Source organism: Roseomonas aeriglobus (assembly GCA_016937575.1).
Taxonomy (GTDB): domain Bacteria; phylum Pseudomonadota; class Alphaproteobacteria; order Sphingomonadales; family Sphingomonadaceae; genus Sphingomonas; species Sphingomonas aerigloba.
Map to the genome: position 1 here is coordinate 1 of JAFHKN010000005.1, position 227078 is coordinate 227078.

General features: G+C 64.3%; 222 protein-coding genes, 9 pseudogenes and 2 riboswitches (1 of these 233 running past the window's edge). Of the genes and pseudogenes, 138 read left to right on the forward strand and 93 right to left on the reverse strand.

What is annotated here, in order from left to right; translation table 11 throughout:
• The first annotated feature begins 170 nt into the window (after positions 1-170).
• The 9 genes from JW805_19185 to JW805_19225 all read left to right on the forward strand — a co-directional run bounded on the left by JW805_19185 (position 171) and on the right by JW805_19225 (position 7444).
• Positions 171-713 carry a type IV secretion system DNA-binding domain-containing protein gene (locus JW805_19185; protein MBN2974126.1) on the forward strand — a complete coding sequence of 181 codons (543 nt, stop codon included), beginning with the start codon at positions 171-173 and terminating at the stop codon, positions 711-713.
• Positions 659-1657, forward strand: a complete 999-nt coding sequence (locus tag JW805_19190) for a type IV secretion system DNA-binding domain-containing protein (GenBank protein ID MBN2974127.1) — start codon at positions 659-661, stop codon at positions 1655-1657. The genes JW805_19185 and JW805_19190 overlap by 55 nt, the downstream gene beginning before the upstream one ends.
• 423 nt (positions 1658-2080) lie before the next feature.
• A complete protein-coding gene (locus JW805_19195; protein ID MBN2974128.1) occupies positions 2081-5131 on the forward strand; it encodes a conjugative relaxase in 3051 nt (1016 codons plus the stop codon).
• Positions 5132-5170: 39 nt separating this feature from the next.
• On the forward strand, positions 5171-5371 hold the full coding sequence (locus JW805_19200) for a hypothetical protein (GenBank protein ID MBN2974129.1): 201 nt from the start codon (positions 5171-5173) through the stop codon (positions 5369-5371).
• A 59-nt stretch (positions 5372-5430) separates the two neighbouring features.
• A complete protein-coding gene (locus tag JW805_19205; GenBank protein MBN2974130.1) occupies positions 5431-5964 on the forward strand; it encodes a DUF2726 domain-containing protein in 534 nt (177 codons plus the stop codon).
• Positions 5957-6277, forward strand: a complete 321-nt coding sequence (locus JW805_19210; GenBank protein MBN2974131.1) for a hypothetical protein — start codon at positions 5957-5959, stop codon at positions 6275-6277. Before JW805_19205 ends, JW805_19210 begins: the two co-directional genes overlap by 8 nt.
• Entirely contained in the window at positions 6277-6780 is a 504-nt protein-coding gene (locus JW805_19215) for a hypothetical protein (protein MBN2974132.1), read from the forward strand. Before JW805_19210 ends, JW805_19215 begins: the two co-directional genes overlap by 1 nt.
• On the forward strand, positions 6777-6992 hold the full coding sequence (locus tag JW805_19220; GenBank protein ID MBN2974133.1) for a hypothetical protein: 216 nt from the start codon (positions 6777-6779) through the stop codon (positions 6990-6992). The genes JW805_19215 and JW805_19220 overlap by 4 nt, the downstream gene beginning before the upstream one ends.
• On the forward strand, positions 6986-7444 hold the full coding sequence (locus JW805_19225) for a hypothetical protein (GenBank protein ID MBN2974134.1): 459 nt from the start codon (positions 6986-6988) through the stop codon (positions 7442-7444). The genes JW805_19220 and JW805_19225 overlap by 7 nt, the downstream gene beginning before the upstream one ends.
• A gap of 47 nt (positions 7445-7491) precedes the next feature.
• On the opposite strand, the gene JW805_19230 is transcribed toward JW805_19225, so the two are convergent.
• Positions 7492-7914, reverse strand: a complete 423-nt coding sequence (locus JW805_19230) for a hypothetical protein (protein ID MBN2974135.1) — start codon at positions 7912-7914, stop codon at positions 7492-7494.
• 168 nt (positions 7915-8082) lie between these two features.
• Here JW805_19230 and JW805_19235 point away from each other — a divergent pair, with 168 nt between their 5' ends.
• Positions 8083-9693, forward strand: coding sequence for a hypothetical protein (locus JW805_19235; protein MBN2974136.1), 1611 nt, complete (start codon positions 8083-8085; stop codon positions 9691-9693).
• 133 nt (positions 9694-9826) lie between these two features.
• Positions 9827-10288, forward strand: coding sequence for a hypothetical protein (locus tag JW805_19240; protein MBN2974137.1), 462 nt, complete (start codon positions 9827-9829; stop codon positions 10286-10288).
• Between the two features lie 435 nt (positions 10289-10723).
• Here JW805_19240 and JW805_19245 read toward each other — a convergent pair whose 3' ends face one another.
• Entirely contained in the window at positions 10724-11161 is a 438-nt protein-coding gene (locus JW805_19245) for a hypothetical protein (GenBank protein MBN2974138.1), read from the reverse strand.
• A gap of 112 nt (positions 11162-11273) precedes the next feature.
• Between JW805_19245 and JW805_19250 the strand changes: the two genes are divergently transcribed.
• The 3 genes from JW805_19250 to JW805_19260 are packed head-to-tail and all read left to right on the forward strand — an operon-like array spanning position 11274 to position 16423.
• Positions 11274-12872: a DNA polymerase Y family protein gene (locus JW805_19250; protein MBN2974139.1), complete on the forward strand. Its 1599-nt coding sequence runs from the start codon at positions 11274-11276 to the stop codon at positions 12870-12872.
• The gene (locus JW805_19255; GenBank protein ID MBN2974140.1) at positions 12869-16132 is read left to right on the forward strand and encodes an error-prone DNA polymerase; all 3264 of its coding nucleotides are present in this window, start codon (positions 12869-12871) and stop codon (positions 16130-16132) included. Before JW805_19250 ends, JW805_19255 begins: the two co-directional genes overlap by 4 nt.
• 3 nt (positions 16133-16135) lie before the next feature.
• Positions 16136-16423 carry a hypothetical protein gene (locus JW805_19260; protein MBN2974141.1) on the forward strand — a complete coding sequence of 96 codons (288 nt, stop codon included), beginning with the start codon at positions 16136-16138 and terminating at the stop codon, positions 16421-16423.
• A 131-nt stretch (positions 16424-16554) separates the two neighbouring features.
• Here the strand turns inward: JW805_19260 and JW805_19265 are convergent, their stop codons facing one another.
• Positions 16555-17961 (reverse strand): hypothetical protein, encoded by a 1407-nt coding sequence (locus tag JW805_19265; GenBank protein MBN2974142.1) that lies wholly within the window; start codon positions 17959-17961, stop codon positions 16555-16557.
• Between the two features lie 151 nt (positions 17962-18112).
• Between JW805_19265 and JW805_19270 the strand changes: the two genes are divergently transcribed.
• Positions 18113-18670: a hypothetical protein gene (locus tag JW805_19270; protein ID MBN2974143.1), complete on the forward strand. Its 558-nt coding sequence runs from the start codon at positions 18113-18115 to the stop codon at positions 18668-18670.
• Between the two features lie 7 nt (positions 18671-18677).
• Here JW805_19270 and JW805_19275 read toward each other — a convergent pair whose 3' ends face one another.
• On the reverse strand, positions 18678-19514 hold the full coding sequence (locus tag JW805_19275) for a GIY-YIG nuclease family protein (GenBank protein MBN2974144.1): 837 nt from the start codon (positions 19512-19514) through the stop codon (positions 18678-18680).
• 104 nt (positions 19515-19618) lie between these two features.
• On the opposite strand from JW805_19275, the gene JW805_19280 reads away from it, so the two are divergent.
• The gene (locus tag JW805_19280) at positions 19619-20149 is read left to right on the forward strand and encodes a hypothetical protein (protein ID MBN2974145.1); all 531 of its coding nucleotides are present in this window, start codon (positions 19619-19621) and stop codon (positions 20147-20149) included.
• A 32-nt stretch (positions 20150-20181) separates the two neighbouring features.
• Here the strand turns inward: JW805_19280 and JW805_19285 are convergent, their stop codons facing one another.
• On the reverse strand, positions 20182-21042 hold the full coding sequence (locus JW805_19285; GenBank protein ID MBN2974146.1) for a hypothetical protein: 861 nt from the start codon (positions 21040-21042) through the stop codon (positions 20182-20184).
• Positions 21043-21161: 119 nt separating this feature from the next.
• Between JW805_19285 and JW805_19290 the strand changes: the two genes are divergently transcribed.
• Together JW805_19290 and JW805_19295 are read left to right on the forward strand one after the other, a co-directional pair.
• A complete protein-coding gene (locus JW805_19290; GenBank protein ID MBN2974147.1) occupies positions 21162-22313 on the forward strand; it encodes an ImmA/IrrE family metallo-endopeptidase in 1152 nt (383 codons plus the stop codon).
• A gap of 10 nt (positions 22314-22323) precedes the next feature.
• Complete coding sequence (locus JW805_19295) at positions 22324-22821, forward strand: DUF4411 family protein (GenBank protein ID MBN2974148.1); 498 nt, start codon at positions 22324-22326, stop codon at positions 22819-22821.
• On the opposite strand, the gene JW805_19300 is transcribed toward JW805_19295, so the two are convergent.
• From JW805_19300 to JW805_19330, 7 genes are all read right to left on the reverse strand, one after another.
• Positions 22796-23251 (reverse strand): hypothetical protein, encoded by a 456-nt coding sequence (locus JW805_19300; GenBank protein MBN2974149.1) that lies wholly within the window; start codon positions 23249-23251, stop codon positions 22796-22798. The genes JW805_19295 and JW805_19300 overlap by 26 nt on opposite strands.
• Positions 23252-23469: 218 nt before the next feature.
• The gene (locus tag JW805_19305) at positions 23470-24564 is read right to left on the reverse strand and encodes a tyrosine-type recombinase/integrase (GenBank protein ID MBN2974150.1); all 1095 of its coding nucleotides are present in this window, start codon (positions 24562-24564) and stop codon (positions 23470-23472) included.
• The gene (locus tag JW805_19310) at positions 24561-25826 is read right to left on the reverse strand and encodes a hypothetical protein (GenBank protein MBN2974151.1); all 1266 of its coding nucleotides are present in this window, start codon (positions 25824-25826) and stop codon (positions 24561-24563) included. Before JW805_19310 ends, JW805_19305 begins: the two co-directional genes overlap by 4 nt.
• Before the next feature lie 158 nt (positions 25827-25984).
• Complete coding sequence (locus JW805_19315; GenBank protein MBN2974152.1) at positions 25985-27520, reverse strand: hypothetical protein; 1536 nt, start codon at positions 27518-27520, stop codon at positions 25985-25987.
• Positions 27517-28911: a toll/interleukin-1 receptor domain-containing protein gene (locus JW805_19320; protein ID MBN2974153.1), complete on the reverse strand. Its 1395-nt coding sequence runs from the start codon at positions 28909-28911 to the stop codon at positions 27517-27519. The genes JW805_19315 and JW805_19320 overlap by 4 nt, the downstream gene beginning before the upstream one ends.
• A gap of 51 nt (positions 28912-28962) precedes the next feature.
• A complete protein-coding gene (locus JW805_19325) occupies positions 28963-29358 on the reverse strand; it encodes a type II toxin-antitoxin system VapC family toxin (protein MBN2974154.1) in 396 nt (131 codons plus the stop codon).
• Entirely contained in the window at positions 29351-29605 is a 255-nt protein-coding gene (locus JW805_19330; GenBank protein MBN2974155.1) for an AbrB/MazE/SpoVT family DNA-binding domain-containing protein, read from the reverse strand. Before JW805_19330 ends, JW805_19325 begins: the two co-directional genes overlap by 8 nt.
• Before the next feature lie 243 nt (positions 29606-29848).
• Between JW805_19330 and JW805_19335 the strand changes: the two genes are divergently transcribed.
• Together JW805_19335 and JW805_19340 are read left to right on the forward strand one after the other, a co-directional pair.
• Positions 29849-30502 carry a recombinase family protein gene (locus JW805_19335; protein MBN2974156.1) on the forward strand — a complete coding sequence of 218 codons (654 nt, stop codon included), beginning with the start codon at positions 29849-29851 and terminating at the stop codon, positions 30500-30502.
• Between the two features lie 140 nt (positions 30503-30642).
• Positions 30643-31451, forward strand: a pseudogene (locus JW805_19340) (transposase).
• Positions 31452-31690: 239 nt separating this feature from the next.
• On the opposite strand, the gene JW805_19345 reads toward JW805_19340, so the two are convergent.
• A complete protein-coding gene (locus JW805_19345) occupies positions 31691-32962 on the reverse strand; it encodes an IS110 family transposase (GenBank protein MBN2974157.1) in 1272 nt (423 codons plus the stop codon).
• Positions 32963-33116: 154 nt separating this feature from the next.
• Between JW805_19345 and JW805_19350 the strand changes: the two are divergent.
• The 3 genes and pseudogenes from JW805_19350 to JW805_19360 all read left to right on the forward strand — a co-directional run bounded on the left by JW805_19350 (position 33117) and on the right by JW805_19360 (position 35501).
• Positions 33117-33455 (forward strand): annotated as a pseudogene (locus JW805_19350) (transposase).
• Between the two features lie 31 nt (positions 33456-33486).
• Positions 33487-35076 (forward strand): annotated as a pseudogene (locus JW805_19355) (Tn3 family transposase).
• Positions 35077-35282: 206 nt separating this feature from the next.
• Positions 35283-35501: a copper-binding protein gene (locus tag JW805_19360; protein ID MBN2974158.1), complete on the forward strand. Its 219-nt coding sequence runs from the start codon at positions 35283-35285 to the stop codon at positions 35499-35501.
• 53 nt (positions 35502-35554) lie between these two features.
• Here JW805_19360 and JW805_19365 read toward each other — a convergent pair whose 3' ends face one another.
• From JW805_19365 to JW805_19390, 6 genes are all read right to left on the reverse strand, one after another.
• Entirely contained in the window at positions 35555-36478 is a 924-nt protein-coding gene (locus tag JW805_19365; protein ID MBN2974159.1) for a hypothetical protein, read from the reverse strand.
• 124 nt (positions 36479-36602) lie between these two features.
• Positions 36603-37055 carry a DUF411 domain-containing protein gene (locus tag JW805_19370; protein MBN2974160.1) on the reverse strand — a complete coding sequence of 151 codons (453 nt, stop codon included), beginning with the start codon at positions 37053-37055 and terminating at the stop codon, positions 36603-36605.
• Positions 37056-37078: 23 nt separating this feature from the next.
• Positions 37079-37753: a copper resistance protein B gene (locus JW805_19375; protein MBN2974161.1), complete on the reverse strand. Its 675-nt coding sequence runs from the start codon at positions 37751-37753 to the stop codon at positions 37079-37081.
• Between the two features lie 335 nt (positions 37754-38088).
• The gene (locus JW805_19380; GenBank protein MBN2974162.1) at positions 38089-39837 is read right to left on the reverse strand and encodes a copper resistance system multicopper oxidase; all 1749 of its coding nucleotides are present in this window, start codon (positions 39835-39837) and stop codon (positions 38089-38091) included.
• Between the two features lie 114 nt (positions 39838-39951).
• On the reverse strand, positions 39952-40191 hold the full coding sequence (locus tag JW805_19385; GenBank protein ID MBN2974163.1) for a hypothetical protein: 240 nt from the start codon (positions 40189-40191) through the stop codon (positions 39952-39954).
• A 371-nt stretch (positions 40192-40562) separates the two neighbouring features.
• Positions 40563-41480 carry a transposase gene (locus JW805_19390; GenBank protein MBN2974164.1) on the reverse strand — a complete coding sequence of 306 codons (918 nt, stop codon included), beginning with the start codon at positions 41478-41480 and terminating at the stop codon, positions 40563-40565.
• 87 nt (positions 41481-41567) lie between these two features.
• On the opposite strand from JW805_19390, the gene JW805_19395 reads away from it, so the two are divergent.
• Together JW805_19395 and JW805_19400 are read left to right on the forward strand one after the other, a co-directional pair.
• A complete protein-coding gene (locus JW805_19395) occupies positions 41568-41702 on the forward strand; it encodes a hypothetical protein (GenBank protein MBN2974165.1) in 135 nt (44 codons plus the stop codon).
• A 235-nt stretch (positions 41703-41937) separates the two neighbouring features.
• Complete coding sequence (locus tag JW805_19400; GenBank protein ID MBN2974166.1) at positions 41938-43308, forward strand: transposase; 1371 nt, start codon at positions 41938-41940, stop codon at positions 43306-43308.
• 23 nt (positions 43309-43331) lie between these two features.
• Here the strand turns inward: JW805_19400 and JW805_19405 are convergent, their stop codons facing one another.
• From JW805_19405 to JW805_19420, 4 genes are all read right to left on the reverse strand, one after another.
• On the reverse strand, positions 43332-43976 hold the full coding sequence (locus JW805_19405; protein ID MBN2974167.1) for a recombinase family protein: 645 nt from the start codon (positions 43974-43976) through the stop codon (positions 43332-43334).
• Between the two features lie 261 nt (positions 43977-44237).
• Entirely contained in the window at positions 44238-45029 is a 792-nt protein-coding gene (locus tag JW805_19410) for an SDR family oxidoreductase (protein ID MBN2974168.1), read from the reverse strand.
• A 47-nt stretch (positions 45030-45076) separates the two neighbouring features.
• A complete protein-coding gene (locus JW805_19415) occupies positions 45077-45931 on the reverse strand; it encodes an SDR family oxidoreductase (protein MBN2974169.1) in 855 nt (284 codons plus the stop codon).
• Between the two features lie 29 nt (positions 45932-45960).
• A complete protein-coding gene (locus tag JW805_19420; GenBank protein ID MBN2974170.1) occupies positions 45961-46761 on the reverse strand; it encodes a dioxygenase in 801 nt (266 codons plus the stop codon).
• 130 nt (positions 46762-46891) lie between these two features.
• Between JW805_19420 and JW805_19425 the strand changes: the two genes are divergently transcribed.
• Complete coding sequence (locus JW805_19425) at positions 46892-47800, forward strand: LysR family transcriptional regulator (GenBank protein ID MBN2974171.1); 909 nt, start codon at positions 46892-46894, stop codon at positions 47798-47800.
• A 218-nt stretch (positions 47801-48018) separates the two neighbouring features.
• Here JW805_19425 and JW805_19430 read toward each other — a convergent pair whose 3' ends face one another.
• A complete protein-coding gene (locus tag JW805_19430; GenBank protein MBN2974172.1) occupies positions 48019-49035 on the reverse strand; it encodes a zinc-binding alcohol dehydrogenase family protein in 1017 nt (338 codons plus the stop codon).
• Between the two features lie 89 nt (positions 49036-49124).
• Positions 49125-50060 (reverse strand): LysR family transcriptional regulator, encoded by a 936-nt coding sequence (locus JW805_19435; GenBank protein ID MBN2974173.1) that lies wholly within the window; start codon positions 50058-50060, stop codon positions 49125-49127.
• 113 nt (positions 50061-50173) lie between these two features.
• Here JW805_19435 and JW805_19440 point away from each other — a divergent pair, with 113 nt between their 5' ends.
• The 5 genes from JW805_19440 to JW805_19460 all read left to right on the forward strand — a co-directional run bounded on the left by JW805_19440 (position 50174) and on the right by JW805_19460 (position 52883).
• Positions 50174-50968, forward strand: coding sequence for a type 1 glutamine amidotransferase domain-containing protein (locus JW805_19440; protein MBN2974174.1), 795 nt, complete (start codon positions 50174-50176; stop codon positions 50966-50968).
• A gap of 71 nt (positions 50969-51039) precedes the next feature.
• Positions 51040-51336, forward strand: a complete 297-nt coding sequence (locus tag JW805_19445; protein MBN2974175.1) for an antibiotic biosynthesis monooxygenase — start codon at positions 51040-51042, stop codon at positions 51334-51336.
• Positions 51337-51346: 10 nt separating this feature from the next.
• A complete protein-coding gene (locus JW805_19450; protein ID MBN2974176.1) occupies positions 51347-51526 on the forward strand; it encodes a hypothetical protein in 180 nt (59 codons plus the stop codon).
• Between the two features lie 18 nt (positions 51527-51544).
• Entirely contained in the window at positions 51545-52285 is a 741-nt protein-coding gene (locus JW805_19455) for an SDR family oxidoreductase (protein MBN2974177.1), read from the forward strand.
• Positions 52286-52589: 304 nt separating this feature from the next.
• The gene (locus JW805_19460) at positions 52590-52883 is read left to right on the forward strand and encodes an antibiotic biosynthesis monooxygenase (GenBank protein ID MBN2974178.1); all 294 of its coding nucleotides are present in this window, start codon (positions 52590-52592) and stop codon (positions 52881-52883) included.
• Positions 52884-53257: 374 nt separating this feature from the next.
• Here the strand turns inward: JW805_19460 and JW805_19465 are convergent.
• From JW805_19465 to JW805_19475, 3 genes and pseudogenes are all read right to left on the reverse strand, one after another.
• A pseudogene (locus JW805_19465) lies at positions 53258-53407 on the reverse strand (transposase).
• Positions 53408-53421: 14 nt separating this feature from the next.
• Complete coding sequence (locus tag JW805_19470; GenBank protein ID MBN2974179.1) at positions 53422-54531, reverse strand: S-(hydroxymethyl)glutathione dehydrogenase/class III alcohol dehydrogenase; 1110 nt, start codon at positions 54529-54531, stop codon at positions 53422-53424.
• 99 nt (positions 54532-54630) lie between these two features.
• A complete protein-coding gene (locus JW805_19475) occupies positions 54631-55620 on the reverse strand; it encodes a zinc-dependent alcohol dehydrogenase family protein (GenBank protein ID MBN2974180.1) in 990 nt (329 codons plus the stop codon).
• 96 nt (positions 55621-55716) lie between these two features.
• Here JW805_19475 and JW805_19480 point away from each other — a divergent pair, with 96 nt between their 5' ends.
• The 3 genes from JW805_19480 to JW805_19490 all read left to right on the forward strand — a co-directional run bounded on the left by JW805_19480 (position 55717) and on the right by JW805_19490 (position 60198).
• The gene (locus tag JW805_19480; protein ID MBN2974181.1) at positions 55717-56337 is read left to right on the forward strand and encodes a TetR/AcrR family transcriptional regulator; all 621 of its coding nucleotides are present in this window, start codon (positions 55717-55719) and stop codon (positions 56335-56337) included.
• A 156-nt stretch (positions 56338-56493) separates the two neighbouring features.
• A complete protein-coding gene (locus JW805_19485; protein ID MBN2974182.1) occupies positions 56494-59415 on the forward strand; it encodes a Tn3 family transposase in 2922 nt (973 codons plus the stop codon).
• Positions 59416-59440: 25 nt separating this feature from the next.
• A protein-coding gene (locus tag JW805_19490; GenBank protein MBN2974183.1) for an IS5 family transposase occupies positions 59441-60198 on the forward strand; the annotation gives its coding sequence in 2 pieces (ribosomal slippage) (positions 59441-59762 and positions 59762-60198; 759 coding nt in all).
• A 262-nt stretch (positions 60199-60460) separates the two neighbouring features.
• Here the strand turns inward: JW805_19490 and JW805_19495 are convergent.
• From JW805_19495 to JW805_19510, 4 genes are all read right to left on the reverse strand, one after another.
• Positions 60461-61666, reverse strand: a complete 1206-nt coding sequence (locus JW805_19495) for an acyltransferase (protein ID MBN2974184.1) — start codon at positions 61664-61666, stop codon at positions 60461-60463.
• A gap of 77 nt (positions 61667-61743) precedes the next feature.
• Positions 61744-62061, reverse strand: a complete 318-nt coding sequence (locus tag JW805_19500; GenBank protein MBN2974185.1) for a hypothetical protein — start codon at positions 62059-62061, stop codon at positions 61744-61746.
• 162 nt (positions 62062-62223) lie between these two features.
• Positions 62224-63108, reverse strand: coding sequence for a DUF4396 domain-containing protein (locus JW805_19505; protein ID MBN2974186.1), 885 nt, complete (start codon positions 63106-63108; stop codon positions 62224-62226).
• A 64-nt stretch (positions 63109-63172) separates the two neighbouring features.
• The gene (locus JW805_19510) at positions 63173-64486 is read right to left on the reverse strand and encodes a type II restriction endonuclease (protein ID MBN2974187.1); all 1314 of its coding nucleotides are present in this window, start codon (positions 64484-64486) and stop codon (positions 63173-63175) included.
• A 629-nt stretch (positions 64487-65115) separates the two neighbouring features.
• Between JW805_19510 and JW805_19515 the strand changes: the two genes are divergently transcribed.
• Positions 65116-65586: a nuclear transport factor 2 family protein gene (locus JW805_19515; protein MBN2974188.1), complete on the forward strand. Its 471-nt coding sequence runs from the start codon at positions 65116-65118 to the stop codon at positions 65584-65586.
• On the opposite strand, the gene JW805_19520 is transcribed toward JW805_19515, so the two are convergent.
• From JW805_19520 to JW805_19545, 6 genes are all read right to left on the reverse strand, one after another.
• The gene (locus JW805_19520) at positions 65583-65909 is read right to left on the reverse strand and encodes a 50S ribosome-binding GTPase (protein ID MBN2974189.1); all 327 of its coding nucleotides are present in this window, start codon (positions 65907-65909) and stop codon (positions 65583-65585) included. The genes JW805_19515 and JW805_19520 overlap by 4 nt on opposite strands.
• Positions 65910-65915: 6 nt before the next feature.
• Complete coding sequence (locus tag JW805_19525; protein ID MBN2974190.1) at positions 65916-66227, reverse strand: flagellar hook-basal body complex protein FliE; 312 nt, start codon at positions 66225-66227, stop codon at positions 65916-65918.
• A gap of 338 nt (positions 66228-66565) precedes the next feature.
• The gene (locus JW805_19530) at positions 66566-67216 is read right to left on the reverse strand and encodes a hypothetical protein (GenBank protein ID MBN2974191.1); all 651 of its coding nucleotides are present in this window, start codon (positions 67214-67216) and stop codon (positions 66566-66568) included.
• A 63-nt stretch (positions 67217-67279) separates the two neighbouring features.
• A complete protein-coding gene (locus JW805_19535) occupies positions 67280-69325 on the reverse strand; it encodes an AAA family ATPase (protein MBN2974192.1) in 2046 nt (681 codons plus the stop codon).
• A complete protein-coding gene (locus JW805_19540; protein ID MBN2974193.1) occupies positions 69277-69774 on the reverse strand; it encodes a MobA/MobL family protein in 498 nt (165 codons plus the stop codon). Before JW805_19540 ends, JW805_19535 begins: the two co-directional genes overlap by 49 nt.
• Positions 69775-69831: 57 nt before the next feature.
• Positions 69832-70589 (reverse strand): IS5 family transposase gene (locus JW805_19545; protein MBN2974194.1). Its coding sequence is split into 2 segments (ribosomal slippage): positions 69832-70268 and positions 70268-70589, totalling 759 coding nucleotides; the frame shifts between segments, so codons are not numbered across the junction.
• 87 nt (positions 70590-70676) lie between these two features.
• Here JW805_19545 and JW805_19550 point away from each other — a divergent pair.
• The 4 genes from JW805_19550 (at position 70677) to JW805_19565 (ending at position 72304) form a co-directional block, all read left to right on the forward strand.
• Positions 70677-71006 carry a DUF305 domain-containing protein gene (locus JW805_19550; protein MBN2974195.1) on the forward strand — a complete coding sequence of 110 codons (330 nt, stop codon included), beginning with the start codon at positions 70677-70679 and terminating at the stop codon, positions 71004-71006.
• A gap of 83 nt (positions 71007-71089) precedes the next feature.
• Positions 71090-71494, forward strand: coding sequence for a DUF305 domain-containing protein (locus tag JW805_19555; protein ID MBN2974196.1), 405 nt, complete (start codon positions 71090-71092; stop codon positions 71492-71494).
• A 254-nt stretch (positions 71495-71748) separates the two neighbouring features.
• Positions 71749-72081, forward strand: a complete 333-nt coding sequence (locus JW805_19560) for a hypothetical protein (protein MBN2974197.1) — start codon at positions 71749-71751, stop codon at positions 72079-72081.
• Positions 72082-72157: 76 nt separating this feature from the next.
• A complete protein-coding gene (locus JW805_19565) occupies positions 72158-72304 on the forward strand; it encodes a hypothetical protein (protein MBN2974198.1) in 147 nt (48 codons plus the stop codon).
• Positions 72305-72642: 338 nt separating this feature from the next.
• On the opposite strand, the gene JW805_19570 is transcribed toward JW805_19565, so the two are convergent.
• Complete coding sequence (locus JW805_19570) at positions 72643-72837, reverse strand: heavy-metal-associated domain-containing protein (GenBank protein MBN2974199.1); 195 nt, start codon at positions 72835-72837, stop codon at positions 72643-72645.
• 158 nt (positions 72838-72995) lie between these two features.
• On the opposite strand from JW805_19570, the gene JW805_19575 reads away from it, so the two are divergent.
• The 3 genes from JW805_19575 to JW805_19585 all read left to right on the forward strand — a co-directional run bounded on the left by JW805_19575 (position 72996) and on the right by JW805_19585 (position 76310).
• Positions 72996-75425, forward strand: coding sequence for a copper-translocating P-type ATPase (locus JW805_19575; GenBank protein MBN2974200.1), 2430 nt, complete (start codon positions 72996-72998; stop codon positions 75423-75425).
• Positions 75426-75436: 11 nt separating this feature from the next.
• Positions 75437-75865 carry a Cu(I)-responsive transcriptional regulator gene (gene cueR / locus JW805_19580; protein ID MBN2974201.1) on the forward strand — a complete coding sequence of 143 codons (429 nt, stop codon included), beginning with the start codon at positions 75437-75439 and terminating at the stop codon, positions 75863-75865.
• Between the two features lie 112 nt (positions 75866-75977).
• Positions 75978-76310: a four-helix bundle copper-binding protein gene (locus tag JW805_19585; GenBank protein ID MBN2974202.1), complete on the forward strand. Its 333-nt coding sequence runs from the start codon at positions 75978-75980 to the stop codon at positions 76308-76310.
• A gap of 127 nt (positions 76311-76437) precedes the next feature.
• Here JW805_19585 and JW805_19590 read toward each other — a convergent pair whose 3' ends face one another.
• The 4 genes from JW805_19590 to copC all read right to left on the reverse strand — a co-directional run bounded on the left by JW805_19590 (position 76438) and on the right by copC (position 82881).
• Positions 76438-78408: a cytochrome c/FTR1 family iron permease gene (locus tag JW805_19590; protein MBN2974203.1), complete on the reverse strand. Its 1971-nt coding sequence runs from the start codon at positions 78406-78408 to the stop codon at positions 76438-76440.
• A gap of 239 nt (positions 78409-78647) precedes the next feature.
• Complete coding sequence (locus JW805_19595; GenBank protein ID MBN2974204.1) at positions 78648-81332, reverse strand: NAD-dependent epimerase/dehydratase family protein; 2685 nt, start codon at positions 81330-81332, stop codon at positions 78648-78650.
• A gap of 249 nt (positions 81333-81581) precedes the next feature.
• Positions 81582-82508 carry a copper homeostasis membrane protein CopD gene (gene copD, locus JW805_19600; protein MBN2974205.1) on the reverse strand — a complete coding sequence of 309 codons (927 nt, stop codon included), beginning with the start codon at positions 82506-82508 and terminating at the stop codon, positions 81582-81584.
• Between the two features lie 4 nt (positions 82509-82512).
• Positions 82513-82881 (reverse strand): copper homeostasis periplasmic binding protein CopC, encoded by a 369-nt coding sequence (copC, locus tag JW805_19605; protein MBN2974206.1) that lies wholly within the window; start codon positions 82879-82881, stop codon positions 82513-82515.
• A 211-nt stretch (positions 82882-83092) separates the two neighbouring features.
• On the opposite strand from copC, the gene JW805_19610 reads away from it, so the two are divergent.
• On the forward strand, positions 83093-84088 hold the full coding sequence (locus JW805_19610) for an NAD(P)/FAD-dependent oxidoreductase (GenBank protein ID MBN2974207.1): 996 nt from the start codon (positions 83093-83095) through the stop codon (positions 84086-84088).
• Positions 84089-84417: 329 nt separating this feature from the next.
• Here JW805_19610 and JW805_19615 read toward each other — a convergent pair whose 3' ends face one another.
• The 9 genes from JW805_19615 to JW805_19655 all read right to left on the reverse strand — a co-directional run bounded on the left by JW805_19615 (position 84418) and on the right by JW805_19655 (position 91714).
• Positions 84418-85143 (reverse strand): hypothetical protein, encoded by a 726-nt coding sequence (locus JW805_19615; protein ID MBN2974208.1) that lies wholly within the window; start codon positions 85141-85143, stop codon positions 84418-84420.
• Positions 85144-85322: 179 nt separating this feature from the next.
• A complete protein-coding gene (locus tag JW805_19620; protein ID MBN2974209.1) occupies positions 85323-85772 on the reverse strand; it encodes a DUF411 domain-containing protein in 450 nt (149 codons plus the stop codon).
• A 60-nt stretch (positions 85773-85832) separates the two neighbouring features.
• On the reverse strand, positions 85833-86207 hold the full coding sequence (locus JW805_19625; protein MBN2974210.1) for a DUF305 domain-containing protein: 375 nt from the start codon (positions 86205-86207) through the stop codon (positions 85833-85835).
• 47 nt (positions 86208-86254) lie between these two features.
• Entirely contained in the window at positions 86255-86926 is a 672-nt protein-coding gene (locus JW805_19630) for a copper resistance protein B (protein MBN2974211.1), read from the reverse strand.
• A gap of 616 nt (positions 86927-87542) precedes the next feature.
• Positions 87543-89549: a copper resistance system multicopper oxidase gene (locus JW805_19635; protein MBN2974212.1), complete on the reverse strand. Its 2007-nt coding sequence runs from the start codon at positions 89547-89549 to the stop codon at positions 87543-87545.
• A 94-nt stretch (positions 89550-89643) separates the two neighbouring features.
• Entirely contained in the window at positions 89644-90216 is a 573-nt protein-coding gene (locus tag JW805_19640; protein MBN2974213.1) for an RNA polymerase sigma factor, read from the reverse strand.
• Entirely contained in the window at positions 90213-90632 is a 420-nt protein-coding gene (locus tag JW805_19645) for a periplasmic heavy metal sensor (GenBank protein MBN2974214.1), read from the reverse strand. Before JW805_19645 ends, JW805_19640 begins: the two co-directional genes overlap by 4 nt.
• A 20-nt stretch (positions 90633-90652) precedes the next feature.
• Complete coding sequence (locus tag JW805_19650) at positions 90653-90937, reverse strand: hypothetical protein (GenBank protein ID MBN2974215.1); 285 nt, start codon at positions 90935-90937, stop codon at positions 90653-90655.
• 459 nt (positions 90938-91396) lie between these two features.
• Entirely contained in the window at positions 91397-91714 is a 318-nt protein-coding gene (locus JW805_19655) for a hypothetical protein (protein ID MBN2974216.1), read from the reverse strand.
• A 726-nt stretch (positions 91715-92440) separates the two neighbouring features.
• Between JW805_19655 and JW805_19660 the strand changes: the two genes are divergently transcribed.
• The 5 genes from JW805_19660 to JW805_19680 all read left to right on the forward strand — a co-directional run bounded on the left by JW805_19660 (position 92441) and on the right by JW805_19680 (position 95817).
• Positions 92441-92974, forward strand: coding sequence for a MobA/MobL family protein (locus tag JW805_19660; GenBank protein MBN2974217.1), 534 nt, complete (start codon positions 92441-92443; stop codon positions 92972-92974).
• 79 nt (positions 92975-93053) lie between these two features.
• Entirely contained in the window at positions 93054-93329 is a 276-nt protein-coding gene (locus tag JW805_19665) for a type II toxin-antitoxin system RelE/ParE family toxin (protein ID MBN2974218.1), read from the forward strand.
• A 122-nt stretch (positions 93330-93451) separates the two neighbouring features.
• Positions 93452-93757: a HigA family addiction module antidote protein gene (locus tag JW805_19670; protein MBN2974219.1), complete on the forward strand. Its 306-nt coding sequence runs from the start codon at positions 93452-93454 to the stop codon at positions 93755-93757.
• 294 nt (positions 93758-94051) lie between these two features.
• Entirely contained in the window at positions 94052-95392 is a 1341-nt protein-coding gene (locus JW805_19675; protein ID MBN2974220.1) for a hypothetical protein, read from the forward strand.
• A 17-nt stretch (positions 95393-95409) separates the two neighbouring features.
• Positions 95410-95817, forward strand: a complete 408-nt coding sequence (locus JW805_19680; GenBank protein MBN2974221.1) for a hypothetical protein — start codon at positions 95410-95412, stop codon at positions 95815-95817.
• Positions 95818-96285: 468 nt separating this feature from the next.
• Here the strand turns inward: JW805_19680 and JW805_19685 are convergent, their stop codons facing one another.
• From JW805_19685 to JW805_19700, 4 genes are all read right to left on the reverse strand, one after another.
• Complete coding sequence (locus tag JW805_19685) at positions 96286-96666, reverse strand: response regulator (GenBank protein ID MBN2974222.1); 381 nt, start codon at positions 96664-96666, stop codon at positions 96286-96288.
• A 665-nt stretch (positions 96667-97331) separates the two neighbouring features.
• Positions 97332-98450 (reverse strand): glycerophosphodiester phosphodiesterase, encoded by a 1119-nt coding sequence (locus tag JW805_19690; protein MBN2974223.1) that lies wholly within the window; start codon positions 98448-98450, stop codon positions 97332-97334.
• Positions 98450-100906: a TonB-dependent receptor gene (locus JW805_19695; protein MBN2974224.1), complete on the reverse strand. Its 2457-nt coding sequence runs from the start codon at positions 100904-100906 to the stop codon at positions 98450-98452. The genes JW805_19690 and JW805_19695 overlap by 1 nt, the downstream gene beginning before the upstream one ends.
• Positions 100907-101325: 419 nt before the next feature.
• Complete coding sequence (locus JW805_19700; GenBank protein ID MBN2974225.1) at positions 101326-101508, reverse strand: hypothetical protein; 183 nt, start codon at positions 101506-101508, stop codon at positions 101326-101328.
• 171 nt (positions 101509-101679) lie between these two features.
• Here JW805_19700 and JW805_19705 point away from each other — a divergent pair, with 171 nt between their 5' ends.
• Entirely contained in the window at positions 101680-101949 is a 270-nt protein-coding gene (locus JW805_19705; GenBank protein MBN2974226.1) for a hypothetical protein, read from the forward strand.
• On the opposite strand, the gene JW805_19710 is transcribed toward JW805_19705, so the two are convergent.
• Entirely contained in the window at positions 101942-103642 is a 1701-nt protein-coding gene (locus tag JW805_19710) for an alkaline phosphatase D family protein (protein ID MBN2974227.1), read from the reverse strand. The two genes, JW805_19705 and JW805_19710, sit on opposite strands and share 8 nt — an antisense overlap.
• Entirely contained in the window at positions 103642-104163 is a 522-nt protein-coding gene (locus tag JW805_19715; GenBank protein MBN2974228.1) for a TonB-dependent receptor, read from the reverse strand. The genes JW805_19710 and JW805_19715 overlap by 1 nt, the downstream gene beginning before the upstream one ends.
• Positions 104164-104515: 352 nt before the next feature.
• Between JW805_19715 and JW805_19720 the strand changes: the two genes are divergently transcribed.
• Positions 104516-104761 carry an arylsulfatase regulator gene (locus JW805_19720; GenBank protein ID MBN2974229.1) on the forward strand — a complete coding sequence of 82 codons (246 nt, stop codon included), beginning with the start codon at positions 104516-104518 and terminating at the stop codon, positions 104759-104761.
• 61 nt (positions 104762-104822) lie between these two features.
• A complete protein-coding gene (locus JW805_19725; GenBank protein MBN2974230.1) occupies positions 104823-105572 on the forward strand; it encodes an IS66 family transposase in 750 nt (249 codons plus the stop codon).
• A gap of 366 nt (positions 105573-105938) precedes the next feature.
• Here JW805_19725 and JW805_19730 read toward each other — a convergent pair whose 3' ends face one another.
• From JW805_19730 to JW805_19760, 7 genes are all read right to left on the reverse strand, one after another.
• Positions 105939-106187 (reverse strand): hypothetical protein, encoded by a 249-nt coding sequence (locus JW805_19730; GenBank protein ID MBN2974231.1) that lies wholly within the window; start codon positions 106185-106187, stop codon positions 105939-105941.
• A 181-nt stretch (positions 106188-106368) separates the two neighbouring features.
• A riboswitch (cobalamin riboswitch) is annotated at positions 106369-106580 on the reverse strand.
• 93 nt (positions 106581-106673) lie between these two features.
• On the reverse strand, positions 106674-107603 hold the full coding sequence (locus JW805_19735) for a cobalamin-binding protein (protein ID MBN2974232.1): 930 nt from the start codon (positions 107601-107603) through the stop codon (positions 106674-106676).
• A gap of 1 nt (position 107604) precedes the next feature.
• On the reverse strand, positions 107605-108159 hold the full coding sequence (locus JW805_19740) for a hypothetical protein (protein ID MBN2974233.1): 555 nt from the start codon (positions 108157-108159) through the stop codon (positions 107605-107607).
• A gap of 11 nt (positions 108160-108170) precedes the next feature.
• Positions 108171-110102 carry a TonB-dependent receptor gene (locus JW805_19745; protein MBN2974234.1) on the reverse strand — a complete coding sequence of 644 codons (1932 nt, stop codon included), beginning with the start codon at positions 110100-110102 and terminating at the stop codon, positions 108171-108173.
• Between the two features lie 175 nt (positions 110103-110277).
• Positions 110278-110481, reverse strand: a riboswitch (cobalamin riboswitch).
• A gap of 856 nt (positions 110482-111337) precedes the next feature.
• Positions 111338-111643 carry a hypothetical protein gene (locus JW805_19750; GenBank protein ID MBN2974235.1) on the reverse strand — a complete coding sequence of 102 codons (306 nt, stop codon included), beginning with the start codon at positions 111641-111643 and terminating at the stop codon, positions 111338-111340.
• A gap of 175 nt (positions 111644-111818) precedes the next feature.
• Positions 111819-112427 carry a hypothetical protein gene (locus JW805_19755; protein MBN2974236.1) on the reverse strand — a complete coding sequence of 203 codons (609 nt, stop codon included), beginning with the start codon at positions 112425-112427 and terminating at the stop codon, positions 111819-111821.
• Positions 112424-113404 carry a hypothetical protein gene (locus JW805_19760; protein MBN2974237.1) on the reverse strand — a complete coding sequence of 327 codons (981 nt, stop codon included), beginning with the start codon at positions 113402-113404 and terminating at the stop codon, positions 112424-112426. Before JW805_19760 ends, JW805_19755 begins: the two co-directional genes overlap by 4 nt.
• 492 nt (positions 113405-113896) lie before the next feature.
• Here JW805_19760 and JW805_19765 point away from each other — a divergent pair, with 492 nt between their 5' ends.
• A complete protein-coding gene (locus JW805_19765; GenBank protein MBN2974238.1) occupies positions 113897-114469 on the forward strand; it encodes a recombinase family protein in 573 nt (190 codons plus the stop codon).
• A gap of 478 nt (positions 114470-114947) precedes the next feature.
• Positions 114948-115961, forward strand: a complete 1014-nt coding sequence (locus JW805_19770) for an aspartyl protease family protein (GenBank protein MBN2974239.1) — start codon at positions 114948-114950, stop codon at positions 115959-115961.
• On the opposite strand, the gene JW805_19775 is transcribed toward JW805_19770, so the two are convergent.
• A complete protein-coding gene (locus JW805_19775) occupies positions 115955-116371 on the reverse strand; it encodes a helix-turn-helix domain-containing protein (protein ID MBN2974240.1) in 417 nt (138 codons plus the stop codon). The two genes, JW805_19770 and JW805_19775, sit on opposite strands and share 7 nt — an antisense overlap.
• A 78-nt stretch (positions 116372-116449) precedes the next feature.
• On the opposite strand from JW805_19775, the gene JW805_19780 reads away from it, so the two are divergent.
• From JW805_19780 to JW805_19840, 13 genes are all read left to right on the forward strand, one after another.
• Complete coding sequence (locus JW805_19780; protein ID MBN2974241.1) at positions 116450-117076, forward strand: cation transporter; 627 nt, start codon at positions 116450-116452, stop codon at positions 117074-117076.
• Entirely contained in the window at positions 117076-119043 is a 1968-nt protein-coding gene (locus tag JW805_19785) for a cytochrome c/FTR1 family iron permease (GenBank protein ID MBN2974242.1), read from the forward strand. The genes JW805_19780 and JW805_19785 overlap by 1 nt, the downstream gene beginning before the upstream one ends.
• Before the next feature lie 73 nt (positions 119044-119116).
• Complete coding sequence (locus JW805_19790; GenBank protein ID MBN2974243.1) at positions 119117-119413, forward strand: hypothetical protein; 297 nt, start codon at positions 119117-119119, stop codon at positions 119411-119413.
• A gap of 60 nt (positions 119414-119473) precedes the next feature.
• Positions 119474-120751: a TolC family protein gene (locus JW805_19795; protein MBN2974244.1), complete on the forward strand. Its 1278-nt coding sequence runs from the start codon at positions 119474-119476 to the stop codon at positions 120749-120751.
• Entirely contained in the window at positions 120751-121929 is a 1179-nt protein-coding gene (locus JW805_19800; protein ID MBN2974245.1) for an efflux RND transporter periplasmic adaptor subunit, read from the forward strand. The genes JW805_19795 and JW805_19800 overlap by 1 nt, the downstream gene beginning before the upstream one ends.
• Positions 121930-121932: 3 nt before the next feature.
• Entirely contained in the window at positions 121933-125178 is a 3246-nt protein-coding gene (locus tag JW805_19805) for a CusA/CzcA family heavy metal efflux RND transporter (GenBank protein MBN2974246.1), read from the forward strand.
• 53 nt (positions 125179-125231) lie between these two features.
• Positions 125232-125720 carry an SRPBCC domain-containing protein gene (locus JW805_19810; GenBank protein ID MBN2974247.1) on the forward strand — a complete coding sequence of 163 codons (489 nt, stop codon included), beginning with the start codon at positions 125232-125234 and terminating at the stop codon, positions 125718-125720.
• Between the two features lie 17 nt (positions 125721-125737).
• Positions 125738-126094, forward strand: coding sequence for a hypothetical protein (locus JW805_19815; protein ID MBN2974248.1), 357 nt, complete (start codon positions 125738-125740; stop codon positions 126092-126094).
• A gap of 71 nt (positions 126095-126165) precedes the next feature.
• On the forward strand, positions 126166-126555 hold the full coding sequence (locus JW805_19820; protein MBN2974249.1) for a hypothetical protein: 390 nt from the start codon (positions 126166-126168) through the stop codon (positions 126553-126555).
• Positions 126556-126558: 3 nt separating this feature from the next.
• Complete coding sequence (locus JW805_19825) at positions 126559-127245, forward strand: transporter (GenBank protein MBN2974250.1); 687 nt, start codon at positions 126559-126561, stop codon at positions 127243-127245.
• The gene (locus JW805_19830) at positions 127242-127850 is read left to right on the forward strand and encodes a cation transporter (GenBank protein MBN2974251.1); all 609 of its coding nucleotides are present in this window, start codon (positions 127242-127244) and stop codon (positions 127848-127850) included. Before JW805_19825 ends, JW805_19830 begins: the two co-directional genes overlap by 4 nt.
• The gene (locus JW805_19835) at positions 127847-130348 is read left to right on the forward strand and encodes a heavy metal translocating P-type ATPase (GenBank protein MBN2974252.1); all 2502 of its coding nucleotides are present in this window, start codon (positions 127847-127849) and stop codon (positions 130346-130348) included. The genes JW805_19830 and JW805_19835 overlap by 4 nt, the downstream gene beginning before the upstream one ends.
• Complete coding sequence (locus JW805_19840) at positions 130345-131094, forward strand: HAD-IIB family hydrolase (protein ID MBN2974253.1); 750 nt, start codon at positions 130345-130347, stop codon at positions 131092-131094. Before JW805_19835 ends, JW805_19840 begins: the two co-directional genes overlap by 4 nt.
• A gap of 137 nt (positions 131095-131231) precedes the next feature.
• Here the strand turns inward: JW805_19840 and JW805_19845 are convergent.
• A pseudogene (locus JW805_19845) lies at positions 131232-131516 on the reverse strand (transposase).
• 238 nt (positions 131517-131754) lie between these two features.
• Between JW805_19845 and JW805_19850 the strand changes: the two are divergent.
• Positions 131755-133026: an IS110 family transposase gene (locus JW805_19850; GenBank protein MBN2974254.1), complete on the forward strand. Its 1272-nt coding sequence runs from the start codon at positions 131755-131757 to the stop codon at positions 133024-133026.
• Between the two features lie 239 nt (positions 133027-133265).
• Here the strand turns inward: JW805_19850 and JW805_19855 are convergent.
• Positions 133266-133856 (reverse strand): annotated as a pseudogene (locus tag JW805_19855) (IS481 family transposase).
• A complete protein-coding gene (locus tag JW805_19860) occupies positions 133769-134671 on the reverse strand; it encodes a cytochrome c (protein MBN2974255.1) in 903 nt (300 codons plus the stop codon). The pseudogene JW805_19855 and the gene JW805_19860 overlap by 88 nt, the downstream one beginning before the upstream one ends.
• 67 nt (positions 134672-134738) lie before the next feature.
• Between JW805_19860 and JW805_19865 the strand changes: the two genes are divergently transcribed.
• Positions 134739-135113 (forward strand): helix-turn-helix transcriptional regulator, encoded by a 375-nt coding sequence (locus JW805_19865; protein ID MBN2974256.1) that lies wholly within the window; start codon positions 134739-134741, stop codon positions 135111-135113.
• 6 nt (positions 135114-135119) lie between these two features.
• Here JW805_19865 and JW805_19870 read toward each other — a convergent pair whose 3' ends face one another.
• A complete protein-coding gene (locus tag JW805_19870) occupies positions 135120-136577 on the reverse strand; it encodes an alkaline phosphatase D family protein (GenBank protein ID MBN2974257.1) in 1458 nt (485 codons plus the stop codon).
• A gap of 224 nt (positions 136578-136801) precedes the next feature.
• Between JW805_19870 and JW805_19875 the strand changes: the two genes are divergently transcribed.
• On the forward strand, positions 136802-139120 hold the full coding sequence (locus JW805_19875; protein MBN2974258.1) for a TonB-dependent receptor: 2319 nt from the start codon (positions 136802-136804) through the stop codon (positions 139118-139120).
• Positions 139121-139337: 217 nt separating this feature from the next.
• Here the strand turns inward: JW805_19875 and JW805_19880 are convergent.
• A pseudogene (locus JW805_19880) lies at positions 139338-139496 on the reverse strand (transposase).
• On the opposite strand from JW805_19880, the pseudogene JW805_19885 reads away from it, so the two are divergent.
• Positions 139480-139617: pseudogene (locus tag JW805_19885) on the forward strand (IS110 family transposase). The pseudogenes JW805_19880 and JW805_19885 overlap by 17 nt on opposite strands.
• 239 nt (positions 139618-139856) lie before the next feature.
• On the opposite strand, the pseudogene JW805_19890 reads toward JW805_19885, so the two are convergent.
• A pseudogene (locus JW805_19890) lies at positions 139857-140689 on the reverse strand (IS3 family transposase).
• A gap of 244 nt (positions 140690-140933) precedes the next feature.
• Here JW805_19890 and JW805_19895 point away from each other — a divergent pair.
• Entirely contained in the window at positions 140934-141230 is a 297-nt protein-coding gene (locus JW805_19895) for a hypothetical protein (protein ID MBN2974259.1), read from the forward strand.
• Between the two features lie 7 nt (positions 141231-141237).
• On the opposite strand, the gene JW805_19900 is transcribed toward JW805_19895, so the two are convergent.
• Entirely contained in the window at positions 141238-141378 is a 141-nt protein-coding gene (locus JW805_19900; GenBank protein MBN2974260.1) for a hydroxyisourate hydrolase, read from the reverse strand.
• Between the two features lie 194 nt (positions 141379-141572).
• Here JW805_19900 and JW805_19905 point away from each other — a divergent pair, with 194 nt between their 5' ends.
• From JW805_19905 to JW805_19920, 4 genes are read left to right on the forward strand one after another with little or no spacing between them, the layout of a single operon-like run.
• Positions 141573-142613, forward strand: a complete 1041-nt coding sequence (locus JW805_19905) for a glycosyltransferase (GenBank protein ID MBN2974261.1) — start codon at positions 141573-141575, stop codon at positions 142611-142613.
• Positions 142610-143596, forward strand: a complete 987-nt coding sequence (locus JW805_19910; GenBank protein MBN2974262.1) for a hypothetical protein — start codon at positions 142610-142612, stop codon at positions 143594-143596. The genes JW805_19905 and JW805_19910 overlap by 4 nt, the downstream gene beginning before the upstream one ends.
• A 32-nt stretch (positions 143597-143628) precedes the next feature.
• Positions 143629-144246: a PIG-L family deacetylase gene (locus tag JW805_19915; protein MBN2974263.1), complete on the forward strand. Its 618-nt coding sequence runs from the start codon at positions 143629-143631 to the stop codon at positions 144244-144246.
• A complete protein-coding gene (locus tag JW805_19920; GenBank protein ID MBN2974264.1) occupies positions 144243-144839 on the forward strand; it encodes a hypothetical protein in 597 nt (198 codons plus the stop codon). The genes JW805_19915 and JW805_19920 overlap by 4 nt, the downstream gene beginning before the upstream one ends.
• 95 nt (positions 144840-144934) lie before the next feature.
• On the opposite strand, the gene JW805_19925 is transcribed toward JW805_19920, so the two are convergent.
• The gene (locus tag JW805_19925; GenBank protein MBN2974265.1) at positions 144935-147103 is read right to left on the reverse strand and encodes a catalase; all 2169 of its coding nucleotides are present in this window, start codon (positions 147101-147103) and stop codon (positions 144935-144937) included.
• A 673-nt stretch (positions 147104-147776) separates the two neighbouring features.
• Here JW805_19925 and JW805_19930 point away from each other — a divergent pair.
• The 3 genes from JW805_19930 (at position 147777) to JW805_19940 (ending at position 151101) form a co-directional block, all read left to right on the forward strand.
• The gene (locus JW805_19930; protein MBN2974266.1) at positions 147777-148952 is read left to right on the forward strand and encodes a glutathione-dependent formaldehyde dehydrogenase; all 1176 of its coding nucleotides are present in this window, start codon (positions 147777-147779) and stop codon (positions 148950-148952) included.
• Positions 148953-149317: 365 nt separating this feature from the next.
• On the forward strand, positions 149318-149992 hold the full coding sequence (locus JW805_19935) for a hypothetical protein (protein MBN2974267.1): 675 nt from the start codon (positions 149318-149320) through the stop codon (positions 149990-149992).
• Complete coding sequence (locus JW805_19940) at positions 149992-151101, forward strand: hypothetical protein (GenBank protein ID MBN2974268.1); 1110 nt, start codon at positions 149992-149994, stop codon at positions 151099-151101. The genes JW805_19935 and JW805_19940 overlap by 1 nt, the downstream gene beginning before the upstream one ends.
• 140 nt (positions 151102-151241) lie before the next feature.
• Here JW805_19940 and JW805_19945 read toward each other — a convergent pair whose 3' ends face one another.
• Positions 151242-151409 (reverse strand): hypothetical protein, encoded by a 168-nt coding sequence (locus JW805_19945; GenBank protein MBN2974269.1) that lies wholly within the window; start codon positions 151407-151409, stop codon positions 151242-151244.
• Entirely contained in the window at positions 151406-151666 is a 261-nt protein-coding gene (locus JW805_19950; protein MBN2974270.1) for a DksA/TraR family C4-type zinc finger protein, read from the reverse strand. The genes JW805_19945 and JW805_19950 overlap by 4 nt, the downstream gene beginning before the upstream one ends.
• Before the next feature lie 274 nt (positions 151667-151940).
• Here JW805_19950 and JW805_19955 point away from each other — a divergent pair, with 274 nt between their 5' ends.
• The 3 genes from JW805_19955 to JW805_19965 all read left to right on the forward strand — a co-directional run bounded on the left by JW805_19955 (position 151941) and on the right by JW805_19965 (position 155608).
• Positions 151941-153350, forward strand: a complete 1410-nt coding sequence (locus JW805_19955) for an ISNCY family transposase (GenBank protein ID MBN2974271.1) — start codon at positions 151941-151943, stop codon at positions 153348-153350.
• 107 nt (positions 153351-153457) lie between these two features.
• The gene (locus JW805_19960; GenBank protein ID MBN2974272.1) at positions 153458-155224 is read left to right on the forward strand and encodes a PAS domain-containing protein; all 1767 of its coding nucleotides are present in this window, start codon (positions 153458-153460) and stop codon (positions 155222-155224) included.
• A 3-nt stretch (positions 155225-155227) separates the two neighbouring features.
• Positions 155228-155608: a response regulator gene (locus tag JW805_19965; protein MBN2974273.1), complete on the forward strand. Its 381-nt coding sequence runs from the start codon at positions 155228-155230 to the stop codon at positions 155606-155608.
• Positions 155609-155855: 247 nt separating this feature from the next.
• Here the strand turns inward: JW805_19965 and JW805_19970 are convergent, their stop codons facing one another.
• The 3 genes from JW805_19970 to JW805_19980 are packed head-to-tail and all read right to left on the reverse strand — an operon-like array spanning position 155856 to position 159520.
• Positions 155856-157001 carry a TniQ family protein gene (locus JW805_19970; GenBank protein ID MBN2974274.1) on the reverse strand — a complete coding sequence of 382 codons (1146 nt, stop codon included), beginning with the start codon at positions 156999-157001 and terminating at the stop codon, positions 155856-155858.
• A gap of 3 nt (positions 157002-157004) precedes the next feature.
• Positions 157005-157928 carry a TniB family NTP-binding protein gene (locus tag JW805_19975; GenBank protein MBN2974275.1) on the reverse strand — a complete coding sequence of 308 codons (924 nt, stop codon included), beginning with the start codon at positions 157926-157928 and terminating at the stop codon, positions 157005-157007.
• Positions 157925-159520, reverse strand: coding sequence for a DDE-type integrase/transposase/recombinase (locus tag JW805_19980; protein MBN2974276.1), 1596 nt, complete (start codon positions 159518-159520; stop codon positions 157925-157927). The genes JW805_19975 and JW805_19980 overlap by 4 nt, the downstream gene beginning before the upstream one ends.
• Before the next feature lie 393 nt (positions 159521-159913).
• Here JW805_19980 and JW805_19985 point away from each other — a divergent pair, with 393 nt between their 5' ends.
• From JW805_19985 to JW805_20000, 4 genes are read left to right on the forward strand one after another with little or no spacing between them, the layout of a single operon-like run.
• The gene (locus tag JW805_19985) at positions 159914-160144 is read left to right on the forward strand and encodes an AbrB/MazE/SpoVT family DNA-binding domain-containing protein (protein ID MBN2974277.1); all 231 of its coding nucleotides are present in this window, start codon (positions 159914-159916) and stop codon (positions 160142-160144) included.
• Positions 160141-160530 (forward strand): type II toxin-antitoxin system VapC family toxin, encoded by a 390-nt coding sequence (locus JW805_19990; protein MBN2974278.1) that lies wholly within the window; start codon positions 160141-160143, stop codon positions 160528-160530. The genes JW805_19985 and JW805_19990 overlap by 4 nt, the downstream gene beginning before the upstream one ends.
• Positions 160531-160562: 32 nt before the next feature.
• Positions 160563-161837, forward strand: coding sequence for an abortive infection family protein (locus JW805_19995; protein ID MBN2974279.1), 1275 nt, complete (start codon positions 160563-160565; stop codon positions 161835-161837).
• Between the two features lie 58 nt (positions 161838-161895).
• A complete protein-coding gene (locus JW805_20000; protein MBN2974280.1) occupies positions 161896-162507 on the forward strand; it encodes a hypothetical protein in 612 nt (203 codons plus the stop codon).
• On the opposite strand, the gene JW805_20005 is transcribed toward JW805_20000, so the two are convergent.
• Positions 162502-163259 (reverse strand): IS5 family transposase gene (locus JW805_20005; GenBank protein MBN2974281.1). Its coding sequence is split into 2 segments (ribosomal slippage): positions 162502-162938 and positions 162938-163259, totalling 759 coding nucleotides; the frame shifts between segments, so codons are not numbered across the junction. The genes JW805_20000 and JW805_20005 overlap by 6 nt on opposite strands.
• Positions 163260-163358: 99 nt before the next feature.
• On the opposite strand from JW805_20005, the gene JW805_20010 reads away from it, so the two are divergent.
• From JW805_20010 to JW805_20020, 3 genes are read left to right on the forward strand one after another with little or no spacing between them, the layout of a single operon-like run.
• A complete protein-coding gene (locus tag JW805_20010; protein MBN2974282.1) occupies positions 163359-164417 on the forward strand; it encodes a cytochrome ubiquinol oxidase subunit I in 1059 nt (352 codons plus the stop codon).
• Positions 164414-165412, forward strand: a complete 999-nt coding sequence (cydB, locus tag JW805_20015) for a cytochrome d ubiquinol oxidase subunit II (protein ID MBN2974283.1) — start codon at positions 164414-164416, stop codon at positions 165410-165412. Before JW805_20010 ends, cydB begins: the two co-directional genes overlap by 4 nt.
• Entirely contained in the window at positions 165412-165516 is a 105-nt protein-coding gene (locus tag JW805_20020; GenBank protein ID MBN2974284.1) for a DUF2474 family protein, read from the forward strand. The genes cydB and JW805_20020 overlap by 1 nt, the downstream gene beginning before the upstream one ends.
• A gap of 346 nt (positions 165517-165862) precedes the next feature.
• Here the strand turns inward: JW805_20020 and JW805_20025 are convergent, their stop codons facing one another.
• Positions 165863-166831, reverse strand: coding sequence for a tyrosine-type recombinase/integrase (locus JW805_20025; GenBank protein MBN2974285.1), 969 nt, complete (start codon positions 166829-166831; stop codon positions 165863-165865).
• A gap of 452 nt (positions 166832-167283) precedes the next feature.
• Here JW805_20025 and JW805_20030 point away from each other — a divergent pair, with 452 nt between their 5' ends.
• From JW805_20030 to JW805_20065, 8 genes are all read left to right on the forward strand, one after another.
• The gene (locus tag JW805_20030; protein MBN2974286.1) at positions 167284-168939 is read left to right on the forward strand and encodes a DDE-type integrase/transposase/recombinase; all 1656 of its coding nucleotides are present in this window, start codon (positions 167284-167286) and stop codon (positions 168937-168939) included.
• Entirely contained in the window at positions 168936-169859 is a 924-nt protein-coding gene (locus JW805_20035; GenBank protein MBN2974287.1) for a TniB family NTP-binding protein, read from the forward strand. Before JW805_20030 ends, JW805_20035 begins: the two co-directional genes overlap by 4 nt.
• Entirely contained in the window at positions 169849-171039 is a 1191-nt protein-coding gene (locus tag JW805_20040; protein MBN2974288.1) for a TniQ family protein, read from the forward strand. The genes JW805_20035 and JW805_20040 overlap by 11 nt, the downstream gene beginning before the upstream one ends.
• A 63-nt stretch (positions 171040-171102) precedes the next feature.
• The gene (locus JW805_20045) at positions 171103-171516 is read left to right on the forward strand and encodes a hypothetical protein (protein ID MBN2974289.1); all 414 of its coding nucleotides are present in this window, start codon (positions 171103-171105) and stop codon (positions 171514-171516) included.
• Between the two features lie 59 nt (positions 171517-171575).
• A complete protein-coding gene (locus tag JW805_20050) occupies positions 171576-172856 on the forward strand; it encodes a TolC family protein (GenBank protein MBN2974290.1) in 1281 nt (426 codons plus the stop codon).
• Complete coding sequence (locus JW805_20055) at positions 172856-174106, forward strand: efflux RND transporter periplasmic adaptor subunit (GenBank protein ID MBN2974291.1); 1251 nt, start codon at positions 172856-172858, stop codon at positions 174104-174106. Before JW805_20050 ends, JW805_20055 begins: the two co-directional genes overlap by 1 nt.
• Entirely contained in the window at positions 174096-177317 is a 3222-nt protein-coding gene (locus tag JW805_20060; protein MBN2974292.1) for a CusA/CzcA family heavy metal efflux RND transporter, read from the forward strand. Before JW805_20055 ends, JW805_20060 begins: the two co-directional genes overlap by 11 nt.
• 58 nt (positions 177318-177375) lie before the next feature.
• A complete protein-coding gene (locus JW805_20065; GenBank protein MBN2974293.1) occupies positions 177376-178710 on the forward strand; it encodes an MFS transporter in 1335 nt (444 codons plus the stop codon).
• 55 nt (positions 178711-178765) lie between these two features.
• On the opposite strand, the gene JW805_20070 is transcribed toward JW805_20065, so the two are convergent.
• The 5 genes from JW805_20070 to JW805_20090 all read right to left on the reverse strand — a co-directional run bounded on the left by JW805_20070 (position 178766) and on the right by JW805_20090 (position 181877).
• A complete protein-coding gene (locus JW805_20070) occupies positions 178766-179095 on the reverse strand; it encodes a hypothetical protein (protein ID MBN2974294.1) in 330 nt (109 codons plus the stop codon).
• Between the two features lie 31 nt (positions 179096-179126).
• Entirely contained in the window at positions 179127-179720 is a 594-nt protein-coding gene (locus JW805_20075) for a transmembrane anchor protein (GenBank protein MBN2974295.1), read from the reverse strand.
• Positions 179717-180436 carry a HupE/UreJ family protein gene (locus JW805_20080; GenBank protein ID MBN2974296.1) on the reverse strand — a complete coding sequence of 240 codons (720 nt, stop codon included), beginning with the start codon at positions 180434-180436 and terminating at the stop codon, positions 179717-179719. Before JW805_20080 ends, JW805_20075 begins: the two co-directional genes overlap by 4 nt.
• A gap of 111 nt (positions 180437-180547) precedes the next feature.
• Positions 180548-180850, reverse strand: coding sequence for a hypothetical protein (locus tag JW805_20085; protein ID MBN2974297.1), 303 nt, complete (start codon positions 180848-180850; stop codon positions 180548-180550).
• A 136-nt stretch (positions 180851-180986) separates the two neighbouring features.
• Positions 180987-181877: a recombinase family protein gene (locus tag JW805_20090; protein ID MBN2974298.1), complete on the reverse strand. Its 891-nt coding sequence runs from the start codon at positions 181875-181877 to the stop codon at positions 180987-180989.
• 607 nt (positions 181878-182484) lie between these two features.
• Here JW805_20090 and JW805_20095 point away from each other — a divergent pair.
• On the forward strand, positions 182485-183279 hold the full coding sequence (locus JW805_20095; GenBank protein MBN2974299.1) for a hypothetical protein: 795 nt from the start codon (positions 182485-182487) through the stop codon (positions 183277-183279).
• Here JW805_20095 and JW805_20100 read toward each other — a convergent pair.
• The 3 genes from JW805_20100 to JW805_20110 form a co-directional block, all read right to left on the reverse strand.
• Positions 183259-184272: a ParB/RepB/Spo0J family partition protein gene (locus tag JW805_20100; protein ID MBN2974300.1), complete on the reverse strand. Its 1014-nt coding sequence runs from the start codon at positions 184270-184272 to the stop codon at positions 183259-183261. The genes JW805_20095 and JW805_20100 overlap by 21 nt on opposite strands.
• A 79-nt stretch (positions 184273-184351) precedes the next feature.
• A complete protein-coding gene (locus JW805_20105; GenBank protein ID MBN2974301.1) occupies positions 184352-185554 on the reverse strand; it encodes an AAA family ATPase in 1203 nt (400 codons plus the stop codon).
• A gap of 168 nt (positions 185555-185722) precedes the next feature.
• Positions 185723-186883, reverse strand: coding sequence for a replication initiation protein (locus JW805_20110; protein ID MBN2974302.1), 1161 nt, complete (start codon positions 186881-186883; stop codon positions 185723-185725).
• Between the two features lie 564 nt (positions 186884-187447).
• On the opposite strand from JW805_20110, the gene JW805_20115 reads away from it, so the two are divergent.
• The 8 genes from JW805_20115 to JW805_20150 all read left to right on the forward strand — a co-directional run bounded on the left by JW805_20115 (position 187448) and on the right by JW805_20150 (position 202445).
• A complete protein-coding gene (locus tag JW805_20115; GenBank protein ID MBN2974303.1) occupies positions 187448-188302 on the forward strand; it encodes a toprim domain-containing protein in 855 nt (284 codons plus the stop codon).
• A gap of 77 nt (positions 188303-188379) precedes the next feature.
• Positions 188380-192603, forward strand: a complete 4224-nt coding sequence (locus tag JW805_20120) for a strawberry notch family protein (protein ID MBN2974304.1) — start codon at positions 188380-188382, stop codon at positions 192601-192603.
• 391 nt (positions 192604-192994) lie between these two features.
• Entirely contained in the window at positions 192995-195109 is a 2115-nt protein-coding gene (locus JW805_20125; protein MBN2974305.1) for a ParB/RepB/Spo0J family partition protein, read from the forward strand.
• Positions 195110-195204: 95 nt separating this feature from the next.
• Entirely contained in the window at positions 195205-195954 is a 750-nt protein-coding gene (locus JW805_20130) for a DUF1738 domain-containing protein (protein ID MBN2974306.1), read from the forward strand.
• A gap of 212 nt (positions 195955-196166) precedes the next feature.
• Positions 196167-197462 carry a tyrosine-type recombinase/integrase gene (locus JW805_20135; GenBank protein ID MBN2974307.1) on the forward strand — a complete coding sequence of 432 codons (1296 nt, stop codon included), beginning with the start codon at positions 196167-196169 and terminating at the stop codon, positions 197460-197462.
• Positions 197459-199246 (forward strand): hypothetical protein, encoded by a 1788-nt coding sequence (locus JW805_20140; GenBank protein MBN2974308.1) that lies wholly within the window; start codon positions 197459-197461, stop codon positions 199244-199246. The genes JW805_20135 and JW805_20140 overlap by 4 nt, the downstream gene beginning before the upstream one ends.
• Positions 199243-201420 (forward strand): integrase, encoded by a 2178-nt coding sequence (locus JW805_20145; GenBank protein ID MBN2974309.1) that lies wholly within the window; start codon positions 199243-199245, stop codon positions 201418-201420. The genes JW805_20140 and JW805_20145 overlap by 4 nt, the downstream gene beginning before the upstream one ends.
• 155 nt (positions 201421-201575) lie before the next feature.
• Positions 201576-202445 carry a DUF1738 domain-containing protein gene (locus tag JW805_20150; protein MBN2974310.1) on the forward strand — a complete coding sequence of 290 codons (870 nt, stop codon included), beginning with the start codon at positions 201576-201578 and terminating at the stop codon, positions 202443-202445.
• Between the two features lie 3 nt (positions 202446-202448).
• Here the strand turns inward: JW805_20150 and JW805_20155 are convergent, their stop codons facing one another.
• Positions 202449-202865, reverse strand: coding sequence for a helix-turn-helix domain-containing protein (locus JW805_20155; GenBank protein ID MBN2974311.1), 417 nt, complete (start codon positions 202863-202865; stop codon positions 202449-202451).
• 104 nt (positions 202866-202969) lie between these two features.
• On the opposite strand from JW805_20155, the gene JW805_20160 reads away from it, so the two are divergent.
• From JW805_20160 to JW805_20185, 6 genes are all read left to right on the forward strand, one after another.
• On the forward strand, positions 202970-203299 hold the full coding sequence (locus tag JW805_20160; protein ID MBN2974312.1) for a mercuric reductase: 330 nt from the start codon (positions 202970-202972) through the stop codon (positions 203297-203299).
• Between the two features lie 385 nt (positions 203300-203684).
• Entirely contained in the window at positions 203685-204308 is a 624-nt protein-coding gene (locus JW805_20165; GenBank protein ID MBN2974313.1) for a mercuric reductase, read from the forward strand.
• Entirely contained in the window at positions 204290-205636 is a 1347-nt protein-coding gene (locus tag JW805_20170) for an NAD(P)/FAD-dependent oxidoreductase (GenBank protein MBN2974314.1), read from the forward strand. Before JW805_20165 ends, JW805_20170 begins: the two co-directional genes overlap by 19 nt.
• 335 nt (positions 205637-205971) lie before the next feature.
• The gene (locus tag JW805_20175) at positions 205972-206262 is read left to right on the forward strand and encodes a hypothetical protein (protein MBN2974315.1); all 291 of its coding nucleotides are present in this window, start codon (positions 205972-205974) and stop codon (positions 206260-206262) included.
• Between the two features lie 27 nt (positions 206263-206289).
• Entirely contained in the window at positions 206290-206898 is a 609-nt protein-coding gene (locus tag JW805_20180; protein MBN2974316.1) for a hypothetical protein, read from the forward strand.
• A 37-nt stretch (positions 206899-206935) separates the two neighbouring features.
• Positions 206936-207136, forward strand: a complete 201-nt coding sequence (locus JW805_20185; GenBank protein MBN2974317.1) for a hypothetical protein — start codon at positions 206936-206938, stop codon at positions 207134-207136.
• A 101-nt stretch (positions 207137-207237) separates the two neighbouring features.
• Here JW805_20185 and JW805_20190 read toward each other — a convergent pair whose 3' ends face one another.
• A complete protein-coding gene (locus tag JW805_20190) occupies positions 207238-207726 on the reverse strand; it encodes a hypothetical protein (protein ID MBN2974318.1) in 489 nt (162 codons plus the stop codon).
• 75 nt (positions 207727-207801) lie between these two features.
• Here JW805_20190 and JW805_20195 point away from each other — a divergent pair, with 75 nt between their 5' ends.
• The 25 genes from JW805_20195 (at position 207802) to JW805_20315 (ending at position 224003) form a co-directional block, all read left to right on the forward strand.
• Entirely contained in the window at positions 207802-208812 is a 1011-nt protein-coding gene (locus JW805_20195; protein MBN2974319.1) for a hypothetical protein, read from the forward strand.
• Between the two features lie 71 nt (positions 208813-208883).
• Positions 208884-210521 carry a PRTRC system ParB family protein gene (locus JW805_20200; GenBank protein MBN2974320.1) on the forward strand — a complete coding sequence of 546 codons (1638 nt, stop codon included), beginning with the start codon at positions 208884-208886 and terminating at the stop codon, positions 210519-210521.
• Between the two features lie 36 nt (positions 210522-210557).
• Positions 210558-210986, forward strand: coding sequence for a PRTRC system protein E (locus JW805_20205; GenBank protein MBN2974321.1), 429 nt, complete (start codon positions 210558-210560; stop codon positions 210984-210986).
• 43 nt (positions 210987-211029) lie between these two features.
• On the forward strand, positions 211030-211236 hold the full coding sequence (locus tag JW805_20210) for a hypothetical protein (protein ID MBN2974322.1): 207 nt from the start codon (positions 211030-211032) through the stop codon (positions 211234-211236).
• A 2-nt stretch (positions 211237-211238) separates the two neighbouring features.
• Complete coding sequence (locus JW805_20215; GenBank protein ID MBN2974323.1) at positions 211239-211463, forward strand: hypothetical protein; 225 nt, start codon at positions 211239-211241, stop codon at positions 211461-211463.
• A gap of 22 nt (positions 211464-211485) precedes the next feature.
• Complete coding sequence (locus tag JW805_20220) at positions 211486-212403, forward strand: hypothetical protein (GenBank protein ID MBN2974324.1); 918 nt, start codon at positions 211486-211488, stop codon at positions 212401-212403.
• 7 nt (positions 212404-212410) lie between these two features.
• The gene (locus tag JW805_20225; GenBank protein MBN2974325.1) at positions 212411-213238 is read left to right on the forward strand and encodes a PRTRC system protein B; all 828 of its coding nucleotides are present in this window, start codon (positions 212411-212413) and stop codon (positions 213236-213238) included.
• On the forward strand, positions 213235-213894 hold the full coding sequence (locus JW805_20230) for a PRTRC system protein A (GenBank protein MBN2974326.1): 660 nt from the start codon (positions 213235-213237) through the stop codon (positions 213892-213894). The genes JW805_20225 and JW805_20230 overlap by 4 nt, the downstream gene beginning before the upstream one ends.
• Positions 213884-214642, forward strand: coding sequence for a PRTRC system ThiF family protein (locus JW805_20235; GenBank protein MBN2974327.1), 759 nt, complete (start codon positions 213884-213886; stop codon positions 214640-214642). The genes JW805_20230 and JW805_20235 overlap by 11 nt, the downstream gene beginning before the upstream one ends.
• A gap of 84 nt (positions 214643-214726) precedes the next feature.
• On the forward strand, positions 214727-215371 hold the full coding sequence (locus JW805_20240) for a hypothetical protein (protein ID MBN2974328.1): 645 nt from the start codon (positions 214727-214729) through the stop codon (positions 215369-215371).
• Between the two features lie 80 nt (positions 215372-215451).
• Positions 215452-216441 carry a phosphoadenosine phosphosulfate reductase family protein gene (locus JW805_20245; protein MBN2974329.1) on the forward strand — a complete coding sequence of 330 codons (990 nt, stop codon included), beginning with the start codon at positions 215452-215454 and terminating at the stop codon, positions 216439-216441.
• Complete coding sequence (locus tag JW805_20250; protein MBN2974330.1) at positions 216438-216761, forward strand: hypothetical protein; 324 nt, start codon at positions 216438-216440, stop codon at positions 216759-216761. The genes JW805_20245 and JW805_20250 overlap by 4 nt, the downstream gene beginning before the upstream one ends.
• An 18-nt stretch (positions 216762-216779) precedes the next feature.
• Positions 216780-217604, forward strand: a complete 825-nt coding sequence (locus JW805_20255; GenBank protein MBN2974331.1) for a hypothetical protein — start codon at positions 216780-216782, stop codon at positions 217602-217604.
• Positions 217597-217977 carry a hypothetical protein gene (locus JW805_20260; GenBank protein ID MBN2974332.1) on the forward strand — a complete coding sequence of 127 codons (381 nt, stop codon included), beginning with the start codon at positions 217597-217599 and terminating at the stop codon, positions 217975-217977. Before JW805_20255 ends, JW805_20260 begins: the two co-directional genes overlap by 8 nt.
• A gap of 285 nt (positions 217978-218262) precedes the next feature.
• Positions 218263-219003 carry a phosphoadenosine phosphosulfate reductase gene (locus tag JW805_20265; GenBank protein MBN2974333.1) on the forward strand — a complete coding sequence of 247 codons (741 nt, stop codon included), beginning with the start codon at positions 218263-218265 and terminating at the stop codon, positions 219001-219003.
• A complete protein-coding gene (locus JW805_20270; protein ID MBN2974334.1) occupies positions 219000-219350 on the forward strand; it encodes a DUF3768 domain-containing protein in 351 nt (116 codons plus the stop codon). Before JW805_20265 ends, JW805_20270 begins: the two co-directional genes overlap by 4 nt.
• Positions 219351-219389: 39 nt before the next feature.
• The gene (locus JW805_20275) at positions 219390-219584 is read left to right on the forward strand and encodes a hypothetical protein (protein ID MBN2974335.1); all 195 of its coding nucleotides are present in this window, start codon (positions 219390-219392) and stop codon (positions 219582-219584) included.
• A 115-nt stretch (positions 219585-219699) separates the two neighbouring features.
• Positions 219700-220188 carry a hypothetical protein gene (locus JW805_20280; protein MBN2974336.1) on the forward strand — a complete coding sequence of 163 codons (489 nt, stop codon included), beginning with the start codon at positions 219700-219702 and terminating at the stop codon, positions 220186-220188.
• Positions 220178-220876 carry a hypothetical protein gene (locus tag JW805_20285; GenBank protein ID MBN2974337.1) on the forward strand — a complete coding sequence of 233 codons (699 nt, stop codon included), beginning with the start codon at positions 220178-220180 and terminating at the stop codon, positions 220874-220876. The genes JW805_20280 and JW805_20285 overlap by 11 nt, the downstream gene beginning before the upstream one ends.
• Complete coding sequence (locus JW805_20290; GenBank protein ID MBN2974338.1) at positions 220843-221259, forward strand: hypothetical protein; 417 nt, start codon at positions 220843-220845, stop codon at positions 221257-221259. The genes JW805_20285 and JW805_20290 overlap by 34 nt, the downstream gene beginning before the upstream one ends.
• Before the next feature lie 162 nt (positions 221260-221421).
• Positions 221422-221940, forward strand: a complete 519-nt coding sequence (locus JW805_20295) for a DUF736 domain-containing protein (protein MBN2974339.1) — start codon at positions 221422-221424, stop codon at positions 221938-221940.
• 157 nt (positions 221941-222097) lie between these two features.
• The gene (locus JW805_20300; protein MBN2974340.1) at positions 222098-222601 is read left to right on the forward strand and encodes an N-acetyltransferase; all 504 of its coding nucleotides are present in this window, start codon (positions 222098-222100) and stop codon (positions 222599-222601) included.
• A gap of 59 nt (positions 222602-222660) precedes the next feature.
• Positions 222661-222921: a type II toxin-antitoxin system Phd/YefM family antitoxin gene (locus tag JW805_20305; GenBank protein MBN2974341.1), complete on the forward strand. Its 261-nt coding sequence runs from the start codon at positions 222661-222663 to the stop codon at positions 222919-222921.
• 36 nt (positions 222922-222957) lie between these two features.
• Positions 222958-223362 (forward strand): hypothetical protein, encoded by a 405-nt coding sequence (locus JW805_20310; GenBank protein ID MBN2974342.1) that lies wholly within the window; start codon positions 222958-222960, stop codon positions 223360-223362.
• Between the two features lie 320 nt (positions 223363-223682).
• On the forward strand, positions 223683-224003 hold the full coding sequence (locus JW805_20315; GenBank protein MBN2974343.1) for a single-stranded DNA-binding protein: 321 nt from the start codon (positions 223683-223685) through the stop codon (positions 224001-224003).
• A gap of 44 nt (positions 224004-224047) precedes the next feature.
• Here JW805_20315 and JW805_20320 read toward each other — a convergent pair whose 3' ends face one another.
• Both JW805_20320 and JW805_20325 read right to left on the reverse strand, forming a co-directional pair.
• Positions 224048-224239: a hypothetical protein gene (locus JW805_20320; GenBank protein ID MBN2974344.1), complete on the reverse strand. Its 192-nt coding sequence runs from the start codon at positions 224237-224239 to the stop codon at positions 224048-224050.
• Positions 224240-224338: 99 nt separating this feature from the next.
• Complete coding sequence (locus tag JW805_20325; GenBank protein ID MBN2974345.1) at positions 224339-224950, reverse strand: hypothetical protein; 612 nt, start codon at positions 224948-224950, stop codon at positions 224339-224341.
• 514 nt (positions 224951-225464) lie between these two features.
• Here JW805_20325 and JW805_20330 point away from each other — a divergent pair.
• A complete protein-coding gene (locus tag JW805_20330; protein ID MBN2974346.1) occupies positions 225465-226442 on the forward strand; it encodes a DUF2493 domain-containing protein in 978 nt (325 codons plus the stop codon).
• A 189-nt stretch (positions 226443-226631) separates the two neighbouring features.
• A protein-coding gene (locus JW805_20335) for a hypothetical protein (protein ID MBN2974347.1) crosses the window boundary here: on the forward strand, positions 226632-227078 show its 5' portion. The gene runs 132 nt beyond the window's last position; only the first 447 of its 579 coding nucleotides appear in the window; its start codon is at positions 226632-226634; the stop codon falls past the right edge of the window.

Here is a 227078-nt window from a genome sequence, read left to right on the forward strand (position 1 = left end):
GCACGGCTTCCAGCTCGTCTGCATGAAGCTCTACGCGATGCTTTGGGGACTGGGTCGGACTGGACCCTGCCAAGCGGGTCAACGTCACCCTCCCCAACGGCGAAATCCACCGCACGATCATGGCGGTCGTGCAGTATATGCCCGAGGTCCAGAGGGCCTGGAGTGTGGCCGTGCGGGGCCTGCTCGGCGCCATCCTCGTCTCCGTCTTTCTCACGATCCCGCTGACCATCTGGTTCGTCGATATTTCGCGGCGTCGGGGCCGGTCGATCCTGCAGGAGCGACACGAGCGGGGCGCCATGCTAGTCGAGCGCGAACTGCTTCTCGCGGAGGTGTCCCAACACAACCAGGCGGCGTTTCGAAAAGGAAGCCCGGGAGTGCCTGCCCGACCTCTCGCCGCGGCAGGTGCTGCAACTGCCCTTTGCGGCGCGCAAGGCCGCCGGGATCCACCATCCCTACATACTCGCCGGCATCCCGTTCCCGCACCGGATGGAACAGTCGCACACGATGCTGGTCGGCACCACCGGTCGGGCAAGACGACCGAGCTGCGCAGCCTCGTCAAGCAGATGCGCGAGCGTCAGGACAGCGCCGTCATCTTTGATCTCACCGGTGCCTATGTCGAGGCATTCTATGACCCCGAGCCGATACGATCCTCAATCCGATGGACCGGCGCTGCCCGCATGGTCGATCTTTTCGGACTGCTGCACCCACAGTGAGTTTACCGCCGCCGCTGCGCCCTGATCCCGTGGACGGCGGCTCCTCAGAACCGTTCTGGGCGCTCGCGGCGCGAACTCTCTTCATCGAAATGTGCGTCCGCCTGCAGGAGCGTGGTGAGACCACCAATCTCGCGCTGTCGGAACATCTGATGACGGCCGATCTAAAGCGCGTTCACCGCTACCTTCAGAACACCATCGCCGACCCTCTGACGGCCCCGGAAGCCGCCCGCATGGCGGAGTCGATCCGCGCCGTCTTCAACACGAACGCGCAGGTCCTCCGCTTCCTGCCAGACGAGGGTCCGCGCTTCTCGATCCGCGAATGGATCACGGGTGAGAAGAAGCCAGGCTCCATCCTTTTCATCACCTCAAATTACGTCGACATGCCGATGAACCGGGCGCTGCTGACGCTCTGGATGGACCTCGCCATCAACCGGCTCATGACCATGCCGCGCACGCGGTCGCTGCGCACCTGGTTCATGTTCGACGAGCTCGGCGCACTTCACCGGCTGCCAGCCATCGAGAATGGCCTTCAGACGGCCCGCGCCTTCGGCGGCGCAATGATCCTCGGCATCCACAGCTTCGAAAAGCTGGTCGAGGTCTATGGCGAGCAGGGCGCCCGCAATCTCGCCTCGCTTGCCCGCTCCAAGCTCATCCTCGCGACCGCCGATCTCGACACCGCCGAGCAGTGCGCCCGCTATATCGGCAACCGCGAAGTCCGCCAGATGGATGAGGCCTACAGCTACGGCTACAACAACACGCGCGACGCCTCGACGCTGACTCCGCGCAAGCAGGTCGAACCGCTCGTGATCGCCGACGACATCACGAACCTGCCCTCGATGCATGGCTTCGTGAAGTTCCCCGACGGCTTCCCGGCCGCTCGGATCAAGCTCGTCTGGAAGGACTATCCCCAGGTCGCGGACGGCTTCCTGCCCCGCCCGACATGAAGCCGGTGCGATCGAAGCGCGGAGAGGAAGTGTTCGACGGAGAAGGGGGTGGTGAAGCCGGTGGGCGTGATGGTGCCGGCCAGGTGATCCAGGAGGTGGTAGAGCCGGTCAACGTGGCGAAGGAAATGGCCGCGCATCCTGTCTGCCGAGGTCGATGCGGAGAAGGAATCGACCAGCAAGGGGGTTCACGAAAACAACGCCGACCGCGACGGACAGGCACCCCGTCAACATGCGGCCGACATCGCACAGACTGCGCGCGCGGCAGCAGAGCAGGAGGCAGCGCAGGCCCGAGAACGTGATGATCGAAAGGACGGTCGCAGCCATCACAGCGCGCCGCGGGTCGAGGATCAGACGATCGTCGAGCTACGCCAGGATTTCTCCGCCGGCCGCGAGCCTGACGGCATGGACATGGGGATCTAGCCAGTGCTCTCGGTCGCCTCCGTCCGTTCCGCCTCCGGCGCCGCCGGCTACTTCGCCAAGGACGACTATTACACCGTCGACGACAGCTCGGAGGTCAGTGCCTGGGGCGGCGAGGGCGCCTCCGACCTGGGCTTGTCCGGCGAGGTGGCGAAGGATGCCTTCGAAGGCATCCTGAACGGTATTCTGCCGAGCGGGGAGGGCGTGGCACAGGTCGAGAACCGGCGATCGGGCGTCGACCTCACCTTCTCGGCTCCGAAGTCGGTGTCGCTGCTCGCCTATGTCACCGGCGACAAGCGGATCCTCGGCGAGAACGGCGCCAACATGAAGGCGGTCGCGCGGGCGATGGCCTGGGTCGAGAAGAACCTCGCCGAAGGGCGCAAGGACGTGGAAGGGCGCAAGGTTCCGGTGCAGACCGGCAACCTCGTCTTCGCCTTGTTCCAGCATGACACGAGCCGCGCCCTCGATCCTCAGGCGCACGTCCACGCAGTAATCGCCAACCTGACCAAGATGCCCGACGGCAAATGGCAGGCGCTCCATGCCGACAAGATCTGGAGCAACAACACGGTGATCGGCTCGATCTACCACGCCTTCCTGCGCGAGGAGATGGAGAAGCTGGGCTACAGGCTAGAGCTCAAGGGCAAGCACGGGACGTTCGAGGTAGCCGGTGTCCCCAAGGCGGTGCTGGAGGCGTTCAGCCAGCGCCGCGAAGCCATTCTCGAGAAGGCGGCCGAGCTCGGCATTACCTCTCCCAAAGGGCGCGACAGCGTCACCACCAATACGCGCGATCCCAAGCTGAATGTTGAGGACCGCGACGGCCTCCGACGCGAGTGGATCGAGAAGGCGGCGGCCCTCGGCTTCGATGGCAAGGCCCTGCTCGAGGCGGCGCTTGCAAGATCCGAACAGCGCGAGCCGGGAAGCGCTCTCGAGCGCGGCTATCGCGCCGTCTCCGAGGCGCTTACGAACGCCTGGGAAAAGCTTGGCGACGTCCTCAAGCCGCACGATCCTCTCGTCGATCGGGGCCTGGCTCGGGTGACCCACTCGCCGGCAGAAGCTCGTGCGCAGCTGGCTGTTGCGTCCGCCGTGCGCATGCTTTCCGAGCGTGAAGCCGCCTTCAACGTCAACCAGCTCGGCAAGACCGCTCTGGATCTCGGTCTGAAGGGCGTCACGGTCGACCATGTCGAGCGGCGGATCGCTCAGCTTGTGGAACGCGGCCAGCTGATCGCGGGCGAGGCGCGCGTGGGCGACACCCGGCCCCGCATGGTGACCACGCAGGAGGCCCTCAGGACCGAGGAGCGCATTCTCAAGGCGGTGGAGCAGGGGAAGGGCGCTTCCACTCCGATGATTGCGGCCAGCGAGGCTCCCGAGCGCTTGCAGGCACATGCGGATCGCGAGCTCAACGCCGGGCAGCTCGCCGCCGCCACACTGATTGTCTCTTCGGAGGACCGGACGGTGGTGGTGCAGGGCATAGCCGGCGCCGGCAAGTCGACCATGCTGCAGTCCGTCGCGCGGGTCGCCGAGGCGGAGGGGCGGGCCGTCACGGGCCTCGCCTTCCAGAACAAGATGGTGGCGGACCTCGCAGAGGGCGCCGGAATCAAGTCCCAGACCATCGCCTCCTTCATTCTTGCCAACGAGCGGCACGTCACGAACCGGCAGGGCGACGCCTATGAGCAGGCGCGGGCCGTGTTCGGCGGCCAGATGCTCGTCGTCGACGAGACCTCGATGGTGTCGAGCGACGACATGCTGAAGCTCCATCAAATCTCGGCCGCGCTGGGCGTCGACAAACTCGTTCTCGTTGGCGACCGGCAGCAGCTCTCCTCGATCGATGCCGGAAAGTCGTTCGCGCTCATCCAGGCCGGCGGGGGAACCATGGCGCGCATGGACGAGAACATCCGCCAGCGCACCGATCAGCTGCGCACCGTCGCGGCCCTGGCCAATGTCGGCGAAGCGGGCAAGGCCATGAAGGTGCTTGGCGACAGCGTCATCGAGCACAATAGCCCGGCCTTGCACGCAGCCGAAATGTGGCTCGGACTCTCGAGCGCCGATCGGGAGTCGACGGCGGTGTTCGCGTCGGGCCGCGCCTCGCGCGCGATCATCAATCAACGCATTCAGGACGGGCTTGCGGCCGAGAAGACCGTGCGCGGCGAGGGGATTCACCTCACCGTCTACGAGCGGGTGAATACCACGCGCGAGGAGTTGCGGTACGCATCCACCTACCGGCCCGGACAAACCCTCGAGGTAGGCAGGGGAGGCGGTCAGGACGTCGGCCTCGCCGCCGGCCGCTACGACGTCGACAAGGTCCACCCCAACGGCAAGGTCGATCTTCTCGACGGTCGCCGGCGCATCCGGTTCGACCCACAGAAACTCTCGCCAACCGAGAAGCGCGACCGCCTTCAGCTCAGCGAGAAGAAAGATCTTCATCTGCGCGAAGGCGATCGCATTCGCTGGACCGCCAACGACAAGGGGAGGGGGCTCCACAACGCCGCCCTCGCACGCGTCCTCACCATCGATGCGAGCGGCGTCACCGTCGAAACCGCGAGCAAGGAGCGGCTGACGCTCGACCTGGGCGATCCGATGCTGTCGCGGCTCGACCTCGCTTACTCGCTGAACATGCACATGGCGCAGGGCATCACCACCGACAAGGCGATCACCGTCATGTCGAGCCAGGAGCGCAACCTGTCCAACCAGCGCCTGTTCAACGTCGGCGTCACCCGCGTTCGCGACGAAATGACGATGGTGGTGGACGATAAAGCGAAGCTCGAGCGCCAGCTCGACAACAACCCCGGAAACAAGACCTCGGCGCTCGAAACGGTGGGTCGGCTCGACGTCGACCGGGAACGCGGCACGGGCACCAGCCCGCGCGAAAAATTCGATCCCGGCCCTGTCGATCTGTCGGACTTGCCGCCTTTGCCAGGCGACCCGCCGCTTCCGACTGCCGGGAAGGGCCAGGCTGCGTCTGCACCGGGCGATCCCCTCAAATCACCGCCCGAGCTCAAGCCCGACCGCAGCGACGTGCTGCCGCCGCTGCCGGAACGCAGCCTGGGGCTCGATCTGTGACGACCGACCGGCCGGACCGCCGGATTGAAGGAGACGACGATGAGTGGATGGGATTTCGACGACGTCGGCAAGTTCGGCAGCGACAAGGCAGCCGAGGACTTCGCCAAGCGCAACAATGTGGATCCCCGCGACATCCGAACCCGCGACAAGGGCGATGGCGTTGAACTGGAGATCCGGCGCTCCAGTCTGGACCGGCGTGGGCTCAAGGACAGCGGCGAGGGGCGCCGCGACGGCTGGTAACCGGCAGACCGGCGCGGCCCCGGTTGTTGGCCGCGCCTTCCATTCCGAGGGGTGACGCAATGACACAACTGTTCGGATCGCCAATCGCGACCGTATTTCTTATCGTCTGCGCGGTCATTATACTTGCGCTGGTGAAAAGCGCGGCGGCACCGAGTGGACCGCCCGCGCCGGTGGCCAAGCGCTTTCTTACCGACCGCGAGCTGGCCATGCTCGCGGCGATCGAGCGCGCCCTGCCCGCACACCGCATCCACGCGCAGGTGGCAATGGGGGCTCTCCTGCAGGTTCCACGTCGGCTCGGGCGCAAGGTGTCCCCCGCTGATCGAAACAGCTTCTCGCAGAAGATCATCGACTTCGTAGTGCAGGACCGGGAGACTGGAACGATCGTCGCCTTGATCGAGGTCGACGACTATACCCATAACGCCGCGACCGACGCAAAGCGTGATGCGATGACATCGGGCGCTGGCTACACGACGATCCGCATCGCGGCAAAGACCAAGCCGACGCTGGCGAATGTCCGTGAGGCGCTCGCACCGTTGCTTCATTCGGATCGATCTGCGGGCGCGATCGCGGATCGGGGGGCGAACCATGCTTGAGACCCAGATCATACTGGCGATCTACGCCGCATCGCCGCTGTACCTCAGGGGTGATCTCGCCAGCCCGGCATGGGTGCGCCTACCGAGCATTCTAAAGCTTCCTGCCGGCCTTCGGCGGGACGTCCGCATCGGGACTATCGCCGGCCTCGCCCTCCTCGTCTGGGTGGAACTGGCCAGTCACTCGTCGGCGCTCGGAAGGGCCGAGTGCGCGGCGTGGTTGGCGGTGCTTGTCGAGTGCCCCGCCTTTCTGAAGATCGCGATGCACCGCGACCAAGGCGTCTACTATCAATCCAGCGTCGAAGGGGCTGCGTAGTGGCGATCGACGACCGCGACTATACGCGCGAGCGGTATCGCCAGCGGCAGAAGGTTGATCCCGGCAAGCTCCGCTGGGGCTTCGGCAAGGCAGCGAGGGACGCAAACGCGCCGAAGACGAAGTCAACGCCGCTTGGCAGCGCTTCGTTGAATCGACGGAAAATCTCGCGACGACTTCACGCCGCCATGGTCCAGCGCTGGCAACCGCGGCCACCACTCGGGGGGAGAACGGAACCCGTAATGGAACAGTGCGACCTCTTCGGCGAACCGCCGCCTCAATCCCAAGCGGAAGAAGTGACCAAGGTGCCCCTCTCCCCGCTCGCCGCGCCCTGCGCTTTCAGGAACCGATCGAACAAATCCTGCCAACGCCTCGCTCGCGATCCGATCAGGCTGGACGGGCGCACGCTGCACTATCACGGCCGGCTTCTCCTCCACTGTCCCTTGGTATGCTTCAATGGCGCCTCGGCCGAGGAAACCCGGGTCTATGCCGAGGCAGCAGAATGACGGCCAGCAGCCCTGTCCGGTTAACCGGCGTGGTGGACATGACGCCACGTGGGCTGATGCTGATCGAGGGAGACGGGATGCGCTGGCGGCTCGTTGGGGACGTGATCGCCGGACACCTGATCGGTAAGTCGGTCACCGTCGAGGGAATGATCATCGGGGCGGCCATCACGGCCTATTATCTGGCACCGGCGCCGGAGACTTCGCCATGCTGATCCGGGCGACCGCATTCCCATACCGTCGACCGGGGTGCCCGCATTGCGGCCATCTGATCAATCACTGGCCGCGCGACAGCAATCTCGAGAGCTGCCAGCTCTGCCTGCGCCCGATGATCCTCCTTCGACGGCCTACGGACTGGAACGGGCCGAAGCGGCTGCGCGGGCTGCTCGACATCGGATTTGCACTGTACGGCCTGCTCACGATCGGGCTCGTTGCGGTCTTCATCGTCACCGGGCTGTCACCTCACGGCTTTGCCAAGGCAATCTCGGTTCTGCTCTTCATCATCGGCACCGTATTGGCGACCGACGGCGTGCTCGGGCTCCGCTCCGGAATGGACAGGACGGGCAAGCGGCTTCGCGTGGGGCGATCGGCACGCGTCGTTGCCGGCGGGAAGCTCGCTGCGGGCGCGGCGGCGATCCTGCTTTTGTGCATCGGTCTCACCCTCTGAGTAAGGTGGTGCACGAGAGCTTGCGGCGCTTTGCACCAAAGTGGATGTTATCCGCCCGCGCTCAAAGCGGCGGCATCATCCATGACCGTGTCCGGATCGCCGAAGCGATAGGACGCCAATTCTTCGCAATCGCTCCTGCTGAGAGGACTCTTGCTGTAGGTGCCTCGAGCCCAGCTGCTTGTTGTGGTGTGCCTTTCCCCTAACCGCAGCATCTCGTCGTGCGGTGCGACGTACCAGACACCGCGGTCGGGGAACGCGATCCAGATGTCTCGGCCGATATATTTCTTATCGATGGTCCACCGGCCTTTGAGCTGCACCAGCTTGGTATCGCCAGTCGCCTCGTTCAACAGGATCAGGTCGATGCCATTGTCATAGACCGGCAGATAGGCGTTGTAGCCTTGATTGAGTGCGACGGTGACGAGCGCATTGCGGTTCACCACTTCGACAGCATCGCTGGTTAGCTTCATCATCCCTCCTGATACCGTTCGCCCACATGGTCCCGTGCTTTGTGGCAGCTATAACCAAGCCGATACCGGCGACTTCTGCGACGGCGCCTGCTGCACGGTAGAATATCGCAAAAAGCTGATTCAAGGTCTCTGCAATCAGGGGTAGTCATGCTCCGCTACCCGGGGGTGCCTATGCCGATCGTACAGAGATATTTTGAGTTGCGTGATGTGCTGCCGCTGCAAGGGCGGCCATGGATACCGCTCCGCCACGATGCCGATGTCGTGATCGACCCACCTGAGGCCGGTATCGTCGAGCTGCGGGAATATACGGGCATCGCCACTGCCGCGATCTTCGACACCCATCGATCAGAGGGCGACAAGGTCGTCTGGAGCGACTTGGGGGTCGGCGCACACCGGGGCGGCATGGAACCGTGGGGCTATCGCGCTTCCGACCTGTTCTATGGCAGGTCCACTCAGCCGATCGGTTCCAATCTCGTGATCGACCAGTATCTCGAGGACGAACACCTTCACATCTGGCACCTGCATCCCGACCTGGTCGTGGCCCTCCGCCTTCTACGTGAAGGTGATTGCTGGTTTCGACCGGAGGAGGGCTGGGCCGAGGTCGCGCGATTGAAACGAGATGCTGAGGACCGCCCGATCCTGCTTGAGATTAGGCCGGAGTTCCTTGGTGACTACCTCAGCGCCCGCGGCATGGCCCTGTATTGTTCGAGCTATCACCAGCGGACCGCCACCACCATCGACAAGCCTGTCTACAGCTGGCCAGGCGACGCTTTCGCCGAAGTCAGGGGCAGGGACGAGCGGGAGGGTCGAACCGGACCGGGGCGCTGGCCGACCCCCAGTGATCAGTACCGCACGATGGGCGCCATGTGGCGAACGGAATGGGTCCAGCCAAGCGGGCTGAGTACACGCATCCGGGGCGACAAGGATCCCCATACCACGAGCTTCATACTGGAGAGTGACGGCACCCGCAGGTCGGGCGATGGTCTGGCTGGGGTGTCGACATGGTTATATTTCGATCCCACCGTCGTCTCCACCTTGATGCGCCATCGCGGCGCGAGCCTGCATTGGTACAGCGCGGAAACCGGAGGCCTGGGCGCCAGCACCGGTGTCCACTTCGGGGTCAACCGGCTCGGCCTGATCACGGTCTTCGCAAAAGACATCGGAGCACTCGATCCTTGGGAGCAGCGGCTGTGGAGCGCTCATAACGTAACGCCCGACGGCGGCGTGGCAGAGGAGTTGTTCGCCGCTCAGATGGATGTGACACCGGCCAGTACGATCGCACCAGAATCGCAGCTGGCCGCGGCGCTTGCGGAGATCGACGCGGCTTTCAGCGGCAAATATGGCGTCCCGCTCCTCCGCGACGACCAGGCCGTGCCTCGGCTGTTGCGCCGCGCGCACCGCTTCCAGGCGGCTGAAGCAGACGGTTTGCTGGAGCTAGCCAAGGAGGTCACTCGCCTTTTCATGGAGCGGGTCGACGTCGATGCCGTCCTTGCGCCTCTCAACCTGCCCAAACCCAAGGATGGTCGGAAGCCGGGTTCGAATAAGGCGCTGGAGAAACTCCTCGGCAGTCTAATCCCTGGGAACGACGCGAGCACGATGATGGCGCCGCTCTTCGGGATCTACGATCTTCGGCTCGCCGACGCACATCTTGGTTCGAGCAACATCGCCAGCGGCAAGGAGCGGGCAGGGGTCGATGATACCGCGCCAGCAGCGATGCAAGGCCGTCAGCTGCTGGATACCTTCGTGGCTACGCTTCGCCAGATATCGGCGGCGATCGCCTAATCGGGAAGCATATCGACGATGGTCACTTCAGCAATTTTCGATCGCTCGACCCGGAAACGGCCGATCTTGCCACGAGCTGATCGATAACGCTGACCGGCAACGCTCAGCCTTCATGTCATTTATGAGCCTTTGGATGGGCTTCAACGGCTGGATGGAATCGGTGACCGGCGCGGACCATGACGCGGCCATGATCACCGCGATTGCCGAAAACCGGCGAGCTACCGATGCCTATGAAGAGCTGATGCAGGATGACGATTTTCAACGACGCGTGATGGCCTTCTCGCAATTATGGCCGGTGCTCAACGTCCGGGACGTGCGGCAGAAGCTCGGTCGTGATGCCTTCTGGGCGCAGGACCGCGACGAGCTTTTCGACCGCCGTCGACGCGTGGGCGTCCGGATGCAACCAGTGGGCTGGACAGACGGAGATGTCCCAACCTGGCCGCAGCTCTTACGGACCATATATTGCGTTCGCTGCAACCTGTTTCACGGTGCGAAATCGCCCCAGCACGGTCGCGATCGTGACTTGGTGCGGCGATCCGGTCGTATCCTGCGGATGTTCATCGAGCGTGGTCGCTGTTTCGAGTGGACGGACTAGGGCTGCCGCCGAGCCGATGCGCGGTCTGAAAAGGTCGTCCTCGGACGGGAGCTCGACACGATCGAACTCTTGACCCAAAGACAAGGATGGCAGAACATAAGGGGAACGCTCCGAGTCTTTGTTTTTATGCCTGCCGTCGATTCCCGCCTTGCGAACATAGCCCAGCTTCGCTCCATCGCGACACCCATCGCCGAGTACCGGACGATGCCCTTCGGGGTGCCCGAGCTTGACCAGCGGCTTGCCAGCGGGGGCTTGAGAGCGGGAGCGCTCCATGAGGCGACCGCGCATTCATGCTCGCTCGTTGACGATGCGGCGGTGACCCTGTTTTTGTGCGGTATAGCCGCTCGGGAAGCTGCAATCAGCGCAGGACCGGTCCTTTGGGCAAGCTGTCGCAGCGATCTGTACGCCCCGGCGTTGTCTCAGGCGGGGTTGTCCTCAGCTGCCGTCATTCACGCCCAGCCGCGCGATGATGCTGAGTTGCTCGCGGTGGTCGAAGATGCGATCCGAGACGGTACGCCTGCTGCCATCGTTGCCGAGGCTGAGAAGGTCTCGATGGTCGCCTCCCGCCGCCTTCAGCTTGCTGCAGCTGATGCCGACCTCCCGGTCCTGCTCCTGCGACGGCGGCGGCGCCGTGATCACGATCCGTTTGGCGAGCCATCGGCTGCCTGGACTCGCTGGCGGATCGCGAGCGCCCCTTCGGAGAGGCTCGGCGTCGCCGGTGTAGGACGGCCACGCTGGACGGTCGAACTCGCGCGCCAACGAGGTGGCGAGGCTTTTTCCCTGATCGTGGAGGGCAGCGATGAGACGGGTCGTCTCCGCGTTCCTGCCGCACTTGGCCATCGAACGGCTGAGACGGCAGGAACGGTCCGCCACGCGGCCGCCTAGTCGGCCGAGCCTCCAGCCACCCGTCGACGACGATCCCGGCGCTTGCTCCGTCCCGCGCGGGGGCGGCTGGCGGCCGGGTGCCCGGTGGGCCCGCAGCGGAATGCTCACGCGCGCGGACGTTGAGGCACAGATCGCGACCTTGCCACGGCATGCGCAGCCGCCTGCCCGCGAGCTGGGCCGTCGTTCGGAGGCCGCTCAGCATCCATTCAAAGCGCCGCCAGCGGCGAAACCGCAACAGACCGCACCTGTCGCGGAGGCGGTCGCTACCCCGCTGGCTCTCTTCGGGAAGGTTGGGCGACGAGAAGAGATCGTCGCGGCGTGCGCTGGCGCGCAAGCGCTCGGAATCCATGTCGGCATGGCCGCCACGCACGCGCGTGCGCTTGTGTCGGACCTGGACCTTCGTCCTGCCGAGCCGGAGGCCGATGCGGCGCTGCTCGATCGGCTCGCGCTTTTTGCAATTAGGCGATGGTCGCCGATCGCAGCGGTGTCGCCCCCCGATGGCCTGTGGATCGACCTCACCGGGTGCGAGCATCTCCATGGCGGCGAGTACCAGTTCTGTCAGAGACTGCTCGTCTTTTGCCGACGGGCGGGATTTACCGCTCGCGTGGCCGTCGCCGATACCCCCGGTGCGGCTCACGCAATCGCCCGGTTTGGCGCCGACGATCTCGCCTGCGTGACGCCGGGTACCACCACGGTCGCGCTCTCCTCGCTGCCGATCGCAGCACTCAGGCTCGACCCAACGGCGCTCAGTGCAGCGCGGCGCTTCGGCTTCGAGAGAGTAGCTGATCTCCTGCCGGTGGCGCGCGGTCCCCTGGCGCGGCGACTAGGCTTGCCGGCCATCACCCGGCTCGATCAGGCGCTTGGCTCGACTGCGGAGCCGATCACTCCGCGCGACGATCCATCCATCCCTGTGGTGGAGCGCCGCCTTCTGGAGCCGATCGGCACCGCCGAAGCGATCGAGCAGGTCATGGGCGATCTCCTGCGGGATCTCGGGGAGCTGCTGCAGGGGCGGGGGCTTGGCGTCCGCTCGCTCCGCCTTGCCGGCCTGCGGGTCGATGGCAGCGAACAGATCGTGGGCATCGGCACTTCGCGGCCGACACGCGAGGTGCCGCATCTTCTTCGACTGCTGAAGCTGCGCATCGAGCGCATCGACCCAGGCCTGGGTATCGAGCAGTTCTGGCTGGCAGCGCCCCACACGGAGCCTCTCGACGCGATTGATCTAGGGGCGGTGCTCGCAGGAGACACGCTCGTCCGCGACCCAGCTCGCTTGGTGGATGTGGTCGCTGGCCGTATCGGCAGCGGCTCGGTTTTTCGGATCGCTCCCGTTGAAAGTCATGTTCCGGAACGCGCGGTAGCACGCACGAACCCTGTCCATATTCCAGGCGACTGGCCCAAATGGCAGCGTCCGGTTCGACTGTTCGCTCGACCAGAGCCGCTATGGGGCGTCGTAGCACTCCTCCCCGATCAGCCGCCCCGCCGCTTCGAATGGCGCGGCACAGCTCACCGGGTCGTCGCCGGCGACGGACCCGAACGTGTCCATGGCGAATGGTGGCGGCGCGATGCGGAGGTCTGGGCCGTCAGGGACTATTATCGGGTCGAGGACGAAGATGGCGGCCGGTACTGGCTGTTCCGGCGCGGCGATGGGATGGACGACAACACTGGCGACCTTAGCTGGTGGATCCACGGCGTTTTCGCATGAGCGCCTATGTCGAGCTTCAGGTGCTGACGCACTTTTCCTTGCTGCGCGGCGCATCGAGCCCGGAGGAGCTATTTTCAGCCGCAGCCCTGCTCGGCTACCCCGCCCTCGGGATAGGTGACATCGGCACCGTAGGAGGCGTCGTGCGCGCCTGGGAGGCGCAGAAAGCGACCGGGGTGCGATCGATAGCGGGCACACGCGTCGATCTCTCCTGCGGTCGTCGCCTCATCCTCTATCCGACCGATAGACCAGCGTGGTCGCGCGTCACCAGGCTTTTGACCGTCGGGAAGAAGCGAGCGGGAAAGGGCGGGTGCCTCCTTCATTGGCATGACCTGCAGCCGTGGTCAGAGGGCGTCATCGCGATCCTCTTGCCGCACGAGGCTGACACAGAAAATCTGAGCAGCCTTGCCGACCTGAAGGCCATTTATGGTCGCAGGGCCTACATGGCGCTGTTTCAGCGTCGCCGTCCCGACGACGCGGTGCGGATTGACGCGCTTGCCCGTCAGGCGGGCGGTGCCGGCGTCCGTGCCGTCGTGACCGGCGACGTCCTCTATCACGCGCCTGAGGCTCGCCTCCTGCAGGATGTCGTGACTGCGGTTCGCGAGAAGTGCACCGTCGACGAGCTCGGCTACCGGCGGGAGGTGAATGCCGACCGAGCGCTCAAATCACCCGACGAAATGGCCCGGCGCTTTCGCGCCTACCCCGATGCGCTGCAGGCCAGCGTCGACATCGCGCGCGCTTGCACCTTCAGTCTGGACGAACTCGCTTATCAATACCCGCACGAGCGGGTGGTCGAGGGTCTCACGGCGCAAGAAGCCCTTGAGCAGATGGCGAACGATGCGGTCGACCGGCTGTTCGATGGTGATGTGCCGCAACCTTACCGCAGCCAGATCGACCACGAACTGCGGCTGATCCGTGAACTAGGTTACGCCCCCTACTTCCTGACCGTCCATGCGATCGTGCGTGAAGCGCGACGTCGCGGCATCCTCTGCCAGGGACGCGGGTCTGCGGCGAACAGCTGCGTGTGCTTCGTGCTGGGCATCACGTCGATCGACCCGATTAAGCACGAGTTACTCTTCGAGCGCTTCGTATCGGGCGAGCGCCGCGAACCGCCGGACATTGACGTCGATTTCGAACATGAGCGCCGTGAAGAAATTATTCAGTGGATCTACGAGACCTACGGCCGTGACCGCTCCGCTCTGACAGCCGTCGTTACCCGCTATCGCGCGCGCGGCGCGGTGCGCGATGTCGGCAAGGCGATGGGCCTGCCCGAAGATCTGACCGCCTCGCTTGCAGGCTTGGTCTGGGGTTGGTCGGCCGAAGGCGTGGGCGAGAAGCAGGTCGAAGAACTCAATTTGGATCTCGGAGATCGCCGGCTGCGCCTGACGCTCGATCTCGCGCGCAAGCTGATTGGTACGCCGCGCCATATGTCCCAGCATCCCGGCGGCTTCGTCCTCACGCATGACCGTCTCGACGACCTGGTACCTATCGAACCGGCCGCGATGGACGACCGGCAGATTATTGAATGGGACAAGGATGACATCGACGCCCTGAAATTCATGAAGGTCGACGTCCTCGGCTTGGGGATGCTTGGCTGCATGAACCGCGCCTTCAACCTTCTCGAGGAAGCGAAAGGTTGCCAGATCGGCCTTGCGGACCTGCAGGATGATGACCCTGCGGTGTTCGCTATGATCCAGAAGGCCGATACGCTTGGGACCTTTCAGATCGAAAGCCGCGCGCAGATGTCAATGCTGCCGCGGATGAAGCCGCAGCGCTTCTACGATCTCGTCATACAGGTCGCGATCGTCCGGCCAGGGCCGATTCAGGGGGACATGGTGCATCCCTACCTTCGGCGGCGCGAGGGTGCGGAGAAGCCGGAATATCCCCGGCCCGAGCTGCGTGCGGTGCTGGAAAAAACGCTGGGGGTTCCGCTCTTTCAGGAACAGGCGATGAAGGTCGCTATCGTCGGCGCAGGCTTCACGGCCGCCGAGGCGGACGCTTTGCGGCGGGCTATGGCGACCTTCAAATTTACCGGCGGGGTCTCGCATTTCTCGGAGAAGCTGATCGAGGGGATGGTGGCGCGCGATTATCCGCGCGAATTTGCCGAGCGCACCTTCCGCCAGCTCGAAGGCTTCGGCTCCTACGGCTTTCCGGAGAGCCACGCCGCCTCCTTCGCGAAGATCGCCTATGCCTCGGCCTGGATGAAGCATCATCACCCTGACGTCTTTTGCGCCAGCCTGATGAACGCCCAGCCGATGGGCTTCTATGCGCCCGCGCAGATCGTTCGCGACGCACGCGATCACGGTGTGGAGGTCCGTCCGCCCTGCATCAACGCGAGCCGGTGGGACTGTACGCTGGAGCCCACGAACGGCCGCTATCTCGCGGTGCGGCTTGGACTGCGCCAGGTCCGCGGTCTTTCGAACGCAGACGGTGCGGCAATAGTCGGCGCGCGCTCGACCGCTCTGTTCGATTCTGTCGAGGACGTGTGGCGCCGATCACGGGTCCAGCGGGCGGCTATCGAGAAGCTGGCAGACGCCGACGCCTACCACGCGTTCGGCGCCGATCGTCGCCAAGGGCTCTGGAAGGTGAAGGGCCTCGGCGAGGCACCTTTGCCGCTATTTGCGGCCGCTGACCGCGAAGCGCAGACCGTGAGCGCCGAGGGCCTCGAGCCGGCCGTCACCCTGCGGCCGCTAACGGATGGTCGCGAGGTGATCGAAGATTACCGCTCGCTCCAATTGTCACTGCGCGCCCATCCTCTCACATTCGTCCGCGACGAACTGGCGCGGCGAGGCGTGACCCGTTGCGCGGATCTCGCGAGCATCCGAGACGGTCGCCATGTCGAGGTCGCCGGCATCATCCTTGTTCGACAAAAACCTGGTTCGGCAAAGGGCGTCCTCTTCATCACGATTGAAGATGAGACAGGCATCGCGAATGGCATACTCTGGCCGGACCGGTTCGAGGCGCAGCGCCGAACCGTCATGTCGGCATCGATGATCGGCATGAAGGGCAGGGTCCAGAAAGAAGGCGAGGTAATCCACGTCATCTGCGATCGGATCATCGATCACGGGGATCTGCTTCACCGAGTGGGCGAGCTGTCATTCCCGCACCGGACCGGTCGAGGCGATGGAGCTCGCCATGCCGGCGCCCCCGACCGCGGAGACAAGGGTTGGAAGCCCGAGCCACGCAACTGCTATTGGCCGCCTCACGCTGACGGCATGGATCCAAAGGAGGTCGTGCGGTTCAAGTCACACGATTTCCGCTGAGCTATGAGTGCCCTTCCGCGCCACCAGCGCGTCGTCATCGCCCTTTCCGTCCATATCCTTCGCTCCGCGACCGCACGATCCTCCGACACTCGCGTCGACGTCGTCGAGGTACGTTTGGCCTTGCGCTGCCTGCTTCAACACTGCCCGGAGCGCTGGCCTCTGGAGAATTTCTGGGACGCGGCAGCCCAGGCCAATGACATCGGTCGCTCGCAGGGTGTGACCGCTGCCTTCGATGGAATCGTCCGCCAATTGCGCCAAGCGGGACGCTACGATGAGGTGTCACCGCTCTGAAATAGTGGCCCCAAGTCGTTCCAGCCGGAAACACTTTGCCGGTTCCCGGAAAAGTCTTTCCAACCACGTGGGGGGCGCTCCCCACCACGCATGCGGTGCACGCATGCGCTCAGAATAAGCCACGGGATGCATCACCGGCCAGCGGCGATCCGGGCGCGGGTTAGAGCGTGGAGGAGATCGAGCATCTGGTGCAGCCGGGCGTCGCCTTCCTCGCTGGACCATGGCTCGACGAGATTGCCATGCATCACCGAGTTGCGAATCTCGTACCAAGTCTGCACGTGCGCCGCCTCCAGCGTGCCCGCCTTGCCGAGTTGGCGCATGAAGGCGACGACGCTGCGCTTGCTCACCATCCCAAGGTTGGAGAGCATTCGGCCGCGCAAGGCGGGGTCGTCCTTCCACGCCTCGATCTGCTTTTTCATTGACGCAAGAAGTTCATCGGAGAATTCTGGCCGTCTGTCGTCCTCGGTCATCAACTCGTTCGCCAGTGCCTCAGCCGCGCCGGCGAGCGTCAGCGTGAGCACCCAGCGCGAACCGAGCTGGGCTTCGGCGAGCTCATCGTAATAACGTGTCAGCGGATTCGCTTCGAAAGATCCGACCTTGACGATGAACGTAAGAATGTCGGCGTAGAGCTTCCAAAAGGCTTCCGCCCGTCCGTGTTCGATCGCGAAGGGCTGCAGCAAGCCGATCGCAGACGGCTCCCGATGGCGCGGCGATGGCCGCAGCCACACATGCGCAGTGCCGTCACCGAGGTTGCGCGCGACCATGCGCGGATAGACCGGCACGCCGAGCAGGATACGCAGCGGCTCTGTCAGCCAATTCTCCAAGAACGGATGAGAGAGAACCCCGCCCGCGTCGGCAGTGATCCACAACGCCTGGCCTGACGGCTCATACGAAAAGGTGATGCTAGTCCCGAGGACCTCAATCACGTGTTGGCCGGGCCCGCGGCTCGCCAAGATACGGCGCTCGCCGATGAATGCCGTGGTTGTCAGCGGCTCGCTCATCGGCAGGTCGATTGGCGGCACGAGCAACAGCTCGACATTGCTCCGCTTCGATACCCAGTAGCCTTTAGCCAGCGCGTGCAGTGCGTCGATTTCGCCGCTCAGCGGCCACCCGTTATTGTGGTCGGCGAAGAAGTCCACCTGGGTATAGCCGCCCACCCATTCGACCCCGCGATAGTCCGTCGCAAACAAGCGGAGGAGGTCACGGGCGTCATACGGCTGCGACTTCTGCCGGTTGAACACCTCCAGTGCCTGCCGCAAATCTACCGAAGGCGCCGCATGCATATAGAACCGCATCTTGGTCGTGCTGACGATTTCGATGCGACCCGAACCCTTGAAGATCGCGCCTTCCTCGTCGCGCCCGAACAACGTCATTTGCGGGCACTCGATCGTTCGCGGCAGACCCGACAACATCTGTCGCCAGCTGTCGAGTGTATGGAGATCACGCTCGCTGGTTTCTTGGAGCGCGGCGGTCTCGGCCGGCTCCTCAACACGTAGCGCGTTGGCTATCCAATTGCGTAAGTTGTTTAAGAGCCGCATCCTCATCACCCTCTAGCCGCGCCCCGCCGTCAAAAATCCGTACCGCTCGCGGCACTTTACCTCGCTCGGTGAAGTGCCACGAGCGGTTAAAGTCTTTGTGGCCCTCCTGTGCGGGATTCACTTTGCCGGCACTCTGTGCTTGTAATGTTCCATGTTTCAGCCCGATCTCTTTTCCCTTGAGGACTGTGCTCGGCCGGTGAAAGCCGGAGAGCCTACGCGCCCGCTTGACCTACCGGCCATTCTGGAGCGGCTGACGATCGTATGCGAGCGACCGCGTTACAGCTTCATGGTGCTCAACTTGATCGCCCAGGCGAGTGCTCAGACGGGATCGGCGGGACCGTACATCCGCGAGGGTGACCGCCGGATTCCCGTCCGGGATTGGCTATGCGACGCACTGGTTCCCGTCGCTCAGCGCGACCCCCGTCGTCTCGCGATCGCAGACAAGGTGCGACAAGACCTTGAGGCTAAGTGTGCCCTTCCGGTCGATCCGGTGGCGGCAAACAGGATCGTCGACGCTCAGGTTCGCAAGCGGGTTCGTCAGTCCGGCCGCACAAATGTCAGCCGCGCCGTTTCCGAGTTGGTTCGCGCCGGCTTCGTCAGGCGGCATTATCAGGGCTACCGGGTGGATCACCAAAATCGGGGCGCCCAGCGGCAAGCGGTTTACACGATCACCGAGGAAGCACGTCGGGCACTTCACGCCGGTCGGTGAAACACCCTCAATTACGGTTAAGGCCCAGCTCCCGGCTTTGTAGCTTCGCTTTCCAAAGCTGCTCTGCAGCGATGATCTCCTCGACGGTGGCGCTTGATCCGCTCACTTCGAGAATGCTGGCCTGATAGTCGCTCGGGTCGCGACTTTTCAGACCCAGATTGCCGCCATGGCCATCTCGGATGTAGGTGAGCCAGCGGCCGAAGAAACCGCTCTCGCCTGTGGCCGAACCAACATATTGCTCGCGCGTGCGCGGGCAGGTCAGAAGGTAAACGCCCCGCGCCGCGGTAAGCGCGGCGATCCAGCCCTTTGGCAGTGCTTCCAGCGACGAGAGGTTGCCGATGAACCGCACATAACCTGGGAACGCTTCCTCCTGAAACGTGCGGCTCAATTCGAGTATAGCCTTCGCCTGGCTACCGGCACGCTGGATCCAACTCCGGGTTCCTGCGCCCCAGTCGATGGTCAAACGGCCGCTCATGTCCTCCAACGCGAATACGGAGGTTTGCGCATAGAGATCGAGCGGCCGGGTGCCGCCTTCGGTTGCGAGCTTGTGACGCAGCGGGTCGACAATGTCGTCGGGCGCACTCCCGATGAGCGAGATTTCGTAAAGTCCCACGAACAGGGTGGCTGCCGCGGGCGTCACGACGAAGCTCGCCCAATATCTTGCGGAAAGACGAGCGCGGTTCTGGCTCGTCTGAAGGCTTTGATACACGAGGAAGCCCGCCCGATCGTCGCGCCAGAGCGAATAAGGCGTCCGGCCCGCAGAATGCGTTTGATGCCGCAGGAGACGAACGGAATCAGGGCTTATGCCCGCTTCGTCGAGGACCGCGTTGAAAGTCAGCGCCATATGTTCATAGTCTGCTTCTTGCCGGAATCTGCGGATGCTTGTGGAGCAGGGTGGTGGCGGCTTCAATGAGCCGATGCCGACGGCTCCGACCGACGGACAAAAAGATGAGCCTTGCGACCTACCGCCTGTCCGATGACCTCGCGCGACGACGAATGCTCTATCCCTCGACGATCATCTCAGCGCCAAGCGTTCTCTTGGTCGATGTGCCCGTACCGCTGCGCGGCGACGGTCTCGGGCTCGGACGCTATTACGCGATGATTTTGGAGACCAGCCACGAACAAGCGGAAGCGGAACGCCTTCTGAACCTTCCCCGTCCGGGGCCCGTGGCTCCAGACTTTTTCGATCACCGTCCATCGGCCCTGGTCTCGGACAATGTGCTGATTTCTCGCTATGAGCCACCCACCACCGGCTGGCCCTGGCTCATCGTCTGTCGCTGGCCGGACAGCTACGTCTCGCTAGTTCAGGATATACCAGGCTGCAGCATGGCGCGTGGGCGTTACACGACGGAGATGTTCACCACCGCAGACGACGCCGAGGCTCACAGCGTTTTGCTGCTCGAGCAGCTTGCTGGACATGGCGAGCTTGCGGTCCGGATGATCAGCGCCGAGACGCTCGCTCCCGCCGGCACCGCCTAAAAAGCTAGCGCGACCCGTGCGAGCCAACCGGATCAAACGATGAAGTCGGCGAAGGCGGGTGCGACATGGTCGTTCCAAACCTCATCACCCCGAAGTTTCTCGCCCGCGCCGTTTATCTGCTCCAGCCCGACATCGCTGATCCGCACGCCAGCGGGGACGTAGCGGAGTACCAGTTCGCCATAGCGGATCTCACTGCTTGGGAAATTGCGACTGAAATCCTTCAGGTTTGGGACCAGGCGGTGATGGAGTTGGCTGTCTTCTCGTCCTTCATCACGAGCGATCCGGGCGCGAAGCTGAGCGGAAACGACGTCGTCGACGGTCGGCTTCACCATCGTCGTATGCTCTACCGCAACAATGGCTGGGGTGTAGCTGTTCATTGGGTCGCCGACAGGATTTTGCAGCCGGATCGTTCCGTCGACGATCACGAAAGGCGGCGCAACGACCCATGCGTGGCCCAGTTCGGCACCAGGGAAATCGGAGAGGTCACACATCGACTGTCCGCGCCAAAGATCTTCGCTGGCTACTTCGGCAATCATCGAGCCTTTCAGCCCGAAACTCCAGACACCGAGCCGATCGAGGATACGCTGCATCATCGACGAGACATGAACACAGCTACGCTGCATATCCTCACGTTCGAACAGATCCGCCAGGAATTCGGCGAGCCGGGGGACGATCGCACGGACGCGCTCATCATATTCGGCGGTGCGCGGGCGGGATTGCACCCACAAGGCGTATTGATCGAGGAAGGTGCCGTCGCGACCTTCCTCCGCCGCAAAGGCCGGCTGATCGAAAAAGCCAAACTGGGTGGTGTCGATGCCGAGCCCCCGCAGCCGAGCATCAATTTCCGCGTGAACTCCTGCACGCGCGGCTGCTCGCTGCTTCGCCTGCCCCATTCGACATCACTCCCTATGTTTCAACGGTTTAGCTTCCGCGCCGCGCTTCGGCGATGACAGAGGCCTGCACCATAGGCATATAGCAAGGGAACATCATCAGCGGAGTAGCCCCACCAAGCATGCCGAAGGTCAATCCTCAGATCCTGTCATGGGCGCGCGAGAGCGCGGGCCTGACGCTTGAGGATGCCGCCAAAGGGATCGGTCTTGGCGGTGAAAGCGCCGCTGCACGCCTGGCGGAGATGGAGGCGGGCGATCGCGAGCCCAGCCGCCCCCAATTGCTCAAAATGGCGGATCGCTATCGTCGTCCATTGCTCACGTTCTACCTACCCGAACCACCGGCAGCGCCCCCCCGAACCCATGACTTTCGGACGCTTCCGGATCGGGAGGCCGGAGCGGAGGCGACCGTCGGTGCGCTGGTCCGTGACGTTCGCACCCGCCAGTCCCTTGTTCGTGGTGCATTAGAAGACGCCGAAGAGGCTGAAATCCGGACGTTCGTCGGGTCCATTGACCCACGGGCGGGTGCGGATGCTCTTGCTCAGGCGATGGGTGAACTGCTGAACCTTGATCGAGAGGGTTACCGCCAGGCCCGGACGATCGAGCAAGCCTTCCGGATCTTGCGCGATGCGGTTGAGGCTGCGGGCGTCTATGTGCTGCTCATCGGCAATCTCGGCCACTGGACGAGCAATCTCAGCCCAGGTGTTTTCCGGGGAATGGCTCTCGCGGACGAGGTCGCGCCGTTCATCGTCGTCAATGAAACGGACTCCAAGGCAGCTTGGCCGTTCACGCTTCTTCATGAGCTCGGCCACATCCTTTTGGGGCAGAGCGGTATCAGCGGATATGACAGCGAACAGGTGATCGAGCGGCTGTGCGATGACGCGGCGGCGAAATTCCTTCTTGGCCGCGAGGAGCTGCAGGAGCTCGCCGGTGTCGCCGACCTAGACGGATTGATCGACCAAATCGGCGTCTTTGCAAACGCTCGCAAAGTCAGCCGCAAGATGGTCGCCTACAACCTCTTACGGGAGCGCCTCATCGATGCGGCCATGTACCGGCAGCTCGCCGCCCGGTTCGATGAGGACCGTCTCGAGTTTCCGCGAAAGCCAGCGAAAGGCGCGCCTGACTATTATGTCGTAAGGCGCCACCGGGTTGGACAGGGTCTCCTCGCGCTTGTCGATCGGATGGTCGCGGGTGGCGCCTTGACGACGACCAAGGCGGGCAAGGTGCTCGGCGTAAAACCCACGGCGATCGGTCGCATGACCGAACAGATGGCATAGCGGGGGTCGCTTGCTCTACCTGCTCGATGCCGACACGCTCATAACAGGAGATCGCAGAGCCTATCCGCTCCGGCGTTTTCCCGTGTTTTGGGAGTGGTTGCGACACCAAGGCACCCTCGGCAACGTCAAAATTCCATTGGAGCAATTCGAGGAGGTCACCTCCGGTCGGGGCGACATCGTGGACTGGCTCTGCACCGAAGAATGCCGCGCGGCGCTGATCCTGGCCGAGGATCTCGACCCCGCGCTGGTCGCCGATACAACCCTGCAAGGCTATGGTCCCCTCGACGAGAACGGCGTCGAGCTAGTCGGGCGCGATCCCTTTCTGGTGGCCTACGGACGCGTCGAGCCGGGCGAACGCACGGTCGTAAGCTTCGAGGTATCGAAACCCGGCAAGCAGGGTGCCAACCGGAAGGTGCCTGATGTCTGTCGTGACTTCGGGGTCCCGTGCTGCTCTCTTTTCGACATGATCGAGGCTCTCGACTTCACGACCGCCTGGCAACAGCCGTAAGGCGCGATTGCGCTCGGCGTCGCATCGCGCGACCAGCCAAGAAGAGGTGCAGCCTGTCCCGGCCGTCGTCGGTAATCCGGTCCCAGATGTGCTTGGTGGTCCAACCTGAAAACATCACGTAGAGCGCAATGTAGAACGTCAGCAGCACAGGGACCTGCCCCGGAAGTTTCGGCGCCTCACGCCCCACCACGGCACCCATGAATGCGACGAAGAGATAAAGTCCGATACTCATCAGGAAGATAACGAGGCTGCGTGTGCCGGAGCTGTAGCCCTTGATCGCGGCCTTCAGGATAATGCTTGCCGCGGTCCCCAGCACCATGATGCACACATATCCGGCCATAAATACCAGGACGGTCGCATATGGCAGGACGGCACTTGGTAGATGGCTCGATGCCGTCGGCGAGCGCAACCACAGATACAGCAGAGCCATGGGCGTCAGGAGCTGAACGATAATGGCCGATCCGGCTGCGCCCCACCCAAGCAGGAAGGTGCGGCGCGCGTATCGCCTGGCTCGCGCGATGCGCCGGCGGACTGGCCGACGCACCAGGACCATTTTTTCGCTACCCCAACCGCGCACAGCTACACCTGCAGCCCGCGCCCGGAAGCTAATCGCACGCGCGGCAGCGGAGATTGCGGCTCCGCGTGACTTCAAAGGAAGCCCTCACCTGCATGCTCTCGGAACCGCTCATGATCGCGGACATACTCCGCGACCATCTCGAGCGAAGCGTGCCGGCTATGCTCTTTCATCTTGAAGAGGTTTGCGTTCTGGCGTCCTGCTTCGGTCAGGAACCCGGCTCGGAGGCTATGACCTGAGAAGAGCTCCGGCGGATAGCCGGCAGCCACAGCCGCCGCCTTGACGACCAGTGCTACGCCCTGCGCGCTCATTGCCTTCCCGGTCAGTCGACCCTGCGGTGTCAGCTTGCGAAAGATTGGCCCGCTATCGATTCCAGCTTTAGCGAGCCATGCCCGATAATGCTGCACCGGCTCGAGACGCTGGCCGTCTGGGATCGCGACCGTGTGCCCTTGACCTTCCTGATCGGTTTTCGAGGAGGGAATGCGGATCAGCAGGCCTCGACCATCTTCGGATACCCGCCCGACCGTCACCGCGACCAATTCGGAGCGACGCATTGCACCGGCCATTCCGATGGCGAGCAGCGCCCTGTCACGATAGGCGCGGAGATCCTCGCCTGTGATACTGCGGAGCATGTCACGAAGGACGTCCCCATCAGCCGCGCGCTTCTTTCCGGGGAGCTCTCCCTTTTTGTCTTTACGAATGCCGCGCACGGCTTTCTCGAGACGGGCGGCGTCAGGCTGAGTAGTGGGGGGCTCCATGTCCGCTGCGCGATGGGCGAAGACGATTGCGGCCAAGCGACGGCCGACAGTGGCACGGCCCAACGGCACGGGATCTCTGCGCTCGAGGACAGTGCCGCGCTTCGTTCGCCGCGGCTCGGCCGGCACGAACCCGCGTTCGGCAAGCAGGGTCAAAAAGGCTGCAACGGTTGCGGGTGCCGCCGGAAGCGGCCGATATCCATTCTCCCCGCACCAGGCACAGAAAAGCCGCCAGTCGGATTTGTATGCGCGCAACGTCGCCTCGGCCGAGGCCCGCGCGACATAAGCGTCAACCCGCTCGCGATCGTCAGGCGAAAGGTCAGGAAGAAACGGCTCCAGGGAAGTTACCTGATTGAGCACCGCGACGGTGCCCGCCATGATCGCTTTGAGGCTTTCGCCGTCGTTTTGGCTCATTCCGATAGGCCTCCCATATCTGGGCGATCGGCACGGACACCGTCGATCCAATCGAGATTGTCGCCATTTCGGCTCCAATGACCTAGCACCCGATCTGCATCGGTGAGATCGGGGAAGTTACGCCGCTGCACATGCATGATCGAGACCGTGTTCCACCGCTGAAGATGCTTCTCGCGCATGGCAAATCTGCCATGCTCTTTAGCGTCTGCGTCATTGGCAAGGGTCTGCTGGTCGCCTGCGAAGTAGCCCCCAGCGCCAGCGGTGCCGTAGCCAAACACGAAGTCGTAGCAGTGATCGGCCTTGGAGAGCGTCGAATCCACCAAGCCGGATGCGACGTCGAAACACTCGTCCTGGCTATGTGTGCACGTCAGGCAGATCCCTTCGGCGATGACATCGCCCTTGCATTCGGTCTGACCGCACGGCGCGCGCTCGGTAACAGTCGTCTCTTCGCACACTAGGCAGTAGAGCTCGGTCGCCCCAGGCGATTTGGTCGTCAACTGAGCAAGGCGGGGCCAGTCGTCCTGCCAATCGCGGTTCGACGCGAAATAGCAGTGCGGGCACACATAGCCCCGCCGATCGTCATCATAGCCGAAGAAGCGCTTGGCCTCAGCGGGCTTCAGATGACGGATGGCGGTGGCGATCTGTCGCAGGACGTGGTTTCGGGCATTGTCGACGAAGCCGAGCGAGGCGAATTTGCTCTCGTCCTCCAATTCGATCAACCGTTGCGCCCACGGGACCTCCGAAAAGAGCGCTTCGATCGCTGTCAGCAGCGTCTTTACCACCTGCTCGGGCGTGAACGTGCCCGGCGCCGATGAATGCATGATCTTGTTGCGATCGCGCCTGACTTGTTCCCAGAACGTCTTGAACGGCTCGTCCAAGGGAGAGGCAACCACACTGTTATGGACGGGTATGAGGTCCGTGGCGTCGAGCGTGCGAAATTCACCGAACGAGACCGGCCCAGTGGCGGTGCCCTTCGGCCAATCCTTCGGCCCACCAATCAGGAGATAGGGCGATACCGCCGCGATCCGACCCTTGAGCGCCAGCTCCATGCCTTGCTGGATGAGGCTGTACGCGTTGGCGAGCGCGGGCTGCGAGCGCTGCCAAAATTCCTCAACCGCTTCCTCGGGCGTTTCGTCGGCCAGCTTGTAGTACGTTGCACCATCGTAATCATGCACCGAGTCCATCGCGATCTGCCACGCCAGGTGAACCTGCTTGAGGCCGGCGGCATGAAATTCGCCGGCGGTTGGGATGTCGATGATCATGGTCAGGATCGTATCGAAGCTGTAGGTTTTCCTGAAATGGTGGACGGCATCTGCCCGGCGGCACGCTTCCGAAATAGCGGATTGCACCTAAATTGGTGGACGTCAGAGTCTTCGCCTTACGCTCGACCTGCCATCGGCATCAGTCGGCGCTCATGGGATCAGATGTAGTGCCGGAACGGCAGCGGCGGTGCGGTAACGGTATGAGGCGACGCCATCAGGATCTCACCCACCCGGTCGGCGAACTTGAGCGTCACGGGCAGGGCGCTCGCAAAATCGCAGGCGTTATAGTTTACCTTGGTGAGCGCAAGGATGTCGCCGAGCACCTCTACAATGTCCCCTTCGCCATGCGTCACGTCGACGGTGAGCGGCTTGGGTGTCTCGAACCCTTGATACCCTGCCAGCCGCGGCACGAACCCCCGCGCCCAAAGGTAACCTGACCAGTCACCCACGGTAAGGGCTGTGCCGCGCAGGACCGGTGTCGACGCAGAGGGGCGGAACAGCCGAACATCATCGAGCTGCTTGATCCTGACTCCTACCAGCTGTGTTTCAGTGGGCACTGCGCTGCAAAAGCCGTCCCACTCATCGTGGGAAAAGCGGTGACGGCCATGGATGAACAGCTGGTTCGGTGGCTTGCCGTGCTTGAGCTTATAGCCCTCGACCACCGAGGTCATCAAATTCGCCGCCGCGCTCCTCGACAGGTGATATTCCTTGCGCTCGTCGGAGTACCAGGGCCCAAGGGCGCCGCGAAATACGAGACCGTCGCCTGAGTTGAGGAACATCTGCGCGGCGCAACAGGCTTCGCCCGTTGCCGCAGGCGTGTCGTCGTTCTTAAACACCAGTCCGACGTAGCAAAGGCCAGGGCGGACATGGGTCAGCGCCCACGGCTTGGCGTCCATCTTGAAGTAGAGCGTGGTGCAGAAGTTCCAGGCAACCGTGGCCTCGTCCTGGAGGCCGCGCCGGCGGTCGTTGGTGATGTTGAGGTTGCGGTCGACCAGCGTGCTTTCGAGGATCAGCTGGAGGACGACGCCGTCCTGCAGCAACTCGGCTTTCAACTGGTGGTGGAAATTGCTCGAGAACAGGTAGGTTTCGGCATCCCGCACCGTGTCTGGGAACAGGTCGCCGCCCATCTGGAAGAAGCGTTTGGCGTCCTTGAAGCTCGTGATGTCAGAGGGAGTGCGCTCGTCTCTGGGCGGTGGTGCTACCTGGGGACGTCCGTAGCGATAGACGACGTCCGGAACGACAACGAGCCAGACGTCGGGACGGCGCTCCTCGGCGCGGATGTGCGCGCGGATCGCGTCGGCGAACAGCAGCACCGTGGATCGGACCGCGTCGGCGCGATTGTTCTTCTTGATGCAATGATCGATGTCGCCGCTCTTGAGCGCTAGCTCGACCATGCCGCGGGTTGGCAGCGCGATGCCGAAGCAGGCCTCGAAGCCTGGCCATGCGGGTGCCCATAGAACGGGCTTGCCCTTCGCATCGACCTTGCCGGGGATATGTAGGCTGATCCGCTCTAACCAGCGGCGGGATAGGCCGACGCCGCTCTCCGTCCCGATGACGCCCAAGCGCACCTGGGAGCGGCCATCGGGGCCTTCGAGCGGCCCGAAGAGGAAGAGCCCATCTTTTGGCGCTTCCATCTGCTGCCCGTGACCGAACTCAAGCAAAGGTTCGGCGATGCGATGCGTGAGAATGCTCATGCGTCGGCCTCCTCCGGCATCTCATCCCGGTCGAAAGCCGTTTCGAAGTCCTCTGACAGGGTTATCTGGCCGGATTCGTCCTCCTCGACTCGGCGGTCCTCTTCCGCGGCGAAGCTGACTGGGAAGTCGAAGCTCATCGGTAGGCTGGCAACCGCAAGGCGCTCACCGGACGCGGCAATGTCTAGGGTCGGATCACCTTCGGCAAGCCACCCCATCGCGGCGAGCAGCATGTCGCGCCATTTGTCGTTGAACCAAGACCGCGTGAGGCGCAACCGGATACGCTGCAGCTGTTCACCCGGGAGCGGGGTTCGGCCATCGGTCGTCACCGCGACATTGGCATGGACCCGGAAGAGAGCATCCGGCCAGAGCTTGGGTTGAGCGACAAGGCACAGATGCCAGCGCCGATCCTTGAACTTGCCGCTCAGGACCCGGTCGACCCGATGTCCATCGCTCAGCGTCAGCTTCACTCTTCCGTCGATGAGTCCGTCGGGGAAGAAGCGGCCGCGGGCGCCCGAGGCGAAATCGACAGGAAGTAGCCCGAGACGATGCATGGCCAAGTCCCAGTGCTGACGCATCAAATTGACGGCGATCCGCCGTGCATTGGAACGCTCAACGAAGTGGCGGCTATAGGTACCGTCGATCACGCCGTTGAATGGCAAGCTGGCGCGCGCCTTCAAAGGCGGAGCGCCGTTGTCGAGACGCTCGATAGCATCGGGTCCGCAGAAGGCGATCACCCCTCCATCGTGTAGTACATGGGGAACACGTGTGAACTGGCTCCAGGCTTCCAGCTGCGCAGTCGTTCCCTTCGCCTCCAGGATCCAGACGTCAGGCCTCGCCCGGAGTTCGAACCAGTTGCTGTAGAGCGTCTCGGGACTTGAAGTGACCAGCTTTCGACCGTCCTCTTGGGCAGCGACGATCATCGCAAGCTGCTCGGCGTCCGGATGCTCGACCTTTGGCACACGTGAGGAGTCGAGCGTCTCGAACAGGGGCTGAAGGCAGGCAGCCCAGTTAGGGAACGCATTGTGTGCGTTCTGGCGGAGGATCTCCGTCGGGAAATCGCCGAAATCCACGTCGGCGATTCGGATCGGAATCATAAACTCCGCATCGCCGAGCTTGCGACGCATGACGTCGCCGAGGGCGAGTTCCTTCTTTACGCCTTGCTTGCCGATGTGCTCGGACACGACGACGATCTGCTTGATCGCCTCGTGCCGCAGCACGTGCTCGATCTTGTCCCAGAAATCGTCGCCACCCCGAAGCGCGCCAACGTCGACCCAGACCTTGTACCCGGCAGTGGTCAAGCGACCTGCGAGCCACCGCGCGAACCGGTTATCCTCGGGGTTGGCGTGCGTGATCAGAATGGTGTCGCGCACCAGTGTCGGAACGGTTGTCATGCGTGTCCCCGCCTGCAGCGTACCGTACCCAAAAGCACGAATATGGGCCTACTACGCCAGAGGGCGCACGTTGGTGATGGTAATGCCGACATCCGCGCTCGCCAGCGGGCCGTCCGTCGTGAACATCTGCGCTTGCAGATCGATCGCCAAAGCAAGGCATGCCCGGTCGCCAAGCGAAAGACCAAGTGCCTTCGTCGACGGCCGGAGGTCGCCTATGATGAGCGCCTGGGCAGGGGAGAGCGGCCGAACATCGAGGTGCAACCCGCCGAGCGCCTCACGCACCTCGTCCAGCGACAGGCCACGCTCCCGCAGCTTGGACACGACCTCGGCCAGGTTTGCCGTTCCGATGACACTGCGGGTCAGCACGTCGACTACCCGATCAGCCCCGGGCTCGTCGTTCAGAAGGCAGAGCAGGGCGGAGGCGTCGAGTACGACCTTGCTACTCACGCTCCGCCTCACGCCGGCGTTCGGCAATCAGCTCGTCAGCCAGGCCGACGCCTTCGGGCACATACTTGCGAAGGATCGCGCGAGCCCGCTCTAACGCTCTCGGTACGGACCGTACCCGCAACTCGCCATCGTCCACATCGACGAGAACGGTGTCACCTGTGGTGATCCCGAGCTCACGGCGCATTGCCGCCGGGATCACGAGCTTGCCACCATCCACGATCTTGACCCTCTGTGCTTCCATCTGCACTGACCTCGCTTGGCTGACCCAATCACCAGACCTTACCGGATGTCGGCGCTGACGGATAGCGCAAAGCAGGACCCTTCAACGGGTTTAGTGATTGGTGGCCGTTCATATCTGCGCGCGGTAGCTACTTAGGCCTGACTAGCTGAGCTAGGCTCGACAGGATCGGCGCTTGCTATTCCGAGCCGGATGCCGCAGCGGTGGCTCACAAGGGTATACCCAAGAACGCCGGGCAGGAGTGACGAGCAGATGGGAGGCAACGAGGTCAGGGCGGCGCGGGTGTACCTGCGTGTGAGCACGGACGAGCAGGACCTGACGCGGCAGGAGAGCATCGTGGCCGGCGCGCGGGCGGCCGGCCTCTACGTCGCGGCGGTGTACCGGGAGAAGGCGTCGGGCGCACGGCCAGACCGACCCGAGCTGTTGCGCATGGTCGCGGACCTCCAGCCGGGCGAGGTGGTGGTGGCCGAGAAGATCGACCGGATCAGCCGCCTGCCGCTGCCGGAGGCGGAGCTGCTGGTGGAGACGATCCGGGGCAGGGGGGCGCGCCTCGCAGTGCCGGGGATCGTGGACCTGTCCGACTTGTTGGCCGACAGCGCGGGCGTAGCGCGCATCGTGCTGGAGGCGGTGCAGGACATGCTGCTGCGGGTGGCGCTGCAAACGGCGCGCGACGACTACGAGACGCGCCGTGAGCGGCAACGCGAGGGCATTGAGGTCGCGAAGAGGGCGGGGCGTTACACCGGCCGCAAGCCGGATCTCGCCCACCACCGGCGCATCGTAGGTCTGAGGGAGGCGGGCATGAGTATCGCGAAAACTGCGGAGCTCGCCGGATGCAGCATCGCTCACGTCAAGCGCGTGACAGCACTTCATCGCTCGAAGCCGACTCCGCCTCAGCAGGGCGACTGAGTTTCATGCATGTCTCACCGCCGATCGTAATGTTCTAAACAGCATCGCGGATCGGGCATGGTGACGTCCTCCCTGTTTTTTCATCCATGTTGAGTGAGAGTTTTCCGGCTCTTTGAAGCCTACGGGCAAGGAGCTGGGACATGAAGAAGTCGAGGTACACGGAATAGCAGATCGCGTTTGCGCTGAAGCAGGCGGAGACGGGCACGCCTGTGGCAGAGGTCATCCGCGGATGGGCTTGTCGGAGCAGACGTTCTATTGCTGGAAGAAGGTGTATGGTGGGCTGGGCGTCGGCGAGCTGCGGCGGGTGAAACAGCTCGAGGACGAGAATCGCAAGCGCAAGCAGCTCGTCGCGGACCTGAGCCTGGACAAGCATATCCTGCAGGATGTCCTGGCAAAAAAGCGCTGACGCCTGGGCGGCGGCGCGAGATCGTCGCGCACGTCCAGGCATCCCACGGCGTCAGCGAGCGGCGCAGCTGCCTCGCGCTCGGCGTCGACCGCTCGTCGGTGCGATACGTGTCACAAGCCGGACGAGGCGCCGCTGCGGCTGCGCATCCATGATCTGGCGGCAGCACGGGTGCGCTCTGGCTATTTCCGGATCTACATCCTGTTGCGCCGGGAGGGCTGGCTGGTGAACCACAAGCGGGTCTACCGGCTGTATCGGGAGGATGGATTGAGCCTTCGGCTCAAGCGCCCTTGGCGCAACGTCAGCGCGGCGAACCGCGAACGCCTGCCTACGGCCTCGGCGCCCAACGAGATGTGGTCGATGAACTTTGTCTCGGATGTGCGGTTCGACGGGCGGCGCTTGCGGGCGCTGACGGTGGTCGACGCGTTCACCCGCGAGGCGCTGGCGATCGACGTCGATCAGGGCATCACGGGCGAGCAGGTGGTCGCGGCGGTGACGCGCATCGCGTCCGTGCGTGGTACGCCGAAGACCATTCGGGTCGACAACGTCCTATGTCGGGAAGCAGCGGCGGGTTTTGGCCAGCAGATATCCATGCGCCGACAACCGTCGGCGCGGCATGCAATCTGAGCCAGATGGCTCCCACCGTCAACGGGATCGCTCCCTGCCATAGCAAACACAGGATCCAGCAGCGCCGAGGCGGCCGTGGTCCTCACCATCCTTAAAACGAGATACGCACCCAGGTGGAAGGCCCGAACATTATCTACAGGGTCGCTCGACGAGCGCCCTCACGGCACTTGCAGAGAGGGGTCCTTCCACCTGGCATCCGACCGTTCGAGGAACGGCCGGTACTCTGTCCCCGTCTTGATGACGGCGTGAGCCACGCGCGCCATCTTGGCGGTGAGCGCCGTCATCGCCTTGCGGCGACGGTCGGCATCGTCCGCGTGCCCGGCGACATATCGTCCGAGCTTGTCGCGGAAGCTGTTGTCGCGCTGACGCGCGGCGACCTGGGCAGCCATCCAGAAGGTCCGGCGCAGGCGCGCATTGCCGTACTTGGACAGCTTCGTGCGGCCACGGAACGTGCCTGACTGACACGTTGCGAGATCGAGACCGCAGAACTTCAGGAACTGACGATGATGGTTGAAGCGCCGCAGATCACCGGCCTCGGCCAGGATGGTCAGCGCGTTGATCGGACCGATGCCCGGAATGTTGCGCAGCAGCTGGTAGTCGACGTCATCGGCGAGCCGCGCATGGGCCAGCCGCTCGATCTCGTCTCGCTGGTGGATGAGGCTGCGGCCCTGCGCGATGACCATGCGGAACATGGTGATGGCGGCTGAGTTCTCCGGCACCGGCAGTGCCGTCGAGGCGGACGCCGTCTCGTAGATGTCGTTGATGAGGCGTGCCTTGGAGACCTTGCGGCCGATGAGCGGCCATGCCGCGGCCGAGAACGCCTCGCGGTCCAGCGCCGTGATGGTGGCCGGCGTCGGAAACCGCTCGATGAGCGCCAGGAACCAGTCGGACCGGCTGTTGCCTGCGAAGCGGGCGATCTCGGGGAAGTACAGCGGCAGGTAGTGGGTCAGGATCCGATGCCAGGTCTGCGTCTTCATCCTTGAGATCGTCTCGTGAGTCTTCGAGAGCTCCTGCAGGTCGTTGATTCCGGCCACCAGCGGGTCGACGTAGCGCTGCGTCGCACCGATCCGCAGCATGTGCAGGATGACCTGCGCGTCCTTGGAGTCGTTCTTGTCCCAGCCGTTGTGCAGCGCCTCGCGCGTTCTGGCGAGCGCGACCGACGAGATGAGGCGCAGCTCGAACCCTGCCGTCAGCAGCCGGTGCGCCAGCGTACGATGGTAATTACCCGTCGCCTCGAACCCGACGATGATAGGGCGCCCGATAGCAGCGAGTTGCTCGGCAAAGCCGTCATAGTCCTGCCTGGTCGCCATGACGGTCATCCGCCGGCGCCGGCCGCCTTCCGGTCGCTCGATGAGAACCTCCTGTCGGCTCTTGGACATGTCGATGGCTACCAGCACGGCGCCGGCAGGCGTAGAGGTGAGCTTGGTCATGGTCGGTCGGCCTCCAAAGTGTTGTCTCGACAACCTCACTTTAGATACCTGCTGACCGGCCATGGCTTGCCCTGATGAAGTCTGCGGCCGCTACGCGGCCTTGTCTTCATCAGGGCCATAGCGGCTCCCGAACCAGCGCTTCCCAATGTGCTATGGCAGCGAGTTCATCGCTACCGCCGTCCAGGCCTGGCTCGGGCAGATCGGCGTGAAGACGCTCTACATCGCACCGGGCTCACCATGGGAGAACGGCTACAACGAAAGCTTCAACGGCTCCCTGCGAGACGAGCTCCTAAATGGCGAAATCTTCTACAGCCTCGCCGAGGCCAAGGTCCTGATCGAGGCTTGGCGGCGCCACTACAACACCGTCCGGCCGCACAGCAGCCTCGGCTACCGACCACCGGCTCCGGAAGCGGCGACACCGCCATTGCCGGTCTCCGGCTCCGCTTCGCTCCACCTCCGACCGGCAATGGCGGCGGAGACGACAATGCACTAACTAACAATCCGGACCACCCGATGGGGGCTGCTCAAAATGGCGGAGACAGTTGCGAGCGAAGGGCGACGATGATGCCCGTCTCCGAGAGGTCGCGGTCATGTTCCACCTGCGTGACGCGCTACGCTCGGGCGACATCTGGCTCGACCGCTCGCATCGGTATGGTGACCTGCGCAACGTCCTGGTGTCGATGGAAGTCGCGCATGCTGCGAAGCTGGCCGTACCGTCTGATCCGCATGTCTGGCTCGCCGATCGCAAAGCCCGTCTTGCCGATGGCCTTGCCCGGCTCGGTCGCGCCGCGCGTAACGGCACGATCCCGAAAGGCAGTATCGAGGACGGCACACTGCGCATCGATCGCCTCACCGCTGACGCGCCGGATGGGATCGATGACTTGGTGCTCGATCTCTACCGCCGTCTGCCGTCCGTCCGTATTACCGACCTGCTGCTCGAAGTAGATGCCGCGCTCGGCTTCACCGAGGCCTTCACGCACCTGCGCACCGGCGTTCCGTGCGACGACCGGACCGGCCTGCTCAATGTCCTGCTCGCAGAGGGTTTGAACCTGGGCCTGCGCAAGATGGCCGAGGCTTCCAACACCCATGATTACTGGCAACTCTCTCGGCTCGCGCGCTGGCACGTCGAACGCGAGGCGATCGATCAGGCGCTGACCCATGTGGTCGCCGCACAAGGCGATCTGCCGATGGCGCAGGTCTGGGGTATGGGCACTACCGCATCCGCCGATGGTCAATTCTACCCCGCCGCGCGACAGGGCGAGGCGATGAACACGGTCAACGCTCGCTATGGCAACGATCCCGGCATCAAGGCCTATACCCACGTCAACGACCGCTTCGCGCCGTTTGCATCGCGGACCATCCCTGCGACCGTCAGCGAAGCCCCATACTTGCTCGACGGGCTGACGATGAATGAGGCCGGGCGACGGATCGAGGAGCAATACGCCGACACTGGCGGGTTCACCGACCATCTGTTCGGGATCAGCGCCACGCTCGGCTACCGCCTGGTGCTGCGCATCCGCGACCTTCCGTCCAAACGGCTCTACGTGTTCGATCCCGCCGCTACGCCGAGCGAGTTACGTCCGCTGGTGGGCGGGAAGGCGCGCGAAGCGCTGATCGTCTCCAATTGGCCCGATCTATTTCGCTGCGCAGCCACCATGAGCGCAGGGCAGGTCCCGTCAAGCCGCATCCTGCGCAAGCTCGCCGCCTATCCGCGCCAGAACGATCTGGCGGCCGCACTGCGCGAGGTCGGCCGGATCGAACGGACGCTATTCATCATCGAATGGATCCTTGATGCCGGCATGCAACGCCGCGCGCAGGTCGGCCTCAACAAGGGCGAAGCGCACCACGCGCTGAAGAACGCCTTACGGATCGGTCGCCAGGGCGAGATCCGCGACCGTACGACAGAGGGGCAGCATTACCGCATCGCCGGCCTCAACCTGCTCACCGCCGTCATCGTCTACTGGAACACCCTGCATCTCGGCCATGCCGTCGAAGCCCGGCGACGCGAAGGGCTCGATACGCCCGACCACCTGCTGGCCCATATCTCACCGCTCGGGTGGGCGCACATCCTCCTCACCGGCGAATACCTCTGGCCGAAGGGTGCCGAGGCTTAGGGTGTCATTTCGCCCTCAGCCGGATTCGACCCCTAGGAGTGCGAGCGCCTACAGCTAGCGGCAGCACCGACCAGCGATGCGCAATGCCGGAGCGCGCCGACATGCGATCGAACAGTCGCGCCTCCCGCTCAGGCAGTCGCTGGCGCGCCCAGTCGACAAAGGCGGCGTGAATATCCTGATCGGGCACGGCGGTCCCGATCGCCTGGATGGTCGCATGCACGAAAACCGGGTCCTCTTCGCGCCCTCAAGCGGGTTCCGTCACGCTGGATCATGGCCCCATTCCCGAGGTCAATTGGCCGGCAATGACGATGGCCTTCACGGCCGATCCCGGACTGCTGGCGGGCCTGAAGCCGGGAGATAAGGTCAGCTTCGAGCTCGCGGTTGGCGATGGCGGCGCCACCGTGACCGCGATCCGGAAACAATGACCCCTGATGGGCCGGCATTCGCGCCGGCCCATACGACCAGCGTCGATCGACGATCAGGCGACCGCGACCGCTGACGCTCGTTCCGTCAGCCAGCGGCGACAGGCGAGCACGAGCCCCAGCGAGAAGGCGGACACCATCGCTGTCGCCAGCGGCAACAGTCGCAAGGCCTCGGTCGGGAAGACAAAGGGCAGGAACGGAAAGGCATAGACCGCCGGCACGCGCATGCCGAACAGGCGCAGGAGCGCGGTCATCAGTAGAAGGTCGAGCAGCGCGATCACCAGCCAGGACTCGAACAGGGCGATGAGCGCGATGCCGATGGATGCGGCCAGTGTCAGCACCGCGATCTGCCTGAGCGCCATCCGGGGCGCGTACATCTTCATATGAAGCGACTCGTAGACGACCACCGCAACCGGAGGAATCACCCCGAGATGCGGATATCCGGCAGCGGCGGCGAGCCCGATCGATGCGAGCGTGGTCACCAGATAGGCAAGCATTGCCCGATACGCGAGGGGCGCGCGGCGATCGGCGGGGGAGCGCACCCTGAACAGGAATATGCCCGCCATCAGGATAAATGTGGTGACACCGATCGAGACCAGAAAGGACGGATGGGTGGCATTCGTGACGATCGGCAGAAAGCCCGTGGCGAGCGCGGGCGCCAGACTGTAGCGCAGGAACGCGAAGAAGCCGAGCATGGCAACAAGGACGAGGACGAGCTTGGCCGCGAAGGGCAGCGCGAGAAGGTTGATGCCGAACCCCATAACTGCCGTGAGCGATGGCCAGATGAAGATCTTTTCGGGCTGCCGCATCCATGATTGCTCGCGCCAGGCCCACAACGCCACCGCCATCGCGGCGATCTCGGGCAATATGATCTCGCGATCGCCAAGTGCCGCCGCTGCGCCAACCATGGCCATGATCAAGGCAAAGGCAGCGCCATAGGGCAAGAGCTCTTCAACTCGATTCCGTATTTCGCTGCGCATATTGGCTCTCGTCAGGCGGCATTGCCCGGATTTTCAGTCTGTCGTCTGGGTCGTGATAGAGCGAGATAGGATGGAAAGGGCAAAGGAACCGGGATGGCGCAGCGGCCATCCCGGTTCCCGCGCGTCAATGCCTGCCGAAGAGCTTCTGTCCCGACGACCCGAAGGCCATCACGTCGAAGCGCTGGGGCTTGCGTCCTGGAACTTCCATGCCTGGCGAGCCGAGCGGCATGCCACCGACCGCGATCCCGCTCATGCCCTTGGGGCGCTGGGCAAGGAAGCGCTTGATGTCGCTAGCCGGGACATGCCCCTCGACCACGACGCCATCAATGACCGCAGTGTGGCACGACCCAAGCGCATCGGGAACGCCGAGCCGCTTGACGAGCGCGGCGCGCGTTGGATTGTCGATGATAATGTGCTTGCGCCCGAGCTGTTGCGCCACCTGTTTTGCCCAGATCCCGCAACAGCCGCAGCCCGGATCGCGATACACGGTCATCTGGCTCGCGGCGTACGCAGCGGACGGCGTCATGATCGTGGCAGTCAGTGCTGCCAGGGCAAGACGGAATATAGTCGATCTCATATAAGGAGTCCTTTTGCGTTGAATCAGAACCAGCTTCTGAGGCCGACGAGAAAGCTCCAGCCTCCCGCCTTCTCGCCTGCGGCGCGCGCGAAATCGGCGGTGGTGCCGAAGCGCCGTTCATATTGAACGCCCGCATAGGGCGCGAATTCGGGGATGAACTGGTAACGCAGCCTGAGCCCCGCTTCGGCCGAGCTCAGCCCCGAACCGATACCGAGCTCGGGAATGTCCTGCGCGGACAGCTCGAACTCGATCGCCGGTTGCAGGATCAGTTTCTGCGTGATCCGCTGATCATATTCGGCCTCGAAGCGCGCGGTGACCTCGCCCTTGTCCGAAAGGAAGAGCGACCCGTCGACCTCGAACCAATAGGGTGCCAGGCCCTGGATGCCGAGCACCAGGTTCGTCCGTTCGGGGCCTGCGCGGAAATCATGCCGGATACCCGCTTGCAGATTGAACCAGGGATCGAGCGCGTGGCTATAGAGCGCCTGGACCTCGACGTCTTCCGGACCACCTTCGCCCAGAGTGCCTTCGCCTTCGGACTTGAGCCAGATCCGGTTGATGTCGCCGCCAGACCAGAATTGCGCATCCCAGCCATAGCCGTTGGCCCCGTTGCGCATCGATGTCTCGAGCCGGTCGAGCAGGAATTGCGCGCTGGTCAGCCCGCCATTTTCCTTGAGAAGCATCTGTCGCGACCGGGCCATTTCCTCCGCGCCGAAATAGGCGTCGGCGGCATGCGCCGGGCCGCTGCGTGCGGCATCGGAAGGACCCGTGACCGGTGGGTCGGAACCCTCGTTCATGACATGGCCGGCATGGAGGGCCGTAGCTTGCTGATCGGCCGGCGCGCGATGCGCCGCATGCGGGTCTGCGGGCTTTGCTGCATCGAGCCGGGCAGGCGGGGCATGCCCCGCATGCGGGTCGGCCGCGTCGGCCTGTACCGGCATTGCGTGTCCCGCATGAGGATCCTGCTGCTGCTGCTGCTGCGCGTAGAGCGCCGGAGCCGGGAGCGTCGTCAGGATGATGGCTGCAAGATAGGTCTTCATGCAGCCTCTCCCTCGTGCGGACGAACGGTGACGACGCGGAACATCCCGGCATGCATGTGGAGCAGCAGATGGCAGTGGAACGCCCAGTCGCCGGGGGCGTCGGCGGTCAGGTCGAAGCTCGCCTTGCCGCCGGGGAGCACGTTGATCGTGTGTTTGAGGGGCTGACGCCCCTTCTGGCCGTTCACGACTTCGAAGAAGTGACCGTGCAGATGGATTGGGTGCGTCATCATCGTATGATTGACGAGGACGACACGCGCGCGCTCGTTGCGTTCGAAGCGGATCGGCTCGACGCCATCGCTGAATTTCTTGCCGTCGAACGACCACATGAAGCGTTCCATATTGCCCGTCAGATGCACCTCGATGGTGCGCGCGGGCGGACGCGGATCGGGATTGGGTTCGAGCGCGACGAGATCGCGATAGGTGAGAACCTTATGGCCGACATTGTCGAGCCCGACCCCGGGGTCCCCGGTCCGGTCGACAGGCGAGAACGCGATCGCATCCATGCCGACGCCGACCGATACGCTTTCAGGAACCTTCGATTTGTCGCGCATGCTCATCGCGCCATGGTCCATCGCGCCCGCGGCGGCGCCCGCCACGCTACCGTGCGCGCCATGATCCATGCCGCCCATGCCCATATCCTTCATCGTGAGCGTCGGCCGTTCGCGTAAGGGCGGGACCATAGCCGCCATGCCCGGACGCGGCGCCAGCGTCGCGCGGCCCATGCCCGAGCGGTCGAGGGATTCAGCGACGATCGTGTAAGCGCGATCGTCATTGGGCTGCACGACCACGTCATAGGTCTCGGCGGTACCGATCTGGAACTCGTCGACGGTCACCGGCCGCACATTCTGTCCGTCGGACTGGACGACCGACAGACTCAGGCCCGGGATGCGGACATTGAAGATCGACATGGATGAGGCGTTGATGACGCGCAGCCGGACGCGCTCGCCGGGACGGAACAGGCCGGTCCAGTTCTCCTGCGGCCCATGGCCATTGATCAGATAGGTGTAAGTCGTGGCTGACACGTCGGCGATATCTGCGGGGTCCATCCGCATCTTGCCCCATTTAGCCCGTTCGGACGGGCTGAGCTTTTCCTCGGGACCGCCCGCGATCATGCCCGCGAGCGTCTGCTTCTGGCGGTTGAAATAGCCGCCTTCCTGCTTCAGCCGTGTAAAGAGCCGGTGCGGATCGAGAAAACTCCAGTCGGAGAGCACGATGACATGCTCGCGGTCGTAACCGACAGGATCGGCGCCCGCGGGATCGATGACAATCGGCCCGTAATGGCCGAGCTGCTCCTGGAGCCCGGAATGGCTATGGTACCAATAGGTGCCATTCTGCTTGACCGGGAACTGATAGGTGAAGAGCGAATGCGGCTTGATACCGGGAAAGCTGACCCCGGGCACGCCGTCCATCTGGAAGGGCAGGATCAGCCCGTGCCAATGGATCGAACTGTCCTCGTCGAGGCTATTCTCGACATGAAGGCGGACATTCTGCCCCTCCTTCAGGCGAATGAGCGGCGCGGGTAGCACGCCGTTCAGCGTGATCGCATTGCCCGCGCGGCCGCCGACCATATAGCGGCTCCGCGCAATCTTGAGGTGAATGTCCTCGCCCGCCAGCGTCGGCAAGGTGGCGCGGATTCCGGGCGTGTTGCTCTGCGCCCAGGCGGGGAGAAGGCCGGCAAGCGAGAAACCCGCGGCGCCGAGGGCGCCGGCGCGCAACAGCGCCCGCCGCTCGATAGGGTGGTTCATGTCGTGTCTGTCCTTTGCGCACCAGCACGCTCCACCCGCTGTCGGGCGGTGAGACTGGCGCTCGATGATCAGGAAAGGCCGGGAGCGGTGTCGGTACCGCTCCCGGCGCAACGATTACTTGCCGGCGGGGGCGGCCGGTGCCTTGGCCTCGCCGGACATTTTCTTGTCGCAGCAGTCCATCTCGCCGCGAGGCTTCGTCTTGCCGTTGCCCATCATCCGGGCATGGCAGGGCATGGCGCCCTTCATGTCGGCCATGCCGGCATGCATCTGATGCGCGGGGCTGGCGGATTGTGCCGATGCCACGGCTGCGGGGTTGGCGGCCGCCATTGCGGCTGCTGTCAGAATCATCAACATCGTATTTCTCCGGGAAAATTGTGGGGTTCACATTTCCGGAGCTGGGCGGGGCGGGGGCGCGCGCGCCTCGGGATGGATGCCTGCAAGCGGGCGGGGTTCCCGCGATTCAGGGGCGTTTTTCGCGGCCACACGCGGAGGGCCGGGCTCGGCGGGGATTGCCTGGAGCGGTGCGCAGGCGCTGACGCATGTCATTGCGGTCATCGGCCGGTGCGTGTCGGGCGCGCTCGTGGCGTTCAGGCAATGGCCTTGTTCGATGCTTCCGAAAGTCAGGTGCGGCGTCGCCGCATTCGCGCCGCCTGTCCCCGCAAGCGGTGACAGGAACAGCGCGAACGCGGCAAGCAGCGACAAGAGCAGTCGGAGCGCCATGATCGTCAGGGGGCGACCCGCTTCGCGACATAGCCGGCAAGCGCGATGGCGCGGACAAATATATCGGCTTGGCCGGTGTCGGAGCTCGTCTTGATGCGGACCTGGTTCGTCGGGCGGTCGACACTCACATCCACCACTCCCGGGACTTCACGGACAGCGCGTTCGATATGCGCCGCGCAGGACCCGCACGTCATGCCCTTGACCGAGAACAGCAGCATATTGGCATCCAGGGTTTCCATGCCATTCTCCATGGTCGAGAGCGTCTCCTCGCTTTGAGTCGACCCTTCTATCGACCTTGACATCATGTTAAGGTCAAGCCCGGCTTTTCCAGTTCGCCCGCAGTCGCAGGGCACCAAGAATTCGTTCGGGTGATAGCAGGTGCAGTCGAAATGCCCGTTCCAGGCCGCGCCCTCCTGATCGCCATGGGTGGGGCTGACCGAACTGTCCATGTCCAGAACGATGTACTTCAGCCCGTTACGGTCATGGAACCGGTCGATCCATTGGCCATTCAGGTCGGCCAGCGCGGCACGGTTCTCGGGCTGTGCCAGTGTCTCGGTCTCGAACCGTCCCATCTGCGAGGCCGAGGCCGCTTGCGCATCGACAGCCCTTCCACCCACGACCTGGCGCATCACCGGATCGAGGGCCAGGCGGTCGGCGTCGTTCACATCCTCGTATCCGGCCAGTCGCCCGAACACCGATTGCCGGAACAACCCGTCAAGCCGGTGGACCGTGTTCTTGCCGCGCCGGGTGTCGCGCAATGCTTTTGCCGCCAGATCGGACAGCCCGAGCGCGTCATCCAGCTCGCGCATCACCAGCAGGCCGCCGTCGGAACTGAGCTGCGCACCTCGGAACTCCACATGCACCCGGCGGTCGAACTCGACCCGATCTGCCCGCTTCGAACCCGCACCCTCTGGGTGACCCATCAAACGCGCCCCTCACGGCCATCAACACCATGATTTATATCGGAAATATTGAGATCCTGACAGCAAAATCAGCGATTTACTTGGGGAATGTGGGTCGAGGCCGGCGTGCGTCCGGCGCAGGCGGCGAAGCAGCTTGGGCTTGGCCGATCCACTCTCTACCGCGAACTCGCTGCACTCAAAACCGAGGCACCCACCACGCCCGCACTCAACGCCGCAGAATGAGCCGTAACGTCGTGGCTGTCATCGTCTCTGACATATAGCTGACATCGATTTTGAAAACCGACACACGCGGGCGTAGCCGATCAGCATGGATCACAAACGAAGGGGCCTGTTGAAAAATACCGGACATGCCGGGGTGCTCCTTCGTTTCACTCCTACCGTGAGAAGCGCCGCTATGATGGGACCAGCCTGTCGCGGTGGGCGGGAAGGGGCGTCCCGTCGCACCATAGAAGCCTTGTTGCCCGCAAACCACCTGTTGCGTCGTATCGATCAATGTCTCGATACGGGCGAGCTGAGAGAAGCGCTGGCTGATCATTACAGCGCGCGAGGTCGGCCGTCGATCGACCCCGAACTCCTCATCCGCATGACCCTGATCGGCCGCATCTACGCGATCACGTCCGAGCGGCGTCTGTGCGAGGAGCTGCGCTACAATCTCGCCTATCGCTGGTTCTGCCGTCTCACGCCGGGGGACAAGGTTCCGCACCACTCGACCTTCAGCAAAAACCGGCACGGACGCTTTCGCGATGCCGGCGTCTTCCGGCAGCTGTTCGAGGCCACGGTTCGCCGCTGCATCGGGAAGGGCTTGGTCGGAGGCAAGGACGCCGCGATTGATGCCTCGTTCATCGAGGCTGATGCGTGCTGGCAGCGCAAGACCGTACCTGGCTATTTGCCCTACGTAGCGAACGCCGGTCGTCCTGTCCGGGAGTGGCTGGCCGATCAGGGTAGTATCAGCACAAAACCTGGCGGCTCGAAGGATTTCGAGGGTGTATCGCGAACCGATCCCGCCGCAGCCTGGTCGGCACGCCCGGGGCGCGCGCGGTTCGGCTATGCACTGAATGCGCTGGTCGACACGCCGAGCGGCGTCGCGCTCGACGTCGAAGCGACGCCGGCGCGCTTTGCCGAGGAGGTCGATGCCGGCCGTGTCATGCTCGGACGAGCCGCCGATCGCTTTGACTATCACCCCAAGCGGATTGCTGCAGACAAGGCCTATGGCAGCGCCGGCTTCCTCGGTTTCGTACGCGACCAAGGCGCGATCCCGCACATCCCGGTGATCGACCGCACGCAGCAGACGAAGGGCAAGCTGCCGCGAACGGCATTCAGCTATGATCGCGACACCGACAGCTTCACCTGTCCGATCGGCAAGACGCTCCGGCACTACACCTTCCACCTGCGCACTGGCGTACACCGCTATGCTGCCGATGCACGGGACTGCGAAGGCTGCGTGCTTCGGAAGACATGCACGAAGGCCCGTCGTCGCACACTGGTTCGTCTCGACAATGAGGACGCCCGGGATCTCGCTAGGGCCGAACTGGAAACCGGGCTCTTCAAGCGATCCATGCGATTGCGGCGCGGGGTCGAGCGGTTCTTCGCCGACGCCAAAGGCAAGCATGGCATGCGGCGACTTCACCTGCGTGGCATCCGCGGAGCGGAGGAGGAATTCCTGATTGGCGCGGCCGTGATGAACCTGATGATCCTGGCGCGACCACAGCGTCTGACCGACAAGCCCAGACGAGGCAGGTGCATTCCAGCAGCGTTGACCCCGGCGGCCATATCGGCCCGGTCGATCGAGCATGATGTGATCGTCTCGCCACCGCGACGATATGCCTGATCGCTGATGGGCTTTGCGCACGGTCACGCGGCGCGCAGTCGTTCTTTGCGGTACGGCACGCCATCGAGCAGCGCCTGGCCGGGCGCCTTGGGCGTGCCGTCACCATTCACGTACATATAGAGTGTCGTGGTCGTCATGCCGAGGCGGCGCGCGACATCGGCCGCGACTGCGTTGCGATCGGACATTGCAGCCATCGCCATCGCGAGGGTGGCCTTGTCCATCTTGCGAGGCCGACCGCCCATCCGTCCCCGTGCCCGTGCCGCGGCAAGTCCCGCCTGTGTCCGCTCGGCGATGAGCTCGCGCTCGAACTCGGCGAACGCTGCGAAGATGCCGAAGGCGAGGCGACCGTTGGCGGTCGTGGTGTCGATCTGCGCGCCGGCACCCGCCAGCACCTTCAGGCCGATGCCGCGTTCGCGCAGCGCCTCGGCCGTGACGACCAGATGGCGAAGATCGCGCCCAAGGCGATCGAGCTTCCAGAGGACCAGTGTGTTGCCGGGTTGCAGTGCCTTCAGGCACGCGGTTAGACCGGGGCGGGCGTCGTGCCGCCCCGACGCAAGGTCTTCGTAAATCCGCGAGGGATCGACGCCGGCAGAGAGCAACGCATCGCGCTGGGGTGCCAGCGTCTGTGACCCGTCAGCTTTGGACACCCTCATATATCCAATGAGCATTGTTACCCCGCCAGAAAAGACATCCGACAGCCTGCAATATGCCAGTGGTTTCCGCAACGGGTTTTCCGATTGGTGGAATGCGTTGACGAGGCAAAATCAGCAACCGCCAGAAAACCGGTCGTTTTTCTGGCGGTCTGGCTTTCCGTTTTGCCACGCTCGACAAGCAGTTCGGGAAACGGCACCCGCCTTGCCGTCTGTCGTGCAACTCGCGCATTGGTCGTGTTGGCCGCCCTTTCCAATCGGGATGGGACAAACTGAAAGTCAGGCGATCGTATCCACCACACCGCCGTCAACGCGTAGCGCCGCACCGGTGGTCGCGGACGCCTGCGGAGAGGCGATATAGACGCACAGGTTGGCGACTTCCCCGACCGTGGCAGCACGCCGAATAATGGAGGACGGTCGGTGCGCCCTGACGAAATCGGCGCCGGCCTCTTCCAACGATTTGCCCGATGCGACCGCGTCCGCCAGCATCTCGGTCACGCCCTCCGACAACGTTGGACCGGGAAGAATGGCGTTCACCGTCACGCCCGTGCCCGCCATGCGCTTGGCCAGCCCACGCGACAAGGCAAGGTCGGCCGTTTTGGTCACGCCGTAGTGGATCATGTCCGCCGGGATGTTTAGGCCGGATTCCGAGGACAGGAACAGCACCCGACCCCAGCCTTTGTCCCGCATCCCCGGGAGATAGGCCCGGGACAGGCGTACGCCCGACAACACGTTGACCCGGAAGAAGCGCTCCCATTCCTCATCGAGTGTCTCGAAAAAGTCCTGCGGGCCGAAGATGCCGGCATTGTTCACCAGGATGTCGACCGCTGGAAGCGCGGATACGATGGCATCGCATCCGGCTTCCGTTCCGACGTTTCCGGCCACACCGCGCACATCGGCATCCCCGAACTCACGCTTCAGCTTGGCAACAGCCTCCTGGGTCCGGCTCTCGTCGCGCCCGTTCAGGACGACGATCGCCCCGGCCGCCGTCAACCCCTTCGCAATCGCAAAGCCAATGCCGGCCGTCGAACCTGTCACGAGCGCCGTCTTGCCGGAAAGGTCGATGTTCATGCGTTATCTCCAGGGATGATCTTTATCGGTCGGGGTTGTCCGTAACGTCAGCCCTGCGCGGCGAGTTGCGCCCGCACGGCGTCGGCCAGCGGTGTCGTCGAACGCCCGATCAGCTTCGAGAGTTGGTGGCCGTCATCAAACAGCGCACCGTTCGAGGCATCGACGTCCCATGCGGCAAGCCCTTCGGCGAAGCCCTCGGGCAGGCCCACCTGCTTCAGGATCGCAGCGTAATCGGCCTGCGGCAGGTCGCGGTACGGGATGTCGCGACCCGTCTGGCGCGAGATCTCGGCGGCAAGGTCGGCGAGCGTCACCGCGTCGTCACCGGCCAGCTCATAGGTCTTGCCCTCATGGCCGTCGCTGGTCAGCACGATGGCTGCGGCTTGGGCATAATCGGCGCGGGTCGCGAGCGACAGGCGTCCCTCGCCAGCGCTGCCGACGAGCGCGCCATTCTCCAGGGCTGCGGGAATCGAGCCGGTGTAGTTCTCGGTGTACCAGCCATTGCGCAGGAGAGTCGTTGGGATACCGGAGGACGCCAGCAGCGCTTCGGTCGCGCGGTGTTCCTCACCCAGGCTGATCGGCGATCGGTCGGCGTGCAGCAGGCTGGTGTAGACGATACGCTTGATGCCCGCCGTCTTGGCGGCCTCGATGACGTTGCGGTGCTGTGCCTCGCGCTGCCCGACCTCGCTCGACGAGATCAAAAGCAACGTGTCGATCCCGGCCAGTGCCGGAGTGAGTGTCTCAGGCTGCGCGTAATCGAACGCGCGTGCCTCGACACCCAGGTCGCTGGCCTTTTCGGGCGAGCGCACCAGCGCCACGATCGGCTCGCCGGTCGACTTGCGCTTCAAGCTTTCGATGACGAGGCGGCCAAGCTGGCCAGTCGCGCCGGTGACGCCGATGGTCATGACAATTCTCCTTCAGTGACGCGGTGAGATCAGTTGAAACGGAAACCCGAGATGGCGGTCGACAGCACTTCCTCGGCATAGACCCGGGCGCCTTCGCCTTCGGCCGCGCCGGCCGCGACCATCAGGGGCAGCAGATGCTCCTCCTTGGCGGGCGGATGGGCGAACCGCGCCGATGGCGCATCGGCCCAATGCGCCAGACGCTCGGCTCGCTGCGCACCATCCAGTTCCATGCTCTCGGCCAGCCACTGGTCGAACGCCTGCGAGCCGGGCGTCGAGCGCGGGTCGCCATAGGCGCGCATGTTGTGGAAGCTCATGCCCGAACCCAGGATCAGCACACCTTCCTCACGCAGCGGCGCGAGGGCGCGGCCCGCAGCGACATGGAGGGCCGGGTCCAGCCCGCGCTCGACGGACATCTCGATCAGCGGAATGTCCGCATTCGGAAAGGCGACCTTGAGGGGCACGAACACGCCGTGATCCAGGCCCCGCTCCGGGTCGACAGAGGAAGGGATCCCCGCATCCTTGAGCAGGGCCGCGCCACGGGCGGCGAGCGCGGGCGAGCCTGGTACGTCGTAGCGCAGCTGATAGGTATGGGGCGGGAAGTTGTAATAGTCGTAGATCAGCTCGGGCCGTTCGGCGCCGGTCAAGGCAAAGCCGTCCGTCTCCCAATGTCCCGAGACGACGAGGATAGCCTTGGGCTTCTCGGCAAGCGAGTTCGGCAGGCTGCGCAGGAACGCTTCCATACCGCTCCACACGCCGCGCGGATCGTCCATGAAGAAGCAGGGGCCGCCGCCATGCGGGATGAAGTAGGTAGGCTGGACGCTCATGGTCATACACTCCGGTGCAGGCGCCACGGAAGCCGCCTGGATCATTGTTCGATCTGTTGACCGGGATATGTGCCCACTATCGCGCAATGATAATCTGCCACATAGAAGAGTCAGCTTCAACCACGGGTAGGAAATCATGGCGGATCGGTTGACGGGTATGGACGTGTTCGTGCGGGCGATCAGGCTCGGTGGCATCTCTGCTGCCGCACGCGATCTGCACATGTCGCCTGCGATGGCGGCCAAGCACCTGGATGCTCTTGAAGCGCGGCTTGGCACAACGCTGGTCCAGCGCTCGACGCGTCGGCTGTCGCTGACCGAGGCAGGGACCGACTATTTCGAAAAAGCCGAACGCATCCTGATGGAGATCGGTGAAGCCGAGGCGGAGGCATCGTCGCGGTCGATCACCGCGCAGGGGCTGCTGCGCGTCAGTGCGCCCGCCACCTTCGGCGTTCTGCACCTTGCCTCACTCATCCCTGCTTTCTCCGCACGTCATCCCGAGGTGACGATCGAACTGAGCTTCAACGATCGTTACGTCGACCTGCTGGAAGAACGTTGGGATGTCGCCGTACGGATCGGGCGCCTCGCCAACAGTGCGCTTGTTGCCCGCAAGCTCGTGGCGATGCGCGTCGTGTTGTGTGCCGCCCCCTCTTATTTGGCGAGGCGGGGAACGCCAACCCGCCTGGCCGATCTCGGCGATCACGATTGTCTGGGCCACACCAACGCGTCGCTTGCAGGAACGACATCGTGGGCGTTCGGCAAAGACGGGACGATCAAGGTGCCGATCTCAGGATCGATGTGTTCCGACAATGGCGAGGCCTTGGTTCGCGCTGCCATCGCGGGCCAAGGGCTGGTCTATGGGCCACGCTTTATTGCGGCAGAGGCGCTTCGCGCCGGCCAATTGAGCGAGCTTGAGCTGGACGAGCCGCCTATGATGCTGGGAGCGGCATATGCCATCACACACCCGACGCGGCGCCCCGCCGCCAAGACGCGGGCGTGGATTGACTTCTTAGCCGAAGCACTCCCCGCTCTTGGCACCGATTGGTGAGAGGCCGAGCTAGCAGACGTCCCGAGTTTTCACCCGAGCACCGCGTCTGCTATCTCAAAACATCACGGTCTTTTATGATTGTAGATATCAGTGACCCAGCGAAAGCGACGCCCACAACCGCACATGGCTGGCATCGATAACGCCGAGGCTTGGTCCCTTTCAGTTGGTGCAGCGGGGGCTGCGGGCACGGCGGACGTTGCGGGTGAGCGTGAACCGCATCACTGCCAACCCTCGATGACGATCTTGCCGCGTGCGGAAGTGCTCTCAAGCGCCTGGTGCGCACGCTTGAGGTTCGCGGCGTTGATGGGGGAGAACCGTTCGGTGAGGGTGGTGCGCACCTCGCCGGCGTCCACGAGGCTGGCGATGGCCGACAGGATCTGACCCTGCGTTTCCATATCAGCGGTCTCGAACATGGACCGGGTGAACATAAACTCCCAGTGGGTCGACACCGACTTGCGTTTGAACGGTACGACATCGAGCGTCTTGGGGTCGTCGATGAGCGCAAAACGTCCCTGCGGGGCGATCAGCTCGGCGATCTGCTCGATATGCTCGTCGGTGTGCGTGGTCGAGAAGACGAAAGCCGGCGCGCCGATGCCCAAATTCGCCACTTGCCGAGCCAGCGGCTGGCGATGATCGATGACATGGTGCGCACCGAGCTCACCCACCCAGGCCTGCGTTTCAGGGCGCGAGGCCGTCGCAATGACGATCAGCTCGGGTACTTGGCGAGCAAGCTGAATTGCCATCGAGCCTACCCCGCCAGCACCCCCGACAATCAACAGCGCATGTGCTGCACCGGCTACAGGAGTACGCACGGACAATCGCTCGAAGAGGGCCTCCCACGCGGTGATCGCCGTCAGCGGCAACGCCGCTGCCTCTGCCCAATCGAGGCTGGCCGGCTTCTTCCCGACAATGCGCTCATCGACCAGGTGCAACTCGGCGTTAGTCCCATCGCGGCCGATGCTGCCCGCGTAGAACACCTCGTCCCCGGCTTTGAAGTCGTTCACGTCCGGGCCGACGGAACGAACGACACCAGCGGCATCCCAACCCAGCACACGCCAGTCGCCGCGGATCGGACCCGAGCCGCTGCGGACCTTCGTATCAACCGGGTTTACCGAGACGGCCTTCACCTCGACGAGGAGATCGCGCCCAGTGACTACGGGATCGGGAAGCTCGATGTCGACGAGCGATTCCGCACGATCGATCGTGCCGTGCTGCTGATAAGCTACTGCGCGCATGATAAGTCCTGTCGTTTCAGAGGCTATATAGCGATACTTGGTGAGTCGGGGGATATGCACAACCGCCGTTGCCGGTCCGACAGCGTCCCTCAGGCTGGCGACGGCGTGGCTGCCGCTGCCGTCTTTCCCTTGAGATCGGTGATGACCTCGCCGATCAGCGTCCGCAGCCAGCGGTGTGCGGGATCGTGCCGGTAGCGGACGTGCCAGGCCATCTCGACGGGGAAGCTGCCGAGGTCGACCGGGGCCGGCAGGATCTTCAGCCGGGGGTCGTGCATCAGCCGCCTGCAGATGAGCGAGGGCAAGGTGGCGCAATAGTCGGTCACCGCCACCATCTCCGCGACCGCGAAGAAGTTGGTCACGGAGATCGCGACGTCGCGCTTTAGCTGCTGCTGCGCCAGCGCCTGGAAGAGCCCGGCGCGCATCCGTCCGGGCGGCACGATGTTGACGTGCTTCATCGTCTCGAACTGCTCGCGGGTCATGGCATCGCCGACGTCCGGATGGTCGGCGCGGACGGCGCAGGCGAGCCCCTCGTCCATCAGGTGCTGGACGACGAGGTTGTCGGGCGGGTCAACGATGCGGCCCAGCACGAGCGCCGTCGTGCCCGACACGACGCCCGTCTCAACGAGATCGTTGCCGTAGGGGGTCAGGCGGAGCTTAATGCCGGGTGCGACTTTCTGCAGTCGCGCCACGACCGCGGGGACGAGGACGAATTCGACATAGCCGTTCGGCGCGATGGTGAAGAGGCGTTCGGCCTGTGCGGGGTCGAAGGCCTGCTGACCGAGGACCGCGTCGTCGAGCTGTGCGAGCGCTTCGGCGATCAGCGGCGCGAGTTCTAGCGCGATTGGGGTCGGCTGGATGCCGTAGCGCTCGCGGACGAACAGCTGGTCCTGAAGCATTAGTCGTAGACGCGATAGGGCGTTAGACAGGGCGGGCTGTGTCATGCCCATGCGCTCGGCGGCCCGCGTGACGCTGCGCTCCTCCATCAACGCGACAAAGATCGGCAGCAGGTTCAGATCATAGCGCACGCAGTTATACTGTCATACTTATATCTGAAATCAAGAAGATAAACTTCTAGAATATGTCAACAAGGCCCATTTCTCATCCATCGGCGACGGACGCCGCGAACATGGAGGTTCAGATGAGCAAGGGACAGGTTCTCGTTCTTGGATCGAACGCGACGCAGATCGGTCTGCGTGGCGGTGGTACCGCGACGATCGGTCAGTATCTCAACGAGACGGCGGTCCCCGCGCTGGCTCTGCTCGACGCCGGCTATGATATTGTTCTCGCCACGCCCAATGGGGCCAAGCCACACATCGACGCCGTCTCCGTTTCGGTTGATCATTTTGGCGGCGATGAGACGGCATTCCAGCGCGCCAAGGACTTTTTTGCCAGCCACCCGGCGATGAACGACGTCCGCAGCTTGCGCTCTGTCGTCGAGGGCGGCCTGGACGGCTTCGTCGGAGTGTTCGTGCCGGGCGGCCACGCTCCCGTCGTCGACCTGATGCAGGACCACGACGCGGGCACGATCCTCCGTCACTTCCACACGGCGGCCAAGCCGACCGCGCTCCTCTGCCACGGACCGGTAGCCGTTGTCGCTACGCTCGACGATGCTCCGGCCTTCCGCAAGGCGCTGGAGGAAGGCGATGACGCCGGGGCGGCCGACCTGGCGCGAGACTGGATCTACTCGGGCTACCGCATGACCGTCTTCTCGGCGAGCGAGGAGAAGATCGCCGAGGAGCAAGTGCTGAAGGGCGAGCTCTTCTTCGACATGGAAAAGGCGCTGCTCTCGGCCGGTGGCGACGTCTCGGTCACTGACAAGAACTTCGCTTCGAATGTCGTCGTGGACCGGGAGCTGATCACGGGTCAGAATCCGGCGTCGGACCAGGCCATGGCCGACGCTTTGATCGAAGCCCTCGATCGCGCCGCGGCGTGAGTACCAGGATGACGGGCGGGGCGCTCAGGATGCGCCCCGCTTCGCATATAACCATGACGAGGAACGGTGCCATGACAGCCAACGTGAAGATCGTCGCCGTGCTCACCGCCCGTGCGGATACCGTCGACCGCCTGCACGCTCTGCTCGACGCCATGTTAAAGCCGAGCCGTGCGGAGCCGGGCAATTTGCGCTACGATCTCTGGCAGGACCAGAGCGATCCGAACCGCTTCGTCCTCGACGAGCTGTACGCGGACGCGGATGCAGTTGCCGCCCACCGCGCGACGCCCCACTTCCAGAACTACCTCTCTGAGATCGGCGATCTGGCCGAGCGCGGCGCGTTCGTCCTCAACCCCGTCTCCGCGACCTGAGGGTGCTGCCATGGGCAAGCTTAAAGAATGGGTGGGGTCGGCGCTGCTGGCACAACCGTTCTACGTAGAGGAGCTGCGGATGATCGGCCTGTTGGCACCTGCGCTTCGCCTGGGCCTTATTGGCCTCGTTTATCCACGCGGCGGCTACCGCTGGCGCGGGGCCGCGATCCAGCGGAAAATCAACATCTGAAATCAAGGACACACAGTCATGACCAAAGGCATCGAAGGCAAGGTTGTTCTCATCACCGGCGGCAGCACCGGTATCGGCGCGGAAACCGCGCGGCTTCTCGCTGAACGCGGCGCCAAGGTGGCCATCGCCGCACGGCGCAAGGACAAGCTCGACGAGGTCGTCGCGCAGATCGCCGAGAACGGCGGAACGGCACGCGCCTATGCGCTTGACGTCACTGACAAGTCGGCGGTCCAGTCCGTCGTCGCCGCGATCGTCGCCGACTTCGGCCGTCTCGACGTACTGATCAACAACGCCGGTCTGATGCCGATCCGTCCGATGGCCGAGGTCAACACCGACGAGTGGGACCAGATGATCGACGTCAATTTGAAGGGCACGCTCTACGGCATCGCCGCGGCTCTTCCCGGCTTCCTGGAGCAGGGCAGCGGCCACATCATCAACCTGAGTTCGGTCGCCGGCATCAAGGTCTTCGCCCCGGGCGGCACGGTCTATTCCGGCACCAAGTTCGCCGTCAGCGCGATCAGCGAAGGTCTTCGCCAAGAGGTGGGCGAGAAGGTCCGCGTCACGTCGATCGAGCCCGGAGCCGTCGAGAGCGACCTGAAGTTCACGACGTCGGGTACGGCTGCTGAGACGGTGCTGGACTTCTACAAGCAGGCCATCCCGGCGGCATCGGTGGCGCGTGCTATCGCGTTCGCTGTCGAACAACCTGATGACGTCGACATCAACGCGATCGTCATCCGGCCGACCGCACAGCAGTTCTGACGATGGAGAGGAGGCGGAGCGGAGTGTGCTCCGCCTTCGTTACGTCAGTCAATCGCACCGCCGTTCAGCTAAAATTGCGGCGTAGCGACAAACGTGCTGACGATGTTGTATCTCACACTTCAAATTAGTCCTTGGTCGGCGCAGCGAGCCTTCCGGAAAGGAGCCCATTCCATGCCGAACGCGAACCCTATCGATGGGGCCACGCAACCCGATACCGAAGCGCGTGACCGCTGGGCAACGTTTCCACCCTCTCGTTCGTTATTTAGACAACTAATACCTAGTCATTTATCTTGAGGAGTTGGTCATGCCCAAACTTGCGCTGTACGTGCCACTGAAGGCCAAGCCCGGAAAGGAGAGCGAAGTCGCGGATTTCTTGACCTCGGCGCTACCGCTCGTTCAAGCCGAACCCGGTACCCTGACCTGGTATGCGATCCAGGAAGGCCCCGGTGCGTACGCGATCTTCGATACGTTCGACACAGAGGAAGATCGGCAGGCGCATCTTGACGGCAAGGTTGCCGCCGCACTTATGGACAAGGCCGATGAGCTGTTCTCCGAACCGCCGCAGATCCATAAGTTCACCCTACTGGCAGCTAAATAGCAGAGTGCTCGACACCGTTCCGTCGGGCTTGGCTGAACGGCATACCGGGACTTCATACACCCGCGTTCTCGAGGTACGATGTTGGAGTCCTGAACTGCCGTTCGACTGAACGGTGAGATACGTCTGCCATTCGGAATGAACGGGCCGGCTTTGGACTTCAATCAGAAGAACACGACAGGCCATCCGCCATAATGGATGGCCTGTCTTTTGCGTTTTATCCCGCTTTTGATGCTGCTGCTGATGACGTGCTCCCCGTTGTTACCGCTCAGACGTAGAGTCCACATGGTTCACGGCCGGTGGTTGAGGACATGCCAACTTGGTCCGGGGCATGCCGGACCAGTTTGGCCGGCGATCTGGGTGTGGGTACACCCGCCGAGTTGTGAGGCCGGCCTGACGGTGTTGTAGTCCTGCCGCCAGGCAGCCAGCACGGCCTCGGCGTAAGCCAGCGAGGTGAACAGCGTATCGTTGAGGCATTCGTCGCGCAGTTGGCCGTTGAAGCTCTCGACGAAGGCGTTCTGGGTCGGATTGGATCGGCGGGTCAGTAGTGGATAACCGTGCGGATCGACTTGCCTTCGTGCATCAGTTCGAACGCCTCGTTGATCTCCTCCAAACCCATGGTGTGGGTAACGAACGGGGCCAGATCGATATCGCCTCTCATGGCGTCCTCGACCATGCCGGGGAGCTGTGTACGTCCCTTGACGCCGCCGAAAGCGGACCCCTTCCAGACTCGGCCCGTAACGAGCTGGAATGGACGGGTGGAGATTTCTTCGCCCGCGCCAGCAACGCCAATCACGATCGACTGACCCCAGCCACGGTGCGCTGATTCAAGCGCGGCGCGCATGACGTGGACGTTGCCGATGCACTCGAAGGTATGATCGATGCCCCAGCCCGTCATCTCGATCAGCACTTGCTGGATGGGCTTGTCATGGTCCTTGGGGTTGATGCACTCGGTCGCACCGAACTGGCGTGCCACCTCGAACTTGGACGGATTGGTGTCGATGGCGATGATGCGACCCGCCTTCGCCTGGCGCGCACCCTGAATCGCCGCGAGGCCGATGCCGCCCAGGCCGAACACGGCGACCGAGTCTCCGGGCTGGACCTTGGCGGTATTGTGGACTGCGCCGATGCCGGTCGTGACGCCGCAGCCGAGCAGGCAGACATGTTCGGGGTTTGCCTCGGGATTGATCTTGGCGAGCGAGACTTCGGCGACGACAGTATATTCACTGAAGGTTGAACAGCCCATGTAATGATAGAGGGGCTGACCATTGTACGAAAAGCGGGTGGTCCCATCGGGCATCAAGCCCTTGCCCTGCGTTTCGCGGACAGCGACGCACAGGTTGGTCTTGCCCGACAGGCAGAAGTCGCACTTGCCGCATTCGGCGGTGTAGAGCGGAATCACGTGATCGCCCGGTCCGACGCTGGTGACGCCCTCACCGACCTCGACAACGATACCCGCGCCCTCGTGGCCCAGAACCACCGGGAAAACACCCTCCGGATCACTCCCCGCCAGCGTGTACGCGTCGGTGTGGCACACACCGGTGTGCGTCACCCGTATGAGGACTTCGCCTTTCCGGGGTGGGGCGACATCGATCTCGACGATTTCGAGTGGCTTGCCCGCCTCGAAGGCTACAGCGGCGCGAGATTTCATGTTGGGATACCCTCGTTGAGTTAACCGATTGCTGGTGCGAGGCCGTTGCGTCAGCGCAAATTCGTGGGGGAGCGATCGCTCACTCCCCCGGTATGCCGGTCAGACCGTAACGACGACCTTGCCGATCTGGTCGTTCGATTCGAGGAAGCGGTGAGCGTCCTGGATGGCGTCGAGCGGGAAAGTGCGCGCGATCCGCGGCTTGAGCGCGCCCGATTCCAGACCCGCCACGATGAACGCCTTAGCGCGATCGAGGGCGGCATCGTCCGAGACGATCTCGCTGTAGAGATACCCCTTGAGCGTGAGGCTCTTGCCCAGCACGGAGAACAACGGGAACGGCGTCGGTTCGCCGCTGAGCGCGCCATATTCGAGCAGGATGCCTCCGCGTGCCATGCTCTCGGTCAGCGACTCGAACGACGGGCCTCCGACCGGATCTAGCACCACGCGCGCACCCTGACCATCGGTTATCTCCATCACCTTCGCTACCAGATCCTCTTCCCCGGTCGCGACGACATGATGTGCACCGGCATCAAGCAGGGCCTGGCGCTTGGCGCCGGTACGCGTCGTCGCGATCACCGTAGCGCCGACCATCCGCGCAATCTGGAAGGCAGCAAGACCGACGCTGCTGGAAGCAGCGGTGACGATGACGAAATCGCCCTCGCCGAGCTTCGCCTGCTCCACCAGCGCACCCCAAGCGGTGACATACTGCATCCACACGGCCGCCGCTTCCTCGAACGAAAGCGCCGCCGGATGCTTGACGACGAGGCGGGCGGGCACGTTGGCGACCTCGCCATAGGTGCCCCAGCGCGCGATATCGAGCGGGGGGATGAGGCTGACGGCTTCGCCTTCCGCAAACCCGGTCACGTCCGCGCCGACCGTGCCGACAATACCGGCAGCCTCGTAGCCGAGGCGGCTCGGGAACTCGGCTTCCTGAAGGTAGGCATGGTTGCGGAACATCACTTCGGCGCGGTTTATGCCTATCGCCTTGACAGCGATCTGCACCTCGTCGGCCGCGGGCGCGGGCACTGCCACATCTTCAATCTTGAGGACGCTGGCGTCGCCATATTCGTGGATCCGAACGATGCGGCTCATGGACCATTCCTTGATTATTGAACGATCGTTCTGTATCGATGTCAGCGACGAGGTTCAAGCCATTATTTATCGATCATTCCATATCGGGCACCAGACATGACAGACACGAAAGCTCGTCGTGGCGCAGGCCGCCCTCGAGAGTTCAACACTGACGCTGCGCTCGACAAGGCGGTACGGCTGTTCTGGCAGCGCGGCTACGAGGCGACATCGATGGCCGATCTGGTGGCAGAGACTGGCGTCGCCGCCGCCAGTCTCTATGCGGCGTTTGACAACAAGGCGGGGCTGTTCGCGGCGGTGATCGAGCGCTACGCTGCGACGTTCAGCGTCCACCTCTATGAACCCATCAACGATCCGGCGTTGTCCACCTTCGAGGCCGTCAAAGGCCTGCTGGAACGAGCGGCGTCATCGTTCTCGGAACCTGGAACGCCGGCCGGCTGCTTCATGTATTCGGCAGCGGCAGCCGTGTCGCCGGCGTCCGCCGCCATCGAATGCCTGCTGCGCGACAAGCGTATCGCGGCGGAGGCCCTCCTGATCGAGCGTTTACATCGGGGCGCCGCGCAGGGCGAGCTTGCGGCCGATACTGATCCGGCCGTCCTAGGCAAATTCATCAATACGGTCATGGAAGGCATGTCCGTTCAAGCGCGCGACGGCGCTACGATCAACGAACTTCTCTCCATCGCCGAAATGGCACTCGATCGATGGCCGGCTGCGGTTTGATCGTCCAAACGAGATCCCAGCAGCCTGTTTTTCAACAGCCACGAAGGTTTGAGGCGGTGACGAACATGAGCACATAAGATTGGGCTATTGTGTATCTTAACCAGCATCTCAATCAAGCTATCTCAAACCGTAGCTCGGAAAGAATAAGGAGCATGTATGCCGCGTCGCGTGACCCTGACCGATCGACAGCGCGAGGCGCTGCTTCACTTGCCGGTCGATCAAGGTGAGCTGCTGCGGCACTATACCCTCAGCGATGAGGATCTCGGGCATATCCGCCAGCGCCGGCGCGCCCACAATCGTTTTGGCTTCGCGCTGCAACTGTGCGTCCTGCGCTACCCGGGCCGGGTGCTCGCTCCTGGCGAGTTGATCCCGGCGCAGGTATCGGATTTCATCGCGGCCCAGCTCGGCCTGACCAGCGACGATCTACTCCTCTATGCCGCGCGCGAGGAGACCCGGCACGAGCATCTGGCGGACCTTCGCCGAATCTACGGCTATCGCTCCTTTTCGGGGCGGGGCGCACGGGATTTGCGCGAATGGATCGCTCGGGAAGCCGAGGCGGCGACATCGAATGAGGATCTTGCCCGTCGCTTCGTTGCGGAGTGTCGCCGCACCCGCACGATCCTTCCCGGCTCCTCGACGATCGAGCGCCTTTGCGCCGATGCGCTGGTTGAGGCCGAGCGCCGGATCGAGGATCTTATCGCCCATCGCATCACGCCAACCCTGAGCGAGAATTTGGCTCACCTGTTGGAGGATACGGTGGATGGTCGCGTCACGCGCTTCGTATGGCTGCGACAGTTCGAGGTTGGCGCAAATTCAGCAGCCGCTAACCGGCTGATGGATCGACTGGAATATCTTCAAAGGTTCGATCTTCCGGCGGATTTGCTGGACGGCGTGCCGGCGCATCGTGTGACCCGGCTTCGCCGGCAGGGCGAGCGCTATTACGCCGACGGCATGCGTGATCTGCCCGAAGACAGGCGGCTTGCGATCCTCGCTGTCTGCACCCTGGAATGGCGGTCATCGCTGGCCGATGTCATCGTGGAGACCCACGATCGCATCGTAGGCCGTCTCTATCGGGCCTCCGAACGCCTTTGCAACACCAGGATCGCCGACGCAAAGGCGGCCGTTCGGGACACGCTGAAGTCCTTTGCCGAAATCGGTGGTGCTTTGCTTGGAGCGCAGGACGATGGCACGGCCCTGGACGGGATAATCGCCACCGGGCCTGGCTGGGAACGGTTCAGAACCCTTGTCGCCACGGCCTCCGCGCTGACCAACGTGCTCGCGGCCGACCCGCTCAGCCGTGTGCTGGACGGCTATCACCGTTTCCGCCTCTACGCGCCCAGGATGCTGCGCCTGCTCGACATGCAGGCGGCGCCGATCGCCACGCCTCTTCTGGCGGCCGTTGCGATGCTGCGTAACGGGATCAAGGTCGATCCGCCGGTGGATTTTCTACGTCCCAACTTGAAATGGCATCGTCATCTTCGCGCTGAGCCCAGCGGCGACCACCGGCTTTGGGAAATCGCGGTGCTGTTCCACATCCGCGACGCCTTCCGGTCCGGTGACATATGGTTGGCGGGATCGCGCCGCTATGGCGACCTCAAGCAGCTTCTGGTCCCGCCACAGGCGATAGAGCAGACCGCGCGGCTCGCCGTGCCGCTGCGACCCGGCGAATGGCTGGCCGAGCGCAGGGCTCGACTGGATACACGGCTGAAGGAGTTTGGCCGCGCGGCGCGAACCGGCACGATCCCAGGCGGCATCATCGAGAACGGCAAGCTGCACATCGACAAGCTGAGGGCCGACACGCCCGAAGGGGCCGAGGATCTCGTGCTCGATCTCTATCAACAGCTCCCGCCCGCGAGGATCACCGATCTGTTGCTGGAAGTCGATGAGCGAACCGGATTTTCCGAGGCGTTCACGCATCTGCGCACCGGCGCGCCCTGCAGCGACCGGATCGGCCTGATGAACGTGTTGCTGGCGGAAGGCGTCAATCTCGGTTTGCGCAAGATGGCGGCGGCGACCAACACGCACAGCTTCTGGGAATTGCTGCGGATCGCGCGCTGGCATGTCGAAGGCAGCGCCTATGATCGGGCGCTCGCCATGATCGTGGAGGCCCACGCCGCCCTGCCCATGGCCGCCTTCTGGGGACAAGGGCAATCGGCATCCAGCGACGGGCAGTTCTTCCTTGCTACCGAGCAGGGCGAGGCGATGAATCTGATCAACGCGAAATATGGCAACGTCCCGGGCCTCAAGGGATACAGCCATGTGTCCGATCAATATGCGCCGTTCGCAACCCAGGTGATCCCGGCAACGGTCAGCGAGGCTCCCTATATCCTGGACGGGCTGCTCATGAATGACGCGGGCCGCCGCGTTCGCCAGCATTTTGCCGACACGGGCGGCTTCACCGATCATGTGTTCGCCGCCTGCGCCTTGCTCGGCTACAGGTTCGCCCCCCGTATCCGCGATCTCCCTCAGAAAAGACTCTATGCCTTCACGCCCAACGCGACGCCGGCCAATGTGCGAGCGCTGGTCGGAGGTAAGATCAATGAACCGCTCATCGAGCGCAACTGGCCCGACATCCTGCGCATCATGGCGACGATCGCAGCGGGGATCGTCGCCCCCAGCCAGATTCTTCGCAAGCTCGCCTCTTACCCGCGCCAGAATGAGCTGGCCCTCGCATTGCGAGAGGTGGGCCGCATCGAGCGAACCCTGTTCATGATCGACTGGATTCTTGATGCCGGCCTCCAGCGCCAGGCTCAGATCGGCCTCAACAAGGGTGAGGCCCACCACGCCCTAAAGCGCGCCATCAGCTTCCACCGCCGAGGTGAAATCCGGGATCGATCCGGCGAAGGCCAGCACTATCGCATCGCCGGAATGAACCTGCTCGCCGCCATCATCATATTCTGGAACACCATGAAGCTCGGCGAGGTCGTCAATACCCGGGCCGCCAGCGGTACCCATATCGCGCCTGATCTACTCGCCCACGTCTCGCCGTTGGGATGGGAACACATCAATCTAACCGGGGAATATCGCTGGCCCAAATCCCTAGGGTCAGGACCCATTGATGTGGGAGGCGCGATCTGATTCAGGCTCCGTGAGGAGAGAGTGGATGAGCGACCTGTACTGGCTGACGGATGAGCAGATGGCGCGTCTGCAACCGTTCTTTCCCAAGAGCCATGGCAAGCCTCGGGTCGATGATCGGCGGGTGCTCAGCGGCATCATTTTCGTCAATCGCAACGGGCTACGCTGGTGTGATGCACCGAAGGACTATGGGCCGCACAAGACGCTCTACAATCGCTGGAAGCGGTGGAGCGAGAGGGGTATTTTCCTGCGAATGATGGAAGGTCTCGCGGCAGCGGAGGCCGTGCCGAAGACCGTCATGATCGACGCGACCTACCTGAAGGCACACCGCACGGCATCGAGTCTGCGGGTAAAAAAGGGGATCTCGGCCGTCTGATCGGCCGCACGAAAGGCGGCATGAACACCAAACTGCACGCCGTCAGCGATGCGGACGGGCGGCCCTTGAGCTTCTTCATGACCGCCGGGCAGGTCAGCGACTACACCGGCGCGGCAGCCTTGCTCGACGATCTGCCGAAAGCACAGTGGCTGCTTGGCGACCGTGGTTATGATGCCGATTGGTTCAGAGACGCCCTGGAAGCCAAAGGCATCCAGCCCTGCATCCCGGGCCGCAGATCGCGCAACGAGCCGGTCAGATACGACAAGCGCCGCTACCGGCGCCGCAGCCGCATCGAGATCATGTTCGGCCGTCTGAAGGATTGGCGCCGCGTCGCAACTCGCTACGACCGCTGCCCAACCGTCTTCTTCTCTGCCGTCGCCCTCGCGGCCACCGTCATCTTCTGGCTATGACCAATGAGTCCTGACCCTAAACTGTCGATCATCACGAACATAACGAAATACATGATGATGCCGCTGACGACGGTCTGCACCGCCAAGCTCACATATGCGTTCTTCATCATCGCTACTCTCCCGTGTTGATGCCGCCCGCCCGCATAAGTGCGCCGCGCCGTGTCGCGCGTCGCCGGACAGGCTAGCGCATCCATAACAGTCAGTGGATGATACGTGCGTAATCCATCCACCCCTCACCGATTCGACAAGCCTTGCTGCAGTTCTAGGATACCAAACGGCCCGCGCACGCTTTCTGGACGGTCAACAGCTTGGCGTAGAAGAAGGTGCGTACCCGCGCGGTGTGCCGTTCGGTGAGAGTCGCAAACAGACCACAGGCAAAAACTGCAAGTGCGAGCGTAGCGCCAACAAGTGCGATGTTGCCCGCCGTTGGTGGTAAGCGCTCAGAGCCCACTAACAACGCTGCGGCGAATGCCATGATTGGAAAGTGCATGGCATAGAGTGAAAAGCTGGCTTTTGCTCCATAACCGGCGAACGGTCGCAACCAGCGCGGCGTTGGCGGATTCGCTCGTAGCAATATATATAGAAAAAGTGCGAATGCGCCCGCCAGTGCCAGTTCAAGGCCCTCCAGTCCGACAACCCGCACAACGATAAGTATTGCCGGTAATATGCTGCTCGCAATGATCAGCCAGGTGCGGCCAATCGGTGATCGGGGAAAATTCGTCAGATGCGTTTTGGTCATACCATGAAGCGCAGCACCACAAAGCCAACAAGCAAAGCCGATCAGCATGAATGGCGTAATCCAGGCCAGACCGATAAAAATTAAGAAGATTGACGGGCGACGTTGCCTCCAACTGACGACAATGGCCGGAAACCAGATGTAAAACCAGAATTCATAAGCGAGGCTCCAAAGTGGTCCGTTAGTGCCGAACGGCGCAACCACGATGCCCTGCAAGAAGAGAATGTTGCCTAGCAGCACATGCCACTCGAGCGCGCCGACGACATCCTTGCGCAGCACGTAAGTCTCGGTCGTGCCGAGATGGGTCGATGACTCGAGGGCGTAGAGGCCCACCGCGTCGAGCGCTCCACCGATCACCAATGCCGGCACTAGCACGACCAGCAATCGCGCAAGGCGGTCGATCAGGTAGCTTGACCAATGCCAATCCCCGATCCGTCTGTCGATACTGCGCGCGATCCAGAAGCCGCTGAGCACGAAGAAAAGAATGACGCTTGCATGCGCATAACCAGCCAAAAAATAGCCGGCCGAAGCCGCGACCGAGGCTTGCCCGCAATAATCTTCGATGAGGAGATACCAAGCATGTGCGAACGCGACTACGACTGCCAGGACACAGCGCATGGCATCCATAACCGCAAAAGCGCCCTGACCCGACTTCTGGTCGCCGCGCTCCATGTCTTGCCCAGATTTGGTCGAAAAGCCGTCTCCGCGGCGCGCATCCGTTGTATCCCCCATGCATACGATACGACGGCAGATCGCTTACCCCTCAAACTCGTGCCTTCTTTTTTGCCGAACAGGGTGGGGCCAAGCTGTTACGACAGCGATGCTGCCCGTTGGCGGGCGCGATAGAGACGCGTTTCGGCCGCCTTCTCGCTTATGTCGAGTATCAGTGCGGTTTCGACTTGGCTGATGCCCTCGATAGTCCGGAGGACCAGCGATTCCTTCAAGGTCGTTGGCAACACGGCGATGGCACGTGTCGCCCGGTCCAGTTCCTGTCGATTGGCTACGGCGTCTTCAATCGCGTTTCGGTCTCCCGGGACAGCCTCGGCCTCCCTGCCAATTGGCACCGCCAATGACAAATTGCCGCACGGCGTGCTGGCCACCCATTTAAGGCAATGGTTCATCGCCATGTGAAGGCAGGGCACATGGCATTCGTGGCAGGGCGTCCATGCACGCCTTCATGTCGGGGTTGATCTGGTGCATCTCTCTACCTCCGTGTGAGTCCCCGCCTGCCCCTGATACGCGCGCCGCGGAATCACCCCTTGTCGCGATCTCCGTCGATCGAGGCGATGCTACATCGCCCATCGGCCGAACAGCGTTGCAACTATGATGCCCGCGCCAAGCATTAGGAGCGTCAGCGCCGTCATCGCGACGATCTGCGGTCCGGTCACGCGCGGGCCCGTCCCCATGCCGCTCATCCCTGCCATCGCATCGTGCTTCATGTCCGGCATCGGCGTAGCCGATTGCCGGTCCGCGGCGACCTCGTGCCCGCCATGCCCGAGTACGCGCACCGTGCCCATGCCGTGCTTCAACCGGACGCCGACAAGCCAAAGGTTGATAGGGTAGGCAACGGCGAAGCCGACAAGCGTCGCAAGCGACATGACGCCCCAAAAGCGAAGCGAGTTGGCGTGCATCGCAGCCATGTCCCGGCTCATCAACACCACCATCGTCGGGATCATGCCGGCCATAACGGCATTCATCGAAAGCCATTCGGGGATGAACGACATGCGAAGCGCCCCCCAATAGGAACCGCCCGCCATGTCGCGCATGAACAGCGCCTGGAAAATCAGCAGCCCGAACGCGAAGCCGAACACATATTCCGCAATCACGTCCTGCCACATCGGCAGGCCGAGTGCCGTGGTGATCGCGGCCGCGGCGATGACGCCGGTCGCGTCACCCGCCATGCAATGAATGGCCGACCCGAACGCCTGCTTCCAGAGCGGCCGAACGAAGTCCTCGTGCCGCTCGTTCGCCGGTTCCTGGCAGGACAGGACATAGGCCGCGGCCATGATCGGGCCGCCGTAGAGCGTGACCAGCAGCCACCCCCATTTCATCACCCGCAACTCGGGGTTGCGGGTGAAGGCATCCCACGCGACGTAAGCGACCGATATCGCGGTCAGCACGAACCATCCGATCAACACGGCGTCGAGCCAGGGGGCCGGGGAAGGCATCGTCATGGCAGCTCTCCTCTACATGCTAGAGGATACGTGGCTCCCCGCGCCAGCCCTCGCGCGGGGCGTGTCAGGCGAGCTTGCTGGATACGGCCTTGATCGCCTTCAGCCCCGATCCGAACCGCGCGATGGCCTCGCGGTTCCTCTCCAGCTCGCCGTAAGGGAGGTAGGATATGTCGAGGTCGGCGACGCGGCTGAACGCGGGCCGCTGCAATTGCGCACGAACGTCCGCCTCGCGCGCGTCGGGCGCGACGAGGAACAGTCCCGCGGTCGCGTGAAGGTCGCTACCGCTCAAGGCCAGGTCGAGCATCCTGACGATGCCCGAATAGATCGACGTCGAATGCTCCACCTCGAACGCTGCGGCGACGTGATCGCCGGCCTTTTCAAGCCACAGCACGTCGATCAGCCGGATGGAATCAGCGCCCTTCGACCTCGCGATCGTCTCGGGCAAGCGCTCAAGGCACCCTGCGCCCAAGGGCGATCCGTTGAAGGCTCGGCTGCGATCGTTTGCGGCGATCCATACGTCATAGCCGAGTGCCAAGCCTAGATCGCGAAGCCATGCCTGAATTTCGGTATGGGTGCGCTCGTTCTCGCCTTCACGCTGCGCGGCCTTGCTAAGCGTGCGCGCCTCTTCGCGCGCCGCCTCGAGCCGCTGCCCCCAGCTCGCCAGAGCCGCGCCGCTCACGTCGAGCGGCGGGGCCGGGTAGCGATCGGAGCCGATGTCGAACAGCAAGCCGCCGATCGCGCCCAAGTCGTTCGATAAAAGGTCGCGGAAGCGGTCGTTGAGGTCGAGGATGCCGGTTCGCATCGCTAGGAAATGCTCCCAGCTCCCAAGCTTCACGTTCGCCCCCGTCAGCGCGTTGTAACCCTTGACGATCGCGGTGTTGAAGGGCGGCACCAGCGTCGGGTGAAGGAAGTAGAGGAGGTTGGCGACAGCAGGCCCAAGCCCCTTGATCTTCAGGCGGTCGATCGCGTGGATATGGCCGATGATCTCCTCGGCCGTGTCGCAACACGAACAGGCGTCTAGCAGGCGGCCGAACGCGCGCTGGTTCTCGGGGCTCTCGTATATGTCGGGGATGCGCAGCTTCGGTTTCCAGAGGAACGCATGGTCCGCACCTTTGAAGATTTGGCGCTGTTCGGCAACGGAATGGACGACGGTTTCGAGCGACGATCCGCGATAGGCGACGCCAAACGAACCGCGCTCGATCTCGCCGACGACCTGGGTGATACCGCGCCGGATCGAACGAAAATTCTTCAGCCGCTCGTCCCACAGGAACCAGCTTCGATAGGTCGCGCCCGGATCGTCACGCCAACGGGTAATGAGCCGACGCACAAGGCCGTCGTGATCCTCTTTGGTAGTTATTTGATCAAGTTGCGCGGCCATGTTGTCGTTGCGATGCCCCCTTCGTTAAAGCGAGACCTAAGCCGCCGGTCGGCCAGCGTCGAGCCGTTCCGTTAAGTGGACCGTTACTTCGCTCGGGCTGAACGTACCGATTTTGCAACGGTGCAGACGCTTGGTGGCACGATGAGCCGTGAGGGGAACGTCCGCCGCTACGTATTGACCAAAGTAAGCAAATTTGCGGGAAGCGCTGAATCATGCGGACTTCGAAGCTGACTTTGCTGGCGGCGGCACTGGCGCTCGGCATGGCGATGGGTCGTGGGCACGATGAGGCCGCAACCAAAAACAAGACCTTCGGACAGCGCTTAGCAAGCTGGCTCGGTTGCCTGCACACGGTGGTGATTCACTTTCCGATCGCCTTGATCATCGGTGCGTTCGCAGTGGAGCTACTCGGGCTTTGGCGGCGCAAGCCTTTACCGAGATACGGCACGCGTCATGCTGGTCGTCGGCTCGGTAGGCGCGATCATCGCCATCGCCGTCCAGGGTTGGCTAGGGGGTTCTTTCATGCATGGCGGCCTCGACCATCTCGCGTTCTGACGTCAGCCGCTGCTCCATATTGATGCGTCAAATGGAGATATCCTAAGGTCGGCTAATTTTGTTTTGGGAGATGATAAATGAGCACCTGCGTGAAGATGATTATAGCGGTGTCGATCGCTCTTCCTGCCGCAGCGTGGGCGCAGTCAGACGCCCGCACCACTGACACACGTGCCGTGGCGGCGGCGCTGTCACAGTATAAGGACGCGATCGAAAAGCTTGACGCTGCTGGAACCGAGCAACTGTTCACGACCGACGCGCGGGTTTTCGAGACAGGAGCATCTGAGGGCAGCTACGCCACCTACCTGGCTCATCATCTCGGTCCCGAGCTGAAGCAGTTCAAATCGTTCCGCTTCTCCGACTACAAGGTTGACGTCCGCTTCGAAGGGTCGGTTGCCCTTGCGACCGAGACCTACCGTTACCGGATCGAGCCAAAAACCGGTGAGGCCGTCGAACGACTCGGCGTCGCCACAAGCGTGCTTAAGAAGATGAACGGACGATGGAAGATCGTGTCCATGCACAACAGCGCTCGGAAACTGAAGGGCACCTAACGGATTGCCGGCAGAGACTGTCGCGTGAACGTTTTTGGCACGTGCGTGCGGTCCGGGTCGTCCGCCCGTGCATGGACGGCGATCATGCCGGAAGCTGGGGGCGGATCATCCCCCAGCCATAGCACCAGGTCGGCGGCTGCCATGCTCTCGCGCGCACGCTCCACCCCGATGGCTTCAATCGGATCGCTCGTGTCGGTGCGCCCCGCGGTGTCTGTGAAGACCCATGCCAGCCCGCCCCGCTCGACCGGCGCCTCGATCCGATCGCGCGTCGTGCCGGCAATTCGCAGCACCGGATTACCGATCCAGGGATGTGCTTTCGGCAGATTGCGCTAGACCGGCATACTCATGATGTCCTTGTAGGCCGAAAGCACTTTATTGCGAACTTGTAACGTCGCCTCGAAGGCGATTGAGGACTCCTGCCGCGCTAGCATGACCTTCGCAATGTCGGTTTCCTCTCCTCGTTCGTAGGCGACCGTCAAAGCACCAGCGCGCGCATTGATCGCGTTAATTTTTTGAAGCTGCGTCTGAAAAGTAGAGGCGAAGCCGCCTGGCTCCGCGTGTCCTGGCTGCGACACGCCCGCCGCTCCGCTCACCCCTGAGACGGAATTTGGGCTATCCACCGTTCCCAGCGCGGTGTTCATCGCTGCGTCAAAAGCCGCTCCTCTCGCAGCCGCGGAAACGGCGACAGAATTCGGGTTGCTCGCTATATTCCGAAGCGCCGCGTTCTTGTCGAGGACGGCGTTCCGCAGGGCCATAACGTCGTTGATGGAGATGCTGCTCATATTCACCCCGGTGCGACTTCTATCGCATCTGTATGATCGCACTGTAAGCATTAGAAGATGGTTAACGACGCTTAGTATTGATTGCCTGATCGTGAAGCCATGCGCCGACCTCTAATTGGACCCGCCCAAGCGTGCCACGGTGAGGACCGGGCCGGATTGTCTATTGTCAATTGCTTGGCGGAATAGATACGCGGCCACTACGGGGCGACCTTAATTGTGCATCGCACTGTGGCACGCGCCCGATTCGCCGCTTTGCTGCAACCCTCGATCGTTTCACGATTGGCCGTCACGATCTTGTCGGCCGCGACGATCGCGCGGAACTGTGCGGCGTCGGCGCTCTGCATCATCCGCTGACCTGCCTCCCAACGGGGCATGTCAAGCGTCCGCGCCGCCATGCGCTCGGGCCATCGCCAGCTCGCCGGCGCGAGCTCGCGCGCGACGAGGCCCGGCACGATCGCCCATGCGAGGATGCCGGCCGCTACCCCGCCCAAGGCGAACCATAGCTGCCGGTTTCTCTGGTCGGCGCGTGTCCATGCGGACCCGGCGATGGCGCGAAGCTCGGCCATGACGCGGGCCTTGTCCTCGCCCGCCTTGGCGAGCGCCGCCTGATCCTCGCGCCGGGCGGCGTTGCCCACCGCGGCGATCCGTTGCGCCATCTGCTCCGGCGTCATCGCCAGCGCCGGACTCCGCACGATCACGTCGTTGATGAGCGCGACGCGGGCGGCCGTGGCGTCCACGCCCTGCTGCATCCGCCCTAACGTCTCGGTGTAGTCGGGAACGTCGATCGCGCCGCGCTCGGCCGCCAGACCCTCCACGGCGCGGCGCAACAGCGCCAGCTCGCCACGCATGGCCTCGAACGCCTCGGCCGCGTCGGTTCCGCCCTGATCGTCCTCGTCCGTCACCCGTCCCCCTTACCGGCTCATGCCACGATCGCGGTCGCGGCCTTGTCCGACCGACTGCGCCAGCTCCTGCCCGATCGACCGGCCCCGCTCCATGTTCAACGCCAGCTCGGGCGCGTGCCGCTTCAAGGCGGATTCGAGCTGCGGGTCGCGATGCAACCCGCCCGCGATGCTCTCCATGCGCTTGCCGAGCTTCTCCGCGCCCGCGCGGTCGCCGGCGCGCTCCATACTGGCCCGCGCCGCCTTCATGTCCTGCCACTGCTCCACGAAGCGCCCCGCACGCTTCTCCGGGTCGATACGGACCTGGCGCTCTACCTCCATCGCCTTCGCCGCGCCGCCCGTGTTCCCTTCGGCCGCGGCGCGTGCGAGCTGGGGGTCGCGCTCGATCGCGCTGGCGAGGTCGCGCGCGCCATTCGGTCGCACCTGGTCGAGCGCGTCGCCCGCCTTCGCCAGCGCCTGTTCCTGGTGCGCCAGCACCGGCAACCCCTTCTCCCGCATCCGGCCTATATCGGCCGCGGCGCGCCCATAGCGTTCGATCGCACGGGCCTGCGAGGGCGCCAGCGGCCGATCGGCCGCGATGCGCTCCGGCGACGTCGTTTTTTCCGACGTCGGTTTCGGCCGGAACCCGGCGAACATGCCCCTGGCCTTGTCGCGCACCTTCTCCGCCACCTGACGCGCGAGTTCCGGGAACCGGATCTCGCGCCGATCGGCGAACGCACGGGCCTGGTCCTGCTCGGGCCGCGCATAGTCGCCGGCCATGTCCTTGCCCCGGTCGCGCGACATGGCGCGGACGAGCTGGCGCTGGTCGGCGAAGTCGTCGCGCCCGTAATGGAGCTGCACGTCATCACGATGCCGCGACATGCCGACATAGGCGCTGTGGCGGTCCATGCCGGGGGTGGCGAGGACGTGGGCGTGATCGACGGTCACGCCCTGCGCCTTATGGAAAGTGGCGGCGTAGCCGTGATCGACCGCGGCATAGTCCTTTGCGTCGAACGCGACCCGCGCGCCGCTGTCGAGCCGAACCTTCATCCCCTCGGCCGATACCTGCTCGATCGTGCCAAGCGTGCCGTTCTTCACCCCTAGCGACCGCTCGTTCCGCAGGAACATCAGGCGGTCGCCGCGCGCGAACGCGCGCGTCCCCCGGTCGGCGCTGAACGTCACGTCGTCGCCAAGGTCGCCGGTCGCGCGAAGTCGGCCGCGCGCTTCCTCGTTCAGCTCGCGGACCTCGGCGTTGGTGTGGGTGAGGATGATGCGGGATTTGCCCGGTTCGGCCTGGCGCTGCCGATCCCAGCCATCGACCAGCTCGCCCCGCGCCTGCTCGCGCGTGTCGGCCGCGTGGACCATGCCCTTGCCGTCATAGGCGTGGATCGCCTCGCCGGTGCGCCCGGTCGCCAGCGCGCGGGTGGCGTCGCGCTGCCAATCCTCGCGCTGCCGGCGAATCTCGGTGATCTCGGCCGCGCCGTGCCGCTCGGTGACGCTGCGGAACGCCGCGCCCGCCTCGATCGCCTGTAACTGCTCGGGGTCGCCGATCATCACGACCTTGGCCCCGGCGTCACGCGCCTGGCTCAACACCCGCTCCATCTGGCGCGAGCCGATCATGCCCGCCTCGTCCACCACCAGCACGTCACGCGGGCCTAGCTGCTCGCGCCCCTGCCCCCATGCGTGCTCAAGGCTGGCGAGGGTGCGGGACTGGATGCCGGACCCGCCCTCAAGGTTCTCGGCCGCGATCCCCGACAAGGCCGCACCGCGCACCTGGTAGCCCTGCCGCTCCCAAGCCTCGCGCGCGACGCCCAACATCGCGGATTTGCCGCTGCCGGCGTAGCCGACGACCGACGCCAGCCCCTTGCGGCCGGTGATATGGTCGAGGGCGTCGCGCTGCTCGGCCGACAAGACGAGCCCCCTGCCCTGGGCCGCGCCGATCGCGGCGTCACGCTGGCGATCGGCGATGCCGTGACCGTCGCGCGCCGCCAGCGCGCCGGCGCTGCGCTCGAGCCGGGCCTCCACCGCGATCATGTCGCGCGACGTGAACCGCTCCTGGTCGCGTCCGTCCTTCCCCAACGCGACCAGCTCGGGGTTGCGCGCACCGCGGTCATCACCTGGTCGAACTGCTCCTTGCCGTCGCTGTGCCGGAACGCGAACACGGCCAGGTCGCGGGTGGTGAACGTCGCCTGCTGCCGGGTGATCGCGTCCAGCGCGATCGACGGGTTGGCGATGATCTTCTCGCCATTGTCGCGGGCGATGCGCGCGTGATCCTCGATCCGCTCGGCCTCAAGCCCCTGCTCCGGTCTGCGCGATGCTGCCGGGCCGATCTTGTGCTGCGGCTCCAGCGCGATCCCCTGCGCCTCATAGGAGCGATGGTCGATCCGCCCTTCAAGCCCCAGCTCGGCCATGCGCTCGTTGACGTGCGCGCTCCACGCCTCGCGCCAGTCCTTCAACAGCTCGGTGCTGTTCCAGCCCCGGTTTTTCTTCCCGAACCCCTCCGGCCCCACATCGCGCATCGCCAGCATCACAGGGGGCGTTTGCGGGAGGGGGCGGAATCCTACGCTAGGGTCAGGACTCATTGGTCATAGCCAGAAGATGACGGTGGCCGCGAGGGCGACGGCAGAGAAGAAGACGGTTGGGCAGCGGTCGTAGCGAGTTGCGACGCGGCGCCAATCCTTCAGACGGCCGAACATGATCTCGATGCGGCTGCGGCGCCGGTAGCGGCGCTTGTCGTATCTGACCGGCTCGTTGCGCGATCTGCGGCCCGGGATGCAGGGCTGGATGCCTTTGGCTTCCAGGGCGTCTCTGAACCAATCGGCATCATAACCACGGTCGCCAAGCAGCCACTGTGCTTTCGGCAGATCGTCGAGCAAGGCTGCCGCGCCGGTGTAGTCGCTGACCTGCCCGGCGGTCATGAAGAAGCTCAAGGGCCGCCCGTCCGCATCGCTGACGGCGTGCAGTTTGGTGTTCATGCCGCCTTTCGTGCGGCCGATCAGACGGCCGAGATCCCCTTTTTTACCCGCAGACTCGATGCCGTGCGGTGTGCCTTCAGGTAGGTCGCGTCGATCATGACGGTCTTCGGCACGGCCTCCGCTGCCGCGAGACCTTCCATCATTCGCAGGAAAATACCCCTCTCGCTCCACCGCTTCCAGCGATTGTAGAGCGTCTTGTGCGGCCCATAGTCCTTCGGTGCATCACACCAGCGTAGCCCGTTGCGATTGACGAAAATGATGCCGCTGAGCACCCGCCGATCATCGACCCGAGGCTTGCCATGGCTCTTGGGAAAGAACGGTTGCAGACGCGCCATCTGCTCATCCGTCAGCCAGTACAGGTCGCTCATCCACTCTCTCCTCACGGAGCCTGAATCAGATCGCGCCTCCCACATCAATGGGTCCTGACCCTAGGCAGCTTCTACAACAACCTGAATATGTTCTATATGACGCTGATGATGGTCGCGCCGATGGTAGTCGCGATGATCCTCGCCATGCGCCATATGTTTCCTTCCAGGGCGGCGAACAGCGCACTAATTATCGGCTCGATCGCGGTCTTCCTCGGCAGCTACGCGCTGATCCGGACGCAGACGACGATCGGAGACCGGGCGTTCACGCGGTCGATGATTCCGCATCACTCGGGCGCGATCCTGATGTGCCAAGAGGCGTCGCTCCGTGATCCCGAGTTGAAAGCGCTATGCGGCGAAATCATCAAGGGGCAGCGCCGCGAGATCGATCAGATGAAGGCCATTCTTCCCCGGCTTTGAACCGAAGCGCGACTGATAGGACAAGCCACCCAACGATTATCGCTTCGGCGGATGAGGGGGGCGCGCTTCCGGCGCGTAGAAAATTGACACGACCCGAGGAGATCGAGCTGCGTATTGTACCCGTGCTGGCGACCCTTGCCTTGCTCGCTACCCCGGCCCTAGCCCAGCAGGCGGGGCATCAGGGCATGAACCATCAAGGCATGGATCATTCCAAGATGATGCAGCCAACCGCGGCCAACCCCTACGGCCCGGCCGAGATGGACATGCACCAGAAGATGATGGCGGCGAAGGGAGCCGATGCCGGCGAGACGTGGATTCGCAAGATGATCGAGCATCACCGCGGTGCGGTCGCGATGTCGCAGATCGCGCTTCGCAGTTCCCAGAATGCAGAGGTCCGGGGCGAGGCGCAGAAAGCCATCACAAGCCAGAACCGCGAAATCGCGACCCTGAATGCGATGCTCCGCAAAATGGGCAAGCCTGCTCAATAACCGCATGGTCCCGCTCCAATCGGACGGGACCGCCAACGATGCTTCGACCAAGATCTGTATGCGCTACCTGATCGCCGCGCTGGCGCTGGGCGTTCGTCGGACGACCTTGGCGGCGACGTGACGGTGAAGGCCGAGCGGGGGACACGCCAGTTCGCGACCGGCGACCGCATCATGTTCCTTCGCAACGAACGGGGCATGGGGGTCAAGAACGGCACGCTCGCCCGATCGAGCGGGTATCGCCCGAGGGCATGGCGGTGCGCCTCGATGACGGGCGCGGTGTCGCGTTCGACACCAAGGATTATGCCCATGTCGATCATGGCTATGCCGCCACCATCCATAAATCGCAGGGGGTGACGGTCGATCGCGCCCCTGTCCTCGCCACCCCCGGCATGGACCGGCACAGCGCCTATGTCGGCATGTCGCGGCATCGCGACGACGTGCATCTCCATTACGGCCGCGCGACTTCGCCGACCAGCGCCAGCTCGTCCGCGCCCTGTCGCGCGACCGGGCAAGGGACATGGCGGGCGACCATGCCCGGCCCGAGCAGGACCAGGCCCGCGCGTTCGACCGGTTGCGTGCCGCGATAGAAGGTCAGGACCGTGAGCTGGCATTGCTACGCCGTGCCGTGGAGGGCTTGGCGGCCGAGCGCGCCGCGCGATCAACGTGCCCGACTACAGCAAGGCGCTTGGCGTGCTTCAGCAGGGCGTGGACACGGCGACCGGCCGCATCGACCATGTTGTCCATATTCTTTCCAAAGCCCCGGTCATGGCGATGACGCCCAAGCAGATGGCGCAGCGCATCGCGGCGTGAACGCTCGGCCTACCACGTTAGGAAGCAGGGCAGCGCCTAATGCAGAGCGCCAGCCCGACCGCGTTCCGTGGGATCGTCGCGGCCGACAGAATCGTGACGGTTAATCGCGAAGCGATTGAAAGGTGCGTAGAAGCTGCTGCGAAAGCCCGTGAGACGGTGCGATGCACCGTCAAGGTCGCGCCCGCCCCATAAAGTAACAACGCGGACTTTTGAGGCTTCAGCCGGTGTCATGACCGTTTCAGGCCGGTGCACTTATGATCGCGAGGCGGGCGCGTGCGGATCAACGCACAATCCTTTTACGCGCCCGCCCCGAAAGCCCTCAGGCAAAATAGGGCTCTCTATTGCGTCACCGCGAAGCCGGCCTTCTCTATGGCCCGCTTGAGTTGCTGTACATCGGCCGTCGAGCTTACCGAAACGGTCTTGCTCGCCAAGTCGACGTTGACGACGGCCTTGGCATCGACGCGCTGAAGCGCGCTGGTCACACCGCGCGCACAGCCTCCGCAGGTCATTCCCTGAACTTTGAAATCGATCATCTTCGTTCTTCCATGAGGTGGATGAAGCAGATGTGGGGTTTGACACTGTGTCAGGGTCAAGGGGTGTATTTAGCTGTTGACCTTGACACGATGTGAGGGACGATAAGGCCATCGACTCAGTAGTGGAGACGACCATGAGCGCCCCGGCGCAGCTGCCAATGCAGACACAGGCGAGAAGCGAAGACAGGCTGTCGCTGGCCATCGATGGCATGACCTGCGCGACGTGTGTCGGGCGGGTGGAGCGCGCCATCGCCGGGGTGCCGGGCGTCGCCGGCGTCTCGGTCAATCTCGCGACGGAGCGCGCGAACGTCGAGTTCGTCGATGGACGATCCGATGTCGCTGCCGTAGCCGATGCGGTTCTTGCGGCGGGCTACACCCCGTTGACGCAAACGACCGAGTTGACGATCACGGGCATGACCTGCGCCTCATGTGTCGGCCGGGTCGAGAAGGCGCTGCTGAAAGTGCCCGGCGTCCGCTCCGCGAGTGTCAACCTGGCAGCCGAGACGGCGCGGATCGAAACGGTGGGTGGCGTCCCCACTTATGTCTTGGTCGAGGCCGTCGAAAGCGCTGGTTACACCGCATTCGCGCGCACCGGATCGGCGGAGGCGGAACGAAGCGCCGAGGACGCCCGCCGCGACGCAGCCGCAACAAGAGAGCTCCGCCACGTGCTGATCGCCGCGGCGCTGTCGCTGCCGCTGGTCGTTCCGATGCTGCTGGCCCCGTTCGGTATCGAGGTGGCGGTGCCGGGCTGGATCCAGCTGCTGCTCGCGACGCCCGTGCAGTTCTGGCTGGGCGCGCGCTTCTATCGCGCGGGTTGGAAGGCCGCGCGCGCCCGAACCGGCAACATGGACCTGTTGGTCGCGATCGGCACATCGGCCGCCTACGGGCTCAGCCTCTACCAGCTGCTGTTCGCGCCGATGCACGGCATGGATGCGCATTATTACTTCGAGGCTTCGGCCGTCGTCATCACCCTTATCCTGCTCGGCAAATGGCTCGAAGGCCGCGCCAAGCGTCAGACCGGAGAGGCGATCCGCGCGCTGATGGCGCTGCGGCCCGACCAGGCTCGCGTTGTCGGCACCGACGGCAGCGAACGAGAGATTGCCCTGGCGGAGGTGCGCTCGGGTGACCGCGTCCGCGTCCGGCCCGGCGAGCGCATCCCCGTCGATGGACGACTGATCGAGGGAGCAACCCATGTCGATGAATCCATGCTCACCGGAGAGAGCCTTCCGGTCGCCAAGGCCGCTGGAGACCCAGTGACCGGCGGATCGATCAACGCGGACGGCCTCATCCTGGTCGAGACGACGGCGGTGGGGGCTGAGACCACCCTCGCTCGCATCGTGCGCCTTGTCGAAAGCGCGCAGGGCGCCAAGGCTCCGATCCAGCGGCTCGTCGACAAGGTCAGCGCCGTGTTCGTGCCAATCGTCCTCGTCATAGCCGCGCTGACCCTCGCCGGCTGGCTGATCGCCGGCGCCGGAGCGGAAGTCGCGATCCTGAACGCGGTCGCGGTGCTCGTCATCGCCTGTCCGTGCGCGCTCGGCCTGGCCACGCCGACCGCGATCATGGCCGGCACGGGCGTTGCCGCGCGGGCCGGTGTCCTCATCAAGGACGCGGAGGCGCTGGAGACCGCGCACCGCATCAACATCGTCGCGTTCGACAAGACCGGCACGCTGACCGAGGGCAAGCCCTCGCTGCTGGCCGCACTGCCGGCCGAGGGGGCCGAACGCGCCGAGCTGATCGCGCTCGCCGCGGCGCTTCAGGCTGGAAGCGAGCATCCGCTCGCCCGGGCCGTCTTGGCGTGGGCCAGCTCGGAAGGCGTCGAACCCGCCCGCGCCAACGGGATGCGCGGCCTGCCCGGCCGCGGGGTTGCTGCAGACGTCAACGGCCGCAACCTGATCCTCGGCAGCACGCGCTTGATGGACGACGAAGCTATCGTGATGACACCGCTGGCGAGTGAGGCGGCCAGGCTGGAAGCCGAGGGACGGACGGTCTCCTGGGTCGCGGAACGCGCGCCCGAACGCCGCCTTCTCGGCCTTCTGGCGTTCGGCGACGAGGTCAAGGCTTCCGCCGCTGCTGCCGTGGCGGCGCTGCATGGCCGTGGCATACGCAGCGTGATGCTGACCGGAGACAATGCGGGAAGCGCCCGCGCAGCGGCGGCCAAGCTCGGCATCGACGATTTCGTTGCCAATGTCCTGCCGGAAGGAAAGTCGGATGCGGTGGCAGCATTGCGGGGCGGGGACCGCACGGTCGCGATGGTCGGGGACGGCGTCAACGACGCCCCTGCCCTCGCTGCAGCAGATGTCGGCATCGCCATGTCAACCGGAACAGACGTTGCGATGCACGCAGCGGGCATCACGCTGATGCGGGGCGATCCGCGCCTGGTCGCGGACGCGATCGACATCTCCAAACGGACATATTCCAAGATCCGCCAGGGGCTGTTCTGGGCGTTCATCTACAACCTGGTCGGCATCCCGCTGGCAGCGTTCGGGTATCTAAGCCCGGTGATCGCCGGCGCGGCGATGGCGCTGTCGAGTGTCAGCGTCGTCGCCAATGCTCTGACGCTTCGCCGTTGGCGTCCGACAGCGGCTTGAGGAGGCGATACGTGAATATAGGACAGGCGGCCAAAGCTTCGGGCGTCAGCCAGCGGATGATCCGCCATTATGAGGCGATCGGCCTCATTCCGAAGGCCACGCGGCGTGATTCCGGCTACCGCGACTATGACGAACGCGAAGTCCACATGTTGCGCTTCATCGGCCGCGCACGCGATCTGGGCTTTCCAATTTCGGAGATCGGCCAGCTCGTCGCGCTGTGGCAGGACGGCGATCGGGCGAGTGGTGAGGTCAAGGCCCTCGCGCTTGCACGAGCCGCGGAGATGGAGCGCAAGGAGCACGAGCTCCGAGCGATGCGCAAGTCGCTCGAAGATCTGGCGCGTCGCTGCGCGGGCGGAGATCGACCGGATTGCCCGATCCTGGACGATCTTGCGATCGGAGTGGAACATGTGAGTCTGCGTTGCGCTAAAGAAAAGGGTTGACCTTGGACCATGGTCCGAGCCGCAAGGACGGTGAAGTCCCGACCCCGGCGAGGGAAAGCGCCAAGAACCGCGTATATACAAGGGGAGGGGGGCGCATATGGAAGGAAAGACAATGCATCAGATCGATCCCGAGATGAAGGCGTGCATGGACGCCTGCCATGAATGCCACATCACCTGCCTTCACATGGCGATGAATCACTGCCTGGAGGCGGGCGGGCGACACGCCGAGCCTCAGCACATGAAGCTGATGCTGGACTGTGCTCAGATTTGCAGTGTCGCGATCGACTTCATGGCGCGCAAGTCCGAGCACCACCGGCATATCTGCCGCGAGTGCGCCGAGATTTGCCGGGCGTGCGCGTCGAGCTGCGAAGGGCTGGACGGCATGGAGGATTGCGTCGCCGCGTGTCGCAAGTGCGCCGACGCTTGCGACAAGATGGCCGCGTAAATGGCCCGAGGGCGGCGCTTTCCCCGCCGCCCTCCCGTTACATTGCGAGCCAAGGCGCGTGAGACGGTGCGATGCACGGTCAGGGTTGGCAGCAACGCTTTAGAGAGGGGCGTCACCTGCCCTGCCGCTAGGCTAGCGGCCCGCCCGTCCGCGGCTTGGCGCGGCGGTTCCAGGCGAACCCGATCATGATCGCGGCAAGCATCAGGAGTTGTGCCAGCACCGACTGAAATGTCGGGAACAGGCCCAACATCGAGATACGTGGCACGCTGGCGAGCGGCGCTATGTCGATGATCCCCGCCTCTTGGAGAGCAGCGACTCCCTTACCGGCCAGCACGACCGTCAGAGCGGCCATCAGCCATGAGCTGTAGCGGAAGAACTGCGTAATCGGCAGCGTCCGGCTGTAGCGGAGCATGGCCCAGGCGATGACGGCGAGAAGGCTGATCGCTGCGCCGGCCCCGGCCAGCAGCATCGCGGTGTTCCCCTGTGTCGAGAGCGCGGCGTAGAAAAGGATCGTCTCGAATACCTCCCGATAGACAACCAGGAATGCGAGCCCGAACAGGAACCATCCCGACCCGCCCGATAGCGCCCGTGACATTTTCTCGCGGATATAGCGTTGCCATTGATCAGCTTGTGCCTTGCCGTGCATCCAGATTCCGACCGAGAGCAGGACCACGGCCGCGAACAGCGAGCCGAACCCTTCCGTCAGTTCCCGGCTCGCGCCGCTTATACCGATCGCATAGGTGGCAACCGCCCAGGTAATCCCGCCGGCGACGAGCGCGCCGACCCAGCCACCATGCACATAGCGCATGGCTTCCGGCCGCTCCGCTTTGCGGAGGAACGCAATCATGGCCACCACGATCAAGAGAGCTTCCAGCCCTTCGCGCAGCAGGATCGTGAAGGCTCCCAAGAAGGTGGACGCCTGCGTCGCGGCGTCGGGCGCGAGCGCGGCCTCGGCATCATCGAACAGGCCGCCCAGCACTGCCACTCGTTCGGTCACGTCATCGGCTGACGTGCTGCTCTCCACAGCGGCGCGATATTCTCCCATCGCGCCTTCGATCCGGGACATGAGGTTCGGGTCGCGCGCCGAGAGCGTCGGTTCGATCGGCTCGAACCCGTCGAGGTAGGCGGACAGCGCCAGTTCCTTTGCAGCGCGCCGGTCGCCGCGCTGGAACGCGGCGAGGCTTTGCGCAAGCTTGGCGCGCGCCACGGCGAGCGGGCTTGGGGCTTGTTGCATCACCTGATCGGGGTGGCGACGCAGATAGGCGAGCACCGCGTCGGCTTTCACCTGCCCGATGCTGCCCGCAAGCGCGGCGGGGGTGAGCGCGACCAGGGTTTTCAGGTCGGGAATTCGTGCCCGCAAGCTCGCGTCCGACTTCCACAGCCGCTCACCCTCGACCGCTTGTGCGTCGGTGGAGGCGAAGCTGCCGGAGCGGAACGCGAGCGCCCAGCGCTGATCGCTAGACAGATCGACGAAGCTCTGCATCGCGGTTCCGTCGATGCCTTGGCTTATCACCTGATAGAGCGCGAACACGCTGCGCTGGCGCGCTCGCTCGGCATCAGTAAAGGCGATCGGTGGCGGGTCGAGCTTGGCGGCGTCGGGACCGTGCCCGTTGCCTGTCATGCCGTGGCAGGACGCGCAGGATTGTCGAAAAACCGCTCCTGCTGTGGAGATGTCCGGTGTCTTGTCCGGGGCGAGCGGAACCGGATAGGCCTTGAGCAGATCGGCGGCGAGCCCGTAGGCGAGCGCCGCGACCTGTTGGGCCGAGCCCTTGCGGGCAATCACGCCTTGGAGCTGCGAAGCCCGTTGGATCAGGGATTGCCGCTCAGGTGTCGCAGGGAGCGCGCGCAGGCGGGTGGACACGCCTGCGGCGAACTCCGTCATCTCCGCGTATTCGGACGCACTTGTGACCGCGCCGTTGGCGACCGCACCGCCATAATCGACCGCCATATAATCGAGCAGACGCCAAGCGGTTTGCACGTCGCCGGGATCGGCCGTCGCCGCAGCGGGAATCAACAGCAGCATAAGCGACGCGACCAGCGCGAGTGCAGGCTTAATCAGCGCGACCCGAAGTGACGGCATATGGGTGATCGTCTCCAAGCTTTACTCGTCGCGCACTATGCGAACAGCTCTCATTAGCAGTATTGGGCGGAGGGCGCGATCACCAAGGCAGCCGATGATGAACATCGCCGCGTCAACGGGCGATCGTCGCCGGCGACAGATCGTGACCGTGAACCGGTCCCGATTGAACGACGCAAGAAAGCGGCGACGAAGGCACGCGAGACGGTGCGATGCGCGATCAAGGTCCGCAATGGAGCCAGCAGTGATCGAGGATACTTTCAGATCACGTACTTGTCCCAGCCTGCATAATGCTCGGCGCTGCGCTTCCCCCTTGGAAAGCTGAGGCCGACGAGCGCAATGCCCGCTACGACCGAGGCCACGGCACCAAGGTGACCAACGCCGTCCAGGAGGAAAGGCGCGGCCACGAGCCAGGCTCCGAACGCGACATTGATCAGCCGCAGCACGCGGGCAACCTCCGCTGTGGCGATGATCGCGACCGTGATGACCAGCGCACCCACAACGTGATCGCTGTTCGCCATCCCGCCTTCCGTGCCGAACAATACCCGGGTGAGCATCAGCAGGACGCCGATGACGATGCTCGCAGTCAGCGTCCATGGCAGGGTCAGACCCTTCTTCGCGTCCGCCCAGAAGGTGCTTGGCGAGGCCATCGCGTCCGAGGTGTCCTCTCCGCCGGCCGCGATCGCGTCGCCTTGGAAGAAGGTGCGGATCAGCGGTTTGCCTTGCCGGCGCGCCCAGAGAAGGAACTGACCCATCGCAATCACCTCGTCGAGCGCGAACGGGATCATGATCAGCATGGCGAGCGCGGCGATCAGCGCCAGCGTGCTCCACGTGCCGATGACGATCGGCTGGCTGATGATGAAGTAGATGCTGACGACGCCGAGCGGGATGACCAGAATGCCGAAGAAGGTCACCATCCACGGCATGGTCCGCCAGCGGTCGCGGGTGCCCATTACCGCCATCAGGATCTCGAGGACATAGCTGACCGTGCCGAGCCCACCATCGGGAATCGGCCAGGCCTTGGACATGTCCGAGGTGATGATCTCCTCGGTGCCGTTGCGTGGATCGCTCAGGGAGCCGGCGAAAAACGGCTCCCAAACGCCGTCAATATGCCCCAGTTGGTAGGCGGTGAGGATGCGCGAGGTGAGAAGGCCGATCAGACCCATGGCGACGATCGGCAGCCGCTGTGCGTCGGTGGATGGCGAATAGGTCCAGCCGGGCGGGATGTTCTTGGGGTCCATCATGCCCGCCATGCTCATGCCCGGCATCATCGGCACGAGCACCGACAGGGCGATCACGGCCGAGCCGATGAGCAGGTTGTTGTTGTACTGAGCGGCGCTCGGGCTCCAGAAGATCAGCGGGGCGAAGAACAGCCAGATGCCGACGAACGCCACCGCCCACTGCGCCCATGTCTTGGTGCGCGGAACGAGCGACAGCGCGCCGAACAGCACGATGGCGAGGCCGCTGACGACATCGCTGATGGCCAGCGCGTTCGCCCGCCACTCAATCGACGGCAACCCGCGATCAATCGTTACGAAGCGCGCGGCCTCGCCGACGCTCTGCGTGGTCACGGAGTCGTATATGAGCGGGCTGGAGGCGAGCCACAGCCCAAGACCGATGTTCGCGTAAAGAGCCCAGCGCGCACGGCGCTCGTCCCGGTCCATTATGGCCATGTGATCGCCGTGTGCACCGTGACCGGTCATCGCCATGTCCGCCGCGCCAGGTCGGTGCCCCATGGCAGCATGGTCCATGCTGCTATGGTCCGCAGCCCCGTGATCCATGTCGGCCATTCCACCGCCTGCCGCTGCGGGTTGTTGGCCCGGCGCTACAGGTTCGGCCTCTGGCTTATCGTGCCAGGCAACCAGATTCTCGTTAAGCTTGTTGTTCCGATACCAGGCCCGCGGGTGGCGCTTCAGCGCGGCGACGATCGTCGGCAGCGTGTCCCGGAGGCGATGCTTCGGTTCCCAACCGAGCAGCAAGCGGGCGCGTGAAATATCGAGGATATAGTGGTCGTTGCTGCTGTCGATCATCCAGGGCTGGATGAAGTCGTCGCTGCCGAGCGCTTCGTTCTGCAGGATGATCCCGGCTTTCGCGAGCGGCTGCGGAATCCGGATCGTCTTCCAGCCCTCGCCGTGGAGCGCCTCGCCGACGATGTCCTGGATCTCGGCATAGCCGGGTGCGTCGGGCTCGCCGATGAGCAGCGGCAGTTCTGACGGCAGTTCGTGCCGCCGATCGACCAGACGCAGCACGGCGTCAGCCAAGTCGTCGCGGTGCACCGATGACTGCGCCGCACACAGCATGCCGGGATAAAAATGCGAAATCAGGCGGTGCTCGTAAATCTGCGATATCTGCTGCGCGAGAAAAGCCGAGCGTCCGTCGTCGTCGTAAACTCCGGCGGCGCGCATATAAACGACGGGGATGTTTCCGTGGCGCTCATGCAGCAATGTCTCGGCGTCGACCTTGGACTGCGGATAGGCCCAGGACGCGCCGATCGGCGAGTCCTCGTTGATGCGCTCGTCGGGTGTGGGGGTCGGCTTATGAACGAGCATCGTGCTGGCGAAGACGAATTGTCCGACTTCGAACGATTGCAGCCCGTCAATCAGCCGGCGGGTGCCCTGCACGGTGACCTTGTCGTAGAGCGGATTGGGGTCACCCGTGATATCATAATAGGCGGCGAGGTGGATCACCGAGGCGATGCGGTTGCCGTACCGTGCGCGCACCTCGTCAAGCGCAACTCGGACCGCTTCGTCTGACCCGAGGTCTATGTCGATCGCCGCCGCGGGCGGCGGTGGGTCGGGAGGGCCGGCGCGATCAAGGCCGACGACCGTGTAGCGCTCGCCGAGCTGGGCAATCAGCGCTGCGGCGATAAAACCGCTCGCACCCGTGATGAGGACGACTTCGCCACCCTGGCCGCTGCCGGCTTCACTGCGTTTGCCATCGGTCATGACTTTGCCACCCTTGTTCATTCATCTCTGAAAACACTGACAGGCCCACCCGGACCAACCCTCTCGCACGCCCAGCTTTGCAGCGCGACGCGGCCTTCCCGCAAGCGCCTGTGGGCGACTTAGGGCGTCGGACACGTAAGCTCAGTCCAAGCGGGGGGTGTCTTGGGAGGCGAGGGTTAAGCCGCGTAAGTGGGTAAAAGAAGGTGGAAGGCCTGAGCGGCGCTTGCGTGGACGGTTGGTCCATAGCGCTTACATGCCCGACGCGGGTGGCGCGAGGGTGCCTAGCCATGCCACGAGCGCCAGGATGCCGATCACGCAGGCTGTCTCGACCGCAAGGCTGGCCCGCAGCGCCGTAAGCGCCCCGCCATGGTCGTTCATGGCAATCGAGCGCTCGAAGGCCGGCGTGAGGCGGAAACGATTGAGTGAAGCGAGCCCCAGCATCGCTGCGAACAAGACCAGTTTGGCGAGCAGCAGCAGGCCGTAGAGTGTCGTCCCCAAGGCCGTGAAATTGGTCGGCCCGACGAGCAGCCAACTATTGATCAAACCAGTTACCACCAGGGTAACAACAACGAGCGTACCAACGGAGCCAAACCCGTGCAGGGCGCGATGGGTCAGCCGAAGGTGCGCAGCATCGATCTCCTCGGCGCGCCGCGCCATCAGGAGAAGCAATCCGAACAGCGCCCCGACCCACAGACCGGCAGCAAGGAGATGGAGGATGTCCGCAGTGAGGTGAAGCCATCCCGTGCTTCCCTCGCTCGCGGCACCATGCCCGTTCCACGCGAGTGTCGCCAATGCCGCGGCTGCCGCAATCATGGCCATAGCCAGCCATGATGCTCTGCCTCGCGCCAGCAGGGCTGCACCGCCGGCGATGACGAGCGCCACCATACGCACCTTCCAGGCGGTGCCAACCGCCGACCCTCCGAGCAGCGCGGCCGCAGCAGCCTGATCGATCGGCCAGAACGGAGATCCGGCCATCGCCGAGGCCATGAGGATCAGGCCAGCGGCCGAGAGAAGCAACCCGAGCGCCGCGCTTGCCGTGAGCCAAGGCCGCAGCGCGATTGCATCATCGCGCTCGCCAAGGCGAAGGCCGTAGAGGCTGAAGGCCGACAGGCCGAACAGCGCCGCCAGGACCAGGTACAACGCCAAGCGGATGGCGACGGTCGGCCAGTCGAGCATTCGCTCACTTCACCGTGAAATTGTAGCTGCCGGTGATTTTATGTGTGTCGCCAGAGACGACCTGCCAGTCGACGCTGTAGCGTCCACGCGGGAGACGCTGCTTCGGGGTGATGGTGAGCGTCCGGCCATCGGCGCCGACTGCGGCGCTGCTGGGCATTTTCATGGCCGCCATGCCCGGCATCGCTGCCATGGTAAGGTCGGCCTTGGAGAAAGCCGGCACGAGTTTCTCGCTGAACTGAAGGCTGATCTTCTCGGGGGTCGCGACGGCCGCGTTGGCGGCGGGGCTGGAGGACACCAGCTTCGGGTGCGCGTTCGCCACGCCGCCTGCGAAGAATAAGGCCGCGGCGGCAGTCGTGATGAACAAGCGACGCATCAGGGTAATCTCCATTTCGATTGGGTTCACCTGTATTACGCAGCCGGGCGGGTCACCCCTCACGATCTTTTTCGTGCCGACGCACCGCTCTCGATGAGGGGCCGGCGGTGGCGGCGCGTATTCAGAAGGGAGCATGGGGCGCTTTTCACCGCGTCTCCTCTCGAGACGAACTGTGGCCGCGGGCCTGGACGGGCGCATGCGCGGGGTAATGATGAGGTTGCGATTGACCGATCAAGGCTGGACGGGCGACCCCGAGGAGGTCATCGACTGTCTGATTGTGGGCGGCGGTCCAGCGGGCCTCATGACCGCGATCTATCTGTCGCGGTTTCTCAGGAGCTGCGTCGTCTATGACGCGGCGGCAGGGCGCGTCGCCTCCATCCCGCACTCGCGCAACCTGCCAGGATTTCCCGGAGGCATTTCCGGCGTCGCGTTTCTTGCGCGATTGCAGGCTCAGCTGCGCGAATATGGCGGTACGGTCCAGAGAGGTGAGATTGACGCAATCGTCGCGTCAGGCGACCACTTCTCGGCAAGCTGCGAACTGAACGTCCTGTATGCGCGGACCGTTGTCCTTGCGACGGGCGTCGTCAACCGGCGTCCCGAGATGCCTGATGCGATGCATGACATCGGCGTGGCGCGTGGGCTTCTCCGCTATTGCCCGATCTGCGATGGTTATGAGGCCCGGCGCATGAACGTGGCGGTGCTCGGCGGCGATGGTCATGGTGCTGAAGAAGCCGAATTCCTGAGGGCTTATGGGGCCAAGGTCACGCTTCTGGCCGAACGCTCGCTCGATCTTGGGCCGACCGAACTTGCCAAGCTGGACCAGCAGGGCATTGATGTCGCCCCCTCGCCTGTCGGGCAGTTGCGTCTTGGCGAGTGTGTCGAGGTGAGGCTGGCCAATGGCTTGGAGCTACAATTCGACACGCTTTACCCCGCACTCGGCTCATCACCTCGGACGCGGCTTGCCTCTTTGCTCGGAGCACAGCTCAGCGAATCCGGGTGCGTGCTAACCAATGCCCACCAACAAACCTCGGTTAAGGGTCTCTACGCAGTCGGCGACGTCGTGGAAGGGCTCGATCAGATCAGCGTCGCAGCCGGACAAGCGGCGATCGCTGCGACCGCAATTCATAACCTGTTGCGCGACCGCGACAGTGGATTGTCATCCGCCCTCGCCGGGCTGTATTCCGCTCGGAGCGTACCGCCGACGTAGCGGGAGCCATTGGCGGTGCGACGAGCGAACACCGCCAACAAAGCGCTGATCGCCGGCTCGCTTGTCATCTTCTTCGGCTGCTTCGCGCTTATTCGTATCCACACGACGATCGGCGACACGGCCTTTCTCCGTTCGATGATCCCGTACCACGATCCCGTGGCTCGCGCGCGAGTGCATCGAGACAGTGTGCTATTATCAGGGTCGGGGTTCCTCGACACGCCCGAGCGGAGCCGGGATCGCTGGCGGCATCCTACGGCACGAAGGTCGGCGCTGCCGCATTCTCCTTCGAACCGCGCCAACACGCGAGCGGCTACTAAGCGTCGGGCCCCTCAGAACGCCAAGTGGTTTATTCCGCCATGCATGAAGGTTCCGCCGAGGAACCCCTGAATTGAGATCGCGAGCGTCATCAGGCCAAGCACCACCCAATACAACGACCGCGACCGCTCGGGACCCTTGCGGTGGCGGGCTGCCATCCAAGCCAGCACGACGCCGAAGACCGCGATCGATGTTCCGAGCCAGCGATGCGTCATCAGGATAGGGTTGCGGTCGGTCAGGTAGAACCCGCCTGCGAACCAGCCCAGGAACGCCGCTGCGATCGCTCCCAGCGCGCCGACCACCAGCATTATGTGTGCGACATGCTGATAGTCCCGGTTGCGGCGCCATAACCCGAACAGCTCTAACCCGAACGCGCCGATGAACATGGCGATGGGAAAATGAATGACCATGGTGTGCAGCCGGCCCAGCCAGCTCACAAGCCGTTCGCCGAAACTCTTGTTCTTGTTGGCGGTCTCCTCGTGCATGCCGCCCATGTCCATGTCGTCGCCGGCGATGTCGCGGCCACCCATGTTCATGTCCACAGTCGACATAGAGCCCATGCCCATGTGGCCGTCGCCAGCGTCCGCCCCATCTGCTTTCTGCGTCTCGGCTGCGCTGTTAGCGACCGGCCCGGGACCCGCCCCGAGCGCATTGTGATCTTCGTGCGCCGATGCCGACGTGCTGACTGATATTGCAACCGCAAGAAGTATAGCGAAGGTCCCGCCTCGTTTGCCGCCCATCACCTGACCCCTTGATCCGTGTTCATCCATTCCCGTTTACGCACGCCCGGCCTTCTCCCCTCACCCGCCCATTAGCTCTTTCCGTGAGACTTTTCGTCTGCTTCGACGCGAACTGGATGGAGGAGTCACGCTGGCAGCGGCAGGCGCGTCCTGCCGGCCCTAACCAGAAAAATCGCCGATCAGCTGCCGTGGCGGGCGAACAAGCGGCGTCCGCCGGTGCCGAAGGCGACCACGTCATAGGCCTGCGCCTTGACGCCCGGCACTTCCATTCCCGGCGAGCCGAGCGGCATACCGCCGACCGCCAGGCCCCGCACGCCCTTGGGCCGGGTCGCAAGAGCCCGCTTCATGTCGGCGATCGGCACGTGGCCCTCGAAAGCCATGCCATCGGCGATCGCGGTGTGGCAGGACGAGAGGTCCGCGGGAACGCCCGCGCGCTTCTGCAGCGCCGGGCGGTTAGAATCATCGACGACGCGCACCTGCCGGCCGAGCTGCTGCTGCACCTGCGCCGCCCACTTGGCGCAACAGCCGCAGCCGGGGTCGCGGTGCATAACGATCGGGGTAGCCGCGCTGGCGGCAACCGGAACCAACAAGGCTGCGGCAGTAAGCGCAAATCGCAACGCTGACTTCATGGAAAAATCTCCTTGGTCATTCCTCCCGTTGCTCGCTGGGGGCGGGAGGAATGAGGCTTATTACTGAGGACGCTTGCCCATCGACCGGAGCATCGCCTGGAGTTCACCGATGCTCTTGTTCTGCTCGGCAATCGATTTCTGAGCCATTTGCCGGGTCTTCGCATCGGGCGACTCCCGGAGAACGATCTGCGACATGGCGATCGCACCGCGGTGATGCTCGATCATCTTGCGGACCCACGTCTCGCTCGCATTAGCGCCCTTGGCCTTCATCATCTTTTCATGCATCGCCATTTCGGCGGGCATGAAGGGCGTGTTCATGCCAGGCATGTTGTCGTGGTTCATGCCTTGCATTTTCGAGTGGTCCATGCCCTGCTGAGCCAAAGCGGGGCTCGCCGACATCGCGGCCAGAGCCAGAAGCGTTACTGCCTTGAACATCGATTTCTCCTTCTTGGCCTTGGCCAACGCAACAAGACTAGTTGGCCTTAGAACCATGTGCGAATGCCCAGAACGAGGCTGGTCGACGCCGCGCCCTGGCCTTCGGCGCGCGCGAAGCGGGCTGTGTCCCCGAAGCTGCGGTCGTACGATATGCCCACATAGGGCGCGAACTCGCGCCTGATCTCGTAGCGGAGACGCAGACCGAGTTCGGCCGTGGAAAGGCCTGAGCCGATGCCGATTTCCGGCACGTCCTGCGCGGCGAAGTTGAGTTCGGCGCGTGGCTGAAGAACCAGCCGCTGCGTGATCCGCTGATCGTAATAACCTTCCAGGCGCCCCAGCAGGTCGCCCTTGTTGGACAGGAACAGTGCGCCCTCGACATCGAAGAAGCCGGGTGCCAGCGTTTCGAAGCCGACCGACGCATAGACGCGCGAGGGGTTGGGCTTGAAATCGTAGCGGACGCCAAGCTGTATATCGGTGTATGGGCCAATGGCGCGCGAATAAAGCGCCTGTACCTCCGCCGCTTCCAGACTTCCCCCGATATTCCCTTCGCCCTCGGTCTTGAGCACCAGCCGGTTGATATCACCCCCATACCAGGCACTGCCGTCCCACCGGTAACCATCGCGACCGTCCCGGATCTGGACTTCAGCCAGATTGAATATGACCTGGGAGAAATTCTGCCCGCCGTGCATCGACCGCAGATGCTGCTGCGAATGCGCCATAGCAGCGGCAGAGTAGACCTGGTCCGCGGCCCGATCGGTCGGGATGGGCGGCGGCGGAGCGGTGCCGGCCTGAAGGTTGGTGCCGATCATCGCCGCGCCCGTGGCTGAGGGCATGCTTCCCATGCCGTGTCCCGGCATGCCTTGCATCGCGCCCGAACTTTGGCCCATTCCCGGCATCGATCCATGGTCCATGCCTTGCATAGCACCTGGCTCAGCGGGGTTGGCGCCGCCGGACGCACCTGGCATCGCGGACATGTCGTGCCCCGAACTGGCATCAGGTTTGGCTTCAGGCATATTCATACCGGGCATGGCGGACATGTCATGACCGGCGTGAGGATCAGCAACAGCCGGTCCACCGACCGGAGGCTTGGCGGACCGACTTGCGGCAGGCTTGGCCCCCGATCCCGCCTTCGCGCGCGGTGTCGACCTGGCGGCAGGCTTCGCGGACTCCTTGTGCACGGCGGGCTTGGTCGCTGAGGGCTTCTTGGCGGCAGGCTTTTTTACCGCTGGCGCCTTTGGCGGCGGCATCTTCATGCCGGGCATGTTGGAATGGTCCATCTGCGCGGCCGCCGGCGTTGCGAGGCCAAGCGCCGCGCCGCCGGCGATCAGGAGGAACTTAGGCTGCATCGCGATTCTCCTCGCCCATCGGGCGAACCGTCACGACACGCATCATCCCCGCGGTCATGTGATAGAGATTGTGGCAGTGGAACGCCCAGTCGCCGGGCGCATCGGCCGTTACGTCGAATGTCATCTTACCGCCGGGCGCCACATTCACCGTGTGCTTGCGAGGCGCGAAGTCGCCATGTCCGGTCACCAGCTCGAAGAAGTGGCCGTGCAAATGAATTGGGTGCGGCATCATCGTGTCATTGACCAGGGTGACGCGCGCGCGCTCGTCCTTGCGGAACGGGATGGGGTCGGCAGGGTCGCTCATCTTCTGGCCGTCAAAGCCCCACATGTAGCGCTCCATATTGCCCGTCAGGTGGATCTCCAACTGACGCGACGGGGCGCGAACGTCCGGGTTGCGGTCGAGCGCGACAAGATCGCGATAAGTGAGCACGCGATGATCCGCGTCCTCCAGCCCCTGCGGCGGCTCGCCCGTGCGGTCCTTCGGCATCGGCGAGATGGTCTGCACTCCCGGTCCCATCTTGACGCCGGGCGCGTTCTTGGGGTTGCGCATGTTCATGTCCATGCTGCCGCCTGACCCATGATCCATCCCGGCCATGCCGCCGCTGCTCATCTGACCATGGTCCATGCCCGCCATCCCGGCAGCGCCCGCCGCCATTTGGCTATGGTCCATCCCTGGCATAGCGCCGCTCATCTGGTCGCCCCCCATCCCAGCCATGCCGGCCATCGCAGCGCCTACCGCCTTCGTTCCGTGATCGGTGGGCTCTTTCCACCCGGTGAGCTTCCACAGGTTGCGCGAGGCATTCTGCATCAACGTGGGATCCGGCCCGCGCTTTGCGACCGGGTTCTCGTCCGCCATACCGGACATCCCCTCCATCCCGCTCATGTCCATGCCCATGTCGGTCATGGTCAGCAACGTGCGCGGGCGGAGCGGCGGGACCGGGGCGATCATGCCCTCGCGCGGGGCCAGTGTCGCGCGCCCCATGCCGGATCGGTCGATCGCCTCGGAAACGAAGCTGTAGGCGCGGTCCTCGGGCGTCACGATCACGTCGAAGGTTTCCGCGACGCCGATCTGGAATTCGTCCACGGTTACCGGCCGGACGTTCTGGCCGTCGGCCTGCACCACCGTCATCGGCAAGTCAGGGATGCGCACGTTGAAGTTGGTTTGCGCCGCAGCATTGACGATGCGCAGCCGAACCCGCTCGCCCGGTCGGAAGAGGCCCGTCCAGTTGTCGTAAGGGCCAAAGCCATTGACGAGGAAGGTGTAGGTCGACCCCGTAACATCCGCAATATCGGCCGGGTCCATGCGCATCTTGCCCCATTCCATCCGATCCTTGAGGCGCATCTCGCGGCCGGCGAGCAGCCCGCTCAGCGTCGGGCGCTGATAGTTGAAATAGGCGCCGCCCATCTGCTTGAGCTTGCGGAAAATTTCCTCGCCCGTCATTTCGCTATGGTCGGAGAGGACGATCACATGCTCGCGGTCGAACGCGATCGGGTCGGCACCGGCCGGATCAATCACGATGGGTCCGTAGAGCCCTGCCTGCTCCTGTTCGCCCGAATGGCTGTGATACCAGTAGGTGCCCGACTGCAAGATCGGGAATTCGTATACGAAGGTCGAACGCGCCTTGATGCCAGGGAAGCTGATGCCGGGCACGCCGTCCATTTGGAACGGCAGAATGAGCCCGTGCCAGTGAATCGAGCTATCCTCGTCGAGATTGTTGGTCACTGCGAGACGGACGTTCTGGCCCTCCTGGAGGCGGACGAGCGGTGCGGGCACGGTGCCGTTGACGCCGATTGCCGGCGTGGTGATCCCGTCCATGACGAGCTTCATCCTGTCGATCGTCAGCGCGATGTTTGTGCCCGACACGGTCGGCAGGGGCCTGGCGATGCCGCGCGACACAGGTTGCGCCCAAGCCGGCAGGTAGGCCGACATGGCCAGCGTGCCGCCAAGCATGGCGGTTCCGCGCATTACGTCGCGCCGGTTTAGATTGCGGCTCATGCCTTTCCTTCGCTCCAGTTCAATGCTTGCGGCCGGCGGCGGGGGGGGGGGGCGCCGACCTTATCTTTCATTACGCGCAAATAGGCTCATCCCCTCACGCGAAGTCGAGAATTTTCGATAATCTTTCACGCGCACGCCGGAGCCGCGTCTCCACGGCCTTTCCGCTGATCCCCAGCGCGGCGGCGGTTTCCGCCTGGGACAAGCCCTCCACGGTCCGCAGCAAAAGCGTCTCCTTGAGCGTGGCCGGCAGCTCGGACACCGCGCGCGAAAGCCGCGCAAGCTCTGCGCGATCGAAGGTGATGGCGTCGGCACCCGGCGCCTCGTCCCGCTCACTCTCCATGGTGTCGGGCGGCAGCGAAGAGGCGAACGATAGTATCTGGCGTATGCGCCGCCGCCTGTGCCAGTCGCGGCTCTTGTTGATCGCCACGCGGGTCAGCCACGCAGCGAGCGGCCGATCTCCGTCATACTTTCGCAAGTTCTGAAAGGCGGCCACGAAGCATTCCTGAGTGAGGTCAAGCGCCTCTTCGGCGTCGCCGATATGCGAGCGGATCAGGCGGTAGACCGGTCTTTGGTGCCGCCGCATGATCTCAGCGAACGCAGCCTGACGTCCGGCGAGCGTCAAGGCGGCGAGTTCGCCGTCCGTGCAGGCCGCGAGATCAAGGCTCACCGCGCGTCTGCGGTCAGCGCCTTCACCACCGCGCGGTCAAACGTCCTCGCCTGGTCGGGCCGCAGGATCTGCCGCATCGCGAACATATGGTTCAACGTCTCCTTCTGGAGCTCACCCATCGCGCCGTGCGAACGATCGACGGCGGCCGCGACCTGCGGCCCGTTACCATGTTCGGCCTCGATGGCGGCGGCGAGCCGGGCGTTGTCGGCTCTGAGTTCCAGCTCCAAGGCACGCCTTCGAACGGTGAAGTGAGACTCCAGCATCTGGAGCTTGGTCTGTTGAGCTTCGTCCAGCTCGAGCCCGTCGTGGAGCAAGCTGTGAAGCTCAACGCCCGGGCTTGGCGGGGAGGGGAATAACTCACGTCCAGCCCACACGCCTGCGACCGCCGCCACGAACGCGACGATGGCGATCAGCATCGCCCTCCGGGCGCCGCTCGTCACTGGAACGCGAGCAAGGTCGAAGGCGCTAGCGGCATGGCAGGCCCGAAGGGTGTTAGCGTCGGCACCTGCGCAGTCGCCGCTGTGGACGACAATCCGCCGCCCACCACTCCCAAGGCGACTGCGCCTAGCGCTGCCAGCATGCCGGATCGCAGCGTAACTCCGCCGCCCGCGCGCCGCTCCGCCGCGATCAACCGCATGACATCGCCTTCCAGTTCAGCAAGCCGTGGATGAAGCGGTTGCTCGGCAAGGCGGCGCAACGCGCTGTCTAAATTCATGTCCATGTTCATTCCTCCGCCGTCCTCACATCCATTACGCACGGCCGGTGAACACCCCTCGAGTCCGAAGCGAGCGAATGTCACACACCCCCCGGACGCGGCTGCGCACTCTTCCATTGCGTCCAATCGCTCGCAGCTGGCTACGCAGCCGACAATCCACGCGTCCCGCTGTTCAAATTCCTTGGCAACTCTGTTTGCAGGCCGAGCGCGCCACTGAGCGGACGCCGCGGCGTTAGAAATAGAGGAGCCGGGCGACACCGGTCGGCACGGCTCTTCCGCTGTTTACAAATGAATGTGCTATCTCTTGGAAACCCTAGGGGCTGTTGAAAAACGTGCCGCTGGTAGCCGGGTCCGGTTGGGGGCGGAATGACACCCCAAAGCATAGCGATCCCGTCTCGCATGGGATCGAGAAATGGGAAAGTGACTATCCCTCCCGTTGCGGCGGCAGCCTTCGATATGTCGCTTTTACTTTCCCGGCCGCAAGCCATCTGGGTAGTCGTTCATTGTACCTCGGCGCACAGCGATATGGAAGAACCCAGATCGCCGCACGATCGCTTCAGCCTTACGAACGCAACTAGCTGCCCGCTTGTCGTCTGAAACCAAATCGATTTTCCGTTGCTTATCTGGCAATTCTCTTAACCAATCGCGAACTTCTCGCTCTTTCGACATGACCATATCTTGGATTTGAAAATGGCATACCCCCTCTTCGACATGAACATAAACGGGATAGCCAAGAGACTGTCCTGCTAACGATAGCGCCAGTGCCATGTATGTATTGGTCATGCGTACACGCCTAACACGTATGATCGGCTCCGCAATAATGCTGTCTGCTCGCCGCCTATTCCCGATTGGGAAGGCGCAGCGAGAAAGCTGGGCAGGATCGTTCTCTTGATGCGCCTAGGGGAGCTACTTTCTCGAAATCTGTTCCCGATTGAGTTTTCTCAAAACAGCCCGTCGTACATGGGAAAGCGGGAATATTTCTGCACGGCAAATGGCCGGTTTCGAAACGCCGAGACGATTTACTGAACGGCAGGATTTGGGCGGTTCCTGCCGTCGCCGTCAAACGCTGGTATGCCAGTCAGCGTCAGAGTGTCCGGCAGCGCACGGTTTTGACGGCTTGCCGGACAAGATCGGCGCGCAACGGGTTTACGGACACGTTCTGTTCGCTCCTAGCGTACGCAAAACTCACTTTCGTGTCGTGACCCCAATGTGAGCATGAGGGCACCGATATCGAGCAAGCTACGCTGAATGCGAGCACAGCGTCGTTGAGCGCGAGCACGCGCGGTCGCCCGTTCTCACCAAGCGTGAGCAGGAATCTACGCTGATTGCGAGCAAGACAAGCTGTAAGCGTGGCCTGAGGGCCGCCTTGCCCGTTTGGCCGTAGCCGGGATGCTTATCGTCTTTGACGAGGGCGCGGGCGGTGCGGGAAGTTTTCGGTTCTGAGACTGGTCGTACGAGCGCTCGACGGCCTCGGTGGAGGTGGAGGCGATCCGCGAGCGGTGGGCCGGGATGGTCAACAGCGCGCTGGAACACGCCCAGGTAGCCGAGCGGGTCGATCACCGCAGTTACGAGCGTCAGGGGCTGGATATCGAACCGACCGTGAAGATGGGCCATGCGTCGGCCGCGATCGAGCGGCGCGCGTCGGCCGAGCAGATCGCGGCCGGCAAGGAGCCGCACGCCGTTACCCCGCGCGGGCAGATGAACGAGGCGATCATGGAGAAGCGGGGGCTGGGCTTCTACATCGAGCGTGGTCAGGAGCGGATACGGGAGTGGTCCCACCAACTCCGCGAGCGTGCCGATCTAGCGATGCAGGGCATGTCCAGCTTGGTCCAGGGCGCAGCGCGGGCGATGCGATCGGGGCTACAGACCAGCAGCGAGGGCGGGTTCGGGGCGGTGCCGGCGCTCGACCAGTCACCCCAGCGCGACCAGGTGCCGGCGATTGAGCTGGACCAATCGGGGCAGCGTGGGCGCGATCGGCAGCGAGAGCAGGAGCTAGACCGTCAGCGTGGACGTGACGGGCCGGATATCGGGTTCGGGCGGTAGGGTCGCTGTCGAAGAATCGTTTTCGGCAGAGTGTAAGGTAATGCTTGACAAATGTCAGGAAATGCCTTACAATGTGTCTATGATTAAAACATACACCAGCAAGGCGCTCGAAGCCTTCGCCACCAAGGGAGATGGCTCAAAACTTCCCGTCCAGAACCACAACCGCGTTCGCCGCATCCTGCTCACGCTGGATGCTGCCACGAAGCCCGAGGACATGAATGTTCCGGGCTTTCGCTTTCATGGGTTGAGCACCAAGCCCAAACGATATGCGGTCGATGCCAGCGGCAATTACCGGGTCACATGGGCTTGGGATGACGGCGATGCGATCGACGTGAACATCGAGGACTATCACTAGGAGGGTGTCCCCCCTCCTAAAAATCTGTCAGTCATTGCTTGACATGTAAGGCTTTAGTTTACACATAGGACTTACACAGAGACGCATGATGATCCGGGATCGGCCCGGACAGGAGACAGATGATGAACCAGCTCGTATCCGGCCTTGCCCCGATGCACCCCGGTGAGCTGCTGCGGGAGGACATTCTGCCCGCGCTCAACAAGCCCAAGGCGGAGATCGCCAGGCTGATCGAGGTGTCGCGGCAGACCCTCTACGATATCCTCGCTGAAAAGCAGGATGTCACCCCGACTATGGCGCTTCGGATCGGCAAGCTCACCGGCACCACGCCCGAAATGTGGGTGAACATGCAGCGCAATTACGACCTGCGCGTGCAGGCCGTGAAGGATGCCGATATCATCGCGCGTATCCCGACCTTGGAAGCCGCCTGATCCTTTCTCGATTTCCCGTCGAGGTCGAGCCATTTCGGGAAAAGTGAATTGGGAACAAATTCTGGGAAAAGCCCGCCTCGCCGCCCGCTTTACGCCGACAGCGAGGCGGGCTTTCTCATACGCCCTCGTTTCAGAGAAGCGCAGGTCGGACCTGCAAAAAGGGCTTGCAATGTAGGATTCTAAATCGTTCACCCTTTGTTCCGCACTCATGGTGAGTCGGGCTTGGGTGGTCCGCCGCAACGGTCGGGCCGTCCATGCTGTAGATGATCGTCATCAGGAGAATGCATGCGTACGTTGCTTACCGTCATTTCGGCCCTTCTCTGCACCACGCCGCTCGCGGCGCAGGAGATGAAGGCTCCCCCACTCCCGACACCGCAAAACTCCAAGGGGTCGGGCAAGGACCTCCAGGTCGAGTACCTAGCCCAGCAATACGGTATCTCGGCCGCGGAGGCGGCAGAGCGTGTCGACGTCCTCCGCGATGTCCAGCAAATCGTGGACGTCGCGGTCGCCAGCGATCCGGACGGCTTCGCGGGCCTGTGGGTGGAGCACACGCCGACGTTCAAGATCATCGTCGCATTCACCGGCCAGGACGAGCGCAAGGCGTTCCTGGATCAGATTCCGGCGAAGCTGCGGCGCTATGTGCAGCTGCGCAACGCGACCAAATCGCTCGCGGCGGCGCAGCAGGACCTGGATGCGATCTTGAAGGCCATCACCGCCGCCAAGCTTCCCTTCGAGACGTATTTCGAGCCGAGAAGCCAGAATTATGTCGTCACGGTGAAAGACCAAGCGGCTGCTCAGACGGCCCGGGGCTTGATCCCCCCGACGTTGCGCTCGGCCGTGAAGGTCGAGGTGGGGCCGATTCTACAAACCTTCCAGACCAACGTGCGGCCAGGCGATGCGGTCTATGGCGGATGGGAGCTGGTCGACTCGACCGGGCGCGCGACCTGTAGTTACGGTTTCGCCGGAAGGGACAGCAACGGCCGGGACTCGATCCTGACCGCCGCCCACTGCCGGACGAACCCGCCCTACGTGGTCGGGTCCGATGGTAGCCACCTGGTGCAACTGCCGGCCGCAACGGAGACGCGTTATGGCGACCTCTATGATTTCCGTTATCATCCGGTGGTCGGCCTTAGCACCGGGTACTGGGTCTATTTCCAGAACTCCAAGGCGGTGACCGATTACCCGTCCTACGTGAACACGGTTCCGGGCTTCTATGGAGATGGCTATTTCACCACCCGGGGTACGCTCAAGCAGTCGTCCTACAACTCGAACCACTATATCGGAATGCCCGTGTGCAAGAGCGGCATGACGACCGGCTTCACCTGCGGCACCGTCCAGTCAAGCTCGGTGTCGGGCACCGATGATCGAGGCGTGAGTTATTCGAGCTTCGTGAAGGTCAGCGGATCGAGCCAGCAGGTGATCGCCTTCGGCGGCGACAGCGGGGCGCCTGTATTCTCATACCCGAACGGCTCGTACGAGATCGTCGCCTATGGCATTCTCAAGGGAGGCAGCACCGACGCTTATGGGCGTCCCTGCACCGGGAGCGCTTGTTCGTTCTCATATATGCCGATCGATCGGGTGAACGACAGGGTTCCCTTCCTGATCCACACCACCCAAGGGCTATTGGTGCCTTGAGCGCCCGAGCGGTCCCGATGATGTTGGCGTTAGGGGCGCTCGCCGCCTGTAACGCTGACCGGGAGAAGAAGGTATGGCCGTTCGCGGTTGGCCAAAGCTCGGGCGTGACGGTCGTGACCGAGCTGCCGGAGGCCGCGAACCGGTTGCGGAACGCCACACGGGATTATGGCACCTTCTTCGTGAAGGATGGCTGCCTTCAGGTCCGCGTCGGCTCCACCGTCCTGACGCCGGTCCTGCCGCTAGGATCGACCCTCGACGCTCGCGGCGACGCGATCGTCGTGGGAGGTAGGCGGTTTCCGATCGGGCGGGAGTACAGCCTGCCCTTTGCTTCGGAGGTCGGCGCCGAAGCCGGCGAGGCGGCCGCCTCGATCGGCTTGCCCGATAGATGCTCTCAACGGCTCCTTAGCATGGGCTCGCCCGGGTAGGTGTAGGGGCTTGCAATCGTAGCGGTGTCTGCTCGCCAACAGCGCTATTTCCTGCTCACGCTATCTGCCACTGGCGCGTGGCACCGTGCTCGAATTAGCTGCCAATGTGCTCGCCATCATCCGGCGCTGCTCGCAAACGAGGCGTCGCACTCACGTTATCTGCCAACAGCTTCGACCGCCAAGGGGAGGTCGATCAGACGGCCATAGGTTGTCCCGTTTCTCCATCTGCACCGGGCAGTTTCGGGAAAAGCCAATCGGGAACACATTTCGGGAAAATGGCGCCCTCGTTGCCATCGAGCGCGCCTTCCCGCCGTCAGCCGTCCCACGCGACCTTCGTTTGAGGGAAAGGAGATGACCACCAAGCGGGGGCGTGGTAGCCCTCAGCTATGCCAGCACCGAAGCGCGACGCGCTTCGCACTCTATGCGTGGGAACCGCTGAGCCTCCGCCAAAGCAGGCGCGGGACCGGCCTATCTTGGTTGAGCGGCTTCCAACTGGCGCAGCAGCCGGTGAGCATCGAACGGCTTGGGGAGGAAGGTGGTCTGAGGCGGTAGCTCGCTGTCCGGGATATGGAGATTGCCCGACACCACGAACAACACCGTCGGCGGAAACCGCTCGCGGACGTAGTGGGCGAGCTTCACGCCATCCATCGAGCCCGGCATCTGCACGTCGGTCAGGACGGCGCGGACCTCCTTGTGGTGGTCGAGGATGCGGATCGCGTCGTCGGCGTTCTCGGCCTCGAACACCCGCCACCCGGCGGCCTCGAAGAAGTCCACCAGATCGAAGCGGATCAGGGCTTCGTCCTCCACGATCAGGATCGTCTTGGTGCCGATCGGCGTACTCTGGCCCACGCTTACTTCCCGGTCACGATTGCGGCGTCTCCGAGCCGCGCTTCCAACTGAAAAACCAAACCTTCCGGCCGGTAGTCGGTTGCGGCCTGCCCCCGGAAATATGATCGAAGCGACCGCTCGATGAGGGTGGACCCGAAACCCTTCCTTTCTGACGACCTCGCGGGCGGGCCATGACAACAACGCATTTCTGCGGCCCGCCGCTTGTCAGAACTGTTCTGGAAACCTGCTTCGCAAAAGCGCTTGCCGGCTACGGGTTTGGAGAGCCCATTGGCACGGAGCGTGAGCACAACGCCCCGTTTGCAAGCAGCGCCGGATGATGGCGAGCACACTGGCAGATAATTCGAGCAGGACGCTCCCCGCCAGTGGCAGAAAGCGTGAGCAGGAAATCAGGCTGTTTGCGAGCACACGCCGCTACGATTGCAAGCGCCTACAAGTAAGATCTCGCGCCGGCTATCTGGGCGAGCTTGGCGTAGGATTCCGCCCCCTCCCGCAAACGCCCCCAACCAACGGCTGCAATTCGACCACAAGCGGCGCGAAGATCCGAAACTGCGATCGGGCTTGCAGATGGTCAAGAGAAGTGGACTTGCTGTGGCTGGCCAGTCCAGATGGCGATCAAATGACCGGTAGAGGTGAATTTGGAATAGGCAGTTTTTATTCTCTCTATCCTAGGAAATCGCACGCCGTCCCAAAGCCGGATCGTCTGTGAAGATCGCATCGACACCCGTTGCAAGATAGCGCTGCATCTCTGCAATGCTGCCTTCTTCGTTGCGCGCGGAAACGCCTTTGTCGCTGCGAAAATCGGCGGCCAGGAACTGATTTTCCGGGCGGAAGGTCCAGATGCTGACGAGAAGGCCCGCCGCATGTGCGGCATCGACGAGCCCCGTGGGTTTTGTCAGGCGCTGATCCTCGTCCACAGGAATGATCATCCGGACATGGGGCGCAAGATAATCTGCATAGCTGGCGATTTCGGAAAGACCTGCGGGCGTCAGCATATCGCGATAGAAGCGCTTGTTGCCCGCCGCCTGCACATCGGCCGGCATCTGGGCCGGGTCGCCGATCAACTGGGCCAGCTGGATGTTGGGATAGGCGCCGATCCTGCCGCGCAACGCGCGTAGATTAGCGACCTCGAACGACTGGATGGCGAACGGCGCGCGTTGCAGATAGGCGCTCTTGCCGATGATATCGATCAGCCGCTGCTCCTGTTGCAGGCCGATGCCTGCGAAATAGGTGGAATGCTTGATCTCCGGGATCAGGCCGATGGTCCGGCCGCGCGCGGCGGATTCGGCCGCCACGAAATCGGCGATTTCCTCCATCGACACGATCTGGAATGCGCCGTCATAGGATTGGCTTTCGGGCCGTATGGCGCCCAGCCGCTCTTTCGCGCGTAACGTCTTGAGTTCCGCGAAGGTGAAATCCTCCGTGAACCAACCTTCCTGTCGCTCGCCGTCGATCGTTTTGACCGTCTTGCGCGCGGCAAAATCGGCCCGGGCGGCAACGTCGCTGGTTTCCGCGATATTATTCTCGTGCCGCGCGACCAGCACGCCGTCCTTCGTAGCGACCAGGTCAGGCTCGACATAGTCGGCCCCGTCTTGGATCGCCTTGGCATAGGCGGCAAGCGTATGTTCTGGGCGCAGCGCCGACGCGCCGCGATGGGCGATGAGCAGCGGCGGACCCTTGCGACGGGCAGGGGCGGCGATCGCTGCCCCCACATCCGTCGCAAATGCGGCGGTCAGGCCGGCACCCGCCTGAAGCAGCGAACGGCGGGATACCGACCTGTCCTGCATCAGTAGTTCACCGACAATGTGGCGAACCACTGGCGCGGCGGGATTGGGTAGACATTGTAATTGTTGGTGTTCGCACTCGCCTGCACCGTCGATGCACCCGTCGTGTCGAACAGGTTGGTGACGTTCAGGCTGATCTCTGCCTTTTGCAGGCCGACCATGCTGGCGGGCAGGCGATAAGCGATCCGGGCGCTGGCCTGGAACACCGACTTGACCGATGCATCGTTGGTAAAGGTGGTGAAACGGCGGCCGACATAGTCGCCGATCATCTGGGCATCGAAATCGCCGAGCGTCAGCGTCGCGACCGTCTTGTTCATCCACTTCGGGCTGACCGGGATCAGCTTGCCGCCGGTGGGCACGACGCCGCCCACGGTCGCGATGCCGCCGATCCGCGTGCCGGTCGCGGCGCCAGTGATAGTGCTATAGTCGCTGTCGTAGATGGAGCGGTTGTAGGACACGGCGTTGTAGAGCGAGAAGACCTGCCCGAAGCGCAGCGTCAGCGCCGCGTCGATACCGTCCGTCTTCACGCCGCCGACGTTGAACACGGCGGGTGTGCCGCCGCTGATGCCACTGCCGCCGATGCCGCCGATCGCGCCGGGAGGCGTGATGCCAAGCAGGCGATCGCTGAAATCGACATGATAATAGTTCACCTGCGCTTCGATCCCGGTCAGGAACGAACTGTCGATGGTCCGGCGGCTGCGTAGGCCGATTTCATAGACCCAGGAGGTTTCGGGGCGGCCATTGAACTTCAGATTGTCGAATGCCGCCTGGCTGCCGCTGCTCCACGGCGTGACGCCGCCGCCGCCATAAGGCTGGAAGTGGCGCAGGTTCTTCTGCACGTTGACATAGACCTGCTCGCTGTCGGTGAAGTCCCACTTCGCGCCGATCGCGGGCAGGAACCAGCGCTTGGTGTTGATCTCGCCTTCGGGCAGGGCGCTTGCCGAACCAGGCAGCGATCCGATGATCGGCTGGACCGGGAAGGTGCCGCTGGCAAATTGCAGGCTGGACTTGAAACCGCCCTGGACCAGCAGGCTGGGCGTGACCTGCCAGCTGTCCTGCACATGAAGTTGCAGAACATTGGTGCGCATCTCGCTGGCATATTGGGTGAACAGCGGATCATGCGGCGGCAGCGAATAGGGGTTGTAGTCCTGCGGCCGGGTCACATTGAGCGCATACCAGTTCCGATAGGCGGCCGAGCTGTTATATTCGTACCACGCACCAAGCTGAATCTGATGGTTGCCCAACGTCGCGTCGATCGAGGACAGGATGCCGCCGCGATCGATGCGATATTCGGTGGTACGGATCGCATAGCCCGAATTGCCGGTGGCCGTCTTCAGATTCTGGCCGGGGAAATAGAGCGAGAACAGGTTGGGCAGGCCCGCGACCGTGATCGGTCCGGCGACGATGCCCGCGCCGTCATTATTATGATAATATACCTGGTTCGACCAGTCGACTTGGTCGGACAGATGGGCCTGATATTTGATGTAGCCCAGATAATCGGTCCGGATCGCGGCGCTGTAATAGTTGCGATAATTCTGCGCCTCGGCGGCCGGCACATTGCCGCTGGCGTTCAGATAAGCGACCGCGCCGGCGAAATCGGGGTAGAAGAAGGGGCGGGTATAGGGCTGATAGGCCTGCGCCGCATTGGTAGGGTTCTTGAAGACGGTGGTCGCGTCCTCATTGGGTTCCTGCTTGTCGGAATAGCTGAAATAGGCGGTCAGCTTGCCATTGCTGTCGTCATGGACGAATTTGGCGTTGGCGGCCCAGCCCTTCTGCTTGCCGCGGAAATCCCAGGCGCGCGCACGCTGGCGCAGGACCGAGACATAGCCGCTATTGCCGTCGCCAAACTCGCCGCTGTCGAGGCGAACGAATGTGCGGGCCGTCCCGTAGCTGCCGAAAGTGTGGTTCAACTGTGCGCCCATCTGCTGGCGCGGATCGCTGGAGAAATTCTCGATCCCGCCGCCCAGGTTGCTGGTCGACGCGATGCCCAGTTCCGCGGTGCCGGTGGCGACAACGACGCTGCCGACATTTTCGGAGATGATAGCGCGCTGCGGAGAGAGGCCGTTGAAATTGCCGTAGCTCTGATCGCCCAGCGGCACGCCGTCCAGGGTATGGCCCAACTGCTGAGCGCTGAAGCCATGGATGAAGAGCGAGGCGTTCTGCTCGTTGTTGCCCCACGGATCGGCAGTCACATACATGACACCCGGCAGGGTCTGGATCGCCTTGAACGGCGCAACGCCCGGCAGGATCTTCTGGATTTCGGTTGTGGTAATGGCGGTCGCAGAGCGTGTAGCCTTAACACCGGTCACGACGATGGACGTTGCCTCGCCATCGACCTGCGCCGCTTGGTCTGCTGCGGGCGTGGGCGTCTGCGAAAAAGCGGGCGCGCTTACTACCAGAGCGAGCAGGCCGGCACTGCCTAGCAGGCAGGCGCGCGAACGCGTGTGCAAAATATTCATGACCCAATATCCCCCAAGCAGCGCGCAATTTCGCACTTGCAGCATCGCGTTAAATGGAGCGAGTTGCGATTTCCGGTCCGTTTCGGGTCGATTTGATGACATTTGGGCGGCGGACATGTTGCATTGCGTCCTGACGCTTATGATGGCGGTCAAGGTGCGGTGTAGGTCCGAATTTCGGCGAGAGATATCAGGCGTGGCTGTGTATTGGTCCGTCTGCGCTCAGTAAGTAGCCCAAGCTTTTCGGTAAGGGGAAAGTTCGCAGGCGAGCATCGGGCATTGTGCAGCAAATGACGATAGTGGGTTGGGCTCAGAGACTATTTTCTCCCGAGCCGATAGTTGTTGTGCCCGGTTGCTATGCCGTGAGTCAGTTTTACGGATAGAATCTCTCGTACAAAAAAGTCCGCGTCGTAATTTGTAACTCAATCATCATCAGATCCTGCAAGGCGGTCGTTCCATGTCAGCGACAAGCCGTTCATGAAAGGAGCAAGAAAAGCGCCTTTGAGCGCCAGCGACCTCGCGGTCTTTTCCTCGTCGATGTGGATGTACCAAGGCAATCGAGACTCCTTGGTCCCGATACTGCTGCGCCGGGAACTGGTGCTCATCCTGTTGCTCTATGCGGGCGCTCGGCGCCGCCGACGCGGCAGAAGGGGCGGTGACGCTCTTCTTCATAGAGGAGGCACTGGGGATTCACGGGTGGACCGGGGCGCTGCTGCTGGCCCATCTGCTCATCCGCAGTTTCGCATGGGGTGCGGACTATATAGCTGCTGCGGGCGATGGTGTCGGATCTGGTGCGATCGGGCGGCAATGGCTTTGCTGCCACGCACTATGCGCCGTTCAATGTCGCGAACAAGCTCGCCGCCGCGCTGGGCGTTTTCGGGGCGCTCACGGCGCTCGCCTTTATCGGCTTCCTGCCGGGTGCCGCGCATGGGCTAGGCGAAACCACCTTGCGGGCGATCTACGCGCTGCCCTCATGCCTGGCTGGCCTCATCGGCCTGCTGGCACTGCGCCGGATCGCTCCGACGCAGTGCCGTTCGGTCAGCTGATCTCCCAGCCGCTCAACCCATCTTCGGCGATCCGTGCGCTGGCATGGCGCGCGATGTCGAGCTTTCCGATCGCCTGGCGCGGCGTTAGGACGCGGACGAAGTCGGCCTCCACCCGGTCGCGTGTCAGCGATACCGTTACGAAACCAACGGCATTGGTGTCGCACCAGCGTATATCGCGATTGTCGTGGACAAAGGCGTCGCCGACCGGCCCCGACGGCAGGAGCAGTTCCCCGATCGAAGGACCGGTCAGCGTGGAGGCGGAAAGCTCGAGACCAATCCGGCGGTCCCCGCGATGGGGTTCGTTGATCCAGGCCATGTGACTGTCGCCCGACAGCACGAGCAGGTTCGCGCCGCTTTTCTCGAACTGGTCGTACAGCTTGTCCCGCTCGCCGGCATAGCCGTCCCAGGAATCGACATTGAGAAGCGGCAGGCCATAGCGCGTCAGGGCGTACATCGGCGCCAGCGCTACCTTGCCATCGGGAAACTTCGTCAGATCGGGATAGACGTAGCTGGACAGGATGGTCGCGCTGCCGAACAGGAACCACGGGCGGCGAGCATCCTTATGGGCCTTCAGTTCGTCCGCCAGCCATGCGCATTGTTCCGCGCCGATCATTTCGCGCGCGGGATCGGCAAGTTTCTCGCGGAAGGCTGCGACATCGGGTTCGCGCGTGACGCCTTGCGGCAGGGCCTTGAGGTCGAGTGTCTTGAGTTCCGCCGGGTCGGATATCACCCGCTCCCCACTGCCGCGCCGGTCGACAACATGCCAGTCGAGATCCTTGGCCAGCGACAATTGCTGCTGGCGGGCCTTGAGCCGGGTTTCGGGCAGGGCCAGCGTCGCGAGATCGCCGAACGCGAAGCTGCGGGTGATGCCATAGGGATCGGAAGTGACAGGATCGCGGATCGGCATCCATTCCAGGTAGGCCTGAACCGCCGCAGCCTTGCGCTCCTCCCAGTCGCCGTTGGCCGCCGGATCGTGATGCTGGGCACCATGCATCCAGTCGTCGTTCGCGATTTCATGGTCGTCCCACATGCAAATCCACGACGCGCGGGCATGGGCGTCGCGCAGGGCCGGATCACGACGCCACTGTGCATAGCGTGCGCGATAGTCGGCGAGCGTGACCGTGTCGTGCGTTGGCTCGATCGCCCGAACATCCATGAGTGCGGGCATCGAGTTGGCGCCATATTCGTAAATATAGTCGCCCACGAAGAGGATGAGGTCCACCGCTTCCCGATCGGCAATGGCCCGGTAGGCGTGAAATTCGCCGAACATATACATGGCGCAGCAGGCGAGCACGATATCGAGACGATCGATGCGTCCCGTTGGCAGGGTTTTTGCCCGCCCGATCGCCGATACCGTGTCCATGGCACGGAAGCGGTAGAAATATTCGCGGCCCGCCTTCAGGCCGGAGGCGATCACCTTGACCGTATGGTCCCGCGCCGCCGATGTGCTGAACGATCCGCGCGCAGCGATGCGCGTGAACAGTTCATCCTCGGCCATTTCCCATGTGCCGCTGACCGGCCCATGGGCAGGATCGGTCACGCGGGTCCACAGCAGGACGCTGTCGGCATGCGGATCGCCGCTCGCCACGCCATGCGCGAAGACCATGTTCGTTTTTGCCCCGGCGGGACCGGCGGCGAGCAAAAGCCCGCCCGCCGCCGATCCCGCAAGAACGCCGCGCCGCGTCAGCGCCATCAGAAACGCGCCCCGAGCGAAACGCCCCAGGTGCGCGGCGTGCCGCTGAATGCCTGCGTCGCCGATCCGCCGGTCGTGTAATCGACATCGGCGATGTTGCGCACGAAGCCGGCCACGGTCCAGCGCTGGTCGATCTTGAGATCGATGCGCGCATTGACGAGCGCGAAGTCCCCGACCGGCGCCGTATTGTCGAGATCGCCATAATAGGCATCGACGTAGCGGGCATCGACCTGAGGCGTCAGCGTCATGCGATCGTTCAGCGCGAACTCGTAGCGGATCGAGCCGTTCAGCGTCATGTTCGGCGCGAACGGCAAGTCGTTGCCCAGGCGCGCCTTTTCGGCAGCGGTGATCGCCTCGATCGCGGTGACCTTCGTGTCGAGCAGCGCGACGCCGAAATTGATGGTCATCGGGCGCACCGGGCGGATCGTGAAGCTGGCCTCGCCGCCATAGCTGCGCGCCTTGCCCACATTGGTGCGTACGCTGGTGGTGGCGCCATCATAGGTGTAGGCGCTTGCAATCATAGCGGCGTGTGCTCGCAAACAGCCTGATTTCCTGCTCACGCTTTCTGCCACTGGCGGGGAGCGTCCTGCTCGAATTATCTGCCAGTGTGCTCGCCATCATCCGGCGCTGCTTGCAAACGGGGCGTTGTGCTCACGCTCCGTGCCAATGGGCTCTCCAAACCCGTAGCCGGCAAGCGCTTTTGCGAAGCAGGTTTCCAGAACAGTTCTGACAAGCGGCGGGCCGCAGAAATGCGTTGTCGTCATGGCCCGCCCGCGAGGTCGTCAGAAAGGAAGGTTTTCGCGAACAGGGCCGGCGCGTCGTGCTAGGCGATGGAACCCCGCAAGCGGACAGGATGCGATGACCAGGACCGAAATGCTGGAAACGATGAAGCGTCTCGACGCCCATGCGAACGCCCTGTTGCTTACCGGGGCCTCCGATATCGATCTGCTCGGCGGCATGTTCGACGTGATGCCCGACTTCAAGGCGTTGCTCGACGCCGGATACGGCGGTGAAATCGACAAGAACGCTGGTCGCTTCCCCGGTTTGCATCGCTACGCCGTCATGCTCTCCAATGTCGCCGAGGGGATCGCGGAAGGTTCCATCCGGGTGCCGCGCTGACGCCCTGTTTCGCTGGCAGGGGATGTGAGCAGACCTTTATGATTGCGAGCAGCGCAGGATGATGGCGAGCACACTGGCAGATAGCGCGAGCAGATCGCCGAGCCGGTTGTCAGATAATCCGAGCAAAAAAAGGCTCTGTTTGCAAGCAAACGCCGCTACGATTGCAAGCACCTACACCTATGCCGGGTTCAACGCGCTCTACGACCCAGGCCGGGAGCCGGGTCCCATCACCCCCGTCGCTTGCTGGGCGCATGCGAGGCGCAAGCTGCACGATGTGCTTGTTGCCGATCATCGATCCGCTGCGCGCAAGGGACTCGGCCTGATCGCGCAGCTCTACGAGGTCGAACGGTTGATCGAGGGTGAACCTCCCCAGGAGCGTCTGCGCCAGCGCTCAGCATCAAAGCTCATTGCCCTCGACTTCTTTGCGTGGGCGGACAGCGCTCTCGACCAGGCATCGGCGCGCTCACCGCTTGCCGAGGCGCTGCGCTATGCCCTCAAGCTGAAGCCAGCGCTGCTCGCCTACACCCAGGACGGAAGGCTCGAGATCGACAACAACCTTGCCGAGAACGCGCTGCGCGGCATCGCGGTCGGGCGCAAGAACTGGCTGTTCGCCGGCGCGGATTGCGGCGGCGAGCGGGCGGCCGCGACGTATTCGCTGCTCGAGACCGCCAAGCTCAACGGCGTGAACCCGCAGGTCTGGCTGACCGACGTCCTCGACCGCATCGGCAAAGGCCATCCCATCAACCGCCTCGACGAGCTCCTGCCATGGGCGTGGAAGGCGGCTCGTTCCAGTGACCCCGACGCTGCGTGAGGACCCATTGCGCCGATGGCAGCTATCTGCGATTTTCCGCCAGAAGCCGACATTCAGCAAGCGACCCCATTTCGGTGGTAGCAGCGCATTCGACCTATCGCCAAAAGCGGTCGTTCATGAAGAACCGGTTGTCGTTGGTAACGCGCCTCAATCCCAGCCATTCTGGTACGAGATCTGAACGCCCAAAAACAGTTGATCGTATAGCGGCAGCTACGCGCTACACTCTCCGAGACACAACAAATCGTCGCGAAAAATTCAGAATGTCAGCGGTCGACAAAAGGGCGGTCGCGAACCGCAGTCGAAAACGGCGCCGGGTTTAAGCCAGCGCCGTTCATCGTTCTCATTCAATGCGAAGTGGCCTGAGAATCAACCGTTGCATGAATACTCAAATTGCGCCGCGAAATAACCGGCGTTCTGGATTATGCGAATGACGTTGAAAGATGCCAGACCGCCATTCGAAGCACAGATGTTTTGCGCACCTTGCTCGGCCGCAGCTATGGCCTGTCCCACTTCGGGTAGAAATGGCCCGATATCCGTTTGCTGAGCAACCGAGGCAGAAGAGCCAAATGCGATTGCAGCCGAGAGTGCCAGAACCTTCGTTTTAGTTTTGAACATGGTATTTTCTCCGTGGGCTCTGAGCCCTTCACGCCGATATAGTGGCTTGGATCTCCGGACCTCGGCCGAGCAGCCTGGTCAACGGACGCGATACGCCGACCGGGCGTGCTCGGAGCAATCCAAGCCGCTTATCGTCGCTCCGACGAAAATGATTCCGCGCCCGACCAATCCCATGAATCAGGCAAGAGCGACTCGCTCCGGTCGGTCTCCTGGCTCGCGGGTCATCACTTGAAATACACCTTCCCGAACCAAACAATCAGTCCAGTGGTTGCGGAGTGACCCGCCAGTATTTCTCGCTCGCCGCTTACAGTTGCAGGGACAGCCGCAGATTTGACCTTGGAGGGCCTCACTGTGTTCCCGTTACCGGTGCGAACTTGAAGCTGAATGCGCGCAACTTTGCATGCAGCTGATTTTGAGTATCGGTACGCAGCTTTGAAAACAAGGGCTGATGCGCTCGTTTCGCGTCGAATAGCGCGAAAAACATCGTCAAACCCCATCGATGGAGATCCAATCCCGTCCCATCTCCAATGCCTGTGTTGGCGTCGCCCCAACCAACTGCGCGATCAGTTCAGCCGATTCGACGAGTCGTGGGCCAGGACGATTGAAAAGATGGTGGCCATCAACGGCAAAGACCTTCCCTTTGCGAACCGCGGTAAGGTCTTTCCAACCGAAGTGGTCGACGAGCGACCCCAGATCGGCGAGCGTTTGTGGCAACAGATATCCGCAGGGCATCGCAACGATCAGATCGGGATCGGCGGCAATCAAGTCGTCCCAATTCAGCCACGAGGAATGTTCTCCGGCTCGCGCGAACAATGGGTGACCGCCGGCCGCCTCGATTAGTTCGGGTACCCAGTTTCCTGCAGCCATCAGCGGATCGATCCATTCGATCGCGGCGACACGCGGGCGATCCATCCTCTCCGCGCTACTTCGGGATAGCCCTGACATCCGCTCCTTCAAGTCACCGACGACCGATGATGCACGCTCGGGAATTCCCGCCGCTTCGGCGACCTTAGCGAAATCGCTCCATACATCTTCCAATGTATCGGGTGCCAGCGACAGCAGCGTCGGGGCGGTTCCGATCCAGTCGCCGAGTGCTTCTTCCAGATCGGCAGGGGTGACCGCGCAGACCGCGCATTGCGATTGGGTCAAGATGAGGTCGGGCCGCAAGTCCCGCAGAAGCGCGGTATCGACTTCGTATACCGACAGTCCTTGCCTCACGATTTCCTGGATCCGGTCGTCGATCTGCCGCGACGTCAGTCCTTTCTCGAGTCTGGTCGACGTGACGACCGGCAATGCCTTTACGAAAAGCGGATAATCGCATTCGTGCGAGCGACCGACGAGGCTCTCTCCCAATCCGAGTGCGACGGCGATTTCGGTCGCGCTCGGCAGGAGGGACACGATGCGCGGCTGCGCCATGTCAGGCGAACCGTATTCGCGGAGAAGGTCCGAATAGCGTGGGAGCGGCTCTGGCGAGGAGCCAGGACGCCAACAACAGTCCTGCGAACCATAATGCATCGTTCGCGAAGATCTGTCCCACGATCGCCATCGTGAAAGTCTCTGTCCCGCCTACCACCAAAGCAAACCCGAATAGCGCAGCCTCGTAAACAGCGAAGCCGATCAGAAAGGCGCCAAATGTCCGGAGGGTGCTCAGCTCGTTTTGTTCTCCCATGATGATGGCACCGGCGAGCATGGCGAGAATAGATGCGATGCCCAGCGCACCGCCCCAGGCGAACGCATATCCCGTGTGCGGGTAGCCGAGGACGGTGAACCCCAGCAACTGGTTGGTCGCCCAGATCGCGAGGATCGTCGTTAACGCGAGCGAGCGGCGCATGGTCGCGGCGGTCACGATCGTAACAGCCACGAACGGCATCATGCAGGCGGCAACCAGCGATCCGCCCACCGTCGCCAAGGCAAGTGTGACAGGCCATGCGAACCTCGCAATGTCGGACTTTGCTATCATTTCATCCGTCATCGAAATTCTCCTTAGAAACGCGCGCGCGCGCCAATGGCGAACGAGCGTCCGGGCGTCGCGAAACTGAAGACATCCTCGTAATCGGCGGCCGTCAAATTCTCGACTCGGCCGAACAGCTCGACATTATCCATCACCCTCACGTCGGCGTTGACGTTCAGCAGAAAGTAGTCGTCCAGTTGCACGCGAACCGGCACGAACGAGGGATCGATGAAAGCGCTGTCGATCGTCTCTCCATTGTAGCGCGCAACGAGCGTGACCCCTCCGGCATCCTTGGGAGCGCGCCAGTCGACAGCCAGGCTGGCGGTATGGGAGGGCCGCCGCACTTCGCGCGCGCCATCCTCGTGGGAACGCAGATAGGTGTAGGCTCCATTGACGCGCCAAGCTTCCGCGAAGCGCGCCTCGCCGAACACTTCGACGCCGTTTCTCTTGGATACGGTATCGCGATTGCCAGGGCTGGCGACGAAGTTCGGGGGCGGAAAAGAAGTGAAGATCTCTTCGTCCAGTTCGCTCTCGAAATAGGTGACCCCGATTGAAGCGCGCTCACCGAACAGCGACTGGTCGATCCCGATCTCCCATCCGCTCGACTTCTCGGGCCTGAGGTCGGGATTGCCGATGAAACGGCCGTCCACGAACCCATATAGTTCGTAGAACGAGGGGTTCTTCACCCCCGATCCGACGGCCCCGCGCACTCGCGTAGCCGCAGCGATCCGATAGCTCGCCTGAAGCCTGTACGTGGTTGTATCGGCGAACTGGTCGTTCCAGTCCCTGCGGATGGATGCGGACGCGCTCGCTCGGTCTCCGAGATCGATCGCATACTGGCCGACGAGACCGACATTGTCGATCTGTCGGCGACCGGTGAATGCGAAGCCGGTCGGATCGGTGTTACGGAAGCGTTCGCGTTCGACATCGAGAGCCGCCGTGACCCGGTGGGTCAGACCGCCAGCCTCGATACGCAACGTCGTATCGTAGGACCCTTTCAACCTCTGGCCCTCGCTGCCATAGCTGCGTCCAGTCGAAGCGAAACCGTCGCGCCGGGTATCCGCGATCTGGGCCGAAAACGCTTGGGTCCAGCGATCGTCGAGCAAGTCTAGCTCGCCCCTGATGAGCACATAGATAGCCTCGTTCTCGAAGCGGTTGCCGGGGCTATCGACCTGGAATCCGAAGGTCGGACTTCCCGGATCGGAATCGCTGTCGTTGAATTCGGCATTGGTGCGCGCGTAGCGTAATACACCAGTGAGGCGTGCATTGGTTGATGGCGCGAACGTCGTCTTCAGCGAGACCGCACCACTGTCGTTCGCAAGATCGCGCGTGCCGTTCCGGGCGCCTGGCGTGCCATCGGTGGTATTGAGTGTGGCGGACAGCGCGTAGTCGAGATCGCCACTATATCCAGCGATCCGGGCAGCACCGTTCACCATGCCGAACGAACCGGCTTCGATCCGCGCGACCGCCCCGGGCGCATCGCGGCCGTCGAGAGTGATGTACTGGATGACGCCGCCGATCGCGTCCGACCCGTAGATCGCGCTCTGCTGTCCGCGCAGCACCTCGATCCGCGAAGCCTCGTCGGCGATAAGCGTTCCGAAATCGAACTCGCCGGCATAGGGATCCGACACCTCGATCCCGTCAACGAGGACGAGCGTATGGTTGGCTTCAGCACCGCGCAACCGAAGCTGTGTCTGACCGGGAACCCGTCCGACCGCGACCCCTGGGACGTCGCGGAGCACGTCGGACACCTCGCGGACTTGCCTCCGGTCGAGGATTTGCTCGTCGAGGACGGTGACCGATCCGCCGATCCGGTCGAGCGGCATGGGATCGGTGGCGCGGTTCCCGGTGACGACGATCGAGGTGTTGGATGTCTCTGGATCGGCAGCGGGATCGATGGTCTGAGCGAGCGATGGAGCCGGCAGAAGCACGGAAGACAGAAGCGACAGGTGAATGTATTTCATGAGAACGAATTTCCGGGGCGCCGGGCGACTTGGCCGGAGCGTCCGCACGAGTGCGGTCGACGAGACTGCTAGGGACGGACGCGTGCATCCCCCGGCAGTCCTGCCGATGCGGCTCCAACCGCTACTCGTCGCCCGGACGAAATTCGTTTCGCGCCTGGCCAATCCCATGAGCCCGGCAAGAGCGACACGCGCCGGTCGGTCTCCTGGCTCACGGGTTGTCGCACGAAACATACCTTCCCAGACGACAATTGCCGCCCAGTGGTTGTGGAGCCAACCCCACCCATGTTACGCGCTCGCCGCTTACAGTTGCAGGGACAGCCGCAGAATTGGCCTATCGAGACCTCACTGCGTTCCCGTTACCGGCACGCTTTATCGACATTTGATTCTGCCGACGCTCGTCTCATAGACTTTGGTCGAATGAGCGGCAAGCGCGCAGTTCCAGAGCAACGCAGCAAGACGATGGTCGCCGTTTTAGGGGGTAGGTGAACTTAATCCATCGTATCTGTTTAGGTCACCAACTGAAACGCCCAGATGTTGATCCGTCGACCTTTGGATTGGCACCAGCTTTCGCTTTCGTCTGAGATCGATTCTCAACCCTTTCTTAAATATCGCGAATGGTGTCGGAAGCCGTACGGCAGCATTTTAGTTTCTAATGCGCAAGCCGGACAGATCGCATACGGTCCAACTTCGTCGCCGGTTCAATGTCCTCTATATTGAATGCGCGGCCTAAAAGCCGACCGGCGCACACCCACCCTCCAATCGGTCATTCCGGTGCCGCCACCCGCATCCCGAAACTGGCCATTGCCGACAACGGTTTCGACCGGACGCTTACCATGGCCCGCCGGCAAGGTCGTCAGAAAGGAAGGCTTTTGCGAACAGCGGGTGGCGCATAGAGCGGGCACAGATATACGTTTACGACTGAACCAGTCGAAGCGCGCTGGCCGCGACCGTCCCGAATGGGATCAATGGTCGGGATAGGATTCTCTTCATGCCCCAGCCGGTATAAAGGAACCGCCCCGATCGTAGCGGCTGCGTCGTTATCCCGCCTACCCAACCCGTGGGCTCGACCTTCGGCCCAGCCGGGCCCGCCTCAACGTGGCCCGTCGACTGCGATGACCGCGGCGTCGTCTAGCTGGAACCGGCCAAAGTCGTCGTCGCCCCATAACGAACGCTCCAGCCGGCCGACAAGCCGGATCGGCTTCCCGGTCGGCATTGACCCATAAGGCAGCGAGTATTCATGGTTTTGCGTCGAGGGAGCCGATCATAGGCAGGAATACGGCACAACCCGTTTCCTTGCAGGAAAGATCAAGCACCAGGTTCTTCCCCGATCCGTCGTTCCGCCCAGCAAACGTCCACAGAAGGCTGCGGCGCTCGGGATAGTTCGGGTCGGCGACACGGTAGGAAGCTACGCCTGCGGGGCGGCCGTCGAGCGTGAGCTGATCCGCTTTGTAGTTGGTCCCGGAGCTCGCGATCGGCAGCGCCGATCCTCGGCCTGTCACTGTGAACATGCCTTCGTAGCCCGGCCCGCGCAGCAGGAACACCGGATCGTCTACCGGGTCCTTTCCCGCCTTCAGAGTCGCATCTGATGGAATGGCGACCGTGCAGCACGAAGGGATCCCGACCGACTTCCAGCCGGCCGGGACCTCGGGTTGCGGTGCGTTCGGCGAGCAGGACACTAGCAGCAATCCCGCTACCGACCACACCGCGACCCTCATATCACCGCACTCCGTAGGCGTTGCGAAGCGCTGTCGTCTCCGTCGAGCACGGGGTGCGACGCACCACGCCCGCCGGCTGACTATAGTGCATGACGCACGCCGTGTTGTTGGCTTCACCGAAGCCCAAAGCATGGCCGAGCTCATGCGTCATGGTCGACTCATAATCAAACGAGCCGGAAGGAGGGCTCGACCGAGTAGACGGGCAATGGAACCGCCCACCCGACTCATCGCCATAATACCAGAGGTAATCGGCCTTCACGATCACGTCTGCCTGGGTGATGGTCGATCCGCTGGTCCACAGGTTGGTCGACGCGAGGGCGGTCGAGTTGGTGGGATAGCCGTCCTCCACGGTCACGATCTGAGCCGTGGTCTCGGTCCCTCGCGTGGTGGTCAGGTTATTCGCCGCGTCCCACTGATAGTAGAAGCGCGACCCTTGAGCGTTCCAGTTGCTGACCGCTCGCCCGAGGGCAGGGTCGCAGCCCGCCGGCATGGCGATGTGCAGGTACACCGACTTGGTAGTGGTCGGCCAGCGCGGGCCGATCGTCTGCGCCGATGCGGAGCCCGAGCTGATGATGGCGGCCAAGGCCGCGATGAGCGTGATCTTCTTCACTGTACCGTCTCCTGCGCCGGCGCGGCGTCATCCGCGGTGTTCCGAGCCCGCGCGACCGGCGCGAGCGTTGCCTTGAGTTGCGAGAGCGTCGTGGGGGACACCTCGCCCGTGTCGACCGGCGTCAGCGTGTCGCCCTGGACGAGGTACGTTGGCCCGAGCTGGACATAGTTCCTGGCCGCACCCCGTGCGGAAGCAGCAGGATTTCCAGCTCCCTCGGTGGCAAGCTGGCCATAAAGCCCCGCGGACAGCATCACGAGGTAGCTCTGACCATCGACGGCCTGAAGCTCGCTCGTTACCCGCAGCGTCTGACCATTCTCATCCTCGCCCGAGCGCTGACGAAGTGCGATCGGCCGATTGGGAGCACGGCCGAGGATCGAGTCGGTGATCTCAAGGAGCACCGTCGAACGGAAACCGTCGCCCAGCCGCTCGTTCCGTACTTCGACAACCCGGGCGACCGCGACAACGTCGGACAGCAACGCGTAGTCCGTCACACTCGCTGTCCCACGCGTATAGGCTGCGGCCGCCTGAAGCGGGTTGAGCCCGGCATCCGCGAGGCGACGCACCCGTGCCGGCTTGAAGTCGAGCGACTGGAGAAGCTGGATCGAGTCAGTCTCGAAGCTCTCCGCCAGCGCCGACTGGTTCGCGGCCGAGATTTGTGCACGCGGGTTAGGACGAGGGATGTTGAGCGCACGGTAGAGACGACGCAGCTCCTGCTGGTCCCCACCGGCACCACGGCGACCGAGAGCGGTTTCACGGCGGGCTTGCCGCTCACGCTTGCGATCGAGAAAACCGGCAACGGCTTGATCATCGGTTCGGTTCTGGCGGGCGTTGACCACAGCCGGGTCAGCCTGAGGAACGGCCTCGTCCTGTGTGGCGGGCGGTGTGCTCGTTTCTTGGGCGGCCACGCCGGACGTGAGCAGCGACAGAGCCGCCACGCCGCAGGCGAGAGCGCCCGACGGGATTAAGCGATTACGCATACATCCTCCTGGTTCGTTACATTCATCATCCCCGCTGGAGCTGGAGCGACCCGTTCCCCTGCGAAGCCCGACTCACCATGAGTACGGAACAAAGGGTGAACGATTTAGAATCCTACATTGCAAGCCTTTTTTGCCCGGACACTCGGATTGTTAAGGACGGTTGTTCAACAAACGGCCGGGGCTGTTGAAAAATGCGCCGCTGGTGGCTGGGTCCGGTTGGGGGCGGAATGACACCCCAACGCGTAGCGATCCCGTCTCGCATGGGATCCTTTTCGGGAAAGGCGGCGGCGCCAGGCGTCACCGCCGACGGTCCGTGTCGCAGGTAAGGAAAACGGAGATTTGCCTGCCCATCGCCATGCGAGTCCGCTCGCGTTGCCAAACCGGCCTGTTCGACGTAAATCTACCCGGTAAAGAAAACTAGGGCAACATAGACCTGCCGATGACGACTTTCTTCCCAAACCGCGCCCGATCGGGGCGCCACCGGCCCTACGCATGAAAATCGGTTACGCCCGCGTATCGACCGCCGAGCAGAACCTGGACCTCCAGCGTGATGCGCTGAAGGCTGCCGGCTGCGAGAAGGTCATCACCGACAAGGCCTCCGGGGCGACTGCCGCTCGCCCTGGATTGGAAAAGGTGAAGGAGCTGCTTCGCGCCGGCGACACACTGGTGGTCTGGCGCCTCGACAGGCTCGGCCGCTCGCTCCGTGATCTGATCGGATGGATGACCTACCTCGACGAGGAAAAGGTCGGGCTGCTGAGCCTGCACGAGGCGATCGACACGACCACCACGTCGGGCAAGCTTACCTTCCACCTGTTCGGGGCATTGGCGGAGTTCGAGCGCAACCTGATCCGCGAGCGGACCCAGGCCGGTCTCACCGCAGCCCGCGCTCGCGGCAAGAAGGGTGGCCGGCCGGCCGCACTCGGCAAGGACAAGCGCGACCTGGCCGTCAGGCTCTACCACGAGAACACGATGCCGATCGCCAAGATTTGCTCGATGCTCGGCATCTCCAAGCCAACACTCTACGCCTATGTGCGATCGGCCGAGACCAAGCCGGTAGCCGCGTAGCGACGCTCGCCGACAAATAGCGCGATCAGAATGCCGCCACTTAGCGCGAGCGTTTACACCGTTCGCGGTCCCGATCGGCCCAGCGTCCCCCGGAACCGTTCGTTATCGGGAAGGCATCTAAGCGGTCTGCACCATCCTTCATCTAAAGTTCTCCAAGCGCTTCTGAGGATTTTCGGGCGCACCAAAAGCACTTGCTCCTCCAGTGGCTGGAGCATGTAACCGCAATTTGCTCTCCTGCGGACGGGGGGCTGGAGGTGGCTTTTTGACGGCCCGTGTTGAAGCAATCGGTATGTCTCGACGCTCATTAGTGGCGCGGCTGGTGGCCTGTGGAACCGGCTTGGTGCTCGGTTCTCCAACGCTCGCGCGACAGACTTCCCGGTCTGCGGGCTCGTGGAACTTCGGTGCGGCTCACCTCGAATGGGAGCCGCTGGAAGTCGGCACGGGTGATACCCTCCTTGTTTCGGCACAAGTGCGCGGAGTGCCGGTGCGGGCGGTGCTCGACAGTGGCAGCGGCGCGTCGATCATGAGCACGGCGCTCGCGGCGAAGCTCGGCTTGAACGATGGTGAGCGGCGCATGATTAGCGGGCTGAGCGCCAAGGCCCCGGTGCTGCTGGTCCGCGACATCGACGTACAGCTCGCCCGCGAAACCCGTCGCTTACCCTTTGCCGTCGTTGGTGATCTGAGTTCAGTGTCGGCGGCCTTCGGACGACCGATCGATATCCTCCTCGGTGCCGATATGTTCACGGGTAGCTGCATCGCGCTCGATTTCGCGAAAAGGCGTATGGCGGTCGTCAAGTCAGGCACGTTTCTCGCCGGTCCCGACTGGCGCGCTGTCGCGCTCGGGCGCGGTGCCAAGCAGGAGCTGTTCATTCGAGCTTCCGTCTCGGGTTTGCCTCCCGTGCCCTTGATGATCGATCTTGGCAGCTCGGCCGCGCTGATGCTCTCGTCGGCCTATGCCCGCGATCAAGGGCTGTTGAACGGGAAGCTCGTCTCGACCGCGGCGATCGGCGGCGTCGATGGTGTGCGTATCAACGATGCTTTCACGATCCAGAACATCAACATCGAAGGGCTTGGCGTCTCGAACGTCCCCACACTCGGGATGAGAGCTTGGCTCTCCACCAGCACGGTTGGCAATGTCGGCCTACCGCTGATCGCTCAATTCGACGTGGTGTTCGACGTGACCGCCGGATTCGTGTGGCTCCGGCCACTCGGTCCTCGTCGTCGCCTGCCGATGCTGAAGGACCGTAGCGGCCTTGGCCTCGCAGCCTCACCAACGGCGCTCACCGTTGTTCATGTGGCGGCGAACAGTCCCGCGGAAAAGGCTGGCTGGGCGGTCGGCGACCGGATCGTGGCGGTGAACGGCCATTCGATCGATGCGAACTATACGCGTGGGGAGCTCTGGCAAGTGCGCTCCCGGCCTGCTGGCACCCTCGTAAAGCTGACGATGGCCTCGGGTGATGTGCGCGAGCTCAGGCTGGCCGATTATTATTGATCGGCTTGAGGGTGGCCTTTGCCGATCGCCTTCATGATCCGACAATCGGCCATGCGCGCCTTGGTGCAGCTCTGGCTGAGCATTGCCAACTCATCCCGCAACACCGCGAGTTGCGCCAGTCTCTCCTCCACATCCTTGAGGTGCTGAGCAGCGATAGCTGAGGCGGCACCACAATCCTGGTCCGGGTTCTGCGCCAGCCCCATCAACGAACGGATCTCGTCGACGGAGAAGCCAAGCCGGCGACCGTTGCGGATGAAGTGCAAACGCTCAATGTCACTGGCATCGTAGGTTCTGCGACCCGACGCCGTGCGAGGGGCGGATCGGAGCAACCCGATCGACTCATAAAAGCGGATCGTCGTCACCTTCGTCGAGGTCTCGCTGGCGAGCTGCCCAATCATCACCGGCTTCATCATGCCATCCTTGCTTATGCGAACGTGTCGCACATTTCGCTTGCTTCTACAGCGACTGGAGGTGGTAAGGAAGGCCGCATGAATGCTTCTACCGAAAGCTGCGGGTGCCACGGGGAGCCCGCGCGCGCGCAAACCGATCCGGCCTATCGCCGTGCGCTGCTGACCGTCGTGGTGCTCAACCTCGGCTTCGGAGTCGCCGAGCTGTTCGGCGGGTTCATCGCCGATAGCCAAGCGCTGAAAGCGGATTCCCTCGATTTTCTCGGGGACGGGTCGATCAGCCTTATCGGTCTTCTCGCGCTTGCCTGGTCCGCACGGGCGAGGGCAAAGGTCGCGCTGACGCAGGGGTTGTTTCTCGGTGCGCTTGGCGTGGGCGTAATCGGTTTCGCGATTTGGCGCGCCCTGAACGCAACCGCGCCCGATGCCGAACTGATGGGCACAATCGGCGTTGTCGCGCTCGCGATCAATGTCGTGTCCGCCTTGGTGCTTGCGCGTTTCCGGGAAGGGGACGCCAATGTTCGCGCGATCTGGCTGTTCAGCCGCAACGACGCGCTCGCCAACGTGGCGGTGATCGCCGCGGCCGGTCTGGTGGCGTGGACAGGAAGCGCCTGGCCGGACCTCGCCGTCGCCGGCCTCATCGCCCTCCTGTTCCTCCACTCCGCTTATGAAATCGTCACTGGCGCTCGGCGCGAATTGGGAGAGCGGTAGTGCGTCTGCTCGCGTTGATCCGGGCAATGCTCTCGTTGCGGCTGCTCTCCGCGCTCGCGGCGCTGCTGATCCCTGCTGCGGCAATCGCCGAACCCGGCGACGTGCAAACCGCATGGCGGCTGCTCGACTATATGGCCGTCGATTATGGCGGCGCGGTCGCCAACGGTCGGATCAAGAGCACGTCGGAATATGCCGAGATGACGGAGTTCGCCGCGTCGGTCTCGACACGGCTTCAGGGCCTGCCGGCGAAGCCGGAGCGTCAAGCCCTCATCCAGCGGGCTGCCAACCTCCAGGCGGTGATCGCGGAAAAGGGACCGACTGAACAGGTGGCAACATTGGCGCACGGGCTCGCGGCCGATCTGTTGCGCGCCTACCCGGTGCCGCTCGCGCCCGATAAGGCTCCGAACCTCGTCTCCAGCGATGCCCTGTTCCGACAATCCTGCGCGTCCTGCCACGGGATGACGGGCAACGGCCGTGGCCCTGACGCCGCCAAGCTCGCTACGCCCCCGATTGCTTTCACCGATGCCGAGCGCGCGCGCCAGCGCAGCGTGTTCGCGCTCTATCAGGTGGTGACGCAAGGCATCGACGGGACCGCGATGCAGAGCTTCGCCGATCTGCCCAACGATCAGCGCTGGGCGTTAGCATTCCGAGCCGGGAGCTTCGCCTTCACGGATGCGCAGGCGCGCGAAGGCGAGCGGCTTTGGAAATCCGACCCGACCCTTCGCCGGCGCATTCCGGACCTGAAAACCCTGGTCGCGCTCACCCCGGCCGCGCTCGGCGCGGCGATCGGCGACGCCAAGGCTGACCCAGTGCTCGCGTTCCTGCGTCGTCATCCCGAACAGGTGATACAACAGGCTCCCGGCTCGCTCGCGGTCGCCCGCGCCAAACTCGCCGAAAGCGTGGCGGCTGCGCGGCGCGGCGATGCGCGCATGGCGAAAGAGCTGGCGCTGTCGGCCTATCTCGATGGGTTCGAGCCGATCGAGCCAACACTCACCGCGCGCGACGCGACGCTGATGGGTCGAATCGAGGGCGCGATGGGGGAGTTCCGCGCCTCGATCGACCGGGGCGCGTCGCCCGATGATCTCGCGGAGAAGGTCGCAGTACTGGGCGGCCTTTTCGACGATGCGGAAGCGGCGCTCGCGCCTGATGCCGCCACCGAAGCGTCCACGTTCCTGGGCGCGTTCACGATCCTGCTGCGTGAAGGGCTCGAAGCCCTGCTCATCGTTGTCGCCATGATCGCGTTCCTGCGTAAAGCCGAGCGCGGCGAGGCGCTGCGGTACGTGCATGGCGGCTGGGTCAGCGCGATCATCGCGGGCGGGATCACCTGGGCGGTCGCCACCTATGCGATCGGGATCAGCGGTGCGAGCCGGGAGCTGACGGAAGGGTTTGGCTCGCTGTTCGCCGCGGTCGTGCTGCTCTCGGTCGGGATTTGGATGCACGGCAAGGCGCAGGCCGATCAGTGGCAGCGCTATATTCGCGAGAAGATGTCGCGGGCGCTCTCGGGCGGGTCGGGCTGGTTCCTGTTCGGGCTGGCGTTCGTCGTAGTTTATCGCGAGGTCTTCGAGACGATCCTGTTCTATGCCGCGCTTTCGGCGCAAGGTGACAACGGGATGCTTCTCGCGGGGGCCGGGTCGGCGATTGGACTGCTCAGCCTGATCGCTTGGGCCATGCTTCGCTACAGTCGCAAGCTGCCGATCGCGCAGTTCTTCCGCTATAGCTCCTGGCTCATGGCGGTCCTGACCGTCGTGCTGGCGGGTAAAGGCGTCGCCGCGCTCCAGGAAGCCGGCCTTATCAACATCGCACCGCTCGCGGACGTGCCACGGCTGTCGATGCTCGGCGTGTTTCCCACTTGGCAATCGGTGCTGGCGCAACTCCTGATGGCGGTCGCCATTGCGGTCGGGTTCGCCTGGAACGGGCGCGACCGATCCCGCTCGGGTTCCGGCTCAGTGACCCTTGGTTCGAATTAGTGCAATGACATGAAAACCCTTCCGTGATAGAGGCAAGCTAGTGCGAGCCTTTTTGCCTTTCCTGACATGCCTGATGCTGGTCCTGACCAGCTTCTCCGGCATGGCCCATGCCGCCGATCTGGCGGGGGGAAGCATCGCGGGCGTTGAGTTCACGGTCCATACCGCCGGTGACATCGATCAGGTGCCATCGGACTCGGACAAGAATGTCCCGCATCATCACAATTATTGTCACGGACACGACGTCGGCGCGCCTGCGCGCACGACGATGGAATATACCCCCGTCCTCACAGTGCCCAAGCCGACAATCTCCGCCTCTGCGTCGCTCGACGGCCGCACCGGCATGGTCCATTTGAGGCCCCCCCAAGCCTGACGTCCGATTTGGGCGTGCGTTGGCGCGCCCCTGTCGATCATCGTCAGGAGTCCTATTTTCATGAATCGTATCCTCGCGGCCATGCTGGCCGCAGCGTCTTGCGCCACGATGGCGCAGGCGCAGGTCGGACCGTCCGCGCCTGTTGCGCAGGATGCGCCGGTCTACACGCTTGACCAAGCGGTCAGTGCAGCGGGCGGTTCGGCCCCTGCTGCGGAAGCGGCGACAGCTGGAATCGACGCGGCCCGTGCAGGTCGCACAGTCGCCGGCTTGCGGCCCAATCCGGTGGTTCAAGGCCAAGTCGAGAATGTCATCGGCTCCGGGCCGTATCGGGGGGTCCGCAGCGCGGAAACCACGGTCGGCTTTGCGATCCCGATCGAGCTAGGCGGCAAGCGCGGCGCCCGCGTCGCGGTCGCCAATGCGCAATTGTCCCGGGCCGAGATCCAGGTCGCGATCATCGCGGCGGATGTCCGGCTTCAGGTAACGCAGCTCTATGTCGAAGCGGTCGCGGCCGATCGCCGGGTAATGACAGCCCGCGATCAGGCCCGGATCGCCAGCGATGCGCTGCGGGCCGCGAGCGTTCGCGTGCAGGCAGGGCGGGCATCGCCACTCGAGCAACAGCGCGCGGATGTCGCGCGTATCAATGCCGACGCCAATGTGGAGCGGCAGCTTCGCTTGGCCGAGGCGGCCCGCGCCAATCTGGCGCGTCGGATCGGACGGCCGATCGACGGCCTGCTCGATGACACGCTGCTCGATCGCCTTCCCGGTGTGAACGTCTATGGGCCGTTGGCACCGGTCAACACGACCGGCACACTCGCGCTGGCGGCAGCCAACGCGGATTTCTCCATTGCCGAAGCCGGCGTGCGGCTCGCGCGCGCCAATCGCGTGCCTGACCTGAACGTCGGGCCGTCGATCCGCCGCCTGGAAGCGACCAACGACATGGCGGCGGTGTTCAGCGTGTCGATCCCGATCCCGGTGTTCAACAATGGTCGCGCCGCGATTGCGCAGGCGACCGCGCAGCGGACCCAGGCGGATGCGCAGCGCCGCGTGACCGCGCTCGACATCGAACAGGCGATCACGGACGCGCAGGCGCAGGCGGCCAATGCCGCAACGACGGCTCGTGCGGCGTCGGGGCCGGCGCTGGCGGCTGCACAGGAGGCCGCCCGCATCGCGCGGATCGGCTATCGCGAGGGCAAGTTCGGCCAGCTCGAATTGCTCGATGCTGAACGCACGCTCGCCGAAACGCGGGTCGCCGCGATCGACGCGCTTGCCAATTACCAGAATGCCCGCGCGCAAGTGGAGCGACTGACCGCTCGTGCGCCCAATGGGGGGAATCAGTGATGAAGAGCTTTTATCTCGCGGGCGCGGCGTCGCTCGCCCTGCTCTTGGCTGCCTGCGGCGGCAAGGATGGCGGAAACGAGGCAACTGCCGAAGGCGCAGCTGCCAATGAGACGGCAGCGGGCACGGAAAAGGGCGGTGCTGAAGGCGGTCATGCCGGTGAAGGCGTCGTCACATTGGGTGCCGACCAGATCGCCACAGCGGGCGTCCAGGTCGGACGGCCGATCATCGGCGGGGCCGGGACGATCGAGCTGCCCGCGATCATCGAGGGCGACCCACAGGGAACGCAGGTCGTCTCGGCCGCAATTGCGGGACGCGTGGTCGCGCTCACCCGTAACCTCGGCCAATCGGTCGGACGCGGCCAGACCATTGCGGTCATCGAAAGCCGCGAGGCGGCGCAGATCAAGGGCGAGGTCGAGGCGGCGCGGGCGCGGCTTCAGCTCGCTAATTCGAACCTCGCGCGCGAACAGCGGCTGTTCGCGCAGAGAGTCTCCCCTGAACAGGATCTGATCGCCGCCCGCACAGCGGCGACGGAGGCGCGGATCGCCCTGACGCAGGCGCAGAGCATGGTTTCGGCGGCGGGTGTCGGCGGCGGCGGGCTCAACCGGCTCGGCATTGCCGCGCCGATCTCGGGCCAGATCATTGCGCGCCCCGTGACGCTGGGACAAACGGTCGCGGCGGATGCCGAACTCTATCGCATCGCCAACCTGAGCCAGGTGTCGATCGCGCTTAATCTCAAGCCCGAGGATGCGGGCCGGGTGCGTCCCGGCAATACGGTGCTGGTGAAGGCGGCAGGCCGTCAGGCGACCGCCCGCGTGACCTTCGTGTCGCCGGCGCTTGATCCGCAGACGCGGCTCGTGCCTGCGCTCGCCACCCTCGACAATCGCGGTGGCGAATGGCGGGTCGGCGAGCCTGTGACGGCAGCCGTGCAGCTCACGGGCAGCGGCGGGAGCGGGGCGGTCCGCGTGCCGACGACGGCGGTCCAGAGTTTCGAGGGCAAGTCGGTCGTGTTCGTGCGCACGCCCACCGGCTTCAAGGCGACCCCGGTCCAGCTCGGCGATGCGTCGGGCGACACGGTGATCGTCCGGTCGGGCCTGACCGGCAACGAACAGATCGCCACCACCGGAAGTTTCACGCTCAAGGCCGAGATCGGCAAGGGCGAAGCGAGCCACGAGGATTAAGCCATGATCGCCCGTATCGTAACCTGGGCGGTCGAGAAGCGCTGGCTAGTCCTGCTCCTCACCGTCATCGTCGCCGCCATCGGCGCCTTTTCCCTCTACCGGCTACCGATCGACGCGGTGCCGGACATCACCAACAATCAGGTCCAGATCAACGTCCGCGCGCCTGCCCTCTCGCCCGAGCTGGTCGAGAAGCAGGTGTCGTTTCCAATCGAAACCGCGCTCGCCGGCACCCCCGGCCTGGAATATACGCGCTCGTTGAGCCGCAACGGCTTCGCGCAGATCACGGCGGTCTTTTCGGACGCGACGGACATCTATTTCGCCCGCCAGCAGGTGGGCGAGCGTCTGCGGGGCGTGCAAGAGAATCTGCCCGACGGCGTGAACCCTGAAATGGGTCCGATCGCGACAGGCCTGGGCGAGGTGTACATGTACACCGTTCGTCTCGATCATCGCGAGGACGACAAGCACAAGCCCGGTGAACCGGGCCAACAGCCCGATGGCAGCTACATCACGCCAGAGGGCGAGCGACTGACGACCGAAGAGGACAAGGCGACCTACCTGCGCACCGCGCAGGACTGGATCGTGACGCCGCTTCTGAAGACCACACCGGGCCTCGCCGGTGTCGACTCGATTGGCGGTTACGCCAAGCAGTTCCTCGTCGTGCCCGACGTGCAGAAGCTGGCCTCGCTCGGCATCACGCTGACGGACCTGGGAAATGCGCTGGAGCGCAATAACACCAGCGTCGGCGGTGGCTTCGTCAATCGCAATGGCGAAGGTCTGGCTGTTCGCTCGGATGCGCTCGTTCGCAATGCCAGCGAGTTGGCCAGGACCGTGATCGCGACACGTAACGGCGTGCCGATCACGGTCGAACAAGTTGCGACTGTGAAGACGGGTCAGGCGATCCGCATGGGTTCGGCATCGGAGAACGGTACCGAAGTCGTCGTCGGCACGGCGATCATGCGGATCGGCGAGAACAGCCGCATCGTGTCGACCGCGGTCGCTGAGAAACTGAAGACGATCAACGCTTCGCTGCCTCCTGACGTCGTAATTCAGCCGGTGCTGAACCGCACCGAGCTGGTCAATTCGACGATCAAGACGGTCGCGAAAAACCTGTCCGAAGGCGCGGTGCTGGTCATCGTCGTGCTCTTCCTGCTGCTCGGCAACTTCCGTGCGGCCCTGATCGCGGCGTTGGTCATCCCGATCACCATGATGCTGACAGGCTTTGGTATGCTGCGCGCTGGGGTCTCGGCCAATCTGATGAGCCTTGGGGCTTTGGACTTCGGTCTGATCGTCGACGGCGCCGTCATCATTGTCGAAAACGCGCTGCGCCGGCTTGCCGAGCAACAGCATCATGAAGGCCGATTGCTCAGCGTCAAGGAACGGCTCGCGACCGTGGCAGCCGCTGCGCGTGAGATGATCCGTCCCTCTGTGTACGGGCAGGCAATCATCATCCTCGTCTACGTACCGCTGCTCACGCTGACCGGCGTGGAGGGTAAAACGTTCGGACCGATGGCGCTGACCGTCATCATCGCGCTCGCCTTCGCCTTCATCCTCTCTCTCACCTTCGTGCCGGCGATGATTGCGATCTGGCTGTCGAAGAAGGTCGAGGAGAAGGACGGCCGCATCATCACGTGGCTGAAGAAGCGCTACGAACCCGGTCTCGACCGGGCCATGAAGCGCCCGACGCTGACGATCGGTGCGGGTGTGGGAAGCCTTGTGGTGGCGGCGCTTGCTTTCACTACGCTCGGCTCGGTGTTCCTGCCGCAGCTCGACGAAGGCGATTTGCTGATCCAGTCGCTCCGCATTCCGGCAACGTCGGTCCAGCAGAGCCAGGCGATGCAGGTGCCGATCGAGCGGATGATGTCGAAGCAGCCGGAGGTGCAATTCGTCTATTCCAAGACGGGCACCGCCGAGCTGGCGGCCGACCCGATGCCGCCGAACGCGACCGACATGTTCGTCATCCTGAAGCCGCGCAAGGATTGGCCGGATCCTGAGCTTCCCAAGGAGGAGCTGGTCAGCCGGATCGAGGGTAATCTCGCGAAGATTCCGGGAAATGCCTACGAGATCACCCAGCCCATCCAGATGCGCTTCAACGAGCTGATCGCCGGCGTGCGCGGCGACATCGCGGTGAAGGTGTTCGGGGACGACTTCAACCAGATGAACCGGACGGCCGAGCAAATCGCGGCGGTGCTGCGCAGAACGCAAGGCGCAGCGGACGTGAAGGTGGAGCAGACGACCGGTCTTCCCATGCTCGACATTCGCGTCAACCGCGACGCGATGGCGCGGTTGGGCGTTACGGCTCAGGATGTGCAGGACACCGTGACTGCGACGATCGGCGGGCGAACATCGGGCCAGATCTTCGAGGGCGACCGTCGCTTCCCCGTGGTGATCCGCCTGTCGGAGGCGCAGCGTGCCGACATCGGCCTACTCCAACAGGTGCAGGTGCCGGTGGCAGGCGGCGGCTATGTACCGCTGTCCAGCGTCGCCGAGATCAAGGTGGTCGATGGTCCGAACCAGATCAGCCGCGAGAACGGCAAGCGGCGCGTGGTGGTGCAAGCCAACGTGCGTGGCCGCGACGTCGGATCCGTCGTGGCGGATGCGCAGGCGGCGATCGGCAGCCAACTCCGGCTGCCTGCCGGCACCTATCTCGAATGGGGCGGCCAGTTCGAGAACCTCCAATCGGCAAGCGAACGGCTGAAGCTGGTCATTCCGGCTTGCTTCATCTTGATCCTGCTGCTCCTCTACGGGGCGTTGGGATCGGTCCGCGACGCCGCCATCGTGTTCACCGGCGTGCCTTTCGCGCTGGTGGGCGGCGTCCTGTTGCTGTTCCTGCGGGGCATGGACTTCTCGATCTCGGCGGCAGTGGGCTTCATCGCCCTCTCGGGCATCGCGGTCCTCAACGGCCTCGTCATGGTCAGCTCGATCCAAGATCTGATCCGATCAGGGATGAGCCGCGAGGAAGCCGCGCATGTTGGCGCGATGCAGCGTCTGCGACCCGTCATCATGACCGCGCTAGTCGCCAGCCTCGGCTTCGTGCCGATGGCGCTGGGCGAAGGCGCCGGCGCAGAGGTTCAAAAGCCTTTGGCGACGGTCGTCATCGGCGGTCTGATCTCGGCGACGCTTCTTACGCTGTTCGTGCTGCCGACACTCTATGCCCGGTTCGGGCAGAAAGTGATCGAGAAACCCGAGCACTACAATGAGGAGCATGAAGGGGACGACCACGGTCAGACCTTCGTGAACAACTTGGCCTGATGGATGGGCGGGGCGATCCGCGATCGCCCCGCCCATCTCTGGGAGATGGGGATATGCCTCGCACCATAACCAGCTCGATGCTTCACGGCGGGCCACTGCGCATCTGGTCGGCACTCACCGATCCGGATCATCGCCGGGCGTGGAGTCCGCTCGTATTTCTCGATGATCCGTCCCGGCTCGGCGACACAGAATGCACCTTTGCGATCCAGGGCATCACCCGGCCAATTCGGACGCCAGCACGGATTGATCGATTCGATAAACCGCACGCCTTCGCTTGGTCCTGCGGCATCCCCTATCTGTTCACGCTCGAAGAGCGGTACGAGCTGGCGGGGGACGATGGCGGCACCAGGCTAACGCATAGCTGCACGCTGCGCGGGGCGCTCTCCCTGCCGTTCGCGGCGATGATGTTGCGCCGCCTGCGATCCCTGATGGTCGAATCTGACGATCGCCTCGCAACCTATCTCCGCTGGCGGGTAGGTCAGCCTGCCCGGGCTATCAATCGTCAGCGCGTCCCCTTCCGCTACAGGAGGAAGGCGCGATGATGATGCACTGTAAGCGGGTGCTGCCCGCCGTCATCCTCGTTGTCGGGCTCGCGGCGTGCTCGGAAAGAAAGCCGCCAGCCCCGCCAACGGAGCAGCAGATCCATTCGTCCGACAGCGCCGTGGCGACCGGGGAAATGGGGCGGCATAGATATCGCTGTTCCGACGGGGAACCGCTGTTCGTCGATTACAAGGACAACGGCCTGCAGATCGATTTGCGGCGCTCCAACGGGGGACCGCCGATGATGCTGACCGCGCCAGCGCAGGGCCTGCAATATGTCGGCGAAACAGCCACCGCGACCTTCAAGGGGTCGCAGCTCACCATCGTGGAAGGCGATGGCCGTACCCGGATCTGCGAGCGGGAAGGCACGCGATGAACTGCCCTGCCTTCGAACGCCACAGGGCGCTTCGTCGGAAGAGACCGATGTCTGACACGTCGATTTCAAATGTGACAACCTTGTGCGGCCTGAATCGGGCCGGTCTGGCGATCGCGCGCCTCGGCGTCGTTCTCGTCTCCGGGGCGGTTATAGGGGCGTGTAATCCAGCGCCGACCCAGCCTACCGAGCCGGCGCATGAAAAGCATCTGACGTCGAAACTAATCGCGCAGCGCATCATGTACTGCGACGACGGCACACGCGCCGATGTCGACTTCATCGATGACGGCTTGAAAATGGCCGTCACCTGGCTGCCGAAGGGCAGGACCGAGATCCTGCGCGCGCAGCGAACCGGTGACGAGTTTCGCGGCGACCATTCGCGGGCTGTCGTGGCGGGCGGATCGATCGCGTTCACGCGACGCGGGAAGATCCGCGTCTGCCACCGAACCCCGGAGGAGTCCTAGGAAATGCAGGCACTGCTCTATACGCTTGCGCCTGTGCTGGCGGTCGTGCTCGGCGCGATTGTCGCGAGCCGCACCAAGTTGAAACCTGGCCTCGTGGCGGGCCTACAGCATCTCGCTGCCGGCGTCGTGTTCGCGGCGGCAGCGACCGAAATCCTGCCGCAGGTCAAGCATGAGGCATCGCCCAGCGCGACGTTGATCGGCGGGGCGGCGGGCGTCGCGACCATGCTGGGGCTCAAGGCTCTTGAGGCCCGCTTCAAGGGGCCGATGGCGCTACTCGCCGCGATCGGCATCGACATTCTGGTCGACGGCCTGGTGCTCGGCCTCGCTTTCGTGGCGGGCGAGAAGGCAGGTCTCCTGCTGACGATCGCGCTCACTCTGGAAGTGTTATTTCTGGGACTGACGCTGACCGACGAGCTGGCGGAAACCTATCGCTCGCGCTTGCGCATCATCGTGATCGTCTCGGCATTGGCCCTGCTGCTGCCGATCGGCGCGCTCGCTGCCGTGCCGGTCGCCGCGCTGTCGCCGGTGATGATCGCCGGCTTCCTCAGCTTCGGGCTGATGGCGCTGCTCTACCTCGTCACGGAGGAGTTGCTGGTCGAGGCGCACGAGAAACCCGACACCCCGCTCATCAGCTCGATGTTTTTCGTCGGCTTCCTGGCCCTGCTGACACTTGAGGAGATGATGGGATGATCCCGGGCAACGACAACAATGGCGGGCAGGAGCGCCGCACACTGTGGATCGTCCTGCTGCTGAACGCGGCGATCGCTGCGGGCTTCTTCGTTTCCGGCTTCTTCGCGGACTCGAGCGCGCTGATCGCCAACGGCGTCGACAACCTGTCCGATACGGCTGTGTATGCGCTGAGCCTTGTGGCGCTCACCCGGGGCCAGACATGGAAGACACGCGCCGCGGTCGCTTCGGGCGTCATGCTGCTGATCTTCGCGGGCGGCATCTTGATCGATGTCGGACGGCGCTACGTGCAGGGCAGCGAGCCCATCGGACCTACCATGATGGTCATGTCCGCGATCGCCGGCGTCGTGAATTACCTCTGCCTGCGGCTGCTCCAGCGCCTCAAGGATCCGGACGTCAATCTCCGGGCCGCAACCACCTTCAGCTTCAACGACTTCATTTCCAACGGCGGCATCCTGATCGCCGGCGTGCTGGTGCTGTGGTTGGGTACCAATTGGCCGGACCTGCTGGTCGGCTTCGCCACCGCCATCATCGCCATCAAGGGCGGTGTCGAAATCCTGCGCGACGCGCGCGCCGAAACCAAGAAAAGCGAAAGGAGGTCGTCATGAACGACAAGCTCGAACTCGACATTCCAGTGTTGTTGCCGAACCTTCCTGACGCGGCCGATGCCTGCCTGGACCGTCTCGTATCAACCCTGTCAAAGCGCGAAGGCGTGGAGCGGGCGCATGTGATCTGCCTCGACGGCGACACGCCGGCGGCGCTGTGCATCCATTTCGATGCTGCCAAGCTGCCGCTGCCGCGCGTGCGCGAGATGGTGCGCGCCGCGGGCGCCGAGATCACCGACCGCTACGGCCATGCAATCTGGCAGGTTACAGGTATCAATCACGAGCGTCGGGCACGCACCGTCAGCGATGCGCTGTGCGCCTTGCCCGGCGTGGTCCAGGCAAGCGCCAGCACCAGCGGCTCGGTTCGGGTCGAGTATGATCGACGCGAAACCACCGAAGAGGAGGTCCGCGCCGCACTTGGCAAGCTGAAGGTCGGTGTGGGCAAGCGGGTCGCGGCCGACGACCATGCCGGCCACGACCACGGGCCGGGGGGCCACGGCATGAGCGAGGAGAAGCACGGTCCCGGCGATGGCCACGACCATAGCCATGCCGAGTTTCTTGGCCCCAACACCGAGCTGATCTTCGCGCTCGCCTGCGGCGCGCTGCTGGGGATCGGCTATGCGATCGAGAGGCTAGTTGCCGGCGCACCGGAGTGGCTGCCGACCGCCTGCTACATCACAGCCTACTTTTTCGGCGGATTCTTCACGCTGCGCGAGGCGATCGATAACCTTCGGATGAAGAAGTTCGAGATCGACACGCTGATGTTGGTCGCTGCCGCCGGCGCCGCTGCGCTGGGCGCATGGGCCGAAGGCGCGCTGCTGCTGTTCCTGTTCAGCCTCGGCCATGCGCTTGAGCATTATGCAATGGGCCGCGCCAAGAAGGCGATCGAGGCGCTGGCGAAGCTCGCGCCCGAAACCGCGACCGTGCGACGCGGCGGGCAGACCAGCGAAATCCCGGTCGAGCAGATGGTCGTCGGGGACATTGCCATCGTCCGCCCGAACGAGCGCCTGCCTGCCGACGGCTTCGTCATCAAGGGCACCAGCGCGATCAACCAGGCCCCGGTCACGGGTGAAAGCATCCCGGTCGACAAGGTGCCGGTCGCAGATGCCGCAGCGGCACGCGCCAAGCCCGATGCAGTCGACGCGGAAAGCCGGGTTTTTGCTGGTACGATCAACGGCGGCGGCGCGATCGAGATCGAGGTGACACGCCGTTCCAATGAAAGCGCGCTTGCCAAGGTCGTGAAGATGGTGAGCGAAGCGGAGACGCAGAAGTCGCCGACGCAGCGCTTCACCGACCGGTTCGAACGGATCTTCGTGCCCGCCGTCCTGGTCCTGTCAGTGCTCCTGCTGTTCGCATGGGTGGTCGTCGACGAGCCGTTCCGCGACAGCTTCTATCGCGCGATGGCGGTGCTGGTGGCGGCAAGCCCGTGCGCGCTCGCGATCGCAACGCCGAGCGCGGTCCTGTCGGGCGTTGCCCGTGCAGCGCGGGGCGGCGTGCTCGTGAAGGGCGGTGCACCGCTCGAAAACCTCGGGTCGCTCAAAGCGATCGCTTTCGACAAGACGGGCACGCTGACCGAAGGTCGTCCGCGCATCACTGATGTCGTGCCCGTCGATGGCGCCGATGAAGGCGAGTTGCTGGCGCTGGCTGTCGCCGTCGAAGCGTTGAGCGACCATCCCCTGGCCCAAGCGATCGTCAAGGACGGCCGCGAACGTCTGAACGATCGTGCCGTGCCGACTGCCGGCGACCTCAAGAGCCTGACCGGTCGGGGCGTCACCGCGAGCGTGGATGGCGAGACGGTGTGGATCGGCAAGGCCGAGATGTTCGGAAGTGAGGGCATTCCGGCGCTGGGGCAGGGCGCGCAGGACGCAATCGCGAAGCTGCGCGAGAACGGCCGCACGACAATGGTGGTCCGCAAGGGGGACCGCGACCTGGGCGCGATCGGCCTGATGGACACGCCTCGCGAAGCTGCCAAGACCGCGTTGCGTCGGCTGCACGAGATGGGCGTGTCGCGGATGATAATGATCTCCGGCGATCACCAGAAAGTCGCCGAAGCGATCGCCGACGAAGTCGGGATCGACGAAGCGTGGGGCGACCTCATGCCCGAAGACAAGGTTGCCGCGATCAAGAAGCTCGCCGGCGAAGACAAGGTCGCGATGGTGGGCGACGGCGTGAACGATGCGCCGGCGATGGCAAGCGCCACGGTCGGCATCGCGATGGGCGCGGCGGGGTCGGACGTTGCGCTGGAGACAGCCGACGTGGCGCTGATGGCCGACGATCTGGCGCACCTGCCATTCGCAGTCGGTCTTAGCCGCCATACCCGTGGAATCATCCGGCAGAACGTCTTCGTCAGCCTGGGTGTCGTCGCCTTCCTGGTGCCTGCTACCATCCTCGGCCTCGGCATTGGGCCAGCGGTGGCGGTTCATGAGGGATCGACGCTGCTCGTCGTCATCAATGCGCTCAGGCTGCTCGCCTACCGCGATCCGGCAGGGAAGGCGGCATGAAGTGGCTGATCGCCTTCGACCTCGACGGCACGCTTGCCGAGAGCAAGCGGCCGTTATCGGAGGATATGGCCGCAATCCTCGCCCGATTGCTCGCCATCACGGATGTGGCGGTGATCTCGGGCGGGGACTGGTCGCAGTTCGAAAAGCAGATCGCCTCGCGCCTTCCTGCCGGCGTCGCGCTCGACCGTCTCTGGTTGATGCCGACCACAGGCACGAAACTCTATCGGTTCATCAATGGCGCTTGGCGCGCGGTCTATGCCGAACTGTTCGACGACGCGGAGAAGGCGAAGATCCGCACGGCCTTCGATCAGGCGCTGACCGATGCCGGTCTCGCCGACGAACGTATCTGGGGCGAACGGATCGAGGACCGGGGCAGCCAGATCACCTTTTCGGGCCTGGGGCAGGCAGCGCCGCTGAAGGAAAAGGAAGCGTGGGATCCTGACCGAAAGAAGAGGACCGCGTTGCAGGCCACGTTGCGCGCGAAGCTGCCGGAGCTCTCGATCAATCTCGGTGGCACGACATCGATCGACGTGACCAGAGCAGGGATCGACAAGGGCTATGGCCTGAAGCGCCTGAGTGCCGAGAGCGGTGTCCCGCTCGACGGGATGCTGTTCATTGGGGATGCGATATTCCCCGGTGGGAATGACTATCCCGCTGCTGAAATCGGCCTCGACACAGTGAGGGTGCGCGACGTCGCGGAAACCACCGCCGTCGTGACCGCCATCATCGCGTGTCTGCACCGATAGGATCAAGATACATGGTCGGCTCCATCGCGGAATGCCGCATTGTCAAAGCTCTGGCTTCTGTCGCTTAGGGCAGCGCTTCCTAAAACGAAAAGAAGGCAATGTGCGCGTCTCCGCGAACAAAGCCTCCAGCGATCAATCTAGGTGTTCAGTCCCGGCATCTGGTGGATCGGGTCGACGTTGAACCGGTCTGGCTCTGAAGTCCAGATCTTGGCCATGTATTCGTAGGGTGTGAGGCCGCTGAGCGTCTTGAGCCGGCGGGCAAAGTTGTAGGCGGCCATGAAGTCGGCGAGGTGCGTCCGCAGCTGGTCGTGGCTCTCGTAGTGGAAGCGTTTGACCGTCGCCTCCTTGATGGTGCGGTTCATCCGTTCGACCTGACCGTTCGTCCACGGGTGGTTCGGCTTGGTGAGCCGGTGTTCGATGTCGTTTGCCTCGCAGATCATGTCGAAGCGCATCTGGCGCGACCAGGCGGTGTTCCGGTTGCGCGGCTGCTCGGCGAACTGAATGCCATAGCACATTGGGAAGCGCTGGTTCGGGAGCCGCTATGGCCCTGATGAAGACAAGGCCGCGTAGCGGCCGCAGACTTCATCAGGGCAAGCCATGGCCGGTCAGCAGGTATCTAAAGTGAGGTTGTCGAGACAACACTTTGGAGGCCGACCGACCATGACCAAGCTCACCTCTACGCCTGCCGGCGCCGTGCTGGTAGCCATCGACATGTCCAAGAGCCGACAGGAGGTTCTCATCGAGCGACCGGAAGGCGGCCGGCGCCGGCGGATGACCGTCATGGCGACCAGGCAGGACTATGACGGCTTTGCCGAGCAACTCGCTGCTATCGGGCGCCCTATCATCGTCGGGTTCGAGGCGACGGGTAATTACCATCGTACGCTGGCGCACCGGCTGCTGACGGCAGGGTTCGAGCTGCGCCTCATCTCGTCGGTCGCGCTCGCCAGAACGCGCGAGGCGCTGCACAACGGCTGGGACAAGAACGACTCCAAGGACGCGCAGGTCATCCTGCACATGCTGCGGATCGGTGCGACGCAGCGCTACGTCGACCCGCTGGTGGCCGGAATCAACGACCTGCAGGAGCTCTCGAAGACTCACGAGACGATCTCAAGGATGAAGACGCAGACCTGGCATCGGATCCTGACCCACTACCTGCCGCTGTACTTCCCCGAGATCGCCCGCTTCGCAGGCAACAGCCGGTCCGACTGGTTCCTGGCGCTCATCGAGCGGTTTCCGACGCCGGCCACCATCACGGCGCTGGACCGCGAGGCGTTCTCGGCCGCGGCATGGCCGCTCATCGGCCGCAAGGTCTCCAAGGCACGCCTCATCAACGACATCTACGAGACGGCGTCCGCCTCGACGGCACTGCCGGTGCCGGAGAACTCAGCCGCCATCACCATGTTCCGCATGGTCATCGCGCAGGGCCGCAGCCTCATCCACCAGCGAGACGAGATCGAGCGGCTGGCCCATGCGCGGCTCGCCGATGACGTCGACTACCAGCTGCTGCGCAACATTCCGGGCATCGGTCCGATCAACGCGCTGACCATCCTGGCCGAGGCCGGTGATCTGCGGCGCTTCAACCATCATCGTCAGTTCCTGAAGTTCTGCGGTCTCGATCTCGCAACGTGTCAGTCAGGCACGTTCCGTGGCCGCACGAAGCTGTCCAAGTACGGCAATGCGCGCCTGCGCCGGACCTTCTGGATGGCTGCCCAGGTCGCCGCGCGTCAGCGCGACAACAGCTTCCGCGACAAGCTCGGACGATATGTCGCCGGGCACGCGGACGATGCCGACCGTCGCCGCAAGGCGATGACGGCGCTCACCGCCAAGATGGCGCGCGTGGCTCACGCCGTCATCAAGACGGGGACAGAGTACCGGCCGTTCCTCGAACGGTCGGATGCCAGGTGGAAGGACCCCTCTCTGCAAGTGCCGTGAGGGCGCTCGTCGAGCGACCCTGTAGATAATGTTCGGGCCTTCCACCTGGGTGCGTATCTCGTTTTAAGGATGGTGAGGACCACGGCCGCCTCGGCGCTGCTGGATCCTGTGTTTGCTATGGCAGGGAGCGATCCCGTTGACGGTGGGAGCCATCTGGCTCAGATTGCATGCCGCGCCGACGGTTGTCGGCGCATGGATATCTGCTGGCCAAAACCCGCCGCTGCTTCCCGACATAGGACGTTATCGGTCAGGATCGTGTGTATCCGGTACGGCACGGCCTTCAGCAGGTGTTCGAGGAACTCCCATGCTGTGCGCCTATCGGCCTTGTCGACCAGCTGGGTGACTGCGAACTTGCTGGTGCGGTCTATGCCAACGAACAGATAGAGCTTGCCTTCGGCAGTCTGCACCTCGGCGATATCGATGTGGAAGAAACCAATCGGATAACGCTTGAAGCGCTGACGCTTGGGCTTGTCGCCCTCGACATCCGGTAGCCGTGAGATGCCGTGCCGCTGAAGGCAACGGTGCAGCGCTGACCGGGTCAGGTGCGGTAGCGACGGCTGCAATGCGTAGAGGCAGTCGTCGAGCGGCAGCAGTGTGTGGCGACGGAACGCCACCACCATTGCCTCCTCCGCCTCGGTCAGGGTCGTTGAATGAGGGGCCTTCGGCCCGGTCTTCAGATCCTCGACCGTCGCCCTCTTACGCCACTTCGCCACCGTCTTGGGGTTGATCCCCAGCTCACGGCTCAGCGTCGCGAGCGAAGCTTGCGATCGCTGTATTGCTGCTCGGACAGCGTGCGTGGTCGTGGCGCTCCCGTGACGTACCTGTCCCATACGGCTTCCTTCCATTCCAACGAAAGGATCGCACCATCAAACCGTGGGATCAAACACCTAGCGGGAAAGGCGAAGGTGCCAGCGTATAGCGCGAGATCCCAACGGTCCTGAAGCGGACGATCGGCAAAGCTTTCCATGCTGGTGCCGTCGATGCCTTGTTCCAGCACCTGATAAAACGCGAACGTGCTGCGCTCGCGAGCGCGCGCCTTATCGATGAATGCGATCGGTGGAGGATCTAGCCCGACCGACTTCGGCCCCTTTCCGTCCCCGGTCATGGCGTGGCAGCTCGCGCAGTTCTGGTTGAACAGCGCTTGCCCGCGCGGGTAATTGGGGGCGACGGCCGGGGCGAGCGGCACAGGATACGCGGCGATGAGATCAGCAGCGAGGCTGCGTGCGGCGGTTCCTACCGCTTCGGCGGGGGCCTTGGCCGCGATCAGCCGCTCCAGTGCAGTAGCCCGGCGCGCCAAATCGGCCTTGGCAGACGAGGATGCCAAGCTGGTTATCCGCTCGCGTGCCGAGGCGGAGAACTCCGTCATTTCAGCATATTCGGTCGGACTGACGATCTGGCCGCCCTTCACCGCTTCGGGATAGTCCACTGCGACGTAATCGAGCAGCCGCCATGCCGTTTGCACCGGGGCGGTCGTCTGGGCGCTGGCCGGCGAAACCAGCATGATCGCAACGAACATTGCAATAAGCGCACCGACCCAGCCATGGCGACTAAGTAGCATTAGCAGGTTATCGGCGAACTTCGCACTGCAAGACCGCGATACAGGAGCGATGGCTGGCCCGTTCGCGGCGACCCGGTTAAGGTTCATCGATCGCCTCTTATGCCGTCTAACAGGGCGACTACATTTCAAATAATGTTGAAACATTGGGCTGACCATGGATGAGAATCAAGCGCTGACAGCGTTCGCCGCCATCTCGAATGCGACCCGGCTGCGCATTGTTCGGCTGCTGGTCGTAGCAGGCGCAGACGGCCGCTCTGCTGGCGCGATCGGCGAGGAGCTGGGCGGCACGCCGCCCTCGCGCCTGTCCTTTCACCTTAGCCAGCTTGAACAGGCTGGTTTGGTGGTGAGCCGTCGCGAGGGACGGTCGATCATCTACAGCGCGATTTTCCCGGCGCTGTCGGACCTGGTGGCCTTCCTCATGCACGATTGCTGCGAAGGCCATTGCCTCGTCTGCGATCAGGCGATCGAGCTATTTGCGAAATGTACAGGACGGCCCACCCCGGCCGCCCGGGTGGTCCAGCGTGCTTGAGGGCAATCACGCGCGCTCTAGTCGGCGGCTTCCGCGTGCCATCCCAAACATGGCGATGCTGGCGACAGGACTATCGGCCGATTGACGGTCGCGGATCGCCCGAAGATCGGCGGTTAGCTGCGTTTGACCGATGTCGATCAGTACGTACCCGGCTTGCTCCACGTCGGAGAACCGTATGTGGCCGTTGTTGGCTAGAGCGTCGCCGAAGCGCCCCTTGGGGGGTGAGGCCGCGGCTAGCGCGGACGTGACGATTTCGCCTGCGACCGGGCGCCCGCCGCTGTCGTTCAGGTCGTTGACCCAAAAGGAATGCACATCGCCGCTCAGGACAAGTGGGCTCGTGACGGTGGATCGTGACAGGCCCTGCAGGACACGGCTTCGGTTCGCCGTATAGCCGTCCCATTGATCACTGAACGTTGCTCTGCCTGCGCTATCAAGAGCAAGCGGCGCGAAGAAAACTTGCTGTCCGATCAGCGTCCACGGACGATGCTCGCTGGCGAGCCGCTGGTCGAGCCAGCGTTCCTGTGTTGCCCCCATGATCGTCCCCGTCGATGCCGCGGCCTCCGCACATCCGTCTAGCCGGACGTTGCGCGCTATGCCGGCAGGAGCGCAGGGTGACGGACTGCGGTACTGGCGCGTATCCAACACGGAAAGTGACGCAAGGTCGCCCCAATCGACGGCTCGATAGAGCCGGGGCGTACTGGCACCGTGCCATATGCTCGGCCGGATCGGCATATGCTCGAAGTATGCCTGGTAAGCAGCGGCACGTCGCGTCGCGAACATGGCAGCGGGTTCGCCGGTCCGATTGGCGAGATTTGCATAGTCGTTGAGGACTTCGTGGTCGTCCCACGTCACTACCCACGGGCAGGCGCGATGGGCGGCCTGTAGATCGGGGTCCGTCTTGTAGAGCGCATGCCGCTGCCGGTACCCGCCAAGGTCCAGCGGCTCCGACGTGCCAAACGAGCGGACCTTTGCCTGATCGGGATAAGTTTGCTCGTAGATGTAGTCGCCAAGCTGGAGCACTAGGTCGGGCTGCTGCGCAATCATGTCGCGGTAGGCTCCGAAGCGAGCCTGCTCCCAATGTTGGCACGACGTTACCGCTATCCGCAGCCGAGCGGACGTTTGCGGTACGGTCGTCGTCCTGCCGATGGGGCTCGTCGCCCCGAGCGCGTGAAAGCGATACCAGAAGGCACGACCAGACGGCAGCCCACCGACCTCGACATGGACGCTGTGGGCGGCTTCCGGCCGTGCGGGTAGGACGCCGCGGCGGACGATCGTTCGAAAGCCGCGATCAGCAGCGACCTCGTACCGCACCGAGACGGCCTTCGCATCGAGCGGAGCAAGGCCGCGCCCGATCAACCGCGTCCATAGGACAAATCCGTCGCCCGACGGATCGCCGCTGGCGACGCCAAGTCCGAACGGATCAATATCGGTGCGTGCATGAGCATCGATGGGCGTCGATGGCATGATGGCTAGCGATGCCATTGCCATCATGACAGCGCGGCGATGCCAGGTTGGGTGCAGCGTCTCGAGCATAAATCCTGAGTACGCCCCTGGCGTGACCTGCTGATGACGAATCGCCATATTGTCACGAAAGTGTCGCCGCTTCGCAACGCTGTCGCCATCAGAGGTCCCTAGCGGCGTCATTTCAAGACTTGGTGAAAAGTCTGCTAAAATCCCAGGGGGAATAGATGATTTCGAAGACGCTCCTGCTGAGCTCCGTCAGCGCCTTGCTGTTGGCCGCCGGCACGGCCCAGGCACAATCCGGTGCTCTACCAGAACGCCCGGCTGCCACAGCGTCTGAAGGCGCCAGCGCACCAGATGCCTCGGAAGACCAGGGAGAAATTGTCGTCTATGGCTCTGGCCGTGTGAGGCAGGAGCAGACTGTCACCAAGGCAGCTATCGACATTCTTCCTCCCGGCAGTTCGCCCCTGAAGGCGGTTTCACGGTTGCCGGGTGTGGCGCTGCAAAGCTCCGATCCGTTTGGCAGCTACGAGCTGGGCACGCGATTGTCAGTGCGCGGCTTCAATCAGAGCCAGATGGGCTACACGTTAGACGGCGTGCCGCTTGGGGACATGTTCTACAACGGCCACAACGGCTTGCACGTCAGCCGCGCAATTGCGGCGGAGAACATCGCGCGGGTAGACGTGTCGCAGGGTGCCGGCTCACTTGCGATTGCTTCGACTAGCAACCTAGGCGGCAATCTCGAATTCGTATCGCGCGCGCCTTCCGAAACGATCGGCGGCGAGATCGCCGGCACCTACGGCATGTACGACACTGTGCATCTCTACGGCCGGATCGATAGCGGCCTGCTTTCCACTGGCACGCTAATCTCGGTGTCAGGCGTCTATCACGATGCTGACAAGTGGAAGGGGTTTGGCAAGCAGACCGATCGCAAGATCAATGGCAAGGTCGTCCAGCGGATCGGCGACGCCACGCTGACCGGGTGGCTGAACTACTCGCTGCATAAGGAGCGGAACTACGCCGATCTCTCACCGGCGACGCTCGACCGCATCGGCTACGATCTCGACTTCCTTCGGCCGGACTTCGACACGGCAGTCCTGCTGTCGCAAGTCAGTGCCAATCAAACGGCTGCGGCCGCCAGACGAGCGTTACCATTCCCCACGGCCGGCGTGGTCTTCCCCTCGCCCTATACCAATGTAAACGACACCTATTACGACAGCGGTGGCTTTCGTAAGGACTGGCTGGGCGCACTGACGCTCAACGTGCCGGTGGCAGACTGGCTCGATCTCGGCGCAACATACTATCACCACTACGATCGCGGCAGCGGCGGCATTTACACGCCGGCGGTGTTCAGCCCAGATGGCTTCCCGCTGTCGGTCCGAACAACCGAATACGGCATCAACCGGGATGGCGGCATAGCGCGTGCGACTGCTCGCCTGGGCGCGCATACGTTTCAGATCGGCTACTGGCACGAAGACAATGATGCAACGACCGACCGTAGCTATTACGCGGTAAGTCAAACAAATCGGCCTGACGTGACCGATCTGCTGAAGAGCCCGTTCCGCAGCGACTTCCTCACCGATCTCACCACGGTTACCAATCAGTTTTTCGTCAGCGACAGTTGGCAACTTAGCGATGCCCTGACGATCGCGGGTGGCTTCAAGGGCGCTCGGGTCGAGAACGGCATCACAACGACCTTCGGCACTCCGTTCATCAACGGGAAGATCGCCGCGAAAGACTGGTTCCAGCCGCAGATCGGCGCGACCTGGCGCGTTGGACGGCAGGAGTTCTTCGCCAATTATGCAGAGAACATGCGCGCCTATATCAGCTCGTTCCGCGGCCCCTTCGGCACTACGCAGGTCGGATTCGAGGCTATCCGCGGCGTGTTGAAACCGGAGACATCGCGAACGGTCGAGGGCGGCTGGCGTTTCAATGCTGGTCCGCTGCGCGGTGTACTGGCTGTCTACGACGTAAAATTCGAGAATCGGCTGCTCGCGGCATTCAGCGGCGCCAACATTCTTGGAAATCCGAGCGTTCTTCAGAACGTCGGTAGCGTGACCAGCCGGGGCGTTGAAGTCGCAGCGACGTACCGAGTGATGCCCCGCCTGTCGCTGATCGGTTCTTACTCGTACAACGACAGCACTTACGACGACGATACCGTAAACGGAACGGCCACCGTGCGCACCAAGGGCGTTCGAACGGTGGATACGCCAGCTCATCTGGCAAAGGGCGAGATCAACTACGACGACGGCAGTCTGTTTGGTAATCTGGCGGGAGGGTACACTTCGCGGCGGAACGTTACCTACACCGGCGACGTCACGGTTGATGGCTATGTCCTGGTCGATGCCGCGCTCGGCTATCGCTTCCCCGCAGATGGGCCGCTTGCCGGCCTAGAGCTCCAGATCAACGCCGCAAACCTTCTCGACAAGAGATACATTGCGGCACTTGGATCGGGGCAATTTTTCAACACCGCAGCATCGCTCAACAACACCCTGCAAGCAGGATCGCCACGTCAGGTATTTGGGACGATACGGAAGCGGTTCTAAGGTATGCGAGGCGGCCGGCACCATAGGGCTGACTTGTCCGGGTGCCGGTCCGACTCTCGCCCTCTACGTTTCACGTGGGCCGGTTCCCGCTTCCGTTGCGTACGTGGGATTTGGGAATGTGATGGCTTTCCCGAAATACCATCGTTTGAGGGAAAGGGGGTGACCGCCGAGGAGTGGTGATTATGAGCAGCCCCCACCGGGTGGTCCGGGTTGATAGTTAGTGCATTGTCGTCTCCGCCGCCATTGCCGGTCGGAGGTGGAGCGAAGCGGAACCGGAGGCCGGCAATGGCGGTGTCGCCGCTTCCGGGGCGGGTGGTCGATAGCCGAGGCTGCTGTGCGGTCGGACAGTGTTGTAGTGACGCCGCAAGGCGATGACGGCGCTCACCGCCAAGATGGCGCGCGTGGCTCACGCCGTCATCAAGACGGGGACAGAGTACCGGCCGTTCCTCGAACGGTCGGATGCCAGGTGGAAGGACCCCTCTCTGCAAGTGCCGTGAGGGCGCTCGTCGAGCGACCCTGTAGATAATGTTCGGGCCTTCCACCTGGGTGCGTATCTCGTTTTAAGGATGGTGAGGACCACGGCCGCCTCGGCGCTGCTGGATCCTGTGTTTGCTATGGCAGGGAGCGATCCCGTTGACGGTGGGAGCTATCTGGCTCAGATTGCATGCCGCGCCGACGGTTGTCGGCGCATGGATATCTGCTGGCCAAAACCCGCCGCTGCTTCCCGACATAGGACGTTATCCGATCTGATATGTGCGGGCGGACCCCTCGCGATGAACAGGTCGGCCAGCGCTGCCAGTACGTCTTCGTGTCGAAGCTGGCGCGCGACGACCAGTGCCAGGCACTCCCTGCTCGCCTCGTCGATAATGGTAAGGATGCGGAACTTGCGTCCGTCATGGGTGCGTTCCTCGACGAAGTCGTAAGCCCAGACATGCCCCGGATACTCCGGCCGCAACCGGATGCACGAGCCATCGTTCAGCCATAACCGGCCGCGTTTCGGCTGGCGCTGCGGCACCTTCAGCCCCTCGCGTCGCCAGATCCGTTCCACCCGTTTATGGTTCACCGACCAACCCGCCGCATGCAGCAGCGCCGTCACCCGGCGATAGCCGTAGCGCCCGTACTGCCTGGCAAGGGCGATGATATCCTCGGTGAGCGCCAGCTCGTCATCTGCCCCGAACGGCACCTTGCGCTGCGTCGACCGGTGCTGGCCGAGCACGCGGCACACCCGCCGCTCGGATACATCCAGCACCTCCCGGACCTGGTCGATGCAGCGCCGACGCCGTGCGGGGCTCAGAAGTTTCCCTTGGCTGCCTCCTGCAGGATGAGCTTGTCCAGCGTCAGATCCGAGATCGCCCGGCGCAGCCGCAGGTTCTCCTTTTCCAGATCCTTCATCCGCCGAGTCTGATCGGTCTTCAGGCCACCATATTCCTTGCGCCAGCGGTAGTAGGTCTGCTCGCTGACCGCGATGCGCCGACAGGCCTCGGCGGTCGTGCCGCCCTGACCCAGCATGATCTCAACCTCACGTAGCTTCCCGATAATCTCCTCGGGCTTGTGCTTCTTCGCAGGCATTCGTCGTCCCTTCCTTGGTCCAGACTGTAATAGTCGATGGACCACTCAGAAGGGGGCAGCTCAGACGGCCATGATCGGCGCGCGGCGCGCCAGCAATGACGGCTAGTAAGATGATGGCGAGTAGAACGAGATGATGAGGCCCGATGATAGCAGGCGCTCCCACGAGGCGATCCGCGCCGCTGCCTACGCACTTCGTGACTGCGTCAGGGCTGGACCTCCGCTTACCGACCTCGGCCGGCTACGAATGAACCTGGCCAATGCGGTACGGGAGCATCTGCCTACACAGCAGGGCTGGAACAAGGAGGCTCGAGGCTATTTCGCCGACCAGATGCCGACTTACGAGCGGATCATGGAAGAGGATCGCGAGCTTCGGCTACGCTACTCCGACCACATACGGCGTTGGAGCAGCAACGCGATAGCTTCGAACGTCCCAGCCTATGCTGCGGACGTCGCAACACTGGTAGAGCGCCTCGACCGCTACCTGCGGTCGCTTGAGCACGAGCTCTATAAGCCGATGCACCAGGCAGGGATCGAGGCGTGATCGGTGATCAATTGCCCCTGTAGGTGGAGTAGCCGAAGGGGCTGACCACGACCGGCACATGGTAGTGCGCGGCAGGGTCGGTGACGCGGAACACGGGATCGATCTCGGGGAAGAATGGCACCGCCTTCGCATCCGGGTAGCCTGCCATGTCGAACAGCAGCTTGTAGGTGCGCGGCGCGAACTTCGACGGCTACCTACCCGACGCCGATATCTCGGTTGAAACCGGGCAAACCTATAGTCCTGCATGACGATCTGGCATCTTGCATCACCGCGAGCAGCTATCGAAACCGGCGTTTATCACCTACAGTCCTGCAAGGCAGGGTCGCCGGTCCTGCGAAACCGATGGTGGGGGTGCCGTTGCGACCTGTGTCAGCTGCGATCTGTGTTCCGGTCCGCAACGAGGAGACTGCGTTACTGAAGTTGCTGGAGGCGATCGAGCGACTGGACCTGGGCGACGTCGAGGCTGCCGTGTTCTTCCTCCTTGATAATTGCTCGGATGCGAGCGAGCAGGTAATACTCGAGCATGCTGGTCGCATGGCCCTTCCGTTCACGGTGGCTCAGGGAGACCCGTCCCCTGATGCCAATGCCGGTCGTGCACGCCGGGCCGCCATCGCCCTCGGCCTGCATCATGCGGCGAGCACGCCCCACGGTATTCTCCTGACGACCGACGCCGACAGCCAGCCCCGTGCCGATTGGGTCAGGGCGGCACTGCAGGGCCTGGCCTCGGCCGACCTTGTCGCCGGGCGAATCGTCCGGATCGCAGCGGAGCGGGATCCGGTGCAGGGGAGGGTCGAGCGCTACCTCGATCGGCTTCACGCCTACCGACGATCGGTCGACCCCGTTCCGTGGGACAGTCCGACCGGCTCCCACTGCTCGGGAGGCGCCAACATGGCCTTCCGACCCGGAGCCTATCAGGCGCTGGGTGGCTTCCAGCCGGTGCCATGCGGCGAGGACGCCGCCCTGCTCGACGATGCCGGGCGCGCCGGGTTTCGCGTGCGCCGCGATCCCGGCATGGTGGTTGCGACCTCCTCACGGCGGCTCGGCCGGGCGCCGGGCGGCATGGCGGCTGCGCTCAGTGCCATCGACCATCACGGGGCACCCTCAATGCCGCATCCCCGAGGGGCGGCATGGCAATACCGACAGCAGGCGGAGGCGCGCCGCATTTGGGCCGGGCTCCCCGATTCCTTTGTCGCAGCTCGCTTCGGCGACCGTATCGGATTGACCGGTGACCATGTGATCGGCGTCGCGCGCGACTGCCCCAACGCAGAGGCGTTCGCCATGCGTGTCGTGCCGGCGCTGCCCGATATACCCGACGTCACCCTCGCCGAGGCCGAGCATGCCCTGGCAACGCTCGAGCACCAGCTTTGCGAGCAGGCGGTATGACGACGACCAAAGCTCTGCGCCATGCGATCGTCGCGGCAGGGTGGGTGACCGACCCCGCCGGCGATCCGACGACGCCCGAGGCATATCTGGACCTGCTCCGCCCTCTTTACGCTGCGGGACGCCGGGATCTCCCCATCGGGCGCCTGCTGGAGGGGCATGTCGATGCGGTGCAAATCGTGTTTCGATACGGCACGTCGTCCCAGGTCGCTGCGTTGCGGGCGCGGATCGCTGCGGGAGCGATGCTGGGTGTGTGGAATGCGGGCCTGCCGGGTGAGTCGCTGGTGCTTACCGGCGGACGGCTGACCGGCGGCAAGGGCTATGCATCGGGGGCGGGGATACTGACTCACGCGCTGGTAACTGCGGATAGCGAACGCGGGCCGCAGCTGCTCCTGCTCGACCTGGATGCCGATCCGCCTGCCATCGATCGGGAGTGGTGGCAGACGATCGGCATGCAGCGCTCGGAGACACATCTGGTGCGCTGGTCCGGCTCTGTGATCCGTGAAGACGGCCGTATCGGCGAGCCCGGCAGCTATGCGCGGGAGCCGTTCTTCAGCGGAGGCGCGCTGCGCTTCGCCGCGGTTCATGCCGGGGGCATCGCCGGCCTGCTCGATGCAGTGCGTGACCACCTGACCACCCACGAGCGCGCTTCCGATCCGTTCCAGGCATCGCGCCTCGCCGACCTGTTCCTGCTTGCCCAGGGTGCAGCGGCGAGCATCCGCGACACGGCGGGCGCCTGGTTCAGCGGGACGGATGCGGAACGCCTCGCCCGGGTGTCCGCTGCGCGGCTATCGATCGCCGGCTCTGCCGAGCGCGCCCTGACGATCGCGCAGGAGGCGGTGGGGCTGCAGGGATTGTTCCTATCGCATCCGCTGGCGGCAAAGATCGCCGATCTCATGGTGTACCTGCGCCAGCCTGCGCCCGACGCGCATCGCTTTCGCGTCGGCCAGGCTGTCGCCGAGCACATCCTCGACCCCATTCTGTGAGGATCCCGCTGCGAAACGTACGTGTCGCGCTGGTGATCGCCCCGCACCCGGATGACGAGGTCATCGGCGCGGCAGGCCTCATTGCGCGGCTTCGCCGCCATGGAGCTCGGGTCCGGGTTGCGGTCGTGACCGATGGTGCCGCGTCTCACCGGGGCAGCCGACAATGGCCGAGAGCGCGACTGGTCGCGGCGCGCCAGCGTGAGAGCCTTCATGCGCTACGTCGTCTCGGCATCGTTGCTGGCGACGTCTCGTTCCTCAATTTGCCCGATGGCCAGTTGCCCTCGATCCCGGGACGCTGTTATCGCGCGCTGCGCCGCCAGGTCGCACGATGCCGGGATCTCGATCTCATCGTCGGACCGGCCTGCGATGACGACCATCCCGATCACCGCGCCGTAGCAGCGGCCGTCGCCCGATGCCCGGGTGGCGCCGGTCGGCTGACCTACCGCGTGTGGCCGCCTCGCCCGGACAGGTCCGGACCGGCATGGCGCATCGCTGTGCCCGGAGGAGTTCCGGTTAAGCGGTCGCTGATCCGCGTCTACCGGACGCAGCTCGGCGCCGTTTCCGATGATCCAGCAGGCTTCACGATCGCGAGACACGAGCTTGCGGCCTTTGCTCGTCCGGTCGAGCGCTACCGGCCGGGTTCGAAGTGACGAGCCCGATCGATCTTGCCGGGTTCGCCGCCAAGTTCGCCGGCGACGACGATCCCTGGCGCACCTTCACCGCCCGTGACGAGGCGGTGAAGCGTGCCGCGATCCTGCACGCGATAGGTCACCGACCGGTCGGACGGGTGCTGGAGCTGGCCAGCGGCAACGGATCCAACAGTGCCGCGATCGCGAGGATGGCGTTGTGCCTCGATGCGACCGAGGGCACGAGGGAGGGGGTCGACCTGACGGCACGCGCCGTCGCGGCCTGGCCTCGTGCGTGCGCATCGCTGCTCGTGCTCCCCGGTCGACCGCCACGTCTCGTCTATGACGTGATCGTGATCGCCGAGATCCTGTATTACCTCTCAGCGCGAGAGATGGCCCGGGTTGCGCGTGAGATGGCCGCTCGCCTGCGGGGAGACGGCACCATCGTGCTCGCGCACCACAGGATCGACTACTACGACTTCGCCCAGCACGCGGCAGGAATCCACGCCCGGTTCCTCGCAGAGACCGGGCGTCGTTGGACGGTTCGCACCGTGCGCCGCACCCGCCGCTGGGTCGTCACCGCGGCCCGCGCCGACGGTGTGCCCCGATCCCCTTGAACGCGAGCGAGGCAGCACGTCCCACGTCCGTGCGATATGAGGCTTGCCGTTAAGTGGAGCGGCAGGACGTCCACCTGCCGCTCCCGCCAGGGTCGTCAGGCCGCCGCGTCGAGATCGACCTTCATCTCCCGAGCCCAGAACCTGAGGTCACGACAGGTCGTGACGAACGCCTTGACGTCCTTGCTCTTGCTTAGGGCTACGAAGCCATCGTCAAGCTCCGGCACCCGAGAAGCGTCGAACAACGTGGCGGCTGCATCGGTGTAGCCGATGAACTTGCAGTGGCCGAACGCGTCCGCCACGAAGTCCTTGGAGGCCGCATCCTTGGCGAGCATCGCAACCCCCTCCTCGGACGGGAGCACCGCGACGGCATCGAACAGGACCGAAGGTCCGCCGTCGATCTTCTGCTTGGCCGCGACCTTGGTGCCGTCGTCGAGCGTGACCCCGCCGATCTTCGGCGCGACCACCTCCCAGACCGCGCCTTCGGCTTCCAGCGCCTTCGTCAGCGCATTGAACAGCTCGGCGCTCGACCCATCGGTCAGCAGCAGGCCCATCTTTCGCCCGGCGAAATTCGCCGGGCCGTTGGCGACGATCGAGAGCGCCGACGATGTCGGCAGGTCTAGCGTCGGCTTGGCCGCCTTGGCGGCGTCCGGCAGGTCAAGGCCGAGCCCGTCCGCAACGGTAGCGGCGAGATCCTCGTCGATGTTGCGCAGGTGGCTGACCGCCCGGGCCCGGATGTCGACACGATCTACCTTCGACAGCTCGAACACCAGCGCGTCGCCGATGTGCTTCTGCTCGATCGGCTGCTGGCTGAGATAGAACTGCCGCGCCTGGCTGTAATGATCGGCAAAGGTTTCGGACCGAACCCGCTGCTTAGTCCCCTGAACCTCGGCGGGGAAGCTGGTGAAGCCGATCTCCGCGTTCTCGCGCGGACCGCCTTCCGCGCCCCAGCTGTTCGGCTCATAGTTCACGCGCCCCTTCGGATTGCGCATCGCCATGTGGCCGTCCTGCTGGAAGTTCATCACCGGACAGCGCGGGGCATTGATCGGCAGGTGGGTGAAGTTCGGGCTGCCGAGCCGCTTCAGCTGGGTATCGAGATAGGAGAAGTTGCGGCCGTGCAGCAGCGGGTCGTCACTGAAGTCGATGCCCGGCACGATGTTCTGCGTGCAGTAGGCGACCTGCTCGGTTTCGGCGAAGAAGTTGTCGACGTTGCGATTAAGCGTGAGCGTACCGACGATGCGGACCGGCACGTCCTCCTCGGGGATGAGCTTGGTCGAGTCGAGATGGTCGAAGGGAAGCTTGTCGGCGGTTTCCTGATCGAACAGCTGGACGCCGAGATCCCATTGCGGGAAGTCACCGCTCTCGATCGCCTCCCAGAGATCGCGGCGATGATAGTCGGGATCGGCGCCGCTGATCTTGACCGCTTCGTTCCACAGCACCGACTGGAGCCCCTGGCGCGGCTTCCAGTGGAACTTGACGAAGGTCGACCTGCCTTCCGCGTTCACCAGGCGGAAGCTGTGGACGCCGAAGCCCTCCATCGTGCGGAAGGAGCGGGGGATCGTGCGATCGGACATGATCCACATGATCATGTGCCAGGCTTCCGGGGTGAGGCTGGCGAAATCCCAGAAATTGTCGTGTGCGGTTTGCGCCTGGGGGAACGCCCGGTCGGGCTCCTGCTTAGCCGCATGGACCAGATCGGGGAACTTGATGGCATCCTGGATGAAGAACACCGGGATGTTGTTGCCGACGATGTCCCAGTTGCCCTGCTTCGTGTACATCTTGACGGCGAAGCCGCGCACGTCGCGCGCCAGATCGCGCGAGCCCTTGTTGCCCGCTACCGTTGAGAAGCGGACGAACACCTCCGTCTGCTGCCCGACCGTGCTCAGCACGTCGGCGCGGGTGTAGTCGGCCAGACTGTCGGTCAGCTCGAACACGCCGTGCGCGCCATAGCCGCGTGCGTGGACGACGCGCTCCGGGATGCGCTCGTGATCGAAATGGAAGATCTTTTCGCGGAGGATGAAGTCCTCGAGCAGCGTGGGGCCCCGCAGACCCGCCTTGAGACTGTTCTGGGCGTCCGCGATCGGGATGCCCTGCTGCGTGGTCATGGTAAGTGCCGCGTCCGAGGTCGTCTGGCGGGTTTCGCCGCCATGGCCCTGCTGCTCGGCATAGTTCGTCGGCTGGTCGGCACCCGCCGGCAGCGGCGGTGCCTTCTTGGCCGTCTCGCCCTTGAGTTTCACCGCGTCGCTTTTGATGCTCTTGCGTGCCATGGACGTAATCCTCCGATCATGCCCTTAATGCCACCAGCGCCACGGCGATGCGAGGCATAAATCTTTGTAGCGACTGGGAACCGACCCGGAGGACCGAAATCAAGTTATGTCAGTCGAGCATGGTCGCCGGTTCGGACGACAGGCGCGGGCTCGGCAACGTAAGTGTTCATGGCTGCGCAGAACCCGACTGCGGCTTCCTTGGTCCTGGTTCACAGCCAGGGAAAGCCGATATGAGCCGGTTGGAGATGTCTTAACGCCTTGCCGTTAGCCGAGCATGATGTACTCCCAGGTCGTACAGGTTTTCGACTGCGTCCGGCACGACCACGATCTGTGGTTGGTGCTGCTCGCCGGCCTGGTTTGCCTCTGCGGAATCTATGCGTCCTTTGCCCTGGCCGACCATGCCATACGCTCAGGGCGGAAGACGCGCAGCCTGTGAGAACCTATCACCATCGTGTCGGCCGGCTGCACGGCCTGGGCGACCCACTTCATTATCTTGCTGGCTTTCAAGCCGGGCATGCCGTCTGCGTTCAACCCGCTGGCCGTACGGCCGTTTTACGGCCGCTCGTTGATGTAAACGAATCAAATGGACAGGGACCCATGCCGCGGCTCAAGGCGTTGAGCGTCATAGACATGGCCCTGACGACAAGGACATGCACTCAGATGAGGAAACGACATGCGCGCACTATGCTGGCACGGTAAAGGCGATGTCCGCGTCGACACCGTTGCGGATCCCGAGATCAAGCACCCGCGCGATGCGATCATCAAAGTAACCGCCTGCGCGATCTGCGGGTCGGACCTTCACCTGCTGGATGGCTACCAGCCCACCATGGAGGCCGGCGACATCCTCGGCCACGAGAACATGGGCGAGGTCGTGGCGCTCGGGTCCGAGGTCACCAACCTCAAGATCGGGGACCGGGTGGTGGTGCCGTTCACGATCAGCTGCGGCGATTGCTGGTTCTGCAAGAAGGGTCTGTTTGCGGCCTGCGATCGGACCAATCCGAACGCCGAGATGGCCGCCAAGGCGATGGGCCATTCGCCCGCCGGGCTGTTCGGCTTCAGCCACATGCTGGGCGGCTACTGCGGCGGTCAGGCGGAGTATCTCCGCGTGCCGATGGCGGATGTCGGTCCGATCAAGATTCCCGACAACGTTACCGACGAGCAGGCCCTCTTCCTATCGGATATCTTCCCGACCGGCTACATGGCCGCCGAGAATGCGCAGATCGAGCATGGCGACACCGTCGCGATCTGGGGCTGCGGTCCGGTCGGCCAGTTCGCCATCCGCTCCGCGCTGATGATGGGCGCCGGCCGCGTGATCGCGATCGACGAGGTGCCCGAGCGACTCGCCATGGCGGAGGCCGGTGGCGCTGAGACGATTAACTTCGCCGAAACCGATGTCTACGACGAGCTGCAGGCGCGAACCAAGGGCCGGGGCCCCGACAGCTGCATCGATGCTGTCGGCTGCGAGGCGGCCGCGCACGGGGCGGCGGACGCGGTCATGGACAAGGTGAAGGCAAGCATGATGCTCGCCACTGATCGCGTCCACGTCCTGCGGCAGGCGATCATGAGCTGCCGCAAGGGCGGCACGGTCTCCGTGCCCGGCGTCTACGTCGGGATGGGTGACAAGCTTCCGATCGGTGCAGCGATGAACAAAGGACTAACGATCAAGCTCGGCCAAACCCACGTGCAGCGCTATACTAGACCGTTGCTGGAAAAAATCGTCGCGGGCGCGATCGACCCCAGCTTCGTGATCACCCACCCGGCCAGTCTTGAAGACGCGCCAGAAATGTACGCTAAATTCCGCGACAAGGAAGAAGGTGTGATCAAGGTTGTTATGCGCCCGCACGGTTGATTGGCGGAATAACCGGGAACAGGACGCTTATCGATGCCGATCGACACCGCCGCTTTGGAGCACGTGTAGCGGCGGTGTCGATCAGCTTGCGACCAAGTATGTCGGCAGACCTAGGGTCAGGACTCGTTGACCATAGCGAACAGCGATGGCCGACGCACCAGGAAGCGAAGCGCCACTTGGCGTGCGGTCGCGCCGTGGCTGGCCGCGATCTCCTCCAGCACGCGCCCGCCAGGGGTGCGCGGGCCGGGGAAGTCGCCCTGGCCGAACGGGCTGTCGGCGCCCGGCCGCGCGAACTTCCCATGATTTAGGCCCAGGACGCCTTCCGTGGAGCTCGAGGCGCTACCATCGGAACAAGGAGAGAAAAGATGCACAAGGCACTGTTCGTAGGCATTGAAGCCGGGCCGACCCACCAGGAAGATGCCGCTGAATTCCTCCGGGGTGCGCTGGAGCCGGTCGAGCATGAGCAGGACACGCGGCACTGGTACGCGCTGCGCTTTGGCCCCGCCGACTTCGCCATCTTCGATACCTTCCCCGGCAATGCCGGCCGGCTGAAGCATCTGTTCGGCACGGTCGGCCGGGCGCTGGTGGTGAAGACCTTCACCATCCTCAACGGATTGCCGGAGATCGAGCCGGCCGACATCCTCGCCCTCAAGGTGCCGGCGGCGGACGCCCTGCCGCGCTTGGCCCTGCATGTTCCGCTTGAAGCACGGGACGGTGCGGAGGAAGAGGTTGCCCGCTTCCTCCAAGGAGCCCGATCGGCCGTGGAGCGGGAGCCTGGCACCCTGTCGTGGTACGCTCTGCGTCTCGGAAAGACTCGGTTCGCCATCCTCGATACCTTCGCCGACGAGGCAGGGCGCGAGGCGCATCTGTCGGGCGAAATCGGCACGGCGCTATCCGGAAGCGCTGCTTCGCTGTTCGCCGAGTCTCCCCAGATCCATCGCGCACAAATCTTGGCGTTCAAGATTGCATCCGCTGGTGATGAGGAGAGGACGAGCAGGAACACGTCGGTCGCGCGGCCGCTTGAGAGAGGGACAGTCTGATGGACACGAAGCAGAAGGTGCTCGTTGGAGCGGCCGTCGCCAGCACCGCGGCAGCCGGGGCCGCGTTCGCGTTCAAGTCCGCGGGCACGGATTCGAAGCTCACCAAGGTCGCGAACTTCGACCATCAGGTGACCGGCGTAAGCGTCAGCGCGGACGGCCGGATCTTCGTCTGTTTCCCGCGCTGGACCGACGACGCCCCGATCTCGGTCGCCGAGCTGCTGCCGAGCGGAAAGCTCCAGGCCTATCCGGACGAAAGATGGAATTCGTGGCGCAACGCCAAGGCGAACGAGATGCCGGTCGACGAGTTTTTCGTCTGCGTGCAATCAATCGTGGCGGATGGTCGGGGCGCCTTGTGGGTGCTCGATCCCGCGGCGCCGGGCAATGAAAAGATCCTGCCCGGCGGGCCCAAGCTGGTCCGCATCGATCTCGCCACCGATCAGGTCACCAAGACGATCCTGTTCGACGAGACGGTGGCGCTGCAGGGCACCTATCTCAATTACATCCGCTTCAGCGCTGACGGCAAGACCGGCTACATCACCGATTCCGGCACGCGCGGCGCGATCATCGTCGTCGACCTTGACACCGGTGACGCCTTCCGCGCGCTCGACGGCCATAAATCGACGCAGGTCGAGAAGGATGTGATCGTCGAGATTGACGGCAAGCCGCTGCGCCGGCCCGATGGCCGTCAGCCGACCTTCTCGTCGGACAGCCTCGCGATCTCCAACGATGGCCGCACGCTTTACTGGCAGGCGCTTACCGGCCGGACGCTCTATTCGATCGAAAGATCGAAACTCAGCAAGGGCACGCCGACCTCCGAGGTCGAAGGGGCGGTGAAGACCGTCGGCACGACCAACGTCGCGGACGGGCTCTGGATGGGCAGTGACGGCACGCTTTACATCACCTCGCCAACCGACAATTCCGTGAAGTATTGGGCGGGCGATGCGCCGGAGCCGGTGGTGACCGACAAGAGATTGCGCTGGCCCGATACCCTGTCGGAAGGGCCGGACGGGACGATCTACGTCACTGCCTCGCATATCCAGGATACGACTTGGTATAAGCCGGGCGCCCCCGCTTCGCTGCCAACCGCGCTTTTTTCATTTCGTCGGTGAGGCGACGCGGTCGGTTTTAACGACCAGTGTCTTGATGTAGTTAGTCAAGCCGAAGCACGACCGAAAAGCTAACCTAGGTCATCTGTTGCGTGATTGACGCCCGCCGTGTGGGTTCGTCGCTGAACGTGCCGGACGCGGCATCATGGAGTCCCGCCCGCTAGCGACTGCATCTCCCAGGCGAAGACCTCGCGTTCGTCGTGGAAGCCGACAATACCGAGCTGACAAATATTGATGACCTGCGCGTACGCCGCCTTGACGATGATCACGACGAAGCTGGGTGCGGCACCGTCAATGACTGGCGCGATCACCGCAGCTGGCTGTCCTTGCTGCCCCGCCGGTTGAACGCTGAGGTCAGCGGCCGGTCACGCCCGCTCTGGCACGTCACACAGGTGCGTACGCCAGGAATGGCCCGGCGGCGACCCTCAGGGATGTCGTCCCCGCAGATCGCGCAAAAGGGCTCGCTCTCACCGCTGGGCATGCTGGCCCGAGCGGCGAGAACCGCGTCCGCTACCGTATCCTCGATCTGATCCTGCACTGCGCCGTCGCGCGTCCAACCGCCAGCCATCCGCCTCTCCTCATCGCCAACGATATGGGAAGTGGCACGCGTCGACGCCATCGTGAACGCATCGAGAGTCGATGGCGGACTGGATCGAGGCGGCCTGACTGCTGACCGAAAGCACCAACATTTTACATAATCATTCTTATCGGACTGGCAGATTTGCTCTGTCTGTAGACGCAACGTACAAATGGCACACTCCCGCTATTTAGAGAAGGCACAGCCGTTCTGCAGCGGGCCTCCGGTGCCATAACCATCCTTGGACATCGAGGATGTGTGAGCGATGACGATGCTGATGATGAGTGCTGCCGAAGTGAGCCGGTTCGATACGCTGAAGCGGCTCGACCGCAGTGAGATCCGGCCGATCGATGCCATGGCGCTGCTGGGCCTGCAGCGCAGCCAACTGTACCGCCTGCTCAAGCGCCTCCGACGAGATGGTGCCGCCGGCCTCGTGTCCCGCAAGCGCGGGCGGCCGAGCAACAGGCGGTTCAGCGATGCCTTTCGCGACCAGGTCGTCGGGATCGTGCGCGAGCGCTACGCCGACTTCGGTCCGACGCTGGCGTGCGAGTACTTGGCTGAGCACCACGGGATCACGTTGTCGCGCGAGACGCTGCGGCAGATGCTGATGGCAGCCGGCGTGTGGAAGGCCAAGGTCGCGAAGCGCGCCCGCCTCCACCAGTCACGCTACCGGCGCGAGTGCCGCGGCCAGCTGGTGCAGGTCGACGGGTCGGACCACGACTGGTTCGAGGGTCGCGGGCCGCGTTGCACGTTGCTGGTCTATATCGACGATGCCACCAGCGAGCTCATGCACCTGGAGATGGCCGAGAGCGAGAGCGCCTTCTCCTACATGCGCGCGACCCGCAGCTACCTCGAGCGGCACGGCAAGCCGGTGGCCTTCTATTCGGACAAGCACAGCGTCTTCAGGAACAACAACGCGACCGCCGACAGCGACGGCATGACGCATCTCGGCCGAGCGCTCGACAGGCTCGATGTCGAGATCATCTGCGCCAACTCGCCGCAGGCCAAGGGTCGGGTGGAGCGTGCCAACGGCACGCTGCAGGACCGGCTGGTCAAGGCGATGAGGCTGGCGGGTATCTCGTCCATCGACGAAGCCAACGCCTTCCTCCCCTCCTATATCGCCCGGCACAATGCCCGCTTCGCCTGTGCGCCAGCGGACCCGCGCGATGTCCACCGCCCGCTGGCCGCGCATGAGAACGTCGAGGCGGAGATGGTGTGGCGCGAGGAACGGACCGTCACCGCTTCCTTGGCGCTGCACTTTAATAAGGCGATGTTCATTCTTGAGCCGACGCCCCTCGCCCGCTCGCTGGCACGCAAGCGCGTGCATGTGTGCGAGTACCCGGACGGCCGCATCGAGATCCGCCACAGCGAGCGCGTGCTGCCCTACCGAGTGTTCGACAAGATGCGGCGCGTGAACCAAGCCGCCATTGTCGATAACAAGCACTTGGGTGCCGCCCTCGCTATGGCTCAGGCCATCCAGGCAGCCACACCGCATCATGCCAAGCGCAACAACAGCGAGCCGGCGCGGAGCTCGGGTTCAGTCGGTGTATTCACCCGCCCCGCCCCTGTAGGCGAAGTCGACCGGCGTCGGCTGTGTACGCCGAAGCTGAAGCGGGGCTCTCGCCTCTCCAACGAGGAACTCGTGGCACGCGGCCTTGGCGAGTACGTCCGTTAGCGCTCACCTAATGCACTATTAGCACTATGGTGTTGCCACGCTGTTCCTCGCTCCTGATTTGCGCTAGATATTCGATTGCAGGGGCCTTCCCCCACGCCGGGGAAACCATGACCGCTTCAACCGCCTTGTTGAATCGCTTGCGCGACATAACCGTCGCCAGACCGCGCCCGAAGCCGATCCGCTACGGGGCGGCTGTTCTTGCCGTGTCGGTGGTGGCCCTTGTGCAAGCGGCGATGCTCGGATCGTCCGCGCCCTGGTTCCTCTACACGCCGGCAGTCGTCCTGCTGACGCTGTTCCTTGGCCGCGGTCCCGGCATCCTGGCGACGATCCTGTCGGCGATCGGCGCGGGCCTGGTGGTGATGAGGGCTGACGAACCGCTGCTGCTCACCCCCGTTCATTGGGGCGCATCGGTCATCTTCGTTCTGACGACGCTGGGACTGGTGACGCTGGTGGAGGCGTTGCGCACCGCTTTGCTCGATGCCGATCGGCTCCGTGAGGAACGCGAACGAGCGCTGGTCGTCACGGCCGAACGTGAGGCATTCCTGTCCGGCGTGCTGGGCAGCTCAACCGACTGCATCAAGGTGCTCGATCTCGACGGCAAGCTGACCTTCATGAGCGAGGGCGGAAAGCGCGTCATGGAAATCAGCGACTTCAACGCCGTGGCCGGTTGTCCGTGGCCCGACTTCTGGCAGGATGCCGGCAACGCAGAGGCAAAGGCGGCGGTCGAAGCAGCGCGGAAGGGCGAGGCCCGCAGCTTTATCGGCAAGGCCGACACTTACCGGGGCACGCCCAAATGGTGGCATGTCGCGGTCAGCCCGATCGCCGGGCCGGAAGGGCGTCCTGACCGCATCCTGTCCGTGTCGCGCGACATCACCGAGCTGCGCGCCAGCGAGGAGGAGCGCGAGAGTTTCGTGCGTCTGGCCGAGAACAGCGCCGATTTTGTCGGCATGGCCCGCACCGATGGCAGCGTGTTCTACATGAACGATGCCGCCAAGCGGCTCGTCGGCTTGGAGGGTGCCGACATTACCAGGCTTACCATCGCCGACTTCTTCCCACCCGAGCAGGTCGAGACGGTCGCGCGTGAGGTGCTGCCGGCCGTGGACCGCGACGGGCAATGGGTCGGCGAACTCGACTTCCGGCATTTCCGCACCGGCGAGCTGATCCCGGTCCTCTACTCCGTCTTTCCGGTCACCGACGCGACCGGCGCGCTGATCGGGTACGGCACCGTCACCCGCGACTTCCGCGAACGCCGGCGCGCCGAGGACGACATGCGGCTGATGAACGGCGAGCTGGCGCACCGCCTCAAGAACGTGCTGGCTGTCGTCCAGTCGGTCGCGGCGCAGACGCTGCGCGGCGTACCCGAGGCGGAAGCGGCGAGCCGTAACCTGTCCGCCCGTCTGGTGGCGCTGGGCGCGGCGACCGACGTGCTGACCGGCACCTCGTGGCGCTCGGCCGATCTGCGCGAACTGGCGACACGCGCGCTGTCTCCGCATGGTCGCATCGGCGAACGCATTCTGCTGTCCGGCCCGGCCGTGACGTTGAGACCTGAGCTGACGGTTGCCTTCGCGCTCGCCCTCCATGAACTCGCGACCAACGCCGCCAAGTATGGCGCGCTATCGAACGACATTGGCACGGTGACGCTGGCATGGTCGGTGGACGGGGATGGCGACGATGGGGTGCTGGCAGTGTCTTGGCGCGAGCAGGGCGGTCCGCCCGTCACACCGCCGGAGCGCAAGGGCTTCGGTTCGGTGCTGATCGAGCGCTCGCTGCGCTCCTATTTCAGCGGTAAAGCTGCAACCGACTACCGGCCGGATGGGTTGGTGTTTGAACTCGAAGCGCGGTTGAAGGACGCCGCGATCACGACCGGGAACTGAAACGTGGGCCAAAGTACGCCGATCGGCAGCAAGACGATCCTGATCGTCGAAGATGAAGCCTTGGTACGATTCGACCTCGTAGACTTCTTCTCAGATGCAGGCTGGCGGGTTTTCGACGCGGAGAACGCCGACGCGGCCATCGCCATTCTCGACCTCCACAAGGAAGTTCGGGTTGTCCTGACCGACGTGCAGATGCCAGGATCCATGGATGGGGTGAAGCTAGCGCACTACGTACGGGAGCGCTTCCCCCCCACCGTGTTGTTCGTCGTCTCCGGCAATGTGCCGATCCGAGATGACGAACTGCCAGAACGCACGACATTCTTGCCAAAGCCATTCGATCCGCATCGGCTGTTGCGTCAGATCGAAGCGGCACAAGTGGGGTAAAGCTTACCCGGCACGTTAGTGGCCAGATAGGCTGACCGAGCCCGCTGCTGGCGCAGCGGGTCCGAGGGCGCAAGAGCCGCGATGACGGCGCCCCAGCGGGGGCAGCGCTGCGCTGCTTGGGGGGCTACACGCTGCCCCCGCTGCCACGAGGCGGTGTCATTTCTATTTGGCGGGGAATGTGTCTTTTCTAACTGGCGGCAACACAGATTTGCTCTGTCGATCAGCTGTTTAGGGGCTTGTTGCGCCCTTACCCGATCAGCGACGTTCGTTCGCGCAAGCGCTGCTCCCGCTCGTCAAGCCACGCGCCAAACTGCTCCAGAATGTCGTCGACGTCCAGACCCGTCCGCCGATGATGCGCCACGACGCGCCCGCGGAGCGGTGCCGGCCAGCGGGTGCTTTCGCGGACCAGCGTCGCCTGGACCCATCTGGGCGTGCTGGCGAGCAGCCATTCGAGCGAATGCCGTTCGTAAGCGAGCCTCACGCCCGACATCAGGCGGCTGACCGGCTCATCCGACAGCAGTGCGATGACAGCGCATGAGACGTGAGCACGATATGCAGGCGACAGCTCGTGAAAGGGCTGCTCTTCCCAGGTTTGTGGCTCGTGATTGGGCAGGTTTGGTACCAGCGGGCTGTTGAACAGGTTTATGCGGCTGGTGCGGTTGATGTCGGGTGCGAGAAAAGCTCGCGTGAGCCCGTCCAACACGGCGAGGAACTGCCGAGCCGAGACCTGCCCTACCCCGGTCAGCGACGCAGACCTGCCGAGCAGCGCCTTCCGCAACTCGCCATCGAAGGCGAACAGCAGGCTTAAGGCGGCGGACACCTCCTCCGACCGACAGTCGGACGCGGGTCTCGGGCCGCTCCAATGGTTCGTTCTGAGAGGTACGCCGCAGTCGGTGCAGGTGAACTCGATCCGGCTCCGCCAGCTGAAGCGGGGCTCCTGGTGGGGCTGACAGCGGCGGCAGAAGTCCTGCCGCCAGGTGCCGTGCCGGTGACAGAAGATGAGCGGGAGCGCCGCTTCGGCATCGAGGTAGGTGCCACCTGTGGCGTGGCCCTCAGCAAGGCAGACATGGCACCAGGCGAGATCGAGCTCGCCTCGCGCTCGCCCTTTTCCGTCGGTTCGTGGCAACCAGGCGGTCACCAGCCACGGCCAGCGGCGCTTCAGGTTGAGGCGCATGATCGCATTCTGATCAACACGGAGCCGTTGCGCCGCGGATTTCGCCTCCGACCCCTTCCATCCTACGTCCGCTCTGACCTTGGTGCCTGCACTGCCCGGGGATAGCTCCTGCCGCAACTCAGTGATGGACATCTCGTAACAAGCGGCGATGCGCGCCAGCCAGGAGGAGATAAGCTCGTCAGAATGAGGCCGTGGCGCGATCGGCAGCGCGCCCGGCACGGCTCAGACCGTTTCCCTGGCCCGCGCCCGCCCCCGGCGCTGGGCAATCACCTTCATGCTGACCGAGGGCAGCACGAGGTCGTCGGCATCGAGGTCTCTGGCCTCGATGCATTCGCTGCCGTTCTCGATCGCACGAACAGCCAACGTCTCGACGAGGCGGAAGATGCGCCCGGTATTGCCGTCGGAGAGATCGAGTACCGACGTGCGGCAACGCTCCTCTTCCAGCTGTGAAGGTCTCCGAAGCGGCAGGATCGCAGCTAGCGTGACCATCAACAGGCGGAACGCTTCGTCGTTCTGCCACCGAGCCAGCTCGACCGCGTCGAACCGCTCGGCGAGCGCCGCGTCGGTGAGCAGCGCCGCCTGCGCCTCGTGGTTGCCAGTGCAGACGAGCGGGATCTGCAGGTCGTTCGCGAGGTAGCGGATCGTGTTGAGGAAGATGCGCTGCTGGCGCGGCGTGCAGGCCAGCATGTGGTTGATCTCATCCAGGATCAGCATGCGAGCACCCACCTGCCCCATCAGCCGGCGAGTCAGGAGGCGCGCACGCTGCGTGTCCCCCCGCGCGGCGAAGCCGGCGCCGAGCTTCTCGAGCACCTCGCCGTAGAACTCGCCGTCGGTCGGCTGCGGTGGAAGCTGGACGGCGACGACCGGTATCGTCGCCACGCCGATAGCCTCGTTGAACCCGCGCGGGTTCTCTGCCTCAAAGCGCTCCACGATGCGCGACTTGCCCATGCCGGTTTGGCCGTAGATCAGCAGGCACAGCATGCGCGTGCGCGGCGGATAGCGCAGCATCGCGTCCAACGTCTTGCGCACCGCTTCCGCCTTCGGGAAGCCGAGCCACCGGTCCTTGCGGATCCAGGCGATCCGGTCGGCGTCGGGCCAACGCGCGCGCTCGCGATAACCATCGGCGAGATGGGAGAGGTCGCTCATTGGGGCATATCCTCGACAAGATAAGGAAGCCCCGGCTGATCGCCGCCCGTCCTCTCCTCTACCGCAGATAAGCCAACGGCAGGGGTTACCTGCTCAAGCCGGAGCTTGCTGCCACCCCTCGCCCGACGGGCGTCGCGCAGTGCCGCTTTGGTCCGCTGAAGCGCGAACCGCGCGGATTTGGTCTTGTGCGCCGCTTCCGCGACGATCAATCGCTGGGTCTCCACAGCCTGGAAGATCATCGTCTCGTCGACAGCCTGCTGGCCGCGCTCCCGCAAAGTGCGAACCGCCTCCTTCTGTTCCCAGCGGGTGATCGCGGGACGCCGCAGATCGCGGTAGGGCACCTCGAGGTGCTCGCCGTGTGGTAGCTCGAGCCAGACGCGCGAAAGGTCGCGGGGATCCCAACGCACCGGCATCGTCTGCCCCGGCCGCGTGTACCAGCAGGATAGCGCATCATCCCAATAGTGAGTGCGGAACAGCTCGATGCCGTGTGGTGTCACGGCGCGCAGCTCGCAGGGTAGAAAGTCGAACAGGAACGCGGCATCGTCGGCCGGAAGGCGGACCAGCTCCGGGCGTCGTTCCACCCCCTCGGCCCAAGCAAGGGCGGGCGGAATGCCGATCCCGCGGTGCCGCTCCGCATGATATGGGCCGATGATCTGCGCGGCGAGCCAGACTTCCAGCTCGCTCAGCGTCATACACGCCTCACCTTCCGCATCGTAGTCGCCACGCTCGGCGACGTTAGAGAAGGTCGTTCCGGGTAGGAGGTGGACGGCCCCCATCATCGTGCCAATCAGCCGCTCGATGTGACCGCCGAAGTGCGGCCGACGCACCGGCCGATATTCGAGCGCAATCGAATGAGCTCGGCAGCCGCGCTTCAGCGCGTCTGAGCGGTGCTCGCGCGCGTTGTCGAGGTGCAGCCGATCCATGAGCCCCTGGCTGTCCCACGGTGCCTTCATGCTCCGCTCGGCCAGCCAGTCCCGCTTGGGGAGAACGGCGTGCCGCATGCACATACCGACCGAAACAGCGGACGGCGCCAGCATGTCGAGGTGGAAGCCGGGCACGGTTCGGCTCGCCAAGTCGATCATCAGCGTGAGCCAAGGCCGGCCGATAGGCTTGCGGTACAGGTCGTCGACAACGATCACGTCGACCAGCGTGTGGTCCGACTGGACGAGCTCAAGCGCGTAGTCCGCCTCGAGCACGCCTCGCGTTGGCTCCCACTTGTCAGCGGCTGCCTTGGCACCCTGTCTGCGGGCCGTAACGAGCTGGGGAGCGAGCCGGTCCAACCGGGCCTGGATCGCCTTGGTGCTGGGCACCTTGACCCCGTTCTTCGTTCCTTCGTGTCGCAGCCAGCGGCGGAGCGCCTGAACGCTGGGCTTCTCGATCGTGAGGTAGAAATCAGCGATGCCGCGAGCGATAAGATGCTCAGCCGCGGCCGAGAGCCGCTGCTCCCCCTTCTCCCTTCCTCGCGGTCGCGGCAGCAGTGACGCCGCAGCGGGCGTGGCTCGGTAGAGTTGCAGGAGCTTGTGGAAGCGAGCGCGGCCGAGTTCCAGCTGGACCATGGCTTGGGCGGCCACATCGCCGGGCACGCGCGTCATCGAGGCGAGCGGGCGAATGATCTTCTCGCGGCGATGCGCCTCCGCCCAGTCGGCGTCGCTCGCCGTCCTCAGGTCCGCGGTTCGCATGGCACGACGCCTCGGGTGGTCCCAGCTGGGCGATCGTCCGCTGTTTCGGGAACAATGTCCACTGTTTCAGGTGCACGTCGTCGCTAAGCGGCAATCTAGCCGCGAGTCCACCCTTTCAGGAGAACCGACAAGTGCTCCCGAAACCGCCAACATCTTTTTCGCGGGAATCAAGTTTATCGCTAATTACTGCACATGTCATGTCGTGCTGGTTGCGACGCGACCGGCGATGCTGGTCCCAAACTGGAAGATGTGGTAAAGCGACTACCGCTTACCACATACGGAGTGATGGGACTCATGACAGTGCAAGTGAACATCACCCCGAACGGGCGCATGAGCCTGCCCGCAAGCATCCGCAAGCGCCTGGGCCTCGAGGGCGGCGGCGCGGTGCTGCTGGAGGAAACCGAGGATGGGGTGGTGCTCAGAACCGTTCATCAGGCGGTGGCGCGGGCGCAGGCGATCGCCAAGAAATATGCCGGCCATCCGGACGCCTCCGTGGATGCTTTCCTCGCAAGCCGCCGGACGGACAGCGGCGAGTGACGGAGGCTGTTCTCGATGCCTCCGCCATCCTGGCCCTGCTGAAGGGGGAGCGCGGAGGAAGTAAGGTCGCCGGCGTGGTGAGTGAGGCGGCAGTGGGGGTGTTCAATCAGGCCGAGGTTGTGAGCCATTTCGTTCACCTCGGCGCTCCGCTCGAGGATATCAGGGCGATGCTGGGTGCCTTGCCCTACACCGTCGTGCCCGCGGACGAGGCGCTGGGCTGGGAGGCGGGCGCGCTGCGCGCTGCGACCAGCGCGGCCGGGCTGTCGCTCGGCGACCGCTTCTGCCTGGCGCTCGCAAAGCGGCTTGGCGTGCCGGCCTATACCGCGGACCGCGCGTGGAAGGATGTGGCCACAGACGTCGGCGCGAAAGTGGTGGCGATCCGCTGAGCGGACGACATGATAGGCTGGAGAGCGCTTGGATGCAGGATCTGTTGGAACAGCCGTCGCGCTATCTCGCGACAGTCGAGAAGCTGCTTACGGCGGAGCGGATGCAGCAGGCGGCCGAACTGCTGCGCGGCGCGACGCCCCGGGTGGAGCGCACCGGGTACGACAATTGGAACGGCGGTACCGAGCAGTGGACGGTCTACCTGTCGGTCGAGCCCGCCGACTATGCTCTGCTCGGCGGGGCGAAAGACGGGATCGAGGATCAAATAACCCAGCGACTGAAGGCGGTGCTCGAACCATTTACCGAGGATTGGTACAGCGCCAAGATCGTCCCGCGACTGGCTGATCCTGGCGCACTGGCGCGGCCCAACGCGCGGATCCGGCGGCAGACTCGCCAAAACATCATAGATGGACTGCGCATCGACTCGGTGGGCTGGAGCGGCAAGCTCGACGAGGTCGATTTTCTCGCGCGCATCTATGCGCTCGACGCGCTTCCCTCATACGACTCACGCTACAAGGATGCCGCTGGCGACATCTATCAGCACCGCGTCAACAATTTCGATTGGGGTGACGACTGGGTCTATGACGACGCACGCTTCGGGCTCGCGAACGGCCCTGACGACACCTTCCTGCGCTTCCTCTGCGAGACCGTCCACCCCGTCGTCCGGCCCGACAAGGACGAGGCAATTAGGCTCGTCGCGCAGTACAACGACCAGCTTCGCCAGGATGGGTGGGAGCTGGTCGAGGAAGAGTGGATTGCCGGGCGTCCCCGCTTTGTTGCCCGGCGTGCCGGCATCTCCGGCGGCCGGTCGGTATCCCGCGCGCGAACCGTTGCCGATGCTCTCGACGCCGGCTGGATGCAAAAAGAAATCGAGCGCCTCGAAGTTTCCGTCGAGGCCGATCCGGCGCTGGCGATCGGCACCGCCAAGGACCTGGTCGAGACCTGTTGCAAGTCGATCCTGACCCGCCAGTCGGTCACCTTCCCGAAGACGGCGACGCTGCCCGAGCTCACCAAGCTGCTCACCAAGGAGTTGAAGCTCGTGCCCGAGGGCATCTCCGACGAGGCGAAGGGCGCCGAGGCGATCCGGCTGCTGCTGCGCAACCTGACGACGATCACCCAGTATCTTGCCGAGATCCGCGGTCTCTACGGCTCCGGGCACGGCCGCGATGGCAAGCACCGCGGCCTCGAGCCGCGTCACGCCCGGCTAGCGGTTGCCGCCGCGGTCGCGTTCATCGACTTCGTCTCGGAGACCTACCATCAGCGCATCCTGCCCGGTGCTGCGCCCCGGCCAACGTCAACGGCGGAATAATGAGCCAGGCGACCGCGCATCAAGCAAAGAAGGAAATCGTTCAGTGCTCCAGTCACCTTTGAGCGACGATGATCGTCAATGGCTTATCCGGCTCGCCAGACTCGCCGTCGCCAATTTCAATGCCGGGGACTGGCAGGAGCTTGGCGTCCACACCGGTGCGCTCGATGCGATTAGGGGGCACGATCGCTTGCTGCGAAGCCTCAGCTTCAACGATCCGGACTATTCCGGTAACGCTCATGGGGTCTTCTGTTCGATCGTCGAACGGGATCCGCGCAACCTGCAGATCGTCGCCCGCTTCATTCGCGATCGCTACGGCGACGACGGCGAGCTCATCTCCACGAGCGCTGGTCAGGGTCGCACCATCATCTTCACACCAAGCGTTTTCGAGGTACCGGAGGGTAGCGTCGAGCCAGACCTTATCGCGGTGATGACCCCCTTCGCGCCCGAGTTCGAACCTGTGTTCGAGACGATCACGCGCGCGGCCGCCGCGGCCAGCTACCGGACGCTGCGCGCCAAGGACATCTGGCTGCACTCAGCAGTGATTCAAGACGTTTTCTCGCTGATCTTCAAGGCGCACATCGTGGTGTGCGATTTCACCGGTCGCAATCCGAACGTCTTCTACGAAGCCGGGATTGCTCATACGCTTAGGGTCAGGACTCATTGGTCATAGCCAGAAGATGACGGTGGCCGCGAGGGCGACGGCAGAGAAGAAGACGGTTGGGCAGCGGTCGTAGCGAGTTGCGACGCGGCGCCAATCCTTCAGACGGCCGAACATGATCTCGATGCGGCTGCGGCGCCGGTAGCGGCGCTTGTCGTATCTGACCGGCTCGTTGCGCGATCTGCGGCCCGGGATGCAGGGCTGGATGCCTTTGGCTTCCAGGGCGTCTCTGAACCAATCGGCATCATAACCACGGTCGCCAAGCAGCCACTGTGCTTTCGGCAGATCGTCGAGCAAGGCTGCCGCGCCGGTGTAGTCGCTGACCTGCCCGGCGGTCATGAAGAAGCTCAAGGGCCGCCCGTCCGCATCGCTGACGGCGTGCAGTTTGGTGTTCATGCCGCCTTTCGTGCGGCCGATCAGACGGCCGAGATCCCCTTTTTTACCCGCAGACTCGATGCCGTGCGGTGTGCCTTCAGGTAGGTCGCGTCGATCATGACGGTCTTCGGCACGGCCTCCGCTGCCGCGAGACCTTCCATCATTCGCAGGAAAATACCCCTCTCGCTCCACCGCTTCCAGCGATTGTAGAGCGTCTTGTGCGGCCCATAGTCCTTCGGTGCATCACACCAGCGTAGCCCGTTGCGATTGACGAAAATGATGCCGCTGAGCACCCGCCGATCATCGACCCGAGGCTTGCCATGGCTCTTGGGAAAGAACGGTTGCAGACGCGCCATCTGCTCATCCGTCAGCCAGTACAGGTCGCTCATCCACTCTCTCCTCACGGAGCCTGAATCAGATCGCGCCTCCCACATCAATGGGTCCTGACCCTAACCGCCTTCTTCCTCGAGGCCGGGTTCCTTGGCGTCATGCTGTTCGGGATCAACAAAGTCGGGCGCAAGCTGCACTTTGTCGCGACGCTTGCAGTCGCGCTTGGCACCTTCATCTCCGCATTCTGGATCCTGGCGGTCAACAGCTGGATGCAGACGCCTGTCGGCTATGAGGTTGGCGCTAACGGCCAGTTCCTGCCGGGGCCAAGCTGGTTGACGATCATCTTCAATCCCAGCTTCCCCTATCGGCTCTTTCACACGGTCCTTGCCGCCTATCTGACGACCGCTTTCATCGTGGGTGCCGTCGGAGGATGGCATCTCCTAAAGGACCGCACCAATCCCGGCGCACGCAAGATGTTCTCTATGGCGATGTGGATGGCGGCGCTCGTCGCTCCGATCCAGATCTTCGCCGGCGACATGCACGGGCTCAATACTCTCAAGCACCAGCCGGTGAAGGTGATGGCGATGGAAGGCCATTTTCAGAGCCACCCGCACGGTGCGCCTTTGATCCTGTTCGGTATTCCCGACAGCGCGAAGCAGCGGGTGGATTATGCCGTCGAGATACCGAAGGCGTCATCGCTGATTCTCAAGCACAAACTCGATGCGCCCTTGAGGGGGCTCGACACCGTGCCACCAGCTGATCGTCCGCCCGTCGGTATCGTCTTCTGGGCCTTTCGCGTAATGGTCGGGATCGGTTTCGCGATGCTCGGGATCGGAATGCTGAGCCTCATCGCGCGCTGGCGCAAGGCGCTCTACGACTGGCCTCTACTGCATCGCTTTGCTGTGCTGATGGGGCCGTCGGGACTGATCGCAGTGCTGTCCGGCTGGATCGTGACGGAAGTCGGACGGCAACCCTTCACAATCTATGGTCTGTTGAGGACCGCCCAAAGCGCTTCACCGCTGGATGCTCCTGCGGTCGCTACCTCTTTGCTGGCATTTGTGGTCGTCTATTTCACCGTTTTCGGCATGGGCATTTTGTATCTGCTTCATCTGATGAAGAAGCCACCTGAGGCGCATGAAACGCCGTTAGGCGATGCGCCTATTCGCAGCGCGGGCATCACGCCCGCGCCGGCCATAATCGAGGGAGCATCGTCATGATCGATCTCACCGTCATCTGGGCCTGTATCATCGGCTTCGCCATTATCGCCTATGTCGTGATGGACGGCTTTGACCTCGGCATCGGCATCCTGTTTCCCTTCTTCAAGGTCGGTCAGGACCGCGACACCGCGATGAACAGCATCGCGCCTGTCTGGGATGGCAACGAAACCTGGCTGGTGATGGGCGTCGGCGGCCTGTTTGCCGCATTTCCTTTGGCTTACGCCATCATCCTGCCGGCGCTTTATGCGCCAATGATCGCCATGCTGCTTGGCCTTGTGTTCCGCGGCGTGGCATTCGAGTTCCGCTGGCGCGACCCGGCGCACCGTGCTTTCTGGGACAAGGCGTTCACGACAGGGTCGGTCGTCGCCACCTTCGCGCAAGGCATTGCGCTCGGCGCGCTGCTACAGGGCATCACGGTCGAGGGGCGCAGCTATGCCGGGGGTTGGTGGGAATGGCTGTCGCCGTTCAGTCTGCTGACGGGTGTCGGGCTGCTAGTCGGCTATGCCCTGCTCGGGGCTTGTTGGCTCAACTGGAAGACTGAAGGCGGGTTGCAACGGCAGACGGTGACCTATGCCGGGCGGCTTGGCATCGGCCTGCTCATCATGATCGGCGTGATCAGCCTCGCAACGCTGCGGCTCGAAACGCAATACTTTCAGCGCTGGCTGAGTTTCCCGGGCGTGGTCGCGACAGCGCAGGTGCCGCTCGCCACGCTCGTCGTAACATTCCTGTTTTATCGTAGCCTCCGATTGAAGCGCGATGCGCAGCCTTTCTTCTGGGCGTTGGCCCTGTTCGGGCTATGCTTGGTCGGCCTTGGTGTCTCGATCTGGCCCGATGTCGTTCCGGCGCGGGTGACGATCTGGGAAGCTGCAGCGCCCGTCCGCAGTCAGTTGTTCATGCTGGTTGGAGCCTCGATCATGGTGCCCGTGATCCTGGCATATACGGCTTGGTCCTATTGGGTTTTCCGGGGCAAGGTTGGCATTGAGGGGTATCATTGATGCCGCTCTGGCTGAGTCGCCTTGGATGGTTTTTCGGCATTTGGGCTGCTAGCGTTTTCGCGTTGGCGCTTGTGGGCGGAATGCTCCGCTGGTGGCTACGCTAAATGGCCCCTCGCCATAGGTGAGGGGCCAACACTCAAATTTCGGTATTTTCGGGCGTCTTCCACGTCGATCCCGAGATAGCTAACCATATTCTCGATCTTGCTATGGCCGAGCAGGATCTGGACAACCCGTAGATTGCCGGGCGCCCTGTATGTGATCGATGCCTTCGTTCGGCGGAGTGAGCGGGTGCCGTATTCGCTCCGCATCAGGCCAACTCCTGTCACCCATTCATCGACAAGCCGAGCATACTGCCGAGACCGTTCGTCGGGAGGTGCGGGAACGTCGGCTTGTAATCAGGGCTGCCGTTTAACATGTCACAGGCGAACGTCGGGAATGTCCCAAACTCAGTCATTCCAGCTTGCGAGACAGGCGACCAACCGCTCCTGCTTCGGCCGCTAAATTACGATTATAGGCGAGCGGCATGCGGGGACTTTTCCAGCGCAGCGCGTCCATGATCCCGGCCAAATCTTCGCCCGCGACGAACAGGTCCTGATTAAGACCCACCCGCGTCGAATGAGCGCTTATTCCCTTCAGCAGTCGGGCCAGATCGTCAGCGGTAAGGTCGCCCAATGCGCCGCGATCGAACGCACGCTGAATGATTGCCCGCCAGATCGGGCCGATCGATCCCGGATGGAGCGCCGCGGCGCCGATGTCATACTCGACCCGCGCCTTCACAGCGGGCTTGGACAGCGTCTTGCGCAGATCCCAAGTCTCACGGCCCGAGATGCTGTCGATCGAACGACCCTTCACAGCCGCCCGCGCTTTGTAGCGCCGTACCTGCACCCGCCGGAACAACGGCCCCGCGTCGATCCCAGCGGCCTCTCTCCACGCCGCGACAGCCCGCACAGAGCGGGGCGACAAATAGGCTGTGGCTCCCTCGCCCTCCTGATCGCCTTTGCTTCGCGCGATGGCGAGGAGGCGCGCTTCGGGATCAAGCGCCTCGAGAATGTCATTGATGCTGATTGCGACGAGCTCCGATGCACGGAGCCCCGTGTCATAGGCCACCGACAACAGGGCTCGGTCCCGCAGGCCTGGCAGATCGCCCGCGCACGCCTCCAGCAAAGCTCGCACATTCAGTCCGCGAGGACTGTCGCGCTCCACGTCTCGCACTGGCCCCTTGAAGCGCAAGGGACGCGCCTGAGCCTGCGCGGTGCCCTTCTCGCGCCGGATCGCGCGTAGCCGCAGCTTCACGAGATCAGCCTGGGTGGGATCCTTGAGATCAAGCAGCTGATGGATCTTGGCGATCGACGCCTTGTAGCGGCCAAGCGAGGCGGGCTTGGCCCCCTGCCCTGCCCGCGCGTCGAGATAGTCGGCCACCGTCTCGGCCGTCGCCGGCAGTGCAATCCGGTTGTTGCGCCTACACCACGCATCGAACGCCTCGACGTCGGACTTGAGCGCACGGATGCTATGGGGCGATGAAGCGGCCTGATAGGCGGCGATCAGGCCCTCGTTGACGGTGATGCGCTCGCCGGCGCGCATCTGCACGATCGTCCACGCAAGGTCGGCCGGCGCCCTGACGGCCGGCAGGACAGCCTCAGGCGGCGCTACGGGGATTTCTGGCCCTTCCCGGGCGGTTTCGGTGCTCACGACGCGCCTCGCTCCTCAGCCGCGCTTGTTGTCAGTTTGACCAAACGGACAGACCGAAATTGCCAGGCTTTTCAATCTTCATCTATCCCAAATACCTCCGGACTCTCGCCCGTCCATCCCGTTTCTGATACAATACCGGTGGACCCGGCAACACGAGTCCCTGGCAAGATCGGGGATAGGTCATGGCCGAAACGGGCACAGCTCTTACGAGAGCGGATTCTACAGCCTGGAGCATTGCTTGCAATCGCGAGCCGGCTATTCGTGCACTCGCCAGCCTGCCCAAGATTACCCGCGCTGCGATGTTGAACGCGAGCGCGGAGCTGGGCCTGAGCAGGTCGCGCGTCGTTGAGCTTGTCGCCCGCTATCGCGCTGAGCCCGTTACCAGCTCCCTCGTCGATCGGCCCGAAGGTTTTCCCAAAGGGCGTCGCCGACTGGCGCCGGAGATCGACCAAGTGATCGCCTCCGAAATCGAACGGTTCTACTTGACGCGCCCCAAACCGACCCTCGCGAGATTGCAGCGCGACATCCGGCATGCCTGTTATGAACGCGGCCTTCGCGCGCCCACTCGCAAGACTATCGCCGCGCGCGTTGCCGCGATTGACCGAGAACGCCTCACCAGAACGCGCGAAGGCGCGAAGGCAGCGTCTGATCGATACCGACCCGTGATTCGATCTTACACTGCCGACTACCCGCTGCAGATCGTACAAATAGACCACACACCCGCCGATATCATCATCGTCGACGAGCATTTCCGCAAACCGCTTGGCCGACCAACGCTCACCCTCCAGATCGACATAGCGACCCGAGTCATTCCGGGCTTCTACATCTCGCTCGAGAAACCCTCAGCTACGTCTGTAGGCATGGCGATCCGCCATGCGGTCCTGCCAAAGGCAGCCTGGCTTCAAGAACGCGAGATCAATCTCGACTATCCCGTCTTTGGCATCCCCGAAACTCTGCATCTCGACAATGCCGCAGAGTTTAGGTCCAGGGCGCTCGAGCGTGGCTGTGAGCAGCATGGCATCGACCTCAAGCACCGCCCCCGGCGCACGCCGCACTACGGTGGCCACATCGAACGCTTGATCGGAACCGCGGTCGGCGCCGTGCATCTCCTACCGGGTACGACCTTCTCAAACATCCAGGCCAAAGGCGACTACGACGCGGAGGGCCAAGCCTGCATGACGCTGCGCGAGTTCGAGCGCTGGTTTACACTCGAGGTCGGCGTCTATCATGGCTCGATTCACAGCGAGCTTGGCGTTCCTCCGCTCACGGCCTGGGCTGACGGGCTCGGGAGCCGCGCTGACCCGCTCCGGCTCCCGGCTGATCCCGCTCGCTTCCTCTTCAACTTTCTCCCGTTCGAGATGCGGAAGGTCAGGCGTGAGGGTATCGAGCTGTTCCATGCATTTTACTGGCATGGCAGTTTGTCCGGCCTCCTCGCGAACTGCGATCACAAGCTCCCGATCAAGTATAATCCGCTCAACCTCTCGGCTGTCTACGTCGAGCTGTCCGATACCGAGCATTTGACGGTTCCGCTCCGTGATCGGCGGCGGCCTGCCATCACGAAGTTCGAGCACGACCTCGCGGTGCGAGCACTGCGCGAACGCGGGCGTCAGGCCGTCGACGAGCAATCGCTGTTTGACATGGTGAACGAGCAGCGGCGCATCGTCCTCGAAGCGGCCCACAAGACCAAGGCTGCGCGAAAATCCGCCCAGCGCATCGCCTATGCGCTGGAGGCTGGCCTCCCTCCTGCCACCGCAGTTCCTTCAATGGCTTTGCCGGTATCGTCCGAGCCGGAGGATAGCGCGCCTATCGTTCCATTCCAGATCGAGGAGCGACTATGACCGACCTCTACGATCATCTGTTTCCGGCATATCGCGAGCAGGCAGGGTTATCCGACGACGAACGCATCGACTGGCTGAGACGCGATCGATGGCTATCGCTGCCACAATCCGAAGCCGCGCTCGGCAGGCTCGAAGATCTGCTGACCTATCCCCCGCGCGGCCGCATGCCCTGCCTCCTGCTTTTCGGTTCCACTGGCATGGGCAAGAGCGAGATCCTCAATCGCTTCGCAGAGCTGCACGCAACCCGGTACGATAAGAATGCCGGCCTTACGATTATGCCGGTCGTCATGGTCCAGATGCCGCCACAGCCTACCGAGGAAGAGTTCTACACCGAGCTTATGCTGGCTATGAACTACTCCGAGTTCGACCATATCTCCCTGCGATCACTGCGCTCTCTGGCCCGTCGCACCCTCGGGGAATTCGGGACCAAGGTGCTGGTTCTGGACGAAATCGACAAGATGCTGGCGGGCTCGCCGCGCCAGCAGCGGATTTTTCTCAACACCATTCGCTTTCTGACCAACGACCTCAGAATTCCGATCGTGTGCGCGGGCACGGAAGATGCGCGTATCGCGATCCTCACCGATCCCAATCTCGCCGACCGCTTCGCCGCATTCGAGCTTTCACCCTGGCGCAACGATCACGCCCTGCGCCAGCTCATGGCGAGCTTCGCCGGTCTGCTCCCCTTGCGCCGCCCTTCCCTGCTCGATGAAGCTGAGGTCCGCCAGCGCGTCATCGCATTGAGTGAGGGCGTGACAGGCCGAATCTTCCGGTTGATGGAGGCTGTCGCGATCGCGGCGATCCGAAGCGGCCGCGAGATGATCGACGCCGACAGCTTCGATGATGAGCAGCTATTGCTCCCGCTCGTCTCGATGCAGGTCATCGCCAGTGCCAAGCGGGCATTGCGGCGCCGTGCGGCATGAAAATCCTTTCGCTGACGAACTGCTGACGTCCTGGCACGCGCGTCAGCGCCATTCCCGCCGAGGGCGAGCGCTACCGGAGCCAAAGGCTGTCCGAAATCGCAAGGGCGACTGGCGCCACCCGGATATTCGCCCGACAAGAGCCTGGCTCAATGGGACTGCCGACGACCTCAACGTGCCGGCGACGCGCTTAGTCGAACATAGTCTTGCGAAGCACTATCCCTACTTACCGGTCGATTTTCTGGCTTGGGAACACCCGCCGGGCTCAGCCGGTTCTACCGGGCTGATCCCGGTGCCGCGGCTGCACGTCAGTTGGTGCAGCCGGTGCCTCGCGGAAGATTTCGCATCCGACCGGCCAGCGCACGTCCGGCGTCAGTGGGTACTGGCCGCTGTGGGCTATTGCCATCGGCACCGCTGGCCGCTGGAGGATCGTTGTAATGGTTGCGGATCGCGGACATGGCGATTTGCGATGCCCGCGCGCGGTCCGCTGCGGATGATTTGCGATGCCTGCTGGCAACCGATGGAAAGAACCTCGGCCCCGGCCATTTATGCCGGGAAGGACGCCCTGCTCTGCTGGGATCATGTTATTGCGTTCGAGCAGCAATGCATAGGCGCGATAAAGGGTAGGACCCCCGACCAGTTCCGCTTCAACTTCACGTCGGCCGACCAACTCCTCAACGAGGTTCGAGGCATTTGCCGCCTCCTGACCAGGAAGCCGCCAAACGACGAATATTGGTGGTGCAGGACACGGAACATCCCGCTGAACGATTTCGCGTGCGACGCGATGACGCCCGGTTACATGGGCCTCCAATTCTATTCGAGCGACACTCTCAACCCGCTCGCCGCCGCATCGCCGCTCCTGCGCCGGCGCCTGCTTGCCGCCGCTTGCGGCATCATCGAGACCAATCCCGAGATAGGCGCCGCGCTTTTTGGTCCTGACGCACCGTCAGCGATCGAACGGTTCATTGCCAGAGCAGATCGTGGCGTGCTCGATCGCTTGCTGATGACAGACGGACACTGGTCTTCCGCCTTTATCTCTCAGATCAAAGCCGCACGAGAGCGAATGGCCCGCCGGTTCACGATCTCGAAGCTGGAAGCGGCGCATCGAGCGATACGCAACGTATTCGCCCATGCATCGACAAACGAACAAACCGAACCTCGCGATCTCGCTGGCCAAAGCTGATTCCATGTCGTTGGAAGCGGTTACTGATTGAGCCCCCGCCCTTCACCGGCTAGAACCCCATCCATGCGCATTTCGAGGCTCTTCCTGGCGAACCGGTTTTGGGCGATGTTTTGTATCGCCTTGGCCGTCGTCTTTGCTGGCGCCTCGCTTTCCACGTCTATCGACAAGATCCAGCATGCGCCGGGTGTTTCGTTCGAACACGACCATTCCTTATTCAGCGATGCTTCCATCATACAAGACCATGCCGACGATCATCACGTGCCCCAACCCGGCGACAACGATCCGTCCGACCATCTACCCGGCAGCCATCACCATCATGGCGATGGCGGCTCGGCTGTGCCGGTGACGGCCTCGGCGGATTCCGTCCAAGTCGCTTTGTCCAGCGAACTGCTCGGGCTTGCGCCGGATAACCAGACACCAGGCCTGCGCATTCCCGGCCCCGAACGACCTCCCAAGAGCCTCGCGATCCCAAGCTGAGCCGCCGCGTCATGTGAGGCGCGGCATCTGCCACGCCTGCTCGTGAGGCCGTTCTTGTCATGCTTTCCATCCTCGTTGCGCGCCGACCGGCGCGTTTGCGGCGCGCGCTTGCGATAGGCGCAGCGCTGGCCGCCCTGTCCGCGCCTTCAATCGGCGCGGCGCAGTCCCTCAGCCTGTCGGATGCGCTGTCGCGCGTCGCATCCGGCGATCCTTCCGTCGCAGCGAACGCCGCGCGGCTCCGTGCGGCCGATGCCGCCATTACCCAAGCCGATGTGCGGCCACGCGATGTCGTCGGCGTCGATGTCGAGGATTTCGCGGGCACCGGCCCCCATTCCCCGCTCGAACGATCGCAGACCACCGCCTGGTATGAGCGAACGTGGGAACGCGGCGGCAAGCGCGAAGCCCGCATCGGTGCGGCCCGCTCGGACCTGGGCATCGCTGTCGAGCGCAACCGCCTACGGATGCTCGACCTCTTGGCCCAGGTGCAAGCCGCCTGGGTCGATGCGCTGGCAGCCGAAGCAGTAATCTCTATTGCCGAACAGCGCCTCGCCGCCGCCCAGCGCGTGGAAGCGGAGACCGGCCGCCGTGTCGGGCGCGCGCTCGATCCGCTGTTCGCGGGCGAACGGGCGAGGACCGCCGTGGCGCAAGCCCGCATCGCGCTCGATCAGGCGCGGGAGACTGCGCGGATCGCCCGCGCCAGTCTCGCTGCCTTCTGGGGCGGCACGGCCGATTACAATCTCGATCCCTCGCCGTTCGGGATCGCTACCCCCGGCGCGACGGCGGCCGAGGACAGTCCCGACCTCGCCCTGCTCGCCGCCGAGCGCGACGCTGCCGGTGCCCGCGTGCGGCTTGCGGAGACCGGCAATGCCGGCGACCCGACCGCGCGGGTTGGCGTTCGCCATTTCGGGCAAGGCAATGACGTGGCGATTATAGTTGGCGGCTCGATCCCGCTCGGCAACCGCGCCGCCAATCGCGGCAATGTCGCGCGCGCCAATGCCGAAGCTCAGGCCCCCGAAGCCGAGATCGCCGTCGCGCGGGTGCAGGTGCGGCGTGAAATCGACCGGCTGACAGCCGAACGGGCGAGCCTTGCCGCCGAGATCGTCCGGATCGAACGCGAGGTTCTGCCGAGCGCGGAGCGCGCGGTGGTGCTGGTGCGCGATGGTTTCGCGCGCGGCGGCACCGCCTTCACCTTCCTCGAAGTCAACCAGGCCCAGCAGGCCGTCGTCGATGCCCGGTCCCGCCGGGTCGAGCTGCTGCGCCGCTTCCATCTCGATGGCGCCCGGCTCGACCGGCTGACCGGTCGCCATGCCTCCCTCCTTGCCAGCGCGGAGAACCGCTGATGACACGATCCTTCCTTTTCGCGGGCTCGCTGCTCGCTCTTTCCCTGCTCGCCGGATGCGGCGAGTCCCCTGCCACCAAGGAGGCGGCCGAACCCAAGGCGGCCGCTGCCGCCGACGACTATGAACGCGGGCCGCATCGCGGGCGAATGCTGCGCGACGGCGATTTCGCGGTCGAGATCACCATCTTCGAGGATGGCGTAGATCCCGAGTTCCACGTCTATGCCTACCGGAAAGACAAGCCCATTCCGCCAGGCGAAGTCCAGCTTGCGATCGAGCTGTCGCGCCTTGGCGGCAAGGTCGATCGTTTTGCCTTCACCCCGCAGGAGGACTATCTGCGCGGCGGCGGTGTGGTGATCGAGCCTCATTCGTTCGACGTGAAGGTGCGCGCGGTCGAAGGCGGCCGCACGCACAACTGGACCTACGCCTCCTATGAGGGCCGGACGACGATTTCGGCCGAGGCGGCGCGGGCCGGAGGCGTCAAGACCGAGCGCGCGGGTTCCGCGACCGTTGCCGAGCTGATCGACATGGGCGGGCGGATCGAGATCACGCCCGAAGGCAAGGCCGATGTCCGCGCCCGGCTTCCCGGCCAGATCGTCTGGATGACCGGCAAGCTGGGCGATCGGGTCAGCCGGGGGCAGACACTCCTGCGCGTCGAGTCCAGCCATTCGCTCCAGACCTACGCGGTGCCGGCGCCGATCAGCGGCACCATCATCGAGAAGAACGCCAATGTCGGCGACACCACCGGCGACCGGGCGCTGTTCGTGGTTGCCGATCCCACGAAGCTCCATGCCGAGTTCTTCGTCTATCCCCGCGACGCCGAGCGCGTGCGCGTGGGCCAGCGGGTGAGCGTGCGAAGCCTGTCGGGCGAAGCGAAGCTCGACGCGCCCGTGGAAGCCGTGCTGCCGACCGCGGACGTCGCCAGCCAGACGATGATGGCGCATGTCCATCTGCCGCCCGAAGCGTCGCGAACCTTCCGCCCCGGCATGGGCGTCGAGGGATCGTTCGCCGTGGCCGAAGCGCAAGTGCCGCTCGCGGTCAGGACCAAGGCCATCCAGCGGTTCCGCGATTTCGAGGTGGTCTATGCCAGGGTCGGCAACACCTACGAGGTGCGGATGCTGGAGATCGGGCGGCGCACGCCTGAATGGACCGAAGTGCTCGGCGGCCTCGAACCCGGCACCGAATATGTGACCGACGGCGCTTTCCTGATCCGCGCCGACATCGACAAGTCGGGGGCCAGCCATGACCACTGAGACCGCCACCCACAAGCATACGCCCTTGCTTGAACGCCCACCTCTTCTGGAAAAGATTGTCGCCTCCGCGATCCGCTTCCGCTGGGCCGTGCTGGTCGTTGTCGCGCTGCTCTGCGGCATCGGCGTCTGGGCCTTCCAGCGCCTGCCGATCGACGCGACGCCGGACATCACCAACGTCCAGGTGCAGATCAACAGCGAAGCGACCGGCTTCTCGCCGCTCGAAGCCGAGCAGCGCGTCACCTTCCCGGTCGAGACCGCGATCGCCGGTTTGCCGGGCCTGCAATATACCCGCTCGATCTCGCGCTACGGTCTTTCCCAGGTAACGGCCGTGTTCGAGGACGGCACCAATATCTACTTTGCGCGCCAGCTCATCAACGAACGGCTCCAGACGGCGCGCGACCAGCTTCCCGATGGCGTCGCGCCCGAGATGGGGCCGATCGCCACCGGGCTGGGCGAGATCTTCATGTATACGCTGGAAGCGGCGCCGAATGCCCGCAAGCCGGATGGGAGCCGCTATACACCCGAAGATCTGCGCACGCTTCAGGATTGGGTGATCCGGCCCCAGCTCAGGAACACCCCCGGCGTCACCGAGGTCAACAGCATCGGCGGCTATGAGCGACAGTATCATGTGACGCCGCTGCCTGACCGGCTCTCGGCCTATGGGCTTACTCTCAACGATGTTGTCGAGGCATTGGGGCGCAACAACGCCAATGTCGGCGCGGGCTATGTCGAGCGCTACGGCGAGCAATATCTGGTCCGCGTGCCGGGCCAGGCGTCGGGCATCGACGATCTCAAGTCGATCATCGTAACCAATCGGGGCGGGATACCGATCCGCGTGGCCGATGTCGCCGATGTCGGCATGGGCGAAGAACTGCGCACCGGCGCGGCGACCGAGAACGGCCAGGAAGTCGTGCTCGGCACCGTGTTCATGCTGGCTGGTGAGAACAGCCGGATCGTCGCGCGCGCGGCCGCCGCGCGGCTCGAGGAAGCGGCCAGGGCGCTCCCGGCGGGCGTGAAGGCCGTGCCGATCTACGATCGCACCGATCTCGTCGAACGGGCGATCTGGACCGTCGAGAAGAACCTGCTCGAAGGTGCGCTGCTGGTGATCGTCGTCCTGTTCCTGCTGCTCGGCAATATCCGCGCGGCGCTCATCACGGCGGCGGTGATCCCGATTACCATGCTGATGACCATCACCGGCATGGTGCGCGCGGGCGTCTCGGGCAATCTCATGAGCCTGGGCGCGCTCGACTTCGGGCTGATCGTCGATGGCGCGGTCATCATCGTCGAGAACTGCCTGCGCCGGTTCGGCGAGGCACAGCACCAGCTAGGGCGGCTGCTGAAACGCGAGGAACGCTTCGCGCTCGCCGCGTCGGCGACGTCGGAGGTCATCCGGCCGTCGCTGTTCGGGATGCTCATCATCGCTCTGGTCTATGTGCCGATCTTCGCGCTCACCGGCGTCGAGGGGAAAATGTTCCACCCGATGGCGATCACCGTCGTCATGGCGCTGACCTTCGCGCTGATCCTGTCGCTGAGCTTCGTGCCGGCGGCAGTCGCGCTGTTCGTCACCGGCAAGGTTGAGGAGAAGGAAAGCCGTCTGATGGGCTGGGCGCGCAAGGTCTATGCGCCCGCGCTCGATGCCGCCCTGCGGCTCCGGGTTGCGTTCGTCGCGGGCGCGGTGGCGCTGGTCGCCATCGCGGGCTTTGCCGCGACGCGCATGGGATCGGAGTTCGTTCCCGATCTCGACGAGGGCGACATCGCGCTCCACGCCCTGCGCATCCCCGGCACAAGTCTCAGCCAGGCGATCCAGATGCAGACCACGCTCGAAGCGCGATTGAAGCGGTTCCCCGAGGTCGAGCGGATCGTCGCCAAGATCGGCACCGCCGAAGTGGCGACCGATCCGATGCCCCCTTCGGTCGCCGATACCTTTATAATGCTCAAGGATCGCAGCGAATGGCCGGACCCGCGCAAGCCCAAGGCCGAGCTGGTCCGCGAGATGCAGGAAGCCGCCGCGACCATTCCCGGCAACAATTACGAGTTCACCCAGCCGATCCAGATGCGATTCAACGAACTGCTGTCGGGCGTCCGGGCCGATGTCGCGATCAAGGTGTTCGGCGACGATCTCGATCAGTTGTTGGAGATCGGTCAGGCCGTCGAAGGCGTGGTGAGCGGCATCGAGGGCGCGCAGGATGTGAGCGTCGAGCAGGTTACGGGGCTGCCCGTCCTCCAGATCACGCCCGACCGGGCGGCGCTGGCGCGGCTCGGCCTCAACATCGGTGATATCCAGGAGGTGGTGGCGGTCTCGATCGGCGGCCGGGAGGCCGGGCGGATATTCGAGGGCGACCGGCGCTTCCCGGTGATCGTGCGATTGCCCGAGGACATCAGGAGCAAGGCCGACGAGATCGGGCGCTTGCGGATTCCGCTGGCAGGCAATGGCGCCAACCCGCGCGGGTTCGTGCCGCTCGCCGATGTCGCCAAGGTCGAGGTGGTGATCGGACCCAACCAGATCAGCCGCGAGGACGGCAAGCGCCGCGTCGTCGTGACCGCCAACGTGCGCGGGCGCGATCTCGGCTCGTTCATCGAGGAGCTTCAGCAAAAGGTGGACGCCGAGGTCGAAGTCCCCTCCGGCTATTGGGTGAGCTATGGCGGTACGTTCGAGCAATTGATCTCGGCGGCCGAGCGGCTGCGCCTGGTGGTGCCCGCCGCGCTGCTGCTGATCTTCGGCTTGCTCTACGGCCTGTTCCGATCCGCCAGGGATTCCGCCATCGTCTTCTCCGGCGTGCCGCTGGCGCTGACCGGCGGCGTGGCGGCGCTGCTGATCCGGGGTATGCCGCTCTCGATCTCGGCGGGTGTCGGGTTCATCGCGCTCTCGGGCGTGGCGGTCCTGAACGGCGTGGTGATGCTAAGCTTCATCCGGCAGCTCCGCGCCAGTGGCAACGGCCTTGAGGATGCGATCCGCGAAGGCGCCCTCACCAGGCTGAGACCCGTGCTGATGACCGCGCTGGTGGCAAGCCTCGGGTTCGTGCCGATGGCGTTCAACGTCGGCGCGGGCGCGGAAGTGCAGCGGCCGCTCGCAACAGTTGTGATCGGCGGCATCATCTCCTCGACACTGCTGACGCTGCTGGTCCTGCCCGCGCTCTATCGCCTCGTGCATGGCCGCAGGGCCGAACCCGAAACGCGAACGCCGCCGGACATGGCGCCCGCCATAAACTGACCCATGCCGCTCCCATGCGTCGATCGCGCATGGGAGCGGACAGTCTGAGGAATTGCCCATGCTCTCGGTTCTCGCCAATCGCACCTACCGCCACCTGTTCCTGGCGCAGATAATCGCGCTGGTCGGCACCGGCCTCGCCACGGTCGCGCTCGGCCTGCTCGCCTATGACATCGCCGGGGCCGATGCGGGGGCCGTGCTCGGCACGGCGATGGCGATCAAGATGATCGCCTATATCGGCGTCGCCCCGGCCGTCGGCGCCTATGCGAGCCGCTTGCCGCGCCGCAGCTTCCTTGTCGCGATGGACGTGATCCGTGGGCTGGTCGCGCTGGCGCTGCCGTTCGTCGATCAGGTCTGGCAGGTCTATTTCCTGATCTTCGTGCTGCAATCAGCCTCGGCCGGATTCACGCCCACCTTCCAGGCCACCATTCCTGACGTGCTGCCCGACGAGAAGGACTATACTAGCGCATTGTCGCTCTCGCGCCTCGCTTACGACATGGAAAGCCTGACCAGCCCGATGCTCGCCGCCGCGCTGCTGACGGTGATGAACTTCCACTGGCTGTTTTCGGGTACCGCGATCGGCTTTGCCTGCTCGGCGCTGCTGGTCCTGACGACGGTTCTGCCGCGTGCTGCCGCCGCCAAGCCAAAAGGCGGCATCTACGACAACACCACGCGCGGCGCCCGGCTCTATCTCAAGACGCCCCGGCTGCGCGGGCTGCTGGCGGTGACGCTCGCCGCCGCCGCCGCGAGCGCGATGGTGATCGTCAATACGCCGGTGCTGGTGCAGGCGGCGCTCGGGTTGGGGCAACGGGAGGTGGCGATCACGCTCGCCGCGTTCGGCGGCGGCTCGATGTTGGCCGCGCTGCTGCTGCCGCGCCTGCTCGACAAGCTGCCCGACCGCACGGTGATGCTTGCGGCGGCCCCGGCAATGACCATCGCGCTGGCCGCGCTGGCTCTCTCATGGCGCGGTCATGCCTCGCCCGGCTATTGGAGCGTCATTCTCGCGGGGTGGGCGGTGCTCGGCATTGCCTATTCGGCGAGCATCACGCCGGGCGGCCGCCTGTTACGACGATCGTCGGGCGAAGCGGATCGGCCCGCCCTGTTCGCCGCGCAGTTCGCGCTCAGCCATGTGTGCTGGCTCGTCGCCTATCCGCTGGCTGGCCAGACCGGCGCGCAGGGTGGCATGGGCCTGGCGTTCGCGGTCGCCGCCGCGCTGTCGCTGATCGGCGTGGGACTAGCGTTCCTGATCTGGCCAAAGGAGGATGCCGACGTGGTGGAGCACGATCACGCCGCCCTTCCGCCCGACCATCCCCATCTCGCCGAAGGCCATCCGCAGGGTCGCGCGGCCCATATATTCGTGATCGACGAACTGCATCCGCACTGGCCGATCCGATAGGATCGCGGAGTCGGAAAAGCGGACGCCGGGGGATGGCCCCGGCGTCCTTGCAGGGTCAAGGCTGGCGGAAGTCGCCCAAGACGAACTGGCCGCCTGCCGTCAGCACGACATGGAACAGCTTGCGCGCCGCATTCGGTTCGGCTTCGTTGCGAAAGGTCACGATCGTCTGGCGCTGACCCTGGCTGGTGCGCTCGCGCGTGCCGGCAACGGTCGCCTTCGACCAGCTCGCCGGCAGCTTCGCCTGGCTGATGAGCCGCACCACATTGTCGCGGGCGGTCTGCTGGGGGGTGCGCGCCTCATGCTCCTCGTCGTCATGGTCGGGATGGGCGAGCGCCGGGGCAGCATGGAGCGCGAAGGCGGCAAGAGCGATAAGAGCAATACGCATGGAAATATCCTTTTCAGATTGGAAATGAGGTTCAGGGAAGCGCGGCGAACTTCTCGAAGTCGCCGGTTGCGGTCACGGTGATGGTGACGGGCTGGTCGGTGCGGTTCTTCCAATACCAGCCATGCGTGCCGTCGAAGGGCGCGCGGAACTTGCCCGATGCGCCAGCCGAGCTGCCTTTCTCATAGCTCGTATAGTCGTCGCTCGCAGCGCCTGCCGGCTCGCCGTGCAGCTCGAAACGGACCTCCGCGCCATCCGTGGCCCAGCGATAGTCGAACTCGCCGCCCGCCTTCATGGTCGCCTTGACCTCACGGCCTTCATTGGGAGCGAGCGTCAGCTTCACCTCGACGCGTTCCCCGGCCTTCAGCGCGGGCGCCGGGGATGCGGCGGGCGCTGCGGCCACGGGCGTCGCCGGGACGGCATGGCTTGCGGCTTCCGCCCGCTTGACCTTGCCCATCTCGGTCAGCCCGAGCAAGCGGCCGACGCCGGTGGGATCGACGCCATATTCGGCCGGAAGCACGGTCGTCACGAGAATGACGGCGGCGGCTCCGAGAGCGATCAGGGTCGCGCGGTTGAGCTGGCGCAGGCTCGGCAACTCCCCGATGCCGGGTTGCGGAACTTGGTTCATGATGCGGCTCCTTCCAGAGCAAAGCCCGCGAGCTGATAGCCGGTGAGCACGAAGCCCGCGGTCATCAGCACGACGTTGGCGGTGAAGGCATGGGCCGAAAAGCTGCGCGTGCGCCGCCAGTAGCCCATGACGATAAGGATGGCGGCGAGCGCGAGGATCTGCCCGATCTCGACGCCGACATTGAACGAGAGGAGATTGACGATCAGCCCATCCGGGGACAGCGAGAAGTCTTGTAGCTTGGTCGCAAGGCCGAAGCCGTGGAACAGGCCGAAGATCAGCACCGCCGCCTTGGTATTGGGCTGGACGCCGAACCATCGCTGGAACGCGCCGAGGTTGTCGAGCGCCTTGTAAACGACCGACAGGCCGATGATCGCATCGACCAGATAGGCGCTGACATTCGTGCCCATGAGGACGCCCGCGATCAGCGTCGTCGAGTGACCGATCGCGAACAGCGTCACATAGGCGGCGATGTCCTTCATCCGGTAGAGGAAGAAGATCACGCCGAACAGGAACAGCAGATGGTCGTAGCCCGTCACCATATGCTTGGCGCCGAGATAGAGGAACGCGCCGATCTGTGGCCCGCTCGTCTGTTCGATATAGCCCTGATCGCCCTCGGCGACGCCGTGCGCGAAAGCCGCGCCAGCGAAGGAAAAGGCCATCAGGGCAAGGAGGACCGTGCGGCAAATCGCCGGAGGTCTGGCCCGTAAGGAATTCATGACATGACTTTCCTGAGCGCCGGACGGGCAAGCGGCCCGCCAGGCACATGCCTGGAGAAACGGCGCGAAACAAACCCGCACCGCGTTCACGCGGCGGCTGCCGCATCAGGCTCAGGCGGCGGGTGGCTCGAGCAGCGGCGCGAGAACGGCCGATGGCAGTTGCGGTTGGTTGTGCGGCCAGTGTCGGGGCGCTCGGTCAAGCCTCGTCGCCGGGACCGGCGCCGCATACGCGAGCCGGTCGACGAGCAGATGAACATGGGCGCTGGTCCCGTCCGATTCATGATCGGTATCGGGCGCATCGCTAGGGCTATGGCCATGCCCGGCATGATGATGTTCGGCCGTGAGCGCGTGATCGTGGCTGATCGACGCGATCGGACCGCCGTGGGAGAAAGCCAGCGTCAGCACGAACAGCAAGGAAAGTAGCCGGACGATCAACATAGCAAGGTCGAGAGACCTTTCCTTCCAAAGTGTTCTTAAGCCCGAATCCTGCGAACTTCGCAATTCCTGACCGCGCTTATCTGCGAATTATTCGCAAAAAGGAAGCTCTGGATCAATCCTGGAGCAATTGCAGCTTCTGCGCTTGCCCAATCACCCGCCGCACGCCCTCGGGCGACCATGCCAATCCGCCGCGCGGCGTTGGCTCACGCAGATCTCGGGTCAGCCAGGACGCAATGTCCCGTAACGAGGAATCCGGATGCGTTTTCAGGCGATCGGCGACAAGCCGCGCGACCCGCGTATCAGGCGGCAGGCGCGGTGCCTGGTCAAGGATGATTGCATCGGCATAGCCGGCCTTTACCAGGGCTCGGCACGCTTTCACCAGAGTTCGCTCGCTGAACGAGCGCACGGGTGGCGTGATGGCGCGGATTTGCCGTAGGACTAGTGCCCAAGGCAGATGCGGCCGCAATCTGGCAACCGTCGGCAACCAGCGGTGCCGATCGTCGATCAACTCATTGAGATAGCGTTCCTTGAGGCTGTAGCGGATATCGGCGATCGCCGCCGGATCGCGTGCGCGCATCTTCGGGTTTCCAGGTTTAGCTCCTCGTGCAACGGCCGCCTTAAGACCGGCGCGGGTCCGCTCGCGGATCAGCGCACGCTCGAACTCCGCGAAGGCGCCGAGCATTTGCGTCATCAGCATGCCCTGCGCGCTCGATGTATCGATCGGATCGTTGATCGAGCGAAAATAGGCGCCCTTCCCCCTCAGGGTCTCCACGATCTCGAGCAGATGCGAAAGCGATCGTGCCAAACGGTCGATCCGAACCACCAGCAACGTATCGCCATGCCCGACGCGTGCGAGCGCACGCGCGAGGTTCGGACGATCGCGGCTGCCCCCGCTCGCCTTGTCCTCGAGGATCACCGTGCAGCCTTCGGCGCGCAGCGCACTGAGCTGGATGGCCGTGTCCTGCTCGTCGGTCGAGACCCGCGCGTAGCCGATCAAAGCCATTTGTCACATTCCATATAACGGGGTCAAACGACCGGTTGTCCCCGTACGATAGAGTTTTGAGCAAGTGGCGGCTGGTCTTGATCGCCATGAACGCGCGCCGGTGATCCAAGGAGAGAATGTTGCGCGCCGCGCCAGCGCCTATACCCGTGAGGGATTGAGCCCCCTCCCCACTCAAAGGTTCAAAAGCGCCCCAATCCGCGACTTTCCGGCGCTTTGCCAATGCCAGTCCAGTGGTTTGGTATCGGAGTCCGGAGGTTTGGGGTCAGCCTGACGCGCTACATCGCGGGAAACGCTGGAGTCCGGTCGTATAGGGAAACCGACACTTGTAGCCCACCTTATAAAGAACGGTCAAATCTGCTTATGTGATAAGTGCGATTATCAAGGGTCCATGCAAAACAACGTACGAGAGAGGAAACCAACTACTGACTTTGGTTTCTCGGCGTGGCATCGTCGGTTACCCATGGCCCGCGACGACAACCCTCCCGCCGATGACCCTTTTCTCCTGCTGGGGCGCCTCGACGGCCGCCTGTAGGGTAGCACAAGCGCGGACATCTTTCTCGCCCGTTCGCGTCTTGAAGGAGCCTCCGCCCTTTGCGGCCTCGCCGGCGTGCCGATCGCAGTGAGAGACCTGCAAGACTGGATCGCGGGCCGCACGCCCCCTCCCCGCTCGTCCGAGGGACTCAACGATCCGATCTCGGTGGCGGCCATCTTCCACATCGCCCTCAGCCGGGATGAGGACCTCAGCGACCCACTCGCCCGCGCGACGCTGAATGCGCTACGTTCCGTTTTGGACGATCGCGCTGAAGCGGAAACCTATGCGACGTCGGACCTCGCCCATTTCGGTCCACTTTGGCGGCAAGTGCAGGCGGCCGCAGACGCCCCCTTCCCTACTGGCGACCTCCTCAGCGTCGCGGACCGCATCTTCGAGCTGGCCGCATCCACCGAGCCAGCGCCCACAAGCGGATGGGATGTAGTTAGTCTCGATGGTCGGACGCTCAACCTTCCACCGCGCGGTCGCGACCGAAACTGGCTGCTTGCGGTCGCCGTGCCACGGATGCTCTACCGCGCCGGCTTCACCACGCGGGTCATCCCCTCTTTTATCCTGCTGCCAAAGTACCTGCCCCCCTCCCCCGCTGAGCTCGCCAGGCTGATGGTGCAGGCGATTGGCCGAACGGCTCAGACGGGGCTTCGGGAACTGGCTTCCCTCGAACGTGCGGCGGCGCGCATCCAATTGGATCTCCAGGCCACGAAGCGGAGCAAGGCTCCCCTGCTCGCTCGGCTCCAACTCTCCTACCCGGGACTTCAGCCCGCCGCGGTCGCGCGCCTTTTGAAGGTGACGCCCCAAGGTGCCCGCAAGCTCCTGGCGTCGGCCTCGTCCGCGTCACGCCCAGTGCTGATCTAGTACCGCTCGGATTGCCTCCTCCGCATCCTGGCGGGACGCTCCGCCCTTGCTCAGCAGGGTCAAGCGAATGCCCTTCCGGTCGGCGCCCTCAATCCGGAGCACCGGCTTCCCGGTTGAACTGGAGATGGTCTCCGGCTTTCCTGACCTCTTGGGGGATCCTGACCTCTTGGGGGGGTCTACCGCCAAGGTGAGCGCCTTGATCACATCGAGAACCGGCAGCGCCTCGCCGCTCGCCGCCTGCGCTTCGGAAAGCCGCGCTGCCTCCTTGTAGGCCCTCGCCTTACGGTCCTCCGGCTTCAGAAGGCCCTTAAGGGCCATCGCGTTGCGAATGCCAAGATCCTGCGGATTCACGAACGCCCGGGTCAGCTCCTCTGGCAGGCGCGCCAGATCGAGGTAGCGGGTCAGCCAGCTCTCGGAGACCTTGAGCCTCTCGGCCATGGTCTTCTGGCGGCCGTCGTAATAGGTGTCGAGCGCGCGCAGATAGTCCCTCGCCCGCTCAAGGTCAGTCAGGTCATCACGAGCCCGGTTCTCGATGTCGGCGAGTCGGAAAGCTTCCTCGTCCCCGATTTCGCGCACATCGACCAGGAACTTGAAGTCAGGATAATTGTGGGTTCTCAGCCAGGTGATCGACCAATGCCGCCGCGCTCCACAGATCACTTCGAAATCGAAGTCAGGATCGCCTGAGACTCGCCGCACGATCGCCGGCATCTCCTGGCGCCCCTGCGCCTTGATGCTCTCGATCAGATCGGCGCAGCGTTCCTCGGTAAGCAGCGCGTAGTCGCGGTTGTGGCCTGCCCACATTCGACAGCGCGCCGGATCGACAAGCTCATGCGTGCGATTGACGATCGCGCCGGAAGCAAGGTCTGCAAGCCTATTCGAGCGCCCCGTCAGCACGTTTGAAGCGAGGCCCGAGCGACGCGGTGGCGGAGTCTCCTCGGACAGGTCGATGCCCGCCGCCAGATCGGCCGCGAAGCCGGTGTTTTTCCTGCTCATTCGAGCCTCCCTCTAGCGAATTGCACGCGTGCAATTGTTCCTTGTTCTCGCAAAATTGCACGCGTGCAATTTCGGACTTTCACGCCAGCGCAGCCTTGCGCAACGCTGCCTGATGGCTTGGCCACATCGACCTGATATCGACTTCGATCTCCGCGTTCACGCCGTCGAGATAACCAAGGCAGCGATTGCGAACGGCCGAGCTGGTCGCAGGGCCATCAAGCTCATACACGGTCATCAGCCGGGCGGTTGCATTATCGATCTCGGCCGAATCCTTGAGTGGTGTCCGCACCATCGCATGCCCGAACAGCGTCCGCATCAAATGCAGCAGCTCCTTTTGCATCGACTTGTTCTCGTCGACCTTGGAGCCGACGAACCGCAAGAACTGAAGCTCCGGCGCCAAACCACGCTCGGCCAGCTGCTCGATTGTCTCATCAAGCATCGACAGGAATGCCGCCGTTGACGAGAAATCCATGACCGTCGGCGGCACCGGAACGACCAGAGCGTTCGCCGCGCGGAGAACCGACAGCGAGATGGCGCCCAGCGCCGGCGGTGGATCCATCACGATCACGTCGAAACGATCCGAAATACTCTCGACCCCCTCCTTCAAGCGGTCGAGAAGCCCGTCGCTTCCCCGCGCCATGCGCGCGGCCAGTTCATACTCCGAGTTGAACAGGCGGAGGTTCGCCGGGATCAGCTCGAGGCCATCGAAATGCGTCTTGCGCAGTGCGTAATCGAGCGATGACCGCTCGCCCTCCCGGAGAAACGGATAGAGCGTATCGTCCTCGCCGAGGTCGAGATCGGGAACGTAGCCGAACAGCGTCGTTGCAGAAGCCTGGCTATCGCAATCGACGAGGGCAACGCGATAGCCCCGGATCGCAAGATATTGGGCAAGGTGGACCGCTACCGTGGACTTGCCCACCCCGCCCTTGAAGTTCTGGACGGCAACGACACAGCACGGATCAGTTGGCGCCCGATAGGGACGGGTTCCGAACACCCCTCGCATGTCATTCAGCTGAGCCAGCGTATATCGTTCGCGTCGATTGGTGTCGGTCCGCGATGGCTCGGGAAGGCGCCCGTCCTTCTCCGCATCGCGGATCGCCGCCGGCGTTCGACCTACCAACTCGGCCGCCTTGCTGATCGTGAAGGTCGGCTCGCGCCGGTCATCAGCCCGCGCACTACGGGCTGAATCGCGCAGCTTCTCAAGCACTGACGAAGTTCGACTCGCAAGCGTCGCAACCGAGACGATCCGCTCGGCTTCCTCTATCTCGAGTCCGTTAGCCACATGACTACCTTTCGCAATTCGGCGTGTGGTACACCGACTTGCGCTTTTCGGTCAAGAAATGACGAACTTTCGAAAGTCGTCGTACCGTGAAGCCGCCATCGGGCTCGTTTTACCCGTCATCCTGACTCGGTGGGGGTCATCGAAATTGCACGCGTGCAATTCCTGCTCTCAGGGACGTCCCCGACGGTTGACCCAGCCCTCGCAGAATCCCTTCCAAGACGCGACCATCTTGGCACCCCGGACCTTTCCAAGGCGCTCACCCATATGCTCGCGATAGGCATCCGCGATCATGTTGATGTCCCAGCCACCGCCATGTGCACGGCCGATCGCCAGGAGTTCATCCTCGCCAAAATGAAGCGACCCACGCGGGAACGTCTTCTCCTCCGGCTTGGCTTTGGGAAGAACCTTCTTTGGCGCCGAAATCATCCCCTGCCCTGCCCGCGCGACGCTCACCGTCTCCACGCTACCGTCACGCCTCGATTCGCGTCCCGATGAGTGCCGATTTAGCTCATCCACCGTCTCGATGACCTCGGGTGCGCCCTTTGGCTCGAAGCGGAACTCCAGCTCGGTGACCGTCCGCCCCTGCCGGATCTCCCGCCACTCCACCCTGAAATGGGCCAGCTGATCGATCTCGGCCTTCGCCTTTTCCAGCACCTTCCGCCGCAACTGGGCGAAGTCAGCATAGACCTCCGGCGGAATGCCGAGCGCGGCGCGGAGCGCTTGCATGTCGCCCTTCCATGTGGCCTGCCTCCGATGCAGCCGGAGCGCGCCAAGCTCATAAAGTTTTAGAGCGTAGCTCGATCTGAAGCCAAGAACGGCCTGCCGGTTGAGCACCGCATAGGTCTCGGAAGCCTGGATGAGCTTCCGCGCGTCGGGCGTGAACTCCCATTCGATCCAACCCGCCTCGCCACCGTCCTCCTCCGTCTCCTCGCGCGATCGCGAGATGAGCGAAAAGCGGAGCGTGGCCTTCTTCCCTCGCCACGATTTGTCGTCGACTGCGAACAGCGTGCGATGGAGCTCCTCCAACATGTCGCTGATACGCTCATTGCCCTTGTGACCCCGGCGGATGTCTGCCTTGCGCATGCGATGCGGACGATCCTCCCAGGCATCCCCGCCCGCCGTAAGGATCATCAGCGCAAGCAATCGCGAGGCTGTCAGACTAAGAGACTCGCCCTTGACGAACTTAACCTCGATGATGTTGCCTGGTTTGGCGAACTGATCGCCACCTTTGGCCTTCAGCGCCGCCGCAACTCGCATCGCACGGCCTGGCGATGCTTCCTCGCCGCTCTGGTCTACTGCCTCGTCTATTTGGCCAGCGTCGGTTTCCATGCCATAATTACGATCAGTTGTGAGTCTCCGGTGCCTAGTTGCTGCCTGACCTGACCTCGTCCGTCAAGTCAGGTCAGGATCATCCGCCGCCCGGCCTCCCCCAATCGGTCAGGACAAATTTGCATGGCTGTGGGCAAGAATTCGAGGAACGCTGCCGAGTCGCGCGGCGCCCCCCAAACAATGCTCGCGAACCGCCTTTCCGATCGCTTCGTCGATCAGGGCGCCTCAAAACTAGGCCGAAGCACGCCAAGAATGACGCCCCCCCCCAATCGGTCAGGATTGCCCCAGCAGGTCAGGTATCGCCCCCCAACGGGACAGGTTGAAGCCCCCAATGGGTCAGTCAAACACCCCCGTCCGGTCAGGCAAAACGCCGTAGTCCGTTGATTTCTATGAGCTTTTCGTGCCCTGAATCTGAATCTTTTGAATCACGAATCCTTCCGCTGCGAGCAGCGGCGTTTTTAAAGATGATTCTTTGAGGAAGTTCACCCGAGTCGCACCCGTCGACAACTGGCACGTCGCTGAGGAGGGGAGAGGGGTCTAGGCTGGCGAGCAGGAGGTGAACCCATGCCGCTTACAGCCAAGAGGCCCACGCAGGAACTAGTCGACATCGTCGGAGCGCTCGGTGGTACCTGGAGCGGCTATATCGCGATGTGCCGCTGCCCAGCTCATAGCGACAGCGATCCAAGCCTGTCGATCCGCCAAGGTGATCGCGGGATCCTCGTTACCTGCTTTGCCGGATGCTCGCGAGAAGACGTCCTGCGGGAACTCCGCCGGGTCCGACCAGATCGCCACTATTCGGCACCCGAGGCAACCGGTCCGCAGCGCCCGGCCAATGTCGAGCGGCTCTGGGAGCAGGCTGGCGATGTTCGAGGCACCTTGGCCGAGCGCTATCTCGCTCGCCGCAACCTCCTTCCGCCGCCACGCGAGGTGCGCTTCCATCCGCGGTGCCCGTACATGCCGAAGCCGAAGACCATATTCGAGCCTGCCCTGCTGATCGCGGTGCGCGAGACCCGTCAACTGGTCGCCATTCAGAGGATTTTTCTCGACCCCGCGACCGCCGACTATACGCGCAAGGTAATGCTTGGCACGCCTGGGAACGGCTCGTGGCGGGGCGGGGAGGGGGGCACCATCCTTGCGATTGCCGAAGGCTTCGAAACCGCAGATGCGTTCGCTCGTCTCAACGCCATCCCCTGCTGGGCTTCTCTCGGCGCACGGCGGCTCGATCAACTGGTCATCCCGTCCGCGATCGATACGCTGCTCATCGCCCAGGACAATGACGCCGAAGGCCGACGCGCCGCCGACAAGGCGGAAAACCTTTATCGACGGCCGGGTCTGATTATCCGCCGGGCACCGCCCCCGGCAAAGTTCAAGGATTGGGCGAAAGCCCTCGACGCCACCGTCCAGCGCATCAGCGCCTAGGCGCTCGGCGCCGGAAGAGGGGAGGGGGATCGAGAGCGTGATGCTGCTGAGGGTGCAGCCACGCAGGAGATTCCGAGATGACCGACCTCTTCCACGCGGCCGATGGCGCCGACCATCAAGCCGCGCGTCTTCTCCTTCCGCACCTCGCAGCGGACAGCGTCATCAGCCGCCGCCTGATCAACGATATCATGGTCACTGCTTTCGGCGGGTCCGACGCCGACGGTCGCTGGACTCAGCGCACGAGCTTCGAGGTCCTCGAACATGCGCTCGCCCTACACCTCCGCTCAAGCTGCCAGGGCTTGAATTCTTTTGCTGAAGTCAGCGGCCTGGTCGCACTTTCGGAGAGGCTCCCGACCCAGACGGTGCGGAGCGAGGAGCAACTCGACTGGCAGCAATTTTCAACGCCAGTCGACATCGCCGCCGTCGCGGTCCTGCTTGCGGACGTCCAGCCCGATGACGTCATCCTCGAGCCGAGCGCCGGCAACGGACTGCTTGTCGCTCAAATCGGGCAGCACAAAGCCCTCCACCTCAACGAGCTCGATCCCCTCCGCCGTGGGCGGCTGCACCACGTCTTCCCGGAGGCTACGATCTCCGGCGAGGATGGCGCAACGATCAACTCGACCTTGGCTGCTGCCGAGCGACCCTCGCTCATCCTCATGAATCCGCCGTTCTCGCGCTCCCTCGGGCGTGGCGCCGACGACTATGCGGCGGTCCGCCATCTACAGGCTGCGCTTCGCCGGCTGCAGTCGGGGGGACGTCTGGTTGCGATCATGCCTGATTGGTTCGGACCCAGCGCCAGAATGCGCGACCAGTACGAAACGGTGCTGCGCAACGTCACCGTCCAGACCTCGGTGCGGCTCGAAAAGTGCTATTTGAAGCACGGGACCTCGATCGCCGTCCGACTGTTCGTGATCGACAAGGTCCCCGGCAAGGCGCCGCCTTCCGTAATCCAGCGCTCTTCCGTGGCCGAGCTTCTCGATGCGCTGCGCGTTCCCGCAAGATCGAGGGCCCGTCGAGACGAGTGCGTGCCTGCGCCAAAGCGGTCGGGCGGCGTCTCGCTTTTTCGCGCGGTCAAGAGCAGCCGCCCAGAACCGCGGACCTTTCACGCACCCGTTCGTAACGATGTGCTCCCCGTCGAATATGAGAAGCTCGCGACGCCTGCACCGCTCCTCGAGCAGACCGGCGTCTATCTTCCCTACCGTCCAAGCCGCATCAGCTTCGCCACCGCCGGCGAACATCCGACCGCGCTGGTCGAATCCGTGGCGATGGGATCGATCCCGGCGCCGGTCCCCGACTATGTCCCGTCGCTACCCGAGCGCACCGTCGCCGAGCGCCTGCTTTCCGCTTCCCAGCTCGAAACGGTCGTCTATGCGGGGCATGCCTGGGCGCAGACGATCCCCGGTCGCTTCAAGCCGAACAAGGAAGGCGTCGGCTTGACCCTTGCCGAGGACGGCGACGCCTATCGAAAAGGCTTCTTCCTGGGAGATGGGACGGGTACAGGGAAGGGCCGGCAGATAGCAGCCTGCATTCTCGACAACTGGCTTCAAGGCCGTCGCCGCAACATCTGGGTCACCAAGAACGCCCCCCTTCTCGAAGATGCGCGCCGGGACTGGACTGCGCTCGGCGGTCTCAGCGGCGACATTCAGCCCATCTCCAACTGGAAGATCGACGAGCCGATCAGGCTCGATCAGGGTGTCCTCCTCGTCACCTATCCCACGCTGCGCTCGATGCGCGGCGATCACAGCCGGCTGAAGCAGATCGTCGATTGGGCGGGGGCCGACTTCCAAGGCGTGCTGGCGTTCGACGAGGCTCATGAAATGGGCGGCGTCGCGGGCGGGGAGGGCGCCCTTGGCGCCAAGGAAGGATCGCAGCAGGGTATCTGCGGCGTGCTTCTCCAGAACCAACTTCCCAGTGCGCGCGTGCTCTATGCCTCTGCGACCGGCGCGTCCGACGTCAACAATCTCGCATATGCGGTCCGCCTCGGTCTCTGGGGACCGGAGACCGCCTTTGCCGATCGCGAGCAATTCATCAGCGGCATCCGCAAGGGCGGCATCGCGGCGATGGAGCTAGTTGCTCGCGATCTCAAGGCGACCGGTCTCTACATGGCCCGAGCCTTGAGTTTCGCGGGCGTCGAGTACGAAATTCTGCGGCACGAGCTGACCCCGGCCCAGATCGAAATCTATGACACATATGCCGACGCCTGGTCGATCATCCACCAGAACATGGAACGGGCACTCGAACTCACCGGCGTCGTCGACGGGCTGGAAAACGCCACGCTGAACAGCGGTGCCAAGGCGTCGGCCCGCTCGCGCTTCGAATCCACCAAGCAGCGCTTCTTCGGACAGGTGCTGCTGTCCATGAAGCTTCCGACCGTGATCGCCGCCGTCCGCCAACATCTCGCAAACGGCCAATCGGTCGTACTACAGCTAGTTACCACCGCAGAGTCGATCCTGGATCGTCGTCTCGACGCGCTGAGCCCCGACGAGCGCGCCGAGCTCGAGATCGATCTGTCGCCTCGCGAATATGTGATCGACTATCTCGAGCGCGCCTTCCCGACGCGGCAGATGCGCATTTTCACGGACGATACCGGCACGCAGCGTTCCGTGCCCATGGAAGACGAGGCGGGAAATCCCGTTTACAACCCGGAGGCCGAGGCCGCCCGTTCACAGCTCATTGAAGACCTGTGTGCCTTGCCGCCAATCACCTCCGCACTCGACGGCCTGCTAGAGCAGTTCGGGCATGATACGGTCGCCGAAGTGACGGGGCGGACCAAGCGGCTTGTCTCGATGGCCGACGGCCGCCAGAAGCTGGAAACCCGCTCGACCCGGACCAGCCAGGCCGAGGCGGCCGCCTTCATGCAGGGCCGCAAGCGGATCCTCATCTTCTCCGATGCCGGCGGGACGGGTCGGTCATACCATGCGTCGCGCGACGTGCCGAACCAGGAACAGCGCGTCCACTTGTTGCTGGAGCCCGGCTGGCGCGCCGACCGGGCCATCCAGGGCCTGGGCCGCACCCATCGCACGCATCAGGCGAGCACCCCGCTCTTCCGGCCGGTGACAACCGATTGCAAGGGCGAGCTGCGCTTCACGAGCACGATCGCGCGCCGCCTCGACAGCCTGGGCGCTCTTACCCGCGGCCAGCGCCAGACCGGCGGGCAAAACCTCTTTGATCCCGCCGATAATCTCGAGAGCGAATATGCCTGCGCGGCGCTCGTCAGCTGGTTTCATCTGCTTGTCGGTGGCAAGCTGACCAGCGTGTCGCATAGCGAGTTCGAAAGCCGAACCGGGCTAGAGCTCTGCGATAAGGACGGAGTCATGAGGGATGAGCTTCCGCCCATCCAGCGCTGGCTCAACCGGATCCTGGCGCTCCCGATCGCCCTTCAGAACAAGATATTCGATGAGTTTCTTTCTTTGGTCGAAACCCGTGTTTCGGCCGCGCGCGACGCCGGGCGTCTCGACCTCGGAGTCGAGACGATCCTCGTCGACACCGCGACGCTGGTGGATGACACACTCTTGCGAACCGATCCGGTCAGTGGGGCGACATCACACCTGCTCACGATCGAGATCGCTCATCGCAGAACGCCGGTCGCGCTGGACCGCATCCTCCATATCGCGGACAGCGATGCTACAGCCGAGTTCCTGATCAACGGGAAGTCCGGCATGGTCGCGTTGCAGACCCGTGCCCGCGCTCTCATGGAGGAGAAAGAGGGAACGCCCATTCCGCGTTTCGAGCTTATGCGGCCGACACGGCGTGAATACATGCGGGAGCAGGAGCTGTTCGAGAGCGCCTGGACGCCGATCGACCGCGACGCTTTCTGTCGAAAGTGGCTCGAAGAGGCAGAAGTTGCAGCGAACAAGGTCGACACCGAAACCATTCGGCTCGCGACCGGCTTGCTGCTCCCGATCTGGTCCGCGCTGCCGAGCGATCATCTCGTGGTCAACCGGATCGCGGACAAGGCTGGCAACAGCTGGCTCGGACGCCTCGTCTTCGACGAGCATGTCGTGCAACTCTTCACAAGGCTCGGCATCGACCGTGCCGAGAACATGCCACCCGCGGATATCATCAAGTCTGCCTCGTCGGGACGCAGCGTCGATCTGACCAGGCCGTTCCCGATGACGATCAAACGCTCCCTGGTGAACGCCTCTCAGCGGATCGAACTGGTCGGTGCACCGTCGCAGCAACTCGCATGGCTTAAGGCCCTCGGTTGTTTCACCGAGGTCATCCAGTACCGAACCCGCATCTTCCTGCCCATGGCAACGGCCGGCGACACGCTCGATCGCATACTGCGCGCCGCTGCCTGAGGCGGCCAACGCGCATGCGGAATAAGCCACCGCGAATATTCGCAGGATTGAAAATTCGCGTTGTGCGCCCACATCTTAGCGATCGTTCAACAACGGAAAGGAGGTGGTCAGATGTCTCATTGTCATATGCCGCGTGCGGCAGTTCTCATGAGCAAGACCTCCGCCTCGGGAGTCCGGCTCGGCTGAGCTGCCCGTTCAGGCAGGACAATGGAACGGTCGTCCGAAAGGGCGGCCCTTCGTTTTTGTGCGCGCGTCTCTAAGCATGAGGCGACCGAGAGCGAGCACGGGGGGGGGCGGCGTCCACCCTCCCGGAGCGCTCTGAGCCAGAGAGAGGGAAGGGGGGTCGGGAATGGTGTCCGGAACTTGCCGGACGCCATCAGGAGTTTCCCCCGTGATCCAGACCGTCAAACTCAGCAAGCTGCGTCTCTCACCAATCAACGTTCGCACAGCGCCGGACGAGCAGCTCCAGATCGGGCCCATGGCCGCGAGCATCGAGGCCAAGGGCGTCCTGCAGAACCTTCTCGTCACTCCGGCCAAAAAGCCGCGCGGGACCTATGAGGTGTTCGACGGCGGCCGCCGTTGGCGAGCGCTCCGTCTTCTGGCGGAGCGCGGTACGATCTCCGAGGCGGACTACGACGTGCCTGTCATGGTGCTGACGGGGGAGGATGCCGAACTCTCCGAGACTTCGACCGCCACCAACTTTCATCAGCTGAAGATGACGCCGGCCGAAGAATGCCGCGCTTTCCAGCACTTCATCGGCAAGAGCGGCGACATCGATGCGGTTGCCAAGCGGTTCGGCGTCACCCGTCGCTTCGTGGAGGGTCGCCTGCGGCTCGCCTCGCTCGCCGAGCCGATCTTCGAGGCGCTGAGCAAGGGCGAGATCACGCTTGATATCGCCAAGGCATACGCCTCGACCGAGAACCGCGAGAAGCAGCTCCTGGTCTGGAACACGTATAAGCACAGTGAGGTGACCGCAGACACGATCCGCCGGGTCATTGAAAACGAGACGCTCAAAGCCAGCGACCCCATCGCGATGCTGGTCGGCGAACCGCGCTATCGTACTGCCGGCGGCAAGATCGACGGCGACCTTTTCACAGACGGCAACGACCGTTGGGTCAATCCGGAGATCGCCCATCGTCTCGCCGGCGAGATCATGGAGGCCGAGGCCCGGCGGATCGGTGAGGAGACTGGGCTCGCCTGGATCCGCCCGATCGCCAGCAACTACACGCACAATGCCGCCCACGGGCTCTACCGCGTCATTCTTCAACCGCCGGAACTGACCGCGTCCCAGAGTGCTCGGCTTGCCGAAATCGCAGAGCGTCGCGGTGCTCTCGAAGCCGAGATGCAGGATGCGGATCTTTCTGAGGAGGCGGTCAAGGTGCTCGACCAGGAAGATGATCGGCTGATCGCCGAGGCCGAGGCAATCGAGAATCGCCCTCCGGTGTTGCCGGACGAGCTGAAAGTCCATGTGGGAGCGTTCCTCGTCCTCACCCCTCAAGGCGAGATGCGGCTCGATTCGCAATATTACAGCGAGCAGCAAATTCTCATTGAAAAGCCGCGCGAACCGGTCACGGGCGAGGATGATACTGCTCGTGACGGCGAGGCGGGTCGGGAAGAGTCGCCGACCGGAGGATTTCGCGTCGCCGATCGTGGTTCCGCGCAGCCGGACCGTCGGCCCGAGGCGGTGGCGCCCGGCGGAAAGCCACTCAGCGGGCGGCTGTACGATGAGCTTGCGATCCAACGACGCGACATCCTGGCGTCGTGCCTCCTAGCGCAGCCCGCACTGGCGCTAGACTTCGCGCTGTTCGTGATGATCGACGCCCGGATGTGCTCATCCGGCGGTGCCACCGACAGCGCCGTCAAATACGGCACGACGATTCGCGCGATGGGTCCGCAGGATCCCATGGTCGGAGACATGCCCAGCTCCCGCGCACGGGCCTACCTGGCGGAAGCTCATGATGGTCTCGACGCCGCGTGGACTGAGCATGACAGCGAGGTGGATCGTTTCGAGGGGTTCCGCGCTCTCGATGATGACAGCAAGGCGAACTGGCTCGCTTATATCGTCGCGCTGTCGCTCGAAGCGAAGCCCGGCCCGTCCAATGCCCAGGTTCCGCTTCACAACCGGATCGCCACGATCCTCGAGGTTGACGTCGCGGGCTGGTGGCGGCCGACCTCGGAGAATTTCTTCGACCGCGTGAACAAGGGCACCATCCTCAGCCTCCTCCACGATGTCGGGGGGCCGGCGCTCACGGCCCGTCACGCTTCGCTCAAGAAGACCGAGATCTCCGAAAGCTGCCAGAAGCTGTTCGCCGGTGAGTCGATCGTCGAACCTGAGGTCAAGCAGGCCGCGCTCGCCTGGGTTCCCAATGCGATGCGGTTCCTCGACGATGCCAACGCTACCGTCATCGATCCCGCTGATGACGGCGATGCCGAAGACCCGTCCAATGACGCAGAACGCGGCTCGCAGGCCGAGGGCGGCGAGCTCTTCGAACCGGTCGAGGCCTGACCACCCGGCCACAGCGATCCGAACAACCGCGAGAAACTGGCCGTCGGCGCGCCCGCGCCGGCGGCCATCCCGTCATGCGACCGGAGCACATCACCATGCGCGCCAAATCGACACCGAGCCGCGACGTCGCGGCCGAGATCACCAGTCTCATCATTCGCAAACTGGAGGAAGGGGTTGCGCCCTGGAGCCGACCGTGGCGCGTCACCGGCGCCGGGGGCAGACCGCTGCGGCACTGTGGCACGCCATACACCGGCATCAACACCATCTATCTCTGGGCGATCGCCGACGCGAATGGCTATCGATCCCGTTATTGGATGACTTACCGCCAGGCCGAGGCGCTTGGCGCAAATGTCCGCCGCGGCGAAAGCGGCTCACTCTCAGTCTATTATTCCAACTTCAAAAAGACCGAGGCCAATCCCGTTACGGGCGCCGAGACCGAAAAGAATATCCGGTTCCTGCGGCACTATGTCGTCTTCAACGCCGATCAGATCGACGGACTTCCAGCCTATTTCTATCCCGGATCCGAGATCATCGATCCTGGCGACCCATCCGACCGCCAAAGCGCGATCGACGCCTTTTTCGGAGCCGTCCCCGCCGAAGTGCGCCACGGTGGCGATCGCGCCTTCTTCCACCCGACTTTCGATTACATCCAGATGCCGCACCAGCGGTCCTTCAGGACGATGGACCACTATGCTTCGGTGCGCGCACACGAGACGACGCATTGGTCGGGCGGCACCGCCCGCCTCGCGCGGACGTTCGGCAAGCGGTTCGGGGACCAGGCATACGCATTCGAGGAGCTGGTCGCCTTATCTGGACAGTCTGCGCCGCCCGCAACATTGCAGTAAGGTCGGCGATGGACGCCCACGGTAGGCAGTTATCAGGCTGGCCGTAGCGCTGACCCAAGAGCTGGCGGAGGCCAGCCTGATAACTGCCGGGCCATAGGGCGCATCGGTGTGAGGTCAGCTTCCGGGTGGGGGGTCCGGGGGGGAGGGTTTCGTGCCGGTGTCGATCATTACCGTTTGCGAGCGCCGCGACGCCAAGGGGGCTCGACGCGCATGTGCCGCTGATCCTGCGGGGAGACGCTCTCTATGATCCCGATCTCGACCGCTTCTTTGTCGACCTGCCGCTAGCGGGGATCCGCTCGCGCCATTCGCTGCGCGCCTACGCCTATGACGTTGCGGTGTGGCTTCGCTTCCTCGATGCCTGCGGCACGACGATATGGGACGCGGCCCGCGACGATGTGACCGCCTATCACCGCGCGCGGCGGCGCGGCGACGCCGCCCAGCGGATCAGCGCGGCAAGCTGGAACCGGGCAGTCGCCAGCCTCGATCGCCTCTACCGCTGGGGTAAGAGCCAAGGGCTGATTGCCGAAGCGCCGTTCAGTCGGCGCGCTATATGGCGACCGGCGCATGGGGGGCGTCGGGGCATGATCGCCGCGCGCAACGACGCCTATGAACGCACTGCCAAGCGATCGGATGTGCGGTTCGTCACGATGGACGACTACCGCATTTTCCGCGACGTCGGTCTGCGCGGCCTCGCCCTTGACGGTACGGAACGCCCCGGCGCTCGCGATCGCAACGGGCTGCGCAACGCGCTGTTCGCCGATCTTCTCGTCACAACCGGCCTGCGTCTCGAAGAGGCGTCGGGCCTGCTCGCCGATGAGCTTGCGGCCATCGATCACGACCACGATCAGGCTCAGCAGCTTTGGCTGCGCCTGCCGCCGCCGCTCACCAAGGGCGACCGCGGACGCAGCGTCCTGGTCCCGCGCCGGCTCCTTCGTCAGATCACCGCCTATGTCGCCGTCGAGCGCGCCGCGGGCGTGACCAAGTTCGCCGCGCGCGACGGTGCGGCCAGGTTCGAGCGACCGATCCACGTCACCCGCGCCGGTCTCGACCGCATGCGCGATGTCTGCACCCCGGAGGAACGATGCCGCCTGATCCTGTGCGACGAGGATGGAACGCCCCGCGAGCCGGTGGCGCTATGGCTGACCGAGGTCGGGCAGCCTGTCCGCCCCAACTCGTGGGAGGTGATCTTCACCCGGGCCTGCAAGCGGTGCGAGGAGAACGGCTTCCCGCTGTCGATCAGCCCGCACCAGCTTCGCCACACCTTCGCAGTCCATATGCTCGCTCTGCTGATCCAGCAGCGACTGCGCGAGGCCGCACTGCCGGTGGGGCCGGTGGAGACCTATCGGCTGATCCTGGGCGACCCGCTGCAACAGGTGCAACGCCTGCTCGGCCACGCGAGCCTCGCCACCACCTATGTCTATCTCGACCATATCGCGACCCGCGCCGATACGGTGGATGCGGCCGTCGAGGAGCTGCTGGCGCTGTTGCCGGGACCGCAGGGCGCATGAGCGAGCGTCCCCGCAAGGGCCGGCCTGTCGCCTTCGCGCCCATCACGCCGGAGCGACCGCAGCCCGATCCGGTGTTCGGCCTCAAGTTCACCATCGAGGCGCGGCATGGCGGGACGGTCCTGGTCGATATGACCGCGCTCGATCCTCGCCCGCTCGCCATCGCCTTTGCCGGTGCGCTGCGTCGGTCGGCCGCGCTCGGGGGACCGATCGGTGCGGCCAGCGTCATCAAGCAGTATGTCCAGGTCTATCGTCACTTCTTCGCCTGGCTTGCCGACGAAGGACTGAAGGTGGTTGGCGTCAGCGACCTGCGCGCGGTCCATATCGATGGTTTCGCATCCGCGCTCGAACGGCGTGGGATGGGCGCGATCCACCGTCACATGACGGTCAGCAAGATCATCAACACACTGCGCGCGATCGAAGCAGACCGGCCCGATCGGATCGCACCCGAGCTGCATGAGCGGCTGCGCTACACGCTGGCCACTTCGGCGGGCCGCTCGACCCCGCGCGATGCCTACAGCCCCTTCGTCGCCCGCGCGCTGCGCGACGCGGCGCGAGCCGATGTCGAAGCGATGTTCCGCCGTCTCGGCGCCGACGATCGGACCGACGAGGGTGATCCGGCCATCACCGCCGCCCGCGCCGATGTCGAAGCGATCATCGCGCGGCAGGGCTTTATCGTCGCAGACCAGCCCGAGCTGAAGAGCCTTTATTTCATGCGCATGCGCCGCAACCTGCCAACCGCGACGCTCATCGACGACCTGCATGGCCGGCATCATCTGCTCGCGCGCGACCTGCCGGCGCTGCTCGTGCTGCTCACGCTTGAGACGGGCCTTGAGCCCGAGTGCCTGAAGACGCTGACCGTGGACTGTCTCGCCAATGCCCATGCCGGCACGGTGGAGCTGCGCTATCTGAAGCGCCGGGCTCGCGGCGCCGAGCACAAGAGCATGCGCATCCGCGACGGCGGTGGCGGCACGCCGGGCGGGCTGATCCGCCGCCTGATCGACGCCACGGCGGCTGCCCGCGAGCACCTGCCCGGCGATTGCCTGTGGGCCTATCACAACGTCGGCGGCCTTCGCGCCGGCATAGTCGACCTCAAGTATCCGCTCCCCGCCTGGGCTCGCCGCTGTGGCATTGTCGACGATAACGGCAAGCCGCTGCATCTGCTGCTTTCCCGGCTGCGCAAGACCCACAAGGCGCTGTGGTACACCAAGACCGAGGGGCACATGGCCCGCTTCGCGGTCGGTCACACGCGCGAGGTCGCGGCGCGCCATTATGCCGACCTGCCGTCGCTCCGGCCCCTGCACGAGGCGGCCGTCGCCGATGCCTTTCGCGAGGCGGTCGCCGCCGCGATGCCGACCGTCCTCGCGCCCACGGCCGAGCAGGCGCTGCGCGAAGCGCCCGAGCAGGCGGCGCCGTTGATGTCGGCCGATACGGTGGGGCCGTTGCTCGACGGCGAACAGGATGTCTGGCTCGCCGCCTGCTCGGGCTTCCATAGCAGCCCCTTCTCCGAGGCCGGCTCACCCTGCGCGCAGCCCTTCTGGGGCTGCCTCGATTGCCCCAACGCCGTCATCACCGCGCGCAAGCTTCCCGCGATCCTCGCCTTCCTCGCGTTCGTCGAAGAGCAGCGACCGAGCCTCCCGGCGAGCGACTGGGCGGCCAAGTTCGGCCGCGTCCATTCCCGCATCACGACCCAGGTCCTGCCGGTCTTCTCCGATGCCGTTATCGCCGATGCGCGCTGGCAGATGGAGAGCGAGCGGCTCTATCTGCCGCCGGAAGCACGCGCATGATCACGCCCGCCCATGCCCGCGCACCCGCGTTCGACGATCGGCCCGTGCTGGCCACTGCGCCGCTCAAGGCGGGCCACGCCCGCGAAGAGCTGTCGCGGGTCGGCGACTCAAGCTGGGATCTCGGTCCCGCCGTGTTCCGCGAGAACGCGCGGCGCTGCCATGTCACCGTGCATTTCGACGTGCTCGAACATGCCGATGTGCAGGCGGCGATGCGTGCCTATCTCTACGCCCGCCTCAACGTCGATCTTCCCGGCTACCGCCCGAAGCTGCCGCCGGCGAGCATCCGCCAGGCATTCAACCGCGCACGCCGGTTCTTCGCCTTCGCGCGCCTGACGCTTGGAGGGCTCGACCTTGGCCGCATCGATCAGGCGCTGGCCGATGCCTATGCCAGGCATCTTCGCCACGATTCTGCCCGGCGACCCGTCATAGTCGGCCACCTCCTCGAAGTGGTCTCCGATCTCTATCACTATCGTGACCGCCTCGCTGGCGGAGGCCTCGCGTTTGAGCCCTGGGCCGGACAGGCACCCGCCCGCGTCGCAGGCTATCGGCACGTCGTTGAGAACCGTACCCCGCGGTTTCCGGAAGATGTCATCGCCGCACTGCTCGCCTGGTCATTGCGCTACGTCACCGTCTTCGCGCACGATATTCTATCGGCTCGGGCCGCGCTGGATCGGCTCGAGGCGCGCCGCGCCCGGCTGCTTGCCGCCGAGCGCGGACTGCCTGGCGCAGAGCGCCGCCTGCGGCAGCGCGCGCGCCTCGAGCGCCATATCGCGCGTCGAGCCCGGCAAGGCCGCGGCGTGCCGATCTGGACGACCGCGCATAACGGCGTCACGCGCACCGATCCCCGCACCGGAGAAGCGACGCCGCCGATCAACGTCCATCTTCTCCATCTTCATGCCGGTGTCGATGCTGAGGCGGAACCGGCCATGCATTTCGGACTCGCCAAGGGCGTCTCCGCCCTGATCGAAGCCGCTGCCGCCGACCTGGGCGTCGAAGTGGGCGGCATGGACACGCCGATCTCGATTGATCCCGATAGCGGTCGGCCATGGCGCGCACGCTTCGATGCGAAGACGCTCGCACAAGAGGAACGGATGCTTCAGGCGGCCGCCTATATAGTGTGCGCTTACCTCACCGGCATGCGCGACTGCGAGGTGCAGGCGATGCGGCGGGGGTGCCTCTCGATCGCGCGCAGCGAGGATGGCCTGGTCGAGCGGCATCGCATTCGATCGACCATCTACAAGCGTCGGTCGACCATGGGCGAGGCGGCGAGCTGGGTGACGATCGAGCCGGTCGCAGACGCGATAGCGGTGCTTGAACGCCTGTCGGCAAGACCGACGCGCGCCAGCGGCAGCGATACGCTCTGGCCGGTGCTACGCCCCGGCGCCGCCACCAAGACGCATCTGTCGAGCGAGGTGGTCCGCCAACTCAACGCCTTCCGCGACCACCTCAACGCTGCCTTCGGCAGCCCTGATGTGCCGGTCATCCCGTCCGGACCCGGTGGCAAGCCGTGGCGCATAACGACGCGGCAGTTCCGCCGCACCATCGCATGGCACATCGCCAACCGTCCGTTCGGCACCATCGCCGGCATGATCCAGTATAAGCACGCCTCGGTCGCCGCTTTCGAGGGCTATGCCGGAACCAGCGCATCGGGGTTTCGCGCCGAGGTCGAGGCGCAGCGCCGGCTCGGTCAGCAGGGCGACCTGCTGGACTATTTCGACCGGCGGCAGGGCGGTGCCTCACTCGCGGGGCCGGCGGGACCACGCATCGCGCGGACGCTCGACGATGCGGCCGTGCAGCTCGGGCCCTTGCCCGCCATGATCGCCGACCGCTCCCGGCTACGTGTCATGCTCGCCAGCGTCGCGCGAACCCTCCATGTCGGCCTCCTCGCGGATTGCTTCTTCGATCCCGCCACCGCGCTCTGCCTCAAGCGCGTGACCACCCCCGATCCCAAGCAGCCGCTCACGGCGCTGTGCGAGCCGACCCGCTGTCCCAACGCCTGCATCACCGCCCGTCACAGGCCAGCTTGGGAACGCGCGGCCGATGATGCCAGGGCATTGCTGCGCGAACGACGTCTGTCGGATCTTCAACGCCATGCACTCGCCACCGAGATCAACCGGCTCACTACCGTGATCGACGCCATCGGCCCCGCGCCGCCGGAGGCCAACCCCGGCTGACGGCGGAAGCTCTGCGCCGGTCGGCGCGCTGGCGCAACGGCGTTGCCGTCCTCCGCTTCGCTGCGGCCCTACGGGTGCGCAACCGCGCTTGTGCCCGGCGCTAGTCGAGCTCCGCCGCCGGGGATGGCCCCCGACGGGCAAGCGGAGTTCAGATCATGCCAACTCAGGTACGAGCCGACGTCTATACTCGGGTCACCGAGGCGATCCTTGCAGCGATCGAAGCCGGTACGGGCAACTGGCGCATGCCATGGCATCACAGCGGCGCCGATGTCACCCGGCCGACCAACATCGCCAGCGGCAAGCCCTATCGCGGCATCAACACGGTGTCGCTCTGGGCGGCGGCCTATGGCGGCGGCTATGCGAGCGGGGTCTGGGGCACTTATCGTCAGTGGCAGGACCGCGGCGCCCAGGTCCGCAAGGGCGAGCAGGCCAGCCTCGGCGTCCTCTGGAAGGAGATCAGCCGGCGCGACGACGAGCAGGATGACGAAGATGGCGGCAAGGGACGGCGGCTCTTCGCCCGGGCGTTCAGCCTGTTCAACGCCGATCAGGTCGACGACTACGCGCCCGAGCCCGGGCCGGTCCTGCCCGAGAGCGAGCGCCTTGCGGCCGCCGAGGCCTTCATCGCCGCGCTCGGTATCGACACGGTCTACGGGTCGAGCAGCGCCTATTACCATCTCGGCGAAGACCGCATCTACATGCCGCACTTCGCAACCTTCCGTAGCGCGCATGGATTCTACGGCACCCATATCCACGAGTGTGCCCATGCCAGCGGCGCGGCGCATCGGCTCGACCGGGATTTCAGCGCCAGGTGGACCAAGGACGCGCTCGCGATGGAGGAAGCGACCGCCGAGCTGACCGCCTCGTTCCTGCTTGCCGACCTCGGCATCGCGCACGATCCGCGTCCCGATCATGCCGCCTATATCGCCTCCTGGCTTCAGGTGCTGAAGAACGACAGCCGCGCGATCTTCACTGCGGCCAGCAAGGCGCAGGCGGCGGCCGATTGGATGCACGCCCAGCAGCCGTGACGCTCACGCGGCCCGCACCTCGGCGCCGAGCGCATCAAGCAGCGGACAGCCCGGATCCTGACCGGCATCGCAGGCTCGCACCGAGTCTGCCAGAACCCGTTCCATCCGCCTGAGGTCCGCGATCCGCGCGCGCACATCCTGCAGATGCGACGCCGCGAGCTCGCGGACTTCGGTGCAGGAGGCCTGGCCGCCGGCCGCGAGTCCGAGCAAGGCGCGCACCTCGTCAAGGGTGAAGCCCAGCTCCCTCGCACGGCGCACGAAGCCCAGGCGAGCCACGTCCTCCCGACCGTAGCTGCGGTAACGGCCCCGCCGCGGCGGAACGGGCAGCAGCCCGATCCGCTCGTAATAGCGGATCGTCTCGATGTTGCAGCTGGTACGGCGCGAGAGTTCGCCGATCTGGATCGCGGCGGTTGCGGCCATCTTCAAAATACCTCTTGAGTCTGTAGTCGCTACAGATGGTAGGATAGCTGCATGCCCGCCACAAGGAGTCGCCCGTGACCCAGACACCAAGCCCGCCCAAGGGGATAAGTACCGCCGCGCTTACCCTGGCGGGGATCGCCGCCGCGTTCGGCGTCGCTGCCTGCTGCGCACTGCCGATCCTCTTGGCATCCGCCGGCATCGGCGCGGCCTGGCTCAGCGGCGTGGCCGTCGTCTCCGCGCCCTATCGCACGCCGCTCCTCGTGATCGGCGCATTATGCCTCGTCGCCGGCGCCGCGCTGCTATTGCGCCAGCAACTCGCCGCCATGCGCTGCGGCCCGGACGGCGTGTGCACGCCGCGCTGGACGCGCATCCTCACTCTCGCCGGCCTATTGGTCGGCGCGGCACTGCTCTGGGCGGGTTATAGCTATGTCTGACGTCGTTCCGGAGCTGCACTCGACCCTGACCTGTCCGCACTGCGGACATCAGGCGACCGAGACGATGCCGACCAACGCATGCCAGTTTTTCTATGACTGCCGGGGCTGCGGCGCGGTCCTCAAGCCCAAGCAGGGCGATTGCTGCGTCTTTTGTTCCTATGGCGACGTTCCGTGTCCGCCGATCCAGATCGAGGGCAAGGGCGCGTCCTGCTGCGGCTGAAGACAAGCCGTGACGCTTGCCACCCCCGCTGACGCTGCCCCTGAACCGACGGTTGCATTCCCCGACGGCACCGTCGTCCCGGACTGGACTGCGGTCACCGCGCCAAGCGCCCATTCGGCCCTGACAGCGCTGTTCGCGGCATTTATCGGCCGCAGGTGGCATGGCATCGACAGCACCGAGGACGAGGTGCGGCGTGCCATCCTCCGGGCCTATGTCACCCAGGGCCACGCGCCGGCGCCGGTGGAGATCGCTGCCGCGGTTGCGCTCCCGCCCGGCGACGTGGCCGCAGCGCTCCACCGGCTCGCCGGACGCGATCTCGTGGTCCTCGACGGCGACGGCCGAGTGAGCGGCGCCTATCCTTTCACCGATGCTCCCAGTGAGCATCAGGTGGAGGCCGCGGGTATCACGATGGGAGCCATGTGCGCCCTCGACGCGCTGGGGATCTGCACGATCGCACCGCACGCCAGCCTCATCCGCTCGTCATGCCGCCAATGCCGGCGCTCGCTTGCGATCCATGTCCACGACCGGGGCTGCACCTTGGGCGACGTCGTGCCCGAGGGGATTCTCGTCTGGTCCGGTCATCGCTACACCGGCGGCTGTGCAGCGTCTTCGCTCTGCACTCAGCAGGCTTTCTTCTGCCATGCCGATCATCTTGAAGCCTGGCGTATGGACGGTTCCGTGACCGCCCGCGACGGCATTCGCCTGACCCTGCGCGAGGCCCTCCAGGTCGGCCGCGCGATCTTTGCACCGATGCTCGGAGGGATATTGCCATGGCCCATTACGACCTGATCGTCATCGGCAGCGGAACAGCCGCCCAGGTCGCGATCGGCCAGGTCCGCGCCGCCGGATGGTCCGTCGCCGTCATCGACCACCGCCCGTTCGGCGGCACCTGTGCGCTACGGGGCTGCGATCCCAAGAAGATGCTGGTCAGCGGCGAAGAGGCGATCGATGCCGCCGCTCGCATGGCCGGACATGGTGTCGGCGGCGACCTGGCGATCGATTGGCCGAGCCTGATGGCGTTCAAGCGCAGCTTTACCGATCCGGTCCCCGCCAAGCAGGAACGCCGCTACGCCAAGCTGGGCGTCGACGCCTTCCACGGGCTAGCGCGCTTCGCAAGCCCGGACGCGGTCGCGGTCGACGGTCGGACGTTGCAGGCCCAGCATATCCTGATCGCAACCGGCGCGGGGCCGATCCCGCTCGGCATTCCAGGCGAGGAGCTGGTCAGCACGAGCGACGCTTTCCTCGAGCTGGAGACGCTGCCGCGCCGGATCGTGCTGATCGGCGGCGGCTATGTCGCCGCGGAGTTCTCGCATCTGGCCGCACGTGCCGGCGCCGAAGTCACGATCCTGCAGCGCGCTAGCCGGCTGCTGCCGCATTTCGATCCCGACCTGGTGGGCTGGCTCACACCGCGGTTCACGGCGCTCGGCATTCGCATCGAGACCGGCACCGCGGTCACACGGGTCGAGCGGAACGGGGACGGCCTGCAGGTGCGTGCCTCTCGCCAGGGAGCGCCGGACCTGGAGGTCGCCTGCGATCTCGTCATTCATGCTGCCGGGCGTCGTCCCGATCTCGGCAGCCTCGACCTGTCCACCGGGCAGGTCGCGGTGCAAGACGGACGACTGCAGCTCGATGCGCATCTGCGCAGCATTTCCAACCCGCGGGTCTATGCCGCCGGTGACGCCGCCGGCGTCGGGCCGCCCCTGACCCCGGTGTCGAGCCACGACGCGAAGATCGTCGCCGCGAACCTCCTGCAAGGTCCATCGCGCGAGCCCGACTATCGCGGTGTTCCGAGCGTCGCCTTCACCGTGCCGCCGATCGCCGCCGTCGGGCTTTCGGAAGAGGCGGCGCGCCGCAGCGGCCTCAAGTTCCGGGTTAACGCGGCCTCGACGCCGGACTGGTTCACCGCCCGCCGGCTCGCCGAGCCGGTCTATGGCCACAAAGTTCTGATCGACGAGCGGACGGACCTCGTCCTCGGCGCGCATCTCGTCGGGCCGAACGCCGACGAGGTGATCAACCTTTTCGGCCTGGCCATCCGCCACGGCCTCACCGCGGCCGATCTACGCTCCACCATGTTTGCCTATCCGACCGGCGCCTCGGATATCGGCTACATGCTCTAGGCGACGCCGCGCACGATCCGTCACCAGTGCTCGCCCGCGGGCGGGCGGCAGCCTGTCGCGAAAGACGATAGCGGGCTGTCGCCCGCCTGATCTGCGGACGCCGCTGACGCGGCGGCGCTACTTTTTGGGCCTCCCTTCCGACGCGGAGGTGGTCGGCGCTCCCTGCTAGGCCCGCCACGGCGGGCTGCAAGCCCCGGCTTCGCCGGGCTGCTCCATTTCATTTCGCCCCTGCGGGTGCAGCCCGCCGCTCGAACGGGCCTCTTCGGTCGCTCTCGCCGCCCACCCCCGCCTCGGGGGAGGCCGATGCGGTTTTTGGGCAGTGCTGGAGGCAGCCGATGGTTTTCTTCCTCGAACCCCGGATTGGGGCTGGACTGTCAGGATATGTTGCCGAGATCGGCAGCGGCCTCATCTGCGCGCAGCTCGGATTGCCCAACGAGCTCCACGACAATCACGCGAGCTATGTCGCCCACTGGCTCGGAATCCTGCGCGCGGACAAGACCGCGATCATTCACGCCGCGGCCAAGGCCGAACAAGCTTTCAACTACCTCCTCGCCTTCAGCAGCGATCATGGGGACGAGGGCGCGCCAGTGTCCGCTTCCATCGATCCGCTGACAGAAGCCGCCTGACCCCTCCCGCTTGCGAAAGGACCCCTCATGGGTTGGCTCACCATGCCCTTTACATCGATGGGCGGTCACGGCTCGGCAAAGGCCTATCTCGACGACCAGTTCACCTATAGCCGCGAGGTCGATGGGGGCACCTCGGGTCTCAGGGTGCTCGCCTCGTCCTGCCCACGAAACCGCACCTACTATGCCGCTGTGCAGGTGATGACGAACGGCGCCGGCGGCGAGGTGTTCGCGATCATCTGCAAGGTTCTCTGGAACCCAGGCAGCAAGACCCGTGAGCAGTTCGGCTACAAGGATATGACGGAGTCGATGGGGCCGTGCGAGGACGGATGCCCCCAGCACATCCTCGACCTGCTGACGCCGACCGACAAGGAGCACGCGCTCGACTGGCGTCGTCGCTGCGCCGAGAACCTGAAACGCCGCTCGCGCAAGGTCGCGGACGGCGATCGGATCCGGCTGGAGCAGCCGGTCACCTTCTCGGACGGCCATGTCGGGCAGGAATTCATTGTCGAGAAGCAGGGGCGCCGAGTGACCCTTCGCGACCCTGAGACCCGCGGCCGCTACCGGATCAGCCGCCTCATGGAGCGGCAATGGCGGATCGTGCCGACGACGAAGATCCACAAGACGATCTTCGCCTGAGTCCTGCCGGTATCATGCTTTCCGAGAAGGATCTGACATGCTTGACCTGAGCACCGGCCTGTCCCCTAAGCGTCTTCTCCTCTGCAGTCGCGAAAACGCGAACCGCGTCGCCTCCCGGCTGTTCGACGAGCGGCCGGGTCGCGTCAGCATCGTGCGCACCACCAATCCGATCCAGCCTTTCCGCGTCTGCACTTGGCCGGCGTTTGGCGAGCGCGTCGAAGTCGAGATGGTGCTTTGAAGCGGTGATCTATCCCTTTGCGCGAGCCGCGAATCATCTCGCCGACGACCCGGCCCGCCCGATGCGAGACGCGAGGCCTGAGTTCGGGCGCCGACTTCCGCTCAGCAGGATAAGGTCGGATCGGCCCACCAAGACGGTCCCTGCTCGAAAGCGGCGTCCAGCTTCACTATCGGACCGTCCGGCGCGTCGGCGACATAGGGGTTGGTGAGCGGCATCCGGGTCGCCTTCAGCCGCCCCTGCTCTCCCGCGACACGGCCGCGGCGTTCGAGCAGATCCTCGAGCCATTCCAGATCGTCGAGCATCGCCACCACGCCGCGCCCGGCCAGGCAGAAATAGATGCAACGCTGGAAGTCGTCGGCGCCATCGTTGGCGAGGATCTCGGACAGCTTTCCCTTGCCGGCGGGGATACCCTCATGAACCCAGCTCACCGCCTCGCGCAGTTCACGAACCGAATAATAGGCGTCCTCGACGTGCATCCCGATCGACGCGTTCGCGATCATCCGGCGCGTCGGCCGGTTCTCGGAATCCAGCGCCGCATCTCGCAGCGTGATGTCGAGGTCGAAGCGCTCGCGGAACGGTGTCGTCGTCATGGCAAATCTCCTGCGCCAAGGAACGTATCGTGAACGCGCCGCGCCGTCAACATCATCACGCCCAGGGAGGCCGCTATGCCGATTGAGATCATGGTGGGGCTGCCGCACCTGAGCGAGGGACCGATCCTCGCCCAAGCTCGCGCATTGCAGCAGCCCACTCTCATTTCCGCGAATGGATTGTCTCGTTGGACCGAACGCCGCGGGTGGCGGGAATGGGACGGGTGGCGGCTTTCCCAGCTGAGAAATGGCAAGGGACTCGCGGCGCTCTGCCTGGACTCGGCCGGATTCGTCGCGGCGGCTCGATACGGCGGCTTCCCTTGGTCGCTCGTCGATTATGTCGCGCTCGCGGCCGCCTTTCCCTTTCGGTGGTGGGCGAGCGCCGATTATTGCGTCGAGGCAGAAATCGCTCGCGACCGCGAAGAGGTCATCGACCGCCTCTCGCGCACGATCCGCGCCAATCTCGACTGTCGCCGTCTCGCCCAGGATCACGGCATCGCCGACACCCTGATGCCGGTCATCCAGGGCCGCCGTCCGGAAGACTATGAGCGCTGCATAGATGCGCTGGGGGGATCGCTGAAGCCCGGGTCGCTGATCGGCGTCGGCAGCATGTGCCGGCGAGACGTCCATGGTCCGGAGGGGGTCATCGCCGTCATCGACCATCTGGATCAGATATTGCCCAAGGGGGTCCGGCTGCACGCATTTGGCGTGAAGGGTTCGGCGCTGCCATACCTGCTTCCGTTCGAGCACCGGGTCGCGTCTATCGACAGCCAGGCATACGGCATCAGCGCCCGCCAGGCCGCCCGCCAGGCCCGTGTATCCAAGAGCGACCGCTTCGTGGCCGACCATATGGCGCGGTGGGTGGCGGCACAGCACGCACGTCTTGCCAGCCACCCTTTGCGCCTGCCGCACCATCGGCCTGCGGAACCCGATCGCGTCCCGACGGACCCTTGGGAAACGGCGATCGCGCAAGCTCGAGCCGAGATCCGCGAGCTCATCGAGAGCGGGGATCTCGATCACGACGAGATGACAGCGCCGTGGATCGAGCAATGGGCGGCCGACATCTACCGCGAGCGGCTCGCCGGCTGATGAGAGGGGAGGGGGGCAGGAATGGGGTGAGCATGAGGCTCGCCAGAGCGAGGCGCCCATCTACGACGGAGGTGGCCCGCTACCCTGCAAGGAGATCGGCCGTGACCGCACCCCAGCCCACCGGAACCACCATGGTCCCACTCGCCCGGATAGCCATCGGCTACAACCCGCGCCGCTATTTCGACAGCAAGAAGCACGACGAACTTGTCGCGTCGCTCCGGCTGCGCGGCATGCTTCAGCCGATTCTGGTGCGCCCGGCGGACGATGGCAAGGATCGCTACATCATCGTCGCCGGCGGGCGGCGGTATCGCGCCGCGCTCGAGGCGTTCGGTGCGGACGGCGAAGCGCCGGTCATCATCCGGGAAATGACCGACCAGGAAGCGCTCGAGGCGGCGATCGACGAAAACGATATCCGGGATGACGCCTCCGAAACCGAGCAGGCCGATGCCGCGGTCCGGGTCCTCGCCGCTTGCCAGAACGACCGCGGCGAGGCCGGTCGACGTCTTGGCTGGTCGCGCGCCAAGCTCGACCGCCGCCTCGCGCTGGCCAACCTTTCGGACGCGGTGAAGCTCGCGCTCGACAAGCGCCGCATCAAGGTCGGCCACGCCGAGCTGCTCGCCGCCGTGCCGGCGGACAAGCAGGACAAGGCGCTCGAGACTATCCTGGGAGCCGGCCTCGACATCGGGAAGACCCGCGACCTCCTCATGCGCGTAACCCAAAACCTTGCCGACGCCTGTTTCGACAAGTCCGAATGCACGACCTGTCCTTTCAACTCCGGGACCCAACGCGCGCTCTTCGAGACCCACGTCGACGATGGCCATTGCACCAACGCGGCATGCTTCCAGCTCAAGACGGACGCGGTCGAGCAGGCCCGTCAGGAAGAGCAGGATCGTTCCGCCGCAGCCGATGACACCCCCGACGAAGGCGACCTCGCCGAAGCTGATGAGGCCGAGGATCAGGAAGATGAGCGCGCGGACGGGGTCGAGGCGACCGCTCGGCGAGCCGCGCTCGCGCCGGGAACTCCGTCAGGTCGGGCGACCGTGCGATCGAACGCGAATGCCAATGGCCCCAGCGTCACCGCGAAGTCGATCGCGGGCCGCACAAGCGATCTGCGGGAGGCAACCTGGCGCACCGCGCTGGCGCGCGGGCTCGCAGACAACGCTTTTGATGCTCGAACCGCCATCCTCGTCGCCGCGCTGACCGGGACGCTCTCCCAGATCAAGTCGGGCACGCTGACGGCGCGAGCCGGCCTTCTCGTCAACCCGTCCTTCCCTGATCTGGACTTCGGGGGCAAAATCAATGAGGTTCGCGAACTTTCCGAGGCCCAGGCGGCAACCGCGCTCTCGGCGATCGGCGCCGCCTACGCCCGCGACGTGCAATCGTTCAGCCATGTCGCCGATCTCGCAAGGGCGTTCGACGTCGACATCCGTCAGGTCTGGCAGGTCGATCGCGGCTTTCTCGAGCGATATACCAAGGACGAGCTGAAGTTCGTCGCCCGGGAGTGCGGGCTGATCTCGCACATGGGCGAGAAGGCCTTCGCCAAGCTTCTCGGCTCCAAGAAGGCCGATCTGGTCACCGGAATGCTGAACGCCGCCGGCTTCGATTGGGCGGGCCGGCTGCCGAGCGCGATGACCCTCGACGGGCAATATGGCGCGGCGCCCGGCGCCGCCCCGATGTCCAGCCGCCGCGTCGATGCGCTCGCCGCCTGATCCACTTTCCTCGCATCCGAACAAGGACGAACGACCATGCTTATCGCAAACCTGCTCCCACTGCTCCACCGCTATTCGCTAGGGTTCGACCTTGTCGCCGGGCCGGACGACACTGTGACCCTGACCGTCATCCCTCGGAAGGTCGAGGGCACGGCGGCCGCCCTCGAGGTCGGCGAGACACGGCCCATCTCGATCACCGCAAGCGCAGCGGAAATCGACGCGGAACTCGCGCGTGGCGCCGACGGCGCACTCGGTCAGCTGATCGCGACGCGCAAGACTCTCGCCGATCAGATCGCCGATCAACGTGAGGCCGCTGAAGCCGCCAAGTTCGCCTCGGCCGAGGCCGCCAAGGCAAGGCCAACACCGGCGCCGGCAAAGACGGCGACCACTTCCGCGTCGCCGGCACCAGCTCCGAGCGCGCTCCCGGCCGAGGCCAAATCGAACGAGCCGGCAAGTCTTTGGTGACGGCCCCGCTTCGGCCCGTGTTCAATCTCTCAGGAGAAGCCCCATGCAGATCAATCACCTTTCGCGCGCTTATCGATATGACGGGATCGACCTTCCGGTTCCGCCCCACCTTGCCGAAGACCCGCAGGGCCTGCGCGCGTATCACGCCACTCTCTATCCCGCGATCCTGAACGCCGAACTGGTCGACGCCGGCGTCACCGCGGGTACCCATGTCACCGAGTACCGCCGCGCGGTCGGCACCAAGGGATAGCCGTGGCGCGCAAGGCCGACGCGGTCCTTCCCGCCGCATCCCGCAAGACACTTCTCGAATGGATCGAGTTCGATGATGGCGACGCTACCCGCTCTCCCGGACCACCCTGCGACCCGCAGGCCCAGGCCCTCCACCTCAAGATCCTCATCGACCCGGCATCGCAACACGGCGAACCGGCCGAGCCCCTCCAGTCTCCCAACGGCTTGCGACTGCCCCCGCTCGGCTGACCTGGCCGGTCGGTCGGTCGTCTTGTCCCGGGAGATCCCGGTCAGTTTCGATCAGCCGCTTGCACGTCATCACAAGCTGATTGGCGGTTGGGTCGCATCGCGCGACCAGACGGCACGGCGTTGCACGCGCGCTGAGGCTCGACGCCGCATCGAGCGCGTTTTCGATAAGGCGGTTCTGGATATTCTCAGGCCGCTCGAACTGGCCGAACTGCGCGTCGCCGTCCTCAACAGCGAGGACATGGACGCGCCGGCCATCGCCATCGTCTGCGACAGTATGGGACAGCTCGACCTCGGCTGGATCGAGACCAGCGACGCCCAGATCGGCTGGCGCGCCGCTGCCTATACCGCGCTCGCCCGGACCATGGGCTCAGCGCTTCCGATCTTCGGCTACGACGATCTCTTCGAAGAAATCTCGATGTACTATTGGGATGGCGAAATCGAGGACAAAGCCGCTCGCGACGCGCTCGTGGCCTATCATGGTGCCGATCCGGAGGATCTTGAAGACACCATCCTTCCCTCTGACATGAATGACAGAAGGCCGGACTGGATGATCGCGGCGAACGCAGCGCCGCTGCGGTCGCTGCCGAACGGCCTGCGCAGCGCGCTTCGCAATCTGCGATGCAGCCACCGGGCGCTTCGGGCCCTGCCGGATGAGAAGAACGCCTGGCATTTCGACGGCGCGACCCTCCACGAATATCTGCCGGACCTGGAGGAGTGCTCGTCATTGCCTCCTCTGACGCTCGTGCCCGTCGAGCAGTTCGCGCGCGAGGTCGACGATGTCGCACGCCACGGCATGGAATACGGTTTCATGGACATCGCCGGCCTCTGCCCGTTGCCGGACGCCGCTCGCGTCACCGATTGGTTCGCATCGCTCGAGGCGGGCGCCCGGCTTCTGCTCGCCGCCCAAGAGCTGATCCAGCTCGATCCCGACACCCTGTGAGGCAGCCATGTCAAAGCATTCGACCCAATTCGAAGCCACCGCCGGCGGGCTGGTGCTGACCAACGCCATCCTGCTTTATCGAACCGAGGCCGCGAGAAGCGGCACGCGCTACGGCGCTCCCGGCCAGGATGGGCGGGCGTTCGCCAGCCTTCATCACATCGAGCATGATGACGACGCCGGGCCGAGGATCGCCGCCGGCACGCCGCTGACACGGGCGCACCTGCGCCAATGGTCCGAGGCCTTGGGTCGCGCCGCCGCGCCCGAGCTCCTCCCGCACAACGTGCTCGTTGCGCACCAGGATCTCCTCGCGTGGTGGATCCCGGCGAAGGTTCGTCCGGCCTACTTCAATCTGAGCACGCCGCTCGCCGGCCTGAAGGCTCTTTCCACCAGAACGGTGGTTTCGGTCCCTTACCCGGCCCACCTGCTCGTTGCCACGAAGCGATCGCTGGGAGTCTACGCGCTTCGAGAGGATGAGCGGCCGACTGCCGACTCTATCGTCTTCCATTCGCCGATCCTCAATGTCTACGCCGACGGCACGCTTTGCTGGGGGAATATCCCGAAGCCCGGAACGCTGTCCGTCTCCGCCATCCCGGACTTCGAGCGGGCATTGTTCGAGTCCTGGTCGACTCATCCCAATCACGGGCAGGACCAGACGGTCTCGGGCAAGGGTGGACTCATCTCCCTCTGGGACGACCTTGCGGCGCGCCGCGCCGCCCGCTTCCCGGTCAGGCGTCTCAAGGCTTTCGCCGTCAAACGTCGGTCGGTTGCGGCATCGTCCCGCAAGGCTATCGAGCCGCTGACGCTTGGCCAACTCATCGAAAGGACGAGACGATGACGGCTCTCGCCGATGACCCCACGGCGGCTGCCTTGCTCGCGGCCGTCCCGTGCTTCCCTGCGCCGCCGAGCGGCAGCTCACCCGGCCTGGACGCGGTACGGGCTTCGCGCGCGGGCCATTGCCTCGCGATCGGCCGAGACGGCGTCTTCCTGATTGTCAGGCGCCCGTGGCTCGAGCTCGATGTGCCTGTCACGCCGCCGATTGCCGCCTACCTTCCCTATGGCAGCGTGGGCGAGCCTCGCGCCAACCTTCGGTGCGGCCTGATACCGCGGGCGTTCTTGGCCCAGATCATCGATCATTTCGGCGCGGCGCTGCCCAATGAGGCGGCCGCCTTCATCGTGTGGGACGAGGACGATCGGCGCTTCCTTCTCGATTTCCCGCAGATCGACCAGGCGACGCCGTCGCGCCTGGTCTATCGGACACCTGTCCTGCCCGGGAACCGCCACATCGTCTGCGATATCCACAGCCACGGCCATGGCCGGGCCTTCTTCAGCGCCACGGACGATGCCGATGACGCTCACGCGACCAAGATTGCGCTCGTCATCGGTCGCCTTGGCGGTCCCGACAGTCCCGAGTTTGCCTCTCGGCTTTGCGCCGGCGGGATGTTTCTTCCGCTCCCGCGCAGCCCCTTCGAAGGATACGGCCATGACGCCTGAAACACGTGATCGCCACTTCCTGCCGGAAGGGCTCCACCACCGCGTAATCAATGTCGTTCTGATCGGGTGCGGGGGAAATGGCGCCCAGATTCTGATGGGCCTCGCCTCGCTCGATACGGCGTTGCGCGCAATTTCGTCGCGATCCCTTCATGTGATCGTGGTCGACGATGACGTCGTAACCGAGGCGAACCTCGGCCGGCAGCCCTTCTACCGCTGCGATCTCGGCAACTCCAAAGCCCATACGCTGACGGAGCGGATCAACCTTGCGCACGGTCTCGCCTGGCGAGCCGTTCACGGCCGAGCGCCCGAGGCGATCGATGTATCGGGGGCGGACATTCTGATCAGCTGCGTCGATACCGCCTCAGCTCGCCGCGCCCTCGGCGCCGCGCTCGGTGGAGGGTCCAAGGCACCCGCCTATTGGCTGGACCTCGGCAACCGCGCCGGCGATGGCCAATACATCATCGGCTGCCCCGCCGCTGCCCATCGCCGGAACGAGCGTCGCCTGCCCACCGTCCTCGAATATTTTCCGGAACTCGCTGACGAGAGCGTGCCGGACGACGACGCGCCATCCTGCTCGGTCGCCGAGGCCCTGGAGCGACAATCCCTCTTCGTGAACCGCATCGTCGCGAGCCACGCGCTCTCACTCCTGTTCGACCTGCTCGGTCGCGGGTCGATCGGTCACGCCGGAGCTTTCATCAATCTCGGCAGCGGACGCTGCGCCCCGATACCCCTGCCGGCGGCTGCTTGATCGTCGACGCCCGCCGGCGTGAAGGAGAAGAGAGGGGAGGGGCTGGTCGAGCGGATTTGCGCTTGAGACCGGAGTACCCCGTCCATGACCTACGATGTCGCGATGCGCCACCAGCAGGCGCTCGACCCCAGCGCCCTGACCACCATCGGCGCAGGATTGCACGCCATTCACGCGGCGATCACCGACTGTCGCAATGCCGGAAAGGACGCTGAGACCGACGCAGCCGTCATCCTGCTCGTGAGGCACCTCGTGTCGGTAGCCGAGCGCCGCCCGGACAGCATGGCCCTGCGCCGCACCTGCATGGACCAGATCGCCGAAATCCGCCGACATCCTGTGCTTCGCACGCTCGCCTATCGCGGCGTCGCCTATGACGAGGCCGCGAAGCGCACCTTCCATGCCGAAGGGCGGACCGCGATGCGCCGGCTCGCCGAGGCCCTGGGCCTCGAGGCCGAGAGCTACTCCGTCCGCTCCAACAAGGGCGGTGCTGCGGTCTCCGGCGAGATCACGCTCCATGGTGACGAGGTTTATGTCCAGCTCTCGCTAGGCGGGCTGGGCCAGGATCGGGAGGTTCTCTACCGCCGCGTCAGCGGCCGAACCGACTATTGCGGCCAGCGCAATCACTTCGCGCCCGTCACTGCACTGCTCGCCCCCGATCGCTTTGCGCAGCAGCTTCGGCGGGACCTGCAGCTCTCGCCGTCCGTCACCCAGGCGGATCGGCTGTTCGCCTGACCGGCCTCGCGTTCGCCCTCTCGCCGCCGGAGCAGACCATGATCCACCACGCTCGCCTCGCCTCGGCGGCTTCATCGCACATGATCAGCCCGGAGCTTCCGGGCATTGCCCTCACGCCCGAAATCATCGGCGCTATCCGGGCCGGCGCCTGGATCGTCTTCAACCTGTCGGGCGGAAAGGATTCGAGCGCCGCGATGGCCGCGGTCAACCTATTCCTCGATCTCGTCGGTCATCCGCGCGAACGGCGGATGGCGATCCATGCCGATCTCGGCCGTGCCGAATGGGCCACGACCCCGGAGACCGTCCAGCGCATCGCCGCCGAGGCGGGCATGCCGCTCACTGTCGTCCGGCGAGCGGCGGGCGACCTGGTCGATCGCTGGATCCAGCGTTTCGAGAGCGGCAAGCGGCGATACGCGGCGCTCGAGACCTATAATCTGATCGGACCGTGGTCGTCGGCATCGCTTCGCTTCTGCCAATCCGAAATGAAGGCGGCGGTGATCGGACCGGCGGTTGCCCGAATGCACCAGGGCGAACAAATCATCTCCGTTCTCGGGCTGCGCCGCGACGAAAGCCACAACCGGGCCTCGATCCCGATCGCCAAGGCCGACGAGCGGTACGCCAAGGCCGGGAACCGGCACGGAACGACGATGATGACGTGGCATCCGATTGCCGACTGGACGAGCAGCGACGTGTTTCACGCCCACCGCATGCTCGGGATCCTGCTGCATGAAGCTTATTCGACGTGGGGCTCGAGCCGGCTGTCCTGTCGCTATTGCATTTTCGCCTCGCTGCAGGACCTCGAGGCGTCGGCAGCGGCGCCGTCGAATGCCGAGGTTTATCGTGAACTGGTCGGCATCGAGGCTCGTTCGACGTTCCCCTTCCAGCCGACGCGGTGGCTCGCCGACGTCGCGCCCCGGCTGCCCACTCCGGCCGAGGCCGAGGACATTGCCGCGGCCCGGCGCCCGATCCTGGCACGCCATTCCCTGCCAGACCGATTTCCCACCGCGGTTTCGATCATGGAGCGATTTGCCGAGCTTCTCGCGGTCGCGCCACGGAAGGCCGCGCGATGACGGCGATCGATGTCGCCATCGGCCAATGTCGCCTCACCGCCGAGATCGAGGATCAGCCGCCGCTCGGCTGGCGCTTCTGGTCGCTGGCCGGCTTCGCCGGCGATCCGATCGACACCAACCCTTATGCCGGGTCGCGGTGCCTCGCCCTCACGATGGTGGATGTCGAGGGCCGTGATCGATGGCTGTGCGCGATGGAACGCGATCATAGCTTTCGCCTGCTTTGCACACACGACCTGCTCCCATCAACCGACCAGGCGGGCGCCGAGCGCTTCGCACGGCAAATGCTGGACGATCACGCCCGTCAGCCTCGTCTGCTCTGACCTTCGGATCATCACCTCATGCAAACCGACCGCAGCCAGCGATGGCGCGAGCGGCGCGCGCTATGGGCGCGCGACCTCGAGCTCATCGATCCAAGCGCCTATCGGGTCGAGGTCATCGACCATGCCGTGGCGCGCGCGTTCATCGCACGGCACCACTACCTCCCGACCTATCCGGCGGCCCAAGTCGCTGTCGGCCTGTTCGATCGCAGTGGTGCTCTCGAAGGCGTCGCCGTTTTCGCAGTGCCGACCACCGGCGCCGTGATCTCACGCCACACCGGCTTCGACGATCCCGCACGCGGCTGCGTCCTGGCCCGTCTCATCCTGACCGACGCAGTGCCGCAGAACGGCGAGAGCTTCTTCGTGGCGCGCGCCTTCCGGCACCTCCGCCGTGAACGGCCGGGAATCGAGGCCGTGGTCTCGTATAGCGACCCCGGCGCCGGGCATATTGGCCGGGTCTATTGCGCGCTCTCGGCCGCGCACCGGGCGATCACGAGGCCGCGTACCATGCTCCGCGTCGGCGACATCACCATCTCGGGACGGACCCTCTCAAAAATTCGTCTCGGCGAGCAAGGACATGCTGGTGCGATCGACCAGCTGGTCGCGCTCGGCGTCCCGAGGCCGTCGATAGGCGAGGAGCCGCGCCGCTGGCTCTGGCGGCTTCAACGCGAGCGGCATCTCCTCGCCCACCAGCAAGCCGGGCTCTATGCCTATTGCTTCGAGCTCACCCGAGAGGCGCGCCGCCGAGGCCGCGCGCTCCCCCGGTTGCCCTATCCCAAGGCTCTTCCGATCCGGCACCCCACGCTGCCGCTCTTTCCTGTCGATGCGGAGACCAACCATGGCTGACATCACGACCCTCCCCGTCATGACGGCGGCCGATGCCGAGAGCATCGGCTTTGCCCGGTTCAACGACGTGCCGACGCTTCCGGTCGACATCCCCGACGGCAACTTCACGATAACGGCGAAGACGTCGGACGGGCGAAGGGTCACGTTCTTCTTCGGCGAGCACAAGCGCGGCGCGCCGCCCAGCTTCGTCGACATCCAGTATCACGATCACGGCACGAACATCGCGAACGCCAACGGCGGCATCTCGCCGACCTTCGAGATGCTGACGATCGGCCTCGGCGGCCGACAGGTGTTCGACAGCCGCAAGCTCGATGCCGATGACAAGCCGTCGATCGCCGTCATCCTCCTGGGCGAGCCCAGCCGCCAGGAATGAGGGGAGGGGGGTCTGGAGGATCGGAGGCGATGACCGCCTTCAAGATCCGAGGCCATCCTTCATGTCCGCTTTTCCTCACGCCGAGGCCGGGATGGCCCGGTCTCCCGACTACATCCTGGTTCCGCCCCGCCACCGGTCGTCCTCGCCTACGGTATCGGCGTCGATTCCACCGCGCTGCTCGTGGAGCTGGAGGCCCGCGGCGAGGCTCCTGATCTCGTCCTGTCCGCCGATCCCGGGGCCGAGAAGCCCGAGACCTATGCCTATCAGGAGATGATGGCGGCGTGGATGGCGGCGCGCGGCATCCCCTATGAGATTGTCCGGTACGTTCCCCGACGCTTCAAACACTGGCCGCCTTACTACTCGATCCTGGCCAATGTGCTCACCAACGCAACGCTTCCCAGCATCAGCCTGGGCCGACATAGCTGCTCGCTCAAATGGAAGGTCGCGCCGCAGGATGCCTACCTTCGCGACTGGGCGCCGGCGCAGACCGCCTGGTCTCGCGGTCAGAAGGTCGTTCGCCTGATCGGCTACGATGCGTCGCCCGCCGACAGTCGTCGCTACGCGCACGCCTCCGCCATCGACGACCCCCTGTTCGAGTGCCGCTATCCGCTGCGCGAATGGGGCTGGACCCGCGATCGCTGCGTGGCGCGCATCGTCTCGGCCGGCCTGCCGGTGCCTCCCAAATCAAGCTGCTTCTTTTGCGGAGCGATCCGGCCTGACGAGGTTCGCGCGCTTCCCTCCTGGTGCCTGCGCCTGATTGTCCTGATCGAGGCCCGAGCCGAGCCCCGGCTCCGGTCCGTCGAAGGCCTGTGGCGCCGCTCGACCAAGACCAAGCCGGGCAAGATTACCGACTTTATCCGGGCGGAGCGGCTCCTTCCCGAGGCCGAGATCGCGGCGATCCGCCGCGACGCCCCGACCAACCTGATCCGTTTCCAGGACGCGGCCAGCCTCGTGCCGGTCTCAGAGCGTCCGACGATGGAAGCCTGGATCGCGACCTTCAATGCCGGCCTGATGGAGGCAGAATGACAGACCAGCTCTCCCGCATCGCCACGCTCAACGATCGCGTCCGGCAAGGTCTCGATCCGGCGGCGCGGATCGTCATCACCGCCGCTTGCGCAGCGGCGCTCGCCGAAGGCTCAGACCCCGACGCGACGCTGCGCGCCCATGGCGAATTGCTGATGGCGATCGACCGGTGCGCCTTCGCGGCCGACGAGCGCGATGAACGCCGCCGCGGCGAGGTCCTGTTCAGGGGCAGGGCGATCCGCTTTGCGATCGACTATTATGATCGCTCGCTCGAATGGGGCTCCGAGGATCCGGGCGACCCCGATGTCACGACACGGGTCATGACGATCATGCTGCCCGAAGACGATTAGGTGCCTCGCGCGCCGCTCCATCCCTTTCGGAGGAATGATATGCGCCGGATCACCCCGGCCACGCCCGAGCACGGGCAGGCCATCGCCATCGCGGTCGAACGACTGCGCGAAGCGCGGACTCTTCTCCGCCAGGCTGGCGCCCGCCAGGCGGCGTCGGCCGCCGGCAAGGCGATCAGCAGCGCCGAAGGCGCAGCCCGCCACGTCCAGCACCGGATGCGGCGCAGCGGCGGATAAGCCGCAATGCTCCGCAACCGAGGCCGGGCAGCATGCGTCCGTCCCGGGCGGGGCGGCCGAGCGCGTGCCGGTCAATTCATGCGCGCCGAGGCGCGCACAACCGAAGGAGGTCCATATGGCCGATCGCGTATCCGCCTCGATCATCGTCGGAGGCACGCTCAACGCCGCCGAGTTCGACGAGCTGGTCGACATCATCGCAAGCGAGCGACTCGCCATCGAATGGGACGGCGAGCCTTTCGAAGCGCATCATCATGTCGCGGGTGAGCCGCGCAGCCTCTTCGCCCATGAGGTGGCCGGCGGCAGCTTCGACGATCTCGAAAGCTGGTGCCTTTCCCATCGATTGCCCTTCGTTCGATGGTGCGGCGGCTATTCCGGCCAGTGGGGACCTGAACGCGTCGTTTCGACCGGCGACGAGCGCATCACGTCCTACGCGGTCACCGAGGATGACGAGGTCGTCATCAGCCGAAGCAAGATCGAGATGCTCGGCTCGTTCGAGGCCGTCCTCGCGCATTTCGATACTGCCGAATTCACCGTGCCGCCGCTCGTCGTCCGCGGTGTCGATGCCGACAACCCCGCCAGCCACGGAGGCCGTCATGTCCAATAGCTATACCAAGGCCGCGTTCGGCATTGCGGTCACCAGCGCTGAGGCCGATCTTCTTCACCGCGTCGTCGGCGCGATCGAGATGATCGACGATGCCGAGATAGGCCTCGACGTGCTCGAGGCCCACTATCGCGACCTGGGCGCGGACTTCGCCGCGCTCTTCCCGCGCACGCCGGAGAGCCCGTTCGACGGGCTGCTCGACCTCTTCCGGGACGAAAATTATCCGAGCCTAGATTTCGACATCGACTTCGCCGGGCCCGATGCGGACGGCGTGGTCGTGGTCTTCTTATCGGGCGAGCAGTTCGGCGTGGAGACCGCGGCCAAGCTCATCCAGCGCTGCGCCCCGTCGGCATTGCCGTTCGGTTTCGAGTGGGCGTCGGATTGCGACAGACTGCGCGCCGGCGAGTTTGGCGGCGGCTATGTCGCGATAACCGCCGACACGATCGAATATGGCCACACCTCGCTGATGCTCGATCGTGCCATCGCCCGGGCGAGCGACGAAGGCGCGGACGGTTTTGTCCTTGCCACGCGCAACGGCGAACCCGGCCTCAGCTTCTGGAACAATGAGGACGGCTTCGGCAGCCTTGCGCGGGCGACCGTGTTCAGCGAGACCGAGGCCGCGAAGTTCGACCTTCCGATCGCGGACGATCAGCCCGAATGGCTGGCGATGCCAGCGCCGCTGCGTCTCTGAGGGGCAGCGGGAAGTCCTTTGCGCAGCGCACGCATCCCGATAGCTTGTCATCCGGGAGCCCGCCGATGACTTCGATCCAGACCGACTATGATTCCGCGCGCGCGGCGCTGACGCGCCTGATCCCAATCGCGATGAGCGACACCGGCCAGGCGCGCCGCGTCGCGAACTTCCTGATGGCTTGGTGGAATGGCCCCGATCTCGGCCATTTCGAGATTGCCGATCTCTTCGGCCTCGATATCGCCATCGCCAACGACATCACCAGCGTTATCGGCTTCCTCGGGCAGAACGACCGCGGCGCCGTCTACATCGATAGCTTGGGCTTTGCCGAGGAGATGCAGGACATCATCGCCCTTTGGCGTCCTTCGCTCGCGCGAAAGTCCTGACTCCCGTTCCACTCGGTCAGTGACACGATCCCGACGGCGCCGAAGTGGCGCTTGTCGGAGCGGCGCTGACGCGCCTTACTCGGCCGAACGGCCGAGGAGAGGAGGGGGTCAGAGAAGGTGTTCGGACAAGGGGTTCGAGCGAACTTTCTCAGGAGACCACCCATGAACATCGGCACCATCACCCAGAACGCCAGCGGCACCTACACCGGCAAGATCTCGACGCTGACCGTCGCGATCGTGATCGCGCTGCGCACCGTCCACTCCGCCAATCCCCGCGCGCCCAAGTTCGAGATCCTCGCGCTCTCGGCTGCCCGCCAGTGGGTTCAGGTCGGCGCGCTGTTCGAACTCTCGTCCAACTCGACCGGCGAGACCTTCCTCAACGGCAAGATCGAGGATCCGAGCCTCGACAAGCCGCTCTACATCTCGGCCTTCCGCCAGGAGGACGGCTCCTACAACATCGTCTGGTCGCGTCCGACGCGCCGCCGCGATGCGCCCACCGACACGGTCGCGGCCGACGACGGCCTGCCGCCGCTGCCGGGCGCGGGCGAGCCGGCGGCGCCGGCAGGCACGGACGGGCTCGGCGAATCCTCGGCCGATGGCGCGTTCGGCGGAGAGCCCGCCTCCGGTGGCGAGCCCGCTTCCGGCGGCCGTCGCCGCCGCCAGCCCGAGATGGCCGACTGACCTCACGCCGTGCGCCTCATCGGGCGCACGGATCACCAGGGCTCGCTTCGCTCCCCCCGGCGAAGCGGGCCCTTTTTTCTGTTTCCGGCTATAGGCCGGACACCGATCTTCGGTAGAATCCGGGAAGCCGCGGACACGCGGTCAGCAAGGAGTGCCGATGGCGGCCGATGATCAACCCGTTTCCTGGACCGGCCGCTTCACCGACCTCGGGCGGGACGATCAACGAGCGCTTGCAGCGCTTGTGAAAGACGGCGGGGCGATCCCCGACACGATCGAACGTATCCTGCCGCGGCTCGGCCGAAGCCACCGCGTGGAACTGCTTCGCGAGCCCGGGACCAATCGCATCGTCGGTGCCGGCGTCCTCAAAGACCCGTCCACAAACTATCGTTGCAAGAAGTTCGCCGAGGCCGGCGTGGCAATCGATGGCTATGAGGATGCCCCGGAACTTGGCTACATCGTCGTGGCAAAGGACATGGAAGGGCAGGGCCTCGGGGAGCGCCTCGTTCGCGCCGTGGCCGATCCGCTCACCAAAGCCTGCTTCGCCACGACCGACAATCCCAGGATGCACGGGAAGCTGAGCCGGGCGGGCTTCTCGCGCCAAGGCCAGGACTGGCAAGGCGCCAGAGGGAACCTCTCGCTCTGGACGCGACCTGCCCGATAGTCAGCCGCCGTCCTTGAATTTATCCGGAAACTCCGTATATTCCGGGCAGGAGAATCGCCATGCCCCAGACCGCCAGTTCCGTCGAGGTCTCGAAATCCTTCGGCCGCTTCAGCCGCCAGGCCCTCGAGAGCCCGCTGACCATCACCCATCATGGGCATGAAAGCCTCGTGCTTCTGTCGCATGCCGAATATCAGCGGCTCAAGAGCCGTGATCGTCAGGTCTACACGCTCGACAACATCCCGGACGAGATTGCCGAGGGCGTGCGCGCCGCGCGAGCGCCTGCCGAGGCAGCCGCGTTCGATAACGAGGTCGAGTCCTGACGCGTGAAAATACCTGAACCGGTTCCAGGCCTCGTCATCCGCTACGCCTATCTCTGGAGCCACGAAGCCAAGGCCGGCCACGAAGAGGGCAGCAAGGACCGCCCCTGCGCCATCCTCCTGACCGCAACCACCAAGGCCGGCGCAAGAATGGTCACCGTCCTTCCGGTGACGCACATGCCCCCGGCTGACCCTAAACTCGCGGTGGAGATCCCGGCGGCCACGAAGGCGCGCCTTGGCCTCGACGACGAGCGATCATGGGTGATCCTCACCGAACTCAACCACTTCCAATGGCCCGGCCCCGACCTGCGTCCAGCGCCCGGCGATCCGGCCGGCGACGTCGCATACGGCGTGCTCCCGGCCAGCCTCTACGAGACCATTCGCACGCGTTGGCTTGCCGCCTACGACGCTGGCAAGATCGCCCAGGTTAAGCGGACCTCCTGACCCATTGCGCCGCCAGACGCGTCCAATGAGATGACGCTGCATTTGCCGGTCAATCGCCGATCGGCCCCGCATCGACGTGGTGGGTCCCCGTCATCCTTTGGTGCCAGCGCCTTTCCGTCGCCGGTTCCTGACACCTGCGGCGAGACGGCCGCGTCCCACAACCCCATCCGCTCGCCCGTGTTGCCGCTACGCGGCTGCCCGCGCCAGCTCGCTCCCGGGGTTTCCCTCCGCGCTTCGCGCTCCGGTGTCGGCCGCGCCCGCACGCCGCTCTTCGGTGTCACCGGCGGAAAGGCCGCCGCAGCATCGGAAGGAGCAGTCCCATGAACAACGTCAACATCACCGGCCGGGTCGCCAAGGACCCCGAGACGCGCGGCACCGTCACCACCCTCATCGTCGCGACCGATCGCGTGAAGCTCAGGGACGGCAAGACCTATGTCGACGAGGCCACCGGCTACACCGCCAAGGAAACCGAGTTTCACAAGATCACCTGCTTCAACGGTCTCGGCCGTGCCGCCGCGATCCGGGAGAAGGGCAACGTGGTCGCGATCACCGGCCGCCTGCATTATTCGAGCTGGGAGGACCGCGACGGCGTGACGCGCTACGGCTGCGAGATCATCGCCGACAAGATCGACTTCTTCTGAAGCGCAACGGAGCGGCGCTCACGCGCCGCTCTGTCCGCCTGTGTTCAGGCCGGAAGCCGCATCGCCGGCGCCGGGATCGTCGGCGTCAGCAGGTCGGCCACGCTCTGCGTGAAACCCAGCGCCAGCACCACCTCGTCGCGCGACAGGGTGAAGCTGCGCGCCAAGCCGTCGACCAGCAGATCCTTGAACCGCGCGGCGAGTGCCTCCGCGGCGTCCCGGATCATGGCCTCGTCCATCGCCAATCTCATGACGCTCTCCATGCATCGTGATCCTGCGCCCCGACTCCGTATAGCATTTTTCGTGCCGCCGGCGGACCGACAATCGATCGATCGATGTCAGTCGAGCTGGCCCGGGTAGTTCTGGCGGCGGCCCGCCTCGAGATTGCGCACCATGTTGTCGACACCGATCTCGAAGAACTCGGCGAAATGGAAATTGGCGTGCTCCCTGAGCTTCCACTGGTGCTCCGAGATCACGGCGATCACAGCATTGGCGAGCGCGATAACCGCAGACCCTTCAAGCGGATAATCCTCGTAGATTCGCCCCGGATCGAGGAAATACTTCTTGTCCAGGTGCGCGAAGAACCGGTCCCGGCGGCCCATGATCGCCGCGATCGTCGGCCGATGACTCTCGAGCGCCGCGACCTGCGCGTCGAGCACATCGGCGGGTGGTGTGCCCGCCTTCCAGGCGATGTTTTCCCGGTTCTTCCGACAGAACTCCAGAAACGCAAACACGCTGCCCTCCGCCCGGCGGGGATCCTCGAGCAGCCGCGCGACGGCCAGGTGGAGGTCGGTCTCGGCCGACAGCATCAATGGATAGAGGATCGGCTCGATCGTCCAGAGGCGATCGCCATGGATTTCATGCTGCCGGAGCAGCTGCGCATAGACGCCGAGCTTGGCGGCCAGGCCGGGTGGCTCGGTCCCGTGCAGCAGCGTCGCATAGCGCGACAATCGCTCCTCATAGTTCGCCTGGATCAGGGCCTTCACGCGCACTCCGCAGGTTCGTCAAAGACGCTGCTTGCCAGATTTGCCCGCCGCCTGCGACCTGCCGTCGTCGCGCTGTCATCAACCGCCAATGGTTCGACGCATCCCACCCTGCGGGCGGGACCGGCGCTCTACTCGCTGTCGCTCCCGGAGCCCCGTCTCCGCCGGGTCTCCGCCCTTACGGGTGACGATCACCCTGCGGGGAGCGTGAGGAGAGGTGGTGACCAAAAAATCTCTCTCTCTGAATTCCTAGTTGTGACGTGCGGGGATCCGAGCCCGTCAAGGATGAGCGGTTCCCCCAATTTCACGCACCCTGCGCTGCGCTCCGGGCCCGAGAAAATCGGCTCCCCCGCTCCCCGCTTCGCGGCGTTAACCGGGATCCGACTGGCGCCGGCTTCCCGGTTAACGTCCCTGACCGGCACGACCGCCGCACGTCGAATGAGAAGCCTCATCGAATGGATGAGATTCCAAGGAGGCTATCATGCAGACCAGTTTCACCAACTTCGCCGACCTCGCCAGCCACATTGCCGCCGCGCGCGAAAACGAGGACCTGACCCAGACCTACGAAGGCGCTTTCATCGAGCATAGCGAGATGGCCAAGCTCAGCATCGTCGAGGCGCCGGAAGCGCTGGACATGCCCGACCCCGAGCAAGTCCGGGCCGCCGTCGAGATGATGATGCAGACGATGTTCGATGTGCTGCGCGACACGCGCATGGAGGCCTTCGCGACCGATCTCGCCTGGGGTTTCGCGAACAGCTTCCACGTCGTGGCGAAGCGGATCGAGGGCCGGGAGGACGACGCGGCCAAGAAGCTCGGCGACCTCGCCCGCGCCTACGACCCCTCCGAGATCTACGCGACCGAACTGGAGGACACGCAGCTCCTGTGTCAGACGCTGCAAGGTTGCCGGGAAGCGATGGAATGCATGCGCGACCATGCCGCCGAAGTATATCGCGTCGAAACCGGCAAGCCCTTCTCGCCGGTCCGGGGAAGCAGGGTGTCGAGCGCGCTCAACGCATCGATGATCGACGCCCGCGACTATCTCGCCTCACGCGCCCGCGAGCGCCGCGAACAGTTCGCGCCCGAAGGACCTGTGGTGGCCTTCTCGGGCGGTCAGGTCTGGGAAGACGGCGACCTGCTCTGGAAGGGTCTCGACAGCATCAAGGCGCGCATCCCGGAGATGATCCTCGCGACGACCGCGCAGGCCAAGGGGTGCGATGCCGTGGCGCACGCATGGGCCGCCTCGCGCGGCGTAAAGGTAATCCAGTTCCGCCTCGATCGCAGCCAGGGCAACCGCGCCGCCTTCGTCCGCAACGACCGCATCCTCAACCTCAAGCCGGTCGAAGCGGTCATCTGCGAAGGCTCGGGCATCCAGCAGAATCTCGCCCAGAAGCTGCGGCAGGCGGGTGTTCCGCTGCACATCGTCCGCCTCACCCAGCAGCGGGGCCAACGCGCCGCCTGAGGCGCTTGTCCGAGAGGCTCCGGCGTAAGCCGGGGCCTCTCTTCCTTTCTTGCGTCGACAAGCGGCGCTCAGGGGCATCGAGCCCCTTCGCGCCGCGAGACTGAGCGCCTGCGCGCTCGCTCCGGCATCCCGCCGCTGGCGGAAAAGGAGAGGGGGAGGATCGGCTGCGGTTCAACAAGGGAGGACGAGATGTCCATCACGTTCCGTATCGCGACGGCGGCCGATGACCAGCCGGGTCCGCGAGCCACCATCAACGCCCGGCAACTCGCCGCCTTCCGGACTTTCCTTCGCGAGGAAAGCGCCCGCTGCAGAGCCGTTCTGCTCGACCCCGACGCGCCCGAGGACGAGTATCTTTCCTATCACTTCGAAGCACGCGTCTGCCCACTCGCGCTGGCCGCGATCGCGAGGATTTTCGACTTCGACGCGAACGTCATCAGCGTCGTCGAAGAGGCCCAGTTCCGATGCCGCCGGGTCAGCGTATGGCGGGACGAGGGGGCAGCAACGATCGCCATGCGGGTCGCTCTCACCTCCGATCGGGGCCTCGAACTCGATCTCGCCTCGGGCAACGCCGCTGTCCTGCTTGAGAGCCTCGGACTGGCGCCGGACAGCATCGGCGAAATACCCATAGATGCCGTC

Bases quoted from the DNA above. Each gene is read 5' to 3' on its own strand.
- JW805_19190 (MBN2974127.1), top strand. From the start codon at position 659: ATGGACCGGCGCTGCCCGCATGGTCGATCTTTTCGGACTGCTGCACCC.
- JW805_19200 (MBN2974129.1), top strand. From the start codon at position 5,171: ATGAGTGGATGGGATTTCGACGACGTCGGCAAGTTCGGCAGCGACAAG.
- JW805_19205 (MBN2974130.1), top strand. From the start codon at position 5,431: ATGACACAACTGTTCGGATCGCCAATCGCGACCGTATTTCTTATCGTC.
- JW805_19210 (MBN2974131.1), top strand. From the start codon at position 5,957: ATGCTTGAGACCCAGATCATACTGGCGATCTACGCCGCATCGCCGCTG.
- JW805_19220 (MBN2974133.1), top strand. From the start codon at position 6,777: ATGACGGCCAGCAGCCCTGTCCGGTTAACCGGCGTGGTGGACATGACG.
- JW805_19225 (MBN2974134.1), top strand. From the start codon at position 6,986: ATGCTGATCCGGGCGACCGCATTCCCATACCGTCGACCGGGGTGCCCG.
- JW805_19230 (MBN2974135.1), bottom strand. From the start codon at position 7,914: ATGATGAAGCTAACCAGCGATGCTGTCGAAGTGGTGAACCGCAATGCG.
- JW805_19235 (MBN2974136.1), top strand. From the start codon at position 8,083: ATGCCGATCGTACAGAGATATTTTGAGTTGCGTGATGTGCTGCCGCTG.
- JW805_19240 (MBN2974137.1), top strand. From the start codon at position 9,827: ATGGGCTTCAACGGCTGGATGGAATCGGTGACCGGCGCGGACCATGAC.
- JW805_19250 (MBN2974139.1), top strand. From the start codon at position 11,274: ATGCTCACGCGCGCGGACGTTGAGGCACAGATCGCGACCTTGCCACGG.
- JW805_19255 (MBN2974140.1), top strand. From the start codon at position 12,869: ATGAGCGCCTATGTCGAGCTTCAGGTGCTGACGCACTTTTCCTTGCTG.
- JW805_19260 (MBN2974141.1), top strand. From the start codon at position 16,136: ATGAGTGCCCTTCCGCGCCACCAGCGCGTCGTCATCGCCCTTTCCGTC.
- JW805_19265 (MBN2974142.1), bottom strand. From the start codon at position 17,961: ATGCGGCTCTTAAACAACTTACGCAATTGGATAGCCAACGCGCTACGT.
- JW805_19270 (MBN2974143.1), top strand. From the start codon at position 18,113: ATGTTTCAGCCCGATCTCTTTTCCCTTGAGGACTGTGCTCGGCCGGTG.
- JW805_19275 (MBN2974144.1), bottom strand. From the start codon at position 19,514: ATGGCGCTGACTTTCAACGCGGTCCTCGACGAAGCGGGCATAAGCCCT.
- JW805_19280 (MBN2974145.1), top strand. From the start codon at position 19,619: ATGAGCCTTGCGACCTACCGCCTGTCCGATGACCTCGCGCGACGACGA.
- JW805_19285 (MBN2974146.1), bottom strand. From the start codon at position 21,042: ATGGGGCAGGCGAAGCAGCGAGCAGCCGCGCGTGCAGGAGTTCACGCG.
- JW805_19290 (MBN2974147.1), top strand. From the start codon at position 21,162: ATGCCGAAGGTCAATCCTCAGATCCTGTCATGGGCGCGCGAGAGCGCG.
- JW805_19300 (MBN2974149.1), bottom strand. From the start codon at position 23,251: ATGGCTCTGCTGTATCTGTGGTTGCGCTCGCCGACGGCATCGAGCCAT.
- JW805_19305 (MBN2974150.1), bottom strand. From the start codon at position 24,564: ATGAGCCAAAACGACGGCGAAAGCCTCAAAGCGATCATGGCGGGCACC.
- JW805_19310 (MBN2974151.1), bottom strand. From the start codon at position 25,826: ATGATCATCGACATCCCAACCGCCGGCGAATTTCATGCCGCCGGCCTC.
- JW805_19315 (MBN2974152.1), bottom strand. From the start codon at position 27,520: ATGAGCATTCTCACGCATCGCATCGCCGAACCTTTGCTTGAGTTCGGT.
- JW805_19320 (MBN2974153.1), bottom strand. From the start codon at position 28,911: ATGACAACCGTTCCGACACTGGTGCGCGACACCATTCTGATCACGCAC.
- JW805_19335 (MBN2974156.1), top strand. From the start codon at position 29,849: ATGGGAGGCAACGAGGTCAGGGCGGCGCGGGTGTACCTGCGTGTGAGC.
- JW805_19345 (MBN2974157.1), bottom strand. From the start codon at position 32,962: ATGACCAAGCTCACCTCTACGCCTGCCGGCGCCGTGCTGGTAGCCATC.
- JW805_19360 (MBN2974158.1), top strand. From the start codon at position 35,283: ATGGTCGCATGCACGAAAACCGGGTCCTCTTCGCGCCCTCAAGCGGGT.
- JW805_19365 (MBN2974159.1), bottom strand. From the start codon at position 36,478: ATGCGCAGCGAAATACGGAATCGAGTTGAAGAGCTCTTGCCCTATGGC.
- JW805_19370 (MBN2974160.1), bottom strand. From the start codon at position 37,055: ATGAGATCGACTATATTCCGTCTTGCCCTGGCAGCACTGACTGCCACG.
- JW805_19375 (MBN2974161.1), bottom strand. From the start codon at position 37,753: ATGGCCCGGTCGCGACAGATGCTTCTCAAGGAAAATGGCGGGCTGACC.
- JW805_19380 (MBN2974162.1), bottom strand. From the start codon at position 39,837: ATGAACCACCCTATCGAGCGGCGGGCGCTGTTGCGCGCCGGCGCCCTC.
- JW805_19385 (MBN2974163.1), bottom strand. From the start codon at position 40,191: ATGTTGATGATTCTGACAGCAGCCGCAATGGCGGCCGCCAACCCCGCA.
- JW805_19390 (MBN2974164.1), bottom strand. From the start codon at position 41,480: ATGGGTCACCCAGAGGGTGCGGGTTCGAAGCGGGCAGATCGGGTCGAG.
- JW805_19395 (MBN2974165.1), top strand. From the start codon at position 41,568: ATGTGGGTCGAGGCCGGCGTGCGTCCGGCGCAGGCGGCGAAGCAGCTT.
- JW805_19405 (MBN2974167.1), bottom strand. From the start codon at position 43,976: ATGCTCATTGGATATATGAGGGTGTCCAAAGCTGACGGGTCACAGACG.
- JW805_19410 (MBN2974168.1), bottom strand. From the start codon at position 45,029: ATGAACATCGACCTTTCCGGCAAGACGGCGCTCGTGACAGGTTCGACG.
- JW805_19415 (MBN2974169.1), bottom strand. From the start codon at position 45,931: ATGACCATCGGCGTCACCGGCGCGACTGGCCAGCTTGGCCGCCTCGTC.
- JW805_19420 (MBN2974170.1), bottom strand. From the start codon at position 46,761: ATGACCATGAGCGTCCAGCCTACCTACTTCATCCCGCATGGCGGCGGC.
- JW805_19425 (MBN2974171.1), top strand. From the start codon at position 46,892: ATGGCGGATCGGTTGACGGGTATGGACGTGTTCGTGCGGGCGATCAGG.
- JW805_19430 (MBN2974172.1), bottom strand. From the start codon at position 49,035: ATGCGCGCAGTAGCTTATCAGCAGCACGGCACGATCGATCGTGCGGAA.
- JW805_19440 (MBN2974174.1), top strand. From the start codon at position 50,174: ATGAGCAAGGGACAGGTTCTCGTTCTTGGATCGAACGCGACGCAGATC.
- JW805_19445 (MBN2974175.1), top strand. From the start codon at position 51,040: ATGACAGCCAACGTGAAGATCGTCGCCGTGCTCACCGCCCGTGCGGAT.
- JW805_19450 (MBN2974176.1), top strand. From the start codon at position 51,347: ATGGGCAAGCTTAAAGAATGGGTGGGGTCGGCGCTGCTGGCACAACCG.
- JW805_19455 (MBN2974177.1), top strand. From the start codon at position 51,545: ATGACCAAAGGCATCGAAGGCAAGGTTGTTCTCATCACCGGCGGCAGC.
- JW805_19460 (MBN2974178.1), top strand. From the start codon at position 52,590: ATGCCCAAACTTGCGCTGTACGTGCCACTGAAGGCCAAGCCCGGAAAG.
- JW805_19470 (MBN2974179.1), bottom strand. From the start codon at position 54,531: ATGAAATCTCGCGCCGCTGTAGCCTTCGAGGCGGGCAAGCCACTCGAA.
- JW805_19475 (MBN2974180.1), bottom strand. From the start codon at position 55,620: ATGAGCCGCATCGTTCGGATCCACGAATATGGCGACGCCAGCGTCCTC.
- JW805_19480 (MBN2974181.1), top strand. From the start codon at position 55,717: ATGACAGACACGAAAGCTCGTCGTGGCGCAGGCCGCCCTCGAGAGTTC.
- JW805_19485 (MBN2974182.1), top strand. From the start codon at position 56,494: ATGCCGCGTCGCGTGACCCTGACCGATCGACAGCGCGAGGCGCTGCTT.
- JW805_19495 (MBN2974184.1), bottom strand. From the start codon at position 61,666: ATGGGGGATACAACGGATGCGCGCCGCGGAGACGGCTTTTCGACCAAA.
- JW805_19500 (MBN2974185.1), bottom strand. From the start codon at position 62,061: ATGGCGATGAACCATTGCCTTAAATGGGTGGCCAGCACGCCGTGCGGC.
- JW805_19505 (MBN2974186.1), bottom strand. From the start codon at position 63,108: ATGACGATGCCTTCCCCGGCCCCCTGGCTCGACGCCGTGTTGATCGGA.
- JW805_19510 (MBN2974187.1), bottom strand. From the start codon at position 64,486: ATGGCCGCGCAACTTGATCAAATAACTACCAAAGAGGATCACGACGGC.
- JW805_19515 (MBN2974188.1), top strand. From the start codon at position 65,116: ATGAGCACCTGCGTGAAGATGATTATAGCGGTGTCGATCGCTCTTCCT.
- JW805_19525 (MBN2974190.1), bottom strand. From the start codon at position 66,227: ATGAACACCGCGCTGGGAACGGTGGATAGCCCAAATTCCGTCTCAGGG.
- JW805_19530 (MBN2974191.1), bottom strand. From the start codon at position 67,216: ATGCGTGGCGAGCTGGCGCTGTTGCGCCGCGCCGTGGAGGGTCTGGCG.
- JW805_19540 (MBN2974193.1), bottom strand. From the start codon at position 69,774: ATGCTGGCGATGCGCGATGTGGGGCCGGAGGGGTTCGGGAAGAAAAAC.
- JW805_19550 (MBN2974195.1), top strand. From the start codon at position 70,677: ATGTTCTATATGACGCTGATGATGGTCGCGCCGATGGTAGTCGCGATG.
- JW805_19570 (MBN2974199.1), bottom strand. From the start codon at position 72,837: ATGATCGATTTCAAAGTTCAGGGAATGACCTGCGGAGGCTGTGCGCGC.
- JW805_19575 (MBN2974200.1), top strand. From the start codon at position 72,996: ATGCAGACACAGGCGAGAAGCGAAGACAGGCTGTCGCTGGCCATCGAT.
- JW805_19585 (MBN2974202.1), top strand. From the start codon at position 75,978: ATGCATCAGATCGATCCCGAGATGAAGGCGTGCATGGACGCCTGCCAT.
- JW805_19595 (MBN2974204.1), bottom strand. From the start codon at position 81,332: ATGACCGATGGCAAACGCAGTGAAGCCGGCAGCGGCCAGGGTGGCGAA.
- copD (MBN2974205.1), bottom strand. From the start codon at position 82,508: ATGCTCGACTGGCCGACCGTCGCCATCCGCTTGGCGTTGTACCTGGTC.
- copC (MBN2974206.1), bottom strand. From the start codon at position 82,881: ATGCGTCGCTTGTTCATCACGACTGCCGCCGCGGCCTTATTCTTCGCA.
- JW805_19610 (MBN2974207.1), top strand. From the start codon at position 83,093: ATGAGGTTGCGATTGACCGATCAAGGCTGGACGGGCGACCCCGAGGAG.
- JW805_19615 (MBN2974208.1), bottom strand. From the start codon at position 85,143: ATGGGCGGCAAACGAGGCGGGACCTTCGCTATACTTCTTGCGGTTGCA.
- JW805_19620 (MBN2974209.1), bottom strand. From the start codon at position 85,772: ATGAAGTCAGCGTTGCGATTTGCGCTTACTGCCGCAGCCTTGTTGGTT.
- JW805_19625 (MBN2974210.1), bottom strand. From the start codon at position 86,207: ATGTTCAAGGCAGTAACGCTTCTGGCTCTGGCCGCGATGTCGGCGAGC.
- JW805_19630 (MBN2974211.1), bottom strand. From the start codon at position 86,926: ATGGCGCATTCGCAGCAGCATCTGCGGTCGATGCACGGCGGGCAGAAT.
- JW805_19635 (MBN2974212.1), bottom strand. From the start codon at position 89,549: ATGAGCCGCAATCTAAACCGGCGCGACGTAATGCGCGGAACCGCCATG.
- JW805_19645 (MBN2974214.1), bottom strand. From the start codon at position 90,632: ATGCTGATCGCCATCGTCGCGTTCGTGGCGGCGGTCGCAGGCGTGTGG.
- JW805_19650 (MBN2974215.1), bottom strand. From the start codon at position 90,937: ATGGACATGAATTTAGACAGCGCGTTGCGCCGCCTTGCCGAGCAACCG.
- JW805_19655 (MBN2974216.1), bottom strand. From the start codon at position 91,714: ATGACCAATACATACATGGCACTGGCGCTATCGTTAGCAGGACAGTCT.
- JW805_19660 (MBN2974217.1), top strand. From the start codon at position 92,441: ATGGTCAACAGCGCGCTGGAACACGCCCAGGTAGCCGAGCGGGTCGAT.
- JW805_19665 (MBN2974218.1), top strand. From the start codon at position 93,054: ATGATTAAAACATACACCAGCAAGGCGCTCGAAGCCTTCGCCACCAAG.
- JW805_19670 (MBN2974219.1), top strand. From the start codon at position 93,452: ATGAACCAGCTCGTATCCGGCCTTGCCCCGATGCACCCCGGTGAGCTG.
- JW805_19680 (MBN2974221.1), top strand. From the start codon at position 95,410: ATGATGTTGGCGTTAGGGGCGCTCGCCGCCTGTAACGCTGACCGGGAG.
- JW805_19690 (MBN2974223.1), bottom strand. From the start codon at position 98,450: ATGCAGGACAGGTCGGTATCCCGCCGTTCGCTGCTTCAGGCGGGTGCC.
- JW805_19695 (MBN2974224.1), bottom strand. From the start codon at position 100,906: ATGAATATTTTGCACACGCGTTCGCGCGCCTGCCTGCTAGGCAGTGCC.
- JW805_19700 (MBN2974225.1), bottom strand. From the start codon at position 101,508: ATGAGCACCAGTTCCCGGCGCAGCAGTATCGGGACCAAGGAGTCTCGA.
- JW805_19705 (MBN2974226.1), top strand. From the start codon at position 101,680: ATGGTGTCGGATCTGGTGCGATCGGGCGGCAATGGCTTTGCTGCCACG.
- JW805_19710 (MBN2974227.1), bottom strand. From the start codon at position 103,642: ATGGCGCTGACGCGGCGCGGCGTTCTTGCGGGATCGGCGGCGGGCGGG.
- JW805_19715 (MBN2974228.1), bottom strand. From the start codon at position 104,163: ATGATTGCAAGCGCCTACACCTATGATGGCGCCACCACCAGCGTACGC.
- JW805_19720 (MBN2974229.1), top strand. From the start codon at position 104,516: ATGCTGGAAACGATGAAGCGTCTCGACGCCCATGCGAACGCCCTGTTG.
- JW805_19725 (MBN2974230.1), top strand. From the start codon at position 104,823: ATGGCGAGCACACTGGCAGATAGCGCGAGCAGATCGCCGAGCCGGTTG.
- JW805_19730 (MBN2974231.1), bottom strand. From the start codon at position 106,187: ATGTTCAAAACTAAAACGAAGGTTCTGGCACTCTCGGCTGCAATCGCA.
- JW805_19735 (MBN2974232.1), bottom strand. From the start codon at position 107,603: ATGGCGCAGCCGCGCATCGTGTCCCTCCTGCCGAGCGCGACCGAAATC.
- JW805_19740 (MBN2974233.1), bottom strand. From the start codon at position 108,159: ATGACGGATGAAATGATAGCAAAGTCCGACATTGCGAGGTTCGCATGG.
- JW805_19745 (MBN2974234.1), bottom strand. From the start codon at position 110,102: ATGAAATACATTCACCTGTCGCTTCTGTCTTCCGTGCTTCTGCCGGCT.
- JW805_19760 (MBN2974237.1), bottom strand. From the start codon at position 113,404: ATGCGTAATCGCTTAATCCCGTCGGGCGCTCTCGCCTGCGGCGTGGCG.
- JW805_19765 (MBN2974238.1), top strand. From the start codon at position 113,897: ATGAAAATCGGTTACGCCCGCGTATCGACCGCCGAGCAGAACCTGGAC.
- JW805_19775 (MBN2974240.1), bottom strand. From the start codon at position 116,371: ATGAAGCCGGTGATGATTGGGCAGCTCGCCAGCGAGACCTCGACGAAG.
- JW805_19780 (MBN2974241.1), top strand. From the start codon at position 116,450: ATGAATGCTTCTACCGAAAGCTGCGGGTGCCACGGGGAGCCCGCGCGC.
- JW805_19790 (MBN2974243.1), top strand. From the start codon at position 119,117: ATGCTGGTCCTGACCAGCTTCTCCGGCATGGCCCATGCCGCCGATCTG.
- JW805_19795 (MBN2974244.1), top strand. From the start codon at position 119,474: ATGAATCGTATCCTCGCGGCCATGCTGGCCGCAGCGTCTTGCGCCACG.
- JW805_19800 (MBN2974245.1), top strand. From the start codon at position 120,751: ATGAAGAGCTTTTATCTCGCGGGCGCGGCGTCGCTCGCCCTGCTCTTG.
- JW805_19805 (MBN2974246.1), top strand. From the start codon at position 121,933: ATGATCGCCCGTATCGTAACCTGGGCGGTCGAGAAGCGCTGGCTAGTC.
- JW805_19810 (MBN2974247.1), top strand. From the start codon at position 125,232: ATGCCTCGCACCATAACCAGCTCGATGCTTCACGGCGGGCCACTGCGC.
- JW805_19825 (MBN2974250.1), top strand. From the start codon at position 126,559: ATGCAGGCACTGCTCTATACGCTTGCGCCTGTGCTGGCGGTCGTGCTC.
- JW805_19830 (MBN2974251.1), top strand. From the start codon at position 127,242: ATGATCCCGGGCAACGACAACAATGGCGGGCAGGAGCGCCGCACACTG.
- JW805_19835 (MBN2974252.1), top strand. From the start codon at position 127,847: ATGAACGACAAGCTCGAACTCGACATTCCAGTGTTGTTGCCGAACCTT.
- JW805_19840 (MBN2974253.1), top strand. From the start codon at position 130,345: ATGAAGTGGCTGATCGCCTTCGACCTCGACGGCACGCTTGCCGAGAGC.
- JW805_19850 (MBN2974254.1), top strand. From the start codon at position 131,755: ATGACCAAGCTCACCTCTACGCCTGCCGGCGCCGTGCTGGTAGCCATC.
- JW805_19860 (MBN2974255.1), bottom strand. From the start codon at position 134,671: ATGAACCTTAACCGGGTCGCCGCGAACGGGCCAGCCATCGCTCCTGTA.
- JW805_19865 (MBN2974256.1), top strand. From the start codon at position 134,739: ATGGATGAGAATCAAGCGCTGACAGCGTTCGCCGCCATCTCGAATGCG.
- JW805_19870 (MBN2974257.1), bottom strand. From the start codon at position 136,577: ATGCCATCGACGCCCATCGATGCTCATGCACGCACCGATATTGATCCG.
- JW805_19875 (MBN2974258.1), top strand. From the start codon at position 136,802: ATGATTTCGAAGACGCTCCTGCTGAGCTCCGTCAGCGCCTTGCTGTTG.
- JW805_19895 (MBN2974259.1), top strand. From the start codon at position 140,934: ATGAACCTGGCCAATGCGGTACGGGAGCATCTGCCTACACAGCAGGGC.
- JW805_19900 (MBN2974260.1), bottom strand. From the start codon at position 141,378: ATGGCAGGCTACCCGGATGCGAAGGCGGTGCCATTCTTCCCCGAGATC.
- JW805_19905 (MBN2974261.1), top strand. From the start codon at position 141,573: ATGGTGGGGGTGCCGTTGCGACCTGTGTCAGCTGCGATCTGTGTTCCG.
- JW805_19910 (MBN2974262.1), top strand. From the start codon at position 142,610: ATGACGACGACCAAAGCTCTGCGCCATGCGATCGTCGCGGCAGGGTGG.
- JW805_19925 (MBN2974265.1), bottom strand. From the start codon at position 147,103: ATGGCACGCAAGAGCATCAAAAGCGACGCGGTGAAACTCAAGGGCGAG.
- JW805_19930 (MBN2974266.1), top strand. From the start codon at position 147,777: ATGCGCGCACTATGCTGGCACGGTAAAGGCGATGTCCGCGTCGACACC.
- JW805_19935 (MBN2974267.1), top strand. From the start codon at position 149,318: ATGCACAAGGCACTGTTCGTAGGCATTGAAGCCGGGCCGACCCACCAG.
- JW805_19940 (MBN2974268.1), top strand. From the start codon at position 149,992: ATGGACACGAAGCAGAAGGTGCTCGTTGGAGCGGCCGTCGCCAGCACC.
- JW805_19950 (MBN2974270.1), bottom strand. From the start codon at position 151,666: ATGGCTGGCGGTTGGACGCGCGACGGCGCAGTGCAGGATCAGATCGAG.
- JW805_19955 (MBN2974271.1), top strand. From the start codon at position 151,941: ATGACGATGCTGATGATGAGTGCTGCCGAAGTGAGCCGGTTCGATACG.
- JW805_19960 (MBN2974272.1), top strand. From the start codon at position 153,458: ATGACCGCTTCAACCGCCTTGTTGAATCGCTTGCGCGACATAACCGTC.
- JW805_19975 (MBN2974275.1), bottom strand. From the start codon at position 157,928: ATGAGCGACCTCTCCCATCTCGCCGATGGTTATCGCGAGCGCGCGCGT.
- JW805_19980 (MBN2974276.1), bottom strand. From the start codon at position 159,520: ATGACGCGCGTGCCCGGCGATGTGGCCGCCCAAGCCATGGTCCAGCTG.
- JW805_19995 (MBN2974279.1), top strand. From the start codon at position 160,563: ATGCAGGATCTGTTGGAACAGCCGTCGCGCTATCTCGCGACAGTCGAG.
- JW805_20010 (MBN2974282.1), top strand. From the start codon at position 163,359: ATGCTGTTCGGGATCAACAAAGTCGGGCGCAAGCTGCACTTTGTCGCG.
- cydB (MBN2974283.1), top strand. From the start codon at position 164,414: ATGATCGATCTCACCGTCATCTGGGCCTGTATCATCGGCTTCGCCATT.
- JW805_20020 (MBN2974284.1), top strand. From the start codon at position 165,412: ATGCCGCTCTGGCTGAGTCGCCTTGGATGGTTTTTCGGCATTTGGGCT.
- JW805_20030 (MBN2974286.1), top strand. From the start codon at position 167,284: ATGGCCGAAACGGGCACAGCTCTTACGAGAGCGGATTCTACAGCCTGG.
- JW805_20035 (MBN2974287.1), top strand. From the start codon at position 168,936: ATGACCGACCTCTACGATCATCTGTTTCCGGCATATCGCGAGCAGGCA.
- JW805_20045 (MBN2974289.1), top strand. From the start codon at position 171,103: ATGCGCATTTCGAGGCTCTTCCTGGCGAACCGGTTTTGGGCGATGTTT.
- JW805_20050 (MBN2974290.1), top strand. From the start codon at position 171,576: ATGCTTTCCATCCTCGTTGCGCGCCGACCGGCGCGTTTGCGGCGCGCG.
- JW805_20055 (MBN2974291.1), top strand. From the start codon at position 172,856: ATGACACGATCCTTCCTTTTCGCGGGCTCGCTGCTCGCTCTTTCCCTG.
- JW805_20060 (MBN2974292.1), top strand. From the start codon at position 174,096: ATGACCACTGAGACCGCCACCCACAAGCATACGCCCTTGCTTGAACGC.
- JW805_20065 (MBN2974293.1), top strand. From the start codon at position 177,376: ATGCTCTCGGTTCTCGCCAATCGCACCTACCGCCACCTGTTCCTGGCG.
- JW805_20070 (MBN2974294.1), bottom strand. From the start codon at position 179,095: ATGCGTATTGCTCTTATCGCTCTTGCCGCCTTCGCGCTCCATGCTGCC.
- JW805_20075 (MBN2974295.1), bottom strand. From the start codon at position 179,720: ATGAACCAAGTTCCGCAACCCGGCATCGGGGAGTTGCCGAGCCTGCGC.
- JW805_20080 (MBN2974296.1), bottom strand. From the start codon at position 180,436: ATGAATTCCTTACGGGCCAGACCTCCGGCGATTTGCCGCACGGTCCTC.
- JW805_20090 (MBN2974298.1), bottom strand. From the start codon at position 181,877: ATGGCTTTGATCGGCTACGCGCGGGTCTCGACCGACGAGCAGGACACG.
- JW805_20100 (MBN2974300.1), bottom strand. From the start codon at position 184,272: ATGAGCAGGAAAAACACCGGCTTCGCGGCCGATCTGGCGGCGGGCATC.
- JW805_20110 (MBN2974302.1), bottom strand. From the start codon at position 186,883: ATGGAAACCGACGCTGGCCAAATAGACGAGGCAGTAGACCAGAGCGGC.
- JW805_20115 (MBN2974303.1), top strand. From the start codon at position 187,448: ATGCCGCTTACAGCCAAGAGGCCCACGCAGGAACTAGTCGACATCGTC.
- JW805_20120 (MBN2974304.1), top strand. From the start codon at position 188,380: ATGACCGACCTCTTCCACGCGGCCGATGGCGCCGACCATCAAGCCGCG.
- JW805_20130 (MBN2974306.1), top strand. From the start codon at position 195,205: ATGCGCGCCAAATCGACACCGAGCCGCGACGTCGCGGCCGAGATCACC.
- JW805_20140 (MBN2974308.1), top strand. From the start codon at position 197,459: ATGAGCGAGCGTCCCCGCAAGGGCCGGCCTGTCGCCTTCGCGCCCATC.
- JW805_20145 (MBN2974309.1), top strand. From the start codon at position 199,243: ATGATCACGCCCGCCCATGCCCGCGCACCCGCGTTCGACGATCGGCCC.
- JW805_20150 (MBN2974310.1), top strand. From the start codon at position 201,576: ATGCCAACTCAGGTACGAGCCGACGTCTATACTCGGGTCACCGAGGCG.
- JW805_20155 (MBN2974311.1), bottom strand. From the start codon at position 202,865: ATGGCCGCAACCGCCGCGATCCAGATCGGCGAACTCTCGCGCCGTACC.
- JW805_20170 (MBN2974314.1), top strand. From the start codon at position 204,290: ATGGCCCATTACGACCTGATCGTCATCGGCAGCGGAACAGCCGCCCAG.
- JW805_20175 (MBN2974315.1), top strand. From the start codon at position 205,972: ATGGTTTTCTTCCTCGAACCCCGGATTGGGGCTGGACTGTCAGGATAT.
- JW805_20180 (MBN2974316.1), top strand. From the start codon at position 206,290: ATGGGTTGGCTCACCATGCCCTTTACATCGATGGGCGGTCACGGCTCG.
- JW805_20185 (MBN2974317.1), top strand. From the start codon at position 206,936: ATGCTTGACCTGAGCACCGGCCTGTCCCCTAAGCGTCTTCTCCTCTGC.
- JW805_20190 (MBN2974318.1), bottom strand. From the start codon at position 207,726: ATGACGACGACACCGTTCCGCGAGCGCTTCGACCTCGACATCACGCTG.
- JW805_20195 (MBN2974319.1), top strand. From the start codon at position 207,802: ATGCCGATTGAGATCATGGTGGGGCTGCCGCACCTGAGCGAGGGACCG.
- JW805_20205 (MBN2974321.1), top strand. From the start codon at position 210,558: ATGCTTATCGCAAACCTGCTCCCACTGCTCCACCGCTATTCGCTAGGG.
- JW805_20210 (MBN2974322.1), top strand. From the start codon at position 211,030: ATGCAGATCAATCACCTTTCGCGCGCTTATCGATATGACGGGATCGAC.
- JW805_20225 (MBN2974325.1), top strand. From the start codon at position 212,411: ATGTCAAAGCATTCGACCCAATTCGAAGCCACCGCCGGCGGGCTGGTG.
- JW805_20230 (MBN2974326.1), top strand. From the start codon at position 213,235: ATGACGGCTCTCGCCGATGACCCCACGGCGGCTGCCTTGCTCGCGGCC.
- JW805_20235 (MBN2974327.1), top strand. From the start codon at position 213,884: ATGACGCCTGAAACACGTGATCGCCACTTCCTGCCGGAAGGGCTCCAC.
- JW805_20240 (MBN2974328.1), top strand. From the start codon at position 214,727: ATGACCTACGATGTCGCGATGCGCCACCAGCAGGCGCTCGACCCCAGC.
- JW805_20245 (MBN2974329.1), top strand. From the start codon at position 215,452: ATGATCAGCCCGGAGCTTCCGGGCATTGCCCTCACGCCCGAAATCATC.
- JW805_20250 (MBN2974330.1), top strand. From the start codon at position 216,438: ATGACGGCGATCGATGTCGCCATCGGCCAATGTCGCCTCACCGCCGAG.
- JW805_20255 (MBN2974331.1), top strand. From the start codon at position 216,780: ATGCAAACCGACCGCAGCCAGCGATGGCGCGAGCGGCGCGCGCTATGG.
- JW805_20260 (MBN2974332.1), top strand. From the start codon at position 217,597: ATGGCTGACATCACGACCCTCCCCGTCATGACGGCGGCCGATGCCGAG.
- JW805_20265 (MBN2974333.1), top strand. From the start codon at position 218,263: ATGGCGGCGCGCGGCATCCCCTATGAGATTGTCCGGTACGTTCCCCGA.
- JW805_20270 (MBN2974334.1), top strand. From the start codon at position 219,000: ATGACAGACCAGCTCTCCCGCATCGCCACGCTCAACGATCGCGTCCGG.
- JW805_20275 (MBN2974335.1), top strand. From the start codon at position 219,390: ATGCGCCGGATCACCCCGGCCACGCCCGAGCACGGGCAGGCCATCGCC.
- JW805_20280 (MBN2974336.1), top strand. From the start codon at position 219,700: ATGGCCGATCGCGTATCCGCCTCGATCATCGTCGGAGGCACGCTCAAC.
- JW805_20285 (MBN2974337.1), top strand. From the start codon at position 220,178: ATGTCCAATAGCTATACCAAGGCCGCGTTCGGCATTGCGGTCACCAGC.
- JW805_20290 (MBN2974338.1), top strand. From the start codon at position 220,843: ATGGCTGGCGATGCCAGCGCCGCTGCGTCTCTGAGGGGCAGCGGGAAG.
- JW805_20295 (MBN2974339.1), top strand. From the start codon at position 221,422: ATGAACATCGGCACCATCACCCAGAACGCCAGCGGCACCTACACCGGC.
- JW805_20300 (MBN2974340.1), top strand. From the start codon at position 222,098: ATGGCGGCCGATGATCAACCCGTTTCCTGGACCGGCCGCTTCACCGAC.
- JW805_20305 (MBN2974341.1), top strand. From the start codon at position 222,661: ATGCCCCAGACCGCCAGTTCCGTCGAGGTCTCGAAATCCTTCGGCCGC.
- JW805_20315 (MBN2974343.1), top strand. From the start codon at position 223,683: ATGAACAACGTCAACATCACCGGCCGGGTCGCCAAGGACCCCGAGACG.
- JW805_20320 (MBN2974344.1), bottom strand. From the start codon at position 224,239: ATGGACGAGGCCATGATCCGGGACGCCGCGGAGGCACTCGCCGCGCGG.
- JW805_20330 (MBN2974346.1), top strand. From the start codon at position 225,465: ATGCAGACCAGTTTCACCAACTTCGCCGACCTCGCCAGCCACATTGCC.